Annotated in this window: 195 protein-coding genes, 4 tRNA genes, 7 rRNA genes and 2 other RNA genes (2 of these 208 running past the window's edge); 85 read left to right on the top strand and 123 right to left on the bottom strand. The window is 63.8% G+C overall.

Annotation, left to right across the window (positions count from 1 at the left end; all coding sequences use genetic code 11):
- The 9 genes from QEP15_RS03600 to QEP15_RS03560 form a co-directional block, all read right to left on the bottom strand.
- Positions 1-570 carry the 5' portion of a gamma-glutamylcyclotransferase gene (locus QEP15_RS03600; protein WP_280148439.1) on the bottom strand. The gene continues 42 nt to the left of window position 1, outside the view, so the window shows 570 of its 612 coding nt (coding positions 1-570); the start codon lies at positions 568-570; the stop codon falls past the left edge of the window.
- Between the two features lie 161 nt (positions 571-731).
- On the bottom strand, positions 732-1,190 hold the full coding sequence (locus tag QEP15_RS03595; protein WP_056320797.1) for an Lrp/AsnC family transcriptional regulator: 459 nt from the start codon (positions 1,188-1,190) through the stop codon (positions 732-734).
- A gap of 17 nt (positions 1,191-1,207) precedes the next feature.
- Entirely contained in the window at positions 1,208-1,987 is a 780-nt protein-coding gene (locus tag QEP15_RS03590) for an SDR family oxidoreductase (protein WP_175157265.1), read from the bottom strand.
- A 176-nt stretch (positions 1,988-2,163) separates the two neighbouring features.
- A complete protein-coding gene (locus QEP15_RS03585; protein WP_280148438.1) occupies positions 2,164-3,858 on the bottom strand; it encodes a thiamine pyrophosphate-binding protein in 1,695 nt (564 codons plus the stop codon).
- 68 nt (positions 3,859-3,926) lie between these two features.
- A complete protein-coding gene (locus tag QEP15_RS03580; RefSeq protein ID WP_425285975.1) occupies positions 3,927-4,913 on the bottom strand; it encodes a tripartite tricarboxylate transporter substrate binding protein in 987 nt (328 codons plus the stop codon).
- Entirely contained in the window at positions 4,913-5,674 is a 762-nt protein-coding gene (locus QEP15_RS03575; RefSeq protein ID WP_056320787.1) for a GntR family transcriptional regulator, read from the bottom strand. The genes QEP15_RS03580 and QEP15_RS03575 overlap by 1 nt, the downstream gene beginning before the upstream one ends.
- A gap of 196 nt (positions 5,675-5,870) precedes the next feature.
- Positions 5,871-6,590 (bottom strand): VOC family protein, encoded by a 720-nt coding sequence (locus QEP15_RS03570; RefSeq protein ID WP_280148437.1) that lies wholly within the window; start codon positions 6,588-6,590, stop codon positions 5,871-5,873.
- An 18-nt stretch (positions 6,591-6,608) separates the two neighbouring features.
- Positions 6,609-9,344: a preprotein translocase subunit SecA gene (secA, locus tag QEP15_RS03565; RefSeq protein WP_152383391.1), complete on the bottom strand. Its 2,736-nt coding sequence runs from the start codon at positions 9,342-9,344 to the stop codon at positions 6,609-6,611.
- 190 nt (positions 9,345-9,534) lie between these two features.
- Positions 9,535-10,509 carry a M23 family metallopeptidase gene (locus tag QEP15_RS03560; protein WP_152385417.1) on the bottom strand — a complete coding sequence of 325 codons (975 nt, stop codon included), beginning with the start codon at positions 10,507-10,509 and terminating at the stop codon, positions 9,535-9,537.
- A gap of 129 nt (positions 10,510-10,638) precedes the next feature.
- Between QEP15_RS03560 and QEP15_RS03555 the strand changes: the two genes are divergently transcribed.
- Entirely contained in the window at positions 10,639-11,046 is a 408-nt protein-coding gene (locus QEP15_RS03555; protein WP_081101088.1) for a DciA family protein, read from the top strand.
- A gap of 205 nt (positions 11,047-11,251) precedes the next feature.
- Here the strand turns inward: QEP15_RS03555 and lpxC are convergent, their stop codons facing one another.
- The 16 genes from lpxC to rnpB form a co-directional block, all read right to left on the bottom strand.
- On the bottom strand, positions 11,252-12,175 hold the full coding sequence (gene lpxC / locus QEP15_RS03550; protein ID WP_056320776.1) for a UDP-3-O-acyl-N-acetylglucosamine deacetylase: 924 nt from the start codon (positions 12,173-12,175) through the stop codon (positions 11,252-11,254).
- A 241-nt stretch (positions 12,176-12,416) separates the two neighbouring features.
- Complete coding sequence (ftsZ, locus tag QEP15_RS03545; protein WP_056320774.1) at positions 12,417-13,601, bottom strand: cell division protein FtsZ; 1,185 nt, start codon at positions 13,599-13,601, stop codon at positions 12,417-12,419.
- Between the two features lie 187 nt (positions 13,602-13,788).
- Positions 13,789-15,015: a cell division protein FtsA gene (gene ftsA, locus QEP15_RS03540; RefSeq protein ID WP_152383390.1), complete on the bottom strand. Its 1,227-nt coding sequence runs from the start codon at positions 15,013-15,015 to the stop codon at positions 13,789-13,791.
- Positions 15,016-15,019: 4 nt separating this feature from the next.
- Positions 15,020-15,844, bottom strand: a complete 825-nt coding sequence (locus QEP15_RS03535; RefSeq protein ID WP_056320771.1) for a cell division protein FtsQ/DivIB — start codon at positions 15,842-15,844, stop codon at positions 15,020-15,022.
- 12 nt (positions 15,845-15,856) lie between these two features.
- Positions 15,857-16,807, bottom strand: a complete 951-nt coding sequence (locus tag QEP15_RS03530; protein WP_280148436.1) for a D-alanine--D-alanine ligase — start codon at positions 16,805-16,807, stop codon at positions 15,857-15,859.
- Positions 16,804-18,210 carry a UDP-N-acetylmuramate--L-alanine ligase gene (gene murC / locus QEP15_RS03525; protein WP_056320766.1) on the bottom strand — a complete coding sequence of 469 codons (1,407 nt, stop codon included), beginning with the start codon at positions 18,208-18,210 and terminating at the stop codon, positions 16,804-16,806. The genes QEP15_RS03530 and murC overlap by 4 nt, the downstream gene beginning before the upstream one ends.
- On the bottom strand, positions 18,207-19,283 hold the full coding sequence (murG, locus tag QEP15_RS03520) for an undecaprenyldiphospho-muramoylpentapeptide beta-N-acetylglucosaminyltransferase (protein WP_062841643.1): 1,077 nt from the start codon (positions 19,281-19,283) through the stop codon (positions 18,207-18,209). Before murG ends, murC begins: the two co-directional genes overlap by 4 nt.
- Positions 19,280-20,473, bottom strand: coding sequence for a putative lipid II flippase FtsW (ftsW, locus tag QEP15_RS03515; RefSeq protein WP_056320760.1), 1,194 nt, complete (start codon positions 20,471-20,473; stop codon positions 19,280-19,282). Before ftsW ends, murG begins: the two co-directional genes overlap by 4 nt.
- A gap of 55 nt (positions 20,474-20,528) precedes the next feature.
- Entirely contained in the window at positions 20,529-22,061 is a 1,533-nt protein-coding gene (murD, locus tag QEP15_RS03510) for a UDP-N-acetylmuramoyl-L-alanine--D-glutamate ligase (RefSeq protein ID WP_280148435.1), read from the bottom strand.
- Entirely contained in the window at positions 22,058-23,227 is a 1,170-nt protein-coding gene (mraY, locus tag QEP15_RS03505; protein WP_056320752.1) for a phospho-N-acetylmuramoyl-pentapeptide-transferase, read from the bottom strand. Before mraY ends, murD begins: the two co-directional genes overlap by 4 nt.
- Positions 23,217-26,072: a bifunctional UDP-N-acetylmuramoyl-L-alanyl-D-glutamate--2,6-diaminopimelate ligase MurE/UDP-N-acetylmuramoyl-tripeptide--D-alanyl-D-alanine ligase MurF gene (gene murF, locus QEP15_RS03500; protein WP_280148434.1), complete on the bottom strand. Its 2,856-nt coding sequence runs from the start codon at positions 26,070-26,072 to the stop codon at positions 23,217-23,219. Before murF ends, mraY begins: the two co-directional genes overlap by 11 nt.
- Positions 26,069-27,799, bottom strand: coding sequence for a peptidoglycan D,D-transpeptidase FtsI family protein (locus QEP15_RS03495; protein ID WP_056320746.1), 1,731 nt, complete (start codon positions 27,797-27,799; stop codon positions 26,069-26,071). Before QEP15_RS03495 ends, murF begins: the two co-directional genes overlap by 4 nt.
- A complete protein-coding gene (gene ftsL / locus QEP15_RS03490) occupies positions 27,796-28,089 on the bottom strand; it encodes a cell division protein FtsL (protein ID WP_056320744.1) in 294 nt (97 codons plus the stop codon). The genes QEP15_RS03495 and ftsL overlap by 4 nt, the downstream gene beginning before the upstream one ends.
- A complete protein-coding gene (gene rsmH / locus QEP15_RS03485) occupies positions 28,089-29,186 on the bottom strand; it encodes a 16S rRNA (cytosine(1402)-N(4))-methyltransferase RsmH (protein ID WP_226848102.1) in 1,098 nt (365 codons plus the stop codon). Before rsmH ends, ftsL begins: the two co-directional genes overlap by 1 nt.
- A gap of 7 nt (positions 29,187-29,193) precedes the next feature.
- Positions 29,194-29,622 (bottom strand): division/cell wall cluster transcriptional repressor MraZ, encoded by a 429-nt coding sequence (mraZ, locus tag QEP15_RS03480; protein ID WP_056322651.1) that lies wholly within the window; start codon positions 29,620-29,622, stop codon positions 29,194-29,196.
- A 357-nt stretch (positions 29,623-29,979) separates the two neighbouring features.
- Positions 29,980-30,385, bottom strand: an RNA gene (gene rnpB / locus QEP15_RS03475) — RNase P RNA component class A.
- 128 nt (positions 30,386-30,513) lie between these two features.
- Between rnpB and QEP15_RS03470 the strand changes: the two genes are divergently transcribed.
- The gene (locus QEP15_RS03470; protein ID WP_280148433.1) at positions 30,514-32,340 is read left to right on the top strand and encodes an ATP-binding cassette domain-containing protein; all 1,827 of its coding nucleotides are present in this window, start codon (positions 30,514-30,516) and stop codon (positions 32,338-32,340) included.
- A gap of 98 nt (positions 32,341-32,438) precedes the next feature.
- Here the strand turns inward: QEP15_RS03470 and pyrC are convergent, their stop codons facing one another.
- Together pyrC and QEP15_RS03460 are read right to left on the bottom strand one after the other, a co-directional pair.
- Positions 32,439-33,518 (bottom strand): dihydroorotase, encoded by a 1,080-nt coding sequence (pyrC, locus tag QEP15_RS03465; RefSeq protein WP_152385416.1) that lies wholly within the window; start codon positions 33,516-33,518, stop codon positions 32,439-32,441.
- Positions 33,514-34,707 carry a M20 aminoacylase family protein gene (locus tag QEP15_RS03460; RefSeq protein ID WP_056569330.1) on the bottom strand — a complete coding sequence of 398 codons (1,194 nt, stop codon included), beginning with the start codon at positions 34,705-34,707 and terminating at the stop codon, positions 33,514-33,516. The genes pyrC and QEP15_RS03460 overlap by 5 nt, the downstream gene beginning before the upstream one ends.
- Positions 34,708-34,854: 147 nt before the next feature.
- Between QEP15_RS03460 and QEP15_RS03455 the strand changes: the two genes are divergently transcribed.
- A complete protein-coding gene (locus QEP15_RS03455; protein ID WP_006217453.1) occupies positions 34,855-35,133 on the top strand; it encodes an SWIB/MDM2 domain-containing protein in 279 nt (92 codons plus the stop codon).
- A gap of 550 nt (positions 35,134-35,683) precedes the next feature.
- On the opposite strand, the gene QEP15_RS03450 is transcribed toward QEP15_RS03455, so the two are convergent.
- The 11 genes from QEP15_RS03450 to QEP15_RS03400 form a co-directional block, all read right to left on the bottom strand.
- Positions 35,684-36,049, bottom strand: coding sequence for a DUF4870 family protein (locus QEP15_RS03450; RefSeq protein WP_056320734.1), 366 nt, complete (start codon positions 36,047-36,049; stop codon positions 35,684-35,686).
- 162 nt (positions 36,050-36,211) lie between these two features.
- A 5S ribosomal RNA gene (gene rrf, locus QEP15_RS03445) occupies positions 36,212-36,324 on the bottom strand.
- Positions 36,325-36,513: 189 nt separating this feature from the next.
- Positions 36,514-36,626: ribosomal RNA gene (rrf, locus tag QEP15_RS03440) — 5S ribosomal RNA — on the bottom strand.
- 202 nt (positions 36,627-36,828) lie between these two features.
- Positions 36,829-39,713, bottom strand: a 23S ribosomal RNA gene (locus QEP15_RS03435).
- A gap of 297 nt (positions 39,714-40,010) precedes the next feature.
- Positions 40,011-40,086, bottom strand: a tRNA-Ala gene (locus QEP15_RS03430).
- Between the two features lie 24 nt (positions 40,087-40,110).
- Positions 40,111-40,187 (bottom strand) — tRNA-Ile (locus QEP15_RS03425).
- A 132-nt stretch (positions 40,188-40,319) separates the two neighbouring features.
- Positions 40,320-41,850 (bottom strand): 16S ribosomal RNA (locus tag QEP15_RS03420).
- A 642-nt stretch (positions 41,851-42,492) separates the two neighbouring features.
- A 5S ribosomal RNA gene (rrf, locus tag QEP15_RS03415) occupies positions 42,493-42,605 on the bottom strand.
- A gap of 203 nt (positions 42,606-42,808) precedes the next feature.
- Positions 42,809-45,693, bottom strand: a 23S ribosomal RNA gene (locus QEP15_RS03410).
- A gap of 324 nt (positions 45,694-46,017) precedes the next feature.
- Positions 46,018-47,548: ribosomal RNA gene (locus tag QEP15_RS03405) — 16S ribosomal RNA — on the bottom strand.
- The 16S, 23S and 5S rRNA genes sit together here with 2 tRNA genes alongside, the layout of an rRNA operon.
- A 956-nt stretch (positions 47,549-48,504) precedes the next feature.
- Positions 48,505-48,981: an Lrp/AsnC family transcriptional regulator gene (locus QEP15_RS03400; RefSeq protein ID WP_056327939.1), complete on the bottom strand. Its 477-nt coding sequence runs from the start codon at positions 48,979-48,981 to the stop codon at positions 48,505-48,507.
- 156 nt (positions 48,982-49,137) lie between these two features.
- Here QEP15_RS03400 and hppD point away from each other — a divergent pair, with 156 nt between their 5' ends.
- Positions 49,138-50,250 (top strand): 4-hydroxyphenylpyruvate dioxygenase, encoded by a 1,113-nt coding sequence (gene hppD / locus QEP15_RS03395; RefSeq protein WP_062840947.1) that lies wholly within the window; start codon positions 49,138-49,140, stop codon positions 50,248-50,250.
- A gap of 216 nt (positions 50,251-50,466) precedes the next feature.
- On the opposite strand, the gene msrA is transcribed toward hppD, so the two are convergent.
- The 3 genes from msrA to ilvD all read right to left on the bottom strand — a co-directional run bounded on the left by msrA (position 50,467) and on the right by ilvD (position 53,101).
- Positions 50,467-51,021: a peptide-methionine (S)-S-oxide reductase MsrA gene (gene msrA / locus QEP15_RS03390; RefSeq protein WP_217618893.1), complete on the bottom strand. Its 555-nt coding sequence runs from the start codon at positions 51,019-51,021 to the stop codon at positions 50,467-50,469.
- A gap of 75 nt (positions 51,022-51,096) precedes the next feature.
- A complete protein-coding gene (locus QEP15_RS03385) occupies positions 51,097-51,432 on the bottom strand; it encodes a c-type cytochrome (RefSeq protein ID WP_062840949.1) in 336 nt (111 codons plus the stop codon).
- A complete protein-coding gene (ilvD, locus tag QEP15_RS03380) occupies positions 51,416-53,101 on the bottom strand; it encodes a dihydroxy-acid dehydratase (protein WP_152383384.1) in 1,686 nt (561 codons plus the stop codon). The genes QEP15_RS03385 and ilvD overlap by 17 nt, the downstream gene beginning before the upstream one ends.
- Positions 53,102-53,231: 130 nt before the next feature.
- Here ilvD and lgt point away from each other — a divergent pair, with 130 nt between their 5' ends.
- Positions 53,232-54,020 (top strand): prolipoprotein diacylglyceryl transferase, encoded by a 789-nt coding sequence (gene lgt / locus QEP15_RS03375; RefSeq protein WP_056327922.1) that lies wholly within the window; start codon positions 53,232-53,234, stop codon positions 54,018-54,020.
- Here the strand turns inward: lgt and QEP15_RS03370 are convergent.
- From QEP15_RS03370 to QEP15_RS03355, 4 genes are all read right to left on the bottom strand, one after another.
- Positions 53,995-54,759 carry an SIMPL domain-containing protein gene (locus QEP15_RS03370; protein WP_062840951.1) on the bottom strand — a complete coding sequence of 255 codons (765 nt, stop codon included), beginning with the start codon at positions 54,757-54,759 and terminating at the stop codon, positions 53,995-53,997. The two genes, lgt and QEP15_RS03370, sit on opposite strands and share 26 nt — an antisense overlap.
- Before the next feature lie 84 nt (positions 54,760-54,843).
- A non-coding RNA gene (ssrS, locus tag QEP15_RS03365) (6S RNA) lies at positions 54,844-55,029 on the bottom strand.
- Positions 55,030-55,060: 31 nt separating this feature from the next.
- Positions 55,061-55,372, bottom strand: a complete 312-nt coding sequence (locus QEP15_RS03360) for a cell division protein ZapA (RefSeq protein WP_056327920.1) — start codon at positions 55,370-55,372, stop codon at positions 55,061-55,063.
- Positions 55,372-55,818 (bottom strand): hypothetical protein, encoded by a 447-nt coding sequence (locus QEP15_RS03355; RefSeq protein WP_056327919.1) that lies wholly within the window; start codon positions 55,816-55,818, stop codon positions 55,372-55,374. The genes QEP15_RS03360 and QEP15_RS03355 overlap by 1 nt, the downstream gene beginning before the upstream one ends.
- Positions 55,819-56,298: 480 nt before the next feature.
- Here QEP15_RS03355 and QEP15_RS03350 point away from each other — a divergent pair, with 480 nt between their 5' ends.
- The 4 genes from QEP15_RS03350 to QEP15_RS03335 all read left to right on the top strand — a co-directional run bounded on the left by QEP15_RS03350 (position 56,299) and on the right by QEP15_RS03335 (position 61,032).
- Positions 56,299-56,763 (top strand): tripartite tricarboxylate transporter TctB family protein, encoded by a 465-nt coding sequence (locus QEP15_RS03350; RefSeq protein ID WP_056327918.1) that lies wholly within the window; start codon positions 56,299-56,301, stop codon positions 56,761-56,763.
- A gap of 13 nt (positions 56,764-56,776) precedes the next feature.
- Entirely contained in the window at positions 56,777-58,282 is a 1,506-nt protein-coding gene (locus QEP15_RS03345) for a tripartite tricarboxylate transporter permease (RefSeq protein WP_152383382.1), read from the top strand.
- Between the two features lie 182 nt (positions 58,283-58,464).
- The gene (locus tag QEP15_RS03340) at positions 58,465-60,069 is read left to right on the top strand and encodes a gamma-glutamyltransferase family protein (RefSeq protein ID WP_217618894.1); all 1,605 of its coding nucleotides are present in this window, start codon (positions 58,465-58,467) and stop codon (positions 60,067-60,069) included.
- Positions 60,070-60,126: 57 nt separating this feature from the next.
- Positions 60,127-61,032 (top strand): NAD(P)-dependent oxidoreductase, encoded by a 906-nt coding sequence (locus tag QEP15_RS03335; protein ID WP_062840955.1) that lies wholly within the window; start codon positions 60,127-60,129, stop codon positions 61,030-61,032.
- A 71-nt stretch (positions 61,033-61,103) separates the two neighbouring features.
- Here QEP15_RS03335 and QEP15_RS03330 read toward each other — a convergent pair whose 3' ends face one another.
- On the bottom strand, positions 61,104-61,733 hold the full coding sequence (locus QEP15_RS03330) for an FMN-dependent NADH-azoreductase (RefSeq protein ID WP_128829944.1): 630 nt from the start codon (positions 61,731-61,733) through the stop codon (positions 61,104-61,106).
- Positions 61,734-61,926: 193 nt separating this feature from the next.
- Between QEP15_RS03330 and QEP15_RS03325 the strand changes: the two genes are divergently transcribed.
- Entirely contained in the window at positions 61,927-62,862 is a 936-nt protein-coding gene (locus tag QEP15_RS03325; RefSeq protein ID WP_056327913.1) for a LysR family transcriptional regulator, read from the top strand.
- Here the strand turns inward: QEP15_RS03325 and QEP15_RS03320 are convergent.
- From QEP15_RS03320 to QEP15_RS03295, 6 genes are all read right to left on the bottom strand, one after another.
- Positions 62,856-63,785 (bottom strand): 2-hydroxyacid dehydrogenase, encoded by a 930-nt coding sequence (locus QEP15_RS03320; RefSeq protein WP_056327912.1) that lies wholly within the window; start codon positions 63,783-63,785, stop codon positions 62,856-62,858. The two genes, QEP15_RS03325 and QEP15_RS03320, sit on opposite strands and share 7 nt — an antisense overlap.
- Before the next feature lie 143 nt (positions 63,786-63,928).
- Complete coding sequence (locus QEP15_RS03315) at positions 63,929-65,452, bottom strand: tripartite tricarboxylate transporter permease (RefSeq protein ID WP_056327911.1); 1,524 nt, start codon at positions 65,450-65,452, stop codon at positions 63,929-63,931.
- Positions 65,453-65,458: 6 nt separating this feature from the next.
- Positions 65,459-65,887, bottom strand: coding sequence for a tripartite tricarboxylate transporter TctB family protein (locus QEP15_RS03310; protein WP_280148886.1), 429 nt, complete (start codon positions 65,885-65,887; stop codon positions 65,459-65,461).
- Positions 65,888-66,146: 259 nt separating this feature from the next.
- Positions 66,147-67,679 carry a sensor histidine kinase gene (locus tag QEP15_RS03305; protein ID WP_227741347.1) on the bottom strand — a complete coding sequence of 511 codons (1,533 nt, stop codon included), beginning with the start codon at positions 67,677-67,679 and terminating at the stop codon, positions 66,147-66,149.
- On the bottom strand, positions 67,680-68,366 hold the full coding sequence (locus QEP15_RS03300) for a response regulator (RefSeq protein WP_056327910.1): 687 nt from the start codon (positions 68,364-68,366) through the stop codon (positions 67,680-67,682).
- Positions 68,347-68,919 (bottom strand): RNA pyrophosphohydrolase, encoded by a 573-nt coding sequence (locus QEP15_RS03295; RefSeq protein WP_056327909.1) that lies wholly within the window; start codon positions 68,917-68,919, stop codon positions 68,347-68,349. The genes QEP15_RS03300 and QEP15_RS03295 overlap by 20 nt, the downstream gene beginning before the upstream one ends.
- A 65-nt stretch (positions 68,920-68,984) precedes the next feature.
- On the opposite strand from QEP15_RS03295, the gene QEP15_RS03290 reads away from it, so the two are divergent.
- From QEP15_RS03290 to QEP15_RS03245, 10 genes are all read left to right on the top strand, one after another.
- Positions 68,985-70,715, top strand: coding sequence for a proline--tRNA ligase (locus QEP15_RS03290; RefSeq protein WP_152383380.1), 1,731 nt, complete (start codon positions 68,985-68,987; stop codon positions 70,713-70,715).
- A gap of 58 nt (positions 70,716-70,773) precedes the next feature.
- Positions 70,774-71,196 (top strand): tol-pal system-associated acyl-CoA thioesterase, encoded by a 423-nt coding sequence (gene ybgC, locus QEP15_RS03285; protein WP_056327936.1) that lies wholly within the window; start codon positions 70,774-70,776, stop codon positions 71,194-71,196.
- 2 nt (positions 71,197-71,198) lie between these two features.
- On the top strand, positions 71,199-71,879 hold the full coding sequence (tolQ, locus tag QEP15_RS03280; RefSeq protein ID WP_056327907.1) for a protein TolQ: 681 nt from the start codon (positions 71,199-71,201) through the stop codon (positions 71,877-71,879).
- The gene (tolR, locus tag QEP15_RS03275) at positions 71,879-72,340 is read left to right on the top strand and encodes a protein TolR (protein ID WP_056327906.1); all 462 of its coding nucleotides are present in this window, start codon (positions 71,879-71,881) and stop codon (positions 72,338-72,340) included. The genes tolQ and tolR overlap by 1 nt, the downstream gene beginning before the upstream one ends.
- Positions 72,341-72,379: 39 nt before the next feature.
- Entirely contained in the window at positions 72,380-73,549 is a 1,170-nt protein-coding gene (gene tolA / locus QEP15_RS03270) for a cell envelope integrity protein TolA (protein WP_142051226.1), read from the top strand.
- A 16-nt stretch (positions 73,550-73,565) separates the two neighbouring features.
- Positions 73,566-74,888 (top strand): Tol-Pal system beta propeller repeat protein TolB, encoded by a 1,323-nt coding sequence (tolB, locus tag QEP15_RS03265; RefSeq protein WP_152383378.1) that lies wholly within the window; start codon positions 73,566-73,568, stop codon positions 74,886-74,888.
- Between the two features lie 31 nt (positions 74,889-74,919).
- Positions 74,920-75,420, top strand: a complete 501-nt coding sequence (gene pal, locus QEP15_RS03260; RefSeq protein WP_056327903.1) for a peptidoglycan-associated lipoprotein Pal — start codon at positions 74,920-74,922, stop codon at positions 75,418-75,420.
- Positions 75,421-75,505: 85 nt separating this feature from the next.
- Positions 75,506-76,198 (top strand): tol-pal system protein YbgF, encoded by a 693-nt coding sequence (ybgF, locus tag QEP15_RS03255; RefSeq protein WP_056327902.1) that lies wholly within the window; start codon positions 75,506-75,508, stop codon positions 76,196-76,198.
- A complete protein-coding gene (locus QEP15_RS03250) occupies positions 76,198-77,241 on the top strand; it encodes a FecCD family ABC transporter permease (RefSeq protein WP_180100327.1) in 1,044 nt (347 codons plus the stop codon). Before ybgF ends, QEP15_RS03250 begins: the two co-directional genes overlap by 1 nt.
- Positions 77,238-78,050, top strand: coding sequence for an ABC transporter ATP-binding protein (locus tag QEP15_RS03245; RefSeq protein ID WP_152383376.1), 813 nt, complete (start codon positions 77,238-77,240; stop codon positions 78,048-78,050). The genes QEP15_RS03250 and QEP15_RS03245 overlap by 4 nt, the downstream gene beginning before the upstream one ends.
- A 25-nt stretch (positions 78,051-78,075) precedes the next feature.
- On the opposite strand, the gene QEP15_RS03240 is transcribed toward QEP15_RS03245, so the two are convergent.
- Complete coding sequence (locus QEP15_RS03240; RefSeq protein ID WP_056327899.1) at positions 78,076-78,573, bottom strand: YbaK/EbsC family protein; 498 nt, start codon at positions 78,571-78,573, stop codon at positions 78,076-78,078.
- 140 nt (positions 78,574-78,713) lie between these two features.
- Here QEP15_RS03240 and QEP15_RS03235 point away from each other — a divergent pair, with 140 nt between their 5' ends.
- A complete protein-coding gene (locus tag QEP15_RS03235; RefSeq protein WP_152383374.1) occupies positions 78,714-79,523 on the top strand; it encodes an alpha/beta fold hydrolase in 810 nt (269 codons plus the stop codon).
- Between the two features lie 9 nt (positions 79,524-79,532).
- Here the strand turns inward: QEP15_RS03235 and QEP15_RS03230 are convergent, their stop codons facing one another.
- A complete protein-coding gene (locus QEP15_RS03230) occupies positions 79,533-80,003 on the bottom strand; it encodes an Lrp/AsnC family transcriptional regulator (protein WP_056327897.1) in 471 nt (156 codons plus the stop codon).
- 299 nt (positions 80,004-80,302) lie between these two features.
- Here QEP15_RS03230 and QEP15_RS03225 point away from each other — a divergent pair, with 299 nt between their 5' ends.
- Entirely contained in the window at positions 80,303-81,196 is an 894-nt protein-coding gene (locus tag QEP15_RS03225; RefSeq protein ID WP_280148432.1) for a DMT family transporter, read from the top strand.
- Between the two features lie 16 nt (positions 81,197-81,212).
- On the opposite strand, the gene fusA is transcribed toward QEP15_RS03225, so the two are convergent.
- The 4 genes from fusA to QEP15_RS03205 form a co-directional block, all read right to left on the bottom strand.
- On the bottom strand, positions 81,213-83,324 hold the full coding sequence (gene fusA, locus QEP15_RS03220) for an elongation factor G (RefSeq protein WP_056327895.1): 2,112 nt from the start codon (positions 83,322-83,324) through the stop codon (positions 81,213-81,215).
- Between the two features lie 217 nt (positions 83,325-83,541).
- Positions 83,542-84,006 carry a universal stress protein gene (locus QEP15_RS03215; RefSeq protein ID WP_056327894.1) on the bottom strand — a complete coding sequence of 155 codons (465 nt, stop codon included), beginning with the start codon at positions 84,004-84,006 and terminating at the stop codon, positions 83,542-83,544.
- Positions 84,007-84,104: 98 nt separating this feature from the next.
- Positions 84,105-84,449: a protein tyrosine phosphatase family protein gene (locus tag QEP15_RS03210; protein ID WP_062838528.1), complete on the bottom strand. Its 345-nt coding sequence runs from the start codon at positions 84,447-84,449 to the stop codon at positions 84,105-84,107.
- Between the two features lie 37 nt (positions 84,450-84,486).
- Positions 84,487-85,902 (bottom strand): aminotransferase-like domain-containing protein, encoded by a 1,416-nt coding sequence (locus QEP15_RS03205; RefSeq protein WP_175234497.1) that lies wholly within the window; start codon positions 85,900-85,902, stop codon positions 84,487-84,489.
- A 178-nt stretch (positions 85,903-86,080) separates the two neighbouring features.
- On the opposite strand from QEP15_RS03205, the gene QEP15_RS03200 reads away from it, so the two are divergent.
- Both QEP15_RS03200 and QEP15_RS03195 read left to right on the top strand, forming a co-directional pair.
- Positions 86,081-87,004, top strand: a complete 924-nt coding sequence (locus QEP15_RS03200; RefSeq protein ID WP_280148431.1) for a DMT family transporter — start codon at positions 86,081-86,083, stop codon at positions 87,002-87,004.
- Positions 87,001-87,645 carry a LysE family translocator gene (locus tag QEP15_RS03195; RefSeq protein ID WP_280148430.1) on the top strand — a complete coding sequence of 215 codons (645 nt, stop codon included), beginning with the start codon at positions 87,001-87,003 and terminating at the stop codon, positions 87,643-87,645. The genes QEP15_RS03200 and QEP15_RS03195 overlap by 4 nt, the downstream gene beginning before the upstream one ends.
- A gap of 8 nt (positions 87,646-87,653) precedes the next feature.
- Here the strand turns inward: QEP15_RS03195 and QEP15_RS03190 are convergent, their stop codons facing one another.
- Together QEP15_RS03190 and QEP15_RS03185 are read right to left on the bottom strand one after the other, a co-directional pair.
- Positions 87,654-88,346 (bottom strand): LrgB family protein, encoded by a 693-nt coding sequence (locus tag QEP15_RS03190; RefSeq protein ID WP_056327889.1) that lies wholly within the window; start codon positions 88,344-88,346, stop codon positions 87,654-87,656.
- Positions 88,336-88,740 carry a CidA/LrgA family protein gene (locus tag QEP15_RS03185; protein ID WP_056327888.1) on the bottom strand — a complete coding sequence of 135 codons (405 nt, stop codon included), beginning with the start codon at positions 88,738-88,740 and terminating at the stop codon, positions 88,336-88,338. The genes QEP15_RS03190 and QEP15_RS03185 overlap by 11 nt, the downstream gene beginning before the upstream one ends.
- Before the next feature lie 96 nt (positions 88,741-88,836).
- Here QEP15_RS03185 and QEP15_RS03180 point away from each other — a divergent pair, with 96 nt between their 5' ends.
- Both QEP15_RS03180 and QEP15_RS03175 read left to right on the top strand, forming a co-directional pair.
- Complete coding sequence (locus QEP15_RS03180; RefSeq protein ID WP_226848054.1) at positions 88,837-89,724, top strand: LysR family transcriptional regulator; 888 nt, start codon at positions 88,837-88,839, stop codon at positions 89,722-89,724.
- Between the two features lie 71 nt (positions 89,725-89,795).
- Positions 89,796-90,683, top strand: a complete 888-nt coding sequence (locus QEP15_RS03175; RefSeq protein ID WP_217618912.1) for an alpha/beta hydrolase — start codon at positions 89,796-89,798, stop codon at positions 90,681-90,683.
- A 4-nt stretch (positions 90,684-90,687) separates the two neighbouring features.
- On the opposite strand, the gene QEP15_RS03170 is transcribed toward QEP15_RS03175, so the two are convergent.
- Positions 90,688-91,146: a multidrug/biocide efflux PACE transporter gene (locus QEP15_RS03170; protein WP_226848052.1), complete on the bottom strand. Its 459-nt coding sequence runs from the start codon at positions 91,144-91,146 to the stop codon at positions 90,688-90,690.
- A gap of 109 nt (positions 91,147-91,255) precedes the next feature.
- On the opposite strand from QEP15_RS03170, the gene QEP15_RS03165 reads away from it, so the two are divergent.
- Positions 91,256-92,119, top strand: coding sequence for a LysR family transcriptional regulator (locus QEP15_RS03165; protein ID WP_142051236.1), 864 nt, complete (start codon positions 91,256-91,258; stop codon positions 92,117-92,119).
- Here the strand turns inward: QEP15_RS03165 and QEP15_RS03160 are convergent.
- Positions 92,106-92,972 (bottom strand): ChbG/HpnK family deacetylase, encoded by an 867-nt coding sequence (locus QEP15_RS03160; protein ID WP_280148429.1) that lies wholly within the window; start codon positions 92,970-92,972, stop codon positions 92,106-92,108. The genes QEP15_RS03165 and QEP15_RS03160 overlap by 14 nt on opposite strands.
- 36 nt (positions 92,973-93,008) lie before the next feature.
- Between QEP15_RS03160 and QEP15_RS03155 the strand changes: the two genes are divergently transcribed.
- A complete protein-coding gene (locus tag QEP15_RS03155) occupies positions 93,009-93,404 on the top strand; it encodes a GtrA family protein (protein WP_152383367.1) in 396 nt (131 codons plus the stop codon).
- Here QEP15_RS03155 and QEP15_RS03150 read toward each other — a convergent pair.
- Both QEP15_RS03150 and QEP15_RS03145 read right to left on the bottom strand, forming a co-directional pair.
- Positions 93,364-94,947, bottom strand: a complete 1,584-nt coding sequence (locus tag QEP15_RS03150; protein WP_425285985.1) for an ArnT family glycosyltransferase — start codon at positions 94,945-94,947, stop codon at positions 93,364-93,366. The genes QEP15_RS03155 and QEP15_RS03150 overlap by 41 nt on opposite strands.
- 2 nt (positions 94,948-94,949) lie before the next feature.
- Complete coding sequence (locus QEP15_RS03145) at positions 94,950-95,996, bottom strand: glycosyltransferase family 2 protein (protein ID WP_152383365.1); 1,047 nt, start codon at positions 95,994-95,996, stop codon at positions 94,950-94,952.
- Between the two features lie 150 nt (positions 95,997-96,146).
- Here QEP15_RS03145 and QEP15_RS03140 point away from each other — a divergent pair, with 150 nt between their 5' ends.
- The 5 genes from QEP15_RS03140 (at position 96,147) to QEP15_RS03120 (ending at position 100,332) form a co-directional block, all read left to right on the top strand.
- Positions 96,147-96,656, top strand: coding sequence for a GNAT family N-acetyltransferase (locus QEP15_RS03140; protein ID WP_280148885.1), 510 nt, complete (start codon positions 96,147-96,149; stop codon positions 96,654-96,656).
- A 186-nt stretch (positions 96,657-96,842) separates the two neighbouring features.
- Positions 96,843-98,051: a sodium/glutamate symporter gene (gltS, locus tag QEP15_RS03135; RefSeq protein WP_280148427.1), complete on the top strand. Its 1,209-nt coding sequence runs from the start codon at positions 96,843-96,845 to the stop codon at positions 98,049-98,051.
- A 2-nt stretch (positions 98,052-98,053) separates the two neighbouring features.
- Positions 98,054-99,550 (top strand): TAXI family TRAP transporter solute-binding subunit, encoded by a 1,497-nt coding sequence (locus tag QEP15_RS03130; RefSeq protein ID WP_180100339.1) that lies wholly within the window; start codon positions 98,054-98,056, stop codon positions 99,548-99,550.
- 42 nt (positions 99,551-99,592) lie between these two features.
- A complete protein-coding gene (locus tag QEP15_RS03125; RefSeq protein ID WP_056327879.1) occupies positions 99,593-99,859 on the top strand; it encodes a hypothetical protein in 267 nt (88 codons plus the stop codon).
- Positions 99,860-99,864: 5 nt separating this feature from the next.
- Positions 99,865-100,332 carry a YaiI/YqxD family protein gene (locus QEP15_RS03120; protein ID WP_056327878.1) on the top strand — a complete coding sequence of 156 codons (468 nt, stop codon included), beginning with the start codon at positions 99,865-99,867 and terminating at the stop codon, positions 100,330-100,332.
- 17 nt (positions 100,333-100,349) lie between these two features.
- On the opposite strand, the gene QEP15_RS03115 is transcribed toward QEP15_RS03120, so the two are convergent.
- The 7 genes from QEP15_RS03115 to QEP15_RS03085 form a co-directional block, all read right to left on the bottom strand.
- The gene (locus tag QEP15_RS03115) at positions 100,350-100,517 is read right to left on the bottom strand and encodes a hypothetical protein (RefSeq protein WP_167427935.1); all 168 of its coding nucleotides are present in this window, start codon (positions 100,515-100,517) and stop codon (positions 100,350-100,352) included.
- 260 nt (positions 100,518-100,777) lie between these two features.
- Positions 100,778-100,852: transfer RNA gene (locus QEP15_RS03110), tRNA-Val, on the bottom strand.
- 61 nt (positions 100,853-100,913) lie between these two features.
- The gene (gene dnaQ / locus QEP15_RS03105; RefSeq protein ID WP_056327877.1) at positions 100,914-101,639 is read right to left on the bottom strand and encodes a DNA polymerase III subunit epsilon; all 726 of its coding nucleotides are present in this window, start codon (positions 101,637-101,639) and stop codon (positions 100,914-100,916) included.
- Positions 101,640-101,641: 2 nt separating this feature from the next.
- Positions 101,642-104,740 (bottom strand): efflux RND transporter permease subunit, encoded by a 3,099-nt coding sequence (locus tag QEP15_RS03100; RefSeq protein WP_280002975.1) that lies wholly within the window; start codon positions 104,738-104,740, stop codon positions 101,642-101,644.
- Between the two features lie 30 nt (positions 104,741-104,770).
- Complete coding sequence (locus QEP15_RS03095; protein ID WP_062838518.1) at positions 104,771-105,853, bottom strand: efflux RND transporter periplasmic adaptor subunit; 1,083 nt, start codon at positions 105,851-105,853, stop codon at positions 104,771-104,773.
- Positions 105,854-106,132: 279 nt separating this feature from the next.
- Entirely contained in the window at positions 106,133-106,594 is a 462-nt protein-coding gene (rnhA, locus tag QEP15_RS03090; protein WP_056327874.1) for a ribonuclease HI, read from the bottom strand.
- Between the two features lie 50 nt (positions 106,595-106,644).
- The gene (locus tag QEP15_RS03085) at positions 106,645-107,424 is read right to left on the bottom strand and encodes a class I SAM-dependent methyltransferase (protein WP_056327932.1); all 780 of its coding nucleotides are present in this window, start codon (positions 107,422-107,424) and stop codon (positions 106,645-106,647) included.
- Between the two features lie 19 nt (positions 107,425-107,443).
- Here QEP15_RS03085 and gloB point away from each other — a divergent pair, with 19 nt between their 5' ends.
- The 3 genes from gloB (at position 107,444) to fabI (ending at position 110,593) form a co-directional block, all read left to right on the top strand.
- On the top strand, positions 107,444-108,265 hold the full coding sequence (gloB, locus tag QEP15_RS03080) for a hydroxyacylglutathione hydrolase (protein ID WP_152383360.1): 822 nt from the start codon (positions 107,444-107,446) through the stop codon (positions 108,263-108,265).
- Positions 108,266-108,272: 7 nt separating this feature from the next.
- On the top strand, positions 108,273-109,691 hold the full coding sequence (locus QEP15_RS03075) for a transglycosylase SLT domain-containing protein (protein WP_152383359.1): 1,419 nt from the start codon (positions 108,273-108,275) through the stop codon (positions 109,689-109,691).
- Between the two features lie 116 nt (positions 109,692-109,807).
- Entirely contained in the window at positions 109,808-110,593 is a 786-nt protein-coding gene (gene fabI / locus QEP15_RS03070; protein ID WP_152383358.1) for an enoyl-ACP reductase FabI, read from the top strand.
- 67 nt (positions 110,594-110,660) lie between these two features.
- Here fabI and QEP15_RS03065 read toward each other — a convergent pair whose 3' ends face one another.
- Entirely contained in the window at positions 110,661-111,059 is a 399-nt protein-coding gene (locus QEP15_RS03065; RefSeq protein ID WP_056327870.1) for an OsmC family protein, read from the bottom strand.
- A 171-nt stretch (positions 111,060-111,230) separates the two neighbouring features.
- Here QEP15_RS03065 and QEP15_RS03060 point away from each other — a divergent pair, with 171 nt between their 5' ends.
- Positions 111,231-111,908, top strand: a complete 678-nt coding sequence (locus QEP15_RS03060) for a tellurite resistance TerB family protein (RefSeq protein WP_142051255.1) — start codon at positions 111,231-111,233, stop codon at positions 111,906-111,908.
- A 34-nt stretch (positions 111,909-111,942) separates the two neighbouring features.
- Here the strand turns inward: QEP15_RS03060 and QEP15_RS03055 are convergent, their stop codons facing one another.
- The 3 genes from QEP15_RS03055 to QEP15_RS03045 all read right to left on the bottom strand — a co-directional run bounded on the left by QEP15_RS03055 (position 111,943) and on the right by QEP15_RS03045 (position 114,845).
- Positions 111,943-112,929, bottom strand: coding sequence for a tripartite tricarboxylate transporter substrate binding protein (locus QEP15_RS03055; protein ID WP_280148426.1), 987 nt, complete (start codon positions 112,927-112,929; stop codon positions 111,943-111,945).
- Between the two features lie 19 nt (positions 112,930-112,948).
- The gene (gene nadC / locus QEP15_RS03050) at positions 112,949-113,833 is read right to left on the bottom strand and encodes a carboxylating nicotinate-nucleotide diphosphorylase (RefSeq protein ID WP_062838512.1); all 885 of its coding nucleotides are present in this window, start codon (positions 113,831-113,833) and stop codon (positions 112,949-112,951) included.
- 82 nt (positions 113,834-113,915) lie between these two features.
- Positions 113,916-114,845, bottom strand: coding sequence for an NUDIX hydrolase (locus tag QEP15_RS03045; RefSeq protein WP_152383356.1), 930 nt, complete (start codon positions 114,843-114,845; stop codon positions 113,916-113,918).
- A gap of 220 nt (positions 114,846-115,065) precedes the next feature.
- Here QEP15_RS03045 and QEP15_RS03040 point away from each other — a divergent pair, with 220 nt between their 5' ends.
- The gene (locus QEP15_RS03040; protein ID WP_152383355.1) at positions 115,066-115,293 is read left to right on the top strand and encodes a hypothetical protein; all 228 of its coding nucleotides are present in this window, start codon (positions 115,066-115,068) and stop codon (positions 115,291-115,293) included.
- Between the two features lie 48 nt (positions 115,294-115,341).
- Here QEP15_RS03040 and QEP15_RS03035 read toward each other — a convergent pair whose 3' ends face one another.
- On the bottom strand, positions 115,342-116,244 hold the full coding sequence (locus QEP15_RS03035; protein ID WP_152383354.1) for a LysR substrate-binding domain-containing protein: 903 nt from the start codon (positions 116,242-116,244) through the stop codon (positions 115,342-115,344).
- Positions 116,245-116,382: 138 nt separating this feature from the next.
- Between QEP15_RS03035 and QEP15_RS03030 the strand changes: the two genes are divergently transcribed.
- On the top strand, positions 116,383-117,360 hold the full coding sequence (locus QEP15_RS03030; protein ID WP_152383353.1) for a Bug family tripartite tricarboxylate transporter substrate binding protein: 978 nt from the start codon (positions 116,383-116,385) through the stop codon (positions 117,358-117,360).
- A 4-nt stretch (positions 117,361-117,364) separates the two neighbouring features.
- On the top strand, positions 117,365-118,645 hold the full coding sequence (locus QEP15_RS03025) for a TolB-like translocation protein (protein WP_152383352.1): 1,281 nt from the start codon (positions 117,365-117,367) through the stop codon (positions 118,643-118,645).
- On the opposite strand, the gene QEP15_RS03020 is transcribed toward QEP15_RS03025, so the two are convergent.
- From QEP15_RS03020 to QEP15_RS03005, 4 genes are all read right to left on the bottom strand, one after another.
- A complete protein-coding gene (locus QEP15_RS03020; protein WP_152383351.1) occupies positions 118,632-119,597 on the bottom strand; it encodes a Bug family tripartite tricarboxylate transporter substrate binding protein in 966 nt (321 codons plus the stop codon). The genes QEP15_RS03025 and QEP15_RS03020 overlap by 14 nt on opposite strands.
- Before the next feature lie 69 nt (positions 119,598-119,666).
- Positions 119,667-120,845, bottom strand: a complete 1,179-nt coding sequence (locus tag QEP15_RS03015) for a CaiB/BaiF CoA transferase family protein (protein ID WP_175157340.1) — start codon at positions 120,843-120,845, stop codon at positions 119,667-119,669.
- Positions 120,846-120,874: 29 nt separating this feature from the next.
- Entirely contained in the window at positions 120,875-121,813 is a 939-nt protein-coding gene (locus QEP15_RS03010; RefSeq protein WP_217470105.1) for a hydroxymethylglutaryl-CoA lyase, read from the bottom strand.
- A 194-nt stretch (positions 121,814-122,007) separates the two neighbouring features.
- On the bottom strand, positions 122,008-122,940 hold the full coding sequence (locus tag QEP15_RS03005; RefSeq protein ID WP_175157338.1) for a LysR substrate-binding domain-containing protein: 933 nt from the start codon (positions 122,938-122,940) through the stop codon (positions 122,008-122,010).
- A 385-nt stretch (positions 122,941-123,325) separates the two neighbouring features.
- Here QEP15_RS03005 and QEP15_RS03000 point away from each other — a divergent pair, with 385 nt between their 5' ends.
- Positions 123,326-124,450 (top strand): tyrosine-type recombinase/integrase, encoded by a 1,125-nt coding sequence (locus QEP15_RS03000; protein WP_280148425.1) that lies wholly within the window; start codon positions 123,326-123,328, stop codon positions 124,448-124,450.
- 511 nt (positions 124,451-124,961) lie between these two features.
- Here the strand turns inward: QEP15_RS03000 and QEP15_RS02995 are convergent.
- The gene (locus QEP15_RS02995; protein ID WP_280148424.1) at positions 124,962-125,621 is read right to left on the bottom strand and encodes a hypothetical protein; all 660 of its coding nucleotides are present in this window, start codon (positions 125,619-125,621) and stop codon (positions 124,962-124,964) included.
- A gap of 373 nt (positions 125,622-125,994) precedes the next feature.
- On the opposite strand from QEP15_RS02995, the gene QEP15_RS02990 reads away from it, so the two are divergent.
- From QEP15_RS02990 to QEP15_RS02930, 13 genes are all read left to right on the top strand, one after another.
- A complete protein-coding gene (locus tag QEP15_RS02990) occupies positions 125,995-126,906 on the top strand; it encodes a WYL domain-containing protein (RefSeq protein WP_280148423.1) in 912 nt (303 codons plus the stop codon).
- A 62-nt stretch (positions 126,907-126,968) separates the two neighbouring features.
- Positions 126,969-127,469, top strand: a complete 501-nt coding sequence (locus QEP15_RS02985) for a BrxE family protein (protein WP_280148422.1) — start codon at positions 126,969-126,971, stop codon at positions 127,467-127,469.
- Between the two features lie 2 nt (positions 127,470-127,471).
- The gene (locus QEP15_RS02980) at positions 127,472-128,260 is read left to right on the top strand and encodes a BrxA family protein (RefSeq protein WP_280148421.1); all 789 of its coding nucleotides are present in this window, start codon (positions 127,472-127,474) and stop codon (positions 128,258-128,260) included.
- Entirely contained in the window at positions 128,241-128,819 is a 579-nt protein-coding gene (locus QEP15_RS02975) for a BREX protein BrxB domain-containing protein (RefSeq protein ID WP_280148420.1), read from the top strand. Before QEP15_RS02980 ends, QEP15_RS02975 begins: the two co-directional genes overlap by 20 nt.
- 27 nt (positions 128,820-128,846) lie before the next feature.
- Complete coding sequence (brxC, locus tag QEP15_RS02970) at positions 128,847-132,476, top strand: BREX system P-loop protein BrxC (protein WP_280148419.1); 3,630 nt, start codon at positions 128,847-128,849, stop codon at positions 132,474-132,476.
- Positions 132,473-134,584, top strand: coding sequence for an ATP-dependent DNA helicase (locus tag QEP15_RS02965; RefSeq protein WP_280148418.1), 2,112 nt, complete (start codon positions 132,473-132,475; stop codon positions 134,582-134,584). Before brxC ends, QEP15_RS02965 begins: the two co-directional genes overlap by 4 nt.
- A complete protein-coding gene (locus QEP15_RS02960) occupies positions 134,581-136,029 on the top strand; it encodes a DUF7017 domain-containing protein (protein ID WP_280148417.1) in 1,449 nt (482 codons plus the stop codon). The genes QEP15_RS02965 and QEP15_RS02960 overlap by 4 nt, the downstream gene beginning before the upstream one ends.
- Before the next feature lie 10 nt (positions 136,030-136,039).
- On the top strand, positions 136,040-137,932 hold the full coding sequence (locus QEP15_RS02955) for an Eco57I restriction-modification methylase domain-containing protein (protein ID WP_280148416.1): 1,893 nt from the start codon (positions 136,040-136,042) through the stop codon (positions 137,930-137,932).
- On the top strand, positions 137,929-139,839 hold the full coding sequence (locus tag QEP15_RS02950; RefSeq protein WP_280148415.1) for a BREX-1 system adenine-specific DNA-methyltransferase PglX: 1,911 nt from the start codon (positions 137,929-137,931) through the stop codon (positions 139,837-139,839). Before QEP15_RS02955 ends, QEP15_RS02950 begins: the two co-directional genes overlap by 4 nt.
- Entirely contained in the window at positions 139,839-140,957 is a 1,119-nt protein-coding gene (locus tag QEP15_RS02945) for a Fic family protein (protein WP_280148414.1), read from the top strand. The genes QEP15_RS02950 and QEP15_RS02945 overlap by 1 nt, the downstream gene beginning before the upstream one ends.
- 109 nt (positions 140,958-141,066) lie before the next feature.
- Positions 141,067-143,592 carry a PglZ domain-containing protein gene (locus QEP15_RS02940; RefSeq protein ID WP_280148413.1) on the top strand — a complete coding sequence of 842 codons (2,526 nt, stop codon included), beginning with the start codon at positions 141,067-141,069 and terminating at the stop codon, positions 143,590-143,592.
- A 5-nt stretch (positions 143,593-143,597) separates the two neighbouring features.
- On the top strand, positions 143,598-145,688 hold the full coding sequence (gene brxL, locus QEP15_RS02935) for a BREX system Lon protease-like protein BrxL (RefSeq protein ID WP_280148412.1): 2,091 nt from the start codon (positions 143,598-143,600) through the stop codon (positions 145,686-145,688).
- Between the two features lie 442 nt (positions 145,689-146,130).
- On the top strand, positions 146,131-146,460 hold the full coding sequence (locus QEP15_RS02930) for a type I restriction endonuclease subunit M (RefSeq protein ID WP_280148411.1): 330 nt from the start codon (positions 146,131-146,133) through the stop codon (positions 146,458-146,460).
- Positions 146,461-146,540: 80 nt separating this feature from the next.
- Here the strand turns inward: QEP15_RS02930 and QEP15_RS02925 are convergent.
- The 5 genes from QEP15_RS02925 to ribD all read right to left on the bottom strand — a co-directional run bounded on the left by QEP15_RS02925 (position 146,541) and on the right by ribD (position 153,370).
- Positions 146,541-146,631: transfer RNA gene (locus QEP15_RS02925), tRNA-Ser, on the bottom strand.
- 145 nt (positions 146,632-146,776) lie between these two features.
- The gene (locus QEP15_RS02920; protein ID WP_280148410.1) at positions 146,777-148,330 is read right to left on the bottom strand and encodes a SpoVR family protein; all 1,554 of its coding nucleotides are present in this window, start codon (positions 148,328-148,330) and stop codon (positions 146,777-146,779) included.
- Complete coding sequence (locus tag QEP15_RS02915) at positions 148,327-149,586, bottom strand: YeaH/YhbH family protein (protein ID WP_142051287.1); 1,260 nt, start codon at positions 149,584-149,586, stop codon at positions 148,327-148,329. The genes QEP15_RS02920 and QEP15_RS02915 overlap by 4 nt, the downstream gene beginning before the upstream one ends.
- A 12-nt stretch (positions 149,587-149,598) precedes the next feature.
- Positions 149,599-151,515 (bottom strand): PrkA family serine protein kinase, encoded by a 1,917-nt coding sequence (locus tag QEP15_RS02910; protein ID WP_370458365.1) that lies wholly within the window; start codon positions 151,513-151,515, stop codon positions 149,599-149,601.
- A gap of 739 nt (positions 151,516-152,254) precedes the next feature.
- Entirely contained in the window at positions 152,255-153,370 is a 1,116-nt protein-coding gene (gene ribD, locus QEP15_RS02905) for a bifunctional diaminohydroxyphosphoribosylaminopyrimidine deaminase/5-amino-6-(5-phosphoribosylamino)uracil reductase RibD (RefSeq protein WP_425285984.1), read from the bottom strand.
- A gap of 212 nt (positions 153,371-153,582) precedes the next feature.
- Here ribD and QEP15_RS02900 point away from each other — a divergent pair, with 212 nt between their 5' ends.
- Positions 153,583-154,146 (top strand): cysteine hydrolase family protein, encoded by a 564-nt coding sequence (locus tag QEP15_RS02900; RefSeq protein ID WP_128829912.1) that lies wholly within the window; start codon positions 153,583-153,585, stop codon positions 154,144-154,146.
- A gap of 20 nt (positions 154,147-154,166) precedes the next feature.
- Positions 154,167-155,126: a GlxA family transcriptional regulator gene (locus QEP15_RS02895; protein ID WP_056327846.1), complete on the top strand. Its 960-nt coding sequence runs from the start codon at positions 154,167-154,169 to the stop codon at positions 155,124-155,126.
- Here QEP15_RS02895 and nrdR read toward each other — a convergent pair.
- The 4 genes from nrdR to tyrS all read right to left on the bottom strand — a co-directional run bounded on the left by nrdR (position 155,123) and on the right by tyrS (position 159,351).
- The gene (gene nrdR, locus QEP15_RS02890) at positions 155,123-155,602 is read right to left on the bottom strand and encodes a transcriptional regulator NrdR (protein ID WP_056327845.1); all 480 of its coding nucleotides are present in this window, start codon (positions 155,600-155,602) and stop codon (positions 155,123-155,125) included. The two genes, QEP15_RS02895 and nrdR, sit on opposite strands and share 4 nt — an antisense overlap.
- 218 nt (positions 155,603-155,820) lie before the next feature.
- Entirely contained in the window at positions 155,821-157,071 is a 1,251-nt protein-coding gene (gene glyA / locus QEP15_RS02885; protein WP_056327844.1) for a serine hydroxymethyltransferase, read from the bottom strand.
- A 325-nt stretch (positions 157,072-157,396) separates the two neighbouring features.
- Positions 157,397-158,050 (bottom strand): YbhB/YbcL family Raf kinase inhibitor-like protein, encoded by a 654-nt coding sequence (locus tag QEP15_RS02880; RefSeq protein ID WP_056327843.1) that lies wholly within the window; start codon positions 158,048-158,050, stop codon positions 157,397-157,399.
- Between the two features lie 71 nt (positions 158,051-158,121).
- Positions 158,122-159,351, bottom strand: coding sequence for a tyrosine--tRNA ligase (gene tyrS, locus QEP15_RS02875; RefSeq protein WP_152383345.1), 1,230 nt, complete (start codon positions 159,349-159,351; stop codon positions 158,122-158,124).
- Between the two features lie 256 nt (positions 159,352-159,607).
- Here tyrS and QEP15_RS02870 point away from each other — a divergent pair, with 256 nt between their 5' ends.
- Positions 159,608-161,017, top strand: coding sequence for a M23 family metallopeptidase (locus QEP15_RS02870; RefSeq protein ID WP_056327841.1), 1,410 nt, complete (start codon positions 159,608-159,610; stop codon positions 161,015-161,017).
- A 140-nt stretch (positions 161,018-161,157) separates the two neighbouring features.
- Complete coding sequence (locus QEP15_RS02865; RefSeq protein WP_280148884.1) at positions 161,158-162,237, top strand: anhydro-N-acetylmuramic acid kinase; 1,080 nt, start codon at positions 161,158-161,160, stop codon at positions 162,235-162,237.
- A 74-nt stretch (positions 162,238-162,311) separates the two neighbouring features.
- Here the strand turns inward: QEP15_RS02865 and erpA are convergent, their stop codons facing one another.
- The 12 genes from erpA to pmbA all read right to left on the bottom strand — a co-directional run bounded on the left by erpA (position 162,312) and on the right by pmbA (position 173,482).
- Positions 162,312-162,683, bottom strand: a complete 372-nt coding sequence (erpA, locus tag QEP15_RS02860; RefSeq protein ID WP_056327840.1) for an iron-sulfur cluster insertion protein ErpA — start codon at positions 162,681-162,683, stop codon at positions 162,312-162,314.
- A gap of 86 nt (positions 162,684-162,769) precedes the next feature.
- Complete coding sequence (locus QEP15_RS02855) at positions 162,770-163,516, bottom strand: DUF6776 family protein (protein ID WP_056327839.1); 747 nt, start codon at positions 163,514-163,516, stop codon at positions 162,770-162,772.
- A 42-nt stretch (positions 163,517-163,558) separates the two neighbouring features.
- Positions 163,559-164,623 carry an N-acetyl-gamma-glutamyl-phosphate reductase gene (gene argC, locus QEP15_RS02850; RefSeq protein ID WP_056327838.1) on the bottom strand — a complete coding sequence of 355 codons (1,065 nt, stop codon included), beginning with the start codon at positions 164,621-164,623 and terminating at the stop codon, positions 163,559-163,561.
- A 198-nt stretch (positions 164,624-164,821) separates the two neighbouring features.
- Entirely contained in the window at positions 164,822-165,214 is a 393-nt protein-coding gene (gene rpsI, locus QEP15_RS02845; protein ID WP_008163098.1) for a 30S ribosomal protein S9, read from the bottom strand.
- A gap of 9 nt (positions 165,215-165,223) precedes the next feature.
- Complete coding sequence (gene rplM / locus QEP15_RS02840; protein WP_008163100.1) at positions 165,224-165,652, bottom strand: 50S ribosomal protein L13; 429 nt, start codon at positions 165,650-165,652, stop codon at positions 165,224-165,226.
- 320 nt (positions 165,653-165,972) lie between these two features.
- Positions 165,973-166,683, bottom strand: a complete 711-nt coding sequence (locus QEP15_RS02835) for an ABC transporter ATP-binding protein (RefSeq protein ID WP_056327837.1) — start codon at positions 166,681-166,683, stop codon at positions 165,973-165,975.
- Positions 166,684-166,738: 55 nt separating this feature from the next.
- Complete coding sequence (locus QEP15_RS02830) at positions 166,739-167,527, bottom strand: ABC transporter ATP-binding protein (protein WP_056327836.1); 789 nt, start codon at positions 167,525-167,527, stop codon at positions 166,739-166,741.
- Complete coding sequence (locus QEP15_RS02825; RefSeq protein ID WP_056327835.1) at positions 167,520-168,395, bottom strand: branched-chain amino acid ABC transporter permease; 876 nt, start codon at positions 168,393-168,395, stop codon at positions 167,520-167,522. Before QEP15_RS02825 ends, QEP15_RS02830 begins: the two co-directional genes overlap by 8 nt.
- A 3-nt stretch (positions 168,396-168,398) precedes the next feature.
- Complete coding sequence (locus tag QEP15_RS02820) at positions 168,399-169,280, bottom strand: branched-chain amino acid ABC transporter permease (RefSeq protein ID WP_056327834.1); 882 nt, start codon at positions 169,278-169,280, stop codon at positions 168,399-168,401.
- A 168-nt stretch (positions 169,281-169,448) separates the two neighbouring features.
- Positions 169,449-170,603 carry an ABC transporter substrate-binding protein gene (locus QEP15_RS02815; RefSeq protein ID WP_056327833.1) on the bottom strand — a complete coding sequence of 385 codons (1,155 nt, stop codon included), beginning with the start codon at positions 170,601-170,603 and terminating at the stop codon, positions 169,449-169,451.
- Positions 170,604-170,858: 255 nt separating this feature from the next.
- A complete protein-coding gene (locus tag QEP15_RS02810; protein WP_142051299.1) occupies positions 170,859-171,953 on the bottom strand; it encodes a TRAP transporter substrate-binding protein in 1,095 nt (364 codons plus the stop codon).
- Positions 171,954-172,117: 164 nt separating this feature from the next.
- The gene (pmbA, locus tag QEP15_RS02805) at positions 172,118-173,482 is read right to left on the bottom strand and encodes a metalloprotease PmbA (RefSeq protein WP_056327831.1); all 1,365 of its coding nucleotides are present in this window, start codon (positions 173,480-173,482) and stop codon (positions 172,118-172,120) included.
- A gap of 58 nt (positions 173,483-173,540) precedes the next feature.
- On the opposite strand from pmbA, the gene yjgA reads away from it, so the two are divergent.
- From yjgA to QEP15_RS02775, 6 genes are all read left to right on the top strand, one after another.
- The gene (gene yjgA, locus QEP15_RS02800) at positions 173,541-174,092 is read left to right on the top strand and encodes a ribosome biogenesis factor YjgA (RefSeq protein WP_062841595.1); all 552 of its coding nucleotides are present in this window, start codon (positions 173,541-173,543) and stop codon (positions 174,090-174,092) included.
- Positions 174,093-174,109: 17 nt separating this feature from the next.
- Entirely contained in the window at positions 174,110-174,784 is a 675-nt protein-coding gene (locus QEP15_RS02795) for an alpha/beta hydrolase (RefSeq protein WP_279214487.1), read from the top strand.
- A 365-nt stretch (positions 174,785-175,149) separates the two neighbouring features.
- Positions 175,150-176,154 carry an ABC transporter substrate-binding protein gene (locus tag QEP15_RS02790; protein ID WP_180100357.1) on the top strand — a complete coding sequence of 335 codons (1,005 nt, stop codon included), beginning with the start codon at positions 175,150-175,152 and terminating at the stop codon, positions 176,152-176,154.
- Positions 176,154-176,969: an ABC transporter ATP-binding protein gene (locus tag QEP15_RS02785; protein ID WP_280148883.1), complete on the top strand. Its 816-nt coding sequence runs from the start codon at positions 176,154-176,156 to the stop codon at positions 176,967-176,969. Before QEP15_RS02790 ends, QEP15_RS02785 begins: the two co-directional genes overlap by 1 nt.
- A gap of 3 nt (positions 176,970-176,972) precedes the next feature.
- The gene (locus QEP15_RS02780) at positions 176,973-177,809 is read left to right on the top strand and encodes an ABC transporter permease (RefSeq protein ID WP_056327827.1); all 837 of its coding nucleotides are present in this window, start codon (positions 176,973-176,975) and stop codon (positions 177,807-177,809) included.
- 9 nt (positions 177,810-177,818) lie between these two features.
- A complete protein-coding gene (locus QEP15_RS02775; RefSeq protein ID WP_152383340.1) occupies positions 177,819-178,511 on the top strand; it encodes a cysteine hydrolase family protein in 693 nt (230 codons plus the stop codon).
- A gap of 22 nt (positions 178,512-178,533) precedes the next feature.
- Here QEP15_RS02775 and QEP15_RS02770 read toward each other — a convergent pair whose 3' ends face one another.
- Positions 178,534-180,975, bottom strand: coding sequence for a bifunctional acetate--CoA ligase family protein/GNAT family N-acetyltransferase (locus tag QEP15_RS02770; RefSeq protein ID WP_280148408.1), 2,442 nt, complete (start codon positions 180,973-180,975; stop codon positions 178,534-178,536).
- Positions 180,976-181,109: 134 nt separating this feature from the next.
- Between QEP15_RS02770 and gltX the strand changes: the two genes are divergently transcribed.
- Positions 181,110-182,516, top strand: coding sequence for a glutamate--tRNA ligase (gene gltX, locus QEP15_RS02765; RefSeq protein ID WP_280148407.1), 1,407 nt, complete (start codon positions 181,110-181,112; stop codon positions 182,514-182,516).
- Between the two features lie 207 nt (positions 182,517-182,723).
- Here gltX and QEP15_RS02760 read toward each other — a convergent pair whose 3' ends face one another.
- The 3 genes from QEP15_RS02760 to QEP15_RS02750 form a co-directional block, all read right to left on the bottom strand.
- Positions 182,724-183,923: an MFS transporter gene (locus tag QEP15_RS02760; protein WP_280148406.1), complete on the bottom strand. Its 1,200-nt coding sequence runs from the start codon at positions 183,921-183,923 to the stop codon at positions 182,724-182,726.
- Positions 183,924-184,021: 98 nt separating this feature from the next.
- Positions 184,022-184,528 carry a hypothetical protein gene (locus QEP15_RS02755; protein WP_056327822.1) on the bottom strand — a complete coding sequence of 169 codons (507 nt, stop codon included), beginning with the start codon at positions 184,526-184,528 and terminating at the stop codon, positions 184,022-184,024.
- Positions 184,529-184,732: 204 nt separating this feature from the next.
- Complete coding sequence (locus tag QEP15_RS02750) at positions 184,733-185,617, bottom strand: LysR family transcriptional regulator (protein ID WP_056327821.1); 885 nt, start codon at positions 185,615-185,617, stop codon at positions 184,733-184,735.
- An 84-nt stretch (positions 185,618-185,701) separates the two neighbouring features.
- Here QEP15_RS02750 and QEP15_RS02745 point away from each other — a divergent pair, with 84 nt between their 5' ends.
- Positions 185,702-186,541: an alpha/beta hydrolase gene (locus QEP15_RS02745; protein ID WP_217618994.1), complete on the top strand. Its 840-nt coding sequence runs from the start codon at positions 185,702-185,704 to the stop codon at positions 186,539-186,541.
- A gap of 61 nt (positions 186,542-186,602) precedes the next feature.
- Positions 186,603-187,568, top strand: a complete 966-nt coding sequence (locus tag QEP15_RS02740) for a Bug family tripartite tricarboxylate transporter substrate binding protein (protein WP_217618993.1) — start codon at positions 186,603-186,605, stop codon at positions 187,566-187,568.
- A 62-nt stretch (positions 187,569-187,630) separates the two neighbouring features.
- On the opposite strand, the gene QEP15_RS02735 is transcribed toward QEP15_RS02740, so the two are convergent.
- Positions 187,631-188,080, bottom strand: coding sequence for an Lrp/AsnC family transcriptional regulator (locus QEP15_RS02735; protein WP_008159001.1), 450 nt, complete (start codon positions 188,078-188,080; stop codon positions 187,631-187,633).
- Positions 188,081-188,210: 130 nt separating this feature from the next.
- Here QEP15_RS02735 and QEP15_RS02730 point away from each other — a divergent pair, with 130 nt between their 5' ends.
- From QEP15_RS02730 to QEP15_RS02710, 5 genes are all read left to right on the top strand, one after another.
- Positions 188,211-191,717: an indolepyruvate ferredoxin oxidoreductase family protein gene (locus QEP15_RS02730; RefSeq protein ID WP_175157409.1), complete on the top strand. Its 3,507-nt coding sequence runs from the start codon at positions 188,211-188,213 to the stop codon at positions 191,715-191,717.
- A 304-nt stretch (positions 191,718-192,021) separates the two neighbouring features.
- Positions 192,022-194,952 carry a ribonucleoside-diphosphate reductase subunit alpha gene (locus QEP15_RS02725; RefSeq protein ID WP_152383333.1) on the top strand — a complete coding sequence of 977 codons (2,931 nt, stop codon included), beginning with the start codon at positions 192,022-192,024 and terminating at the stop codon, positions 194,950-194,952.
- Positions 194,953-194,972: 20 nt separating this feature from the next.
- Complete coding sequence (locus tag QEP15_RS02720) at positions 194,973-196,172, top strand: ribonucleotide-diphosphate reductase subunit beta (protein WP_056327816.1); 1,200 nt, start codon at positions 194,973-194,975, stop codon at positions 196,170-196,172.
- Between the two features lie 350 nt (positions 196,173-196,522).
- On the top strand, positions 196,523-197,236 hold the full coding sequence (locus QEP15_RS02715; protein ID WP_063951937.1) for a histone H1-like DNA-binding protein: 714 nt from the start codon (positions 196,523-196,525) through the stop codon (positions 197,234-197,236).
- Between the two features lie 188 nt (positions 197,237-197,424).
- Positions 197,425-197,985 (top strand): YggT family protein, encoded by a 561-nt coding sequence (locus QEP15_RS02710; RefSeq protein WP_056327927.1) that lies wholly within the window; start codon positions 197,425-197,427, stop codon positions 197,983-197,985.
- A gap of 4 nt (positions 197,986-197,989) precedes the next feature.
- Here the strand turns inward: QEP15_RS02710 and QEP15_RS02705 are convergent, their stop codons facing one another.
- The 13 genes from QEP15_RS02705 to QEP15_RS02645 form a co-directional block, all read right to left on the bottom strand.
- The gene (locus QEP15_RS02705) at positions 197,990-199,438 is read right to left on the bottom strand and encodes a D-alanine--poly(phosphoribitol) ligase (RefSeq protein WP_062841583.1); all 1,449 of its coding nucleotides are present in this window, start codon (positions 199,436-199,438) and stop codon (positions 197,990-197,992) included.
- Between the two features lie 16 nt (positions 199,439-199,454).
- The gene (locus QEP15_RS02700; protein WP_280148405.1) at positions 199,455-200,582 is read right to left on the bottom strand and encodes an MBOAT family O-acyltransferase; all 1,128 of its coding nucleotides are present in this window, start codon (positions 200,580-200,582) and stop codon (positions 199,455-199,457) included.
- Between the two features lie 7 nt (positions 200,583-200,589).
- The gene (locus QEP15_RS02695; protein ID WP_128829895.1) at positions 200,590-200,763 is read right to left on the bottom strand and encodes a hypothetical protein; all 174 of its coding nucleotides are present in this window, start codon (positions 200,761-200,763) and stop codon (positions 200,590-200,592) included.
- The gene (locus QEP15_RS02690; RefSeq protein ID WP_056327812.1) at positions 200,760-201,947 is read right to left on the bottom strand and encodes a D-alanyl-lipoteichoic acid biosynthesis protein DltD; all 1,188 of its coding nucleotides are present in this window, start codon (positions 201,945-201,947) and stop codon (positions 200,760-200,762) included. Before QEP15_RS02690 ends, QEP15_RS02695 begins: the two co-directional genes overlap by 4 nt.
- Positions 201,925-202,164: an acyl carrier protein gene (locus tag QEP15_RS02685; RefSeq protein WP_008159625.1), complete on the bottom strand. Its 240-nt coding sequence runs from the start codon at positions 202,162-202,164 to the stop codon at positions 201,925-201,927. Before QEP15_RS02685 ends, QEP15_RS02690 begins: the two co-directional genes overlap by 23 nt.
- Before the next feature lie 408 nt (positions 202,165-202,572).
- Entirely contained in the window at positions 202,573-203,076 is a 504-nt protein-coding gene (locus tag QEP15_RS02680) for an outer membrane lipoprotein (RefSeq protein WP_056327811.1), read from the bottom strand.
- Between the two features lie 205 nt (positions 203,077-203,281).
- Complete coding sequence (locus tag QEP15_RS02675; protein ID WP_152383330.1) at positions 203,282-204,223, bottom strand: carbohydrate kinase family protein; 942 nt, start codon at positions 204,221-204,223, stop codon at positions 203,282-203,284.
- A gap of 12 nt (positions 204,224-204,235) precedes the next feature.
- The gene (locus QEP15_RS02670; RefSeq protein WP_175157404.1) at positions 204,236-205,690 is read right to left on the bottom strand and encodes a DUF3426 domain-containing protein; all 1,455 of its coding nucleotides are present in this window, start codon (positions 205,688-205,690) and stop codon (positions 204,236-204,238) included.
- 24 nt (positions 205,691-205,714) lie between these two features.
- A complete protein-coding gene (gene prmA, locus QEP15_RS02665) occupies positions 205,715-206,647 on the bottom strand; it encodes a 50S ribosomal protein L11 methyltransferase (protein WP_152383328.1) in 933 nt (310 codons plus the stop codon).
- 111 nt (positions 206,648-206,758) lie between these two features.
- Positions 206,759-208,105, bottom strand: coding sequence for an acetyl-CoA carboxylase biotin carboxylase subunit (accC, locus tag QEP15_RS02660; protein WP_217618991.1), 1,347 nt, complete (start codon positions 208,103-208,105; stop codon positions 206,759-206,761).
- A gap of 9 nt (positions 208,106-208,114) precedes the next feature.
- Positions 208,115-208,570 (bottom strand): acetyl-CoA carboxylase biotin carboxyl carrier protein, encoded by a 456-nt coding sequence (gene accB, locus QEP15_RS02655; protein ID WP_063951929.1) that lies wholly within the window; start codon positions 208,568-208,570, stop codon positions 208,115-208,117.
- Positions 208,571-208,658: 88 nt separating this feature from the next.
- Entirely contained in the window at positions 208,659-209,093 is a 435-nt protein-coding gene (gene aroQ / locus QEP15_RS02650) for a type II 3-dehydroquinate dehydratase (protein WP_056327805.1), read from the bottom strand.
- Positions 209,094-209,182: 89 nt separating this feature from the next.
- Positions 209,183-209,716 carry a TlpA family protein disulfide reductase gene (locus QEP15_RS02645; protein ID WP_217618996.1) on the bottom strand — a complete coding sequence of 178 codons (534 nt, stop codon included), beginning with the start codon at positions 209,714-209,716 and terminating at the stop codon, positions 209,183-209,185.
- Between the two features lie 97 nt (positions 209,717-209,813).
- Between QEP15_RS02645 and mpl the strand changes: the two genes are divergently transcribed.
- The 13 genes from mpl (at position 209,814) to QEP15_RS02580 (ending at position 226,892) form a co-directional block, all read left to right on the top strand.
- Positions 209,814-211,184: a UDP-N-acetylmuramate:L-alanyl-gamma-D-glutamyl-meso-diaminopimelate ligase gene (gene mpl / locus QEP15_RS02640; protein WP_217618990.1), complete on the top strand. Its 1,371-nt coding sequence runs from the start codon at positions 209,814-209,816 to the stop codon at positions 211,182-211,184.
- A gap of 110 nt (positions 211,185-211,294) precedes the next feature.
- A complete protein-coding gene (locus tag QEP15_RS02635; RefSeq protein WP_152383325.1) occupies positions 211,295-211,894 on the top strand; it encodes a YqiA/YcfP family alpha/beta fold hydrolase in 600 nt (199 codons plus the stop codon).
- A 75-nt stretch (positions 211,895-211,969) separates the two neighbouring features.
- Entirely contained in the window at positions 211,970-213,865 is a 1,896-nt protein-coding gene (locus tag QEP15_RS02630; RefSeq protein WP_152383324.1) for a ribonuclease catalytic domain-containing protein, read from the top strand.
- 910 nt (positions 213,866-214,775) lie between these two features.
- Entirely contained in the window at positions 214,776-215,447 is a 672-nt protein-coding gene (locus QEP15_RS02625) for a response regulator transcription factor (protein WP_056327800.1), read from the top strand.
- A complete protein-coding gene (locus QEP15_RS02620; protein ID WP_152383323.1) occupies positions 215,434-217,971 on the top strand; it encodes a sensor histidine kinase in 2,538 nt (845 codons plus the stop codon). Before QEP15_RS02625 ends, QEP15_RS02620 begins: the two co-directional genes overlap by 14 nt.
- 143 nt (positions 217,972-218,114) lie before the next feature.
- Positions 218,115-219,212 (top strand): ABC transporter substrate-binding protein, encoded by a 1,098-nt coding sequence (locus QEP15_RS02615; RefSeq protein ID WP_280148404.1) that lies wholly within the window; start codon positions 218,115-218,117, stop codon positions 219,210-219,212.
- Positions 219,213-219,349: 137 nt separating this feature from the next.
- Positions 219,350-221,128, top strand: a complete 1,779-nt coding sequence (locus QEP15_RS02610; protein ID WP_056327797.1) for an ABC transporter permease — start codon at positions 219,350-219,352, stop codon at positions 221,126-221,128.
- Positions 221,121-222,209, top strand: coding sequence for an ABC transporter ATP-binding protein (locus tag QEP15_RS02605; protein WP_152383322.1), 1,089 nt, complete (start codon positions 221,121-221,123; stop codon positions 222,207-222,209). The genes QEP15_RS02610 and QEP15_RS02605 overlap by 8 nt, the downstream gene beginning before the upstream one ends.
- Before the next feature lie 108 nt (positions 222,210-222,317).
- Entirely contained in the window at positions 222,318-223,190 is an 873-nt protein-coding gene (locus QEP15_RS02600; protein ID WP_056327795.1) for a TonB family protein, read from the top strand.
- A complete protein-coding gene (gene aroE, locus QEP15_RS02595; protein ID WP_056327794.1) occupies positions 223,187-224,050 on the top strand; it encodes a shikimate dehydrogenase in 864 nt (287 codons plus the stop codon). Before QEP15_RS02600 ends, aroE begins: the two co-directional genes overlap by 4 nt.
- Before the next feature lie 5 nt (positions 224,051-224,055).
- Positions 224,056-224,790, top strand: coding sequence for a monofunctional biosynthetic peptidoglycan transglycosylase (mtgA, locus tag QEP15_RS02590; RefSeq protein ID WP_056327793.1), 735 nt, complete (start codon positions 224,056-224,058; stop codon positions 224,788-224,790).
- A gap of 93 nt (positions 224,791-224,883) precedes the next feature.
- Complete coding sequence (gene lptG / locus QEP15_RS02585) at positions 224,884-226,062, top strand: LPS export ABC transporter permease LptG (protein ID WP_180100372.1); 1,179 nt, start codon at positions 224,884-224,886, stop codon at positions 226,060-226,062.
- Positions 226,059-226,892: a symmetrical bis(5'-nucleosyl)-tetraphosphatase gene (locus QEP15_RS02580; protein ID WP_062841565.1), complete on the top strand. Its 834-nt coding sequence runs from the start codon at positions 226,059-226,061 to the stop codon at positions 226,890-226,892. The genes lptG and QEP15_RS02580 overlap by 4 nt, the downstream gene beginning before the upstream one ends.
- Before the next feature lie 1,135 nt (positions 226,893-228,027).
- On the opposite strand, the gene QEP15_RS02575 is transcribed toward QEP15_RS02580, so the two are convergent.
- The 3 genes in view from QEP15_RS02575 to QEP15_RS02565 are tightly spaced (each overlapping or abutting the next) and all read right to left on the bottom strand, a layout consistent with a single transcriptional unit that may run on beyond the window.
- Positions 228,028-228,768 (bottom strand): lysophospholipid acyltransferase family protein, encoded by a 741-nt coding sequence (locus QEP15_RS02575; RefSeq protein WP_056327411.1) that lies wholly within the window; start codon positions 228,766-228,768, stop codon positions 228,028-228,030.
- Positions 228,765-230,054 (bottom strand): dihydroorotase, encoded by a 1,290-nt coding sequence (locus QEP15_RS02570; protein WP_217619070.1) that lies wholly within the window; start codon positions 230,052-230,054, stop codon positions 228,765-228,767. The genes QEP15_RS02575 and QEP15_RS02570 overlap by 4 nt, the downstream gene beginning before the upstream one ends.
- On the bottom strand, positions 230,051-230,686 hold the 3' portion of the coding sequence (locus tag QEP15_RS02565) for an aspartate carbamoyltransferase (protein ID WP_217619069.1). 285 nt of this gene lie beyond the right edge of the window; only the last 636 of its 921 coding nucleotides appear in the window; its start codon lies beyond the right edge, outside the window — the gene reads right to left on this strand; the stop codon is at positions 230,051-230,053. Before QEP15_RS02565 ends, QEP15_RS02570 begins: the two co-directional genes overlap by 4 nt.

The raw sequence follows: 230,686 nt of genomic DNA, 5'->3' as shown, positions 1-230,686 counted from the left end.
CCAGTCGTCGATGCCGTGCGCGCGCAACGCACGCGCCGTTTCCACCACGTAGTCCAGACAAGGCCCGGAATGCCCGACCGCATTGCGCACGGACGCCAGCAGGCGGTCGTCGCACAGGTCAGCTGCGTACTCGCGGCAGGCGCGGTTCAACAGGAACACCAGTCCGCGCACGGGCGCATCGTCGGTGTGGCAGGTCAGCCAGCGCGGGCTGTAGGCGCCCGTGACCATCTCGCGCCGCCATAAGGCCTGAAAGACCTGCGGCACGTCGCTGGCCGCGATCTGAAACGCGACGCCCCGGCAACAGCCGCCACGGTCCAGGCCGAACACCAGCCCCGGATTGTCCGGCGATCCGCGGTGGTCATGCGACCACAGGCAGAGCGAGCGATGATAGCCCCGCACCGTGGCCAGGCGCCGTTCGCGCCAGGAAAAGCCGGGGTGCCATATCAGGGAACCGTAGGCAAACACCCACAGGTCGTCGACGCCGTTCCAGCCGGCCAGCAGGTCATCCACCGATGCTGCTTGCCGCGTTTTCTGCAATCCGGCGCAGCCGGCGGGCACTGCCAACGACATAGGGTCCTCTGATATCCCAAATCACTCCAAGACTGGAGTGAGCGATATCCTACGCCGCCCCTCACGCAAAAGCATTGCCAGATTGGGCCTGCGCAACGCGCAGAAAGAAATTTGCATCCGCGGCGGCGCGCGCGGCAGAAAAAAATTTGCGCGCCGCGCGCCTACACCGCGTTCAGGGGCAATTCCGTGGTGCTTTTGATGACTTCCATCGAGAAGCTGGCGCTGACGTCCAGCAGGTCCACTGCCCCGATCAGCCGGCGGTAGAAGCGGTCATAGGCCGCCATGTCCTCGACCACCACCTTCAGCAGATAGTCGACGTCACCCGCCATGCGGTGAAATTCGACGACGTTGGGCAACGCCATTACCGCGTTGATCAGGCTTTGCGTCCACTTCTCGTTGTGCTGGCTGGTGCGGATGGACACGAACACCGTCAGGTTCAAACCCAGCGCGCGCGGGTCCAGCAGGATGGCATTGCGCGCGATGACGCCGTCATCCTTCAGCTTCTGGATGCGGCGCCAGCACGGCGTCACGGAAAGGTTCACTTGCTCGGCCACTTCGGCGACCGAACAGGTGGCGTCCTTTTGCAGCAACGCGAGTATCTTGAGGTCCGTCTGATCCATGGATGTTTTTGATGCCATCAGTAGGTCCCGGGGTAACCGCCCCCGTCGATCAGCAGATTCTGCGCCGTCATGTAGCCGGCGTGGGCCGAGCAGACGTACGCGCACAGCGCGCCCAGTTCCTCGGGCTGGCCGTACCGGCCGGCGGGATTGCTGCGCGCCCGCTCGTCCCACAGTTGTTCGAATGTCTTGCCGCCCTGCTCCACCATGCCCTGGATATGCCGGATCTGCGCATCGGTGGCAAAAGCGCCAGGCAAGAGGTTGTTGATCGTGACGTTGTGGCGCACGGTCTGGCGTGCCAGGCCGCCCACGAAGCCGATCAGCCCCGAGCGCGCGCCATTGGACAGGCCCAGCTCGGCGTGCGGCGCCTTCACGCTGCGCGACACAATATTGACGATCCGGCCAAAGCGCCGCTCGACCATGCCGTCCACCACGCGGCGGATCATGTCGATCGGTCCCAGCATCATGGCGTCCAGCGCGGCAATCCAGTCGTCGCGGGACCAGTCCCGGAAGTCGCCCGGCAGCGGGCCGTCGGCGTTGTTGATCAGGATGTCCGGATGCGGACAGGCGGCGATTGCCGCGTCGCGCCCCTGGGGGAGCGTCAGGTCGGCGGACACCCAGCCCACGCCGACGCCGGTTTCACGCGATATCTCGGCCGCAGCCTCCTCCAGCGTCTTCGGATTGCGCGCCGCGATGGTCACCGCCACGCCCTCGCGCGCAAGCTGCAAGGCGCAGGCGCGCCCCATGCCGCGGCTGCCGCCAAACACCAGTGCCTTTCTGCCGCTGATCCCCAGGTCCATGCCCGCCCCCTCTGCTGTCGCGTTGACGGCGCCGGGCGCCCGCGGCCCGCCGCTCTGAAGCGGTCCAGTATAGGAGCGCGCCCGCCGGCGTGGAATTTTTTTCTAATCCGGCCGGCCAAGAAAAATGGGGCCCCGCGAAGGGCCCCATCGGCAATGCAGCGAATGCGGCTAGCGCATCAGCCCATCCATTGGCTCACGGGCGCCGCGGCGTCTTGCAGCGGCTGCGTCACCACGTCGATCAGCGCGGGGCCGTCGTGTTCCATGGCGGCCTTGATCGCCGCGTCCAGCTTGGACGGATCCTCGACGCGCCATGCCTTCACGCCGTAGGCTTCGGCAATGCGCGCATGGTCGGTGCGGTTGAAGTCCACGCTGTAGTAGCGCTTGTCGTAACCGGCCTTCTGGCTGGCCTTGATCCAGCCATAGACCGAGTTCGAGAACACCACCATCAAGAGCGGCGCCTTGTGACGCACGATGGTTTCCAGCTCGCCCACCGTGAAACCGAAGCTGCCGTCGCCCATCACCGACACGCACTTGGACTGCGGACGGCCGACCCAGGCGCCCAGCGCCGCCGACATCGAAAAACCCAGCGCGCCATGAGCGCGGTTGGTGATGAAGTGGCGGCCGGGGCGCGAGACATCGTAGTACGCCGAAAAATACGGGCACGGCGTGCCGGGATCCGCGCACACCACCGCGTCGTCGGGCAGCAGGCGGTTCAGCGACTGCACCACACGCTCGGGCAGAATCGGCGCATCCAGGCTGGCGGCCAGCGGTTCAAGCTGCGCGCGGCGCGCGGCCTTGGCGCGGCCGGCCAGCATGGCGCCGTCGGCCGCATCGGAGGGCCGGTGCTTGATGCGCGCCTGCACTTCGGCGGACAGCGCCTCGAGCGCCAGCTTGGCGTCGCCCACCAGGCCGACTTCGGTCAGGTAGTTGGCGCCGATCACCATCGGGTCGATGTCGATGTGCAGGATCGGCACATCGCGATTCGGGAAGCGCCAGTGCTCGGTCGAGGTCGACCCCGCGCGGCAGCCCACGAAGAGCACCACGTCGGCGGCCGCCACCACATCGCGCGTCGCCATCACGCCGCCGTTCGAGCCCACCACACCCGCGTTCAGCGGATGGGTGTCGGCCAGGCTGCCCTGCCCGCTCACCGTCACGCAGACCGCGGCCTTCAGGGACTCGGCCAATTCTTGCAGCGCGCCGCTGGCGCCGGCGATGACCACGCCGCCACCGCAGATGATGACCGGCGAACGCGCGGCCACCAGCCGCTGCGCCGCGCGGGCCACGTCGGCGGGGTCCGGCGCAAAGCGCATGGCCGGGAAGCTGCCGTGCTCGGGCTGGGCCCAGACATCGGACGCATCGACCTGCTGCTTCATCACGTCATAGGGAAAGCACAGGTGCGCCGAGCCGGGCTTGCCGGTCGTCATGGCGCGGAAGGCCGCGCGCACCATGCCCGGAATCTGGTCCGCGCGATCGATCGTGCGGTTCCACTTGGTCAGCGGGCGGTACAGCGCCTCCTGGTCCAGTTCGGTCAGCGGGTACTTGCCGCGCGAACCGACAGCCACGTCCGACGTGATGCCCAGCACGGGAATCGACGATTCGTTGGCTTCGACTAGGCCCGGCAGCAGATAGGTCGCGCCGCCGCCGCTGGGGCCTTCGCACACGCCGACCTTGCCCGTCACGCGGGCATAGGCATCCGCCATGTAGCCGGCGCTGCGCTCATCGCGCGTCAGGATGTGCTGCATGCCGTGATCCAGGCGGTACAGCGCGTCATACAGCGGCAGCGTGGTGTCGCCGCACAGGCCGAAAATGTGTTTGACGCCGTTGTGTTGCAGCATCCGCACCATCGCTTCGGCGCCGTTCATGTGTTCCATGTCATCTCCACGTAATTCAGGAGCCGGCCCGCAGCGGCGGCATTGCCGCCGCGCCGGACCGACGCCGTTCAGTTATCCAGATTGATGTTGCTGCTCTTGATGAAGGCGCTCCAGCGGTCGTATTCCGACTTCACGTACGCATCCAGCGCCGGGCCATCGGAGGCCACGATCTCAAAGCCCGCTTCCGTGACCTTCTTCTTGATCTCGGGATCGGCCAGCACCGCCTGGAAATCAGCCGTCAGCTTCTTGACGGTGGCCGGCGGCGTGCCCTTGGGCGCGAACATGCCGCTCCACGAATAGGCGACAAAGCCCGGAAAGCCCGATTCGGCCACGGTCGGCACATTGGGCAGTTCGGGCAAGCGCTTCTCGCCGGCAACCGCCAGCGGCTTGATCTTGCCGGCCTGGATCTGGCCGCGCAGCGCCGCAAAGCTCAGCCACGTCATGTTGGCCTGGCCCCCGACCACGGCCTGGATGGCCGGTCCGCCGCCGCCGTACGGTACGTGCAACAGCTCGACCTTGGACAACCGCTTGAGCTCTTCCGGCGCCAGGTGGTTCAGCGAACCGACGCCCGTGGAAGCGTAGTTGAACTTGTTGGGCGGCTGCTTGGCGGCCGCCGCCAGGAATTCCTTCAAGTTGTCCCCGGGCACGCTCGGGTTTGCGCCGATCACGAGCGGAAAGCGCACCGTCTGCCCGATGGCGACAAAATCCTTGAACGTGTCATAGGGCAGCTTGGGCTTCACGGCTGGATTGATGCCGTGGTTGTCAAAGCTGACCAGCAGCGTGTTGCCGTCCGGCTCGGCCCGCGCCACGAATGCGGTGGCGATCTGGCTGGCTGCGCCCGGACGGTTTTCGACGACCACCGCGCGGCCGCCCATCTGCTGCGACAGGCGCGGCTGCAGGATCCGTGCCAGGATGTCGGTGCTGCCGCCCGGCGGATACGGCACGACGAGTATCAGCGGCCGTTCCTCGGCCATCACCGGCGCGGCGACAAAAGCGCCCCCGGCTGCGGCCAGCGTGCATACCGCCGCCAGCGTCCGCTTGATCGTTTTATTCATCAGTTTTCCCCTGCTGTTGTGGTGTTGGCCGGCACTGCCTTGGCGGGTTCGGCCTGGTCCCGCATGTAAATGGTAGAAAAACCCGTGCGTATGACGTCGGTGATCTGGTCCAGCCGCCGGCCGATGTGCGCGCTGATGAGGGCGGGCAACGCGTCGAGATCGCGCCGCTCCAGCGCATCCACGATCCGCAGGTGCTCGCCCTGCGTGTGGCTGCGGCGGCCCTGCTGCATGTCGATCCAACGCACAAAATGAATGCGCGCATTGACGCTTTCCAGCGCGCGCACGAATTCCTCGTTGCGCGAGTAGCGCGCCAGCGCCAGATGAAAGGCTTCATCCAGTTCCAGCAGCCTGGCGGCATCGCTGTCTTCGGGTTCGTCGCGCGAACGCTCGACGAAGGCGCGCAGGCTGGCCAGTTCTTCGTCGGTGGCGCGTTCGCACGCGGCCCGCACGATGCCGGCTTCCAGCACCGCGCGATATTCGTAAAGGCTGTGGATCTGCTTGGCATCCAGCAGCCGCGCGATGAACCCGCGGTTGACCGACCGCGTCAGGAACCCCTCGACCATCAGCTGGTTCAGCACTTCGCGCAGCGGCGTGCGGCTGACGTTCAGGCGGCGCGCCAGTTCAACCTCGTTGATGCGTTCGCCCGGTTTGAATTCGAAACGCACCGCCATCGCCTTGACGGCGCCATACAGTTCGGCCTGTCCGGCCGACGTGCGGGCGGCGCGGGGAGCGGGTCGCGTCGAGGGTTGGGAGAGCGTCATACCGGATCGCGTGGGCAAATTTCCAGTCGGGATGAAGTGCATACTAAAGTGCATACACTTTACGCGGCAACCCGGGTTTGCCCCAAGCGCGCAAGGCCTGCGCCGTCTCACTGCGCGGACGCCAGGGAAACGACAGGCATGAAAAAGCCCGCCGGAAAGCGGCGGGCCGATCGACGGGCAGGCGTACGCGGGTAGCTTACAAGCCCGTATCCAGGGTGTAATGCGCGCCGTCGCGGTTTTCGAGGGTCAGGGTGGACAAGACCGGCGACTGCGCCGCATCGTCCTGCTGGACATGAATGCGCAGGTTCGCCAGCGGCACGTCCCAACCGCCGGTGGCGGCTTCGGCCGTCACCCCGGCCACCAGCGCCAGGCGCTCGGCCACGCCTCGGGCGTCCGCCGCGCGCGCGTCGATACGATGCAGGCTGCGGGCCCCGTTGGGATGCGCCATCAATGCCGGCGCCCAGACGCACTCGGGCGTCAGGTGACGGCAGAAATACATGCGGATGCCGGGCAAGGGCTGCGCGGCAAAGCGCACGGTATGGAATCGGGCCTGAACTTCCTGGCCGTCCAGCATGGCCGGACGGGTCAGCTCCTGCACGGGGTTGACGGCAAAGCCGGCCTCACGCAACCGCGTGTAGGTGGCCTCGGCGTCATAGGTGCGAAAAACCAGCGCTTCCAGCCCGAAAGGCGAATCGGCGATTTCCTTGCGCGCGGGCGGCGCGCCGGGCGGCCATCCCAGCAATTCGACGTACGTGCCTTCCAGCACGATCAGGCGGTTGCACGACCCCAGGTTGTGCACGGCCTTGTCGCTGAGATGAAAGCCCTGCCGTTCGTAATGGGGCGCCAGCGCATCCAGCCGGTCACGCACCATGACGACGGCGTGGTCGAATTCAGTGCGGCCGACGGAATGCAGCATGAAGGCTAACCCCTTTTATCAGACCAGCTTACCGTGGCACTGCTTGTACTTCTTGCCGCTGCCGCACGGGCACGGATCGTTTCGGCCGACCTTGGGCATGGCGTTGCGCGCGGGCTGAGCGCCCGATTCCTGCGCGTCGGACGCCAGCGCCTCGTCGTAGTCCGAGTGGTGGTACTGCACGTTCTGCACGTGCGGTTGCGCCGCTTCGGCTTCGGCCTGCTCGACCTGCTCGGACGACTGCACGCGCACCGTCATCAGCACCTTGACCACATCGTCGCGCACGCGGTCCAGCATGCCCGAGAACAGTTCGAAGGCTTCGCGCTTGTATTCCTGCTTGGGGTTCTTCTGCGCATAGCCGCGCAGGTGAATGCCCTGGCGTAGGTAGTCCAGCGCGGACAGGTGCTCGCGCCAGTGCGTGTCGATCGCCTGCAGCATGATCGAACGCTCGAACTGCGACCACGATTCTTCGCCCACCTGGTCGACCTTGGCCTGGTACGCATCGCGAGCCGCGGCCACCACGCGTTCGCGCAGTTCCTCGTCGTTCAGGTTGGGTTCCTTTTCAAGCATCTCCGTCAGCGGCAGATGCAGGTGCCAGTCGCCTTCCAGCGCATTTTGCAGCGCGGGGATGTCCCACTGTTCTTCCACCGATTCCGGCGGCACGTACGTGTTGAACAGGTCGGTCACCGCGGCGTCGCGCAGGTTGTGCACCGTGGCGCCGACGCTGGCGGCTTCCAGCACGTCGTTGCGCTGCGAGTACAGCACCTTGCGCTGGTCGTTGGCGACGTCGTCGTATTCCAGCAATTGCTTGCGGATGTCGAAGTTGCGGCCTTCCACCTTGCGCTGCGCGGTTTCGATCGAACGCGTGACCATGCCGGCCTCGATGGGCTCGCCCTCAGGCAACTTCAGGCGTTCCATGATGGCGCGCACGCGGTCGCCCGCGAAGATGCGCATCAGCGAATCTTCCAGCGACAGGTAGAAACGGGACGAGCCCGGATCGCCCTGGCGGCCGGCGCGGCCGCGCAACTGGTTGTCGATACGGCGCGATTCATGGCGCTCGGTGCCGATGATGCGCAGGCCGCCTGCCGCCTTGACCTGCTCGTTCAGCGGCTTCCATTCCGCGCGGATCTTTTCAATGCGCGCGGTCTTCTCGGCTTCGGACAGCGATTCGTCGGCGCGGATCAGGTCGACCTGCTTGTCGACGCTGCCGCCCAGCACGATGTCGGTGCCGCGGCCGGCCATGTTGGTGGCGATGGTGATGTGGCCCGGCTTGCCGGCTTCGGCCACGATCTCGGCTTCGCGGGCGTGTTGCTTGGCGTTCAGGACCTCGTGCGGTAGCTTGGCTTTCTTCAGAAGGCCGGACAGCAGCTCGGAGTTCTCGATGCTGGTCGTGCCGACCAGCACGGGCTGGCCGCGCTCGTGGCAGTCACGGATGTCTTCGAGGATGGCGTTGTACTTTTCGCCGTCGGTCTTGAAGACCTGGTCGTTCTGGTCCTTGCGGACCATGGGCTTGTTGGTCGGGATGATGACCGTTTCAAGCCCGTAGATTTCCTGGAATTCGTACGCTTCCGTGTCGGCCGTACCGGTCATGCCGGACAGCTTTTCGTACATGCGGAAGTAGTTCTGGAACGTGATCGACGCCAGCGTCTGGTTCTCGTGCTGGATCTTCACGCCTTCCTTGGCCTCGACGGCCTGGTGCAGGCCATCGGACCAGCGGCGGCCCACCATCAGGCGGCCCGTGAATTCGTCCACGATCACCACTTCGCCGTCCTGCACGACGTACTGCTGGTCGCGGAAGAACAGGGTGTTGGCGCGCAACGCCACCATCAGGTGGTGCATCAGCGCGATGTGACGCGGGTCGTACAGCGATTCGCCTTCGGGCAGGATGCCCAGGCGGGCAAGAATGCCTTCGGCGTGTTCGTGGCCGGCTTCCGACAGGTAGACCTGCTGGCTCTTTTCGTCGACCCAATAATCGCCTTCGGGTTCCGGCTCCTGCGGCTTGGGCTCGTGCGCCATGCGCTTGAGCAGCGGCGGCACCGCATTCATGCGGACGTAGAGTTCGGTGTGGTCTTCGGCCTGACCCGAGATGATCAGCGGCGTGCGGGCCTCGTCGATCAGGATCGAGTCCACTTCGTCGACGATGGCGTAGAACAGCCCGCGCTGGCGGCGGTCCTCAACACGGAATTCCATGTTGTCGCGCAGGTAGTCGAAGCCAAATTCGTTATTGGTGCCGTACGTGATGTCGGCAGCGTAGGCGGCCTTCTTTTCTTCGTTCGGCTGCTGCGGCACGACCACGCCCGTGGACATGCCCAGGAAGCGGTACAACCGGCCCATCCATTCGGCGTCGCGGCGGGCCAGGTAGTCGTTCACCGTGACCACGTGCACGCCCTTGCCGGCGATCGCGTTCAGGTAGACGGGCAGCGTCGCCATGAGCGTCTTGCCTTCGCCCGTGCGCATTTCGGCAATCTTGCCGTTGTGCAGGGCGATACCGCCCAGCATCTGCACGTCGAAGTGCCGCATGCCGAAGACCCGCTTGCCCGATTCGCGCACCACGGCGAAAGCTTCGGGAAGCAGATCGTCCAGGGACGTGCCCTGGGCGTGGCGGGAACGGAATTCGTCGGTCTTGGCCGCCAGTTCCGCGTCGGAGAGCGCGGCGATCTTGGGTTCGAGCCCATTGATCTGGGTTACCAGCTTGCGATACTGCTTAAGCAGCCGATCGTTGCGGCTACCTATGAGTTTTTTGAGCAGAGAAACCATGCGTATTGTCGGCCGCACAAGCCATGCCGCACCGCCAAAGCGTGCGTGGCATCACCCGTGACTTGATGTTATTGGTTGAGCGGGAGTCCGCCGGGAAACGATCCAGTTTAACGCACCTGAAGCGTAATAGCCTGGACCTATGACCAGGGTATCACTGTTGGCCGGTTTGACAGGCCAACCCGCCGTGGGTTCACGGCGCGGCGGCTCGCGCGACGGCGGGCGGCGCGGGCTGTTGCTGGGGACCGAGGAACAGGCGCGGATCCAGCGGCTGTCCGGCAAGGCGGACCTCGAAATGCAGATGCGGACCGGTGGAGCGGCCGGAGCTTCCCACACGAGCGACCTGCTGGCCGCGTTCGACCAGATCGCCCTGCTTGACCAGCAGCGAAGACGCATGCGCGTAGCGGGTGATCAGGCCGTCGCCGTGATCGATCTCGACCATGTTGCCAAAGCCGGGCGCCCATTTGGCCTCAAGGACAACGCCCCCCGAGGCGGCCAGGATCGGCGTGCCCGAGGGCGCGGCGAAGTCCAGCCCTTCGTGCATGGCCGACCGGCCCGTCACCGGGTTGCGGCGCCAGCCATACGAGGAGGTCAGATAAGGGTAATCGGTGATGGGCATGGCGGTCGGCATGCGCGCCTGATCCGCTGAGCGCTTGGTGAGCGCGGCGTCCAGCAGCTTCAGATTGTCGGTTTGCTGCGAGAGCCGCGCCTGGATCTCGTCAAGCTGCCGGCCCAGCGCCTCGGCCGACGCCGCGGTGGGCGGCGGATGGTCGGTGAACAGATCGTCCATGACCTGCGTAGCCTCCGGGTGGGCCGGCGCTTCGGGCGCGGCCGACGCAAGCTGCTGGGCCAGTTCCGGGTCGGTGTAGGCCACGCCCGCCACCTTGGCCACGCGCTGGCCCAGGCCGTCGATGCTGACCAGCTTGGCCTGCAGCGCCCCCACCTTCGAAGCCAGCAAGTTCATGTTTTCACGCAGGAAATCGGCGTCGCGCCCGGGCTGTTCGGACAACGGCCAACCCATCGTGTGCACGGCGGGAAGGATGGGAGTGATGTATCGTTGAAGCGCGGCGCCAAAAATGGCCGCGGTAATCAAGGCGCCCCCCAGAAACAACGCCAGTCGCGCGCCGCCCAGGGTGAAATGCCCGTCCTGCCCTTCGCGGGCGTGCATAATCACGATCTTCAAGGTTTGCTTCCTAATTCTTTTAAAGCCGGCATGAATAGACCCGCTTCATACCGTCAACGTTCCAGTTCCAGCCGGCGCGTAGAAAATACCGCCCTGGGATGGCTGGGTCATGACATGCGGGGCGCCGGCGTGTTGGCGACTGCCCGCAAGCATCTGCAAATTCAGTATGCGGTGGCGGCGGTGTTGCCCGCTCCGCTGGGTGCCGTGTGCCAGGTCGCCAAGCTGGAAAACCTGTGCCTGCACCTGGTGGTGCCCACGGCCGCGCACGCGGCCAAAATGCGTCAATTGGCGCCGCGCATTGCGCGGTCGCTGGCCGATCAAGGCTGGAACCTTAACGAAATTGCCATCAAGGTACAAGCGGGTTTGCCCAAGCCTGGCTCCCGTCAGCCGCGCCCTCCCAAAGAGGCGCAACCCCTAGGCGACAAGGCCCTGGGCGCGTTCGAAACGCTACACGGCAATCTGCGGCCGGGTCCTCTGGCCGACGCCGTCGCCAAGCTCTTGAAGCACCACAAGAGTAGCTGAGCCGACCGGCTTTGTCCGGCAACTGGCAGGGCTGGAAACGTCACGAAACCAACTTTTCAGACCAATGGCCACATGGTCTGCTACCGGTTTGCGACTATCGCGCCAGGGGATGACGGCCAGTGCCGTCCTTAAGCAGGAATCCAAACAGAAACCCGCGCGAAGTCGGGGTCAGGCCCCCGGGCGCGGGTTCAAGGGCAAGCTGGCGTCAGGCCAGCTTCCATTCGTGGCGAAACGCCTGCGGCGCTTCTGCCTGCGATTCGTACGTGACGATTTCCCAGGCGTCGCGCTGCTCGAGCAGCGCGCGGGCCAGCTGGTTATTCAGGCCGTGGCCCGACTTGCACGCCACATAGCGCGCCACCAGCGGCTTGCCAAGCAGATACAGGTCGCCGATGGCGTCCAGGATCTTGTGCTTGACGAATTCATCGTCGTAACGCAGCCCGTCGCTGTTCAACACGCGGTACTCGTCCATGACGATGGCGTTGTCCAGGCTGCCGCCGCGGGCCAGGCCCATCGACCGCAAGGCCTCGACTTCATTCACGAAACCAAAGGTGCGCGCCCGCGCGATCTCACGCACGTACGAGTGCGTGGCGAAGTCGATTTCCGCAAAGTTCGCCGTCGAGTCGATGGCGGGATGGCGGAAGTCGATCGAGAAGGCCAGCGCGTATCCCTCATGGGGTTCCAGGCGCGCCCACTTCTCGTTGCGGCCTTCACCTTCGCGCACTTCTACCGGCTTCAGGACGCGGATGAATTGCTTGGGCGCGTTCTGCTCGACGATGCCCGCCGAGCGCAGCAAATACACAAACGTCGCCGCGCTGCCGTCCATGATGGGGACTTCTTCGGCAGTGAGGTCGACGTGCAGGTTGTCGATGCCCAGGCCGGCCAGCGCCGACATGAGATGTTCCACCGTCGACACGCGGACATTGCCCTGCTGCAGCACGGAAGCCATGCGGGTATCGCCCACGCCCGTGGCTTGCGCGGGCAGGTCGACGACCTGCGGCAGATCCACACGGTGAAAGACGATGCCGGTGTTGGGCTGTGCCGGACGCAGGGTGAGCTCCACCCGCCGTCCGGAGTGGACGCCGACGCCTGTCGTGCGGACGAGATTCTGAATGCTGCGCTGTCGGAACATGAGACTTGGAATTTTGAACCCGGAAGCCGGCAAGATAAGTACGTATTGCCGGCGTAACCGAAGTATTGTAACGCTGTCCGATCCGTGCCGCCATCCAAACTGGGCGCTCAGACCGATGTATACCTCCGTCCCTTATTTATCGTGCAAGGGAAACACGGACCGCTCTGCCTCCGGTTCGCCTGTGGGGACGGGCGAACCGGAGATGAGGGAGTGCAGTTAGAGCCGTTGACCGGCTCTAGGTTCAGTCCGCTTGCTTGCGCAGGAAGGCCGGGATGTCGAAATGATCCATTCCCGAGCTTTCCAACGCGCGCACCTGGGCCGACGCCTGGCTGCGCGGATTGCGCATGACCGACGGCATGTCCAGATTGCGGTAATCACCACCTTGACCGGCCGGCATCGTGCCCATGGGCATGTTGTCGGTGCCGGTGCGCAGCACTTCAGCGGTGTTCTGCACCAGTTGCGGACGGGCTTGCGCACGGCCCAGGCCGGTTGCAACCACCGTCACGCGCAGGTTTTCGCCCATGGACTCGTCGTAGGCGGTGCCGAAGATCACGGTCGCGTCGTCCGAAGCGTAGCTGCGGATCGTTTCCATGATTTCGCGCGTTTCGCGCATCTTCAGCGAGCGGCTGGCGGTGATGTTGACCAGCACGCCACGCGCGCCGTTCAGATCCACGCCTTCCAGCAGCGGGCAAGCAATGGCGTGCTCGGCGGCCACACGTGCGCGGTCCGCGCCCGATGCCGACGCCGTGCCCATCATGGCCTGACCCTGCTCGCCCATGATCGTCTTCACGTCTTCGAAGTCGACGTTGACGTTGCCTTCGACGTTGATGATTTCGGCGATACCCGCGCACGCGTTGTGCAGGATGTCGTCGGCCGAACGGAAGCAGTCTTCCTGCGTCGCGTCCTCGTCCATCAGTTCATAGAGGTTCTCGTTGAGCACCACGATGAGCGAATGCACGTGCTTGGCCAGTTCCGAGATACCGTCCTCGGCCATCTTCAGGCGCTTGTTGCCTTCAAAGGAGAAAGGCTTCGTGACCACGCCAACGGTCAGGATGCCCAGTTCCTTCGCCACCTCGGCCACGACCGGACCTGCACCGGTACCGGTGCCGCCGCCCATGCCCGCGGTGATGAAGACCATGTGCGCGCCGTTCAGCGCGGCACGGATTTCCTCACGCGCGGTTTCCGCCGACGCGCGTCCCTGCTCGGGCTTGGCGCCCGCGCCCAGGCCGGTACGGCCCAGACGAATCTGCACCGGCGCATTGGTTGCCGCCAGCGCTTGTGCATCGGTGTTGGCGCAGATGAAATCCACCCCGTGCACACCGCTGCGAATCATGTGCGCGACGGCATTGCCGCCCGCACCGCCCACACCAACGACCTTGATTACGGTCCCTTTGGTGTTGTTCTCAAGCATCTCAAAGTTCATCATGATGACTCCCTCACAAGTCCGAATTTGCAAATCACAAAAATTCCCCGACAACCTATCTTTTGTGAATCGCCTCAAAGCCGACGCCGGCTACATAGGCCCGCCACGGGTTTGAGACGCCTCCTCTTTCTGGCGCTCCCCGCTAGACAGCCGCGGTTCGCACCAAGGAGCAGGCCCCAACCTGCACCCTTTAATTCATGAACCACTCCTTCATGCGCGCAAGCAGACTCTTGAAATTGCCCGTCTGCGCGGCCACCTTGCGGCCACGCACACGCTGCATGCGCGCTTCCTGCAGCAGCCCCATCACCGTCGAGAAGCGCGGATTGCGCATCACGTCGGCAAGGCTGCCTTCGTAATCGGGCACCGCCACGCGAACCGGCTTGAGGAACACGTCCTCGGCCAGTTCGATCATGCCGGGCAGCTGCGCGGATCCACCGGTCAGGACCACGCCGGAAGCCAGCAGGTCCTCGTAGCCGGAATCGCGCACCACCTGCTGCACCAGGGTGAACAGCTCTTCGACGCGCGGCTCGATCACCGCGCCCAGCGCCTGGCGCTTGACCTGGCGCGGGCCGCGATCGCCCAGGCCCGGCACTTCCACGGACTCGTCCGGGCTGGCCAGCACCTGCTTGGCGACGCCATAGCGCAGCTTGATTTCTTCGGCATCGGGCGTGGGCGTGCGCAGCATCGCCGCAATGTCGTTGGTGATCTGATCGCCGGCGATCGGCAGCACGGCGGTATGGCGGATCGCACCGCCGGTGAAGATGGCGACGTCGGTCGTGCCGCCGCCGATATCGACGAGGACGACGCCCAGCTCCTTTTCGTCCGCCGTCAGGACGGCCAGGCTGGAAGCAAGCGGTTGCAGGATCAGATCCTGCACCTCGAGGCCGCAGCGGCGCACGCACTTGACGATGTTCTGCGCGGCGCTGACCGCGCCGGTCACGATGTGCACGCGCACTTCCAGGCGCAGGCCGCTCATGCCGATGGGCTCGCGGATGTCTTCCTGGCCGTCGACGATGAACTCCTGCGTCAGCACGTGCAGCACCTGCTGGTCCGTCGGGATGTTCACCGCCTTGGCGGTCTCGATGACGCGGGCGACGTCGGTGGCGGTGACTTCCTTGTCCTTGACGGCGACCATGCCGCTGGAATTGAAGCTGCGGATATGGCTGCCGGCGATGCCGGTGTAGACGTCTCGAATCTTGCAATCTGCCATCAGCTCGGCTTCTTCAAGCGCGCGCTGAATGGAATTCACAGTGGTCTCGATGTTGACGACCACGCCCTTACGCATGCCGCGCGATTCGTGCTGGCCCAGGCCTAGCACCTCGAAGCGGCCTTCAGGCAGGATTTCAGCCACCACAGCCACCACCTTGCTGGTGCCGATATCGAGGGCGACGATAAGGTCCTTGATGTCACGGGTCATGGCGTTAGCGTTTCTTGGGAGGTTTCGGTGTGGATTTGGATTTGGTTTCCGACGCGGGCAACGGGGCCAGCGCCAGGGCGAAACCATTCGGATAGCGCAGGTCGGCCTGCGTGACGGTGCGCCCTTCCAGGCGCCCCGCCACGGTGGGCCACGCCTGCACAAAGCGTTGAATACGAGCCGCGAACGGCAAGGCGCCGGGCAGGCCGTGCGGGTCCGGCGCGTCGGCGCCCGGATCGCGGCCCAGGTCCAGCAGCATGCCGTTGGACAACACCACGCGCCAGGCATAGCGCGGGCTCAGTTCCAACTGTTCCACATGCATGTCCAGCGGCGCGAACCAGCGCGCCAGCTCGGCGTAGCGCTGCACCACAAGCGCTTCCGTGCCATCCGGCCCGGAGAACTGCGGCAGCACCGTGTCGTCGTCCACCTCGCCCGTGTTGGCCGTGAACGCCTCGCCCCAGGTGTTGATCATCTGGTTTTCGTTCCACAGCGCCAGCGGCTGCTGCTCTTCGATGCGCACACGCAGCACGTTGGGCCAGATCCGCCGCACGGTGGCATGCCGGACCCACGGCACCGATTCGAAGATCTCGCGTGCGTCGTCCAGGTCCACCGTGAAGAAATTGCCCTTCACGCGCCCCGCGATCGCCGAACGCACCGCGCCCGTCGACACATAGTGCAGATCGGTGTCCGGCATCGATTCCAGCTCGATCGCCGTCAACGTGAAGTACGGACGCTGCGCCACCCACACCACGCCCGCGATGAGCATGGCGGCAACCGCCAGCACGGCTAGCGTGTTGGCGATCAGGTTGGTAGTACGAGCGTCGTTCCACACGGAATATCCAGGTCAAGCGTTGCGGGCGTGGCTGTGCACCTTGCACGAAGCCTCGGACAGGATGGCCACGCACAATTCTGCATAGCTGATTCCCACGGCCTTCGCGGCCATGGGCACCAGGGAGTGGCCGGTCATGCCGGGCGAAGTATTCATTTCAAGCAGCCAGGGGCGGTTGTCGCCGTCGAGAATGAAATCCGCGCGGCCCCAGCCTTCGCAGCCCAGCGCCTGATAGGCCTTTACGGCAATCCGCGCGACTTCTTCAGCCACGTCCGCGGGCAAGGCGGCCGGGCAGAAGTACTGCGTGTCGTCGGAGAAGTACTTGTGTTCGTAGTCGTAGTTGCCGCCCGGCGCGGCGATCTCGATCACCGGCAGCGCGCGCGCGGCCTTGCCGGACCCGACGATCGCCACGGTCAGTTCGCGTCCGGTGATGAACTGTTCGGCCAGGACCTCGCTGTCGTAGCGCGCGGCCGCGGCGTAGGCTTCTTTCATGTCCGAGTAACCGACGACCTTGGTGATACCCACGGTCGAGCCCTCGTGCGGCGGCTTGATGATCAGCGGCAACTGCAGGCGGTCCGGAACCAGGCGCAGATCGGTATCGGCGTCGAGCACTTCAAAGTCGGGCGTGGGCAGGCCATGCTGCAGCCAGATGCGCTTGGTCATGGTCTTGTCCATGGCCAGCGCCGATGCCATCGGGCCGCTGCCGGTATAGGGGATGCCCAGCAGTTCCAGCGCGCCCTGAAGCGTGCCGTCTTCGCCGTAGCGGCCGTGCAATGCGATGAACACGCGGTCAAAACCTTCGGCCGCCAGCTCGGCAAGGCTGCGCTCGCCGGTGTCGAACAGGTGCGCGTCCACGCCGGCGCTGCGCAAGGCTTCCTGCACGCCCTTGCCCGACATGAGCGAGACTTCGCGCTCGGCGGACCGGCCGCCGTACAACACACCTACCTTGCCGAATTGCTTGCTCATGCCAGCTCTCCCACCTGGGCGGGGACCTTGCTGATCGAACCCGCCCCCATCACGATGACGACGTCGCCATCGCGCACAAAATCCACGACCGCCTGCGGCAGATCGGCCACATCTTCAACGAACACCGGCTCGACCTTGCCCGCCACGCGCAACGCACGCGACAGGGCGCGTCCGTCGGCCGCGACCAGCGGCGGCTCGCCCGCGGCGTAGACCTCGGTCAGCAACACCGCGTCGGCCGTGCCCAGCACCCGCACGAAATCCTCGAAGCAATCGCGCGTCCGCGTGTAGCGGTGCGGCTGGAAGGCCAGCACGATGCGGCGGTCGGGCCAGGCGCCGCGCGCCGCGGCCAGCGTCGCGGACATCTCGACGGGATGGTGACCATAGTCGTCGATCACCGTGAAGGTGCCGCCCCCGTGGTTGGCGGGCACCGCGAATTCACCCGTCTGCGTGAAGCGGCGTCCCACGCCCTTGAACGAACCCAGCGCCTCGCAGATGGCCGCGTCGGATACGCCCAGCTCGGTCGCCACGGCGATCGCAGCCAGCGCATTGCGCACGTTGTGCAGGCCGGGCAGGTTCAGTTCCACATTCAGCGGCGGCAGCAGCGTGTCGCGATGGGTGCGTTGCACGTTAAAGCGCATGCGCGTGCCGTCAGCCTGCACTTCATAGGCGCGCACCTGGGCGTCCTCGTTCAGCCCGTAGGTCGTGATGGGACGCGACACGAACGGCATGATCTCGCGCACGTTGGCGTCGTCGGAGCACAGCACGGCGCTGCCGTAGAACGGCAGGCGCTGTGTGAATTCGATGAAGGCGCTCTTCAGGCGCGCCACATCGTGGCCGTACGTGTCCATGTGATCGGCATCGATATTGGTCACGATGGCCATCACCGGCAACAGGTTCAGGAACGAGGCGTCCGATTCGTCGGCCTCCACCACGATGTAGTCGCCCTGCCCCAGCCGCGCATTGGCGCCCGCCGAATTCAGCCGGCCGCCGATCACGAACGTGGGATCCAGGTCGCCCGCCGCCAGCACGCTGGCGACCAGGCTGGTCGTGGTGGTCTTGCCGTGCGTGCCCGCCACGGCGATGCCGCGCTTCAGGCGCATCAGCTCGGCCAGCATGATGGCGCGCGGCACCACCGGGATTCGCGCGGCGCGCGCCGCGATCACTTCGGGGTTGTCGCCCGCCACCGCGGTGGACGTGACGATGGCGCTGGCGCCCGTGACGTTGCTGGCGGCATGGCCGATCGCGATCTTCACGCCCAGGCCGGCCAGGCGGCGCGTCACCGCCGACTCGTTCAGGTCGGATCCGCTGATGTCGTAGCCCAGGTTCAGCAGCACTTCGGCGATGCCGCTCATGCCCGAACCGCCGATGCCTACAAAATGGATATGTTGAATTCTGTGTTTCATGATGAACGCCCCGCTGCTTGTTCACAGACGTCGGCGATATGGGCGGCCGCGTCGGGACGCGCATGCGCGCGGGCCCGGACGGCGACAGCCTCGAGTTCTTGTCGGGTGCGCTGGCTCAGCCAGTCCGCCAGCCACTCGGGCGTCATGGCGGTTTGCGGCTGCAGCCACGCGGCCTGCGCGTCGCTCAGGAAGCGCGCGTTGGCGGTCTGGTGGTCATCGATCGCGTGGGGGAACGGCACGAACAGCGCCGCAACGCCGGCAGCCGCCACTTCGGACACCGTCATGGCGCCCGCGCGGCAGATCAGCAGGTCGGCGTCGGCCATGGCGCCCGCCATGTCGTCGATGAAGGCGCGGCAGTCGGCCTGAACACCCGCTTGGGCGTAGGCCTGCTGAAGCGCCGGCAAATGTTGTTCGCCGGCCTGATGGACGATCGTCGGCCGGCGCTCGAGCGGCAGACGCGCAAGCGCCTGCGGCACGGTGGTGTTCAAGGCCTGCGCTCCCAGGCTGCCGCCCACCACCAACACGCGCAGCGGGCCGGTGCGGCCGGCATAGCGTTCGGCGGGGTCGGGCAAGGCGCACAGGTCGGCACGCACCGGGTTGCCCATGGCTTCACCCTTGGGCAGCACACCGGGAAAACCGCTCAACACGCGGCGCGACATCTTGGCCAGGCATTTGTTCGCGGTGCCCGCGACGGCGTTCTGTTCGTGCACGACCAGCGGCGTGCCGCGCAGCGCAGCGATCACGCCGCCCGGGAACGCCACGTAGCCGCCCATGCCCAGCACCACGTCGGGACGCACGTCGGACAGCCGCGACCACGCCTGCGCAAATGCGCGCAGCAACAGGAACGGCAGCTTGAGCAGCGCGGACGCGCCCTTGCCGCGCACGCCCTGGAAACGCAGCGGCACCAGTTCGATGCCGCGCGGCGGCACGAGACGGCCTTCCATCTTTTCGGGATTGCCCAGCCACAGCACGCGCCAGCCGCGTTCGCGCAGCACGTCAGCCACGGCCAGACCGGGCATGATGTGGCCGCCGGTGCCACCGGCCATGATGAGGATGGTGCGCGCGGCGGTCATACCCGTCCTCCGCGCATCATGATGCGATTTTCCACGTCGACCCGGATCAGCATGGCCAGCGCGCACAGGTTCATCACCACGCCCGAACCACCGTAGCTCATCAGCGGCAACGTCAGACCCTTGGTGGGCAGCAGGCCCAGGCACACGCCCATGTTGATGAACGATTGCACGCCAAACCACATGGCCACGCCGTGCGCAACCAGCCCGGCAAACGTGCGCTCCATGGCGATGGCCTGCCGGCCGATGTCGAAACCGCGGTAGACGATGATGGCAAACAGCGTGATCACCAGCATCACGCCCGCAAATCCCAGTTCCTCGCCCACCACGGCCATCAGGAAGTCGGTGTGCGCTTCGGGCAGGTAGTGCAGCTTTTCGACGCTGGCGCCCAGGCCCACGCCAAGCCATTCACCGCGGCCCAGCGCAATCAGCGAATGCGACAACTGATAGGCGCTGCCGTATGCGTTGTCTTCGTTCCAGGGATCCAGGTACGCAAACAGACGCGCGCGGCGCCAGGGCGACAGCCAGATCAGCATCAGGAACGTGCCCACCAGCACGGCGAGCAGGCTGCTGAAATACTTGCCGTTGATGCCGCCCAGGAAGAGGATGCCGATGGCAATGGCCACGATCACCATGAAGGCGCCCAGGTCGGGCTCGAGCAGCAGCAGCATGCCCACGCCGGCCAGCGCAAACGCCATCGGCAAAAAGCCGCGGGCAAAGGCCTGCATGTGCTCCTGCTTGCGCACGGTGTAATCCGCCGCGTACAGCAAGGCTGCAAGTTTCATCAGTTCGGACGGCTGGAAGTTCAGCGGACCCAGCGGAATCCAGCGGTGCGCGCCGTTGACCTCGCGGCCGATCCCCGGGATCAGCACAGCCACCAGCAGCACCATCGTCACCACGAAAAGCGGCACGGCCAGGCGCTGCCAGACGCGGATGGGGATCGACAGCACCACGGCGGCGCCGACCAGCCCCGCGCTCACGAACAGGCCGTGGCGGATCACGAAGTAGTAGCGGCCATAGGACGCATAGCGCGGGCCGTCGGCCAGCGCGATCGACGCCGAATACACCATCAGCAGGCCGAGCAGCAGCAACGTCGAAGCCGCGATCACGAGCGGCATGTCGAAGTTGCGCATGCGGGTACGGCCGGGCCGTACGGCGTTGACGCTGGCGGTGAGGTCGGCGATCAGGCTCATTGTGCGCCCTCGGCGTCGCGCGCCATGGATTTCGCCCAGGAAGCGGCGTTGCGGATCATGCCACCTCCCCACGGTCGCGGGCCAGGTCTTCGACCTCTTCCACGAACACTTGCCCGCGATGCGGGTAATTGCGGAACATGTCCAGGCTGGCGCAGGCCGGCGACAGCAGCACCGCGTCGCCGGGCTGAGCCAGTTCGGCCGCGCCGCGCACGGCGTCGCGCAGCGTTTCGACGGTGATGCACTTGACGCCGGTCGGCTCCAGCACACGTCCGATCTCGGGGCCGTCCAGGCCGATCAGCATCACCGCGCGCGCATGACGCGACACCCCAGGAATCAGCGGCGAGAAATCCTGCCCCTTGCCCTGGCCGCCGGCGATCAGCACCACAGGCTGACCCAGGCCTTCCAGCGCGGCCACGGTGGCGCCCACGTTGGTGCCCTTGCTGTCATTGATGTAATCCACGCCGCCGATCGTGCGCACGAAAGCGGCGCGATGCGGCTCGCCCGCGTAGTCGCGCAACGCGCGCAGCATGGCGCCCCAGCCCAGGTCCAGGCAGCGGGCAAGCTGCAAGGCGGCCAGCGCGTTCAACGCGTTGTGGATGCCGCGGATTCGCAAGGCGTCCACGGGCATCAGGCGGCTCATGCGGCCCTTGGCGCGCACGGGCTCGGGCGCATCCTTCTTGCGCCGCGTGGGCGGCGCCGGTTCGTCGAAATCGTTGGGTTCGCAGGCCGTCAGCCAAGCCACGCGCTGCCCCAGTTCCAGGCCCATGTCGCCGACCAGTTCCGGCACATCGCGGCCGAAGCTGCGCACGTGCATGGCGTTCAGCGCGGACACCATCTCCACGGTAAGCGGGTCGTCGCGGTTGACGATGGCGACGCGCGCCATCTTCAACAAGCGCGCCTTGGCCTGGGCGTACGCCTGCATGCCGCCGTGCCAATCAAGGTGATCCTGGGTCACGTTCAGCACGACGGCCGCATCGGCCATCAGCGTGCGCGTGGTTTCGAGCTGGAAGCTGGACAGTTCCAGCACCCAAACCTGCGGCAGCGTGTCCGTGTCCAGTGCGTCCATCAGCGCGGCCAGCGCCGCGGGGCTGATGTTGCCGGCGGCCACCACCGTCAGGCCGCTGGCTTCGACCAGTTGCCGGGTCAGCGCGGTAACGGTGGTCTTGCCGTTGGTGCCCGTCACGGCCAGCAGCCGCGGACGGTATTCGCGGGCCGTGGCCAGATCCGCCAGCGCGCGGGCGAAGAGTTCGATTTCACCGACGACTTCGATGCCGCGGGCTTCGGCCTCGCGCAGCAGGTCGGCGGCCGGCGCCTGGGCAGGCGCCAGGCCGGGGCTCAGCACAACCTGCGACACGCCGTCCAGCAGATCAGTTGCGAACGACGCGTCGCAACCCAGGCGGTATTCCACTTCGTTTTGCGCCAGCGACTCGCGCAGCGCGGCAAGACCTCCCGGTTCCGCGCGCGTGTCGGCCACGCGCAGGCGGGCGCCCTGACGGGCGCACCAGCGTGCGGCGGCGACACCCGTCTCGCCCAATCCAAGGATCAGAACGAGCGGCGCATCTACGCGGGGGGTTTCCATCATGTTCATCGCAACTTCAGCGTGGAGAGGCCAATCAGCACCAGCATCATGCTGATGATCCAGAAACGCACGACCACCTGGGTTTCCTTCCAGCCGCCCACTTCAAAGTGATGATGCAACGGGGCCATGCGGAAAATGCGTCGACCTGTTCCATAACGTCGCTTCGTGTACTTGAACCAGGTCACCTGGATCATCACCGAAAGGGTCTCGACCACGAACACGCCGCCCATGATGAACAGCACGATCTCCTGGCGCACGATGACTGCAATCGTGCCCAACGCGCCGCCCAGCGCCAGCGCGCCGACGTCGCCCATGAACACTTGCGCCGGATACGCGTTGAACCATAAAAATGCGAGCCCCGCGCCCCCGATCGCCGCGCACAGCACCATCAGTTCCGATGCGCCGGGGATGTACGGAAACAGCAAGTACTTCGAATAGTCGACGCGGCCGACCACGTACGCGAAGATGCCCAGCGCGCTACCGACCATCACGGTCGGCATGATCGCCAGGCCATCCAGGCCATCGGTAAGGTTCACGGCGTTGCTGGTGCCGACGATCACGGCCCACGTCAGCGCCACAAAACCGAGCACGCCCAGCGGATAGCTCACCGTCTTGAAGAACGGCACGATCAGGTCGGCGCGCGTCGGCAGGGACATCGTGAAGCCGCTGCCCACCCATGCCTTGAAAAGGGGCCACAGTTCCGTGTTGGCAGGCGCGGACACCGCGAAGGCCAGATACACCGCAGCCACCATGCCGATGGTGGCTTGCCAGAAGAATTTTTGCCGCGCCGGCATCCCTTCGGGATCGCGATAGACCACCTTGCGGTAGTCGTCGCGCCAGCCGATCCAGCCAAACCCGAAGGTCACCAGCAGAACGACCCACACGAAGCGGTTCGTCCAGTCTGCCCACAGCAAGGTGCTGATGGCGATGGAAATCAGGATCAAGACACCGCCCATCGTGGGCGTGCCAGTCTTGACCAGATGGGATTCGGGACCGTAGGTGCGCACGGCCTGGCCGATCTTCATTTCGGTCAGCTTGCGGATCACGCGCGGCCCGGCCACCAGGCCGATCACCAGCGCCGTCGCGCACGCCAGCACGGCGCGCAGGGTGATGTATTCAAACACCCCCAGCGCGCGCACATCGTCAGAAAGCAGACGGGCGATCTCAAGCAGCATGCTGCTCTCCCTGCCCCGAGGCTGCCGAACCTTCATTCAAAGAAAAAGCCGTCACTACCCGCTCCATGCGCATAAAGCGCGATCCTTTTACCAATACGCAGGACGGGCGCAAGCCGCGCAAGGCGGCAACGACTTCGTCTACCGATGCGCAGGCGTGCGCGCCAGGGCCGAATGCGGCGGCGGCCGCCCGGCTGGCTTCGCCTAGCGTGATGAATGCGTCGAGCCCATGCTCGCGCGCGTAATTGCCCACCTCGACGTGCATGGCGGGGCCGTTGTCCCCGACTTCGCCCATGTCGCCCAGCACCAGGACGCGCGTGCCGGCAATGCGCGCAAGTACATCGATGGCTGCGCGAACCGAGTCGGGGTTGGCATTGTAGGTGTCATCGATGAGCAGCGTTCCGTCACTCATTCGCTTGTGCTGCATGCGGCCGGCCACGGGGCTGAATCCGGCCAGCGCCCGCACCGCGGTCTCCAGCGGCGCACCCGCGGCGATCGCGCTGGCGATGGCCGCCAGCGCGTTGCGCAGGTTGTGCAGCCCCGCCACCGGCAGCGTCAGATCGGCAACGCCGACCGGCGTCACGACACGGCAGCGCGTGGCGTCGACTTCCGCAATGATCTGCTCGGCGTAAACATCCAACCCCGGCTGCAGCCCGAACCGCAGCACGCGGCGCGGCGCGGCCAGCGCGTCCCAGATGGCCGAGTAGGGTTCATCTCCGGGATACACCGCGACTCCATCCGCCGGCAGCGCGGTGATCGCAGCGCCGTTCTCGTGCGCAACCGCCTCGACGGTGTGCATGAATTCCTGATGTTCGCGCTGCGCATTGGTGACCAGCGCCACGGTCGGCGCGGCTATGGCGGCCAACTGCGCGATCTCGCCCGGATGGTTCATGCCCAGTTCGAACACGGCGGCGCGATGCTCGCGGCGCAGGCGCAGCAACGTCAGCGGCACGCCAATATCGTTGTTCAGGTTGCCGGCCGTGGCCAGGCGCCCCGCTTCGCCCTGCCATTCGGCGAGCATCGCAGAGATCATTTCCTTGGTGGTCGTCTTGCCATTGCTGCCGGCCACCGCCACCACGGGCAGCGAAAAACGCGAGCGCCAGGCGGCGCCAATGCGCGTCAGCGCAACGCGCGTATCGCCCACGACTAGCTGCGTCAGCCCGGCATCGGCGACCCGATGCGCAACGAGCGCCGCGCAGGCGCCGCGCGAGGCTGCCTGGTCCAGATAGTCGTGCGCGTCGAAGTTCTCACCAACCAGCGCGACGAAGAGCTCGCCTTCGCCAATGCGGCGCGTGTCCGTGGACACGCCCGGCGTCTGCTGCAACAGCAGCGCCACGCGCGCCCACTCGCGGTCGTCGAACGGCAGCTTTTCACCGCCGATGTCCTGGTAGGTTTCGTGTCCCTTGCCCGCCAGCAGCACCACATCTTCGGGCGAAGCCGCCCAGATCGTCTGCAGGATGGCGCGCGCGCGGTCGACTTCCACGTCGGGACGCACCGCCTCGGGAATGCCGGCCAGGATTTGCTGAACGATTGCCTCGGGCGACTCGGTGCGCGGATTGTCGCTGGAGACAACAACGTGATCCGCCAGCTCCGCGGCGATCGCGCCCATGACGGGACGCTTGCCCGGATCGCGCTCGCCGCCGCAACCAAACAGGCACACCAGGCGGCCAGAACGCGCTGTAGCGACGGCGCGCAATGCCAGCAACGCGCGCGAGAGCGCGTCAGGCGTGTGGGCGTAGTCCACCACCACCAGCGGACCGCGGGCCGCATGCGCCGGCAGGCTGACAGCGGGTTCCACGGTCTGCAGACGGCCATCGACCGGGTCCGTCGCGGCCAGCTCGCGCGCAATCTGCGCGAACGGCAGGCCCAGCTTGTACAGCACGCCCGCCACCAGCAGCAGGTTCGAAACGTTGTGCGCCCCCAGCAGGCGCGTCACGATCTGCGCCTCGCCATGCGGCGACACCAGCGTAAAAATCTGGCCCTGCGACGTCGCCTGCAGATCGCGCGCACGCATCGCGGCGGGGATTGCGGGATCGTCGCTCAGGCTGTAGCCCATCGGCGAGACGCCTTCCGGCAAGGCAGCGAGCATCCGCCGTCCCGCCTCATCGTCGGCATTGATTACTGCCGCAGTCAGACCCGGCCAGCTGAAAAGGCGCGCCTTGGCCGCTTCGTAACGCTCCATCGTGACGTGGTAGTCCAGATGGTCGCGCGTCAGATTCGTGAAGGCGGCCAGCGCAACGCGCACGCCGTCCATGCGGCCTTGTTCGATGCCGATCGACGAGGCCTCCATGGCCACGGCTTTCGCGCCAGCGTCGCGCATCGCGGCCAGCGTGCGATGCACCGTCAGCACGTCGGGCGTCGTCAGGCTGCCACCCAGCGTCTGCCCGTCGGGCAGCACGGCGCCCAGCGTGCCGATCGTGCCGCACGCCTTCTCGTTGCGGCTCAGGGCATGCGCAATCCATTGCACCGAAGAGGTCTTGCCGTTGGTGCCCGTCACGGCAACCACCGCCAGCGCGGCCGACGGACGCCCATACCAGGTGTCGCCCAGCTCGCCCAGCAACGCGCGCAGGCCCGTTACGGCAAGCATGGGCGTGCCGGCCGACGCGGCCTGAACGGCATCGGTGGCCGGCGCTTCAAACAGCACCGCGCTGGCGCCCAGCGCCAACGCCTTGTCTATATAGAGACGGCCGTCGCTGGAAAGACCCGGGCAGGCGACGAACACGTCGCCGGGCTCGATGTCGCGCGAGTCCAGCTTCAGATGCGCGGTCAGCGACACGCGCTCATGCAACCACGCCACGGTCTCGGCAACCGTGGCGGCAGGGGAAGAGTGGAAGCCGTTGGCGCTCATCTGCCTGGCTCCTTGATACCAGCAACAATCGTGGATTCAAACGGTGCGTCTGGCCGCACCCCCATCAACCTCAGGCTCCCCCCCACGATATGGGAGAACACGGGCGCGGCAATGGCGCCGCCGTAATAGCCGCCAATTGTCGGTTCGTCGATGGACACAGCCACCACGATCTTGGGATCCGACACCGGAGCAAAGCCCACGTACGAGCTGCGGTAACGTTGCGTGCTGTACTTACCGTCCACGATCTTGCGCGCGGTGCCGCTCTTGCCGGCCACGCGGTAACCCTGCACCTGCGCGGCTTTCGTGCCGTCGGGGCCCGTGGCCGCCTCAAGCATGGCGCGCACCAGCGCCGTCGTCTTGGGCGAGTAGATCTTCACGCTCGTCGGATCGCTGTCGCGCTTGACCAGGGTCAGCGACACCATGTCGCCGTTGCGGGCAAAAACGGTATAGGCGCGGGCCACCTGCAGCAGCGACACGGACAGGCCGTAGCCGTAGGCCATGGTGGCCTTTTCAATCAGGCGCCAACGTTCCCACGGACGCAGACGGCCCGGCGCGGCGCCGGGAAATCCCACCTGCGGCGCCTGACCGAGGCCCAATTCGGTGAAGCGGTCCCACATTTCGCGGGATTCCAGCTTCTCGGAGATCATCGTCATGCCGATGTTGCTGGACTTGCGCAGCACGCCCGCCACGTCCAGCGTGCCGTTGCGGCTCACGTCACTGATGGTGCTGCCCTGATACGTGAAGCGGCCGTTGCCCGTCTCGAATTGCGTCGACGTGCTGATGCGCCCAAGGTCCAGCGCCAGCGCGGCGGTGAACGGCTTCATGATGGAGCCCGGCTCGAACGTGTCCGTGATCGCCTGGTTGCGCAAGTTGGCGCCGTGGAAGGTTTCGCGGTTGTTCGGATCAAAGGTCGGCACGTTGGCCAGCGCCAGGATCTCGCCCGTGTGTACATCAACGACCACGGCCGTCGCACCCTTTGCGCGGTGCTTGTCCATGGCGTCCTTCAGTTCCTTGAACACCAGGTACTGCAGGCGCGTGTCGATGGACAGGCGCAGGTCGCGGCCGTCCACCGGCAACGTGACGGCCTGCACGTCTTCGATGACGCGTCCCAGCCGGTCCTTGATGACGCGGCGGCTTCCCGGGCGGCCCGACAACTGCTGATTGAACGTCAGCTCGACGCCTTCCTGGCCCTGATCCTCGACGCTGTTGAAGCCCACCACGTGGGCCATCACATCGCCATCCGGGTAGTAGCGGCGCGTTTCGGGCTGCTGGTGCACGCCGGGCATGCCCAGCTGCTTGATCTTGTCGGCCACGTCCATCGAGACCTGGCGCTTCAGGTACACGAAGTTCTTGTCCTCGTCGACGAAGCGGCGGCGCAAGTCGCCGACAGGCGTCTCCAGCAGCTTGGCCAGCGCGTCGACCTGCGCGGGCGTGGCCTGCTTCGCGTCTTCGGGAATGGCCCAGATGGCGCGCGCGGGCACGCTGGATGCCAGCACCGCGCCGTTGCGGTCCATGATCTTGCCGCGCGTGGCTGCCAATGTCAGTGTGCGCTCGTAGCGGCGCTCGCCCTGCTGCTGCAGGAACTCCGTCGACAATCCCTGCAGGAACAGCGCACGGCCGGCCAGCACGGTGAACCCGCCAAACAGCAGGATCAGGACCAGGCGGGCGCGCCACGTGGGCAGCTGCCCGCGCAGCACGGGGTTGTCGAAGAAGGGCACGCGCTTCATTGCGAGCCTCCGGCGGCCGCGGGCACGGGCGCCTGATTCATATAGAGCGTGCGATCCGGCACGATGGGAATCATCTTCAGGCCGTCACGCGCAATGGCGTCGACCCGCGCATTGCGGGCCAGCTCGGCGCGCTCTAGCTGCAGGCGCCGCCAATTGGTTTCCAGGTCGCGCGCATGCGCCTGATCGCGCCCCAACTCCACGAAGAGCTGGCGCGACTGATACCGGCTGGTGACCAGGGAAATGGCCGACAGCATCAGCAAAGCCGCAACGATCAGGTTGACGCGACCCATCAGCGGCGCCCTCCCTTGCCGCCGCGACGGGGCGGCGGGGCGAGGTCGCTGCCGGGCAGCGAGCCGATCTTCACAAATGCAAAGCCGCCCTCGGGGGGCAGCGGCGTTTCGGTGCGCTCGGCCACGCGCAGGATGGCCGACCGGGCACGGGCGTTGGACGAGACTTCATCGTCTTCGGCCACGACCTTGCCAAGGGAACGGACGACAGGCTGGGGCATTTCGCTTTCGCGCAGGGGCAGGCGTGCATGCGCCGCAGCCGGACGAGCCGCCGCCGCGATGCACTGCTTGACCATGCGGTCTTCAAGCGAATGAAAGCTGATCACCGCCAACCTCCCCCCTGGGGCAAGCAGGTCTAAAGCTGACGCGAGGGTGCGCGCGAGCTCTTCGAGTTCCCGATTGATGTAAATCCGTAAAGCTTGAAAGGTGCGTGTGGCCGGATGTTGCCCCTTTTCGCGCGTGCGGACGGCGCTGGCGACGCACTCGGCAAGCTCGAGCGTGGTGCGCAGCGGCCTTGTTGCGCGGCGAGCAGCAATCGCCTTTGCAACCTGAAAAGCAAACCGTTCTTCGCCATAATCCGCTATGACCTCCCGCATCTCATCCACACTGGCTTGCGCCAGCCAATCCGCCACCGTGGGACCACGAGTGGTGTCCATCCGCATATCGAGCGGGCCGTCTCGCATGAACGAGAAGCCGCGCTCGGCATCGTCGATCTGAGGCGACGAAACGCCCAGATCCAGCATCACGCCATCGACCTTGCCGATGCCGCGCTGCTCCAATTCTTCAGCCATGGTGGCAAAGCCCCCATGCACTACCGTGACCCGCGCATCCTCGGCCGCCAGGGCGGTGGCAACCGCGATGGCCTGCGGGTCCTTGTCAAACACGATCAGCCGGGCTTGCTTGCCCAGCCGGCCAAGCAATTCTCGGCTGTGGCCACCCCGTCCGAACGTGCCGTCGACAAAGACGCCACTTTCGATTCGCGTAGCCACATCCTGCCCACCCTGCGGCTGCGACCGTGCCGCGCCCTTGCCGCCGAAACCGGGCAGCAAAAGCGCGTCCACCGTCGGCGCCAGGAGGACGGGCCGATGTTCGAATTCCATAACTCTTTCAGAACGAAAACTGGTTCAACACGTCCGGCATACCCTTGGCCAAGTCTTCAGCCTCGCGGCTGGCCAGGGTAGCGGCGTCCCACAGCTCGAAGTGAGAGCCCAGACCGAGCAGCATCACATCGCGCGTCATACCGGAAGCGTTGCGCAGTTCAGGAGCGATCAGGACCCGGCCGGAGCCGTCCAGTTCCACGTCCTGAGCGTTGCCCAGCAACAGCCGCTGCAGCGCGCGGGCCGTCATGGGAAAAGCCGCGATCTGCTCGCGCTTCTTTTCCCACTCGGGCCGCGGGTACACCAGCAGGCAGCCGTCGGGGTGGCGGGTCAGGGTCAGCCGGCCTTCGGCCTGCGACATGAGCGCGTCACGATGCCGGGTCGGAATCGAGATCCGTCCCTTGGCATCCAGCGTGAGCGCGCTGCTTCCCTGAAACACCACTTTTACCCCACTTAATTGCACAATTTCCTACTATTTCCCACTCTACGGTATGGGCACAGGGGCGGTCAAGCGCGTGGTTGCAATTTTTTCAATCACAACAAGGACTTAGATCAACTTGTAAATACGCAAAAAGAAAAACCTCCCAATAAATCAGGAGGTTGCGACATACTCTAAAAGTCCTACTTCAGAAGTAGCGGCTAATGGGGTCAAGTTACCGTCTGCCGCCCGGTCGATCCTTCGAGTTGGCGAGGCTTCCCGCCGGACAGGCGACCCTGGAAGTGAAAATAAACTGGTGCGTGGGACGCCAGACGGCCTCGCGGCCTCGTCCAGATCCGCGCGCGCCGGAAGAATTCAATGCAAGACGGGTCTATAGGCCGGATTCTGTACGCCAGGTTGCCCTGGCGGACGATCATTCCTCTGCGCGGATCATTGCTGAGCCGCTGTAGCCATCTACCCGCATGCTCGGACGGAGCCGCCCGTCACGGCCGTGAGGCCGCACGCATGCCTATTTGATGTTGCTCCGGATAGAGGTTGCCGCGTTTCACCCTGCGATGCCGCCGCCCGTTGCCGGTCGGCGCAATACGGAGATGGCCGTATCAGTGCGCGCAAAGCGCGCCCGCGCCGCAGTCTCGTCTCTGTGGTCCTATTCCTCAGCCGTGCCCGAGAGCGCGACCGGACGGCCGTTAGCCGTTACCCTGCCCTATGGAGTCCGGACCTTCCTCGATGAGCTCGCACCCACCGCGATCGTCCAACCCGTCTTGCAGCACGTATTCTATTACAGGCGCCCGCTCTGTCCCCCGGGGCGCCCGGCGGCAGCAAGACCGGGGCCTCGCGTTCCTGCGACAATACGCGCTGATCCGCTTAGCTGCCGCAGACACCAACAACCACATGGCCCTCGAAACTCTCATCACCCTGACCGACGTCCAGCTCGCGTATGGGCACCATCCGCTGCTCGACCATGCCGACTTCGCCATCCAGTCCGGCGAACGCATCGGCCTCATCGGCCGCAATGGCGCAGGGAAGTCCTCGCTCCTCAGGCTGCTCGACGGCCGCACGCAGCCAGACGACGGCTCGATCGCCCGCAGCTCCAGCCTGCGCGTGGCCACCGTCGAACAAGAGCCCGAGCTCGACGACAATGCCACGGTGTTCGATGTCGTGTGCAACACGGACGGCGACCACGAAGACTGGCAGCGCCCCTCGCGCGCGCGCGCCGTCATCGAAAAGCTGGGCCTGCCCGCCGATGCGCAGATCGCGGGATTGTCCGGCGGCACCCGCAAGCGCGTCGCCCTCGCCCGCGCCTTGATCGACGAACCGGATCTGCTGCTGCTCGACGAACCCACCAACCATCTGGACTTCGAAGGCATTGCCTGGCTCGAAGACATGCTGCGCGCCTGGAAAGGCGCCGCGGTCATCATCACCCACGACCGCCGCTTCCTGGATGCCGTCACCACCCGCATTGTCGAACTCGACCGCGGCCGTCTCTTGAGCTTTCCCGGCAATTTCTCGCAATGGCAGGAGCGCAAGGCGCAGTGGCTGGAGTCCGAGCGGCTGGAGCAGGCGCGTTTCGACAAACTGCTGGCACAGGAAGAAGTCTGGATCCGCAAGGGCGTGGAAGCGCGCCGCACGCGCAATGAAGGCCGAGTGCGCCGCCTGGAAAGCCTACGTGTGCAGCGCGCCGAACGCCGCGAGCGCGTTGGCAACGTATCGCTGGCGCTGGCCGAAGGCCAACGGTCCGGCAAGCTCGTGGCGGAACTCGAGCACGTCAGCAAGCGGTTCGGCGACAAGATCGTGGTCGACGACTATTCCACAACCCTGCTGCGCGGCGACCGCATTGGCATCATCGGACCCAATGGCGCAGGCAAGACCACTTTGCTCAAACTCATTCTGGGCGAACTGCAACCCGACTCCGGCGCGACCCGCCTGGGCACCAACGTCGCGGTCGCTTACTTCGATCAGATGCGTGCGCAGCTGGACGAAAACGCCTCGCTCGTCGACATCATCAGTCCGGGTAGCGAATGGGTCGAGATCGGCGGGGTGCGCAAGCACGTGATGACCTATCTGGGCGATTTCCTGTTTTCGCCGGCACGCGCTGGCTCGCCCGTGCGCAGCCTGTCGGGCGGCGAACGCGCGCGCCTGTTGCTGGCGCGGCTCTTTGCGCGCCCCGCCAACGTGCTGGTGCTGGACGAGCCCACCAACGACCTGGACATCGAAACGCTGGAACTGCTGGAAGAGCTGCTGCAGGAATATGCCGGCACCGTGCTGCTGGTCAGCCATGACCGCGCCTTCCTCAACAACGTGGTGACTCAGACCATCGCCTACGAAGGCGACGGCCACTGGCGCGATTACGTGGGCGGTTACGACGAGTGGGTTTCACAGCGCCCCGCGCCCGCCACGCCGCAGACCGACGCCGACAAGACTGCCAAGTCCGCCGACGACAATGCCGCTCGTGCGAAGGCCGCGCGCCCCAAGCCTGCGAAGGCGGGCAAGATCAACGCCTGGGACCTGCGCGAACTCGAAGGCCTGCCTGACGCGATCGCCGCGCTCGAGGCCAAGCAGGCGGAACTGGCGGGCAAGCTGGCAGACGGCAGTCTCTATCGCGACGCGCCGGACGAGGTCGAGCGCATCAACGGCGAACTGGCCAAACTGGAAGCCGAACTCGAAGAGAAATTCGCACGCTGGGAACTGCTCGAAGCGCGGCGCGACGGCACACTCTGACAGCACCGCTATATATAGATGGGCCGCTCGGCGGCCCAAAAAAAGGGTGAACGGCAAGCCGCTCACCCCTTTTCACGTCGGCTCCAGCCGCAAGGCCCTCAAACGTGGGCGCGCCACTCCAGCGCTTCGCCGGCGGCAAGGGGGACGAGCGTCGTATTGCCGAACGCCAGTTCCTGAGGCACCTGGTAAGTTTCACGCGACAGCGTCAACGTGCCGGTGTTGCGAGGCAGACCATAGAAATCCGGACCATGAAAGCTGGCAAACCCTTCCAGCTTGTCGAGCTTGCCTGCCGCTTCGAACGCGGTGGCATACAGCTCCATTGCATGCAGCGCGGTGTAGCAACCCGCGCAGCCGCAGGCATGTTCCTTCAGACCACGCGCGTGCGGCGCACTATCCGTTCCCAGGAAAAAGCGCGGACTGCCGCTGGTTGCTGCCTCGACCAACGCAAGGCGGTGCGTCTCGCGCTTGAGAATCGGCAGGCAATACCAATGAGGCCGCACACCGCCCTGGAAGATCGCATTGCGGTTGTAAAGCATATGCTGCGGCGTGATCGTCGCGGCAATCGGACCTTCCGCATCGCGCACGTACTCGGCGCCTTCCTTCGTCGTGATGTGCTCGAACACCACCTTCAATGCCGGAAACGCGCGCCGCAACGGCTTCATCACGCGCTCGACAAAAATGGCCTCGCGGTCGAAGACGTCAATCGACGGATCCGTCACTTCCCCATGCACGAGCAACGGCATCCCACACTTCTGCAAGGCTTCCAGCGCCTTGGTGCACTTGCCCAGCAAATCGGTCACGCCCGCGTCCGAGTTGGTCGTGGCGCCCGCGGGATACAGCTTGACCGCATAGACGTGGCCCGATGCATGCGCGCGCACGATCTCTTCGGCCGGCGTGTTGTCAGTCAGGTAAAGCGTCATCAAGGGCGTGAACGAATCCGGGTTGACGCCCGTCTTCGCAAGCGCTTCCAGAATGCGGTCGCGATAGGCCAACGCCTGCTCCGTCGTCGTGACCGGTGGCTTCAGGTTAGGCATGATGATGGCGCGGGCAAACTGGCGCGCCGTATCGGCAACCACCGCTTCAAGCGCCGCGCCGTCGCGCAAATGCAGATGCCAGTCGTCGGGACGGGTGATGGTGAGTTGAGTCGTGCTTTGAGTAGACATGGAAGGCTTCTTAATCTGCCAGAGGCATGCCCCGTTCGGCCAGTGCGCAGAACATCGCGCTGCCCAGGGGAATGACGGCATCGTTGAAATCGAAATGCGGGTTGTGCAGCAAGCAGCCGGAATCGGCCCCGCCCTGGCCAAGACGGAAATAGGCGCCCGGCTTGGCCTGCAACATGAACGAAAAGTCTTCGGAACCCATCGAGGGTACCAAATCGCGCACCACGTTTTCCTTGCCGATCATCTCGGTTGCGATGTCGGCCACCAAATTGGCGTGCTGAGGAGTGTTCAGGGTCGCGGGGTAGATGCGCTCGTAGACCACTTCGGCGGTGCCGCCGAACGCACCGGCAATTGCGCTCACTAGCTCCCGCATGCGCGTCTCGACCATTTCCTGGACCGACTTGCGGAATGTCCGCACCGTGCCCACCATCCGCGCTTCGCGCGGAATCACGCTCATCGCGCCGGGGTGGCCGGCTTGCACCGAACCGATCGACAGCACCGCCGAATCCAGCGGGTTCACGTTGCGCGACACGATCGTCTGCAACGCCGTGATGATCTGACCCGCGATGGTCACCGGATCGATCGTCTGATAAGGATGCGCCCCGTGTCCGCCTCGACCTGTGATCAGGATCTCGAAGCGATCGGCAGCCGCCATCATCGGCCCCGGGTTGATGCCGATGGTGCCCGGTTTCAGGCCCGGCCAGTTGTGCAAGGCGTAGATTGCATCGCACGGAAAGGTGTCAAACAGGCCGTCCTCAAGCATGGCGCGTGCCCCGCCGCGCCCTTCTTCCGCTGGTTGAAAGATCAACACGGCCGTGCCATCAAAATTGCGCGTCTGCGCCAGGTACTTGGCCGCGCCGATCAACACCGCCGTATGGCCGTCGTGACCGCAGCCGTGCATGAGTCCCGGCTTGGTCGACTTGTGCCCGAACGTGTTGTCCTCGGTCATGGGCAACGCGTCCATGTCGGCGCGCAATCCGATCATGCGGCCGCTGTCGCACCGTTTGCCACGGATCACGCCCACCACACCGGTCTTGCCGATCCCGCGGTGCACCTCGATGCCCAACGCTTCCAGCGCACCGGCGACGATGCCCGACGTGCGGACTTCTTCAAAACCCAATTCCGGATGAGCATGCAAATCGCGCCGAAGCGCCGTCAATTCGTCATGAAAAAGCCGAATCGATTCCAACGGAGAACGTGCGTACATAGGACGTTACAGAATGACGTGATAGAGGGGACGGTCGGTGCATTTTAGTTGCTACAGAGGATAAATGCCTTTGTCTTTACTGGAGAGACACGTTATGCTCCGGCCGCAGGACAATTTTTCCAACAGCCAGAGAAGGAGCGCCGCATTATGGCCACAACCTCCAAACCCGCGACCGCGCGCAAGCCGAACGCTGCATTCATGAAGCCGCTGACCCCCAGCGCCGAATTGGCCGCTGTCATCGGCTCGGAAGCCGTGCCGCGTACCGAGGTCACCAAGAAGATCTGGGAATACATCAAGAAGCACAACCTGCAAGATGCCAGCAACAAGCGCAACATCAACGCCGATGCCAAGCTGCGCCCGATCTTCGGCAAGGATCAGGTCACGATGTTCGAACTGACCAAACTGGTCAACGCACATCTGAAGTAAGCAGGCAAAGGGCGTACGGCGTACGTCCCTGCCTTTGGATTGTCGCGACGCCCTGGCTTCAGGCCGGGCGAGCTCAACGCCACCAAGCAAGCCCCCCTCGCAGTGCCTCATCGCCACGTTCGTGGATATTCCCGCTTGAATTGAAAAGCCAGTTCGCCTGGTCTGACGTGCCGCTGCATGCCTGCACGCCGCGCTTCCTTACCCGCGTCACCAACTGCGCTCATGCCGCACGCCGACAGACACACGAGGCGCCGCTGAACGCGCTACACGGCGCCCTCGCCGACCGCAAGACCAAGCCGCGCTGGCGCACCGCCAGCCATCGTGTCACGCCGGCGCCCGCAGCTATCCCGCACCGCAGCTTGACACCGCGTCACATCGAAGCTCGACGCACTCACGGCAACGACACCTCAACGACACCTCAACGACGTATCCACAGCCTTGCCGCTGATCGCACCCTGAAGGTGGGCAGCTGGTGGGCATCACCCCACACGCTCATGCCATGCAAAAAGGCCGGCATCGCTGCCGGCCTTTCCAGCGGTACTACCAGTACTCACGCGTAAGACGTGGGCGCGCCACCTTCCAGCAACGACAGCCAGCCACGAATCAGGCGATAGAGCACCCACACGATGGTTGCGGCCACGCCAATCCATCCGATGAAGATGAGGGTCGCGATCCCGCTGATGGCCAGCCACAGCAACGCCCACCAGAACGTGCGCAGAAGCCAGTCAAAATGAGCGGCGTACACGGTGCCTGCGGCGTCCGATCGCTTGAGATACATGAGCACCACAGCCGCAATCGTGGCGATGCCCAGAAATCCACTCGTCAGAAAGCCCAAGGCATACAAGCCATAGGCCACGTGGGTCAACGTGCGAAGGTCCAATGTCGTACCGGGCACGGGGGTCTGGGGTTCACTCACGATAACGCTCCAACGAATTGACTCGAACAATCTTACCGCACAAAGCCACCCCACCCACGGCCGTTGTTATTTGTGCACATCCAACATTGGCGCGGCTCGCAGGCCGACTGGAGCGCCAAAGACAAAGCCCCACCGGATACCGGTGGGGCTTTGAGGATAAGAGCTTGACGATGACCTACTTTCACAGACGTCCGTCCACTATCATCGGCGCAAAGGCGTTTCACTGTCCTGTTCGGGATGGGAAGGAGTGGGACCACCTTGCTATGGTCGTCAAGCGTGACTGCTTGAGCAGTTGACACAACGGTCAACCGTTCGAATCTGGGGTACTGCAACGCGAACCTGACGCCCGCTTGTACTAAAAGGTTCGCAGCTCTCGCCGCAACCCACCTCTTGCCGCAACCGGCAGGGCTCTCACTAAAGACAAAACCCCGCAGGGGATACCTGCGGGGTTTTGAGCAATAAAAGCCTGACGATGACCTACTTTCACAGACGTCCGTCCACTATCATCGGCGCAAAGGCGTTTCACTGTCCTGTTCGGGATGGGAAGGAGTGGGACCACCTTGCTATGGTCGTCAGGCGTAACTGGTTGAGCAGCTGCGGGTTAGGCAACGGCTCCAATCTTGGAAGAAGCGCAACGCGTGGCGATCAGAGCTTGGGGCTCGATGATCAGCGCACGGTGGGGTGTAATTGTGTTGGCTGGCTGCTGACGGTGCAGCCAGTATTTTGTATTGAACGACACTTGGAACGCTATATCACTAGGTCATAACCATCAGTGTTATAGGATCAAGCCTCACGGGCAATTAGTATCGGTTAGCTTAACGCATTACTGCGCTTCCACACCCGACCTATCAACGTCCTGGTCTCGAACGACCCTTCAGGGGGATCAAGTCCCCGGGATACCTAATCTTCAGACGAGTTTCCCGCTTAGATGCCTTCAGCGGTTATCTCTTCCGTACTTAGCTACCCGGCAATGCCATTGGCATGACAACCGGTACACCAGAGGTACGTCCACTCCGGTCCTCTCGTACTAGGAGCAGGCTCCGTCAAGTATCCAACGCCCACGGCAGATAGGGACCAAACTGTCTCACGACGTTTTAAACCCAGCTCACGTACCTCTTTAAATGGCGAACAGCCATACCCTTGGGACCGGCTACAGCCCCAGGATGAGATGAGCCGACATCGAGGTGCCAAACACCGCCGTCGATATGAACTCTTGGGCGGTATCAGCCTGTTATCCCCAGAGTACCTTTTATCCGTTGAGCGATGGCCCTTCCATTCAGAACCACCGGATCACTATGTCCTGCTTTCGCACCTGTTCGACTTGTCAGTCTCACAGTCAAGCACGCTTATGCCATTGCACTATCAGCACGATTTCCGACCGTACCTAGCGTACCTTCGAACTCCTCCGTTACACTTTGGGAGGAGACCGCCCCAGTCAAACTGCCCACCATGCACTGTCCCCGATCCGGATAACGGACCAAGGTTAGAACCGCAAACAAACCAGGGTGGTATTTCAAGGATGGCTCCACGTGATCTAGCGACCACGCTTCAAAGCCTCCCACCTATCCTACACAGGCCGGTTCACAGTCCAATGCAAAGCTACAGTAAAGGTTCATGGGGTCTTTCCGTCTAGCCGCGGGTAGATTGCATCATCACAAACACTTCAACTTCGCTGAGTCTCAGGAGGAGACAGTGTGGCCATCGTTACGCCATTCGTGCAGGTCGGAACTTACCCGACAAGGAATTTCGCTACCTTAGGACCGTTATAGTTACGGCCGCCGTTTACCGGGGCTTCGATCAAGAGCTTGCACCCCATCACTTAACCTTCCGGCACCGGGCAGGCGTCACACCCTATACGTCGACTTTCGTCTTTGCAGAGTGCTGTGTTTTTAATAAACAGTCGCAGCCACCGATTCTCTGCGACCCCATCATGCTAAGCGCGCAGGCGCTTCACACTACCGGGGTATACCTTCTCCCGAAGTTACGGTATCAATTTGCCGAGTTCCTTCTCCTGAGTTCTCTCAAGCGCCTTGGAATATTCATCCCGTCCACCTGTGTCGGTTTGCGGTACGGTCTCGTACAGCTGAAGCTTAGAGGCTTTTCTTGGAACCACTTCCGATCACTTCGCAAGCAATGCTCGCTCGTGCCATACCCTTGATTTACGCGCCCGGATTTGCCTAAGCGCCATCTTCGATACAGCAACAGGGACATCCAACACCCTGATGATTTTCCGCGATCCGTCCCCCCATCGCACTGTACGACGGTGCTGGAATATTAACCAGCTTCCCATCAGCTACGCATCTCTGCCTCGCCTTAGGGGCCGACTCACCCTGCGCCGATGAACGTTGCGCAGGAAACCTTGGACTTACGGCGAGGGGGCTTTTCACCCCCTTTATCGCTACTCATGTCAGCATTCGCACTTCTGATACCTCCAGCAGCCTTTACAAGCCACCTTCGCAGGCTTACAGAACGCTCTCCTACCGCGTGCACTAAAAGTGCACACCCGCAGCTTCGGTTTATCGCTTAGCCCCGTTACATCTTCCGCGCAGGACGACTCGATCAGTGAGCTATTACGCTTTCTTTAAAGGATGGCTGCTTCTAAGCCAACCTCCTGACTGTCTATGCCTTCCCACTTCGTTTCCCACTTAGCGATAATTCGGGACCTTAGCTGGCGGTCTGGGTTGTTTCCCTCTTGAGTCCGGACGTTAGCACCCGGTGCTCTGTCTCCCAAGCTGTACTTGCGGGTATTCGGAGTTTGCCATAGTTTGGTAAGTCGCCATGACCCCCTAGCTATAACAGTGCTCTACCCCCCGCAGTAATACTTGAGGCACTACCTAAATAGTTTTCGGAGAGAACCAGCTATTTCCAGATTTGTTTAGCCTTTCACCCCTATCCACAGCTCATCCCCTAATTTTTCAACATTAGTGGGTTCGGTCCTCCAGCACGTGTTACCGTGCCTTCAACCTGGCCATGGATAGATCATCTGGTTTCGGGTCTACACCCAGCGACTAAATCGCCCTATTCGGACTCGCTTTCGCTACGGCTTCCCTATTCGGTTAACCTTGCCACTGAATGTAAGTCGCTGACCCATTATACAAAAGGTACGCAGTCACCCCACAAGGAGGCTCCTACTGTTTGTATGCATACGGTTTCAGGATCTATTTCACTCCCCTTCCGGGGTTCTTTTCGCCTTTCCCTCACGGTACTGGTTCACTATCGGTCGATCACGAGTATTTAGCCTTGGAGGATGGTCCCCCCATCTTCAAACAGGATTTCACGTGTCCCGCCCTACTTGTCTTACGCTTAGTTCCACACACAGAATTTCGTCTACAGGGCTATCACCTGCTACGGCCGGACTTTCCATTCCGTTCGACTATCCTGCGCGCTAAAACGTAAAGGCTCATCCGATTTCGCTCGCCACTACTTTCGGAATCTCGGTTGATTTCTTTTCCTCGAGCTACTGAGATGTTTCAGTTCACCCGGTTCGCTTCCACTAGCCTATGTATTCAGCTAGGGATACTGCATTGCTGCAGTGGGTTTCCCCATTCGGATATCTGCGGATCAAAGCTTGTTTGCCAGCTCCCCGCAGCTTTTCGCAGGCTACTACGTCCTTCATCGCCTGTGATCGCCAAGGCATCCACCATATGCACTTAGTCGCTTGATCCTATAACGCTGTAGGCTATAGGACCTGAGTATTAGCGTTTGTGCCGTTCATAAGTTTCAAAGCAGTCTGAGGTTTATCACCCCAGTCTTGAGAACTTGGAACAAAAAATAATGCAATCACAACCCATGCCCATCTTCATCAGCAACGCTGATTACTTGATGAACACATTTTCGTTGTGCTTCTTCCAGATTGTTAAAGAACAAATATAGCTGTTGGGTAAAACCCAACTCATAACGTCGTGACTGACGACACTATGAGTTGGCCTCTACATCGCCACCGGCGATCAATGAGAATCAATGGTGGAGGTGAACGGGATCGAACCGATGACATCCTGCTTGCAAAGCAGGCGCTCTCCCAGCTGAGCTACACCCCCATATTTCGCTTGCCGCGAAATACCTGGTGGGTCTGGTTGGATTCGAACCAACGACCCCCGCCTTATCAAGACGGTGCTCTAACCGACTGAGCTACAGACCCAAAACCTTCTCGGATCAGTAGTCAGGAAGCTGAAGACCTAGGGAAGATTCCCTCGACCCAAGCCTACAACTGATCCCAGCTATATCAAACAACCGATAAGAGTGGACGCTTAACACGAGCACGTAAGCTCTGAAAGGAGGTGATCCAGCCGCACCTTCCGATACGGCTACCTTGTTACGACTTCACCCCAGTCATGAATCCTACCGTGGTAATCGCCCTCCTTACGGTTAGGCTAACTACTTCTGGTAAAACCCACTCCCATGGTGTGACGGGCGGTGTGTACAAGACCCGGGAACGTATTCACCGCGACATGCTGATCCGCGATTACTAGCGATTCCGACTTCACGCAGTCGAGTTGCAGACTGCGATCCGGACTACGATCGGGTTTCTGGGATTGGCTCCCCCTCGCGGGTTGGCGACCCTCTGTCCCGACCATTGTATGACGTGTGAAGCCCTACCCATAAGGGCCATGAGGACTTGACGTCATCCCCACCTTCCTCCGGTTTGTCACCGGCAGTCTCATTAGAGTGCCCTTTCGTAGCAACTAATGACAAGGGTTGCGCTCGTTGCGGGACTTAACCCAACATCTCACGACACGAGCTGACGACAGCCATGCAGCACCTGTGTTCCGGTTCTCTTGCGAGCACTACCAAATCTCTTCGGCATTCCAGACATGTCAAGGGTAGGTAAGGTTTTTCGCGTTGCATCGAATTAATCCACATCATCCACCGCTTGTGCGGGTCCCCGTCAATTCCTTTGAGTTTTAATCTTGCGACCGTACTCCCCAGGCGGTCAACTTCACGCGTTAGCTGCGCTACCAAGGCCCGAAGGCCCCAACAGCTAGTTGACATCGTTTAGGGCGTGGACTACCAGGGTATCTAATCCTGTTTGCTCCCCACGCTTTCGTGCATGAGCGTCAGTGTTATCCCAGGAGGCTGCCTTCGCCATCGGTGTTCCTCCGCATATCTACGCATTTCACTGCTACACGCGGAATTCCACCTCCCTCTGACACACTCTAGCTCGGTAGTTAAAAATGCAGTTCCAAAGTTAAGCTCTGGGATTTCACATCTTTCTTTCCGAACCGCCTGCGCACGCTTTACGCCCAGTAATTCCGATTAACGCTTGCACCCTACGTATTACCGCGGCTGCTGGCACGTAGTTAGCCGGTGCTTATTCTGCAGGTACCGTCAGTTTCCCGGGGTATTAACCCGGAACGTTTCTTTCCTGCCAAAAGTGCTTTACAACCCGAAGGCCTTCATCGCACACGCGGGATGGCTGGATCAGGGTTTCCCCCATTGTCCAAAATTCCCCACTGCTGCCTCCCGTAGGAGTCTGGGCCGTGTCTCAGTCCCAGTGTGGCTGGTCGTCCTCTCAAACCAGCTACGGATCGTCGCCTTGGTGAGCCGTTACCCCACCAACTAGCTAATCCGATATCGGCCGCTCTAATAGTGCAAGGTCTTGCGATCCCCTGCTTTCCCCCGTAGGGCGTATGCGGTATTAGCTACGCTTTCGCGTAGTTATCCCCCGCTACTAGGCACGTTCCGATACATTACTCACCCGTTCGCCACTCGCCACCAGACCGAAGTCCGTGCTGCCGTTCGACTTGCATGTGTAAGGCATCCCGCTAGCGTTCAATCTGAGCCAGGATCAAACTCTTCAGTTTAATCTCTGTATTTGTTTCGTATTCTTGGTCTGAATAAATTCAAACCAGGTCATACGTCGCTACTCAAAGGAAGTGAGGTATGTTCTTAAACTTGACGTCTAAGGTACTTCACTTCTAGTGAGCACTTGATTTCTTGTGCTTGCGATAAGGCCGAAACCCAATCGCTGCACTCGCATCAAGCGCCCACACTTATCGGTTGTTTAATTGTTAAAGAGCGGTACTGCTAAATTCTGTACTACTGGTTTCTGCCCTCAACTTCGGCTAACTTCGCTTTTGCGTCGTCGCCGTCGTTGCAGCAGAGAAACGAGATTATGAAGAAGTTTTTATCGCTTGTCAAGTCAGCTTCGCTTTTTGCTCTACGCAGTTGCGTCGCTTGCTTGCGGCGACCTCTTCAGGTCTCGCCAGGACTTTCGTCCTGCCCTAGCAGCTATCGAAATGTCAGGACAAACCCTGATCTTTCGGTAGCAGCCAAGCCCGACACTATATCACCATTTTTGCAGCGATTGCAACCGGCTTCTGCCTAATTTGCACTCTGCCCTGCATCGCCGCCGAGCTGGAGAATCTCCTTCGGCTGCATGGAACATAGGTTCTCACTAAAAACAAACCCCCACAGGCTTACCTGTGGGGGTTTGCGCAATAAAAGCCTGACGATGACCTACTTTCACAGACGTCCGTCCACTATCATCGGCGCAAAGGCGTTTCACTGTCCTGTTCGGGATGGGAAGGAGTGGGACCACCTTGCTATGGTCGTCAGGCGTAACTGGTTGAGCAGTTGCGGGTTAGGCAACCGCTCCAATCTTGGAAGAAGCGCAACGCGTGGCGATCAGAGCCTGGGGCTCGATGATCGGCGCACGGTGGGGTGTAATTGTGTTGGCTGGCTGCCGACGGTGCAGCCAGTATTTTGTATTGAACGACACTTGGAACGCTATATCACCAGGTCAATAACCATCAGTGTTATAGGATCAAGCCTCACGGGCAATTAGTATCGGTTAGCTTAACGCATTACTGCGCTTCCACACCCGACCTATCAACGTCCTGGTCTCGAACGACCCTTCAGGGGGATCAAGTCCCCGGGATACCTAATCTTCAGACGAGTTTCCCGCTTAGATGCCTTCAGCGGTTATCTCTTCCGTACTTAGCTACCCGGCAATGCCATTGGCATGACAACCGGTACACCAGAGGTACGTCCACTCCGGTCCTCTCGTACTAGGAGCAGGCTCCGTCAAGTATCCAACGCCCACGGCAGATAGGGACCAAACTGTCTCACGACGTTTTAAACCCAGCTCACGTACCTCTTTAAATGGCGAACAGCCATACCCTTGGGACCGGCTACAGCCCCAGGATGAGATGAGCCGACATCGAGGTGCCAAACACCGCCGTCGATATGAACTCTTGGGCGGTATCAGCCTGTTATCCCCAGAGTACCTTTTATCCGTTGAGCGATGGCCCTTCCATTCAGAACCACCGGATCACTATGTCCTGCTTTCGCACCTGTTCGACTTGTCAGTCTCACAGTCAAGCACGCTTATGCCATTGCACTATCAGCACGATTTCCGACCGTACCTAGCGTACCTTCGAACTCCTCCGTTACACTTTGGGAGGAGACCGCCCCAGTCAAACTGCCCACCATGCACTGTCCCCGATCCGGATAACGGACCAAGGTTAGAACCGCAAACAAACCAGGGTGGTATTTCAAGGATGGCTCCACGTGATCTAGCGACCACGCTTCAAAGCCTCCCACCTATCCTACACAGGCCGGTTCACAGTCCAATGCAAAGCTACAGTAAAGGTTCATGGGGTCTTTCCGTCTAGCCGCGGGTAGATTGCATCATCACAAACACTTCAACTTCGCTGAGTCTCAGGAGGAGACAGTGTGGCCATCGTTACGCCATTCGTGCAGGTCGGAACTTACCCGACAAGGAATTTCGCTACCTTAGGACCGTTATAGTTACGGCCGCCGTTTACCGGGGCTTCGATCAAGAGCTTGCACCCCATCACTTAACCTTCCGGCACCGGGCAGGCGTCACACCCTATACGTCGACTTTCGTCTTTGCAGAGTGCTGTGTTTTTAATAAACAGTCGCAGCCACCGATTCTCTGCGACCCCATCATGCTAAGCGCGCAGGCGCTTCACACTACCGGGGTATACCTTCTCCCGAAGTTACGGTATCAATTTGCCGAGTTCCTTCTCCTGAGTTCTCTCAAGCGCCTTGGAATATTCATCCCGTCCACCTGTGTCGGTTTGCGGTACGGTCTCGTACAGCTGAAGCTTAGAGGCTTTTCTTGGAACCACTTCCGATCACTTCGCAAGCAATGCTCGCTCGTGCCACACCCTTGATTTACGCGCCCGGATTTGCCTAAGCGCCATCTTCGATGCAGCAACAGGGACATCCAACACCCTGATGATTTTCCGCGATCCGTCCCCCCATCGCACTGTACGACGGTGCTGGAATATTAACCAGCTTCCCATCAGCTACGCATCTCTGCCTCGCCTTAGGGGCCGACTCACCCTGCGCCGATGAACGTTGCGCAGGAAACCTTGGACTTACGGCGAGGGGGCTTTTCACCCCCTTTATCGCTACTCATGTCAGCATTCGCACTTCTGATACCTCCAGCAGCCTTTACAAGCCACCTTCGCAGGCTTACAGAACGCTCTCCTACCGCGTGCACTAAAAGTGCACACCCGCAGCTTCGGTTTATCGCTTAGCCCCGTTACATCTTCCGCGCAGGACGACTCGATCAGTGAGCTATTACGCTTTCTTTAAAGGATGGCTGCTTCTAAGCCAACCTCCTGACTGTCTATGCCTTCCCACTTCGTTTCCCACTTAGCGATAATTCGGGACCTTAGCTGGCGGTCTGGGTTGTTTCCCTCTTGAGTCCGGACGTTAGCACCCGGTGCTCTGTCTCCCAAGCTGTACTTGCGGGTATTCGGAGTTTGCCATAGTTTGGTAAGTCGCCATGACCCCCTAGCTATAACAGTGCTCTACCCCCCGCAGTAATACTTGAGGCACTACCTAAATAGTTTTCGGAGAGAACCAGCTATTTCCAGATTTGTTTAGCCTTTCACCCCTATCCACAGCTCATCCCCTAATTTTTCAACATTAGTGGGTTCGGTCCTCCAGCACGTGTTACCGTGCCTTCAACCTGGCCATGGATAGATCATCTGGTTTCGGGTCTACACCCAGCGACTAAATCGCCCTATTCGGACTCGCTTTCGCTACGGCTTCCCTATTCGGTTAACCTTGCCACTGAATGTAAGTCGCTGACCCATTATACAAAAGGTACGCAGTCACCCCACAAGGAGGCTCCTACTGTTTGTATGCATACGGTTTCAGGATCTATTTCACTCCCCTTCCGGGGTTCTTTTCGCCTTTCCCTCACGGTACTGGTTCACTATCGGTCGATCACGAGTATTTAGCCTTGGAGGATGGTCCCCCCATCTTCAAACAGGATTTCACGTGTCCCGCCCTACTTGTCTTACGCTTAGTTCCACACACAGAATTTCGTCTACAGGGCTATCACCTGCTACGGCCGGACTTTCCATTCCGTTCGACTATCCTGCGCGCTAAAACGTAAAGGCTCATCCGATTTCGCTCGCCACTACTTTCGGAATCTCGGTTGATTTCTTTTCCTCGAGCTACTGAGATGTTTCAGTTCACCCGGTTCGCTTCCACTAGCCTATGTATTCAGCTAGGGATACTGCATTGCTGCAGTGGGTTTCCCCATTCGGATATCTGCGGATCAAAGCTTGTTTGCCAGCTCCCCGCAGCTTTTCGCAGGCTACTACGTCCTTCATCGCCTGTGATCGCCAAGGCATCCACCATATGCACTTAGTCGCTTGATCCTATAACGCTGTAGGCTATAGGACCTGAGTATTAGCGTTTGTGCCGTTCATAAGTTTCAAAGCAGTCTGAGGTTTATCACCCCAGTCTTGAGAACTTGGAACAAAAAATAATGCAATCACAACCCGTGCCCATCTTCATCAGCAACGCTGATTACTTGATGAACACATTTTCGTTGTGCTTCTTCCAGATTGTTAAAGAACAAATGTAGCTGTTGAGTAAAACCCAACTGATAGCGCTGCAAGCAGCGCTATCAGTTAGTTTCTACGCCAGCTACAACAAACAACCGATAAGAGTGGACGCTTAACACGAGCACGTAAGCTCTGAAAGGAGGTGATCCAGCCGCACCTTCCGATACGGCTACCTTGTTACGACTTCACCCCAGTCATGAATCCTACCGTGGTAATCGCCCTCCTTGCGGTTAGGCTAACTACTTCTGGTAAAACCCACTCCCATGGTGTGACGGGCGGTGTGTACAAGACCCGGGAACGTATTCACCGCGACATGCTGATCCGCGATTACTAGCGATTCCGACTTCACGCAGTCGAGTTGCAGACTGCGATCCGGACTACGATCGGGTTTCTGGGATTGGCTCCCCCTCGCGGGTTGGCGACCCTCTGTCCCGACCATTGTATGACGTGTGAAGCCCTACCCATAAGGGCCATGAGGACTTGACGTCATCCCCACCTTCCTCCGGTTTGTCACCGGCAGTCTCATTAGAGTGCCCTTTCGTAGCAACTAATGACAAGGGTTGCGCTCGTTGCGGGACTTAACCCAACATCTCACGACACGAGCTGACGACAGCCATGCAGCACCTGTGTTCCGGTTCTCTTGCGAGCACTACCAAATCTCTTCGGCATTCCAGACATGTCAAGGGTAGGTAAGGTTTTTCGCGTTGCATCGAATTAATCCACATCATCCACCGCTTGTGCGGGTCCCCGTCAATTCCTTTGAGTTTTAATCTTGCGACCGTACTCCCCAGGCGGTCAACTTCACGCGTTAGCTGCGCTACCAAGGCCCGAAGGCCCCAACAGCTAGTTGACATCGTTTAGGGCGTGGACTACCAGGGTATCTAATCCTGTTTGCTCCCCACGCTTTCGTGCATGAGCGTCAGTGTTATCCCAGGAGGCTGCCTTCGCCATCGGTGTTCCTCCGCATATCTACGCATTTCACTGCTACACGCGGAATTCCACCTCCCTCTGACACACTCTAGCTCGGTAGTTAAAAATGCAGTTCCAAAGTTAAGCTCTGGGATTTCACATCTTTCTTTCCGAACCGCCTGCGCACGCTTTACGCCCAGTAATTCCGATTAACGCTTGCACCCTACGTATTACCGCGGCTGCTGGCACGTAGTTAGCCGGTGCTTATTCTGCAGGTACCGTCAGTTTCCCGGGGTATTAACCCGGAACGTTTCTTTCCTGCCAAAAGTGCTTTACAACCCGAAGGCCTTCATCGCACACGCGGGATGGCTGGATCAGGGTTTCCCCCATTGTCCAAAATTCCCCACTGCTGCCTCCCGTAGGAGTCTGGGCCGTGTCTCAGTCCCAGTGTGGCTGGTCGTCCTCTCAAACCAGCTACGGATCGTCGCCTTGGTGAGCCGTTACCCCACCAACTAGCTAATCCGATATCGGCCGCTCTAATAGTGCAAGGTCTTGCGATCCCCTGCTTTCCCCCGTAGGGCGTATGCGGTATTAGCTACGCTTTCGCGTAGTTATCCCCCGCTACTAGGCACGTTCCGATACATTACTCACCCGTTCGCCACTCGCCACCAGACCGAAGTCCGTGCTGCCGTTCGACTTGCATGTGTAAGGCATCCCGCTAGCGTTCAATCTGAGCCAGGATCAAACTCTTCAGTTTAATCTCTGTATTTGTTTCGTATTCTTGGTCTGAATAAATCCAAACCAGGTCATACGTCGCTACTCAAAGGAAGTGAGGTATGTTCTTAAACTTGACGTCTAAGGTACTTCACTTCTAGTGAGCACTTGATTTCTTGTGCTTGCGATAAGGCCGAAACCTAATCGCTGCACCCGCATCAAGCGCCCACACTTATCGGTTGTTTAGTTGTTAAAGAGCGGTACTGCTAAAACCTCAAATCGCGGCGCTGATTTCTCAGCGCTTAGCGACTATCGAAACGTCAGGGTAAACCCTAATTTTTCGACAACCGCCAAGCCCTCTACTATAACACAGCTTTTGCAGATTGTGCAACCGGCCTCTGCCTGATTTGCATCCTATCTTGCAACCCCGCTTGTTTTGCAAGCGGCTTCGGAAAGCCGAAGGCTGGTTACCGCAAGGTGGCTGAAGTTCAGTTTCAGGGTAAACCCTGATTCATCATCACCAGCCAAGCCCAACACTATAGCACAATTTTTGCAGATCTTGCAACTGGCTTCTGCCTGATTTGCGTCGATCTTTGCAATAACCGCTTGGCGCCGTTTCCAGCTGCTTTTGCGGCAGACCTGCCCTTGGTCCGGCCTGTTGCACTTGCTTGGCTTCGCTGTCGAAACTGCGTGAGCAGCGAAGGAGCGAGACTATAGCACAGAAATTCTGCGTGTGTGGCCAGCATGACACCCATTTTGCAGAAATATGATTCTTTTCGGGGACGCACCGCGATCAGCCTGCGGGGCGGCCCTCCTTCGCTCCTCTATATATAGGGAGGTGACTCCAGGCCCCTCTATATATACGTGGTTGCGAGCCGGTGCGATCACAACCCGCCCGTCCAGGCTGGGCAAGACCGGAGCGAGCGGTGCCGACCGACTGGCATGCAACATCCCGCCGCTTCAACGGCCAGGGCCGGCAGGAGCACCGCACCGCGCTATCTATATACGAAGCTCCGTCGTTTCCTTGATCTGCTGCAGGGCGAAGAACGAGCGCATGTCCACGACTGCAGGGTGGCGCATGAGCGTGTCCATGGCGAAGCGCGAGAAGTGCGCTAGGTCGGCGACCTGAATGCGCATCAAGTAGTCCATGTCGCCCGACATGGCGTAGCACTCGACGACCTCCGGCCACAACTGGACGTCGCGCGCGAAGTCGCTCATGGGCGCGTGACTGGAGCCGCTGTGCTTATTCAGTCGGATGTTCACATAAGCGAGCAGCCCCAGCCCGACCTTGGCCGCATCGATGAGCGCCACGTATTTCTTGATGAAGCCCTGCTCTTCCAGGCGCCGCACCCGGCGCAAGCAGGGGCTGGGAGACAGGGAGACGCGGTCCGCCAGTTCCTGGTTGCTGAGGCGCCCGTCCCGTTGCAGCTCGGCAAGAATCCTTAGATCTGTCCTATCGAGCTCAATTGCAGACATTTTCAACCCCATGATCACAATATTGGGCAATATTATTGCCGAAACCACGTGCTTTTGCGCCATGTTTGCAATTGTCTGCCCACCCTTCCTACCTACAATCTGCGTCTAGACTTGAAGAACAAGTCGTCCACTTAAAACATGCAAGGGAGCAGACTTATGAGCAGCGCTTTCCAACCCTGGGACAACCCGATGGGCACCGCCGGGTTCGAGTTCATTGAATATGCCGCGCCGGACCCCGCCGCGCTGCGCAAGGTGTTTGAACTGCTGGGATTCAAGGCCATTGCCAAGCATCGCCACAAGGACGTGACCCTGTACCGTCAAGGCGGCGTGAATTTCCTGATCAACGCCGAGCCCGATTCCTTTGCCCAGCGCTTTGCCCGTTTGCACGGCCCTTCGATCTGTGCGATTGGCTTTCGCGTGCAGGACGCCAATGCCGCCTACAAGCGCGCGCTGGAACTGGGCGCCTGGGGTTTCGACTCCCATAGCGGCCCGATGGAACTGAACATCCCCGCGATCAAGGGCATCGGCGATTCGCTGATCTATCTGGTGGACCGCTGGGCCGGCAAGGAAGGCCACGGCGGCATTGGCGACATCAGCATCTATGACGTGGACTTCATCCCGCTGGATCCGGCCAACGCGCAGACCGACGTCAACTGGCGCGGCGCGGGTCTGACGTTGGTGGACCACCTGACGCACAACGTGCACAAGGGCCGCATGGCCGAGTGGTCGGAATTCTACGAGCGCCTGTTCAACTTCCGCGAAGTGCGGTACTTCGACATCGAGGGCAAGGTGACGGGGGTGAAGTCCAAGGCGATGACCTCGCCTTGCGGCAATATCCGCATTCCCATCAACGAGGAAGGCACCGACGAGAAGGGCCAGATTCAGGAGTACCTGGATCTGTACCGCGGCGAGGGCATTCAGCATATCGCCATGGCGACCGATGACATTTATGCCACGGTGGAAGCGCTGCGCAAGACCGGCGTCGTGTTCCTGGACACGCCGGAGACCTACTACGAACTGCTGGATCGGCGCCTGCCGAACCACGGTGAGGACGTGGCGCGCCTGCAGAAGAACCGCATCTTGCTGGACGGCGCGCCGGGTGGCGGACTGCTGCTGCAGATCTTTACCGAAAACCAGATCGGCCCGATCTTTTTCGAGATCATTCAGCGCAAGGGCAATGACGGCTTTGGCGAGGGCAACTTCAAGGCCCTGTTCGAATCGATCGAGCTGGACCAGATGCGCCGCGGTGTTTTGAAGACCGTGGAATAACGCTTGAAGACAAGCGCCTGGCGTGCGTCGACATAGCCTGTTCAAACCCCGCCGAGTGGCGGGGTTTTTCTTTGAGCGCGCGTCGAGCTGCCACGCGCCGCATCGGGAAAAGCACCGCGCGGGGAAAGACCCCGCATGAAAAAAGGCCCCGCAGCGGTCGGCGCAACGCGTGTCCGCCGTACGGGGCCTTCAGTCACGCGCAGTGATTGCCGCCGCTTAGCGCTTCAGGCGATCCTGGAATTGCTTGCGGAACTTGGCGACCTTGGGTGCGATCACGAACTGGCAATAGCCTTGCTCGGGATGCAAGGCGAAATAATTGCTGTGATAGTCCTCGGCCTGCCAGAAATGCGCCGGCGCCAGCAGCTTGGTGACGATGGGCGCATCGTAGATTTTTTGCGCCTCGACCTCGGCGATGACGGCCTGGGCCTGCTCACGCTGCGATTCGTTTTGCCAGAAAATGGCCGATTCGTACTGCGGGCCAATGTCGTTGCCCTGGCGCCCCGGCGTGGTGGGATCGTGGGTGGCGAAAAAGACGCGCAGCAGATCGCTGTACGAGAGTTCGGCGGGATCGAACTCGATGCGGGCGACTTCGATGTGGCCGGTGTCCTTGCCGCAGACCTGTTCGTAGCTGGGATTGTCGACGTGTCCGCCGCTGTAGCCCGGCAACACGCTTTTAACTCCGCGCAGGTCGGCAAACACTGCTTCGACGCACCAGAAGCAACCGCCGCCAAGAACGGCGACTTCATTGCCCGGTGATGGTTGTTCTGCCATGACGATTCCTTTGCATTAGGCGGCCGCTGCGTGCGGCCCGCGCCCCCGGCTCGATACCGGGGCATGAAAATAAGACTACTGCTTTGCCGGCGCCAGCGACAAGATCCATTCGGACAAGGCGCGGGCGTCTTCGGGCGATACATGAGTCTGAGCGGGCATGGGCACCGCGCCCCAGGCGCCGCGACCACCGCTACGGATCTTGCCCGCCAGGTAATCGACCATGGCGTCGCCCTGCCCCGCGTATCGCTGCGCCACGCTCATCAAGGGCGGCCCGACCCGCTTGGCTTCCACCTGATGACAGGCCATGCAGGCCTTGCTCTTGGCCAGGTCCAGGCCAGTGGTTTGCGCATGCGCCGCGCCAGCGTTCAGGACGCCGGCCGCGGCCAACAACAGACTAATCTTCAAAAGCATCGGTTACTGCCCCACGGCTGGCGGTGCTGGCGAGCTTGCCGAACTTGGCAAGCACACCGCGTGTATAACGCGGCTTGGGTTGGACCCAGGCCTGACGACGAGCCGCCATTTCTTCGTCGCTGATGTTGAGCTGCAGCAGCAGCTTGTGGGCATCGATGGTAACCGAATCGCCTTCCTGGATCAGCGCGATGGGACCGCCCACATACGCTTCTGGTGCGACGTGTCCCACGACCATGCCCCAGGTACCGCCGGAAAAACGTCCGTCGGTGATGAGCCCGACGGTTTCGCCCAGCCCTTGTCCCACGAGCGCCGAGGTGGGCGCGAGCATTTCGCGCATGCCCGGGCCGCCCTTCGGGCCTTCATAGCGGATCACGACGACGTCGCCGTCGCGGATCTGCTGGGCCATGATGGCCGTCATGGCATCGTCTTCCGAGTCGAACACGCGTGCGGGGCCCGTGATGACGGGGTTCTTCAGGCCGGTGATCTTGGCGACGCACCCTTCGGGCGAGAGATTTCCCTTCAGAATGGCGAGGTGGCCCTGCGGATAGAGCGCGCGGTCGATGGGCATGATGACATCCTGGTCCGCGCGGGGCGCGTCAGGCACGTCCGCGAGCGTTTCCGCGATGGTCTTGCCGGTGATAGTGATGCATTCGCCATGCAGCAGCCCGGCATTGAGCAGGAGCTTCATGACTTGCGGAATGCCGCCGGCGCGATGCAGGTCGGTGGCCACGTACTTGCCGGACGGCTTCAGGTCGCACAGCACGGGCACGCGCCGGCGGATGCGTTCAAAGTCGTCGATGGTCCACGGCACTTCGGCCGCGTGCGCGATGGCCAGGAAATGCAGCACCGCATTGGTGGAGCCGCCCGTGGCCATGATGACGGACACGGCGTTCTCGATGGATTCGCGGGTGATGATGTCGCGCGGGCGCAGGTTGCGCTTGACCGCGTCGACGAGCACACGCGCGGACTCGGCGGCCGAGGTGACCTTTTCCTCGTCTTCGTTGGCCATCGTGCTGGAATACGGCAGACTCATGCCCATGGCTTCGAATGCCGAGCTCATCGTATTGGCGGTGTACATGCCGCCGCAAGAGCCCGAGCCGGGAATCGCGCATTTCTCGATCTGCTTGAAGTCCTCTTCGGGCATGCGGCCCATGGTGTATTCGCCGACGGCCTCGAACACGGACACGATGGTGAGGTCGTTGCCCTTGTAGCGGCCGGGCTTGATGGTTCCGCCGTAGACATAGATGCCGGGCACGTTGGTGCGCGCCAGGGCGATCATGCCGCCAGGCATGTTCTTGTCGCATCCGCCGATGACGACGACGCCGTCCATCCATTGGCCCTGCGCGGCGGTTTCGATGCAGTCGGCGATGACCTCGCGCGACACCAGCGAATACTTCATGCCTTCGGTGCCCATGGACATGCCATCAGAGATGGTGGGCGTGCCAAACACCTGGGGATTGGCGCGCGAGGCGCGGATCGCGTCGATGGCGGCGTCGGCCAACCGCTGCAAGCCGCTATTACAGGGCGTGATCGTCGAATGGCCGTTGGCCACGCCGATCATGGGGTTTTCGAAATCGGCTTCTTTGTAGCCCAGCGCGTAGTACATGGCGCGATTGGGCGCGCGCGCGACGCCTTGGGTGATGTGGCGGGAACGTTCGTTGTGCGGCATGGTCAGTGTCTCCTGTCGGCCGTCGGGGCGCGGACATGGCGAACGCACCCGGGGAAGCTGGCTCGCTTGGCATGCGAATCTTCAGTGCTCGCCGGTTATTATCATTCAACTTTATTGTGTCGGGCAGAACATGCTGGAATATCCAAAAATCGACCCCATCGCCCTGCAGATCGGGCCGCTAGCCATTCATTGGTATGGGCTGATGTACCTGGCGGGCTTCGCGCTCGTGTATTTGCTGGGCCGCCACCGCATCAAGAGCGGGCACACCACGTCCCTGAACGTGCGGGACCTGGAAGACCTGATCTTCTATAGCGTGCTGGGCGTGGTGCTGGGGGGCAGGCTGGGATACGTGCTGTTCTACAAGCCGGGCTATTACCTGTCGCATCCGCTTGAAGTGCTGTATCTGTGGCAAGGCGGCATGTCTTTCCACGGCGGCCTGATCGGCGTGATCCTGGTGATGCTGCTGTTCGCGCGCAAGAAGGGCCTGCCGTTCTTTGCGATCAGCGATTTCATTGCGCCGCTGATTCCGCTGGGACTGGGCTTTGGCCGGCTGGGCAATTTCATCAATGGCGAACTGTGGGGCCGTCCCACCGACGTGCCGTGGGCCATGGTGTTCCCCGACAGCGGCGACGGACTGCCGCGCCATCCGTCGCAGCTCTATGAGCTGGGCCTGGAAGGCATCGTGCTGTTTGCGCTGCTGTGGTGGTTTTCGAGCAAGCCGCGGCCGCTGGGTCAGGTCAGCGGATTATTCCTGATGGGCTATGGAACGTTCCGCTTCCTGGTGGAATTCACGCGCGAGCCGGACAACTTCCTGGGTCTGCTCGCGGGTGGATTGAGCATGGGACAGTGGCTGTCCCTGCCGATGGTCGCCCTGGGCGCCATCATGTTCAGTCTTACTGCAAAACGATCGTCCCGTTGACCGCGACGCTGACCGTCACGTTCCCTGCTTCAAGGGGAACGCTGACGTCGGCGCTGCTGAACGAACCGCCCTTGGCCATTGCCGCGCCGACCATGCGTTGCACCGGCACGGGGCCGCCGGAACCGCCGAGTTCAATCTTGGACAGGCGGTAGCCGGAAAAGCCGAAGGCATTGGCCGCGGCCAGTGCGCGATCCTTGAACGCCTGCGCGGCTTCTTTCAGCAGCTTGCGCTCTTCGGCTTCACGGGCGGCCGGCGACAGCGAGAAGCTGATGTTGGAAATGGCGGTCTTGTCGGACAGCTTGGAAGCCAGCGCGGCGGCAGCCGCGAAGTCCTTGGACTCCAGCACGATTTCGCCCTGGCCGCGCCACGAGGCGATCTTTCCCTTGTTGTTCATGTTGGGCCAGACATTGAAGCTGCTGGTGCGCACTTCCACGTCCTTCGTGTCGCGCGCACGCTTGACGGCGTCTTCGAGCGCGGCGGTCAGCTTCTGGCCGGCGGCCGGCTGGTCCGGCGCTTCAACTTCCGCGGACAGCGCAATGCGGACCGTGTCCTGCTTGACCTCGGAAGACGCCATGGCTTGCAAGGTCAGTTCGGGCGAGCGGTTTGCGGCGGGCTCGGCGGCGGCCGTTGCGGCAGGCGCCTGCGTCTGCGCGAAAACGGGTTGAGCCACAGCGATGGCGGCCACGGCTGCGCACGCCGCACCAAGCTTGGTGAGCGAAAAAACGGGGTGTTTGAACATGGACTGGTCCTAGGAGGGAGGACGAAGGGGATTTGCCGAGAGGCACCCGACGCGGACCTGCGCTAATGGCAGGCCCGCTGGGATAGATGCCCCGCCTGTGCCGTCAAGGCCGGCATCTCGAACCCTGAGGTTCAAGGTGGTCGCGTTCCGAAGAGCATCGGGTTCGTCTGCAAGAGACAATCACTCCAGCTCTGCACTCCCGCAACCAATATGCCAAAAAGACATAGGTTCAGAGAATGTATGGCCTAGTCACGAACACGGCAGGGACAAACTGAAAAATCTTGAATGCTGCTTATGAACGTTAGAGCAGTTTTTCCTGACCCGACAAGGCGTCATCGAGTACTGCGTTCATGTCCTCAATTCTACGCTTGAAGTCGCCGACCGCCAAACCGCCCAGCGGACCATCGGGCGCTTTCATTGCAAGCAACTCGCCAGCGACCTGCAATGCGGCCATCACGGCGATGCGTTCATTGCTGGAAACCTTGCCCGTGCCCTGGATGCGCAGCATGAGCTGATCGACATGGCGCACGGCGGCCAGCAACGTGGGCTTTTCTTCGGCGGAGCATGCAAGCGAGTACTCGCGGCCGAGGATCGATACGTCTACACGTTCCATTAGTGTTGCTCTCCGGACGGCGCACCCGGCAAGCGGGCCAGGACGGCGTCGATGCGCTCGCGGGCCGACGCGGCGGCCACGCGCAAGCGCTGTAGTTCTGTGTCGCGCGATTGCAGGCTACCCTGCAGTTCGCTTTCGCGTGCGGCGAACCGCGATTCGAGCGCGTGGCGCTCGGCGGTCTCGCGCGCGAGTTGTTCGCGCAGCGCGGCTTCCGCCCGCTTGGCTTCTTCGAGCATGGCCGAGACGGCGCCGTCGTTATCTTGAAGTTTGCTTTGCAGCGTGACGACTTCGGCTTCGCGGTCAGCGGCGCGCTGCTTGAGCACGCGCTGCTCGGCTTCGAATTCGTTCACGCGTAGACGCAACGCGTCACGCTCGGCGTGGAGTTGGCGGGTGCGTTGCACCAGTTGCCCGATTCGGGCGGCGAGTTGGTCTAGATCTTGCAGCATGGGCGCTATCGTAAACCATCCTGGGATGGACCGGGCCTCTTCACGCAAGGTGAGAAACCCGGCAATATTCAGTAGGAAATACGGTTGGGTTTTGGCGCGCGAAGGTTACCGGCTCTTGCCTGCCATGAAAAGTCCCATCCGCCGAAATTGCCGCATCCGGCCGATCCGGCTTTCGCGATTCTTTCTATAAACTTTCACTTAGCTTTCAAAAAGCCCTCAAACTTTCGACCGCGTTACAAACGGGGATCGGGAGTTCCCCAATTCTAGGGAAAACCCCAGGCTTTCACCGACCTTACAGGGTTTGCAGCGTGGCAGGCGTCCATTACCATTCGGCCTTTCAAGAAACCACGTCGTCGCTTTCAGAATAATTAATGGCACCCCGAAGTGCCTTTTTTGTGCCTGTCACTCGCCTTTCGGCGGGTGTCCCATCCGGCTACAAACCTCTTTTATCTACATGCTGTAAACAGGAGCCAACCAATCATGCAGCTACGCAATCGACAGGACTTCTGGTCGGGGGTGATGTTCATCGCCCTTGGGCTGGGATTCGCCTGGCAGGCCAGCAGCTACCAAATGGGTACTGCTGCCCGAATGGGACCCGGATACTTTCCTTTCTGGCTGGGCATTGTTCTCGCACTACTCGGCGCCATCGTGCTGCTTGGCTCGCTGTCCAAGAAAGCCCATGAAACGCATGTCGACAAGTTCGACTGGCGCATCGTCTTCCTGGTGGTGGGCTCGGTCGTTCTATATGGCCTGATCCTCAAACTTCTGGGCGTCTACATCTCGGTGTTCGTGCTGGTGGTCGTCAGCAGCCTTGCCAGCCATGAATTCAACCTGAAGGTCGCCGTGGCCAACGGCATCTTCCTGGTGCTGTTCACCTACCTGGCATTCATCAAGGGGCTGGGGCTGATTTTCCCGCTGTGGCCGTCGTTTCTGGGCATGAACTGAGGAGCAATCGGCCATGGAATTGTTTGACAACCTCATGATGGGTTTCTCGGTGGCGTTCACGCCCGAGAACCTGATGTACGCACTGCTGGGCTGCATCCTGGGTACGCTGATCGGCGTGCTTCCGGGCATCGGCCCCGTCCCGACCATCGCCATGCTGCTGCCGATCACGTACGTGCTGCCCCCGGTGGCCGGCCTGATCATGCTGGCGGGTATTTACTACGGCGCCCAGTACGGCGGATCCACGACGGCCATTCTTGTGGCGCTGCCAGGGGAAACGTCTGCGGTGGTGACCGTGCTGGACGGTCACCAGATGGCCCGCAACGGCCGGGCGGGCGCTGCGCTGGCAATTGCCGCGCTGGGTTCGTTCTTTGCCGGTTGCGTTGCCACGCTGCTGCTGGCTGCCTTTGCGCCCCCGCTGGCTGAAGTCGCGTTCAAGTTCGGCCCCGCCGAGTACTTCTCGCTGATGTGCCTGGGCCTGGTCGGCGCCGTGGTGCTGGCTTCGGGTTCGCTGCCCAAGGCCATCGCGATGATCATCCTGGGCCTGCTGCTCGGCATGGTCGGCACCGACGTCAACTCGGGCGTTGCCCGCTTCGACTTCGGCGTGCCGGAACTGCAGGACGGCATCGACTTCGCCATCGTGGCCATGGGCGTGTTCGGCTTTGCCGAAATCATGACCAACCTCGAGCAGAAGGAAAACCGCGTCGACATCACCGACAAGATCGGCACGCTGTATCCGAACAAGCAGGAATTCAAGGAAGCCGCCCCGGCCGTGCTGCGCGGCACGGCGCTGGGTTCGGCCCTGGGCATCCTGCCGGGCGGTGGCGCGGTGCTGTCGTCGTTCGCGTCGTACACGCTGGAAAAGAAGATCTCGAAGAATCCGGAACGCTTCGGCAAGGGCCACCCGGCCGGCCTGGCGGGCCCGGAATCGGCGAACAACGCCGCAGCCCAGACTTCGTTCATTCCGCTGCTGACGCTTGGTATCCCCGGCAACGCCGTGATGGCGCTGATGGTGGGCGCCATGACCATCCACAACATCCAGCCCGGCCCGCAAGTCATGTCGAGCCACCCGGAGCTGTTCTGGGGCCTGATCGCCTCCATGTGGATCGGCAACCTGATGCTGGTGGTGCTGAACCTGCCGCTGATCGGCCTGTGGGTCAAGCTGCTGAAGGTGCCCTACCGCATCCTGTTCCCGGCGATTCTGGTGTTCTGCACGATCGGTGTGTACTCGCTTAACTACAACCCGTTCGACATCTTCACCACAGCCATGTTCGGCATCATCGGGTATGTGTGGTCGAAGCTGAAGTGCGAAGGCGCCCCGCTGCTGCTGGGCCTGGTGCTGGGCCCCATGATGGAAGAGAACTTCCGCCGTGCCCTGCTGCTGTCGCGCGGCGACTTCTCCACCTTCGTGACGCGTCCGCTGTCCGCTACCCTGCTGGCCGTCGCCGTGTTCCTGGTGATCCTGGTGGCCCTGCCGGCCATCCGCAAGAAGCGCGAAGAGACCTTCGTCGAAGAAGACTAAGGCACAGCGCGCCGCCCTTGATGCGGCGCCCCAGCCTTCAAAACCCCCGGGACTGTCCCGGGGGTTTTTCTTTGGGCGCTCGCCGCGCTGAAGAATACAAATAATTACGCCAAGCAACCAATCGTACAGAGACGGATTCATCTACGTTAAGCTACGGGTTTACCCCACGCGATGATTCGGACATGAATTTCGACTGGAAGAATCCCTACACGACCACCCGCACGCCTGTCTTCGCCCGCAATGTCGTCGCCACGTCCCACCCCTTGGCCGCTCAGGCAGGGTTGCGGATCCTGGCGCAAGGCGGCAATGCGGTGGACGCGGCCATCGCCGCGGCCTCTACCCTTGCATTGACCGAGCCAGTAAGCAACGGGCTGGGCTCGGACTGCTTTGCGATCGTCTGGGATGGGGCGAAGCTGCATGGCCTGAACGCTTCCGGACCAGCGCCGGCGGCCTGGAACGTGGACTACTTCCGGCGCAAGCATCAAGGCGCGATCCCCGCGCGCGGCTGGGACAGCGTGACCGTGCCGGGTTGCGTGGCCGGCTGGGGCGCCTTGCATGAGAAGCTGGGCCGCCTGTCTTTCGCCGATATCCTGGCGCCCGCCATCGAATACGCCGAACGGGGTTTCGCGATCACGCCGATGGTGCACCAGAAGTGGGCCGCGCAAGCCGACGTGCTGCAGCCGCAGCCGGGCTTTGCCGATCATTTCCTGCCGCGCGGGCGCGCGCCGCACATTGGCGAACACTTCGTGCTGCAAGGCGCGGCAGCCACGCTCAAGCGCATCGCCGCGACCAGCGGACGCGACTTCTACGAAGGCGAGACCGCCCACAAGCTGGTGGCGCACGCGCAGGCGCACGATGCAGCCCTGACGCTAAAGGATCTGCGCGAATTCGCGCCCGAATGGGTGACCCCGATCAGCCAGTCGTACCGCGGCCATACGCTGCACCAGATTCCGCCCAATGGCCAAGGCATCGCCGCGCTGATCGCGCTGGGGATCCTGCAGAATTTCGATCTGGCTGCTCGCCCGATCGATCATCCCGAGACGCAGCACTTGCTGATCGAGGCGATGAAGCTCGCCTTTGCCGATGTCTATGCGCACGTGGCCGATGCACGCCACATGCAGATCGCGCCCGAGCAGATGCTGCGCGCGGACTACCTGGCCGAACGGGCGCGCCTGATCGATCCGCGGTCGGCGCAAACCTTCGCCACCGGCCACGCGCCGCAAGGCGGCACGGTCTACCTGACCGCCGCCGACCGCAACGGCATGATGGTGAGCTTCATCCAGTCGAACTACATGGGGTTTGGGTCTGGCGTCGTGGCGCCAGGCACCGGCGTCAGCCTGCAGAACCGCGGGTACGGTTTCAGCACCGATCCCGATCATGCGAATGTGGTCGCGGGCGGGAAGCGGCCGTTTCACACGATCATTCCGGGTTTCCTGATGCGTGACGGCGCCCCGGTGATGAGCTTTGGCGTCATGGGCGGCAACATGCAGCCGCAGGGCCAGATGCAGGCGCTGGTGCGCATGCTGGACTACGGCCAGCAGCCGCAGGCCGCGTGCGACGCGCCGCGCTGGAAGTGGAACCGCGGCCTTGAGGTGGACCTGGAGGCGACGGTCTCGCCCGCTGTTGTCCAGGGGCTGCGCGAGCGCGGCCATGTGCTGCAGGGCATGGAAGATCCCTACATGGACTTTGGATCGGGCCAGTTCATCTGGCGGCTGGGCGATCCGGCCGTCGATGGCTACGTCAGCGCCAGCGACAGCCGCCGAGATGGACTCGCCGCCGGCTTTTGATTGCGTTAAGGTTAGTGTCCTGAAACAGACCTACCCTTATTCAGCGGAGTCCACTGCATGGCAACGATCGGTACCAAGAGCTACGACGCAGCCGTAGCCCAGAAAGTCGCTTTCCTCGGATTGGGCGTGATGGGCTTGCCCATGGCCGGTCACCTGGCCCGCGCCGGGCACGACGTCACCGTCTACAACCGCACGCCCGCCAAGGCGCAAGCCTGGGTTGCCGAGTTTGGCGGCCACAGCGCCGCCACGCCGCGCGAAGCCGTTGCCGGCGCACAGATCGTCTTTGCCTGCGTGGGCAACGATGACGACCTGCGCAGCGTCGTGCTGGGCCCGGACGGCGCGTTTGCGGGCATGGCGCCCGGCGCCGTGTTCGTCGACCATACGACCGCTTCCGCCGACGTGGCGCGTGAACTCCATGCGCACGCCAAGGAACTGGGCCTGAACTTCATCGACGCCCCCGTGTCGGGCGGCCAGGCGGGCGCCGTCAACGGCGTGCTGACGGTCATGTGCGGCGGCGAGCAGGCGGTGTTCGACGCGGTCAAGCCGGTGGCCCAGTGCTTTGGCCGCGCGGTCACGCTGGTGGGCCCCCCGGGCGCCGGCCAACTTGCCAAGATGGTCAACCAGATCTGCATCGCCGGCATCGTGCAGGGCCTGTCGGAGGCCATCGCGTTCGGTCAGGCGGCAGACCTGGACATGAAGCAGGTGCTGGACGTGATCAGCAAGGGCGCGGCGCAGAGCTGGCAGATGGAGAACCGCGGCGGGACCATGGTCGACGACAAGTTCGACTTCGGCTTTGCGGTGGACTGGATGCGCAAGGATCTTGGCCTGGTGCTGGCCGAGGCGCGCAACAACGGCGCGCGCCTGCCCTTGACCGCGCTGGTGGACCAGTTCTACGGCGACGTCCAGAAGCTGGGCGGCGGCCGCTGGGACACGTCCAGCCTCATCAAGCGGCTGCGCGACTGAAGATCTGGTTTTTCGCGCCTACGAAAAAGGCGAGCCTCGCAGCTCGCCTTTTTTATGCCCGGTGCGCGCGGTCAGGCGGCAAGCGAGGCTTGGCCGGCGGCCGGCAGTAGCGCATCGATGCGTTGCTTGGCCAGGGCCAGCCCTTCCAGCGCGGCCACTTCGCCCATGGCCATGCCTTCGGCGGCAATGAAGGTCACATCGGTCATGCCCAGGAAGGCGAGCATCTGGCGCAGGTACGGCGTCATCGTATCCGAGGGCGTGCCCTCGGCCTTGCCGCCACGCGCGGTCAGCACGACCACCTGCTTACCCTTGACGAGCCCCTCGGGCACGCCTTCCGGCGTATAACGGAACGTGACCCCGGCGCGCGCCAGGTGGTCCAGATAGGACTTGAATTGCGCCGGCAGGTTGAAGTTGTACACGGGCACGGCGAACACGATGCGATCTGCGTCCATCAGTTCAGCGATGAGCGAGTCGCTCAGCTCGACCAGCCGCTGCTGCTCGACGGTACGGGATTCGGCGGGCGTGAACAGGGCGCCGGCGGTGTTGCCATCGAAGTAAGGAATGGGTTGCGCGCCGATGTCGCGGACCTTGATGGCCGAGGCCGGGTTGGCAGCCTTGACGCGGGCAATCAGGTGATCGGCCAATTGCTTGCTGTTGGAACGTTCGCCGAGAATCGAGGAAAGGATGACCAGGGTCTTCATTGCAGTATCTCCAGTGGGTTCCCCCGGGCGGGGGTCTGGATCTGTCAGCGCCGCACCCGTCAGGATGATCGGGCGGGGCCTTGCCGCTTGGGCGGCGTTGGCAGATCCGTTGTGCATGGCGTCACTGTAGATGGACCGATTGAATACATAAATACGGGTATGATGAACTGTTCGTTCCAAACATAGAACAATCATGCAAGATCTCAATGACCTCTACTACTTTTCGCAAGTCGTCGAGCAAGGAGGCTTCAGCGCGGCGGCACGCGCGCTGGACATCCCGAAATCCCGTCTCTCCCGCCGAATCTCACACCTGGAAGAAAGCCTGGGCGTGCGTCTCTTGCAGCGCACCACCCGCCGGCTGCGTCTGACGTCCGCCGGCGAACGCTATCTGCATTACTGCCGCGAGATGGCCGCCTCGGCTCGGGCTGCGGACGACGCCATGCGGCAGTTGCAGGCCGAGCCCACCGGTCCGGTCATCGTGAGTTGCCCGGTGTCGATCGCGCAGGACGTGCTGGCGCCGCTGCTGCCGGAATTCCTGGATGCGTGGCCGGCGATCTCGGTGCAATTGCTGGTCACCAATCGGCGCGTGGACCTGATCCGCGAGGGCGTGGATTTGGCGCTGCGGGTCCGCACGAAGCTGGACACGGACGCGGAACTGGTCGTGCGGCATCTGGGCACGGCGCGCGGCACGCTGGTGGCCAGCCCCGGCTATCTGCAACGCCACGGCGCGCCCGACACGCCGCAGGATCTGGCGTCGCACGTCACGCTGAGCTTCAGCGATCCGCAAAATGAAGTGCGCTGGCCCCTGCGCAACGACAAGGGCGAAGAGGTGCACATCGAACTGAAGCCACAGTTGTCATGCAACGATTTCATCGTGCTGACGGAAGCGGCCGTGCGCGGACGCGGCATTGCCCTGCTGCCGTCGATTGCCACGCAGGAGGAACTGCGCCGCGGGCAGCTAGTGCCGGTGCTGCCGCAATGGCAGTCGCCCGAGGGCATCGTGCACTGCATCTATCCGTCACGGCGGGGCATGATGCCCGCCGTGCGAACGCTGCTGGACTTCCTGTCGCAGCGCCTGCCCTCGATGTACGAGCGTCTGGATAAAGCCGCGTCTCCCGCGCCTCAGTAGCCGCGCGAGCGTTCCACCACGCCGGTGATGGCTTCGCCGCGCTTCAGTTGCGCGACCTTGCCCGCGATCTGCGCGATGCTTTCGTCGCGCAGCGTGCGCGCCGCGATATGGGGCGTGACGTGAACCCGCGGGTCGTGCCAGAACGGGTGATCCTTGGGCAGCGGTTCGGTGTGAAAGACGTCGAGCGTGGCGCCCGCGATCTCGCCCTCTTCAAGCATCTGCACCAGATCGTCCTCGACCAGATGCTCGCCGCGCCCGACGTTGACCAGATGCGCGCCGGGCAGCAGCCGCGACAAGGTCTCGCGATTCAGGATGCCCTGCGTGTCGGGTGTGAGCGGCAGCACATTGACCAGAAAGCGCGTGCGGCCAAGGAATTCAGGCAAGGCGGCTTCGCCTGCGAAGGATTCGACACCGGGAATCTGGCGCGGCGACCGCGACCAGCCCGCGACGGGGTAGCCGAACTCGGCCAGCGTTTGCGCCACGCGCGCGCCGACCTGTCCCAGCCCCAGAACCCCCACGGGCCAGTCGGCTTGCCGGGTGCCTTCGCGGGTGTCCCAATGCTGCCGTGCCTGCGCCTGGTCGAAGGCTTCGAAATCGCGCGAGACGCGCAGCAATGCATACAGCGCGTATTCGGCCATCTGCACCGCCATGCCGGCGTCTTCGAGGCGCACGATGCGCACGTGATCGGGAATCTCGGGCATCTTCAACAAGGCATCGACGCCCGCGCCCAGATTGAAGAGCGTCTTCAAACCGGTTTCGTGCTGGAAGAGCTGGACGGGCGGACGCCAGACCAACGCGACTTCGGCGCCAGAAGGCGGACCGTCCGGGTTCCAGACCGAAATACGGCAGCCGGGCATCGCGGCCTCGAGGCGAGGCACCCAGGCGTCGGGATCGTGATGGGGACAAGCAAAGAGAATGTGCATGGTGGCAGCGGGCAGGCGATGAAAACCCCAAGCATGAGGGATGCCGCCGCACAAATCAAACGGCCCGGGCGCAAGCGGGGCCTGCACAAGTAGAACGGCCCGACCTAAGCCGGGCCGCGTGTGCCGGATGCCGAGACCGGGGATCAGGCCGTCTGCGGCACTTCGGGCTTGTTCTTGTGCTTGTTGCGGCGCAGGAAGGCCCAGACCTGCAGCGTAATCAACAATGCGCTCGCGCCGATGAACCATGCGCTGATCGGACGTTCGACGAACACGGCCAGGTCACCGCGCGAGAGCAGCAGCGCGCGGCGGAAGTTCTCTTCGACCATGGGGCCGAGCACGAAGCCCAGCAGGATGGGCGCGACCGAGAATTCCAGCGTCATGAGCACCGCGCCAATCACGCCGAACGCCAGCACTTCCCAGATCTGGAAGAGACTGTTCTGCGTGCTGTACACGCCCACTGCGATGAAGAACAGCGCCGACGGGAAGAGGTAGCGGTAAGGCACCTGCAGCAGCTTGACCCACACGCCGATGAGCGGCACGTTCAGCACCATGAGCAGCACGTTGCCCACCCAGAAGCTGGCGATCAGGCCCCAGAAGATGTCCGGATGCTCGGTGATGAGCTGCGGGCCGGGCTGGATGCCCTGAATCAGCAGCGCGCCCAGAATCAGCGCCATCACCGCGTCGCCGGGAATGCCCAGGCTCATCGTCGGGATGAAGTCGACCTGCGTCTTCGAGTGCGACGACGCTTCCGGCGAAGCCACGCCGGCGATCATGCCGGTGCCGAACTTCTCGGGCGTCTTGGAGATCTTGCGTTCCAGCGCGTAAGCAACGAACGTGGTGATCGTCGGGCCCGTACCGGGCATGGCGCCGAACAGCGTGCCGACGGCCGTGCCGCGCACCATGGGCCAGAAGGCGGTCTTCAGTTCCTGCTTGCTGGGCCGCATGTCGCGCAGGCGCAGCTTGGCGCCGCTGCCGATGATGGTCATGCGGTTCACGCTCATCAGGAAGTCGGCAACGCCGAACAGACCCATCGAGATCGCGACCAGTTCCAGGCCGTCGGACAGGTCGAGCAAGCCGAACGAAAACCGGATGGTGCCCGTGTTCACGTCGGTGCCCACCACGCCGCACATCAGGCCGAACAGCGTCATTGCCACGCCCTTGAGCGGCGAGCCGCGCGACATGGTGGCGCCTGCCAGGAGGCCCAGCAGCATGATCGAGAAGATCTCGGTCGGGCCGAACTTGAACGCGACTTCAACCAGCAGCGGCGAGGCAAAGATCATGACGATGATGCCGACCGATGCCGCGAAGAACGAGCAGATCATCGTGATGCCGAGCGCTGTCCCGCCCTTGCCCTGTTTGGTCAGTGGATAACCGTCCAGGCAGGTAACCGCGTGCGGCGGATGCGAAGGCAGGTTGAGCAGGATCGCGCCGATGGCGCCGCCGTATTGCGAGCCATAGAAAATGCCGGCCAGCATCAGGATGGCGGGCACGGGCTGCATGACGTAGGTGAGCGGCAGGAGGATCGAGATCGCGGACAGCGCACCCATGCCGGGCAGCACGCCGATGAGGTTGCCCACCAGCACGCCGAAGAACGACCACATCAGGTTGTGCCATTGGAACGCGACGCCGAAGCCGTACCAAAGGTCTACCAAAGCTTGAGAAATCATGGCGCTTCAACCCCAACGGAACAGCGGAAGCTGCAATTGCAGCGCCCACCAGAAAACGACGACCGCGATCGCGGACATGGCGATCGACAGCAGGACGGCCTGCTTGATCGTGTTGGTGCGGTCGCCCAGCGCGGAGATGAAGACGATGGCGAATGTGGCGGGCAACAGGCCGCCGTAATGGCCCAGCAGCAGGAAGGCCAGGATGCCGAGCAGGATGCAGACACTGCCGCGGATGTCCGGCATGCCGGTGGGATGGCCTTCAGCGGGCGCGGGAGCCGAAGGTTCGGCCGAGCGCGCCGACATCGCGATCAGCAGGCCCGTGAGCGCCAGCAGGCCGCCCAGCGCCGCGGGAAAGAATCCCGGGCCCATGTGGCTGAGCGAACCGATGTGGTAGTCGGTGCCGCCATAGATTGCGGCCATGCCGATAAGGACCATCAGCGCGCCGCCGTAATAGTCCTTTCTGTTGATTGTCTTTTTCACTTCCGTCCTCCTTCCTTGTGCCGGACAGCGCCGGCCTTTCATGCGCTGCTCGAAGCGGGCAGCGCCCGACCCTGACGACAGGCCGGATCGCAGATTACGGAAGGAAGCTGCTAATCCGCTTTCTATGCGCTGTCGCATTCCTGAATCCGGGGGTTATCCCTGATCGGCAGGCGCGCCTGGCGCAAGAAAGTAGCGGACAGTGAAGAAACGGGCGCTATTGATCGCCCTTGAGCTGAACCTCTGCGGGTCTCGGATACTGCGATACGGTGGGCGCCAGCGGCAGCCACAGCACCGACGCAAGGCCAACGCCGCCCTGGTCGTTGGGCTCGCCGTCGCGCAGTTCGATATCGCCCTCGTTGCGGCGTGCGTAGGCGCGCGCAATGCCCAATCCCAAGCCGGAACCGGAGGACGTCATCGGCTTGTCGGTGCCCACGCGCTCGAATCGCGTGAAGGCGCGCGTGCGCATGACCGGATCCAGGCCGGGGCCGTTGTCGGACACGGCAACCTCGACGCGGTTGTCGGCGCGGCACACGGACACCGTGATGCGCGCGCCCGCCGGGGCGTAATGGATGGCGTTGTGCACAAGGTTGGACAGCGCTTCGTGCAGCTCGGCTTCGTTGCCCGACACCGGCACCGGCGTGTCCTGGCCGTCTTCGGCATCGGCCTGCACCCAACCCAGGTCCTGCTGTTTTTCGTGCGCGAGCGGCAGGTACTGCAACACGACTTCGCGCGACACCGCGTTCATGTCGAGCAACTGACGCGGGGTCTGACCGGCCTGGTTGGCGTGCGCCAGCGACAGCAACTGCTCGGTCAGGCGACGCGTGCGCCCCAACTGGTCGACGATGGCGCGCAGCCCCTCGCGCACGCGTGCCGGGTCGCGTTCGCGCAGCGTGTATTGGGCCTGCGTCAGCATGATGGCAAGCGGCGTGCGCAATTGGTGCGAGGCGTCGGCAAGGAAGCTGGATTGCTCGTCCAGCACCCGCCGGTAACGGGCGATGTGGTGATTGACGGCCTCCACCAGTGGAGCGACCTCACTGGGCACGCGCGAGGCGTCCAGCGGCGTCAGATCGTCGGGGCGGCGGCTGCGGATGTCGGCCTGCAGCCGCCGCAGCGGCTTCAATGCCCAGGACACGCCCCACCACACCAGCAGCACGACCAGCGCCAGCATCCGCGAATCGCGCAGGATCTCCTGGCGCCGCGCGCTGTTCTCGGCCTCGATGCGCTTGCCGGTGCTTTCGGCCACGACCACCAGCACCTGGCGGTGCTGGCCCTGGTAATAGAGATCGCGCACGACGGACACGACCCGCACGGGGTCGTTGCGATACACGCCGTCGTAGAAGATGGGTTGGCCGTTCGAGCGGGGCCAGGAAGGCGGACGAGGCATTTCCGGCATGCCGAGCAGCGTTTTGCCCTGCGTCTGGGGCACGGGCGACCCGTCGGGCAATGGAGGATCGATTTCCTCGATGCGGAAATACTTGCGCAGGCCCGCCCGGGATTCGAGCATGACCTGCGCATACAGCGGCGTAGCCACCTGCAGGTTGCCGTCGGGCGTGAATTCCAGGCTGCTTTCAAGCACCCGCGCCGGCTCCACCAAGGCGCTGTCGTAGGCCTCGTTGGTGATTTCGGAGAGGGTGCGGTAGTCGTTCAGGCTGTCGATGACCAGCAGCACCACCACGCCGGGCAAGAGCAGGATGATGAGAAGCGCGCGGATGCCGACGCGCGGCAAACCGGGAATCCGCAGGCTCACTTAGGGTTCCGCGGACTCGCTGGCCACGCTTTCGAGCATGTAGCCCAGCCCGCGCACGGTCACGATGCGCACGTCGCTGCCGGCCAGCTTCTTGCGCAGGCGGTGCAGCACGACTTCGATGGCGTCCGGATTGGCTTCGCTGTCGTGGGTGAAGACCTTGCCGAACAATTGCGACTTGTCCACCGGGTAGCCGCTGCGCGTCAGGAGCGCCGCCAGGGCGGCGTGTTCACGCGGGGTCAGGAACAGCAGCGATCCGTCCAGCGTGAAGGCACGGCTTTCGCTGTCGTAGGACAGCGAACCGCACTGCAGGCGCGGGTGCTGGCGGCCACGGCTGCGGCGCACGAGCGCCGTCAGGCGGGCTTCCAGTTCTTCCAGTGCGAAGGGCTTGGTCAGGAAGTCGTCCGCGCCCAGGTTCAGGCCGCGGACGCGATCCTGCAGCGCGCCTTGCGCGGTCAGCAGGAGGACGGGGGTGCGGTCGTCGCGGTTGCGCATTTCGCGCAGGACGACGAGCCCATGCTTGTCGGGCAGGCGCAAGTCCATGACGATGGCATCGTATTCCGTGCCTGCCATGAAGGCTTCCGCCGTGCGCGCATCCGCCGCGTGATCGGGTACGAACCCGCTTTGGGCGAGCGCGCGCATCAGCCAGGACGCCATGTCCCGTTCGTCTTCAACCAACAATATGCGCATGACCGTCCGTTCCTTCGGGCAAATTCTCTGCTGCCCGCTGACCATGCACACGCTGGCGCAGGTAGCGGGTTTCGTGATGGCGCCGAAAGAGGATAGCCGACAACTCGTTCAACGCCTGGGTATAGACGTCTCGCTTGAACTCGATGACGGCATCCAGCGGAACCCAGTACTGGCTCCAGCGCCAGGCGTCGAATTCCGGATGCTGCGTCGCGCGCAAGCACACATCACTGTCACGTCCCACCAGGCGCAACAAGAACCAAATCTGTTTTTGTCCTTTATAGTGGCCGCGCCACTCACGCCGGACAAAGTGATCGGGCACGTTATAACGTAACCAATCGCGTGTACGCCCCAAAATACGGACATGCTCGGGCTTCAGGCCCACCTCTTCATGGAGTTCGCGATACATGGCCTGCACCGGGCTTTCGCCATACTTGATGCCGCCCTGAGGGAACTGCCATGCATGTTCCCTGATACGCTTGCCCCAAAAGACCTCGTTTCTAGTGTTGACGAGAATGATGCCGACATTGGGGCGGTAGCCTTCGCGGTCAAGCATGGGCCACCCCCACCGAATTCAATACAATTACGGTCGATTATACGTATCTGCTGCCACCTTTAAACATGCGCGCATCCAACTACCATCTCAACACCCTCAAAGAAGCCCCTTCCGAAGCGGAAGTCGCCAGCCACCAGCTGATGACCCGCGCCGGGATGATCCGCAAGCTCGCGGGCGGCATCTACACCTACATGCCGCTGGGCCTGAAGGTCATCCGCAAGGTCGAGGCGATCATCCGCGAAGAAATGAACGCGGCGGGCGCCATCGAGTTGCTGATGCCCGTGGTGCAGCCGGCCGAGCTCTGGCAGGAATCCGGCCGCTGGGAGCAGTACGGCGCGGAACTGCTGCGCATCAAGGACCGGCACCAGCGCGATTTCGTGCTGCAGCCGACGTCCGAGGAAGTCATCACGGACATTGCCCGCAATGAAATCCACAGCTACCGCCAGCTGCCGCTGAACTTCTATCACATTCAGACCAAGTTCCGGGACGAGCGCCGTCCCCGCTTCGGCCTGATGCGCGGCCGCGAATTCACGATGAAGGACGCCTACTCCTTCGACCGCGACGAAGCCGGCGCCCAGCGCAGCTACGACACCATGTTTGCTGCCTACATGCGCATCTTTGGCCGCCTGGGCCTGGAATTCCGCGCGGTGGCGGCCGACACGGGCTCCATCGGCGGCACGCGCAGCCATGAATTCCAGGTGATCGCCGACACGGGCGAAGACCTGCTGGTCTACAACGCGGAATCGGACTACGCGGCCAACATCGAACTGGCGGAAGCGCCCAGCCTGTATGCCACCCGTGCCGCCGCCGCCCAGGCGATGGCGGACGTCGCAACGCCCGGCGCCGCCAAGTGCGAGGACGTGGCCAAGCTGCTGGGCATTCCCCTGGAGCGCACGATCAAGTCGATCGTCCTGGCCACCGACGGCGAAAAGGGCAAGGTCGACGTCTGGCTGCTGCTCCTGCGCGGCGACCACGAACTGAACGAGATCAAGGCGGGCAAGCTGCCGGGCCTGGCGGGCTTCCGGTTCGCCACCGAAGCCGAGATCGTCGAGTACTTCGGCTGCAAGCCCGGCTACCTGGGCCCGGTCAAGACGGCCAAGCCGGTCCACGTGATTGCCGACCGCACCGTCGCCAACATGGCCGATTTCGTCTGCGGCGCCAACCGCGAAGACTTCCACATCCAGGGCGTGAACTGGGGCCGCGACCTGCCCGAGCCTGAACTGGTGGCCGACCTGCGCAATGTCGTGGCGGGCGACCCCTCGCCGGATGGCAAGGGCACGCTGTCGATCCAGCGCGGCATCGAAGTGGGCCACGTCTTCTATCTGGGCAAGAAGTACTCCGAAGCCCTGAAGGCCACCTTCCTGGACGAAACCGGCAAGCCGGCCGTCCTGGAAATGGGCTGCTACGGCATCGGCGTGACCCGCATCGTGGGCGCCGCCATCGAGCAGAACCACGACGCCCGCGGCATCATCTGGCCCCGCGCGCTCGCCCCCTTCGAAGTGGTCATCTGCCCCGTGGGCTGGGGCAAAAGTGAAACGGTGCGTGACACCGCGCAAAAGCTCTATGAATCCTTGCTCGCGCGCGGCGTGGACGTCATGCTGGACGACCGCGATGCGCGCCCCGGCGTCATGTTTGCCGAGTGGGAACTGATCGGTGCGCCGCTGCGTGTAACAGTTGGAGAACGCGGTCTGAACGACGGTGTGGTGGAATTGCAGGCCCGTCGGGAAACCGAAGCGGCCAAGATTCCGGTAGAGTCCGCGCTGGAAGCGGTGCTGACGAAGCTCGACACGCTTTAACCCTGTAGCTGCTACGGACTTGCCGCGTCCCGACCCGCACCATCATTTCCTGAGTATCGTGACCGATCAGAAGTCCGCCGAATCCACCCTGCAAGTCCGCGTCTACTACGAAGACACGGATGCCGGCGGGGTGGTCTTCTACGCTAACTACTTGAAATTCCTGGAGCGGGCACGCACCGAATGGCTGCGCGATCTGGGCGTCAACCAATCCGGGTTGGCCGCCAGCGAGCAACGGCTGTTCGTTGTCCGCGCCCTGGACATGTCCTACCGCAAACCGGCCAGACTGGACGATTTGCTTACCATACGCAGCCGAGTCACCAAACTGGGCCGCGCTTCGATACACTTCGCGCAGCGCGCGGAGCGCAACGGGGAACTGCTTGCCGAAGGCAACATCCAAGTCTGTTGCGTCGATGCCGTTCACATGCGGCCGGCAGAATTGCCGGCCGACATTCGCGCAAAACTGGAATTCATTCAGGAATAACCATGCAAGTCACCAACGACATGTCGTTGCTTTCGCTGATTTCGCACGCCAGCGTGCCGGTCCAGCTGATCATGCTGATGCTGTTGGGCATCTCGATCATGTCCTGGACCTACATCTTCGCCAAGCGCATGGCCATCAAGCGGGCCCATGACCAGACGCGCCGCTTCGAAGACGACTTCTGGTCGGGCGGCGACCTGTCGATGCTGCAGCAGGCCGTGGCCTCGCGCCGCGACGAGCAAGGCGCCCTCGCCCGCATCTTCGATGCCGGCATGACCGAATTCCTGAAGGCCCGCCGCGGCAATGCCAGCGGCGACGCCACGGCAGTGCTGGACGGCCCGCGCCGCGCCATGCGCGCCGCCTACCAGCGCGAAATGGACGCGCTGGAATCGCACCTGAACTTCCTGGCCTCCGCCGGTTCGGTGTCCCCGTACATCGGTCTCCTGGGCACGGTCTGGGGCATCATGCACGCCTTCATCGGCCTGTCGAACATGCAGCAGGCCACGCTGGCCTCGGTGGCTCCCGGCATTGCCGAGGCGCTGATCGCCACCGCCATCGGCCTGTTCGCCGCCATTCCTGCCGTGGTTGCCTACAACCGTTTCACGAATGACATCGACCGCATCTCGATCCGCTTTGACAGCTTCGTCGATGAATTCCTGAACATTCTGCAACGGCAGGTGCGCTAATGCCCTCGGTAAGCTCGCGCGGCAGGTCCGGCCGCCGCATGAAGGCCGACATCAACGTGGTGCCGTACATCGACGTGATGCTGGTGCTGCTGGTCATCTTCATGGTGACCGCGCCCCTCATCACGCCCGGGCTGATCCAACTGCCGTCGGTGGGCGCCGCCTCCGACGTGCCCGTCAAGCCGCTGGAAGTCCAGATTTCGGAAGACGGCAAGATCGCGCTGCGCATGCGCGAAGCCGGCGCCACCATGCAGGACATCGCGCGCACCGAACTGGTGGCGCAAGTGCGTTCGCGCATTACCGCGGAAACGCCGGTGGTCATCGCCGCCGACGGCAAGGTGCCCTACGAGACGGTTGTGAAGGTCATGGACGAGCTGCGCACCAACGGCATCACCCGCCTGGGTCTGCTGGTGGACCAGTCCGCCGCAGGCGCCCAACAGCCCGCACCCGCCAAGAAACGCTAACGCGCCGCCATCCGCCGGCCCGGCCGGCATGCACCGCACATGACGCCACCCATAATTCGACACCGCAGCGGCCCGCCGGCCACCCCGCCCAACAACGACAACCGGAATTCGCTGATTCTGGCTGTGGCGGTGCACCTGCTGCTGCTGGTTGCCCTGATCTTTGGCGTGAACTGGCATACCGAGAACCCTGGCCCCGTCCAGGTGGAACTCTGGGCAGACGGCAATTCGCCCGTCTCGCCGCCGCCCACGCCGCAGCCCGAACCGCCCAAACCCCAACCCAAGCCGCAGCCCGAGCCGGAGCCTGAAAAGACGCCGGAGCCGCCGCCTCCGCCCCCGCCTCCTCCGCCGCCGCCTGAGCCCCAACCGCAGGTCCAGGCCAAGACCGAGGAAGTCGATCCCGAGATCGCCATCCAGGAGGCGAAGAAGAAGCGCGAGCAGGAAGAGAAGGCCCGCGAAGCCGCCGAGGCCGCCAAGGAAAAGGCGCGCCTGGAAGAGGAGCGCAAGCAGGCCGAGCTGAAGGAAAAGAAGCGCCTGGAGCAGGAACGCCAGGCCGCCGAGAAGGCCGCCGCTGAAAAGGCCGCTGCCGAGAAGGCTGCCGCCCAGAAGGCCGCGGCGGAGAAGGCTGCCGCCGAAAAGGCGGCTGCTGAAAAGGCCGCCGAGAAAGCTGCCGCCGAAAAGGCCGCCGCCGAGAAGAAGGCCAAGGAAGAAGCCGCCAAGAAGGCAGCAGCTGAAAAGGCTGCCGCCGAGAAAGCCGCTGCCGAGAAGGCTGCGGCCGAGAAGGCGGCCGCCGAAAAGGCTGCCGCCGAGAAGGCCGCCGCTGCCAAGAAGGCCGCCGCCGACAAGGCATTGAAGGACGCGTTCCGCAACGACGCCCTGGGCGCCGCCGGCATTCCGGGCGGCACCGCCGACCGCAACCAGGCGGGCGGCGGACGCGACAGCGGCTACGGCGCCAAGGTCCGGGCCTGCGTGCAGCCCGGGGTGGCGTATCCGCCTCCGCCCCGCAGCGGCTCGGGAAATCCGACCGCGCAATACCGGGTACAGTTAGGTTCTGACGGGAAGGTGAATGGCGTCACGTTGACCAGTTCTTCTGGCAACCCGGGCTTTGACCGCGCGGTCGAAACCGGCATCCGCCGTTGCAACCCGTTCCCGAAGCCCTCGACGGGCCGCTACGAACCCATTATTGACGTTGTCTACAGAATGTATGACTGACAGGAGATTGACGAACATGACTCCCGCTTATAGTCGACGAGTATCCACTCTCGCGCTCTGGAGAGCGTATGGAATCGGATTGCTGATGGTGGCGCTTGCCTGCCTGATGGCCATGAAGCCCGCCCACGCGCAGTTGCGTGTCGACATCTCCGGCACCGGCGCCACGCAATACCCCGTGGCCATCGCCGACTTCGCGGTCGATGACACCCACGGCCGCGCTCTGGCCGAAGTCATTCGCGCCGACCTGACCCGCACCGGCCAGTTCCGCCTGATCAACGCAGCGGGCTCCGGCCTGAACGTGGATTCCCCGATCGCCCACGACGACTGGCGCGGCAAGGGTGCGGACTTCATCGCCTACGGCAGCATCACGCGGGGCGCCGATGGCCGCTACGACGTGCGCTACCGCCTGGCCGACACGGTCAAGAAGTCGCAGCTGGACGGCGTGGCCTTCTCGGGCACCGAGCAGGAACTGCGCCGCGTGGCCCACCAGATTGCCGACCGCATCTACGAAAAGATCACCGGCGTTCGCGGCGTGTTCTCGACGCGTATCGCGTACGTGCTGAAGAAGGGTTCCACCTACGAACTGCAGGTGGCTGACGCCGACGGCCAAAACCCCCAGGTTGCCCTGCGCTCGCGCGAGCCGATCATTTCGCCGTCCTGGTCGCCCGATGGCAGCAAGCTTGCTTACGTGAGCTTCGAGTCCGGCAAGCCCGTCGTCTATGTGCACACCCTGGCCACCAGCGCGCGTGCACCGGTCGCCAACTTCAAGGGCAACAACAGCGCCCCGGGATGGTCGCCTGACGGCAGCAAGCTCGCGGTCGCCCTGACGCGTGACGGTTTGTCGCAAATTTACGTCGTTAATGCGGCCGATGGCTCGAATCCGACCCGAGTTACGCGTTCTCCCGGGATTGACACCGAGCCGAGCTTTACGCCTGACGGTGCTTCCATTATCTTTACGAGTGACCGCAGCGGCGGGCCGCAAATCTATCAGACCGGCTCGACAGGCGGCGAAGCCCGCCGTCTCACGTTTAATGGTGGTTACAACATATCACCCCGAATTTCCCCCGACGGATCGACGCTGCTGTACGTTGCAAGACGAGACGGCGCGTTTCGAATCGCATCCTTGAACCTGTCCACTGGCGCCGAAGCCTTGCTGACTGATGGTCGTGACGATCAGTCGCCCAGCTTTGCGCCAAACGGCATGCAAGTGCTCTACGCAGCCATCCAGAATGGCCGTAGCGTGCTTGCAGGTGTCTCGAGCGATGGACGCGTACGACAGACGCTTTCGGTACTGAACGGGGAAATACGTGAACCGACTTGGGGCCCATTTACCCGATAACACGTGTGACTCTCTTTGCAAAGGAACTATCATGAAGTCGCGCATTGCCAAAAGCCTAACCATCGCCGCTCTGGCTGCCGCCCTGGCAGCTTGCAGCTCCGTCCCTCTCGACGATAAAGCGGGTCAGGGTGGAGGCGCTGGCCAAGGATCTTCGGCCTCTGGCCAAATCCTTGATCCTTTCAACCCCCAAAGCATCCTGGCGCAACAGCGCTCGGTGTACTTTGATTTCGACAGCTACACCGTGTCGGACCAATACCGTGGCCTGGTCGAAACCCATGCCAAGTACCTGGCCTCGCACCAACAGCAAAAGGTCAAGATCGAAGGCAACACCGACGAACGCGGCGGTGCTGAGTACAACCTGGCCCTCGGCCAGCGTCGTGCCGACGCCGTGCGTCGCATGATGACCCTGCTGGGCGTCAGCGACAACCAGATCGAAACCATCAGCTTCGGCAAGGAAAAGCCGCGCTCGACGGGTACGACTGAAGCCGACTTTGCCGAAAACCGCCGCGCCGATATCAATTATCTGCGTTAAGCTTTTCGCTTAGTCTGGAGCCCTACCTCGCGTCGGGACGGCCAGCCGGCCGTCCCGACGTTTGTTTTTATCCCCGGGAATATTCATGCGCGATCAAGTTCTGTCCCTGCGTCCCCTGATTGTGGCCACTGGCCTGGCGCTAGCCGCCCTCACGGCCCCCGCTCACGCTTTTTCCGACGATGAAGCCCGCAAGGCCATCCTGGATTTGCGCCAGCAGGTGCAGCAGCAGAACGAGCAAAGCCAGCGCGCCAAGCTGCAATTGGCCGACCAGATTCAATCCCTGCAGCAGGAAATTGCCCAGCTGCGCGACCAGCTCGAACTGGTATCGCGCCAGCAACCGAGCGCCAAGCCGGGCGGCGCCGCGCCGGGTAGCGCAAATCCCCCGGGCGCCTCTGCCGGCGATCCCCAGGAACAGACCGCCTATGACGGCGCGATGGACCTGTTCCGCAAGGGCCAATACAAGGAAGCCGCCGAATCGCTGGCCGCCTTCACCGCGCTCTACCCCAACAGCCAGCTCGCGCCCAGCGCCCAGTTCTACCAGGGCAGCAGCCGCTATGCGCTCAAGGACTTCAAGGGCACCATCGAGCAGCTGAACGCCATGGTGCAGAAGTCGCCGGACAACGCCCGCGCGCCGGATGCCCTGCTGATCATCGCGGGCAGCCAGATCGAACTGAACAACCGCGCCGGCGCCAAGGCCACCTTGCAACGCATCGTGCGCGACTACCCCACCACGCCGGCCGCCACCACGGCCAAGAGCCGGCTGCAACTGCTGCAGTAATGCCGCACGCCGCCAGCGCGGCAGGCGCTTACCGCCAGATTCTTCGCCGCCGGGCGGGGCTGATTGCCCTGCTGCTGGCGGCGATTCTGTTTGCGCTGCTGATCGACTTCACCGTGGGCCCGTCCGGCCTGCCCTGGCGCGCGCTCTGGCAGACGCTTGCCGCGCCCGCCGATGCTGATCCCACCTATCGCGTGATTGTCTGGGACATCCGCCTGCCGTCAGCCCTGATGGCGGCGCTGGTAGGCATGGCGCTCGGCCTGGCGGGCGCCGAGATGCAGACCATCCTGAACAATCCCCTTGCCAGCCCGTTCACCCTGGGCGTGTCGTCGGCAGCGGCCTTTGGCGCCTCGCTGGCGATCGTGCTCCAGTTCGGTCTGCCGGGCGTGCCCGCCGGCTGGCTGATTGCCGCCAACGCCTTTCTGTTCGCCCTGCTGGCGGCGCTGCTGCTGGATGCCGTGGCCCGCTGGGGCGGCATGAACACATCGGGCGTCGTGCTGTTCGGCATCGCGATGGTGTTCACCTTCAATGCGCTGGTGTCGCTGGTGCAATTCACCGCCAGCGCCGAAGCGTTGCAGAACCTGGTGTTCTGGACGATGGGCAGCCTGGCGCGTTCCAGCTGGACGACCGTGGGCGTGCTGGCGCTGGCGTTCGCGGTGGCCTTGCCGCTGGCCATGCGGCAATCCTGGAAGCTGACCGCGCTGCGGCTGGGCGAGGACCGCGCCGCCAGCTTTGGCGTGGATGTGCGCCGCGTGCGCGTTGCGGCGTTGGCGCGCGTGAGCCTGCTGTCCGCGCTGGCGGTCGCCTTTGTCGGGACGATCGGCTTCATCGGACTGGTGGCGCCGCACATCGCGCGCCGGCTCTTCGGCGAAGACCACCGCTTCTATCTGCCGGGCAGCGCTCTGGTGGGCGCGGTGATCCTGTCGCTGGCGTCGATCGCATCCAAGAATCTCCTACCGGGCGTGGTGGTGCCCGTGGGCATCGTGACCGCGCTGGTGGGCATTCCCTTCTTCGTTTCCGTCGTGCTGCGCAGGCAATTGCCATGACAAGGCCCGCTCCCGCTCCACACCCCGCCGGCCTGGCGGTCCAGGCGCTTTCGGCCGGTTACGGGCGCGAAGACGTGCTGCACGACCTGACGATCCCCGCGCTTGCCGCGGGCAAAGTGACGGCGCTGCTGGGTCCGAACGGCAGCGGCAAGTCCACGTTGCTCAAGGCGCTGGCCGGCCTGGTGCGGCCCCGCGCGGGCGGCGCGGCGCTGGACGGGCTGGACCTCACGCGCCTTGACCACGCCGAGCGTGCCCGCCACGTCGTGTACCTGCCTCAAAGCCTGCCCGCGGCCGTGCACCTGCGCGTATTCGAGTCCGTGCTGGTCGCGGCCCGCGCCAGCGGCGCGGCGGCGCGCCCCGTGGACCTTCAAGCCATCGACCAGCTGCTGGCGCGGCTGGGCATCGCGCATCTGGCCCTTCACTATCTGGACGCGCTGTCTGGCGGGCAAAAACAATTGGTGGGGCTGGCGCAGGCGCTGATCCGCCACCCGCGCGTGCTGCTGCTGGACGAGCCGCTATCGGCCCTGGACCTGAACTACCAATTCCACGTCATGCGCCTGCTGCAGCACGAAACGCGCGAGCATGGCCTGATCAGCCTCATCGTGCTGCACGACCTGAACGTGGCGCTTCAGCATGCGGACCAGGCCGTGATGATCCATGAAGGGCGGCTGCACGCCGCCGGAAGCCCGGCCGACGTCATCACGCCCGACGCGCTGGCTGCCGTCTATGGCGTGCAGGCGCGCGTGGAGGCGTGCTCGAAAGGCCGGCGGCAGGTGCTGATCGACGGGTTGCAGGCGCACCCGGGCTGAACCGCGCAGCCCGGCACGGGCAAGCTCAGGCGCGCTGCGCCACGTCCGCGACGGGCGCGCCCGTCATGTCCGCCAGCTGGGCCGGCGTCAGGTTGAACACGGTATGCGGATGACCGGCGGCGGCCCACAGGCTTTCGTAATTGAAGAGGTCCGCGTCCAGCAGCATGACCGGCTTGACGGCGTGGCCGATGGGGCAGACGCCGCCGATGGCATAACCGGTCATGTCGCGCACGAAGCGCGCGTCGGCCTTGGCCAGTTCGCCCACCTGCGCCGCGACCTTGGCTTCATCCACACGGTTGGCGCCACTGGCGATGACGAGCACCGGCGCGTTGTCGGTGGCGCGGCGGAAGATGATGGACTTGGCGATCTGGGCGACTTCGCAGCCCAGCCCCGCGGCCGCCTCGGCCGAGGTCTTGCCCGTCTGGGGCAGCACCACCACGGGTTTGTCATGCCCCAATTCCACGAGCAGACGCGCAACGCGCTGAGCGGATTCCGGCAAGGCGGCGATGGATTCTGGCGACATCGTTGAAAACTCCGTTCAAGAAAACTGGCCCGCGCGCGGACGGCGCCGGCGGGGCGCAGACGAGTGTATCAGCGTCCGGCCCGGCAGCCGTGCGCCGATGCCGGGCTAGAATGCGGACCTGGCTACACGTCCCGATCCCCATGCGTTCCGAACCCGTTTTGCCTTTGCAGACCGCGCCCATCGGCGGTTATGCCATGTCCTACACCGAGTACGGCAGCGGCACGCCGCTGGTGCTGGTGCACGGCTCCCTGTCCGACAGCCGCTACTGGAAGTCGCAGATGGCGCCGCTGGGGCGTTCGTTCCGGGTGCTGGCCGTGTGCCTGCGCCGCTATTGGCCCGAGACCTGGGACGGCGAAGGCGGCGGCTTTTCGGTCGAGCAGCACGCCAGCGATGTGCTGGAATTCATCGACACGGTGGCAGGCGGCCCGGCCCATCTGGTGGGCCACTCACGCGGCGGGCGTGTCGCCCTGGAAGCCGCCCTGCGTCAGCCGAAATCGTTGCGCAGTCTTACGCTGGCGGATCCCGGCCTGCAGTTGCCCGGTTGCGTCGATGAACGCGGGGGCTTTCGCCAACGCGCCCTGACGCTGATCCGGCAAGGCGACATCGAGGAAGGGTTGGCGCTGTTCGTGGATACGGTGACCGGCCCCAACACCTGGCAGCGCATGGTCCCGTGGTTCAAGGAGATGGTGCGCGACAACGTGGGCACGCTCTTCGGACAGGTGGACGAACGGCCGGACACCCTGACGCCCGAGCAGATCGCCGGCGTGACGATGCCGGTGCTGCTGATCGGCGGCGCGCTAAGCCCGGCGCCCTATCCCGCGGTGCTCGATGCGCTGGCGCAATGGCTGCCGCAATCCCGCCGCATCGATATCGTGGGCTCTTCGCACGGCATGAACCTGGGCAACCCCCGCGCCTTCAATGGCGCCATCCAGGAATTTATCGGCGGTTGATCCGCGCGGTCAGGGCTCGACCGACGGCGTGTGCTTCAGGCGCCGCAGCACAAACGTGGAACGGCTGTGCCGCACGCCGCGCAACTTGTACAGCCGCTTGCGCAGGAATTCTTCGTAGCCTTCCGTGCCCGCCACGGCAACCTTGATCAGGTAGTCGTATTCGCCCGTGACCAGAAACGCCTCGACCACTTCGGGCAGGCGGCTGATTTCCTCGCCAAAGCGCGCCAGCGTGTCGTCGTCGTGGTGCTCAAGCGTGACCTCGATCATTACCGTGTCCGGCAGCCCCAGCGCCTTCTGGTTCAGCAAGGCCGCATAACCTTCGATTACCCCCGCCTCTTCCAGCGCCTTGACGCGGTTCCAGCAGGGCGTGGGCGACAGGCCGACCGTTTCGGCCAGCTTCAGATTCGTCAGCCGGCCATCCGCGCGCAGGGCGCGCAGGATCTTGCGGTCGGTGTCATCGAGTTTGGGCAATGTGGGCATGATTGACGGATTATTGAAGGAAGAATCCCTATGGCAACGGATTCTACAGAAATTAGATTCTTCAAAGCGTCGTAAACCGGCGTGAATCAAGAAACCTATTTTGCGCATGACGCCGTAGACTTTCCTCAAGGCGCGCACCTATCCCGCGCGTCCCGATTCGGCGCTCACGCTGCGGCACAACCCGGCGGGTGCGCCGGCAGTTTTCACGCAGCAAGCCCGCGCGCCGATCCGCGCGGCTGGAAATCATGCCCCACGCAGCAGCACCCGCGAAATCCGGTCTCGGCCTATCCGGCGCCGTCATGCTTTTCGTCGCCCCCGCGCTCTTCGCCTCGAACATGGTCGCGGCCCGCTGGGCGTACGACGCCAACCTTCCCCCCGTCTTTCTCGCCTTCGGCCGCTGGCTGATTGCCCTGCTGATCCTGTTGCCGTTTGCCGCCCCCGCCTTGCGCGCCCATCGCCAGGCCTTGTGGCGCGGCCTGCCGGCGCTGTTGCCGCTGGCCGTGCTGGGCATGGGCGTGGCGGTGGCGCCGCAGTACATCGGTGCACAGACCACCAGCGCCACCAACATTGCGCTGATTTTTTCGTGCAGCCCTCTGCTTGTGACGCTGCTGGAAGCGGTGTTCTGGCGCAAGCCGCTGTCAGCGCCCCGCGCGGCCGGCCTGGCGCTGGCGTTGGCCGGCGTGCTGGTGGTGCTGACGCGCGGCGACGCCCACGCGCTGGCGCGGCTGGCGTTCGGACAAGGAGATCTGTGGGTGCTGCTGGCCGCCACCGGGTGGGCGTTGTACACGGTGCTGCAAAAGCGCCTGACCCTGCCCGCGGTGCCCGACAGCGCGCGGCTCGCGACGATGATGCTGGGCGGCGCATTGGCGCTCGCGCCCTTTGCCGGCATTGAAGCGGCAGCCGGGATGGCGCCTGCGTGGACGGATCCGCGCCTGGCGGCGGTGCTGCTGTTCCTGGCGGTGGTGCCGAGCCTGGGCGCCTATTACGTCTATGGGCGGCTCATCAGCGTGGCCGGGCCCGCAACCGCGGGCCTGTCGATGTTTCTGGTGCCGGTCTACGCGGCGCTGCTGGCCTGGCCGCTGCTGGGCGAGGCGCCGCAGCTCTTTCATGCCTACGGCTTTGCCATGATCCTGCTGGGCGTGAAGCTGGCCTCGTCGCGGCTGCGCCCGGCGGCGGCCGCAGCCGCCGCCTGAGGGCACGGCACGACGGTCAGCGGCCCGCGCCCTGGGCCGCCATGACTTCCTGCGCCACCTGGCGGGGCGCTTCGGCGTAGTGCTTGAACTCCATCGTGTAGGTGGCGCGGCCCTGCGTCAGCGAACGCAGCGACGTGGAGTAGCCAAACATCTCGGCCAAGGGCACCTCGGCGCGCACGACCTTGCCGCCGCCGCCCGCGATGTCTTCCATGCCCTGCACCATGCCGCGGCGCGACGACAGATCGCCCATGACGTTGCCGGTGAAGTCTTCGGGCGTCTCGACCTCGACCTGCATCATGGGTTCCAGCAGCACGGGATCGGCGCGCCGCATGCCTTCCTTGAACGCCATCGAGCCGGCCATCTTGAACGCGTTTTCGTTCGAGTCGACGTCGTGGTACGACCCGAAGAACAACGTCACCTTCACGTCCACAACCGGATACCCGGCCAGCACGCCCGCATTGAGGGCCTCGCGAATGCCCTTGTCCACCGCCGGGATGAATTCGCGCGGCACCACGCCGCCCTTGATCGCGTCGACGAATTCGTAGCCCTTGCCCGCCTCTTGCGGCTCGAGCTTGAGCACCACGTGGCCGTACTGGCCGCGGCCCCCCGACTGCTTGACGAACTTGCCTTCGACCTCGTTGCAGGTCTTGCGGATGGTCTCGCGGTACGCCACCTGCGGCTTGCCCACCGTGGCTTCCACGTTGAATTCGCGCTTCATGCGATCGACCAGGATTTCCAGGTGCAGCTCGCCCATGCCGGAAATGATGGTCTGCCCGGATTCTTCGTCGGTGCGCACGCGGAATGACGGATCTTCCTGCGCCAGGCGGCCCAGCGCGATGCCCATCTTTTCCTGGTCGGCCTTGGTCTTGGGTTCCACGGCCTGCGAAATGACGGGCTCGGGGAACACCATGCGTTCGAGAATGATGATGTGCGAGGGATCGGTCAGCGTGTCGCCGGTGGTGACGTCCTTGATGCCGACGGCCGCGGCGATGTCGCCCGCATAGACTTCGGTGATCTCGCGCCGTTCGTTGGCGTGCATCTGCAGAATGCGGCCCAGGCGTTCTTTCTTTTCCTTGATGGGGTTGTAGACCGAGTCGCCCGACTTCACCACGCCCGAATACACGCGGAAGAACACGAGCTGCCCGACGAAGGGATCGGTCATGATCTTGAAGGCAAGCGCGGAGAACGGCTCGTTGTCGGTCGGATGACGCTCGATTTCGTGGTCGCGCTGGTCATGGCCCTTGATGGCGGGCACATCCACCGGCGAGGGCATGTAGTCGATGACCGCATCCAGCATCGCCTGCACGCCCTTGTTCTTGAAGGCGCTGCCGCACAGCATCGGCACGATCTCGTTGGCGATCGTGCGGGCGCGCAGGCCTTCCTTGATTTCCGCTTCGGTAAGCGGCTCGCCGGACAGGTATTTTTCGAGCAGGGTTTCGTTGGCCTCGGCGGCCTTTTCGACCATCTTCTCGTGCCATTCCTGCGCCTGGTCCTGCATCGCCGCGGGGATGTCCACGTACTGGAACTTCACGCCCTGGCTGGCGTCGTCCCAGATGATGGCCTTCATCTTGACCAGATCGATCACGCCCTCGAAGTGGTCTTCGGCGCCCACCGGCAACTGGATGGGCACGGCGTCGCCCTTCAGGCGCTCGGCGATCTGGCGCTGCACGCGCAGGAAGTCCGCGCCGACGCGATCCATCTTGTTGACGAAGGCCAGCCGCGGCACCTTGTATTTGTTGGCCTGGCGCCAGACGGTCTCGGACTGCGGCTGCACGCCGCCCACGGCGTCATAGACCATGACGGCGCCGTCCAGCACGCGCATGGAGCGTTCGACCTCGATGGTGAAGTCGACGTGGCCCGGCGTGTCGATGATGTTGATGCGGTGTTCGGGATAGTTGCCCGCCATGCCCTTCCAGAAGGCGGTGGTGGCGGCCGACGTGATGGTGATGCCGCGTTCCTGCTCCTGCTCCATCCAGTCCATCACCGCCGCGCCGTCATGGACCTCGCCGATCTTGTGGGTGATGCCGGTGTAGAAGAGGATGCGCTCGGTGGTCGTCGTTTTGCCTGCGTCAATATGGGCGCTGATGCCAATATTGCGATAAAGCTCGATGCGCGTCTTGCGGGTCATGGCCTCTTCCTACGGTTGGATGAAGATGCGTAAATATTACGCGCCATGCGGCAAGATACAAGCCTGAATCGGCCCGCTGACGCGAGTTTGGCGGGTCCATGAGTTTGGCCCCGCCATACCAACGTATAAGCGCATGCGCCGGGCATGAAAAAGCCCCTCTGGCAGAGGGGCTTTGGCGCATGCGGTGGCGCGCTATGCGCACCAAGTTGGCGCGCAATTACTTCTTGTCTTCCTTGACGCGATAGACCAGCACGGCAGTGGTGGCCAGCGAGAGCACCTTGGCGGTAACGCTGCCCAGCAGCAGGCGCGACAGGCCGCTGCGGCCGTGGCTGCCGATGAAGATCAGATCGCAGCCCGCATCGGTGGCGGCCTGAACGATGCCGTCGGCCACGTTGAAGTTGGACACGGCGCGCGCTTCGACCTTGACGCCAGCGGTATCGGCACGGTCGCTGATCTGCTTGAGGTACTTGTCGGCTTGCTCGGCGGAGGCCTTTTCGTAGTCTTCGTCGGTGATGGCGTAGGCCGCGGCCATGCCGTCAAAACCGATGGTGGCCGCGAAGGGCTGCGTCACGTAGAGGGCGACGACTTCGGCGCCGACTTCGCGCGCGAAGCAGATACCTGCGTTGGCGGCTTGCGCCGAGAGCGGGGAACCGTCGGTGGGAATCAGGATCTTCTTGAACATCTTGCCTGCTCCTGTGTTGGAGGAATCTTTATGCTACCGGAAAGCCGCCGGGCCGACATCAGCCGAACTGGCGGCCTTGACGAGGGTCAAGGCGGGGTTTATCCCAACTGCTGGGCAGCCGCGAACAGGTTGGTGCAGCGGGTGCCGGTGCGGCAGTATGCCAGGACCGGGCCCGGCAGGGTGCGCAGCAGTTCCGCAAAGCGGGCGACGTCGGCGGCCGTCATGGCGCTGCCCACGACGGGCTGATATTCGATCTGCAGGCCGGCTTCCTGCGCGGCGCGCGACACGTCGGCGGCGGTGGGCTGGTCCGGACCGCCTTCAAAATCGGGGCGGTTGATGATGACGCTCTTGTACCCGGCGGCGGCCACGTCGGCCATGTCGTCGGGGCCCAGTTGCGGGGCGACGGCAAAGTTCTGGGTAAGGGGCTTGATGGGTGCGGACATGACGGTTCCTTCGGTGACTGGGCGATCTGGCTCGGAATTATTGATTGTAGGACCCGTTCTGCGCGAAAAGTTTTTCCAGTTCGGCCCAGATGCCCCGGTGGTCGGCAATCGATACCGAAAAGCGCAGCATGGTCGACGGCGCCTGCGTCGGCGAGAACAGCGTCCCCGGCGCGAGCAGCATGCCACGGTCCGCGGCCTCGCGCGCCAGCACCTCGGAATCCCGGCCGCAATCGGCCCAGACGAACATGCCGGCGTGCGCCTCGTGCGGGATGGTCAGGCCCAGTTTCAGCAAGCCCTTCATGCAGCGCTGGCGCGCGTCGTCGACCCGCTGTCGCACGCGTTCGATATGGCGCCGGTACTGCCCTTCCATGAGGACGCGGTGCACGACGCGCTCGCCCAGTTCGGGTGAAGTCAGACCCGCCAGCATCTTCAGGTCGGCCAGCTTCTGCAGCAGGTCGGCATTGGCCGCCACATAGCCCACGCGCAGGCTGGCCGCCAGCATCTTGGAGTATCCCCCCACGAAGATGACGCGGTTCAGCCGATCCAGGGCCGCGAGCTTGATGGCGCCGCCCGGATGCAGCTCGCCGTAGGTGTCGTCTTCGACAACCATGAAATCGTGGCGTTCGGCGATGCGCAGGATGCCGTAGGCGGCGCCGGCGGACAGCGTGTGGCCGGTGGGGTTGTGAACCGAGCCGTTGATGATGAAAAGCTTGGGCTTGTGCTGCGCGGCCAGTTGCTCAAGCAGGTCGAGATCCGGGCCGTCGGGGCCGCGCGGCACGCCGATCAGGCGAGCGCCAAAGGCGGCAAGGCGGCCGAAGATCACGAACCAGGCCGGGTCCTCGACCAGGACGGTATCGCCCGGCTTGACCAGATGGCGCGCGATGAGATCCAGCCCGTGGGTGACGCCGTTGGTCGTGAGCAGGTTGAGCTCGGGATGGGCCGGCACACCCTCGTTCTGCAGCACCGCGGCGATCTGCTGGCGCAGGGGCGCAAAACCCTGGGGGCTGCCGTAGCTGACGAGGTTGGCGCGCACCGAGCGGCCCACCGCGCGCACGGCGCCTGCCACCATGTCGGGATCCAGCCAGTCGGCCGGCAGGAGGCCCGCCCCGCCCGGCATGCCCGGCGCGTTGGATTCCCGGAACATGCTGCGCAACAGCCAGGCGATGTCCACCCGCGCGGGCGGCGCGAGCGTGCTGGGCGCAGCCGCGGCCACCGCCGTCAGCGGGCCACTGCGCGCCTTCACGAAAAACCCCGCGCCCCGGCGCGACTGCACCAGCCCGCGGGCCACGAGGCGGTCGTAGGCCTCGACCACGGTGAAACGGCTGACGCCCGACTGTTCGGCCATCTTGCGGATGGACGGCAGGCGCGTGCCGGGCCGCAAGCCTTGCTCGTCGATGCGGCGGGCCAGGCCATCGGCCAGTTGCGCCACCAGGGTGGCATCGGCCTGGCGCACGGGCTGCCAGGGCATGGAAGGAGAGGACGGAGCAACTGTCATGGAGATTTGACCAGGCCAGTGATTAAAGTGACACGCCATTGTGTACCGGTACTGTACTGATGGCTGTGCGTAGAGTGACAGCAATGCCGAAAGCCTGCAACCGCGGGCGCGGCCATTGAGACTTTTTGGTGCTGTCATGACCCGTCCCGCGCTCTTGCCGTCGCCTTCGGCCGCTTCCGCCGCCCCGTCATCCCTGTGGGAGGGTTACGGCTACGGTTTCCTGGGCGTGCTGGTGTTTTCGCTGACGCTGCCCATGACCCGCGTGGCGGTGGCCGAACTGGCGCCGCTGCTGGTGGGACTGGGCCGCGCGCTCATCGCCGCGCTGCCCGCCGTGGCCCTGCTGTGGCTGACCCGCAGCCGCCGTCCCAATCGCGCGGAATGGCCGGGCGTGATCCTGGCGGCGCTGGGCATCGTCGTGGGCTGGCCGCTGGCCTCGTCGATCGCGATGCAGACGGTGCCTTCGTCGCAAGGCGCGGTATTCAACGGCCTGCTGCCGCTGTCCACCGCCGCCTTCGCCGCGCTGCGCAGCGGTGAACGGCCGTCGGCCGCCTTCTGGGGCTGGGCCGTCGCGGGCGCCGCGCTGGTTACCGCTTATGCGCTGCGCCAGGGCGAAGGCACGCTGACCACCGGCTACCTGTGGCTGCTGGTGGCCGTGGTGCTGGGCGGCATGGGCTACGCCGAGGGCGCGCGCGCCTCGCGCACGCTGGGCGGTTGGCGCACAATATGTTGGGCGCTTGCCATCAGCGCACCCGTGGTGGCCCTGCCGGTCGGCTGGATGGCGGCGCAGCAGCCCCACTGGCCCAGCTCGGACGTCATCGCTGCCTGCGCATACCTGGCCTTCGGCTCGATGTTCCTGGGATTTTTCGCCTGGTACCGCGGCCTGGCCGCCGGCGGAATTGCCCGGGTCGGACAAGTGCAATTGCTGCAACCCTTCCTTACCGTCGTGGCCGCTGCTTTGCTGTTTGGCGAAACCGTGGAGGCGACGACGTTCGTGTTTGCCGCCGCCGTGATCAGCGTTATTGCCGGCGGACGCCGCGCCATCGTGAGGACCCCGAAATGAGCCTGCTTCCTGCCAATTGGGCCGACGTCCCGCTGGCCTCGCTTTCCCTGCTGGGCCCGCTGGCGCTGTTTGCGCTGGTCAGCTCGATCACGCCCGGCCCCAATAACGTCATGCTGGCCTCGTCGGGGCTGAACTTCGGGTTCCGGCGCAGCGTGCCGCATCTGCTGGGCGTGAACCTGGGCTTCACGCTGATGATCTTTCTGGTGGGCGTCGGCCTGGGTTCGGTCTTTCAGCAGACGCCTGCCCTCTATACCGTCCTGAAGTACGCCGGCGCGGCCTATCTGCTGTATCTGGCGTGGAAGATCGCCAACTCCGGCCCGCTGGACGAGGGCGAGGCGCGCGGCAAGCCGTTCACGTTCCTGCAGGCCGCCGCCTTCCAGTGGGTCAATCCCAAGGCCTGGGTGATGGCGGTGGGCGTGGTGGCAACCTACACGCCGCAGAACGGCTTCTTCGCCAATCTGGTGATCGCGACGCTGGTCTGCGGCATCGTCAACCTGCCCAGCATCGGCATCTGGGTGACTTTCGGCACGGCTCTGCGCCACGTGCTGCACCGGCCTGCCGCCATCCGCGCCTTCAATGTGGGCATGGCCCTGCTGCTGGTTGCCTCGCTGTATCCCGTCGCCCTGGAACTGCTCCACTGACCCGCCGTTCAGGCCAGCAGCCCCACCACCACGGCCGGCGTGACCAGCACGTTGAACAGGCCCGCCATCACCATCACCAGGCCCGCGACCGCGCCCTCTTCGGCGGCCAGCTCGCGGGCCTTGGCCGTGCCCGCGCCGTGCGCCCCCATGCCGAATAGCGCGCCGCGCGCCAATGCCGAGCGCAGCGGCAGCCACCTGCACATGAGCTGGCCGATGGCCGCGCCAAACACGCCCGTCACGATGACGAAAACGGCCGTCAGGTCGGGCACGCCGCCCACGTGGGACGACACCGCCACGGCAAACGGCGTGGCGACCGAACGCGGCAATAAGCTGAGCCGCAGGTCCGGCGGCAAATCCAGCAGGCTGCCCAGCAGCCATGCGCTGGCGCCCGCGATGCCGCTGCCCACCGCCACCCCGGCGGCCAGCACCGGCCAGTAGCGCCGGATCAGCGCGCGCTGCTGATACAGCGGCAAGGCGAACGCCACGATGACCGGGCCCAGCATGGCCATCAGCCAGTGCGAGCCGGACATGTATTCGCGATAGCCGGTATGCAGCAGAATGGCCAGCGTCAGCAGGAGCGCGGGCGCGACGACCAGCGTGGACGTCCACCAGTAGGCATAGCGGCGGTAGAACAGACGCGCGCAGACGTAGGCGGCGACCGTCGCGGCTGGCCAGAAAAGCAGGTTGAATTCAGGCCGCATGGCGGTTCATCCAGCGGTAGCAAAGATCGATGGTCAGCGCCGTGCCTGCCATGACGAGCGCCGTGCCCAGCAGGATGACCGCCAGCAGCTTGACGCCCAGCAGCCCCAGGAATTCACGGTGGTCCAGCAGCGACATGACCGCCGGCACGAAGAAGAGCAGCATTTCGCCCAGCAGCCAGCTTGCGCCGCGCTGCACATTGCGCACGCGCAACCGGCGCGTCGCCAGCAGCAGGAGCACCAGCGCCATCCCGATGACGCCGCCGGGCACCGGCAGGCCCGAGGCCTGCGCCACCGCCTGCCCCGCCAAGGAAAAAAGCACGATCAACGCGATCTGGAGCAAACGGCTGCGGCGCAGGGCGCTGCGCAAAAGGATGGAATGGCGAAAGCGGGTCATGAGACGAAATCCAGCGGCAAGGTTCCGTTGTACGCCTGCGCCAGGCATAGATAAAATGAATTCGATGAATTTCTTCTATTCCAATCAGGCATAACCATGGAACTGCGTACGTTGCGCGCCCTGGTCGAAGTCGTCCGGCAAGGCGGTTTTTCCCAGGCGGCGAAGGTCATCCATGCCACCCAACCCACGATCAGCAAGGCCGTGCGTCAACTGGAGGATGAACTGGGCATGCCGCTTCTGGACCGGCAGGCGCAGCCGTTAAGGCTGACGGCGGCCGGCGAGATCGTGTACCGGCGCGCCATCGCCATGTTGGCCGAACGCGACGACCTGCGGGCCGAGCTGGACGATCTGAAGGGCTTGAAGCGCGGCGTGCTGCGCCTGGGCCTGCCGCCGCTGGGCAGCAGTTCTTTGTTCGCGCCAATGTTCGCGCGCTTTCGCAGCCGCTATCCCCGCATCGAGATCAGTCTGGTGGAACATGGCAGCCGCCGCCTCGAAGAGATGGTGATGGCCGGCGAAATCGAGCTCGCCGGGTCGCTCAAGCCTGTGCCCGACCATTTCGAATGGCAGCCGGTGGCACGCGAACCGCTGGTCGCCCTGATGCCCGCCGACCATCCGCAGGCGCATGCGGCCTCCGTGGGGCTGCACGACCTGCGCGACTCGCCCTTCATCCTGTTCGAGAGCGGCTTTGCCTTGAATCGCATCATCCACGACGCGTGTCAGCGGGCGGGCTTCGTGCCGGCCATCGCCGCGCGCAGCGGCCAGATCGATTTCATCGTGGCGCTGGTGGCCGCGGGGCTGGGCGTCGCCTTCCTGCCGCGCATCACGGCAGACGTGGCGCTGCACGCAGGCGTGGCGCGCGCGCCCTTGCGCGACACGGGGACGGACTGGGAAATGGTGCTGGTGTGGCGCCGCGGCGGCTATCTGTCCTACGCCGCGCAGGCATGGCTGGCGTTGACGCGCGAGGTGCATCCCGGCACCCCGTGACGGCGCCGAGCCGGCCACGCCGGAGTATGCTGATGCCGGAACCCAACCCGACTTGCCGGGTCAGACCCTTCATGCCCGCCTTGCCCCGCTTCTCTGCCCGCCGACTGTTTGCCGCCGCCGTAGTCACCGCCGCCGGCGTGGTCGGTTGCACGCAACTGGATTCCTGGCAACGCCAGACCATTTTTTCGCCGCAATCCGAGCCGCAATCGTGGTGGCGGGACCCTGCCGCCGGGACGCAGGTGTACGACCTGACGCTGGAAAACGGCGACAAGGTGCGTGCCTGGTATCTGGCAAGCCCCAAGCCGGGCGCCCCCACCGTCCTGTATCTGCATGGCGCGCGCTGGAACCTGAACGGCAGCGCATTCCGCATCGACGGCTGGAGCCGCATGGGATATTCCATGCTGGCGATCGACTATCGCGGCTTTGGCGCGTCCACGCCGCGTCTGCCGTCCGAGGAAAGCGCGCTGCAGGACGCCATGGCGGGCCTGAAGGAATTGGCGCGGCTGCAGCCCGATCCGGCGCGCCGCTTCGTCTACGGGCACAGCCTGGGCGGCGCAATCGCCATCGACCTGGCCTCGCGTCCCGAGCAGCCGGACTTTGCCGGCCTGATCGTGGAATCCAGCTTCACCAGCATCGGCGCGATGCTGGCCACCCTGCGTTGGGGCAACGTGCCCGGCGCCAGCCTGCTGGTCACGCAGCCGTTTGCCTCCGTGGACAAGCTGGCCCAACTGCATACGCCGATGCTGTTCATGCACGGCACCGCGGACCGTGTAGTGCCGCACACCATGAGCGACGAGCTCTTTGCGGCCGCCCGCAACGTAGCGCCGGATTTGAAGCGGCTGGTCAAGATTGAAGGCGCCTCGCATTCGGGCGCCTTCCGCAGCGGCACGCAGTACGAAACCGCCGTCAAGACTTTCATGCAGGACGCCCGCCAGGCCTACCAGCGCAAAAAGGGTTGAGCCTTTATGCCCCGGCGGCGGCAGCGCCGCGGCGCGACAGCCAGGCGATCACCCGGGGACGCGCGCGGTCGTAGGCCAGGTTGTAGAAGAAGGCATATGGCAGATAAAACAGCACCAGCGCGATATCCAGCACGAAGGCTTCCCACAAGCTGATGCGGAGCCACCAAGCGGCCAGCGGGATCACGATGAGGATCAGGCCGAACTCAAAGCCGAATGCATGCACCACGCGCACCCGAAAAGTGCGCGTCCAGCCAAAACGGTTTTCGATGCGGTCAAAGCCCGCGTTGTAGATCATGTTCCACACCAGCGCGATCCAGGCGATCACCGCGGTCAGCACGCCCATTTCAAACAGGGATTTGCCCATGGCCCAGGCCGCCACGGGGGCACACAGGCCGATGGCGATGATTTCGAACAGGAAGGCATGGAGGAATCGTTCTTTGAGGGTTTTCTTGGCTTGCGTCATGACCCACCTGCGGTCGGTTTGCTTCGGAATGACGGCATTTTCCACGCCTATTCCGTTACGATAAAGATCATATCCATCGGAAAATCCGATACTCCGACCGGTCACCGCCATGCGTCATTCCCTTGAATCCCTGGCTGCCTTCGCCCAGGTAGCCGCCGAAGGCTCTTTCTCGGCCGCGGCCCGCAAGCTGGGCAAAAGCCAATCCACCATCAGCGAAACCATCGCCAACCTGGAGGTGGATCTGAACGTCACGCTGTTCGATCGCAGCCAGCGCCAGCCCGCGCTGACCGCCGCGGGCAAGGTGCTGCTGGGACAGGCCATGCAGGTGCTGGCCGCCAACGACCGGCTGAACCGCAGCGCCAGCCAGTTGTCCGAAGGCCTGGAACCCCGGCTTACGGTCGTGCTGTCCGACACCTTCCAGTCGCGCACGTTCGAAACCATGCTGAGCCAGATCGACAAGCGCTACCCGGCCCTGCGCTTCGAATGCCTGATCGCGGAATACGAGGACGTGGTGGCGCTGGTGCAGCAGGGCCGTGCCCACGTCGGCCTGATGGCCGCGCAGGAAACCTACCCGCCGGACGTGGCGCATGCGTGCCTGGCCGAGGGCTCGGAAATCGTCCTGTGCGTGGGGCGTTCGCATCCGCTGGCCAGCCTGCCGTCGGTCACGTCCGACCACCTGAAAACCGAACGCGAACTGCGCCTGAGCACGTACGAGCTGGATGACAAGGACGCCACGCCCGCGCACGCGACGTGGTCGGCGCCCGGCTACCTGATGCTGCTGGAAATGGCCAGTCTGGGATTCGGCTGGACCGAACTGCCGCGCTGGATGATCCAGCGCTTTGGCGGCGATCAGCTCGTGGAACTGAAGGTGCCAGGATGGCCGCGCCGGATCCATGTCGACGCGGTCTGGTCGACCCGGCGCGCGCTGGGCCCGGCGGGCGCATGGCTGCTGGAAAGCCTCACGCGGGGATAGCGCGTCCCACTACCGGCAATTCGTGATCGGCGCGTGTCAACGCCAGGCGCGTGATGCGCACGCCGTTGGCGTCCAGCCAGTCACCCAGCTTGGGGCTGGCCAGCACGTCGAATTCGGCACGGCGCTGGCGCGCCATCGCGCTGTCCTGCTCGTTGCTTCTAGCAAATCCCAATGCCGGATGGCACATGACGAGGTCGCCCTCGCGCGCATTGAACAGCCAGGTCTGCAAGAGCTGCGCGTAGCGGCGCTGGCCGCCGTCGAACGCATACACGCCCAACAGGCGCCGGTTAGTCCGCAAGCCGCTTGAACGCGCCTCACGCGCCAGCGCCGACGCGCCCAACGCGCCGATCACGTGCGCCTTGAACGATTCCTTAAGCGGAATGCCGCATTGCATGCCGGGCGCCGTCTGGCGCAACCAGGGCCTTTGCGTTCCGTAACGCTGCGCAAGCCGCGCCAGGACGCGCTTGCGGATGCAGGGCAATTGATGCACGTGCTGATGCCCGTCGACATAGTCCGGCGCGCGGCCGAACGCGGCTTCGAAAGCGTCGAACTGTTCATCAAGCCGCGCATCGATCCAGGCGGCATCGAGCCGGCCCGCATAGGCCTTCAGGATCAACGCGCCGAGCGAAGGCAGCGGTTCGGCGTCCGCGCCCAGCGTTTCCGAGAAGTTCAGATGCAGGCCGATGTCCACATCCTGCGCCGCCAGCCTGGGCGCATTGGCGGCGAACGTGGGGCCCAACGAGAGGCAGCTGACCGCGCTGACCCGCCGCATGCCGGCCAGCGCAATCATGCCCTCATCGACATCCGCATTCATGCCAAAATCATCACCGCACACCACGACGCGCTTGCTCATCAGCGTCTCTCCATTCAGCTCTTCGACACATTCCCCATGCGCACCCTCATCCGGCAGATCAGTCTTTTCGTCGCCGTCGGCTGCGCTGCCGCCGCAACGCATTGGGCCGTTGCCGTGGGCTGCGTCGAAGCGTTTGGCGCACCGCCGCTGGCGGCCAACCTGATCGGCTGGCTGATCGCCTTCGTGGTGTCCTTCAGCGGCCATTACCGGCTCACGTTTCGACATTCGCCCATACCCTGGACCGTAGCGGCCCGTCGTTTCTTTTTTATTTCAGCGATCGGCTTTGCGATCAACGAATCTGCCTATGCCTGGTTGCTGCACGCCACCGACGTACCTTACGACACGTTGCTGGCGCTGATCCTCATCGGCCTGGCGTTCGGCACCTTCATCGCTAGCCGGCTGTGGGCGTTCCGGCACAAACCCGCTGCCTGAGCGCCGCGCCCGCGTCCACGCGCCACATCGCATGCCGGGCGCTCGTCACGACGGGCGCCAGCCCTTGCAGTGGCAGGTAGATGGCGCCATCGCCATGCCCGCCCCACACCCAGAACCGCGCACCGTCCGGCGCCGCGCACAGCGTGGCGTTGAACTGCTCGGCGCTGATCAGCACCTGTTTGCCGGTGACCGGATCGAACTTCGCGGCGTCGTACAGCTCCTTGCGCCAGTTGTCGCGCACCGGCACCTCGGGATTGAGCCAGTCGTCCACGACCCAGGTGGGCCGCGGGGCGCGCGCGTAAAGCGCCAGGTCGAAGGGATAGGCGTGCAGCGACACGAAGGTATCGTCCGGCCGCGCTTCCTGCCGCACGACCTGGGCCAGCGGCGCGGCGCTGCCCTTCGCATTGAATGCGGCGATGCCCACGGCGATGACGCAGATCCCGGCGGCGACCGCGGCGCTGATGCGCACCAGCCGCGGCGTCGTCAAACCGTTCTCGCTGCGCCACGCTCCCAGGATGACCTCCGCCAGCAAAAACGCGAGCGGCGCCAGCGCAGGCAGCACATAGCCAATCAGCTTGGAATGCGGCAACGAAAAAAACACCACCACCACGGCGAACCACACCGCGGCCAGGCGCCGCAGGCTGCGCGCCGGCCCCGCGATCCAGAACGCGCGGCGCAGGATGCCCCCGCCCCATAGTGACCACGGCAGGCTCAATCCGGCCAGCACGGGCAGGTAGAACCAGAACGGCTGGGCATTGTTGAAGCCGGCGGCCGCGAAGCGCTGGAAATGCTGGTAGACGAAGAAGTAGTCATAAAAGCCCGGAAACCGCACCTGCATCAGCACGAACCACGGCGCCGCCACCGCCAGGAACACCAGCAGCGCCGGCGGCCAGACCAGCGCCCCAAGCCCGCGCCAGCGCCGCTCCCAGACCAGCCACAGCAACAGGATGGCGCCGGGCAGCACCAGGCCGATCAGCCCCTTGGCCAGCACCGCCAGCGCTGCCAGCGCCCCGGCCGCCACGGACATCGCGCGCCACCGTTCGCCACGCTCGACGCGCAACACGGTTTCCGCGGCGGCCAGCACGCACAGCGTGATGAGACCGGCGACCAGCATGTCCAGATTGGCAAACTGCGCGCCGCCGTAGAAGAACGGCACGGTGCAAAGCACCAGCACCGTCAACGAGGCGGCCGCCGCGTCGCGATGCCGGCGCACGAATACGTACAACCCGGCGGCCGCGCTCCACGCGGCCAGCCATGACGGCAAGCGCGCCGCCCACGGATGCACGCCGAACACGGAAAACGACAGTTCGGTCAGCCAGTAATACAGCGGCGGCTTGTGAAAGTACGGCATGCCGTCCAGCAGCGGGACGGCGTGCGAGCCGCTGCGCAGCATGTCCCAGGCGACGCCGGCGTAGCGCCCTTCGTCGGGCAGCGTCAGCGGACGCATCCACGCCAACCAGGCCAGCCAGATTCCCGCGGCCAGCAGCAGCCATCCTGCCGGCGGGGTCCATTCGGAGCGCGCCGGCTTGTTAAGGTTGGCCATCATCAGCCCTGCGCCTTGCCGGCGGGACCGCCTCGGGTGCGTCGAACGACAAACAGCGGTCGGCCCTTCACTTCGTCGAAGATGCGGGCGACATATTCGCCCACAACGCCTAGCGAGATCAGGTTGACGCCGGCAAAGAAGAGCACCGCCGTGACGATGGTCGTCCACCCGGATACGGCGTTGCCGGACATCAGGTAGTCCACCACCAGGAATCCCGCATAGGCCAGGGCCAGGACGGCAAACGTCACGCCTACCAGGCTGACCATGCGCAGCGGCCAGGTCGTAAAGGCAGTCAATCCGTCCAGCGCCAGACGGAACAGGCGCAGACCGCTGTAGGTGCTGGTGCCGTGCATGCGCTCGTCGGGCGTGTACGGCAGGGCCTCGCCCTTGAACCCGACCCAGGCATACAGGCCTTTCATGAAGCGGGTGCGCTCGGGCAACGCGATCAGCGCGTCGACCACGCTGCGGTCCATCAGCCGGAAGTCGCCGGCGTGCGCCGGCACCTGCACGCCGCGCGCATTGCTGAGCAACTGATAGAACCAGCGCGCGCCCGAGCGCTTGAGCCAGGACTCGTCGGCGCGGTCGCGCCGCACGGCGTACACCATTTCAGCGCCGGCAGACCAGCGCGCGAGCATCAGCTCGATCAGCGCGGGCGGATGCTGCAGATCGGCGTCCAGGCAGATCACCACGTTGCCGGTGGAGGCCTCCAGGCCCGCGCTCAGCGCGGCTTCCTTGCCGAAATTGCGCGACAGCTGCACATGGCGAAAGCCCTCGTGCTCGGTCCATTCCGACATCAGCGCTTCGGTGCCGTCGGTGCTGCCGTCGTCGGCTACGATGATCTCCCAGCTGGTGCACAACGCCGACAGCCGGTTGCGCAGAAGCGGCAGCAGCACGCGCAGGTTCTCGCACTCGTTCAAGCACGGAATGACGCAGGTAACACGGGTGTCATACGGCACGTCGGCCGTCTGCGGCGGCCACACGGAACGCAGGGGCAGAGGCTTACCCAACACCTGCGGCGCTGGGGGGTCGGACCGGAACTGGATGTGCATGGGACTTTGATTGGACGGAATGCGGGGCACGATGCGGTGCAGTATGCGCAGGGGCTCGTCGAATTTTCATGAAATGCCGGCGCGCCCCGATCGTTACAATGGCGGGCAGTTTTCAGGCTTCGACACGTCATGCAATACCAAGTCCGTCCCATGCTGGCCAGCGATGTGGACGCCATCCTCCAGGCCCAGGCCCTCGCCTATCCGCAGTTTCTGCTGGAGGGCGCCGGCTTTTTCCTGAACCGCCTCGCGCTCGCTCCCCAATATTGCTGGGTTGCCCAGCCGGATGCGCCACGCAGATCCGGCGCGGTGCTGGGCTATCTGATTTCCTATCCCTGGGACGCGGGCCTGCCGCCCGCCCTGGATGTGCCGCTTTCCGCGCTGCCACCGCGGGCCGATCACTGGTTCCTGCATGACTGCGCGGTCGTGCCGGCGGCGCAGGGCTTGGGCGTGGGCCAGGCGCTGGTGGGCGCCGCCGCCGCGCGCGCCGTGGACAACGGCCTGACGCGCGCCAGCCTGGTGTCCCTGGCGTCGGCGGCCGGCTACTGGCAGCGGCATGGGTATGCGCCGCTTGCCCCGCAGCCTCCCGGCCTGGCCGAGAAGCTCGCCGGCTATGGCGCAGGCGCCAGTTACATGTCGCGCGCCTTTCCCTTCCCGGCCTAAATCCCGCACGCGCCTGATCGAGCCGTCTTTCAAAACGTGTACAGCCACGCTTTGCCGGACGTAAGATAGGTCCGCAGTCCGCAAACGATGCGGCGGCAAAACGGTCTGAAAACGTGGTTTGAAAACGGCTTGAAATCGGTTTGAACAGTCTGGCTTGCTGCGCCCCGGCGGGGCGCGAAGGTTCATATGATCTCCCTTTCGCCCGTCCAATCCCTGCTCGCCTGCTGCCTCGTGCTCGTCATCGGACGCGTCATGACCACGCGCATCGGCATCCTGGCGCGCTACAGCATTCCGGACCCCATCGTGGGCGGGCTGCTGTTCGCCGTGCTGGCCTACCTGCTGTCCACCTGGGGCGGCGTCGCCGTTTCGCTGGAAACCAGCATCAAGCCCACGCTGCTGCTGCTGTTCTTTGGCTGCATCGGGCTGACCGCCAACTTGAAGCTGCTGGCCCGGGGCGGCCCCCGCCTCATTGCCTTCCTGCTGGCGCTGATCCCCTTTCTCGTCTTGCAGAATGCCGTCGGCCTGGGCATGGCCTGGCTGCTGGACATGCACCCGCTCATGGGACTCTTGGGCGGCACGATCACGCTCGTGGGCGGACATGGCACCGGCGCGGCCTACGCGACACGCTTTGCCGACTTCAACAACATCCAGGACGTCATGCCGCTGGCCATGACGGCGGCGACGCTGGGCCTGGTGCTGGGCGGCGTCGTGGGCGGGCCCGTGGCGGAATGGATCATGCGCCGCCACAAGGTGTCGGGCAGCCTTGACCATACCGCGGCTCAAGGCGACCAGCCCGCCGACCTGAACGAAGACAACCAGCCGCCCACGGCCGGGACGTTCATCCTGTCCATGACCGCGGCGTTCGTCTGCCTGGTGGTCGGCGGCGTCCTGGCGGCGCTGGTGGAAGACGCGCCCGTCAGCCTGCCCAACTTCCTGTGGTGCCTGGCCACCGGCGTGCTCATCCGCAACGCGGGTCCGCTGGTCGGGATCCGGCTCGACGACCGGGCCACCGACATCATCGGCACGATCTCGCTGTCGCTGTTCCTGGGCATGACGATGATGACGCTGGACCTGTCCAGCGTCGCGCGCCTTGCCGGCCCGCTGGCGCTGATGCTGGCGGTGCAGACGCTGGTGTGCGCGATGTACGCCGGCTGGGTGGTGTTCCGGCTGCTCAAGCGGGACTACGAGGCGGCGATCATGTCCGCCGCGTTCTGCGGCTTCGCGCTGGGTGCGACGGCCACCGCCATCGCCAACATGCAGGCCCTCACGCGCCGCCACGGCCCGGCGCCGGAAGCATTCATCGTGGTCCCCGTCACCGGGGCCTTCCTGGTGGACATCCTGAACGTGATCGTCCTGAGCTCGCTGATCTCCTTGCCATTCGTGGGAGGGATGTAGCCATGTTCAAGAAACTACTGATGGTCCTGCTGTGCGCGATGCTGGCCGCCTGCGGCCGCGCGCCCGACGTGGACGCCCTGCGCGCCGACGTCACGCGCAGCCTGGAGGCCACCTACGGACAGGACCTGTTTCGCATAAGCGATCTCAGGCGCATGGGCTCGGCCACGGACAGCACCGCCCCGGCCGGCGAAACCCGCCGCGTCGTCTATTACGACGTCGACCTGGAACTGACCCGCGACATTTCACTGGGCGCATGGGACCAGCCCGGCGCGGCGTCGCTGGTGACGCTGCTGGGCGCGGGCCCGCGCAGCATCAGCGGCGTGAAGTCCGGCGGCAACAAGGCGGGCGATCGCATCATCGCCCATGCCAGCGCCATCTACCGCGAAGAAGGCGGGACGTGGAAGCTGGTGACGCCGGCAGGCTTCAAGGCGGCCGAAGCGCCGTCGCTGGACACCGGCGCGCCGCCCCCGGTCACGCGCCAGTTGCTGGACACGCTGGACCAGATCACGCATTCGGTGACCTACAGCGCGTCCAGCACGGCCCAGCACGTCGTGCAGCAGGAGCTGGAACGCTCGGTGGCACGCATCAACGGGCGCCTGTCCCGGCTGCAGCAGGGTTACCCGCTGGCCGGCGGCCCGGACCGCGGCGAGTACCTGGCGTTTGCGCGCGCCCTGAGCGACGTCGCCCGAAAACGCCAGATCCGGGTGTCGCCGCTCATCACCGGCGGCGGGGCCGACAATATCGCGCTCTTGCGCAGCGGCGACGCCGTGGTCGGCCTGGCCCAGGCCGACACGGCGCGGCTGGCCTACGAGGGCGCGGGCCCCTTCGCGGGGCAAGGCCCCTTCCCCGGCCTGCGTGCCCTGGGCAGCCTGTACCCGGAACTGGTCCATATCGTCGTGCGTGACGACCCCGCGCTGCGCGGCGTGCGGGATCTCAAGGGCAAGACGATCGCGCTGGGGCCGGAAGGATCGGCCGTGCGCGAGACGCTGCAAACCGTGCTGGCGGCGCATGGCCTGCAGGCGGGTCGCGATTACAAGGTGTCCGACTCGCCTTTCGTCGCCGCCCTGCCGCTTTTGCATGCTGGCACGGTCGACGCTGCAGCCCAGGTGATCGGCGTGCCGGCCACGCCGCTGCGCGATGCGCTGATTCCGGCGCAGCTCAAGCTGCTGCCGCTGGACCCGGACGCCATCAAGACCCTCACGTCCGGGGACAGCGTGCTGATGCCGCTGGACATCGCGGCCGGCACCTACCCCAATCAGGCACAGCGCATTCCGACGGTGGGGGTGGCGGCGCTGATGCTGACCACCACCGACCTCACGCGCGACGAAGCACTTGTCGTGGTGCGCGCCGTCTACCAGGCCGGGCAGGACCTGCTGGCTGCCGGTTCGACACAGGGTTCGCAGGTGTCTGCGGCCACCGCCCGGCTTGGCCTGAGCGTGCCGCTACATGACGGCGCCGAGGAAGGCATCGCCCAACTGGAGCACGCCAAACCGCGCTGAGCCGGGTTGCGTCTATGATGGCGCTCCCTATCAGGAAATCCGATGAACAAATTCGACCTCCAAAAGAACCAGGCCCTGAAGCTGGCCGGCCAACTCAAGCAATCGGCCACGCCGGACCGCTTCGGCGCCGCGTCCCAGATGCCCGACCGTCGCGAACAGCGCAAGCTGGATCAGGCCGCCGGCCTGGTCCCCTTCCCTCTGAAGCTGTCGCAGGCGCAGGCCGACAAGCTGCGCGCCGCCGCCGCCGAACGCGGCGTGTCGACCAATGACCTCGTGGCCGAGGCGCTTGAGAAAGCGCTGGGCGCGTAAGCGCGATGCACATCTGGGTCGACGCGGACGCCTGTCCCGCCGTCATCAAGGACATCCTCTTTCGCGCCGCGCAGCGCTGGCAGATGCCGCTGACGCTGGTGGCCAACCAGGCGCTCTACACCCCGCCATCGCCGCTGATCCGTGCCGTGCAGGTGCCGCGCGGCTTTGACGTGGCCGACGCGCACATCGTGGAGCGGGCGGAAACGGGCGATCTCGTCATCACCGGCGACATTCCGCTGGCCGCGCAGGTGCTTGAGAAAGGCGCCATGGCGATCAATCCTCGCGGCGAACGCTATTCGACGGAGACGATCCGCGAACGGCTGGCGCTGCGGGACATGATGGAGGAATTGCGCGCCAGCGGCGTGGACACGGGCGGCCCGTCGTCCTTCAGCCAGTCCGACCGCAAGGCGTTTGCAAACCAGCTGGACACGCTGCTTGCGCGCGTGGCCCGGCAGCAGGCGCAAAAAAGCTGAAGCCGGCGGCGGCGGGGTCAAGAAAAGGTGATGTAGGCCTTGTAGATGATCGCGCCGATGGCGGTGACCAGGCCAAGGCCCATCAGGGTCATGCCAAGATTGCGGTCACGAAACCCGAAGCCGATCAACATGAGCGCCACGCCCGTGCAAATGATGATGAGCATGGTATTGGTGTGCGGACTCATGGCCTTCTCCTGTTTGCTTGGCAGTCAATCGCCGATTTATTGATGATAGACAGGCGTGGAACAGGCTTGGCGCAACCGCAGTACCGCCGGGTTGCGCCAGATCAGAGAAAGAGTAATGAATCAAAAACAAAAAAGCCAACCGATGAAGGTTGGCTTTTTGCGTGCTGCCCGAAGAACAAGACCGGCATCGCGAAAACCTGCTGCGAACTGGCCGTTGTCTTTTGGGGCACTTCAAAGGCTTGAGCGCCTTGGAAGGTCTTTGGTGGGTAGTACTGGGTTCGAACCAGTGACCCCTGCCGTGTGAAGGCAGTGCTCTACCACTGAGCTAACCACCCCGAAAGAGGCGAAATAATAGCACGAATTTTTAAACGCGTGCAAGCCGCCACTGATAACTTCTTATGCGGCTGCCGCGACGGGCGCATCGACCTTGCGCCACACGCACTCGCCACCCACGCTCTTGTCCAGCGCGGCTAGGTAGGCCTCGTGTTCGGCAAGTTCTTCGGCGCTGGCCGTGATGACCGGCAGACCCGAGGCGTCGAACCGGGCAAGCACCATGCCGCCGCCGCTGGCGCCGGCGCTGTCGTCCACATCGATCAGCAGCGCATCCTGGCCACGCGTCATCGCCAGCCAGACTTCAGCCAGAAGCTGCGAGTCTAGCAAGGCGCCGTGCAGCGTGCGGTGCGCGTTCGAGATGCCGAAGCGGTCGCACAGCGCATCCAGCGAATTGCGCTTGCCCGGGAACAGCGACCGGGCGTGCAGCAGCGAGTCGGTGACGGTCTCGCAGAATTCGGTGATGGGACCGCGGCCGATCTTTGCGAGTTCGGCGTTGAAGAACTTCACGTCGAACGCGGCGTTGTGCGCGATCAGTTCGGCGCCCTGGATGAACTTGACGAATTCGTCCGCGACTTCGGCAAAGCGCGGCTTGTCCGACAGGAACTCGGTGGTCAGCCCGTGCACCGCCAGCGCCTCGGGATCGCTGTCGCGGTCCGGGTTCAGGTAGATGTGCAGGTTGTTGCCGGTCGGCGTGCGGTTGACGATTTCCACGCAGCCGATTTCGACGATGCGATGACCCTGTGCAGGGTCCAGTCCGGTGGTTTCCGTGTCAAAGATGATCTGGCGCATAACTATTCCGACGCTTGGGGCTGCGAGGCGGGCGGCGTGGGCGCGGAATGCGCCTGGCTGCCGGCGGTGCCTGGCTTCTTGCGTGCGGTGGCAATCAGCGTGTAGGCCACCGGCACGACGAACAAGGTCAGTAGTGTACCCAGCAACAGCCCGCCCACCAGAACCCAGCCGATCTGCTGGCGCGATTCCGCCCCCGCGCCCGTGGACAGCGCCAGGGGGACGGTGCCCAGCACCATGGCGCCGGTCGTCATCAGAATGGGGCGCAGCCGCAGCACGCTGGCTTCGACCACGGCCTCGAACAGCTCCCTGCCCTCGTCGCGCAGCTGGTTCGTGAACTCCACGATCAGGATGCCGTGCTTGGTGATCAGGCCGACCAGCGTGATGAGCCCGATCTGGCTGTAGATGGACAGCGTGCCGCCCGTCAGCCACAGGGCAAGCAAGGCGCCCGTCATGGACAGCGGCACCGATAGCATGATGATGAACGGGTTGCGCCAGCTTTCGAACTGCGCGGCGAGCACCAGGTAGATGAAGGCCAGCGCCATCGCAAAGACCAGGTAGATGCTGCCCGACGAATCGCGGAATTCGCGCGACTGGCCGTCCAGGTCCGTGATGATCGTGTTGGGCAGGACCTCGCGCGCCACCTGATGCATGTGGTCCAGCACCTCGCCCAGCGCATAGCCGGGCGCCACCGCCGCGTCGATCTTCACTGCCCGCAGGCGGTTGAAGTGGTTCAGCGACTGCGGCGACACGCCTTCGTGCACGCCGAGCAGGTTGTCCAGCTGGACCATGCTGCCGTCGCGCGCCCGCACATAGATGCCCGAGATGTCGGTGGGATTGGCGCGGTCGCGCGGCGTCACCTGCACGATCACGTCGTACTGCTCGCCCTCGTCCTTGTAGCGGGTGACCTGGCGGCCGCCCAGCATCGATTCGAGCGTGCGGCCCACCACGTCCACGTTGGCGCCCACGTCGGCCATCTTGTCGCGGTCCACGCGCACGCGCAGCTCCGGCGTGTTCAGGCGCAGGTCGGTGTCCAGGTTCAGCAGGCCCGGATACTTGCGCAGCTCGGCCAGGAAGATCTCGGTCAGCCGCGACAGCTCCTGGTACGAGGCCTGGCTCATGATGATGAATTCCACCGGTTTGGATCGGGCCGACTGGCCCAGCGACGGCGGATTGGTCGGGAAGGCGCGCACGCCCGGCAGCGACGCGAACTGCGGCTGCAACTGCTGGGTGATGGCCTGCTGCTTGCGCTCGCGTTCTTCCCAGGGCTTCAGGCGCAGGATCGCGGTGCCGTCCGTGACCGTGGGAAAGCCCACCGTGACCTGGCTGCCGCTGGCTTCCGGGATGTCGGCATAGAACTTTTCAATGCCCAGCATGCTGTCCAGGGTGTAGTTCAGCGTGGCGCCTTCGGGCGAGCTGACAAGGCCAAAGACCACGCCGCGGTCCTCGACCGGCGCCAGTTCGCTCTTGACCACCTTGAACAGCACGCCGCTGCCTGCCGCCACGGCCAGCCCGATCACCACGACGATCCAGCGATGCCGCAGCGAGGCGCCCAGCATGCGGCGATAGCCGTTGCTCAGACCGTTCAGCCAACCCTCGATCAGGTTGTACCAGCGGTTGTGGCGGGTCTGGTGGCGCAGCAGCACCGAACACATCATGGGCGTGAGGGTCAGGGCCACGAAGCCCGACACCAGCACCGCGCCCGCCAGCGCCAGCGCGAACTCGATGAACAGCCGCCCGGTGCGCCCGGTGGCGAACGCCAGCGGCGCATACACGGTGACCAGCGTCATGGTCATGGCGACCACCGCGAAGCCGATCTCCCTGGAGCCGCGCAGCGCGGCTTCCTTGCGCGGCATGCCGTCCTCGATGTGCCGGTAGATGTTCTCCAGGACCACGATGGCGTCGTCCACCACCAGCCCGATCGCCAGCACCATGGCAAGCAGCGTCAGCGTGTTGATCGAAAAGCCGAACAGATACATCAGCGCGCAGGCGCCCACCAGCGACACCGGGATGGTGACGATGGGAATGATGCTGGCGCGCAGGTTGCGCAGGAAGAAGAAGATCACCAGCACCACCAGCACGATGGCTTCGATGATGGTGTGGAACACGGAATCGATGGAGCGTTCGATGAACACCGACGAGTCGTACGCGATGTTCAGCTTCATGCCGGCCGGCAGGGTCTCGTTCAGCCGCTCGACCTCCTGGCGGGCCGCCTTGGACAGCTCCAGGGGGTTGGCGGTGGATTGGCGCGTGATGCCGATGTTGATGGCCGGCTTGCCGTTGAAGCGGGACAGGATCCGGTCGTTGGCGGCCGCGATCTCGACCTTGGCGACGTCGCGCATCCGCACCGGGTAGCCCTTCACGTTGGCGACGATCACGTCCTCGAACTGGGCGGGCGTCTGCAAATCGGTGGCCGACACCACCGAAAATTCCCGTGCCCGCGACTCGATCCGGCCCGCCGGAATTTCGACGTTCTGGCTGCGCAGCGCGGCTTCCACGTCCTGCACCGTCAATCCGTACGCCGCCAGCTTGTCGCGGTCGACGTAGATGCGCATGGACGGCAGGCGCTCGCCAAAGACGCGCACTTCGGCCGCACCGGGCAGCACCGACAGGCGGGTCTTGATGTAGCGGTTGATGTAGTCGGAGGTCTGGATCGCCGAGAACGATCCCGACTCCACGGCGATGTAGATGATGGGCTGGGAATCGGCCTCGACCTTGCCGATGATCGGCTCGTCGATCTCGTCGGGCAGGAAACGCCGCGCGCGCGAAACCTTGTCGCGCACTTCGGCCGCCGCCGCGTCGGGGTCGCGCGAGAGGTTGAACTTGATGTTGATGAGGCTGCGTTCGGAGCGGCTGCGCGAGGTCATCACGTTGACCCCTTCGATGCCGGCCAGCTGGTCTTCCAGCGGCTTGGTCACCTGCGACTCGATCACCTCCGGCGAGGCGCCCTTGTACGTGGTGTCCACCGACACGATCGGCTCGTCGATCTTCGGGTACTCGCGCACCGTCAGGCGCGAATACGAGATCAGGCCGATCAGCACGATGATCAGCGACAGGACCGACGCGAACACCGGGCGCTTGATACAGGTTTCCGAGATACGCATGGCGCTATCGCTGAAAAGGTGAAGGGCCGGCTATGGGCCGTTGCCCACGATGGTCACGCGCGCGCCATCGGTCACGCGCTGCAGGCCCGAGACCACCAGCATGTCGTTCAGGGCGACGCCGGTCAGGATCTCGACGCGGCCCTCGCGGCGTTCGCCGATGGTCACTTCGCGCCGATGCGCCACGCCGTTCTCGACCCGGTAAACGTACTGCGTTTCGCCCGACGGCGATAGCGCGGCCTCGGGCGCGACCAGCGCTTTGTCCTCGTTAAAGAGCAGTTGCACCCGGGCGAACATGCCGGGGCGCAGCACGCCGTCCTGGTTGGCAACCGTGGCGCGCAGCAGGATGGACCGGCCGCCCGCGTCGACCAGCGGGCTGACCGCGTAGACCAGTCCGCGGCGCTCCTGGCCGGGCAGCGCATCCATGCGCAGCGTCAGTTGCTGTCCGACGCGCACCTTGCTCAAGTACATCTCGGGCACGCGGAAATCCACCTTGAGCGGATCGATGGCCTCAAGGGGCGCCAGGTCCTGCCCCTGGTTGACGTAATCGCCCACGGACACGCTGCGCAGTCCGACGATGCCGGCAAAGGGCGCGGTAATGGTCATCTTGTCCAGGCGGGCCTGCGCCAGCGCCACGGCGGCTTCCTGCACCTTCAGCGTGCTGGCCGACTCGTCGCGCGCCTGCTGGCTGACGAAGCCCTTGCCCTGCAGTTCGACGGCGCGGCGGTAATGGCTTTGCGCCAGCGTCAGGTTGGCGCGCGCCTGCGCCAATTCAGCGCGCGGCACGGAGTCGTCCAGGCGGATGAGAAGCTGGCCCTGCTTGACGGGCTGACCTTCCTTGAAGTCAATGGCCTGGATGCGTCCGGCCACTTCGGGGCGCAGGACGACGGACTCATCGGAGCGCAGGCTGCCTACGGCCGACAGGCCGCGCGCAAAAGGCACTTCCTGGACGGCGGCCACGGCGACACGGGCCGGCGCGGCGGGAGCGGATTGAGGTTTGGCGGAAGCCTGGGCAGGGGTTGCGGCCGGCGCCAGCCAGCGCGGCACAAATACGCCGAGCGCGGCCCCCGCGGCCAACCCTGCCGCGACGGCGGCCAGCAGTACAGCTTTTTTCATGCGCGAAAGTGGCGGTGTTGCGGCGCGGACCGGGCATGCCCCACTCGGACGTCGCCGCAGGAACTGGAGGGAAGGGTTGGCACTTTAGCACCCGGATTTACATACTGGAACAATACTGAAGCGCGATGAAAGAACTAATCTGCCCTGGACGGCAAATTCGAGGGTATATCCGGATGCCGCGCGGGAGGCTGGGCCACCTTAGGGCCGATTTGTTGAGTGCCCGTTGTGACGGTGCCCGCCCGACGCCGCCCGCGGGTCAGGCGGCCAGGCCAGGCGCTTTCACGCGCGGCGCGCGACGTCCACGCCCATGTTGGCCAGTTGGTCGGCGCGCTCGTTGCCGGGGTCGCCCGCGTGCCCGCGAACCCAGCGCCAGGACACCGTGTGACGCTGGACCTGTTCATCCAGCGCCTGCCAGAGCTCGGCGTTCTTGACGGGCTTTTTCTCGGCGGTGATCCAGCCGCGCCGCTTCCAGTTGGCCAGCCACTCGGTCATGCCCTTCATGACATATTGCGAGTCGGTGTGGATCGTGACGACGCAGGGGCGCTTGAGCGCGCGCAGGCCTTCGATGACCGCCAGCAGTTCCATCCGGTTGTTCGTGGTCTGGAGCTCGCCGCCGTGCAGCGTCTTTTCGTGCGTGCCGGCGCGCATCAGCACGCCCCAGCCGCCGGGCCCCGGATTGCCCTTGCAGGCGCCGTCGGTCCACATTTCCACTTTCTGGTCGTTCGTTTTGTTGTCCTGCATGGTGCTGCGTGCGTGTCCTTGTGCTTGCAATGTGAGGCGGGCCCGGCGGCTCAGGAGGGGTCAAAGCCATCGTCCGCCTGGCGGTTGACCACCACCGAGGCCGCGCGGGCGCGCTTGGGTTTGGTCTTCCAGGCAGGCCCGATGATACGCATGCCGGTCACGCGCTTGACCGCCGAGACCATGTACACCGCGCCGCCCAGGCTCCACCAGCGGGCGCCGGCCGATTCCAGGAAGCTCCAGCGCTCAAGCCATTTTTCGCTGCGGCAGGCCGGCGCGTAGCAACCGAACTGGCTTTCATCGACCTCCAGCGACAGCAGCTTGAACCAGTCTTTGAGCCGCGCCAGCGACACCTGCGACGACGGCGGCTGCGGCAGCCAGGGCTCCATGCCCGGCATGCGGGTGCGGGCGCCCCACATGCTCCAGGGGTTGAACCCCGAAATGACGACGCGGCCCTCGGGGACGAGGACGCGCTCGACCTCGCGCAGCACGTTGTGGGGTTCGGGCGTGAGTTCAAAGGTGTGCGGCAGGATCAGGAGGTCCACGCTCTGGGATTCGAACGGCAGGGCCTCCGGCTGCGCGACGACCACGCGCGACTGCCAGCCCGGCAGGCTTTCCGGCGCCGGGGTCTCGGTGCCCACGTAGCCCTTGAACGGCATCCGGTTGGCCCCCAACAGGTTCAGGTCGGCAAGGCCGACCTGCCAGGCGTAATATCCGAAGACATCCGCGACGGCCGCGTCGAACTGGGCGCGCTCCCAGGCCAGCACGTACTGGCCCGGCGGCGTCTGGAACCATTCGGCCAGTTCTACAATCGGCGGAGTTTCTTCTGCCACGTTTTTTCCTTCGAATCCCATGCAAGCCTTGACCGCCCCCGCAGGCGGCCGCGATCGCAACGCCGCGGTCTTGCCTTTGCCAGCCTTTTCCGACAACTACATCTGGGCAATCGTCCGCGACGGCCAGGTGGCGGTCGTGGACCCAGGCGAAGCCGGGCCCGTCTTGCGGTTTCTGGATCAGCAAGGCTTGAAGCTGCGCGCCATTCTACTCACGCACCACCACGGCGACCATGTGGGAGGCGTGCTGGAATTGTCCCGCATCGAGGGCATCACCGTATATGGTCCGGCGCGCGAAAAGCTGCCGCGCTGCGATGTCCGGCTGGCCGAAGGCGACCGGGTGACGCTGCCGGAACTGGACCTGGACCTGTCGGTGCTGGACGTTCCGGGCCATACGGCGGGCCACATCGCGTATGCGGGCCGCGCGGCCGGCGTCGAACACGCGCTTTTTTGTGGCGACACGCTTTTTGCGGGGGGCTGTGGCCGGCTTTTCGAGGGCACACCCGCGCAAATGTTTGATTCCTTGGAAAAATTTTCCGCTTTACCGCCAGATACAAAAGTTTTTTGCGCACACGAGTACACTCTAGCGAACCTTCGCTGGGCATTGGCCGTCGAACCGGCCAACCGCGACCTGCAAACGTGGCATCTGCGGGCCCAGCAATTACGCGCGGAAGGACACCCCACGCTTCCTTCGACCATCGGTCAGGAACGCGCGACCAATCCGTTCTTGCGCACGCAGCAGCCCGACGTCGTCCAGGCCGCCGCAAGTTGGACCGGACGCAGCCAGACTACGCCGGTAGAGGTCTTTGCCTCCCTTCGTGAATGGAAGAACGATTTCAAGTGACCACCTGATGAATCTATCCCGACTCCTTCTGCCGCTCATGCTGGCAGTCCTCGCCGGTTGCGCAGGAACCAAAGCCCCCGATAGCAAGAACCTCACCACCAATTCCCAAGGCCGATACATTGCCCGGGACACCTCCCGCACGATCGACCTGACCAACCCGCCGGCTGACGCGTGGGACCGCATCCGCCGCGGTTTCGCCATCCCCAACCTGAACACCGACCTCTCCAAGCAGTGGACCGACTACTACGCGTCCCACCCCGAGGCGGTGCAGCGCATGGCCGAGCGCGCCGGCAAATACCTGTACTTCATCGTTGACGAGATCAACCGCCGCGGCCTGCCGACCGAGCTGGCGCTGCTGCCCTTCGTGGAAAGCGCGTACAACCCGACCGCGCTGTCGCGCGCGCAGGCCTCGGGCCTGTGGCAGTTCGTGCCGGCCACCGGCCAGCACTTCAACCTGAAGCAGGACTGGTGGCGCGACGAGCGCCGCGATCCCATCGCCTCGACCAACGCGGCGCTGGACTACCTGGAAAAGCTGTTTGAAATGCAGGGCGACTGGTACCTCGCCCTGGCCTCGTACAACTGGGGCGAAGGCTCGGTGCAGCGCGCCATGGCCAAGAACGAGGCCGCCGGCCAGAACACCGACTACCTGTCGCTGAACATGCCGGACGAGACCCGCAACTACGTGCCCAAGCTGCAGGCCATCAAGAACATCATTGCCGATCCGCAGCGCTATGCGGTGGCGCTGCCGCCCGTCGGCAACACGCCGTACTTCGTGACGGTGCAAAAGAACAGCGACATCGACCTGGAAATCGCCGCCAAGCTGGCTGAAATGCCGCTGGACGAGTTCAAGGCCCTGAACCCCTCGTTCAACCGCCCGGTCATCCGCGGCGACCACGGCCCCACGCTGCTGCTGCCGGCCGACCGCGTCGAGATCTTCAACGCGAACCTCACCAACTACAAGGGCGACCTGTCCGCCTGGAAGGTCTACCACTCGCGCCGCGGCGAATCCTACGCGTCCATCGCCAAGCGGTTTGGCGTGTCCGAAGCCACCCTGCGCGAAACCAACGACATCAGCCGCCGCCAGAAGGCTGCCAATGGCCAGGCGCTGCTGGTGCCGGGCGACCCCGGCACGGGCGGCGTGCAGATCGCGTCGCTGGCGCCCCCGGTGGGCGCGCTGGACTCGGCCCCGCAAGACAACAAGGCCGCCGCACCGCGTGGCCGCGCCGCGCAGGCGCCCGCCGTGCGCGTCTCCAGCGCCCGCCCCAACGTGCGCAGCCACAAGGTCCGCCAGGGCGACACCCTGTTCTCGCTGGCCAAACAGTACGGCACCACCGTCGACGCGCTGCGCGCGCTCAACAACATCAAGGGCAGCGCCCTGAAGATCGGCACGCAGCTGCGCGTGCCCGGCACGAACGCGCGCGGCTGATAGCCGCCACGCACGGCGCGGCGCCCCGGCACGGGGGCCGCGCCGCTCGCCCGCTGGACCGCCAAATTCCCTAAAATAGGCGGTCTCCAGAAGGGAAAAAATCAAAGGACACATCTATGGGCTTTCTTGCCGGCAAACGCATCCTGGTCACCGGGGTGCTTTCTAATCGTTCCATCGCCTACGGCATCGCGCGCGCCTGTCATCAGCAAGGCGCCGAACTGGCGTTCACTTACGTCGGCGACCGCTTCAAGGACCGCGTGAGCGAGTTTGCCGCCGAATTCAACAGCAACATCGTGCTGCCCTGCGACGTGGCCGAAGACAGCCAGATCGACGGCGCCTTTGCTCAACTGGCCCAGCACTGGGACGGCCTGGACGGCCTGGTCCATTCGATCGGTTTTGCGCCGCGCGAAGCCATCGCCGGCAATTTCCTGGACGGCCTGTCGCGCGAAGGCTTTCGCATCGCCCACGACATCTCGGCCTACAGCTTCGCCGCCATGGCCAAGGCCGCCCTGCCCCTCATGGAAGGCCGCAACGGCTCGGTGCTGACACTGACCTACCTGGGCGCCGAGCGCGTGGTCCCGAACTACAACACGATGGGTCTGGCCAAGGCGTCGCTCGAAGCCAGCGTGCGCTACCTGGCCTCGGCGCTGGGCCCGCGCGGCATCCGCGCCAACGGCATTTCCGCCGGCCCGATCAAGACCCTGGCCGCCAGCGGCATCAAGGACTTCTCGGCCATCCTGAAGTTCGTCGAAAACCAGGCTCCGCTGCGCCGCAATATCACCATCGAAGACGTCGGCAATGTCGCGGCCTTCATGCTGTCGGATCTGGCTGCCGGCGTGACCGGCGAAATCACCCACGTGGACGGCGGTTTCTCGACCATCGTCCCGGGCATGGAAGAGTAAGACTTCCCTGGGCGGGGCGCGGCGCCCCGCCTTGCACAGGCGGCCCCGCCGCCTGCTCCGCAATTCCTCAGTCCGGCCGCACGATCAGCGTGGACACCTGCACGTCCACCGCCGTCATCAGCTTGTGGATCGGGCACTTCTCGGCCACCGCCAGCAATTCGTCGATCTGCGCATCGGACAGCTCGCCGTGCAGCGTCAGCTTGGCGGTCAGCCGATAGATGCCGCGGCGTTCCTCGCTGGCATCGCGCACCACTTCCACCCCCACCGATTCCAGCGGCAGCCCCTTGCGCTGCGCGTAGACCATCAGGGTCATCGCCTTGCAGCCGCCCAGCGCCGTATCGAAGTAATCATGCGGATCCGGCCCCTCCCCCTGCGGCTTGGGCATGTCCAACGGCAGGTCATGGCCTTCGGCCGTCGCGGTGAACTGCAGGGACTGGGGCGCATTCTGGCGCACGCGGATGCTCATGGGTCGATTCTCCTGGTTGGGATTGCCGGGGACTGCCAAATGGCCGGCTTCAGGACGGTTTTAGCACTTGCTGAACGCTTGCGGGGCCGGATGACCCGCCTGACGGAAAGCTGAACTTCCTGCCGCGGCCATGGTCCGATATCCCTGACCGTCAGATTCACAGGAGGCCGCATGAGCGCCCGGCAATTACTCGATCAACTGTTGCAGTCCGGACAAGGGCTGCTTTCCGACACCACGAACCGCGTGCAAAACGCCACCGGCGGCAAGGGCTCGTCCCTGCTTTCGGGGCTTGGCGGCGGCGCCCTGGGGGCAGGCGCCCTCGGCCTCTTGATGGGCAGCAAGAAGGCCCGCAAGATCGGCGGCAAGGTCGCCATGTACGGCGGCATGGCCGCGCTGGGCGCGCTGGCCTATCGCGCCTACGGCGACTGGCAGCGCAAGCAGGCCGGCGCCCCCACCGCGCCGCCCCAGACGCTCGACCGTCTGCCGGCCCCGGAAGCCGAGCAGCACAGCAATGCGGTCCTCACCGCCATGATCGGCGCGGCCAAGGCCGACGGCCACATCGGCCCCGAGGAAAAATCCCTGCTGGAAACGGAACTGGCCAAGCTGTCGTCCGACGCCCAGGACCGCCGCTGGCTGGAGGCCGAACTGTCGCGTCCCCTGGATCCCAGCGTGATCGCCCAGTCGGCCAAGACGCCCGAAATGGCGGCCGAGATGTATCTGGCCAGCCTGCTCGTGGTGGACGAGGAAAGCTTCATGGAGCGTGCCTACCTGGACGAACTGGCGCGCCAGCTCAAGCTGGAACCGGGCCTGAAGGAACAGCTGGAGCAGCACGCCAAGGCCGCAGTCTGACCGACGCCGCCGGCTTTGTAGCCGGCGTTGCAGCTCAGTCCGCGCGTAGCCCGATTGCCTCGGTCAGCGCCGTGTAGCGGTCGATATCCGCGCCGATCATCCGCTGGAATGCTTCCGGCGTGCTGCTGGCAGGCGTGAAACCCTGCTCGCGCAGCGCGGCCTGCACGTCTGGCCGCCGCACGATCTTCGCCACCGCGGCATTCAGCTTGTCGACCACTGCGGGCGGCGTGGCCGCCGGGGTCAAGAGGCCATGCCACTGATCCAGCGCGTAGCCGGACACGCCCTGTTCGGCCACCGGCGGCACCGTGGGCATCAACGGCGAACGCGCCGGCGACGTCACGGCCAGCGCGCGCAGCTTGCCGGCCGCAATGAGCGGCGCCGCGCTGGACGCCGTCACCACCCCCAGGCCCACCTGACCCGCCGTCACATCCGTGAGCGCCGGGCCGCAGCCCTTGTACGGCACCTGCTGCATCACCGCGCCCGTCTTGCGAGAGAGCAGCTCGCCCGCCAGATGTTGCGGCGTGCCGTTGCCGCAGGTGGCAAAGGGCAGCGGCTTGTCCGGCACGGCGGCAGCGATCACGTCGTCCAGGTTGCGCAGGGGCGAGGCGGCCGGCACGACGAACACCGACGGCACGAAGGCCACGTTGATGACTGCCGCAAAATCCCGCTTGGGCGAGAAGCCCAGATTGCGGTAGACACCGGGGTTGATCGCAAACGAACTATTCACCATCAGCAGCGTGTAGCCGTCGGGCGGCGCTTCGGCCACGATGCGCGCGCCAATGTTGCCGCTTGCGCCCGGCCGGTTTTCCACCACGACCGGCTGCCCCAGCGACTCCTGCAAGCTGGCGCCGAGCCGGCGCGCAAGCAGGTCGGTGCCGCCGCCCGGCGGAAACGTCACGACGATCGTGATCGGATGCGATGGATACGATGCGTCTGCCGGCGCTTCGCCCGACGGCGGATTGCCGCAGGCAGTCAGGGTCAGGGTCAGCAGCGAGAGCGACGAAAGCAGCAGGCGTTTCATTTAGCAGGCCGATAAAAGTTCAGGCGTCCAGACCGATGTCGAGCACCTTGGCGCTGTGCGTCAGCCAGCCCACGGCGATCTGGTCCACGCCGGTGGCGGCCACGGCCGCCGCGGTATCGGGCGTGATGCGGCCCGAGGCCTCGGTGATGGCACGGCCCCGCGCCATGGCGACGGCGCGGCGCAGGTCGTCCAGGCTCATGTTGTCCAGCAGCACCACGTCCACGCCCAGCGCCAGCGCGACCTCAAGCTGCTCCAGCGTGTCGACCTCCAGTTCGATCTTGACCATGTGGCCGACGCCGGCGCGTGCGCGCTCGACGGCCGTCGCCACGCTGCCGGCCAGCGCGATGTGGTTGTCCTTGATCAGCACCGCATCGTCCAGCCCGTGACGGTGATTGCTGCCGCCCCCCACGCGCACGGCGTACTTCTGCACCGCCCGCAGTCCCGGCATGGTCTTGCGCGTGCACGTGACGCGCGCGCCGTAACCCGCAATCGCGCGCGCAATCGACGCCGTGGCGGTCGCCACGCCGCTCAGATGGCACAGGAAATTGAGCGCGACCCGCTCCGCGCTGAGCATCGCGCGGGCATTGCCCTGAATGCGTGCGATCTCCATCCCCGGCGCCAGATCAGTGCCGTCGCGGTGAGACACCGTGAACGCAAGACTGGGATCCATCAGCCGGAACGCCAGGCGGGCCAGATCCAGCCCCGCCAGCACGCCCTCCTGCCGCGCCACCAGCCGCGTTTCGGCGGTGGCGTCGGCCGGCACGATGGCGTCGGTGGTCAGGTCGCCAGCACGGCCCAGGTCTTCCAGCAGCGCCGCGCGCACAAGCGGCTCCAGCATGACGTCCGGCAAGGGCGGAACGGGCAGGCGATCAGCGGCGGCGGGCACTGCGGCTTTAATGCTCATTTTGAGTATTTGTAGCGTAAAAAAAGGCGCGCGAGATTTGCGCAACATTTATGCTAAATATGAGTATAAGCCTTGTCAAGCGTCAAACGACACGCGAGACGGGCAGCTTGCTGCCTGCAATGGCGCGCTCCAGCAGGACATCCCGGCGGAACCGGAAAAGCTTGGCAGGCCGTCCGGCCGTCCCGGTCGCCATCGCGCCGGTCTCTTCCACCAAGTCCTGCTGCTCGATGAAGCGGCGAAAGTTCTGCTTGTGCAGACCCCGCCCCGCCAGCGCCTCGACCGCCATCTGCAACTGCAACAGCGTGAATTCGTCCGGCATCAGCTCGAACACCACTGGCCGGTACTTGATCTTGGCGCGCAAGCGCGCGATGCCGGTGGCCAGGATGCGCCGGTGGTCGTGACGCATCGGCTGCCCCGGCGCTGCGGCCTGGCCCCCGGCGCGCCGCGCCGCCTCGGGCACCAGCCCGGCTTCGAACAGCAGTTCGTAGCGTTGCAGCACCATGTCTTCGTTCCACGCGGCGCCGTCCAGGCCGAACGTGATGGCTGCGCGTTGATGGCGGCGCGCGCGGACCGAGGCGTCCGTACTGTCTTCGCACCAGGCCGACAGGCGCGGCACGATCACCTCGTCCACCAGCGCGGGGGTGCCGGCGCGACGATCCTCCCACGGAAAATAGCGATACCAGTCCTGCCATCCGACCTGCGCGACGCCCGTTTCGCCCGCCTCGCGCGTCAGGCCCAGATAGCTGACCGAGATGACGCGCCCGCCCGACTCATCGGAGCGGTCGCCGTCCGCGAACGTATAAAGCTGTTCGACATAGCCCAGCGGATGGTGCGTCTGCGCTTCCACCCAGTCTCGCAAACCGGCCTGCAGCGAACGATGCGATAGCTCGAACGGTCCCGCCGGCAACGCGCGCGCATCGTCCGTGGTCAGCACGCGCGGCTCGCCGTTGGTGACGGCCACCAGCACGGCAACGAGTTCAGCATGAACGGAGCGTTCGACGGATTCGGTCAAGGCAGGCGAGGAAAAGGAAGTGTGGGTGTCGGCGCGAGCAAGGCGGGGGGAAGGTGAGGATTATAAGGATGCAGTGTGGCAAGTTTGGGGGCCGTTGTCCTGCAACAGCCCCTTGCAATCGTGACATCCAGAACGCAGCCTGCCCGCGGCAGCGGTTCTAAGATAGGCCCATGTCCAGGCGCATCGCCATCCTGGCGTGCGCGCAGTCGGAGCAAGCGCCATGTTGAAAACCTCTCCCGATCCGAACGCCGCGTCCAAGGCCGCTGACGAGCAAAAGCCTCACACCGACCCGCGCAAGGGCACCGAAACCCTGCCCATGCCCGATGAAAGCAAGGTCGTGGCCGGCATGCCGCGGCGTGGACGCGCCATTGCCGAACCCGGCGAGCCCGGCGTCATCACGCCGGAAGACGACGTGCTGGGTACGTCGTACGACACGCCCAAGCCCTGACGCGCAGCCGTCACCCGACCACCGCCGGCATCCAGCCGGCGGTTTTAATTACGGTTGGGGCAAACCCCTGCACCGGCCCGCCAGAATCTCCACGAACGCTTCCGTCACCAGCGATGGCGCCGTCTGCGTCGGGTAGGCCATGCTGACGCGCACCGGCAGGCGCGGCGTGAACGGCCGGATGGCCAACTGGCCGGCAAACACGCCGGCAATGTACGGATTGACGATGCCCAGTCCGCTGCCCGCCGCGGCCAGCGCGCAGATCGTCGACGAATAGGTGGTTTCGATTTCGGACGCAGGCTGGACCCGGTGTTCCTGCATCGCACCGCGAAGCTGCAGGTACACGTCGTCGTCCGCATTGAGCACCAGCAGCCGCCGCGCATGCAGATCCATGATGCCGACGCTCGCCTGCGCGGCCAGCGGGTGATCCGGCCGCATCACACACACGGCGGCGCTTTCGTGCAGGGTGCGCAAATCGAGTTGCGTCCCCTCCAGCGGCGCGGTGGTCACGACCACGTCGTAGGTTCCATGCAGCAGCCCTTCGCGCAAGTATTGGCTGCCGACCGTCTGCATGTTGATGTGGACATCCGGATAGCGCTGCGCGAATTCCTCCACCGCGCCGGGCAACATGCCCAGGCCCAGCGCTGGCGTGCACGCCAGGCGCAGCACGCCGCTGCCGCTGCGGCGCATGGCCGCGACCCGATCCTCGATTCGTTCCAAGCCCACGAAATGACGCTGCACCGTGTCGAAGAGATCCTTCGCCTCGCGCGTGGGCCGCAGCCGCCCGCGCTCCATGTCGAACAGGCGCAGCCCGGTGGCCTGCTGGGTCTGCGCCAGCAGCCGGCTGACCGAAGGTTGGGTGGTGCGCAGCATCTGGGCCGCGCCGGTGGTGGTGCCCGCCAGCATCACCGCATGGAAGGCTTCGATCTGGCGGAAATTCAGCGGTCGGCTCATGGCGTCACAGAGTATGGCAATTCTGCATAGCCTATGTGCAAAAAAGAATTTTTTCAAATACTAGGCGGCTCCTACACTGGCTTTTCCAGGGCGCCGTCAGATGTGCCCGCCACGCATCCACTGTTTGGGGAAATGACCATGAATCGCCGCCGCCTCCTGCAGGCCCTGTGCCTGACGCTCGCAAGTGCCGCCTTGCCGCTCACCGCGCAGGCCCAGGCCAACTATCCCGACCGCCCCGTGCGCATCATCGTGCCCTTCACGGCGGGCGGCAGTTCCGATATCCAGGGCCGCCTGGTGGCCGAACACCTGAGCAAGCTGTATGGGCAATCGGTGGTCGTGGAGAACCGTCCAGGCGCCGGCGGCCACATCGGCGGCAAGTTCGTGGCGGATTCCGGGCCGGACGGCTATACGCTGCTGCTCGGCTCCATTGGCCTGCACGCGACCTATGGCGTGTACAAGGCGCTGAACTACCAGCCCGCCAAGGACCTGAAGCTGATCACCATCGTGGCGGAGATGCCCCACGTCGTGGTCGCCAATCCGGCGTTGCAGGCCAACAGCCTGGCCGAGCTCACCGCGCTGGCCAAGGCACAGCCCGACACCCTGCATTTCGGCTCGGCAGGTGTCGGATCGTCCGTGCACATGGTCGGCGAGCTCTACAAGATGTCGGCGCAGGCCCCCATCGTGCACATCCCGTATCGCGGCAGTTCGGCGGCAACCAACGACCTGCTGGGCGGCCAGATCCAGTTATTGTTCGAGAACGTGCCCACCACCATCGGCTACATCCAGGCCAACAAGCTCAAGGCGCTTGCGATCACGGGCGCCAGCCGCTCGCCCGCTCTGCCCGACGTGCCGACCGCCGCCGAAGCCGGCCTGCCAGGCCTGACCGTCACGTCATGGACCACGCTGGCCGCCAGCAAAGACGTGCCCGATGCGCTGATCGAGAAGATCAGCGCCGACCTGAAGCGGATCTATGCCGATCCCGCGTTTCGCAGCGGCCTGGAACGCCTGGGCATGACCCCGGTCGGCAACTCGCCCGCAGCGGCGCGCGACTTCGTCGAACGCGAGCGCGCCCGCTGGAACAAGGTCATCGAAACCGAACACATCACCGCGGGTTGAACCCATGAATCGCATGTTTGCCACGCCCATCGCCTGCCGCCGTCTGAACGACGCGCCGCACCACCATTTCTTCGGTTACTACAACAAGACCGTCTGGCACCGCGACGGGCGCTATCTGCTTGCCAACCGCACCGCCTTCGCCGATGCCGTCCTGACGCCCGAATTGCGCGCAGAAGTCGGTTACTTCGACGTGCAAGACGGCGACCGCTATCACGCGGTGGGCGAGACCACCGCATGGAACTGGCAGATGGGCTGCCAGTTGCAATGGCTGGACGGCGCCCCCAGCCCGCAGCTGATCTACAACTGCCGCAGCGCCGACGACAGCGGCGTCTATCCCGGCTTTCGTAGCGCCATCCACGACATCGCCACCGGCCAAACCCGCGTGCTGCCCCTGCCGATCTACGTGGCCGCGCCCAACAGCCGCTATGCGCTGTGCGTGGACTACCGCCGGCTCTACATCACCCACCAGACGATCGGCTACAGCGAACATGCCCCCGGCCCCGTCGCCCTCGCACCTGCCGATGACGGCATTCGCGCGATGGACCTGGAGACCGGCGCTCACCGCCTGCTGGTCAGCTACGCCGACCTGCGCAACTTCCATCCGCGCGAGTCGATGGACCGGGCCATCCACTGGGTCAGCCACATAGAGGTCAATCCCTCGTCCACGCGCATCCTGTTCCTGCACCGCTGGACCGAACGCGTCGCGGATGAAACGTGCTTCCTGCATCGCCTCATCACCATGAACGCGGACGGCAGCGACATGCGCCTCCTGGAATGCTCCGACCACCCGCTGCCGCAACTGGCCGACGACTTCGACCCGAACGCGGTGGGCACCTTCGACTACGAGAAGTCCGAATACCAGATCTCGCACCCGCTGTGGCGCGACGACACCTCGATCATCGTCTGGGGCCCGCATGCCGGCAGCATCCACTACCACCTGTATGAAGACGCCCCGGACGGCCACGTGCAAGTCGTGGGCGACGGCGTGCTGACCGAGAACGGCCACATGACGTTTTCACCGGTCGACACGCGCTGGCTGCTCAGCGACACCTATCCGGACAGCGCCACGCACGAGCGCATCCTGTTCCTGTACGACATGGAAACGGGCGGCCGGCATGCGCTGGGAAGCTTCTATGCCGACCCGAACCTGTCCAAGGAAAACCGCTGCGACCTGCATCCGCGCTGGAGCCGCGACGGCACGCAGGTCTGCATCGACTCCGTGCACGAAGGCGAACGCCAGATGTATGTGCTGGACGTGTCGCCGATCGTGCTTAATCCAGCTTGACTTTCGCGCCCTCGATCACGGGCTTCCACTTCTGGTAGTCCTGCTTGATCGTCGCGGCGAACTGCTCCGGCGTCGTGGGCATGGCCTGCGCGCCCTGAGCGGCCAAGGCTTCCTGCATCGCCGGCAACGCCAGCACCTTGTTCAGTTCCGTGTTCAGCGTCTGGATGATGGGCTTGGGCGTCTTGGCCGGCGCCAGCAAGCCATACCAGACCCGCACGTCGAAGTTCGGATACCCCAGTTCCGCCACTGTCGGCACGTCGGGCAGAACCGGGCTGCGCTGCGGCGAGGTCACGGCCAGCGCGACGGCGCTGCCGGCCTTGAGCTGCGGCGCCGCCGACGGGATCGACGTGAAGATCACCGGCACCTGTCCGCCCAGCAGGTCGGCCATGGCCGGCCCCGACCCCTTGTACGGCACATGCACGAGCTTGATGTCCGCCCGCTGCTGAAGCAGTTCGGCAGCCAGGTGCGTGATGGTGCCGGCGCCGGGCGACCCGTAGTTGACTGCGCCGGGCGCCTTGCGGGCCGCTTCGATCAGCGCCTGCAAGGTCTGATAGGGGCTGGACTTGCCGGCCACAATGACCAGCGGCGCTTCGCCCACGATGCCGATCGGCGCAAAGTCCTTGACCGGGTCGTATGAAAGCTTGCTGTAGATGGAAGGCGCCACCGCCAGGTTGTCGACCTGCCCCATGACGATCTCGTAGCCGTCCGGCTTGGCGCGCGCGGCCGCGCCGATGCCGATGGTGCCGCCCGCGCCCGGCCGGTTCTCGGCCACCACGTTCCATTTGGTGGTCTCGCCCAGCTTGGCGGCCACCGTGCGGGACAGGAAGTCCGTGCCGCCGCCCGGGGTGAACGGCACGATGATGCGGATGGGCTGATTCGGGTAGGACTCCTGGGCGTGGGCGCCTGCCGCGACGCCCAGCACGCAAGCTGAAAGCAGAAGGTTGCGTAGCATGTGATGTGTCTCCGTCGTTATTGCTTTATAGGCAGGCGGTGTCGCCTTGGTGGTCCTGCCGCGGCGCGTTCAGATGACGCCGCGTTCCTGCAATCCAAGAATGTCGTCCTGCGCAAAACCGAACCGCAGCAGCACATCGCGGGTATCGGCGCCCAGCGCGGGCGCCGGTTGCACGGGCCGGGCTTCGGCTTGCGCAAACTTGATCGGGAAACCCAGCATACGCACATCGCCGTGGCCGCCATGCGGAACGTCAATGGCCATGCGCTGGTCCTGCACCTGGGGATCCTGGAACACTTCCTGCAGGTTCAGCACCTGACCGCATGGCACGCCGAACCGGTTCAGCCGTTCGATCCAGTGGGCGCTGGTGTGCTGACGCGTGCGCGCCTGGATGGCCTCGGTGATCGCGCCACGGTTGCGCATGCGATCGGCGTTCGTCGCAAAGCGCGGGTCGGCGCGCAGCTCGGACAGCTCCAGCGCGTCCAGCAGCTTGTGATAGACGACGTCGTTGCTGGGCGCGATGGCGACCTGCCCGTCGGCCGTCTCGAACAGCCCGTAGGGCGACGCGATGCCGTGATCGTTGCCCGTGCGCGCCGGCAGCCGGCCGTCGGCAAAATAGTTCGACGCCTGAAAGCTCAAGAGGCCGATCATGCTGCCCAGGAGGCTCACGCTGACACTGTCGCCCTGGCCGGTGCGCTCGCGGCGCAGCAGCGCCGCCACGATGCCCAGCGCGCCATTCATGCCAGCCACCAGATCGCTGATGGGCGGGCCCGCGCGCATGGGCGGCTGGCTTTCCGCGCCATTCAGGCTCATGAACCCGCTCATCGCCTGCGCGATGAAATCGAAGGCCGGCCGGTCGCGATAAGGCCCCGTCGTGCCAAAGCCGTTGATACTGCAATGAATGATGTCGGGCTTGAGCGCCTTGAGCGCCTCGTCGCCCAGGCCCATCTTCTGCATGACGCCCGGGCGGTAGTTCTCGACGATCACATCGCATTCGGCGATCAGGCGCCGCAGCACGGCCTTGCCCTCCTCGCTGTAAAGGTCGAGCGTGACGGATTTCTTGTTGCGGTTGTAGTTGGCGAAGTACCAGCTCAGGCCATCGCGTATCACGCCCTGGGCGCGCACCGGGTCGCCTTCGCCAGGCGTCTCGATCTTGATGACCTCTGCGCCCATGTCGGCGAGAAGTGAGGTGCAGAACGGGCCCGAGATGATGCGGGTCAGGTCCAGAATGCGGAATCCGGATAAAGGCATGGGTTCTTGTGAATCCAGGGTTGCGGAAATCAGCCGACGGCGGCCACAGCGCCGTCGTAATCGTGCAAGGCAAGCCGCGGCCCGGCCTTCATCACCTGGCCGGACAACGGGCGCTTCATCACCTGTTCAAGATGCCGCGACGCCTGGATCAGCGCTGCCAGGTCAATGCCCGTCTCGATATCCATCTCATGCAGCAGATTGACCGTATCTTCGGTGCAGACATTTCCCGTCGCCCCCGGCGCGAACGGACAGCCGCCCAAGCCGCCCAGGGACGATTCAAAGGACGTGATGCCCGCGTGCAGCCCCTCGACCACATTCACCAGCCCGAGGCCGCGCGTGTTGTGAAAGTGCAGGGAAAAGTCCATGGCTGGAAACGCCGCGCGCAGCGCGTCGACCGTCTTGCGCACCAGCCGCGGCGTCGCCATGCCCGTGGTGTCGCCCAGCGTGACGGCGTCGAAATCCAGGCGGGCAAACTCGGCCACGATGGTCTTTAACGTGGCGATATCGATATCGCCTTCGAACGGACAACCGAAGGCCACCGCGATGGCGCCCTTGCGCCGCATGGGATGGCCCTTTAACAGCGCCGCCACGTCCTCGATGTCGCGCAGCGATTGCTCCACGGACCGGTTCAGGTTCTTTCTGTTGTGGCTTTCGCTAGCCGACAGGAACACCACGACTGCATCGGCACGCGATGCCAGCGCGCGTTCCACGCCGCGCGGGTTCGGCGCCAGCGCGCTCAACACCACGCCAGGCCGCTTGTCCGCCAGCGCCAGCAACTCCGCGGCGTCTCGCATCTGCGGCACGGCACGGGGCGACACGAACGAGGTTGCCTCGATGTGGCGCACGCCGGCGGCGATCAATTCATTCAGGATGGCAGCCTTGGTGTCGGTGGGCACGAACTCGGGCTCGCTCTGCAGTCCGTCCCGCAGTCCCACCTCCACGATCTGCACTCGGCTTGGAAGGCTCACTTCTGTCTCCTCGCGCCCGCGCGGCGGGCGGTCCATGGGCTTGATGAGCCATCTTCCGAGGTCATCCGCCCCGGCACAAATCGCGAATCTTCAGCGGGGCATCGCCATTCGCGATGGCTGCGCGCGGCGACGCCTGCGTTCGCCGTCCGGATTTTGCTGCGCAACATACCCGGCCGAATGCGGCGGGCCCGGCGTCAATCGCCCGAGGCGGCGGCCTCTTGCAGCAGGTGTTCCATCAGCAGGCGGGCAGCGCCGGACAGGGGTTCATTGCTGCGCACGCACAATTTGAGCTGGCGCCGCGCCCACGCGTCCGTCAAAGGGATAATCCTAAGATCGCCGCAATCGAAGAGGGATAGCGCCTCCACGGGCACGATGCCGATGCCCAGCTCCCGGCGCACCATCGACACCAGCGCATCGTACGAGGTGACCTGGAACCGCAGCCGCACCGTGCGATTGATGGCCGCCGCCTCGCGCGTGAACAGGTAGTTCGCGGCGCTGCCCCGGTGCATGCCGACATGGTCGTATTCCAGCGTGTCGGCAAACGCCACGCGCTCCCGCGCGGCCAGCGGATGGGATCGGTTGACCACCAGCGTCATCACATCGCGCCGGTACGGAAAACTCTGCAGCCCGCTGTCGTCATCGGTCTGGGTATAGATGCCGATATCGCTCACGTTTTCCTGCACCGCGCGCGTCACCGCCGAACTGACGTTTTCCTCAAGATCGATCTGCACCCCGGGATGCAGAGCCAGAAAGCGCTGCAGATCTTCCGGCAGAAACTGCGTGATGGACGACAGGTTGGCCGCAATGCGCACGTGCCCGCGCACGCCCGACGAAAAGTCCCGGATCTCGTCCGTGAGGCCGCGCGCCTGATGCAGCAGCGCCCGCGCATGCCGCGCCAACGCGTGCCCCGCGCCCGTTGCTTCCACACCGCGAGCATGCCGCGTGATCAGCGCCACATCCAGGATGCGTTCCAGTTCAGACAACCGCTTGCTCAGCGCCGACGGCGCAATGTGCTCACGCGTGGCGGCCGCGGCAATGCTGCCTTCTTCGACCACGGCCACAAAGACCTGCAGGCTGTAGAGATCCAGGCGAGGCGCGGATGATCGGATCGATGGGTCGAAAGTCATGGCACGAGCGTACCGTAACGATTCCCGGAAATGCAAAAAGCCCCGATTTCTGGGAAATCGGGGCTTTTATTGGCTGGCCGGTGAGGCCTTGCCGGTATTCCTGGCGGACAGAGGGGCATACCAACTAGCGGATCACAAGCTTTCATGATGCCGCACAGCGCATCAAAAACCACTTAAAAATCAATTGCTTGAATTTTCGCTTGTCTCAAATCGAAACAAGAGCGTCCACGTGGTTGCTGACATTTCCGTATAAAAAAACGTATAAAGGAAGCTGCGATCGAAAACTAACAGGAGAACGATTGAATGGCAGGAGCCAACAAACTCACGCAACTTTCAAGTCACGCGACTGAAGGAGCCGGGGCAATATAACGACGGCGCCGGCCTCTTGCTAAACATATCTCCAGGAGGCTCGAAATCCTGGGTGCTTCGCTACACCTTCAAGGGAAGGGAACGCCGCACTGGGCTCGGGCCCTACCCAGAGGTCACGCTAAGCGAAGCACGTGAAGCCGCGCTAAATTTACGCCGCCAAATTCGCAACGGGTTAGACCCTGTCGAAGAGAAGAAAAAAGCCAGGGCAGCCGTAACTGCCGAGCAAACCAAGAGTGTCACCTTCGACTGGTGCGCTGAGAAGTATATCGCAGCGCACAAGCCCAGTTGGAAAAGCTCGAAGCATGGCGATCAATGGACGAACACCATCGCCACCTATGTTAGCCCCATCATGGGCAACACAGCCGTTGATCGGATAGAAACCGCGCACATCATGCGCGTGCTAGAACCGATATGGACGACAAAAACGGAAACCGCCTCGCGCGTTCGTGGCCGCATCGAGTCTATTCTTAGCTGGGCAGCCGTACGAAAGTTTCGAAGCGGGGAGAATCCGGCACGTTGGAAAGGACATCTGGATTCACTGCTTCCAGCCAGCAAAAAGATCGCGCGTGTGCAGCACCACGCTGCCCTTCCTTGGCAAGACATGAGCGACTTCATGGCGGATCTGAAACAACGAGCCGGTTTTGGCTCACTGGCGCTGCAATTCACGATACTGACTGCCGCCCGTTCCGGCGAAGTACGCGGCATGACTTGGGACGAGGTGAAACTTGATGACGCCGTCTGGATCATTCCTGGCGAACGCATGAAAGCTGGCCGCGACCATCGCGTGCCGCTATCGACTCATGCAAAAGCAATACTGACCAGCATGGAGGAGTTGAAGCTGGGCGACACGAACGTCGTTTTCCCTAGTGTGCGGGACCGCAAACCACTCTCCGACATGGCGCTGACTGCCGTGCTCAAGCGCATGGAACGAACAGATATCACCGTGCACGGATTCCGCTCAACCTTTCGCGACTGGGCGGCTGAAGTCACCAATTACCCCCGAGAAATGGCCGAAATGGCGCTGGCGCATACGGTTAGCGATCAAGTGGAAGCTTCCTATCGGCGTGGCGACATGTTTGAAAAGCGGCGAAAGATGATGGCCGACTGGGATGCATTCTGCCACGGCACCGCATCTGAATAAGTGTGGCCACGCCCCTTACCCTTACAAGGGACGTTAAAATGAATACTAAGAAGAAATATCGCCTGGTTACACAACTGGGCGAATGGGCTTGTGGCGTGGCTTGTGTCGCATCGGCTCTCGGGATAACTTACCGCGATGCGCTCAGGCGGCTGGAAAAGCACAAGGGCGCAAAGGTGAGGGACCGGCCCCGAGGTCTTGAGCTGGATCCGATTATTCGCGTTATGGCGGATGCCGGCTTCCTAATCACTGAACAGACGAAACGTCGACAATGGCCACTCGGCACCATTGCTTTCTTGTCGGAGGATTGGGGCAGGTACAAAGGCGGCGGCCATTACCTACTGCGATGCCCAGATGGCTGGATGGACTCTTGGGTGAATTTCCCTGACATGCCGCGCCGATCTGCGTATAGGGAGAGACTGCCCCGAGGCACACGCATCCAAGTTGCCTTGGTCCAAGAAGACCATCGAGGCACATCGTTGGAAAAAATGCCCGGATGAGTACTTTTCCAGAATCAAGACCACACCCTGCAGAGCACATAAAACGATATTAGCTTCAGGCCGGACCACTCTGATGCCGTTATATCGAAATCATCTTTCAATTTTTTATACAGCTCTATCCGCGTACCATTGAAGCGATACTGATCACCACTATATTTTGGAGCCACCAATAAACCGCCAAAACCGCCATGGTCGACGTCCTGCACCAATGCTCGCCCCATCTTTCTGAAATTCTCAGGGCCAAGGCTGTTCTGCAGTTCCCTCGCTTTCGCAAACCGCACCCCCTTTTTTTTCGTTTTTACGCTGTGGATTTGGTCTGGAATAGCGGGGTCAATCAACGCTTGCGACACGAATTCACGGTCCACGTACCAAATCCGCCAACGCCTGCTCCACCATCCGTCTTCAATATGACAGAGCAGGAACACATCAAGCGCATAGCATTCATCCAGTTTCTCGACGGCCTCGATATCCAACTCGCCATTTTTAAGACGACGGAATACATCGTCAGGTACGACAAGCGCCAACCGAGAGCGATGCCCGCGCTGAGTCCGATATCGAAAATACTTATCCTGAAATGCGCGACGATAATCCAGGAGCATCGGATTGACACGGCCATTCTGATCATTAACGCCAAAACTCAGCCAGTAATCGTGGGCCAGTTTCAGCCACCACAAATCGACGGCACTGCTCGCGAAACACCTGATATGGCGCGGAGCCTACGTGCCTCCCGCTCATCTCGCGGACCATTGCTTTGTAAGAAGCACAATAAACGAACGGCTGCCTCAGCTGAAAGCCGAAATCAAGAAGCTTGCACAACGCCAGATCGCATGTCACACCGCGAATACGCGCGGAAATAACCCCTGACTCATGGGATAGCCCCCCGGAAGTCGCCCTCACTTCCGGGTAAGCCACACTAAAGCATGTCAAAATACGACTCTTTTTGATGCGATTATGGTATCTTACGAAAGTATCAATACGTAATAATCGCAATGGCCGCATCCCACCCACCATCAATCATGGTTTTTACACCCCACCGACGCCACATCAATGACAACAGTTAATGTGAACGCGCTGGGTTACGCCCAACGCGACCGGCTCGCTTATATAGAACTCCGCCTGCGGTTCTTCGGTAGCGTGCGTCGGCGGGACTTGGCCGCGCGATATGGGGTGCAATCGGCGGCGGCCTCCCGAGACTTTAAGCTTTACCAAGACATCGCTCCTGCCAACATGCAGTATGACCGCAGCTCTAAGGTCTATACGGTAACGAGCACCTTCACGCCAGCGTTCAATTTTTCTCCTGCGCGTGTCCTCACCTGGCTGTCGGAAGGGTTCGGCGATAACGCCCCAGTTGGTGTGGGCAGCGGCCTGTCATGCTCTCTACCCCAGCGTCTAAGCCAACCCAACCTGGACACCCTGGCTCAAGTCACCCGCGCCATCAGCCAGAAATGTCCGCTGAAGATCACCTACCACTCTATTCAGAACGGTCTAAGCGAGCGGGAAATTGTGCCATTCGCGCTGCTCGATACGGGCTTGCGCTGGCACGTACGTGCATACGACCGTAAAACAGCAGAATTTCGCGACTTTGTCATCACACGTATAGAAACTGCCCAGCCGATGCCGGAGTCGCCGTTACAGGAACAGGAACATCCTGAGCACGACATTCAGTGGACGCGCATTGTAGAACTCGAACTCGTACCCCATCCCGATCAGCCCAGGCCAGAAATCACATGCATGGACTACGGCATGGTCAACGGCACCTTGCAGCTTCAGCTAAGGGCAGCCACAGCTGGGTACACCTTGCGCAAATGGAGTGTGGACTGCTCACCGGACCATAGCCTGAGGGGTAGCGAATACCGGCTATGGTTGAAGGATCACCTGGCGTTGTATGGCGTGAAGAACGCCTTGCTGGCTCCTGGGTATGGAAGACCGGAAGATTCTGAATCGGTAGCGTATGCCTGATCAACAGATGTATTTGCCTACACGGACTGCGCCGACACAACCAACGAACAAAGAGAAATGAAATGACGGAATCCTACCTGACTACCCTGCTGCAAATGAGGCTCCTCGTTGGCTTCCTCGGTGAACGGGCTCAGCACGCCTGGTGGCCAACCGCGTTCTATGAGTCTTCGAGCCGTCTTTTCCTCGAACCTGTTTTTTCCAAAACGTCTCGCCTTGCCCAATATCACGGTGTCCTAGAGGCGGCCAGACGCGTGCACGATGAGCATCTGAACGTGGGCAGCTACCATCTGTTCCGCCTGCCGGAGGAAGTAGAGCAAGACCTGCATGCGACCGTTCAAAGCGGAATGGGCGAAGACCTAACAAGCCAGGCGACACACAGTAAAGAGGGTGCGCTAACAGCGTTGAAACAGTTGGCTGTGTCCGACACGACGCTCAGCGTGGGACCAACCGCAGTCGGACGCATTCATGATCTCTATTCCATGGACATCCTAAATGTTATTGCGGCGGCCTATCTAGCGGCACTCCAGGACAATGCCAGAACTTACCCGTACCTGGTGGCCTGAACATGGCAGAGCAAAAATCTTACGACACTAATCTAGCTATGGGGTTAGGCCTTATTGAGGAAACCAAGGCTCTGCTAAACCTCTGGGAGCCGGCGATGGATTCGGCTGCACTGTATCAAGAAGCCCTTGCATCTGGTGTCTTGTCATCGGTGTCAGCCTACCGGCTGAGAAATATTGTCGTCCGGTGTTTTGGTAACAGATATTTAACACATGGCAATCAGACCGCAGCAACGTTAAAAAAGCTTCTGCCCTCTCTGGCTCCGACGGAAATGGCCCAACTTTTCTTCATTTACACATGCCGGGCCAATCGCATTTTCTACGATTTTGTCCGAAATGTTTATTGGCCGGCCTATATATCGGCAGACAAATTTCTTTCAAAGAAAAGCGCAGAAGATTTTATTCGCAGAGCGATTGACGATAACAAAACTCCATCTCGATGGGCTGAAGGGCAGATTGTTCGGGTGGGAAGATACTTAACGGGTTGTTGTTCCGATTTTGGTTTATTGGGATCACCAACCAAAAACGGACGCCCATTCATTCCATTCCGTATCGAACAAAAGACCATTGCATATCTAGCCCATGAGCTGCACCTTTCCGGGGTCGGTGACAACGCCCTGCTCACCCATGAAGACTGGCAGCTATTTGGCCTGGCGCGCGAAGACGTGCTAGAGGAAATTAAACGACTCTCGCTGAAGGGCTTGCTCATCGTCCAGGCTGCTGGCGACGTTATCCGTATCAGCTGGAAACAACAAGACATGGAGGCGCTCTGCGATGTCCTCACTCAAAGCTGACTTCGACGAGTTGCGCGAACGCATCCGGCACGGGCGCGAGCTCGGTCATGCAAGCTTCGAGCCGATCTATTACCTGGTCTTCCCGCCAGAACAAATCCTCGAAGTGAAGCGGCAAACCCCTTCCTGGGTGGCCAAGCTGCACCAGGAAGGTTGGGACGTCACGACATTCTCGATTGCGGAGCAGATTTGGTCGATCTTACGAGAAGATGAATTCATGTGGTCTTTGTGTGTGCAGGAAGACAAGAATGCACCACTCAATTGGCGGCGAACGAACAAGGCGTTGGCCGACATACTTGAAGCGGAAAATGGCCTGATGAAACGGCTAGTCGATGCGCTGCAATCGCTTGAGAACCAGAAAACAAGCTTGCTGTTGGTGACAGACCTTGAAGCACTTCACCCCTTCGTGCGCATTGGCGCGCTAGAAAGCAAGCTTCAAGGCCAATTTCATGTTCCGACTGTTTTCCTTTATCCAGGCGAACGAGCGGGTAAGACCATGCTGAAATTTCTAGGGTTTTATCCAGCAGACGGCAACTACCGCTCAGTCCACGTTGGCGGCTGAACAAATAAAGAATATTGGAAAAGAACTATGACCATTCGCTCACTCTTCGATCCCAGCAAGGACATTTACCGGACCATCGAAAAGGTCATCACGTACGGGGCCTCGCAAGAAAGCCGACTCAAGGCCGAGATCTCCGAATATGTGGTCACCGACAGCATTGAAGAGCAGTTCCGCAAGCTCCTTGATCGCATGCAGCTTGCAATGGAGTCTGGCGGCGAGAACGAGGTGGGCGTCTGGGTCTCTGGCTTCTACGGCTCGGGTAAGAGCTCATTCACTAAATATCTGGGCCTGGCGTTCGACGATCAGCGCACCATCGACGGCACGCCGTTCATTAACTATCTGCAAGATCGCTTGCATAAGCCTCAGACCAAGGCGCTGCTGGGCACGGTAGCGAAGCGTTTTCCGGCCGCCGTGGTCATGCTAGACCTGGCCAGTGAAATGCTTGCCGGCGCCACGATGGAAGATGTTTCCACCGTCCTCTACTTCAAGGTGCTGCAGTGGGCCGGCTACTCGCGCAACCTTAAAGTTGCCGCTTTTGAGCGCATGGTAGAAAAGGACGGTCGCACCCCCGAGCTGCATGAACGCATCTCGAAAGCTTTGCCCGGTGCAACCTGGGCACGCGTGCAAAACAACCCACTGGCTATCGATGGCTTGATTCCAAAGATTGCTCACGAGATGTACCCGGCGCTCTTCCCGGAAGCAAAGTCTTTCTCATCCAGTACCGATGGCTTCTTCCAGTTCGAAGACCAGCGCGTGCAGGAAATGATCGACATTGTGCGGGAAAAAAGTGGCAAGCAAAACATCATATTCATCGTCGACGAAGTCGGTCAGTACGTCGCATCGCGCGACAATCTGATCCTCAACCTCGACGGCCTGGCGAAGAACCTAAAGCGGCTCGGCGATGGCAAGGCCTGGATTATCTCTACTGCGCAGCAGACCCTAACCGAAGATGACCCTCGCGCAGCACTGAACTCCGACAAGCTCTACAAACTGAAAGACCGCTTTCCGATCCAGATTGACCTTGAGTCGAGCGACATCAAGGAAATCTGCTATCGCCGCCTCCTCGGAAAATCACCGGCGGGTGAGACTGAGCTCAGCAAGTTGTTCGAGACTCACGGCCAGGCGCTGCGGCACAATACCAAACTGCAAGACGCCAAGTACTACGACGCCGACTTCAGCAAGGAAAGCTTTACCAACCTTTATCCCTTCCTGCCCGCTCACTTCGATATTCTGCTGCACCTGCTGGGCGCCCTGGCCAAGTCCACTGGCGGTATTGGCCTACGCTCGGCAATCAAGGTGATCCAGGACGTTCTAAAGGGTGAAGGTGGCTCAACGGCCATGGCCGATCAGCCCGTGGGTTGGCTAGCCACGACCGTCACCTTGTACGACGAGCTGGAAAAAGACATCCGCCGCGCGTTCACGTCCATTCATCAAGCGGTTGGCAAAGTCCAGATCCGCTTCCCGGATTCGCCGTTCCATCACGATATTGCAAAGTCCATCGCCGTGCTGCAGATTCTGGGAAATTTGCCGGTGTCAGTGCAGAACGTCGCCAGCTTGATGCACCCATCTGTCACAGCGCCTTCACAACTCGACACAGTTAAAAAGACCGTGGAAGAAATGCTGGGCGACGTGCATGTGCCTCTGGGTGAAAAAGATGGCAACCTGGTGTTCCTTAGCGAAAAGCTGCGCGATATCGAACAAGAGCGCGGCGCCATTGCACTGCGCACTGTCGACGTAAAGCGAATTTTTAACGATGCGCTGCGCGAATCCTTTGACCCCCTTCCCCGCGTCAGCCTGCACGGCACGATGGCCGTAGCAACGGGCCTAAAGGTTCAAGCAGGTAGCGCCATTACCAGCCTGGCGGGTGACAACAATGCTATTCAAACGGTCGTTGAATTCGTACCTGCCACCGACTATGAAACGGCAAAAAACCGAATGCTGGACGACTCCCGTAGTCGCGCCGGGCGCAACGTCATCGGTCTGTTGACCCGAGCCAACACGGAACTTGACGACCTGGCAAATGAAATCTATCGCTGCCAGCGCATTGCCGAGCTGCATCGCAACGAGCCCGACCAAGAGGTGAAAGACTACTGTACGAGCCAGCTTGACCGCGCTGCAAAACTAGCGACTCAACTGCAAAGCAAGATCAAGCAAACCCTGCAGGCCGGCTCGTTTGTTTTCCGTGGACAGGCCACGGCAGTCTCAGCCCTGAATACCGACCTACTGGAAGCGGCCAAGCAGCTACTTTCAGATGCGGCCGACCAAGTGTTCGACCGTTACGTCGAAGCGCCGGTACGAGCCGGCACCGACACTGCTGAGAAATTCCTGAAGGTGGCCAACCCCGCTGCCATCAGCAGTGCATTAGACCCACTCAGCCTGGTGCGAACCGCAGCAGGGCGCGCGTCTTTCAATACCGATCACAAAGCACTTGTCAGCATCCGCGACTATATCGATAAACGCGGCACTGTTGATGGCAAACGGCTGCTCGACGATTTTTCAAGTGATCCATTCGGTTGGTCGCCCGACACCACGCGCTACATCGTGGCCGCCATGCTGATGGCCGGTGAAATCAAGCTGAAAGTGTCTGGCCGAGAAGTCACAGCCGCAGGCCAACAAGCCATTGACGCCCTGAAGACCAACAACTCGTTCAAACAAATCGGTGTCGCATTGCGCGACGAGCGCCCGTCTATCGAAACCCTTGGTCGGGCAGCGGAGCGTCTTTCTGAACTGGTGGGTGACATGGTGATCCCGCTGGAGCAAGAGATCAGCAAGGCGGCGGCCAAGCACTTTCCGCGCTTCCAACACGATTACGGCTCCCTGGCCGAAAAGCTCAGTGGCCTTGAGCTGGCGGGCAGTGACCGCATCCGCACCCTAAACCAGGACATTGCCGACGTCCTTTTCACCGATGCGTCCGACGCGCCGCAGCGTCTAGGCGTAGAAACGTCTGCCATCTACGACAACCTGAAGTGGGCGCTGGAAGTTAAGCGAGTGCTCGACAACGGTCTTGATGCCACGCTGCGTGACCTGCAAGCCCATCGGCGCGATATCGAAGCACTTCCTGATACAGGCGTGCCCGGGGAGCTGCGCCGCGAACTGACTGAAGACCTTGGTACCTTGTTAGAGCGCCTGGGCAGAGAAGACTTCTACAAGCACAGCGCCGACTTCAACTCACAGCTAACGCATTTGAAGGGACGCGTACGCGATGCCGTCATCAACCTGTCGGAACAGCAGAAGCTACGTCTGAAAGAGGGCGTCGAGGATCTGCAACGTATCCCCGAGTGGGACGAACTGACCCAAGAAGAGCGTGGTAACGCAGTCAACCGGCTGGACGGGCTCGCCCTTGCCGCCACACAAGACCTGGCAGGGCTCAAAAAACTGCTGGCGCGCGACTATGACATAAATAGCACCCTGGAAGACCTGAAACGGTCGATTCAACGCCAGGGCCAGGAACGCCTGCGTCAGCGAATGGAGGAAGAACGAGCACAAACCGGTGAAAAAGGTCCAGCCAAGCTCTCCAAGTCGATCGCGGTGCCGACCAAGATGACGTCTGCAGCAGACATTGATGCGCTGATTCAGCAGCTAAACGAAATCAAGGCACAGCTCAATTTGTATGAAGAGGCTGAGATCACCATCGTGTTCAACGATCACGAGCGATGACGAACATGAAAATCCAGTTGACTCAGGAGCAGTCTGCTGCGCTCCAAGCCATCCAGTCATTCGTACTCGACGATAAGCAGGACGCATTCATCCTGCGCGGCAGTGCTGGTACGGGTAAGACCACGCTCATCGCGAAGTTGGTAGACACACTGGATTCCATGAATCTGAGCTACGGACTGTTGGCACCGACAGGACGAGCAGCACGTATCCTGGGCAACAAGATCAAGCAAATTGCGCCGACCGCTCATTGCGAGGGTACAACCATCCATAGCGCCATTTACACGCTGGACCACATGGAAGTCAATGAGGGGGCGGAGACAGCCAACGATCCAGGCTTGCGCATGTTCTTCCCTTTGAAGGAAGAGGAGTCGATGCTTTCCCTGTTTGTCATCGACGAGTCCTCCATGGTCGGTGACAAGGAGACCTTGGGTGACGTCATGCGGTTCGGCACAGGTCGGCTGCTCAAAGACGTCATAACCTACGGACGCATGCGGCGCCCAGGCCGCACCGATGACCACATCACCAAGCTTCTGTTTGTGGGCGATCCAGCACAGCTTCCGCCGGTGGGTGAGAACTCATCACCCGCACTAGACGATGATTATCTTCGCAGCGAGCACAAGCTCCAGGTCAGCTCCTTCGATCTGAAGAATGTGATGCGCCAGGCCCAGGGCAGTGCCATCCTCGACCGGGCAACCGAGCTGCGTGACGCGTTGCTTGCCAAAAGTTTCAACACCTTCTCTTTGCAGCCCAATCAGCAAGACATTGAGCAAGTTGAATCGCAAAAGGCGATTGATCTCGTCGTTGAGGGCTTGCAGCAAAAAGACTCGAATGTGGTGGTGGTGCACTCCAATGCCACGGCGCTTGAATACAACCGCAACATTCGCGAACGTCGCTGGGGCAATCCAGGCTTGCCCATTCAAGCCGGCGACACGCTGCTGGTAAACAAAAACTCCACCACGCATGCTCTGAGCAACGGGGATCTGGTCAAGGTCATTGAGGCAGCGCCAGATTCGAAGCACGTTCTCGTGCATCTCAAAGGAGGGTATGAAGTTGAACTTTGGTTCCGCAACGTCACCGTAGCCTTCAGGGACAGCTCTGGTCGCATCATCCAGACGCCGTGCAAAGTGCTGGAGAACTTATTGACGTCGCCACACCGCGAGTTGTCCGCGCTGGAACAGCGGGCACTTTTGGTGGACTTCCGCAAACGACACCCTGACCTTCATCCGAAGTCAGCAGAGTTTCGCAAAACCATTCGCAGGGACCCCTACTTCAACGCACTGCAAGTCAAGTATGGCTATGCCATGACTTGCCACAAAGCACAGGGCGGAGAGTGGAGCACGGTCATTGTTGATTTCGAAGCCAACGTGGGCACACGCAATGCATCGTTCTTTCGCTGGTCTTACACCGCCATCACCCGTGCGGCGAGAAAGCTGATCATCGTCAACCCCCCTGACTTCACGCCTGTCAGTGGCATTGACTGGCAAGGTGCGTCAGGTTCATCAGCAACGAGTGCACAACCTGACATGCAGGGCCTCGTTGCAGATCCGGACTGGCTGAGGCTTTCGTTCTCCGCCGCCACCGCCCCCTTGATGCCCATCCACCAAAAACTGCGCACCGTGTGGGATGCCCAAGGCATCGCCGTCGAACGCTTGCAACATCTTCAATACTGCGAACGCTACACAGTCTTGCGCAACGGCCAGCGTGCGTCTGTCCAATACCACTACAACGGCAAATTTCAAGTTGGAAAGTCCAGTGTGGTACCCGGTGCAGTGTCTGACAGCACCCTGGCAGATGAGGCTCTCACGTCAATCAATGCGTTGGCCAATAAGCCAGGAACGGAGCTGGCAAACCAGTTCATCCAAGACTTTATCAATCGACTGGATGCCGCTCTTGAAAGCTCGGAGATTCAACGCACTGGCCACAAGGCCATGCCCTATCGGTTGCGTGTCAGTTTTGCGGACGCTACTCGCCTTGGAGAAATTGATTTCACTTATGACGGCTCCTCAACCTGGACCTCCGCACAGGAAGTGGGTGGACCGGGTAGCACGCATGGCATCTACGATGAGGTTCAGTGCTTGATGGCAAACTACAAAAGGGGCGAGCGGTGAGTTCCAACGAAATCTTCGCCTTACGAAAGCAAGGACGCACGGCTGAAGCGTTGGAGATGGCGCGGGCCGAGTATCAAAAAGATACTGAAGATATCTGGTTTTTACGCGCCTATGCCTGGCCGCTATATGACCACGTCAAGCAACTCGTTGATGCTTACGAAGCCAAACTGTTGTCCCCAACCGCGCTGAACGAACGCATGACGCCGTATATGCGTGAGTTCGCCAGAATGGGCAACCCCTTGAGGGGAGACAGCGCATTCTCCCAAATGATCCGCCTGGCAGGAAAGGCGTCGAAGGATTGGCACGACTTCCTGGCATTTGCCAAATGGGCCGGCATCAACGACTTCGCAGAAGAAGACAAGGCAAGTTTTGTCAATGAACAAGGCAAGAACATCGATAGCCTGAAAACCAGATTCACACGCGCCATTTGTCGGGAAACCGTTACCAAAGCTACCACGTCACAAGCCCACCAAGAGCTGATCAGTTGGGGACAAAAGATCCTGGAGGAGGCGCTTCGGGATGCACCCAATGACCAATGGCTCAATTACTACCAGAGCAAGCTGCACTTGGCCCACGGCGAGTCCGAGCTGGCCATCAAACACCTGGCATCGGTACTGCGCCGGCAATCGAGGGCTGCCTGGACCTGGGCTCTTTTGGGAGAGATTTTCGAAAACATCAGGCCAGATGACGCCATCACCTGTTTTGCTTATGCAACGCAATTGGCGCGTGAAGAACAAGAGGTGGCCAAGGTTCGCATTCGCTTGGCGCAAAACTTGTCTCTCGCCGGCCGGTTCAATGAAGCGGCAAAGCAAGCCAGCTTGGCACTGCAATATCGCGAACAACATGGCTTCAAGATGCCACAAGAATTGCAGCAACTGCTCGCAAGTGACTGGTACCAGCAATCCATAGCTAACCAAAACATGGCGGATCTGCCCAAAGCAGAGAAGGCAGCTCATGTTTTGATACAAGAGATGAATCGCCATAACCTGACTTACACGGTGGGCGTGATCGACCACATCAATGCGGAAAAGGGGTTGACCTACGTGGCCACCGGTGCCCAAACAGGCTGCGGGATTCCACATCACAAATTTCCTGGGATCAGAGAGCTCTCGCCAGGCACTTTAGTGGAGGTCGGGCATGCTGTTCTAGAAGGCCAGCCGCAGGATTGGCGCATCTCAGAGGCAAAAGAGCTGGCAGGGCTGTGTCAGAGCTTTATGGGCAGCTTGGTTCGTCAAGAAGGCAAAGACTTTGCGTTCATTCGCTCGACACCTAACGACATCTTTGTGCCCCCGATGCTTGCCAAGAAGTTTGAGTACGGCCAAACGCACAATGTTTCTTGCCTCGCCATCAGGCGTACCAACAAGCAAGGCAAAACGGGGTGGCGCGCAGTCAATGTGGACAGTGAGCTCTCCATGGGCTCTCCGCAATCAGACATAGAACAATAGGAATCGAGTGATGGCTTTTGACCAAACTACAAGAAACCGCCTGCAACGCTTCGTCAACGACGCGCGCCGTGTGCTGGAGGAAGAATTCACTCGCCAGCTGCAAAACGACTACGGCATGGACCCGAACGCGGGTAGCGTGGCAGAGTTAACCAGTCTGCGCCACATCAACGACTCCCAGCGCGAAACCGCCCGCATCCTGCGCGACACTCTGCAGCACTACACCGCCAGTGGCGACATGAACGCCATGCAGGGTTTGGATCGCATCGTGCGTGAACAGGCCTTTACCGTGCTCAACCGCCTGGCAGCACTTCGTATGGCCGAGGCGCGTGGCCTGCTGGTCGAATCGGTAGGCAACGGTTTTCAAGCCAAGGGCTTTCAGCTTTATGCGCGCCTGGCAGGCACCGGCCTGGGCGAAACGGGCGAAGCCTACTGCACCTACCTGTTCAGCGTGTTCGATGAGCTGAGCCAGGACTTGCCCGGACTGTTCGACCGCTACTCACCGCAGGGCCGCCTGTTCCCGCGCGAAGCCGCACTGCTGCAAGTGCTGAACCTGATCAACGATGCCGACATTGCCCCGCTGTGGAGTGAGGACGAGACCATTGGCTGGATCTACCAGTACTTCAACTCGAAGGAAGAGCGCAAGGCCATGCGCGATGCCAGCCAGGCACCGCGCAACAGCCGTGAGCTGGCGGTGCGCAACCAGTTCTTCACGCCGCGCTACGTGGTCGAGTTCCTGGTGGGCAACACCCTTGGCCGGCTGTGGTTTAACGCCACCGGTGGGGTTACGTGCTTGCGCGATCGCTGCCAATACCTGTTGGTAAAACCGGATGAAGCCCCTCAGCCAGCCAGCAAGCTGCGCGACCCGCGCACCTTGAAGCTGCTGGACCCGGCCTGTGGCTCCATGCACTTTGGTCTGTATGCTTTCGACTTGTTCGTCGAAATCTACCGCGAAGCCTGGGCCTGGGAACAACAAAACGGCCCGGGCTCACTGGATGTTTCCACACTGCCTCAGGCAGCACTCAAGCCACTAAACCAGACTTACGAAGACGAAACTACATTTCTGCGTGATGTGCCGCGCCTGATCATCGAACATAACATCTATGGCGTGGATATTGACCCGCGCGCCGCGCAAATCGCATCGTTGGCGCTGTGGTTACGAGCCCAGCGCGCCTGGCACAATGCCGGCGTCAAGGCCAAAGACCGCCCACTGATTGGGCAAGGCCATGTCGTCGCCGCTGTTGCGCCGCCGGCCGAACGTGAGTTGCGCCAGCAGTTCGTGGCCAAGCTTGATACACGTGATGCTGAACTGTTTGAGAAAACGCTGGAATTGCTGAAGGGCCTGCCAGAGCTGGGGGTTCTGCTTCAAGTCGAGCGCGAGTTACCGAGCTTGATCGAGAAGGTGTACGGCAAGAACACCGACCTGTTCGCTGATGGAAGAAACGCCAAGACCTGGGCCCAGATTGAATCCGGCTTGCGCTCTGCACTCACCGATTTCGCCCAGGCAGCCCAGTCAACGTATCAGGGGCGCCTTTTTGCTCAGGATGCCTTGCAGGGACTACGACTGATTGACCTTTGTCGTGAGGTGTTTGACGTCGTGGTGATGAATCCGCCTTTTGGCGCATTAGCTGCCAACACCAAAGATCAACTAGCCAAAGCTTACCCGTGCAGCAAGAACGATTTGCTGGCAATCATGGTTGAGCGAGGCCTGGAACTGCTGCGCCCCGGTGGACGCATCGGTGCTATTACATCGCGCACCTGCTTCTTTCTATCCAGTTTTCAGAAGTGGCGTGAGCAAGTGGTGCTGGGAATCGCCAAGCCCGAGGTTATGGCCGATCTTGGGTACGGCGTGATGGACGACGCGATGGTCGAAGCCGCTGCCTATGTGCTGGAGAAGCAAGCATGACAACGTTTTTGCGTCTACTTGATGACAAAGATAAATCGGCATCCCTATCGGCGGTCTCCGAGGCGTTGCGTAACGGGGTGCCAGACTCACGACTTTTTTTTGTGCCTCCCGAGTCTTTTCGTCAGGTTCCGTGTGCGCCCTTCGCTTATTGGATTACTGAAAACGTAAGGTCTAACTTTGCAAGGATGGCGGCATTAGAGGACGGGTTATCTGGGCGTTTAGCGAAGCGGGGAGTTAATTCAAACGATGACTTTAGGTTTATCCGCTGCTTCTGGGAGGTGCACGAAGTCGGGGGGCGGTGGTTCAACCACCCCAAAGGAGGCGCTTTCGCGAAGCACTACGCAGATCCGCATCTAGTTCTCGACTGGCACAAATCAGGCGCATACCTGGAGGCAGAAAGGAAGACCAGCCGCGTTTATGCCTTTGCTATTGTTCCCAGCAAAGAACTTTATTTTCGCCCTGGGCTGACGTATTCACTGCGAACCCAACGCGGCTTGGGAATGCGCGTACTCCCCGCAGGGTGCATTTTTGGCAGTAAAGGACCCGGAATATTTGTTCCCGGTGATGACGTCGAGACGCTTCTTTCTTTGCTTGCAATATCAACTTCGTCAGCTTTTGGGCTGTTAGTGGATCTTCAAACATCGTTTGGCTCATACGAGGTCGGTGTAATCCAGCGCGCCCCTGTGCCCGAACTGTCTTCGATTCATAAGTCAAGACTCGCCGCGTTAGCGCGCCGTGCCTGGGAGCTAAAGCGCACTCTTGATACGGTCGAGGAAACCTCGCACGTATTCCTGCTGCCCGCTGCCTTGCGTAAACAGTCGGGAGCCCATGACCCTTCCGCTATCGAAGCCGAGCTGGCTCGCATCCAGTCTGAGATCGACGCTATCGCCTTCGACCTTTATGGCTTCAGCGATGTCGATCGTATAGCAGTGCACGCTAGCCAGGGCTCGCTGAGCGAGGGCGATTCCGAGGTTTGCGATGACCAGGACAACGGGGCAAGCGACGACGATGACAGCGCCGCACCCATCGACCACACTGCGGGCCTGTTAAGTTGGGCCCTCGGCGTGGCCGTCGGACGCTTCGACTGGCGCTTGGCCATCGGCGAGCGCGCACCACCTGCCGAACCAGAGCCCTTCGATCCGCTGCCAGCGAAAAGCCCCGGTATGTTGCCCGATGGCTTGCCACCGTTTCATGCCCACGCCGGCATCTTGGTGGACGATCAAGGGCATCCGCATGATCTAGCACGTTTAATTGAGGAAATTCTCGTTCGCGTCGAGGTGCCCGTACCAGAAGATGTGCGCCGCTGGCTGCAGCGCGATTTTTTCACCTTCCATCTGCAAAGGTACTCCAAGAGCCGCCGCAAAGCCCCCATATACTGGCCGCTATCGACCACGTCCGGCACTTACACGCTGTGGATCTATTACCCCAGCCTCACCAACCAGACGCTCTACACAGCGATCAACGACTTCGTTGAGCCCAAGCTTAAGCAAGTTGAAGCTGATGTGATGACGCTGCGCAACAAAGGTACTGCCCGCAGCAGAGACGACGAAAAGCAGTTCGAGGCTCTGCAAGTCTTCGAGCTAGAGCTGATTGAGCTGCGCGACACGCTGCTGAAGCTGGCGCCCTCCTACAAGCCGAACCATGACGACGGCGTGCAGATCAGCGCGGCGCCACTGTGGCCGCTGTTTCGCCACAAGCCCTGGCAGAAAGTACTGAAAGACACCTGGGCCAAGCTGGAGAAAGGCGACTACGACTGGGCGCACCTGGCCATGAACTACTGGCCAGAGCGCGTCCGTGAGAAGTGCAAAACCGACAAGTCACTCGCCATCGCGCATGGTCTGGAGAATTTGTACATCGAGCCGCCGCCAAAGGAAAAGAAAACGCGCAAGAAAAAGGGAGACACCTGATGGCAGCCGTTCACTATCATCTGGGCGACTTTCCCCCTGCGGAACTGGACTGGCCCCAGCTGATTCCGCTGTTGGGGCCGGCTTCTGCTGCAGTGGCGCGTTACGACGGCACACTGGCGGCTGTGCCCAATGCGTCGGTGCTTTTATCGCCTTTGACGACTCAAGAAGCCGTGCTGTCGTCGCGCATTGAGGGCACACAAGCCACTATGGGCGAAGTACTGGAGTTTGAAGCGGAGGGCGATTCGCCCGACCTTAGCAATGAGCGGCGCAACGATATCCATGAGGTGCTGAACTACCGCGCCGCCATGCGCATGGCCGAAAAGATGCTGGCCGATGTACCGCTATCCCAACGTGTAATTCGTGAAGCACACAAGGTACTGCTGAACGGTGTGCGTGGCCAGGGGAAAGCACCAGGCGAGTATCGGCGCATCCCTAACTGGATCGGCCCAGCCGGTTGTACCGTAGAGCAAGCCCGTTTTGTGCCAATTTCGGCCGACAAACTGCCTGACGGCATGAGCGCCTGGGAGCGTTATCTGCACGCCGATGCAGCAGATCGCTTGGTGCAACTGGCGATCTTGCACGCCGAATTCGAGGCGCGGCATCCCTTTCTTGATGGTAATGGCCGCCTGGGGCGTATGTTGGTGCCGCTGTTTATGTGGCAGAACGGGGTCATTCAGCGACCTATGTTCTACCTGAGTGCCTTTCTGGAAGCTCATCGCGACGAGTATTACGAACGGCTGCTGGCAGTATCCCGCGATGGGGACTGGACAGCCTGGTGTCGCTTCTTCCTGCAGGCCATCAAGGCACAGGCAGAGGAAAATCAACAGAAGGCTGGCGACATTCTGGCCTTGTATGAACGCATGAAGCGGGAAGTTACCGACCTGAGGCGCTCCCAGTATTCCATACATGCCCTGGACTGGATTTTCGAACGCCCGATTTTCAAGAGTTCAGACTTTGTGGCCAGCGCGGGTATCTCGGAGTCAACGGCAAAGCGCATTTTGCCGGCCTTGCGCGAGGCAGGCGTGCTGCGGGTGCTGATGGAGGCCAGTGGGCGCCGTGCAGCCACACTGTGCTTCCCGGCGCTACTGAACATCGCCGAAGGAAGGGAAGCATTTTGATGAGCACGAATGCTACGCAAAGCGGCTTGTATCGCACAAAACATCAAATCATGAGCCACAAAAAGGCTTGTCGCACATTCGTGAGCCACAAAAAAGAGAGGGTACCCGTGTGAGCATTGCAGAATTCATTCGTGAAAGCGTGTTGCTGCCACGCCTTAAGCAGGCGGGCTGTTTAGTTGTATACGACGTCGACAAACGCTACCGCGATCAGTGCTTAGACCTGGCGACCGACAAGGTACGCGTAATCGACACATCTGAAAGCAGCATTGAAAGCCGCGAGGCTGCACTGCTGGCTTTGCGCGAGGTTGGGCAACCCAATACACCGCTTGAAGGCGTATTGATCTATGTTCCGGCCAAGCGTCCGGAAACTGAAGAGCAGAAACAGGCAGATCCGTTTGCCCTGTACGCAGAATGCGGCGCGGTGTTTCCACAGGACGACGGCGACGAATACCTGAGCCTTTGTCTCCGAGCAAAACCGGATTACGCCACCGAGATCCGTAGCCTATTTGTCCGCGAGCCACAACCGCAATACGCCGTGATCGATACCATAGGTGGCGGTGTCAGTTGGCCGCAACTGCGAGCCATATTGAGGGTGGAGTCTGGGCGGGAGACTCTTGGGGCCTTGCTGGTGCCCAGTGCGAACCAGATAGAAGCCCTGAAGGGCCAAGAAGGCTGGGTTCAAGAGTCGCGCGACTTCCTTCGCGCTACCCTGGGCCTTAACGTGAAAACGCGCGGAAAGACATGGTCTGCCTTGGCGGATGAGCTGTGGCGCTATGTGCTGTTCAGCGAGTTCGTGTTTGATTTGCCCTCGGTGCTTCCAGCAACCCTGAAAGGGGTTCCACATGCACCGATAGAAGCCAGGCCCATTATTGAGGACGTGTGCGACCGTTTGCGCACCGATCCCAGAACCCAGACAGCGTATATCGAACGCGCGGAAGCCATTGAGGCAGAACTCAATCTGGCGGATCTGTGCGAGGCCATCGAAGACTTGGGTGAACGCGATACATTTCCCTTCGAGGAACGAACCTTCCTGCGTACGGCGATCAAGGGCATCGTCACCGGCGACACGGACACCACGCGCCAGATACTCATCCGTCACAAAAACTCTGTGTGGCTAGGAAAAGGCGAAAGCCAGGCCCAGTGGGAACTGGTTCGCGCGGGCTTAAGCCTGGTCGAGGCCAGCGAAGACTTCGAACGGCAGTTGCCAAACCACGCCCGTTCTCAGGCGGATCTGATCGACTTCTACTTAGGTAGCCTGCGCGAGGCTGATCGCCTGCAGCGCGAGTTTGAGCAGGCGGCAGGCGACTTTCTTGACCAGCACGGCTTGATGCATGAAGTGATCACTCAGGCTCGGGCTCGTTATCGGCGCCTGGCAGAGAAGGTTCAGGGCGTGTTCGTGAAACACATCGAGACTACCGGATGGCCCCCCACCGGGCGTCTGGCCAACGCCGATGCGTTTGATCGCCTGGTGGCCGATCGCCTAAAGGAAAGCGGACGCAAGGTGGCCTACCTGATGGTGGACGCCCTGCGCTATGAGTTGGGTGTGGCCCTGGAAAAGCTGCTGGCCGAGGACGGACCCGTCGAGCTACAAGCGGCCTATGCCCAGTTGCCGACCATTACCCTGGTGGGTATGGCCAGTTTACTGCCTGGTGCACGCACGGGCTTGACCCTGGAGCTGGAGAACGAGTCACTCCAGCCAAAGCTGGCGGGGACTCCGGTGGGTAACGTTCCGCAGCGCATGAGTGTGCTGGCCAAGCGGTATGGTGACCGCTTCGCGGAAATGCCGCTCAACGATTTCGTGCGTGGCAAGCCTAAGATTGCCGAAACCGTCGACCTGCTGGTACTGCGCTCGACCGAAATCGACAGCCAACTGGAAAGCAACCCCGAAACGACGTTGGGGCTCATCCCTGGCACGCTCAAGCTGATCCGTGTCGCCCTCCACAAGCTGCGCGGTATGGGCTTCAAGGAAGCGGTCATCGTCACCGACCACGGATTCTTCCTGAACGCGCAAGCGGAAGCCGGCGATGTGTGCGTTAAACCACAGGGGAAGTGGCCTGTAAATGCGCACGATCGCATGATGCTTGGGGATGGTACGGCTGATGGCCACAGCTTAGTTGTTAGTGCTGAGAAGCTTGGTATTCGCGGTGACTTCGCCCAAGTGGCGCTACCGCGGAGCATGGCGCCCTATCGCTCGGGGCACCTGTATTTCCACGGTGGCGCATCCCTGGCTGAGGCCGTTGTGCCTGTGCTGGTTGCGCGGCTAGATACCGCTGCTCAGGCGGACCTTCGCAAAGTCACGGTGGAGCTAAGCTACAAGAACGGTGCAAAACGAATTACCACGTTTATGCCCGTCATTGAGGTGTTTTTATCGTCCGACGACATGTTCTCGCAAGACACAAGCGTGGAAATCTTACTGGAAGCCCAGGACAGCAAGGGCAATGTGGTGGGTGAGCCACGCCCAGGCGGAGAGGTGAACCCAGCGACCAGAACCGTAACCTTGATGCCAGGGCAGCGCAAGCAAATCGCGGTGCGTATGGACGATGAGTTCAGAGGCAAGTTCAAAGTCTTGGCTCTGAACCCCACAACCCTGGCCGCCTACAGCAATCTGGCGCTTGAAACCGACTATACGGAATGAGCCCAATGGACGAACTCGACCAAAAATTAAACGCCACATTCGATGGCAAGGTGCTCCGTAAAGACCTGCTGCATCGGATCAAGAAGGGCACCAACGTCCCAACGTTCGTCCTGGAGTTTTTGCTCGCCAAGTATTGCGCCAGTAACGACCAGGCAGAAATGGATGCCGGCATGGAGGCCGTGCTTTCATCGCTACAGGAAAATTACGTAAGGCCAGATGAGGCCAATGCGGCACAATCCCGGGTGGCTACCAAAGGCAGACACCGCTTCATCGACAAAGTGCATGTTCGCTACGTTGAAAAGGAAAAGCGCCACTGGGCTTCGCTGGAGAACTTCAACTCGCAACGTATTGCGATTGGCGAGAAGTTCTACCGAGACAACGACCGCTTGCTGGAAGGCGGTATTTGGGCGGAAGTGACCCTGGCGCACAACGACATTGATGAGGATGACTACGCCTTCTCGATCGAAGACTTGCGCCCTATCCAGCTGACCCGCTTTGACTTTAACCGCTATGCAGAGGGACGCGCGGCGTTCACGCGTGATGAATGGCTTGCAGCGGTGTTGCGCTCGGTGGGGTTGGAACCCAGCAAGCTGGCAAAACGCGTTCAGATGCACTTCGTGGCCAGGCTGGCTGCGCTGGTTGAACCCAACTATAACTACATCGAGCTGGGCCCGCGCGGCACCGGCAAGTCCTATTTCTTCAGTGAGTTTTCGCCTTACGCCACGTTGATTTCGGGTGGGCAAGCCACCAAGGCAACGCTGTTCTACAACAACGCCCGGCGCAAAGTGGGGCTGGTCGGGTTTTGGGACACGGTGGCCTTTGATGAAGTGGGGGGTATTAAGGTCAAAGACCCGGATACCATCCAGATCATGAAGGACTTCATGGCCAACGGGCGCTTTTCGCGCGGCGCTGAAGTTATTGCCGATGCCAGCCTAAGTTTCGTTGGCAATATCGACATGTCGGTGCAACAGTTGGTCAACTCCCCCAAGCACGACCTGTTTCAACCCCTACCACCCGAACTCGACCTGGCGGTCATGGACCGCTTCGCCGCCTACATTCCGGGTTGGGAAATGCCCAAGAACAGCAGCGAATTCCTGACCAACAACTATGGGTTCATCACCGACTACCTGGCAGAAGCCTTCCACTACCAGTTCAAGCACACAAATCGGTATGAGGAAGTCAGCAAGCGTATTCGCCTGGGAAAATCGATCGAAGGGCGCGACGAAAAAGGCATCAAGAAGACCGTTTGCGCATTCTTGAAGATTCTGCACCCGAACGGCCCACCAACAGATGACGAGTTCGAAGAATACATAGACTACGCCACGGAATATCGCCGTCGCGTCAAGGAGCAGATGAACAAACGCAAACCAGATGACGAGTTTGCCCGGATCAATCTGTCGTACTTCAAGGCCAACGGTGAAGAAGTGGTAGTTTTTTGCCCTGAATCGAAGGATGCACCAGCAACGCAAGAGCCGGAACGTTCGCGTTTGAACCAGGCGCAGGATCAGCTTGCTGAGGTCAGTGCGGTGCAGCCAGCTGCACAGTCTGTACCGGCGGCTAAGCCATCTTCGACCACGACCACACCGACGTCACCGGCCACCGTCACGGATGCGCCTTCTTCGGATGAGCTCAAAGAGCAGCATTTCACGATTCTCTATGACGACACCGGCTACAGCTATGAGTCGATCATCGGACCTTATCTGCAGGGCGCCAAATCTGTCGTGATCGAGGACCCCTACATCCGCCTGCAACACCAGATTCAGAATTTTGTCCGGTTTTGCGAGACCGTCCTGAAGGCGGAGACTGTGAAGAGGATAAAGCTGATCACCGGATATGACGACAAAACCCAGCTGGCCGATATCGCAGAGAAACTTGATGAACTGAAACAAAGCCTGCTGGAGCTAGATGTCGAGTTGGAGGTGAAGCTGAACCCCAACATGCACGACCGAGAAATTCGTATCGACAATGGCTGGGTAATAAAGATTGGCCGAGGGTTGGACTTCTTCCAGAAGCCCGGCGGCTGGTTCGAGGTAGGGGCGAACGACCTAAGTCTGCGCAAGTGCCTAGAAACGAAGGTGGATATTTTCCGGGCTTAACGCCAGGCCAAAACGTCGGAAATCCATTACGTTAACCCATTTCCAATTTGGGACGCACTGCGTCCCAAATTGGGATAGACACGCTCCCCCCTTTTCAGCAACTGCACGAGGTCGGCTTGCAGCTCCGGGAGACATCTGTCCACAGACGCCAGTTGACACATTTTGTTTCATTTCGTATACTGAAAGCGCATTCACCCTGAAAAGCGTCATGCTGGCGCTTTTCTGCCCCTTCCTTGCCTGCGCCAGCATTCTGGCTGACCCTCCCCGTTTAACGTGATACCGGCTTTTGCCGGTGGCTTTGTCACGCACGGCCAAGGCTACATGGCCCTTCCCGATTCTGTCATTGATGCGCCCAACGCGAAGGGGCGGGTGTATGCATGCGCGGCAGCATCGTTTCGCCTGCCGCCAACAACTACCCCATCCCATTGAAAGGACCATTCTCATGACTGCTGGCCACAACAAGGCCGCCGCTTGGCCGGAAGAAACGCACCGTAAACCCAGGCTCTTCCGAAACGGCAACATCGTTGCCACACCGGGCGCCCTTGAGCTACTACGCCAACTTGAAGTTTCCGCTCTCGGCTATCTGTTCCGTCACATGAACGGCGACTGGGGCGATTTGGACGCCGAAGACAAACAAGCCAACCAGGCGGCGCTGATTTACGGAAGTCGAATTTTTTCCTCGTACGCACTGCCTGATGGCAAGAGCAAGCTATGGATCATCACAGAGGCCGACCGCAGCGTCACCACCCTTCTACTGCCGGACGAGTACTGAACCAAAACGTATAACCAGCCGTATAAAGCAGCAACCAGAAAAGAAAAAGCCCTTGAAAATCAAGGGCTTAGGATGAAATCTGGCGGACAGAGGGGGATTCGAACCCCCGATACGCTTTTGACGTATACACGCTTTCCAGGCGTGCGCCTTCAACCGCTCGGCCACCTGTCCTACTGCATCTTCAGGGGCCTTTTGGTGCTGCTAAAAGACGCTGCTGAAAATGCGAATCCGCGATTCTAGCAGAATGCGCGGCCACACAGCAAGCGGCCATACAAAAAGGGACGCACTACGCGCGTCCCTTCCCCTGCCAACGGCTTTACTTCGACGCCGGCGGGTCCTGCTCCCGGTAGGAGCTGATCGTGCCGTCCGGTTCGGTCTCTTCGAGCCGGACGCGGAATCCCCACAGGCGGGCCAGGTGCTTCATGACCTGTTCGGCATCCTCGCCCGCCAGCGGCCGGCCGCGGCTTTTCAGGTGGCGCAGCACCAGCGAGCGGTCGGTGTCGCGGTTGAAGCGGATGACCTGGATGTCGGGCACCTGGTTGTCGCGGTTGTGCTGTGCGGCAAGCAGGCGGCGAATGTCGCGGTAGCCCTCGTCGTCGTGGATCGCGGCCACTTCCAGCTTGGGGTTGGCCTGATGGTCCGAGATGGCGAAGAAGCGGAACTCGCGGATCAGCCGCGGGGACAGGTACTGCGAGATGAAGGATTCGTCCTTGAAGTTGCGCATGGCGAAGTCGAGCGTCTTCAGCCAGTCGCCGCCCGCAATGTCCGGGAACCAGCGGCGATCCTCGGGCGTGGGCGCTTCGCAGATGCGGCGGATGTCCGACATCATCGCAAAGCCCAGCGCATAGGGATTGATGCCGCCATAGCCGCGCTCGTCAAAGCCGCGCTGGCTGACGACGTTAGTGTGGCTTTGCAGGAACTCCATCATGAAGCCATCGTTCACCAACCCCTTGTCATGCAGGCGGTTCAGGATGGTGTAGTGCCAGAACGTGGCCCAGCCTTCGTTCATGACCTTGGTCTGGGTCTGCGGATAGAAGTACTGCGCGACCTTGCGCACGATGCGCACCAGTTCCTTCTGCCACGGCGCCAGCTTGGGCGAGTACTTCTCGATGAAGTACAGCAGGTTTTCCTCGGGCTCGGGCGGAAACACGGTTGCCGCAACGCGGGGGTCCTTGTCCGCCTCGATCCGCGGCAGCGTGCGCCACAGGTCGTTGTATTGCAGGCGCGCGTGTTCTTCGCGCTCGGCCTGGCGGGTCGCCTCTTCCTTGTACGAGACCGGCGTCGGCCGCTTGTAGCGATCCACCCCGTGATGCGACAGCGCATGGCAGGAGTCCAGCAGCGACTCCACGGCGTCGATGCCGTAGCGGTCTTCGCAGTCCATCACGTATTTGCGCGCGAAGACCAGGTAGTCCAGCACGCCATCGGCGTCCGTCCATTGCCGGAACAGGTAGTTGCCCTTGAAGAAGGAATTGTGCCCGTAGCAGGCGTGCGCAATCACGAGCGCCTGCATCGGCATGGAATTCTCTTCCATTAAATAGGAGATGCAGGGGTTGGAATTGATGACGATTTCGTACGCCAGCCCTTGCATGCCGCGGCGGTAGAACTGCTCGTTGCGGATGAATTCCTTGCCATAGGACCAGTGGGGATAGCCAATGGGCAAGCCCGCCGATGCGTAGGCATCCAGCATCTGTTCCGAGGTGATGACCTCGATCTGGTTCGGATAGGTGTCCAGACCGTATTCGCGGGCGATCTGCGAGATCGCGTCGTCATAGGTCTGGATCAGTTCGAACGTCCATTCGGAACCCTGCGAGATCGGCACGGTGGCACCGCCCGACCCCGGCTCCGCGAGAGCACCCATGTTGGCGTTCATGCGGTCTCCTTCTTGAACAGGTCGTGGAACACGGGAAAGATCTCGCCGCGGTCGCAGATGCGCCGCATGACGAAATGCGGTTCCAGTTTCTGTTCGTACTCGGCCCACAGGCTGCTCTTGCGAGCCTCTTGCGAGTCGGGAATTTCAATGTAGGCGAAGTAGCGCGTCGAGGGCAGCAGATGCTCGGCCAGGAATCGCGCGCTCTTGCCCGCGTCGGCGCCAAACGAGTCGCCGTCGCTGGCCTGCGCCGCATAGACGTTCCATGCGGCCGGCGGGTAGCGCTTTTCCAGGATCTCGCGCATCAGCTCCAGCGCCGACAGCACGATCGTGCCGCCGCTCTTGGGGTCGTAGAAGAAGGTGTGTTCGTCGACTTCCTCGGCGTTGTCGGTATGGCGGATGAAAACCAGGTCGACGTGCTCGTACTTGCGCGACAGGAAGAGATAAAGCAGCGTGAAGAAGCGCTTGGCGAGATCCTTCTTGCCCTCGTCCATGGAGCCGGACACGTCCATCAGGCAGAACATGACGGCGCGCGCCATGGGGATGGCGACCGACACGCGATTGCGATAGCGCAGGTCCAGGTCGTCCAGGAACGGTACACGCGCCAGGCGCTCACGGCAGTCCTCGACGTCCTGTTCCAGTTCGCGCAGGCGCGCTGCGGGCGCGCCCGCCGCCTTGGCCTCTTCCAGCGCCTTTTCCGCGTCTTCGAGGTCGGCGCGCGCCTTCACGCCGAGCGACACGCGCCGCGCCAGCGACGACTTCAGCGTGCGGCTGATGCTGAGCGTGCTGGGCGAGCCCGTGGTCGTGTAGCCGGCGCGCTGCCACTTCTTCTGGCTGACCTCGCCAAGCTGGTTGCGCGCCAGGTGCGGCAATTCCAGATCCTCGAAAAAGAGGTTCAGGAATTCGGCGCGCGACAGGCTGAAGGTGAACTGGTCCACCGACTCGCCTTCGCCCGGCTCGGACCCGCCTTCGCCCTGCCCGCCCTGCGGCCGGTCGAAGGTGTCACCCTTGGCGAATTCGCGATTGCCCGGATGCACCATCTCGCGGTCGCCGCCCGCGCCGTGCCGGAACGTCGGCTCGGAGATATCGCGAGCGGGCAGGTTGATCTCACCGCCTTGATCCATATCCTGGATCGAGCGGTCACGGATCATCCCGTGCACCGCCTTGCGGATCTGATCCTTGTAACGCCGAAGAAAGCGCTCCCGGTTAACGGCGCTCTTGTTGCGACCGTTAAGACGGCGATCGATCAGTGAATTCATGATTCACCTCGCTCAGGAAGACTTCCTCACACGGAGATACCACTCGCACAGCAGCCTGACCTGCTTTTCCGTGTAGCCCTTCTCCACCATCCGGTCGACGAAGCTCTGGTGTTTCGACTTGTCCTCGGCCGAGGCCTTGGCGTTGAACGAAATCACCGGCAGCAGGTCTTCCGTGTTCGAGAACATCTTCTTCTCGATCACTTCGCGCAGCTTTTCATAGCTGGTCCAGTTCGGATTGCGGCCGCTGTTGTTGGCGCGCGCCCGCAGCACGAAGTTCACGATCTCGTTGCGGAAGTCCTTCGGATTGGCGATGCCCGCCGGCTTCTCGATCTTTTCCAGCTCATCGTTCAGCGCGCTACGGTCGAAGCTTTCGCCGGTTTCGGGATCGCGGAATTCCTCGTCCTGGATCCAGCAGTCGGCAAACGTCACGTAGCGGTCGAAGATGTTCTGGCCGTACTCGGAGTAGGACTCCAGGTAGGCGGTCTGGATCTCCTTGCCGATGAACTCCGCGTAGCGCGGCGCGAGGAAGCCCTTGATGAACTCCAGGTAGCGCCGGCGGATCTCGTCGGGATAGTCTTCGCGGCCGATGCGTTGCTCCAGCACGTACATCAGATGCACCGGATTGGCGGCCACTTCGGTCTGGTCGTAATTGAAGACGCTGGACAGGATCTTGTACGCGAAACGCGTTGAGACCCCGGTCATGCCTTCGTCGGTGCCCGCATAGTCCTTGTATTCCTGCAGCGCCTTGGCCTTGGGATCGACATCCTTCAGGCTTTCGCCGTCGTAGACCCGCAGCTTGGAATAGATGCTGGAATTCTCAGGCTCCTTCAGACGCGTCAGCACCGAGAACTGCGCCATCATGTCCAGCGTTCCGGGCGCGCACGGCGCTTCGGACAGCGAGCTGTGATGCAGCAGCTTCTCGTAGATGCGGACCTCTTCTGAAACCTGCAGGCAGTAAGGCACCTTGACGATGTAAATACGGTCAAGGAACGCCTCGTTGTGCTTGTTGTTGCGGAAGGTCTGCCACTCGGATTCGTTCGAGTGCGCCAGGATCGTGCCGTTGAACGGGATGGCAGAGAAGCCTTCCGTGCCCTTGAAGTTGCCTTCCTGGGTGGCCGTCAACAGCGGATGCAGCATCTTGATCGGCGCCTTGAACATTTCCACGAACTCGAGCAGCCCCTGGTTCGCCAGGCACAACCCGCCCGAGTAACTGTAGGCGTCGGGGTCGTCCTGCGAATGGCGATCGAGCTTGCGGATATCCACCTTGCCCACCAGCGACGAAATGTCCTGATTGTTCTCGTCGCCCGGCTCGGTCTTGGCGATGGCGATCTGGCGCAGCACCGAAGGGTTCAGGCGCACGACGCGAAACTTCGAGATGTCGCCGTCGAATTCCTTCAGGCGCTTGACTGCCCACGGCGACATGATGCCGGTCAGGTAGCGCTTCGGAATGCCGTATTCCTTTTCGAGCATGTCGCCGAACCGTTCGGGATGAAACAACCCGAGCGGCGATTCGTTGACCGGCGATCCCTTCAGGGCGTAGATCGGAAAACTTTCCATCAACGCCTTGAGCCGTTCCGCGATGGACGACTTGCCGCCGCCCACCGGCCCGAGCAGATAGAGGATTTGCTTGCGCTCCTCCAGTCCCTGCGCGGCGTGCTTGAAGAACGCGACGATCTGTCCGATCACGTCCTCCATGCCGTAGAACTCCTGGAACGCCGGATAGCGTCGGATGGTCCGGTTGGAAAACAAACGGGAAAGACGTGGGTCGTTGCGCGTATCCACGATCTCAGGTTCGCCGATCGCGGCCAACATGCGCTCAGCGGGGCTGGCGTAGGCCATGGGATCGCGCTTGGCGAGGTTCAGATACTCCTCGAGCGAGAGCTCCGATTCCTGCTCTCTTGCATACTGCGACTTGAAGCCTTCGACGATGTTTTGCACGGAAACCTCCTACAACACGCGAAAAATTCAATACGTCCCTACATGCCCATTGTGCATCAGCGCCTGCGAATTACTAAACAACTTCGCTGTCGGCGTTTTCGGCAGGTCGTTATGTTGCTTTCGCCACACATCAACCATAAGCACGATCGGACCCTTTCTGTTTAGGCTGCACCCCTCGGAAACAAGTTCCATCAGGGTTGCAACGTTGGTGAGCGAATTCGCACAGTCGTTTTCAGCATAGAGCCGCATATAGCGTGCCTGACGCAGCCGCACATGAAATGCTCGGCAATGAAATGACGGAATGAGCGATATCCAATGGATTCTTATGAGCCGGGATAAACCCGAAACGTCCGCCATGCGATCGCAGCGAACGTCCTGAACGGCGCTTTGCGTCTTCGTTCAGTGTCGTGCCGGTCGGTGTTGAACTGCGCCGATTCGCGGCACGGGAATCCGTGGTGACGAGGGCGCGCGGCGGCTGTGCGGGGGGTCCGTGAGCGCGTAGCGCCAAGTCATGCGTCTTATGCTAAGCCTGTGACCGGCTCGTGGCAATTCATTTTGTGCGAATTGCGCGTGCGCGTAATCGCGCGAAACACGATTGACGCCGCGCATGCCGATGCCGGTCATGCAATACGGCACGTCGCATCGGCAGCCCCGCGCCGCCAAGACGCAGGCAGCGCGCGGCTCTACGCGGATTGGCAGCCGAACCCTCGGAGTGCTAGCAGCGGTTTTGCTACGACAGCGCGGGCAGCGCCACGCTTTCCATCAATTGGCGCCACGTGCCGGCGACACGCGCGCGAACGCGTAGATCCGCACCCACGCGCACGGCATCGGTGAATTCATAACGCCGCGCGGCGTCCAGATGCTCCAGCATCGGCAGGCGCACCATGCCCGCCGCGTCGCCCAGCAGCACCGGCGCCAGATACAGCAGCAGTTCGTCGACGCAGCCAGCGGAAACCAGCGCGCCGCTCAGGCCCGCGCCGGCCTCGACGTGGACCTCGTTGAACTGCTCGGCAGCCATCCAGCGCATCATCCCGGGCAGATCGACGCGCCCCGGTTCCGTCCCGGGCAAGCACACGACACGCGCGTTCTTGTCCGCCAGTCGCGCGGCCTTTGCGGCGTCCTCGCGCGCGGTGAACACGATGACTTGCGCCCCGTCGAACAACCGCGCGGTTTCGGGGATCTCGAAACGGCCGTCCACGACGGCCTTGCGCGGCTGGCGCGGCGTCTGGACGTCGCGCACGTTCAGTTGGGGATCGTCCTTCTGCACCGTGCCCATGCCCGTCAGGACGACACAACTGCGCGCGCGCCAGCGGTGCCCGTCGGCGCGCGCCTCAGGACCCGTGATCCATTGCGACATGCCGTTATGCAGCGCGCTGCGGCCGTCCAGCGACGCCGCCATCTTCATCCACACCCACGGCAGGCCGCGGCTCATGCGCGAGATGAAGCCGGCGTTCACCGCCAGCGCCTCTTCGCGGCAAACGCCCGTCGTCACCGCGATGCCGGCGTCGCGCAGGCGCGCCAGCCCCTGGCCGTTCACCAGCGGATTCGGATCGCCCATTGCGACCACCACGCGCGCCGGCCGCGCCGCCAGCACCGCATCCACGCAAGGCGGCGTGCGGCCGAAATGGCTGCAGGGCTCCAGCGTGACGTACAACGTGGAACCTGCCACCGACTCGCCACGCGACTGCGCGTCGCGCAGCGCGCAGATTTCGGCATGCGGGCCGCCTGGCGGCTGCGTCGCGCCCTCGCCCAGCACGCGGCCGTCACGCACGATGACGCAGCCGACCCGGGGGTTGGGCGCGGTGGTCGTCATGACGGTCTGCGCCAGCGCCAGCGCGCGTCGCATCCAGAAGAGGTCGTCGGAGTCGCGGGAAATGTCCATGCCGGCGATTGTATGTCCGCCGGCGCCGTCCCGCCCGGCTTTGCCCCCATGCCGCCGCGCCAGGATACGGATGTCCGTTTTGGGCCGCCCGCCGTCTCGGATAGCGCTCGCCGCCGAGCCGGTTCGGAGTAAAAATAGCGCCGTACCCCTTGAATCCATGGCCAGGAGGCCCGGAAATGAAACAGGCACTTATCGTTATCGACGTACAAGACTCTTTCCGCCAACGTCCGTTTTGGGACGAATCGGAGTATCCGGCGTTCATTTCGCAGATTCAGGCCCTGATCGATGGCGCCCAGGCCAAGGACATTCCAGTGCTGCAGGTGTTTCACACCAGCCCGTCCGATGATCCCGCGAACCCCTTTTCGCTCGCCTCCGGACACGTCAAGACGTTGAAGGAACTGCGTATTGCTCCGACCGCGGTGTTCCACAAGACGGTCCATTCGTCGCTCTACGCGAAGGATGAAACCGGCGCCTCGTTGCACGACTGGCTGCTCAAGCACGGCATCGAAGGCATCATCGTGGCTGGTATCCGCACCGAACAATGCTGCGAAACCACGTCGCGCCATGCCAGCGATGCCGGCTTCAAGGTGGTCTTTCCGACTGACGCCACGCTGACCTTCGCGATGCAAAGCCCGTCGGGCAGGACCTACACGCCGGCCGAGATCCGCGATCGGACCGAGCTGGTGCTGCAAGGCCGTTTTGCCCGCATCGTCCGCGCCGCCGACGCGCTGGCCGTGTAACGCGCAGGCGGGAGGCGCAGATGGTTCCGGTGTACTTCGTGGTGCCGCGCGGCATCGTCCTCCTGGACCTCGCCGGTCCGGCGGAGGCCTTCCGCGTGGCCAACAAGCTGTGCCCGGGCACATTCACCCAGCATTTCTGCAGCCCCTCCCGCGACGTCGAAAGCGGCATTCCCGGCCTGCACCTGGCGCGCTTGCAGCCCCTGCCGGCCGTGCTGCCGGCAAACGCGCTGGTCATCGTCTCGGGCGTGGTGGGCAAGCACACGCGCCTGGACGATGAGGACGCGCGCGCCATCGTGGCGTGGCTGGCTGCCCGGCATCCGGCCGACGGCTTCACCCTGATGACGGTCTGCGCGGGCGCGCTGTTCGCGGCCGCGGCGGGGCTGACGCGGCAGCGCGAATGCACCACCCACCACACCTGCCTGGAAGAGCTCGCCGCCCTTGATCCCACCGCGCGCCTGCTGGACAACCGCATCTTCGTCGAAGACGGAAACCTCGTCAGCAGCGCGGGCATCACGGCGGGGATCGATCTGGCGCTGCACATGGTGGCGCGCCATTGCGGCCCGCGCGTGGCCAGCGAGGCGGCGCGCGACATGGTTGTCTACCAGCGCCGCGCCGGCTCGGACTCGGCCCTGTCGCCGTGGCTGGACCATCGCAGTCATATGCATCCGGGCGTGCACCGGGTGCAGGATGCCGTCATCCGCGATCCCGCCGCCCCCTGGTCGGCCCAGTCGCTGGCGGACCAGGCGCACACCAGTGCCCGGCACCTGACGCGCCTGTTTCGCGAGCACGCGGGGTGCACGCCGATGGATTACCTGTATCAGATCCGCGTGGCGCTGGCTCGCGACCTGCTGCGCGACACCCGGCTGGACCTGGAACGCGTGGCGGAAAAGTCGGGATTTGGATCGGCGCAGCACATGCGCCGCGTGTGGCGCAAATTCCAGCCGCTGACGCCCAGCCTGATGCGCGGGGCGCCTGGCTAGTCCTTGCGCAGCTTGCCCGGCAGCAGCGGGCCCTGCATCTCGCGGATGGCTTCGACGAATTCACCGATGTCCTCGAAGCTTTTGTAGACCGAGGCGAAACGCACGTAGGCCACCTTATCCAGCTTGCGCAGCTCGTTCATGACGAGCTCGCCGATATGTTCGGACGGCACCTCACGCTGGCCGCTGGCCAGCAATTGCTCTTCGATCCGGGCGACGGCGGCATCCACGTCCTCCGTGCTGACGGGGCGTTTGCGCAGCGCAAGGCTCAGGCTTGCGCGCAGCTTGACGGGATCGTATTCGCTGCGGCTGCCATTGCGCTTGACGATCGACGGCATGGCAAGCTCCACCCGTTCGTAGGTGGTGAACCGCTTGTCACAGGACAGGCAGCGGCGGCGACGGCGGATGGCGTCGCCCTCTTCGGAGACCCGGCTGTCGACAACCTGCGTTTCGGCATTGCCGCAAAATGGACACCGCATGTGTGATCCCTAAAGGCGCTGATGGCAATAATTGAGCATATTGTAACGACGGGCATGATGCAAAGCGTCAATTCGGACGACTGCCCAGCCGCGGCCGCCTGGCCGATTGCCAGGCAGGACGCCGCCTGCATGCCCAAAAAGAACAAGGGACGGCGTCTTGCGAAACCGTCCCTTTGCCCGATTCCCGTTCGCGGCATGGCCGCGCCCGGGTCGCCCGCTTACTTCTTGCCGTAAACCGGCAGGCGCGAGGTCAATTCATTGACCTTGGCGCGCACGGCGGCGATGTTGGCTTCGTCGCGCGGGTTGTCCAGCACGTCGGCGATCAGGTTGGCCGTCAGTTCGGCGTCGGCTTCGGTGAAGCCGCGGGTCGTCATGGCCGGCGTGCCCAGGCGGATGCCGCTGGTCACGAAGGGCTTTTCCGGATCGTTCGGGATGGCGTTCTTGTTGACCGTGATGTGGGCCTGGCCCAGCACCGCTTCGGCTTCCTTGCCCGTGATGCCCTTGGAACGCAGGTCCACCAGCATGACGTGGCTCTCGGTACGGCCCGAGACGATACGCAGGCCACGCTTGACCAGCGTGTCGGCCAGCACCTTGGCGTTCTTGACGACTTGCTGCGCGTAGTCCTTGAACCCGGGTTCCAGCGCTTCCTTGAAGGCCACGGCCTTGCCGGCGATGACATGCATCAGCGGACCGCCCTGGATGCCGGGGAAAATCGCCGAGTTGATGATCTTCTCGTGCTCGGCCTTCATCATGATGACGCCGCCGCGCGGGCCGCGCAGCGACTTGTGCGTCGTCGAGGTGACGAAGTCGGCGTGCGGGACCGGGTTGGGGTAGGCGCCGCCAGCAACCAGGCCGGCGTAGTGGGCGATGTCGACCATGAACAGCGCGCCGTTTTCACGGGCGATGCGGGCCATGCGTTCGAAATCGATGTGCAGGGCGTAGGCCGACGCGCCAGCCACGATCAGCTTGGGCTTGTGTTCCTTGGCCAACTGCTCGACCTGGTCGTAGTTCAGGACTTCGTTTTCGTCCAGACCATAGGAGATGAAGTTGTACAGCTTGCCCGAGGCGTTGACCGACGCGCCGTGCGTCAGGTGGCCGCCTTCGGCCAGGCTCATGCCGAGCACAGTGTCGCCCGGCTTGAGGACCGCCATGTACACGCCCTGGTTTGCCTGCGAACCCGAGTTGGGCTGCACGTTGGCGGCTTCGGCGCCAAAGATCTGCTTCAGGCGGTCGATGGCCAGCTGTTCGACCACGTCCACGTATTCGCAACCACCGTAGTACCGCTTGCCCGGGTAGCCTTCGGCGTACTTGTTCGTGAGCTGCGTGCCCTGCGCTTCCATGACGGCGGGGCTGGCGTAGTTCTCCGAAGCGATCAGCTCGATGTGCTGCTCTTGGCGCTGGTCTTCCTTCTGGATGGCGGCCCAAACGTCCGGGTCAGCCTTGGACAAGGTGAGGTTGCGGTCAAACATGACGGGGGTTTCCTGAGGCGGTAATGGAAAAGAAACGGCAGATAAGAAAACGGCGTCGGGCGGGTAAACCCGGAGAATGCTGAGTAGTTTACCCCGTCGCGCGGGATCATTTGCGCTTAAAACCACCGGAACCGCGCCAAATTCCGGCGCACGGGCGCGAAAACCACGGCTTGCCCACGCGGCCGGAAACGGCACTCATGCCGACTTGAGAAAGTTTCATGCAAGGGTGTTCACGCCACGGCCAACGGGGTGTCCGGCCGCGCCGCGGCCTTGCCGCCATGAAAAAGGGACGCACTGGGCGGCCCTGCGTACATCTGGCTGAGCGTCAGGCCGACGTGGCCCCGATTTGCTTGGGCGCGAGCCGGGGGTTCAGCGTATAGGTCCCGGTCAGCGATGCCTTGGCCAGCACGTGCTTCTGGATCGCCCGCAGCGCGTCTTCGCCCGTGAACGAGCCCTGCAGGTTCAGGCTGGGCACGTCCAACGCATACAGGGTGAAGATGTAGCGATGCACCAGGGCATCGTTCCAGGGCGGGCAAGGACCGTCGTAGCCGAAGTACTCGCCGCTCATGTCGTGGTCATTGGCGAACCACGACGAGTAGGAGTTGATGCCCTGGCGCGCGTCCATGGGCGCCAGCGGGCCACCCTTGCCGCGCGGCGTGATGCCGTTGGAGAACGCGCCTTCGTCGATCTCGCGCAGGTCGGCCGGCAGGTCCACCAGCACCCAGTGGAAGAAATCCACGCGGGCCAGGTCGGCGGGCACTTCGCGGCCTTCCTGGTTGACGTCGTCTGGGCGCGAGGGCACATCCGGATCGTGGCAGATCAGTGCAAACGACTGTGTGCCCGCGGGGACGTCGTCCCAGGAAAACTGCGGGTTGAAGTTATCTGCCAGCGCGACGTGCGATTGCGCATCGATCTTGCCGAATGCGTAGCGCTCGGGAATCGACTCGTGATCGGAAAATGACAAACTCGAAAGTTCCATGTCGTGCTCCTGTAAATGCCGCAAAGGCGCTCTGCCCCTGTCTGTACCCTCAGCGTATCAAAACTTCGCAATTACGGGTTCAAGTTAACACGGGCGAACTTTCGCTTGCCCACCTGAACGACGTAAGTCCCGGCCGGCAATTGCAACGATTTGTCTTCCACGCGATCGCCGTTGACGCGCACCCCGCCCTGCTCGACGTTGCGCTGCGCTTCCGACCCGGAGGCGACCAGACCCGCTTCGCGCAACAGCTTCAGAATACCCACCGGCGCGCCGCCGATATTGACCTCGGGCATGTCGTCGGGAATCGCGCCGTCGCGGAAACGCGCCTCAAACGAGGCCAGCGCATCGTCGGCGGCCTTGGCGGAATGAAAGCGCGCGATGATTTCCTGCGCCAGCATCACCTTGGCATCGCGCGGATTGCGCCCGCCATCGATCTCTTGCTTGAGCGCCGCGATCTCCTCCAGCGAGCGGAAGGACAGCAGTTCGAAGTAGCGCCACATCAGCGTGTCGGAGATCGACATCAGCTTGCCGAACATGGAATCGGGCGACTCCGAAATGCCGATGTAGTTGCCCTTGGACTTGGACATCTTCTCTACGCCGTCCGTCCCGACCAGCAGCGGCATCGTCAGGATGCATTGCGGCTCCTGTCCATACTCTTTTTGCAGTTCGCGCCCGACCAGCAGGTTGAACTTCTGATCGGTGCCCCCCAGCTCCAGATCTGACTTCAGCGCGACCGAGTCGTAACCCTGCATCAGCGGATACAGGAATTCATGGACCGAGATCGGGATACCGCCCTTGAAGCGCTTCGTGAAGTCTTCACGCTCCATCATGCGCGCCACCGTGTAACGCGACGCGAGCTGGATCATGCCGCGGGCGCCGAGCGGGTCGCACCATTCTGAGTTGTAGCGGATCTCGGTGCGGGCCGGATCCAGCACCAGGCTGGCCTGCGCGTAATAGGTCTTGGCGTTGGCCTCGATCTGTTCGCGCGTGAGCGGCGGGCGGGTGCTGTTGCGGCCGCTGGGGTCGCCGATGGTGGAGGTGAAGTCGCCGATCAGGAAGATGACGTTGTGCCCCAGGTCCTGGAGCTGGCGCATCTTGTTCAGCACCACCGTGTGGCCCAGGTGGATGTCCGGTGCGGTCGGATCCAGGCCAAGCTTGATGCGCAGCGGCACGCCAGTGGCGCGGCTCTTGGCCAGCTTGCGGGCGAATTCGGCTTCGACCAGCAGCTCATCGCAGCCGCGCTTGGCTATACGCAGATCGGCTTCGACTTCAGGTGTAATGGGGGCTTCGGTGGGTGACATGACAGGGGGGCCAATGCGGCTTCAGCCGACAAAAAGGTGTAAAAAGTGACGAAAACTATCGTAAATTCTAGCCGAATCAGCTAGGATACCGGCCTAATCATACGCAACTGCCATATGTACGCAGTTGCGTTCGCTCTACATCCCTTGTTCACAAGATGCGCCCCCGCGCCAGCCCTTGCCCCGGAAACGGTGCGCGCGAGGGCCGTTCGTGTACCGCACCCTGCGAGTTCAAGCCACCTGAGAGGGTATTTTCACGATGAATCGTGGCCTCCACGAACTGGCGAGTGGCCTCAAGCGCAAAGTCGCTGCCGTATTTGCGCCCGTTGAGCCCAAGCCCCATCGCTCGGGACTTTTCCGCCGCACGCTTCTCGTCACCGCAATTGGTCTGTTCGCAGGCGCCGCCGCTCTCGGCATGGTGCAGCAACCCGACCGCACCGAACTCCCCCCCTCGCGCGTCATCCAGAGCATTCTGCCGCTGACCGCCGAGCAAGTCGAAGTCAGCACGCCCAGCGCCGCCCCCTACATCAGCGAAACCCGGATCCGTCCGGGCGACACGCTGTCGGCGGTGCTGCAGCGCCTGGAACTCGACGCCCCCAATCTCCAGTCGTTCCTGACCCACGACGCCAGCGCCCGCAGCATCTACAAGCTGTACCCGGGCCGCTCGGTGCAAGCCGCCACGGACGAAGCGGGCAATCTGGTGTGGCTGCGCTACATCCACACGCCCGGCAACGAGACCGACGGCCAGGTCGTGACGCGCATGCTGCACGTTGCCCCGTCCGGCGACGGCTACAAGGCCGAGGAAGTCACCGAAAGCACGGAACGCCAGACCCGCGTCGCGGTCGGCACCATCAAGTCCTCGCTCTTCGGCGCCACGGACTCGGCCGGCATTCCCGACTCGGTCACCATGCAAATGGCCGACATCCTTAGCGCCAAGATCGACTTCCTGCGCGACCTGCGCCAGGGCGATCAATTCCGCGTGGTCTACGAAGTGCGCTCGCACGACGGCCGCTACGCTGGCGCCGGCCGCGTGCTGGCCCTGGAATTCATCAACGGCGGCAAGACCTACAACGCCGTCTGGTTCAGCCCCGACGAAAAGACCGGCTCCTATTACGACTTCGACGGCACCAGCCTGCGCGGCGCCTTCCTGCGCACCGCCCTGAAGTTCAGCCGCATCAGCTCGACCTTCGGCATGCGCATGCACCCCATCCACAAGACCTGGACGGGACACAAGGGCGTGGACTACGCCGCGCCGTCGGGCACGCCGATCCACTCCACCGCGGACGGCACGGTCGAATTCTCGGGCTGGCAGAACGGCTACGGCAACGTGGTCATCGTCAAGCACCACGGCAAGTACTCGACCCTCTACGCGCACCAGAGCCGCATCGCCGAAGGCGTCACCAAGGGCTCGAAGGTGTCGCAGGGCCAACTGCTGGGCTACGTCGGTTCCACCGGCTGGGCCACCGGCCCGCACCTGCACTACGAGTTCCGCGTCGACAACCAGCCCATCGATCCGCTGTCGGTGGACCTGCCCGTGGCCCGCGCCCTCGAACCCGCGGAAGTGCGCGCGTTCAACCAGGCGGTTGGCCCCTACAAGCAGCAGATCCAATTGCTGACGCAGTTCCAGCAGACGCTGCCCGACGCGCTGACCAACGTGGCCAGCCGCTAAGGCAGGTCCGAAAAAAACAGGCCCGCGCGCAGCGGGTGCGGCGGCGGGGCATCAAGCCCTAGCCGCCTTTTTCTTTGGAGGCGCCCGTGAATGCCACCCAGCCCATCCAGCAGGACCGCCGCACGCTCTACATTGGCCTGATGTCCGGCACCAGCGTCGACGGCGTCGACGGCGTGCTGACCCGTCTGGACGACGGCCAGGCGCCTCAGGTGCTGGCCAACGCCAGCCTCCCCATGCCAGAGAATCTGCGGCACGAGCTGCTGTCGCTGAACGAATCGGGCGGCGACGAACTTGCCCGCGCGGCGCTCGCGGCCAATGCGTTGGCGCGTGTCTATGCCCAAGCCGTGTCGGCATTGCTTGCGGATGCCGGCGTGGCCGCCAGCGACGTCAGCGCCATCGGCGCGCACGGCCAGACCGTGCGTCACCGCCCGGACCTTGGGTACACCCTGCAACTGAACGCACCCGCCCTACTGGCGGAACTGACGGGCATCGCCGTCGTGGCCGACTTCCGTTCGCGCGACGTTGCCGCTGGCGGCCAGGGCGCACCGCTGGTGCCGCCGTTTCACGCCGCCATCTTCGGCGCCAGCCACGGGCGCGCCGTGCTGAACCTGGGCGGCATCGCCAACGTGACGCTGCTCGTGCCCGGGCAGCCGGCGCGCGGCTTCGACACCGGCCCGGCCAACGTGCTGCTGGATGGTTGGTGCCAACGGCATCTGGGCCGCCCTTACGACGCCGGGGGCCGCTGGGCGGCCTCGGGGCAGGCGCTGGCGCCATTGCTTGAACAACTCATCGGCAGCGAGCCGTGGTTCGGCCTGCCGCCCCCCAAATCCACGGGCCGCGACCTTTTCAACATGCAATGGCTCGACGCCCGACTGGCCGAATTCGACGGCGCCGCGCCCGCGCCGGAGGACGTTCAGGCCACGCTGCAGCGGCTGACGGCCAGAACCGTGGCGGACGCCATCGACCGGGCGGCAGCGGGCACGCAAGAAGTCTTTGTCTGCGGCGGCGGCGCCCACAACGCCGGCCTGATGCAGGAACTGGCGTCTTGCCTGCAACGCCCCGTCCACGCGACCGACGCCCTGGGCGTGCCTGCGCAACAGGTGGAGGCCCTGGCGTTCGCCTGGCTGGCGCACGCGTTCATGACCGGCAAGCCGGCCGGCCTGCCCAGTGTGACGGGCGCGCGCGGCGCAAGGATTCTTGGAGCGCTGTATCCGGCCTGAGCGCGATCCATCACGCGCCCATGCAAAAGCCCTTCGGCAAACCGAAGGGCTTTTTATCTTTCCTGCCTGGGTGATTACACCGAGAACGAGGAGCCGCAGCCGCAGGTGGTGCTGGCGTTGGGATTGCGGATGACGAACTGCGCGCCTTCCAGGTCTTCCTTGTAGTCGATCTCGGCGCCGACCAGATACTGGAAGCTCATCGGATCGACGAGCAATTGCACGCCGGCCTTGTCCAGCACGGTGTCGTCTTCGTTGACGACTTCATCAAACGTAAAACCGTACTGGAAGCCGGAACAGCCGCCGCCCTGCACGAAAACGCGCAGCTTCAATTCGGGGTTGCCTTCTTCGGCCAACAGGTCTTTCACTTTGGCGGCAGCCGAGTCGGTGAACACCAGGGGAACAGGCGGGGGGGCCTGAAGGTCGACGGTTTCGGTCACTGCATTCATGGTTCACTCCTGGCCGGTACGGCCAAAATTCAGTGAGCGGCGTCGCCGCTCGTATGGTGTCACTATAGCGCAGGGCTTGACCAGACTCAAAGTTCAAGCTTGACACTGCGCGAAGCGCGGACGGTTTCCCCCTCGAGGACGCTGACAGTCACGCTTTCGGGGACAAATCCGTCAGGCACGGCCAGGATGCCCTGACTGCGCTGATACTGGTCGAACTGCAGGGCGAGCGACGCGGCGGTCAGGTTTTCTCCGGTGGCCGTGACGGGGCCGGTCTCGGCCTTGAGCTGCATGGGCGCCAGATCCACCGTGACGGTTTCGCCCTTGAGCACGCCGGTGGCCTGAAATCGCAGCGCGCCCGCAAAGGGCGTACCGCCATTGCGGCCACTGCGCATCAGCAGGACCTTGTACCGCAAGCCGCCGCCCTCGCGGTCGATCTGCATGCTGCGAATGTCCACCGAGCCCTCAGGGCCTGGCGGTAGCAGCTGTTCATAGAAGGCAAGCTGGTCACGCACGCGGCCGAGTTCGGCTTGGGCGGCGTGAAGCTGGGTTTCGAGTTCTTGGCGGGCCGATCGCTCGATGACGAGTTCGCCATCGGCCTTATCGAGCTGGCCGCGAATGTAGCGCAGTTGCGTGGCCTGCTGACGCATGGCCTCGTCCTGCGCCTCGGCCTGCTGGACGCTGATGACCACGGCGTCCTGCGGACGATAGAGCTGGCGCGCGTGAAAGAACCCGGCGATCCCGCCCACCAGCACGCCCAGCAGCAGCATCGCGCACAGGCGCACGACTGCGCCGTGACTTCGCGATGGGGAACGGGCGGCTGGATCTGCGGGCATAAAGCGCAATATTGGCGGCCCGACAAACGGGCCGCCTTGGCGTTACGGCAGGATGGCGACCTGGTCCAGGCCCATCGTTTCGGGGATGCCGAACATGAGGTTCATGTTCTGCACGGCCTGACCGGCGGCGCCCTTGACCAGATTGTCCTGCACCACCATGACGATCAGCAGGTCGCCGTTGCCCGGGCGGCTGAGCGCGATGCGCAGGTTGTTGGACCCGCGCACCGAGCGCGTTTCGGGATGGCTGCCGGCAGGCATGACGTCCACGAACGGTTCATCGGCGTAGCGCGCTTCGAACAGGGCTTGGAAGTCGGTGTCGCGCGCCTCGGGTTGGATGCGGGCGTAAATGGTGGAGAACATGCCGCGGATCATCGGCACCAGATGCGGCACGAACGTCAGGCCCACCTTGCCGCCGGCCAGCTTTTCCAGCTGGGCGGTGATTTCGGGGTGGTGGCGATGGCCGGCCACGCCGTAGGCCTTGAAGTTGTCGGACGCTTCCGAGAACAGCGAGCCCACCTCTGCCTTGCGGCCGGCGCCGGACACACCCGACTTGCAGTCGGCGATCAGCGTTTGCGTATCGACCAGCGCCTTGCCGCCTTCAAGCAGCGGCGCCAGGCCCAGCAGCACCGTGGTGGGGTAGCAGCCGGGGTTGCCGATGACGCGCGCCTTGGAGATGGCTTCGCGGTTCAGTTCGACCAGGCCGTATTGCGACTCGGCCAGGATGTCCGGGCAGGTGTGGGGAATCTTGTACCAGCGTTCGAACGTGGGGATGTCCTGCAGGCGGAAATCGGCGGCCAGGTCGATGACGCGCGTGCCGGCGGCGATGAGCTCTTGCGCCTGCGCCATGGCCACGCCGTGGGGCGTGGCGAAGAAGACGACGTCGCAGTCAGTCAGCGAAGCCTTTTCCGGGGCCGAGAATGCAAGCTTCACACGGCCGCGCAGGTTCGGGTACATGTCGGCGACGGGCAGGCCGTCTTCCTTGCGGGACGTGATGGCAGTCAATTCCACGTTGGGATGCTGCGAAAGCAAGCGCAGCAGTTCGACACCGGTGTATCCGGTGCCGCCGACGATACCAACCTTGATGCGGGTGTTCGATGCTTGGGCCATGATGAATGCTCTTCGGAGAACGAATAACGATTGTATCGCTCGGGAATACGGGTAATGCGGCAGGCGTGCTGCAATTGCCACTGCAAACCATTTTCCGACCGAACGCGTGGCGCGGAGTTCCGCGCGCGGGGCCGGCGATGACATTGCATTGCCGGCCCAAAAACAAAAAGCCCGCCGAAGCGGGCTTTTTGCAGGGCATTAACGCTTGCTGAACTGCTTGCGACGACGCGCCTTGCGGAAGCCGACCTTCTTACGTTCGACTTCACGGGCATCGCGGGTCACGAAGCCAGCTTGCGACAGCGAGGGCTTCAGCGTGGCGTCGTAATCGATCAGGGCACGCGTGATGCCGTGACGGATGGCGCCGGCTTGGCCGGTTTCGCCGCCGCCGTGCACGTTGACCTTGATGTCAAACGATTCCAGGTGGCCGGTCAGTTCCAGCGGCTGGCGCACGACCATGCGGCCAGTTTCACGAGCGAAGAACTCGTCGACGGGCTTGCCGTTGACGACGATCTTGCCAGTGCCCTTCTTGATGAAAACGCGAGCCACCGAAGTTTTGCGACGGCCGGTTCCGTAATTCCAGTTACCGATCATGGCGTTTCCTTAGATATCCAGCGTCTTGGGCTGCTGGGCGGTGTGCGGGTGCTCGGCACCAGCATAGACCTTCAGCTTCTTGATCATGGCGTAGCCCAGAGGACCCTTGGGCAGCATGCCCTTGACGGCCTTCTGAATGGCACGGCCGGGAAAACGCTCTTGCATTTTCTCGAAGTTCGTTTCACGGATACCGCCCGGGTACGTCGTGTGGCGGAAGTACTTCTTGTCTTTCGCCTTGGCGCCGGTAACAACGATATCGGACGCGTTGATGATGACGATGTAGTCACCGGTATCAACGTGAGGCGTGAATTCAGGTTTGTGCTTGCCACGCAGACGACGTGCGACTTCGCTGGCCACACGACCGAGGACTTTGCCCTTGGCGTCGATCACAAACCAGTCACGTTGGACTTCATGCGGCTTGGCCACAAAGGTCTTCATGATGGTTCCTAAGAATAAAAAATTTGCTCTGGCTAGAACATCCAGCCAGCATTCTTTCCCAGACTAGGCAGAAATTTGCAGCCCTTTGGCTATTGCAGCCCTTCGGGTTACAGCCATTCAGGCACAAATTCCAGCCCTTATCGCCCCCCGCCTAAGCGTTATGAATCCGCCCGTGCAAAGGTCAAAATGAGGGAAAGCCTGAAATTCTAACACGGCTGCTCAAAAAATGGGCAAGCGGACAGAATTCAGGCGATTCGCAGCGGCCATTCCAGGACAGCCGCCGCAAAATTCATCAGGGGACGCATGCCGCCCCCTGCCCGTCAGGCACCCAGGTAGGCTTCCAGGACGCGCGGGTGGCCGAGCAGTTCGCGGCCCGTGCCCGTCAGCGCCATGGCGCCGTTTTCAAGCACGTAGCCTTGCTGGGCAATCTTGAGCGCCTGGCGCACGTTCTGTTCGACCAGGAACAGCGTGAGGCCGTCGGCGTTGATGGCACGCAGCGACCGGAAGATTTCCTGCACGACGATCGGCGCCAAGCCCATCGAGGGCTCGTCCAGCAGCAGCAGGCGCGGCTTGGCCATCAGGGCCCGGCCGATGGCCAGCATCTGCTGCTCGCCGCCGGACAGGTTGCCGGCCATGCCGCTGATCCGCTCTTTCAGGCGCGGAAACAGGTTGAACACGTATTCCAGATCGGACGCGACGTTCTTCAGGCCGCGGCGATAGGCGCCGAGTTCCAGGTTTTCCAGCACCGTCATGGTGGTCAGGATGGCCCGGCCTTCGGGCACCTGCACGATGCCGCGCGCGACCAGCTGGTTCGGCGCAAGGTTGGTGACGTCTTCGCCCTCGAAGAGGATGCGGCCGCGCGCCTTGGGCAACAGGCCCGACAGCGCAAGCAGCGTCGTCGACTTGCCGGCGCCGTTGGCGCCGACCAGGGCGGTGATTTCGTTGGCGTTCAGGTCCAGGTCGATGCCGCGCACGGCCTCGATGTGGCCGTAGTTGACCTCGAGCCCGCGGACTTCCAGCATGGCGCTCATTGTGTAGCCTCCGCGCGTCGCGCTGCGGTATTCGTCTTGGGAGCGGCCCGGCGACTCATCGGGCGGCCTCCGCTTGTTCGGTGTCTTCGTCGTCTTCGCGGCCCAGGTAGGCCTCGATGACCTGTTCGTTGTTGCGGATGTCCTCGGGACCGCCGCACGCGATGATCTTGCCGAAGTTCAGCACCGCGATGCGTTCGCACAGACCCATGACGAAGCGCATGTCGTGCTCGATCATGAGGATGGTGTAGCCGCGGTCGCGAATGGCCAGGATCTCGCGCATCAGTTCGGCGCGTTCGCCGGTGTTCATGCCGGCGACGGGCTCGTCCAGGAGCAGCAGCTTGGGCTCGGTGGCCAGCGCGCGCGCCAGCTCCAGGCGGCGCTGCTCGCCGTAGGACAGGTTGTCGGCCAGATCGTTGGCCTTGTGGTCCAGGCGCATCCACGTCAGCAGCTCGTGCGCGCGTTCGCGGGCGCGCTGCTCGTGTTCGCGGTAACCCGGCAGGCCCAGCAGCAGGCTGGGGAAACCGTAGTTCATGTGGCGGTAGGCGCCCACGACGACGTTTTCCAGCAGCGTCATCTCCTTGAAGAGACGGATGTTCTGGAACGTGCGGGCGATGCCCATGCGCGTGATGCTGTGCGGCTTCTTGCGCAGCACGCTCTCGCCCTGGAAGGTGATGGAGCCGCCGCTCGGCGGGAGCAGCCCGGTGATCAGGTTGAACACCGTGGTCTTGCCGGCGCCGTTCGGGCCGATCAGGCCGAAGATGGCGCCCTCGGGCACCGACAGGCTGACGTCATGCAGCACATGCAGGCCGCCAAAGCTCTTGGAGACGGAGGAGAGCTCAAGCATGGCGCTTTCCTCCCTGGCGGCTTTGACGCATCCAGCGCTTGAAGCGCGCCGGATCCCAGATGCCTTGCGGCAGGAACAACACAATCACCACCAGGATCACTCCATTCGCGATCAGGCGCAGATCCGCAAATCCGCGCAGCAATTCGGGCAGCGTCGTAATGATGAAGCTGCCCAGCACGGGGCCGGCCAGGCCGCCGATGCCGCCCAGGATCGCCATCGTCAGGATTTCGACGCCGCGGTCGAAGCCGTATTCGTTGGGACCGATGAAGAACGTCAGGTGCGCGTTCAGCGCGCCGGCAAGACCGGCGATCACCGCGCCGGCCACGAAGGCCAGCATCTTGTTGGCGCGCACGTCGATGCCCATCATGCCGGCCGCGGTCTCGTCGCCACGGATGGCGTCGAAGGAACGGCCGATCTTGGAGGCGCGCACGCGCCACAGCACGAACAGCACGATGATCACGGCCAGCAGCACATGCCACCACTGCGTGAGTTGGGGAATGCCGTTCAGGCCCAGCGCGCCGCCGGTGATGGACTCGGTGTTCAGGATGGTCACGCGGACCACTTCGCCGAAGCCCAGCGTGGCCATCGCCAGATAGACCCCCGACAGCCGCAGCGTCGGCAGGCCGATCAGGGCCGCGACCAGCGCCGGGGCGGCCATGCCGCCTGCCAGTGCGACCGCGAAGGGCGCGTCGTAATTCATGGTGAGCAGCGCGGCCGTGTAGGCCCCGATGCCCATGAAGGCGGCGTTGGCCATGGCAAGCATGCCGCAGGCCAGCGTCAGCCAGATGGAGAGGGCCAGGAGTGCATTGGTGCCAAGCGTCAGCACCAGGTTGCCGTAGATGGCCCAGAAATTTTCGAATCCGCTCATACCTTAAGCCTTGCGTTGAACCACTTTGCCGAACAGACCTTGCGGGCGGACCAGCAGGATCAGGAACAGCAGGCCGAAAGCCACCGCGTCGCGCATGGTGGAGCCGATGTAAGCGACGGACAGCACCTCGGCGAAGCCCAGGAAGAGACCGCCCAGCATGGCGCCGCGGATGTCGCCCATGCCGCCCAGGATGATGACCGCGATGCCCTTGTGCAGCATCGGCTGGCCCATCAGCGGGAACAGCGCGTTCGAGTACAGGCCGATCAGCACGCCGGCCACGCCGCCCAGGGCGGCCGCGGCGAACGAGGTGGTGATGAACAGCTTTTCGACGTTGATGCCCAGCAGCCAGGCGGCCTTGGGCGATTCGGCGATGGCGCGCAGCGCGCGGCCGAACTGCGTGCGGCGCATCACGAACATCAGCACGGCCATCAGCGCGAACGACAGGAAGATGATCCCCAGTTCGATGACGGTCAGGTGCAGGCCGGCGACTTCGATGACTTCCTCGGGCACGGTGCCGTGCGGGAAGCGCAGATTGCTGGCGCCAAAGATGCTTTGGGCGCCGTTGTTCAGGATGATGCCGACACCGATGGTGGCGATCATGGGAATCAGGTGGGGTGCGTTGCGCTTGCGCAGCGGCTTGAGCACCAGGTAGTCGATGATGACCCCGGTAAAGCCGGCGACGAAGAACGCGACCATCAGCGCGGCCCACAAGGGCAGGCTGAATTGCTCGACCACGACCAATGCTGCGTAGGCGCCAACCATGAAGACGGCGCCATGCGCCAGGTTGATCACCCCGAGCACGCCGAAGATCAGCGTGAAGCCCAGCGCGAACAGTGCATACACACAGCCCAGCGACAAGGCATTGACGAATTGTTGTTCGAACATGATGGGACTTTCCAAATCTGATAGGGCCGCCTCGCCGTGCCCACAGCGAGGTCTGGTGTGCTTCCGGGGAAGCTTTCTACTTGGTGAGGCCCTGCGATAAAAAGCGCCTTGCGGACGGCCGGGAGGCCATCTGCAAGGCGCATCCCCCCGCGCGGGGATGCGTACTGCTTACTTCTCGATGACGTACTTGCCGTCCTTGGTCACGCTGACGATCGGCGCCTGGTCGGCGTCGTAACCGGCCGGCTTGCCGGCGCGATCATTGGCCTGGCGGAACTTGAACGGGCCGGTGGCGCCGGTCCAGGTCACGGACGGCAGGGCGTCGCGCAGGGCAGCGCGATCCTTGGGCAGTTCGCCGGTGAGCTTGGTGTTCTTCAGGGCCTGGGCGACGATGTACATCGCGTCATACGACTGCGCCGCGAACTGGTCGGGGGCATTCGTGAACTTGGCCTTGTAGGCGTCGATGAACTTGGTGTTCTCGGGGGACTTGTTTTCGATCGACCACGGGCTGCCGATCCACAGATTGTTCGACGCGCCGCCGGGGGCCAAGTCGAAAATCTTGACCGAGTTCATGCCGTTGCCGCCGATGACGGGCACGTTCAGGCCGAGCTGGCGGGCCTGGACCATGATCGGGGCGCCTTCGGCCAGCAGTGCGGACAGCACGATGGCGTCGGGGTTGGTGCCCTTGATCTTGGTGAGCTGGGCCTTGAAGTCCACGTCGCCCTTGGCGAACGTTTCGGTCGTCGTGACCGGGATCTTCTGGTCTTCCAGGGCCTTCTTGAAGTTGTCGTAGCCGCTCTTGGTGAAGACGTCGTCGTTGCCGTAGAGCACCGCCACGTTCTTCAGGCCGGTCTTGGCCTTGACGGTGGAGATGGTGGCGGGCAGCACGTCGGCTTCGGTGACCGAGTTGCGGAACACGTAGTTGCCGATGGAGGTGATGCCATCGGCGGTGTTGGAGGTGCCAAAGACGACCGTCTTGGCGGCCTGGGCGACCGGGTCGGCGGCCTGGGCGGAGTTCGACAGGGTGGGACCGAAGACCATCAGGACGTTGTCCTTGAAGATCAGCTTTTTGAAGACGTTGATGGCTTCTTCTTTCTTGCCTTGCTCGTCTTCGATCACCAGCACGATCTTGTTGCCGTTGATGCCACCGGCCGCGTTGATTTGGTCAGCCGCGAGCTGAAAACCGTTGCGGATCGACACGCCGTACTGGGCGGCGCCGCCGGACAGGGCTTCAGCCACGCCCAGCTTGATGTCGGCTGCGTGGGCGGCCGGGACGATACCGGCGGCGATCAGCGCAGCCAGCAGCTTTTTGGTCTTGGATTGCATGGTTGTTACCACCTTAAAGTCTGTCTCGGAATATTGGTAATCCGGGCTGATGTAATCCTGCCGGATTGACGTCGATGCCGCCTAAAGGCCGCATGAATGCGCGTCAAGACCCGGGATATTACTCCTTTGTATCAGGCCGAAACTCGAATGCCGTTCAACAAAAGCCTCAAAACCGCCCATTTTTTTGTAAAAAACGTGTGGTTACTAGCACAAACCCTGAAACTCGCCGAATGCCATTCGGCACCGGCTTCCCTCCTAACTCCTGCCCGACAGCGCCACGCCCAGATACTGGCCGAACGCGCCCTCGGTCAGGCGAAACCACGGCATCTCGCTGTCGCGAAAGCCCATGTAACTATCGTGCAATGCCTTGAATCTGGGGTCTTTGGCGCTTAAGTCCTTGTAGACCTGTTGCGAAGCCTCGAACGCGGCATCCATGATGGACCGGGGAAAAGCCCGCACTTGCGCGCCGTTGGCCGTCAGTTGAGCCAGCGCCTGCGGATTGAGCGCGTCATAACGCGCCGTCGCCGCGGTGTGCGCGGCCAGCGCCGCGGACTGCACCACCGATTGATAATGTTTGGGCAACTGGTTCCAGGCTTCGTCGTTGATGTAGAGCGAGAGCTGTTCACCGCCCGCCCACCAGCCGGGTGCGTAGTAATACTTAGCTACTTTATTCAATCCGAGCTTGGCGTCCTCATAGGCGCCCGCCCCGGCCACCGCCTGCAGCCCCTCTTTTTCAAAGGCCTGTGCCAAGGCGGCGAGCTCGACCTGCTGGGGCGCCACGCCAAGCCGGGACAGCACCTCCCCCGCCAGGCCGTCCACCCGCATCTTCAGGTCTTTCAGGTCGCCTTCGCGCTTGATTTCCTTGATATACCAGCCGCCCATCTGGGCGCCGGTATTGCCCAGGGGAAAGTTGATGATCTTTTCGGGCTTGAAGAGTTCGCGCGTCAGGCGCAGGCCCTCGCCCTCGCTCATCCAGGCATTCATCTGGCGCGCGTTCAGGCCGAACGGAACGGCCGCATCGAAGCTGAACGCGGGATTCCTGGCGTGGTAGCGGCGCGAGGACACATGGCCGCATTCCACCTTTTTGGTGGAGACCGCTTCCATCAGGTCGGCGGCGGCAACGACTTCGCCATCCGGGAAGTGGCGGATGTTGAACTTGCCTGCGGTGGATTCGGCGACGAACTTGCAGAAGCTCTCGGCCGCGCCGACGCGCAGGTCCAGCGCGCTGGGAAAGCCCGAGGACAGGCGCCAGCTGATCGAGGGCATGTCCTGGGCGAACGCGGGCGAGCTGACGGCGGCGCCGGCGACGGCGCCCAGACTGGCGCGCTTCAGGAATGAACGTCGTTGCATCACTTTGCTCCTATACAGCAACACCCGGGACTTCGAGCAATACCCGCCGGATATTACACGCTGGCGAACACAGGAACGGCTAGAGGAAATCCCGGAAAGGCAAGGGATTGCAAAGCGGGCAAAACAGGAGCCGGCGGCGCGCGGCGCGCCGCCGGCGGGCGCGATCAGGTGCCGGCAATGGCCATCTGCTCGATGAGGATGGAGCCGGTGGTCTTGGTGCCGCGCGAGATCGTGTCGGCGCCCACCGCGACGATCTGCTGGAACATGTCGGCCAGGTTGCCGGCGATGGTGACTTCCTGCACCGCGTGCTGGATCTGGCCGTTTTCGACCCAATAGCCGAAAGCGCCGCGAGAATAGTCGCCCGTCACGTAGTTGACGCCCTGCCCGATCAGCTCGGTGACGAGAAAGCCCGTGCCCAGCTTTTTGAGCATGGCTTCGAAATCGTCGCCGCGCTGGGTCTGCGTGGAGCTGAAGACCAGGTTGTGCGAACCGCCGGCGTTGCCGGTGGTGGTCATGCCCAGCTTGCGCGCAGTGTAGGACGACAGGAAATAGCCTTCCAGCACGCCGGCCGAGACCACGTTGCGGCGGCGCGTGCGCACGCCCTCGTCGTCGAATGGCGAGCTGCCCATGGCGCCGCGGATGTGCGGATCCTCGACCAGGTTGATGTGCTTGGGAAAGAGCGGCTTGCCCAGCGAATCGACCAGGAAGCTCGCCTTGCGGTACAGCGCCCCGCCATTGACGGCCTGCGTCAGCGCGCCGACCAGGCCCAGCGCCAGCGGCGCCTCGAACAGGACCGGGAATTTGCCGGTGCGCACGCGGCGGGCCGACAGGCGCGACAGCGTGCGTTCGGCGGCATAGCGGCCGATGGCTTCGGGCGAGGCCAGCTTGGCCGGGTCGCGTTCGGACGAATACCAGTAGTCGCGCTGCATGCCGTTGCCGCGACCTGCGATGGGCGCCACGGACAGGCTGTGGCGCGAGTACGGGTAGCCGCCCAGAAAGCCGCGCGTGTTGCCCATCACGAACTGGCCTTCGTACGTGCCGACGGTGGCGCCGTCGGTATTGGTGATGCGCGAATCGACCTCGCGGGCGGCGCGCTCGGCGCGCAGCGCCAGTTCGGCCGCTTCCTCGGTGGAAACGGTCCAGGCGCGATGCAGGTCCAGATCGGGGAATTCCGTGGCCAGCTGGTCGGCGTCGGGCAGGCCGGCGGCCGGGTCGGCAGCGGTGTGGCGAGCGATGTGCCAGGCGGCTTCGACCGTCTGGCGCAGCGCGGCCTCGGAAAAGTCGGACGTCGAGGCCGAACCGCGGCTTTGGCCGGCGTAGACCGTCAGGTCCAGCGCCCGGTCGCGGGTTTGCTCAACGGTTTCGATGTCGTTCTTGCGTACCGAGACGGACAGTCCCAGGCTTTCCGAGACTTCCGCGGCGGCGTCGGAAGCGCCGATCTGGCGCGCGTAGGCCAGGGTTTGCTCGACAAGTTCGGAAAAACGCGCGTGATTCGCCGCCAGCGGCAAGGATGAGGAGGTTTTAACCATTGCAGTCCAATTTGCAGAGACGGTTATCATAGCCAAGTCTGTCATTGCGCAGTTTTCCATGAATTCCCATCCCCAAGAAGATTCCGTCGACGACGGTTACGACGAGAACGGCTACGACCGTCCCAGCAAGTCCCAGGTCAAGCGTGAAATGCACGCTCTGCTGGACCTGGGCAAGCAATTGATCGCGCTGTCGCCCGAACGCCTGAAGCAGTTGCCGCTCGAAGAGCGCCTGTACGAAGCGATCCGCATGGCGCAACGCACCACCGGCCGCGAAGGCCTGCGGCGCCAGGTCCACTTCGTCGGCAAGCTGATGCGCGATGCGCCAGCCGACGTCATTCGCAAGCAACTCGACGTCTGGGAGAACGGCTCCCGCGAGGAAACGGCCGCCATGCACCGGCTGGAAACGCTGCGCGACCGGCTGCTCGAGGACGATGACGCCTTCACGCGCCTGCTGAACAACAATCCGCAGGCCGACGTGCAGCAACTGCGCACGCTGATCCGGGCCGCCCGCAAGGAAAAGCTGGCCAACGCCTCGCTGTTGCAGGGCCAGGAGCCGCAAAAGAAGCATTACCGCGCGCTGTTCCAGGCCCTCAAGACGCTCACCCTCTAATTGCCTACTGCCCATCCATGACCGCAACCGACCTGCTCGACTGCATCGAGATCGAAACCGCCCCCAACCCCACGCACGCCGTGATCTGGCTGCACGGACTGGGCGCCGACGGCAACGATTTCGCGCCCATCGTGCCGGAGCTGCAGTTGCCCGCCGGACTCGGCGTGCGCTTCGTGTTCCCGAACGCGCCCGTGCAGCGCGTGACGATCAACAACGGCATGGCGATGCGGTCCTGGTACGACATTCTGGTGATGGACCTGGTGCGGGTGGAAGACGGCCGCGGCATCCGCGCCTCGGAAGCGGCCATCCACAAGCTGATCGCGCGCGAAAACGCGCGTGGCATTCCCACATCCAACATCGTGCTGGCGGGTTTTTCACAGGGCAGCGCCATGACGCTGCACACCGGCCTGCGGCTGAAAGAAAAGCTGGCGGGCATGATGGCGTTGTCGGGTTATCTGCCGCTGGTGGACAGCGCCGAGGCCGAACGCCAGCCCGCCAACGACGACACGCCCATCTTCATGGCCCACGGCCAGTACGACCCGGTCGTGTCGCTGGCGCGCGCCGAAGCGTCGTTGGGCGAACTCAAGCGGCTGGGTTACGACGTGCGCTGGCACACGTACCCGATGCCGCACTCGGTCTGCGCCGAGGAAGTGGCCGATATTTCGGCCTTCCTGAACGAAGTCCTGGTGTGATGCGACGGGCAGCCTAGGGACGATGGCGGGCGGCGCCGCGCGCGGCCCGTGTTCCTGGCCGATGGGCGCCAAGCGCGTCCCCGCCTACGATGGATTGAGCCCGCCTCAGCGGCTCGAAATCTTATTCTGTATACCAACTGGTATTCCAGCCTCGAATTTTCGGGGCAGCGACAACGCACGTCCATAGAGAAAAACGCCAACCGCAAAACGCTTGTCGCCTGCTTGTCTTGAATATAGTATTCGATCCAAGCCTCACCGGCCCGGGCGTGCACTGTTCGGGCTTCCCTGTTGTTGTAGTCGATCCATCCCATTGGCCGTGTCGCGCCGATTGTCGGCGCGGCATTCAAGACGCAGGAGAAAGTCCCGTGAAGACCTCGCCCTTGCCCCGCCTGGCAGGCGCGGCGCTGCTCGCGCTGCTTGCCCCTTTGGCCGCTCAGGCCGAAGCCCTGAATCCCCCCGTGAAGGTGCGATACGAAGAGGTGGTGCGATCCATCCTGTACGTGCCCAAATACGTCGCGCTGTCGCAGGGCTACTTCAAGGACGCCGGCCTGGACGTGTCCATGAAGACGTCGCAAGGCACCGACAAGGGCATGACCGCCCTGTTGTCGGGCAGCGCGGACATCGTGCTGATCGGGCCCGAGGCGTCCATCTATGTGCAGAACAGCGAATCGCCGGTCAAACCGAAGATCTTCGCCGGCCTGACCGCCACCGACGGCTTCTTCCTGCTGGCGCGCAAGCCGGTCGACAAGTTCGACTGGTCCATGCTCAAGGGCAAGGAGGTCATCGGCTTTCGCCCAGGATCGAATCCCATCGTGTTCCTGGAAACCGCGCTGCGCAAGCACGGCCTGGATCCGCAGAAGGACGTGAAGCTGCTCAACAACATCGGCATCCCCGCGCGCGCCGGCGCCTGGATGGCGGGCCAGGGCGAATACGGCATCTTCCTGGAGCCCGAGGCCGGCGAGCTGGTGCGCAACGGCAAGGGGCACATCGTCGCGTCCGTGGGACATGAGGTGGGCCAGGTGGACTACACGGTGTTCACCGCCACCGACAAGTACATCCGCGACAACCCCAAGGTCATCCAGGCCTGGACCGACGTGGTGGCGCGCGCCGAGAAATACGTGAAGGACACGCCCGCGGCCACGCTGGCCCCGCAGATCATGACCTTCTTTCCCGGCATGGATCAGGCCGCGGTGACCGAGGCGATCGAGCGCTACAAGCAATATCAGATCTGGAAGACCACGCCGCTCGTGACGGCGCAGGCGATGACGCAGCTTCAGGACATGCTGATCGCCAGCGCGGTCATGAAGGACAGCGCCCGCGTGAAGTACGAGGACGTGGTGATCGCCGACTTTGCCAAGAAGGTCCAATGATGGGAGCCGCCATCCACAACCTCAAGCCGGCGCCCGCCACGGCCAAGATCGAACTGCGCGACGTCTGTCTGTCGTACTTCACGCCGGAAGGCGAGACCGAAGCGCTGTCCAACGTGTCGTTCAGCCTGGCGCCGGGCGAGTTCGTCAGCCTGATCGGCCAAAGCGGCTGTGGCAAGAGCACTTTGCTGTCGCTGATCGCAGGCCTGATTCCCCCGACCTCGGGCGCGGTGCTGGTCGACGGGCAGGCGGTGACCAAGCCGAACGCGCGCATCGGCTACATGCTGCAGCAGGACTACCTGTTCGAGTGGCGCACCATCCTGGACAACGTGATGCTGGGCGCCGAGATTCAGGGGCGGCGCGATGCGCGCAGCGAGGCGCGCGCCGTGCACCTGCTTGAAAAATGCGGCCTGGGCGCGTTCCTGTCGCACACGCCGCGGCAGCTCTCGGGCGGGATGCGCCAGCGCGCGGCGCTGGCGCGCACGCTGGTCACCGAGCCCGACGTGATCCTCTTGGACGAACCGTTCTCGGCGCTGGACTCGCAGACCCGTCTGGCCATCTCCGACGAAGTCGTGGACATCCTGCGCCGCGAGAGCAAGACGGTGGTGCTGGTGACGCACGACATCGGCGAAGCCATCGCCATGACCGATCGCGTGATCGTGCTGTCGCGCCGGCCCGGGCGGCTCAAGAGCCAGTACCGCATCCACTACGGCGACGGCCAGGTCCGCCCCACCCCGTTCCAGGCGCGTTCGCGGCCGGAATTCAACACGTACTTCAAACAGCTCTGGGACGAGCTGGACGTCCATGTGGAGGGCTGAGCCATGAACGCGCCGATTGCCAATACCGTCCCGCTGCGCGCCGTGCCCGGCCCCAGCGAAAAGTACCTGAACTACCTGCGCCGCGACCGCGCGCGCCGCCGAAACATCCGTGTGGCCCAGGCGCTGCTCCTGGTCGTTTTCTTATGCGCATGGGAAATCCTGCCGCGCATGCACATCGTCAATCCGCTGCTCACCAGCTATCCCAGCGCGCTGTGGCCTACCTTCATCGAACTGTGGAATCACGGCAGCCTGGGCAAGCACATCATGACGACGCTGTCGGCCACGCTGGTGGGCTTTGTGCTGAGCATGGTCATCGGGATCGTGGTGGCGGCCGCACTGTGGTGGTCCGAGTTTCTCTATAAGGTGCTCGACCCCTTCCTGGTGGTGGCCAACGCCATGCCCAAGATCGCGTTCGTGCCCATCTTCTACCTGTGGCTGGGGTCAGACTATGCGGTGTACGGCATGGCGGTCGCCATCGCGGTGTTCGTGACCATCATGGTGGTGTATGCGGGGTTCCGCGGCATCGACCTGAACAAGGTCAAGCTTGCCCACACCTTTGGCGCCAGCCGCTGGCAGGTGCTGACCAAGGTCGTGCTGCCAGGCAGCGTGCCGACGCTGATCGCGGCCGTGAAGATGAACATCGGTCTTGCGCTGGTGGGTGTCATCGTGGGCGAATTCCAGTCGGCGGATTCGGGGCTGGGCTTTCTCATCATGAACGGCAGCCAGGTGTTCAAGCTGAACATCGTCATGACCGCCATCGTGATGCTGGCGCTGATCTCCAGCGTCATGTACCTCATCATCTACCGCGTCGAGTCCGCCGTGGCGCGGCGTTACGGCTAAGGAGGCAGCATGGAATTCCCCCAATGGGTGAAGGATCGCGTCGTAGCCCGCCAGGGCTGCCTGCATCCGTATGACGAGCTGCCGGCCGCGCGCACGGCGGTGGTCGTGATCGACATGCAGCAGTACTTCCTGCTGCCCGGCTACCAAGGCGAATGCGCCCCGGCGCGGGAAATCATCGGCCCCATCAACCGCCTTTGCAGCGCGGTGCGCGACGCGGGCGGCGTGGTGGTGTGGGTGCAGACGGCCTCGGACAACGCGGATGTGTTCTGGTCGCATCACCACGGCGTGATGCTGACGCCCGAACGCAGCGCCCGCCGCCTGGAGACGCTGCGCCGCGACTCGCCCGGCTTTGCGCTGCATCCGGACCTGCATGCGCAGGCCAGCGACCTGCGGGTCGTCAAGCGCTTCTATAGTGCGATGGCCCCGGGCTCGTCGGAGCTGGAGCCGGTGCTGCGCGGCCTGGGCGTGGACACGCTGCTGATCGCCGGCACGGTCACCAACGTGTGCTGCGAATCCACTGCGCGCGACGCGATGATGCGGGACTTCCGGACCATCATGGTGGACGACGCGCTGGCCGCCGTGACGCCGGCCGAGCACGAGAACGCCCTGCACGGGTGGATGCTGTTCTTTGGCGACGTGCTGTCGGTGGACGAGGCGGCCGCGCGGTTGACGCCCGCGCAGCCGTCCCGCAAGACCGCCTGAACCGTTCCGGCGGCCGCGGGCCTTAAGCCAGGTTCAGCCAGACCCGGCGCATGGTCGGGTCTTCGGGGTCGGGATCGTTGGTAAAGCCCAGGCTGGTCATCAGCGCCAGCATGGGCCGGTTCGTCGACAGCACCAGGCCGTCGATGTATTCCAGCCCCTGCTCGCGCGCGGCGTCGATCAGCGCCGTCATGAGCTGACGCCCCAACCCGCGCCGCTGCCAGTCGTCGCCGATCACCAGCGCGTATTCCGCGCCGCGGCCATCGGGATTGCGCAGGTAGTGCGCAAAGCCCACCAGCACCTCGCGCGGATGGCCGCGATTAGCGGGATTGGGCACCTGCGTGGCCGCCACCAGCGCGAGTTCGCGGTGGTAGTCCACCTGGGTGTAGCGCGACACCATGCGCGGCGTCAGTTCACGCATCATCGACACGAACCGCATGTAGCGCGAGCGCTCCGACAGGCCGCGGATGAATTCCTGCAACGCCTCGCCGTCTTCGGGACGGATGGGGCGCAACACCCACGGAATGCCGTCTGCAAATCGGCGCACCTGCACCAGCCGGGCCGGATACGGGTGGATCGCCATGTGCGGATAGCCGGTGGTCTGCGGCGAGGCGCAGCCGGGCGTCTCGGTCAGCGTCATGCGCAGGCCGCCCGCGCGCAGGTGGGTTTCGCCTGCGTAGAGGGGATCGATGTCGAGCGTTTCGATATCGGGAAGTTCGGACACCAGCTCGGACACCAGCACCAGCGCCTGCTGCAGCGCCTCGGCGGCCATGTGGCCGACCCGCGGCGCCAGCACGCGGCGCCACAGCCGGCTGCGCTCGATGAGCTGGCGCGCCAGGTAGCCGTTGAGCGGCGGCAGGTCCATGCCGCGATCGGCCAGCGATAGCACCGCGTCCGGCCCGCCCGCGCCAAACCGGATGACGGGGCCGAACTTCGGATCGCGCCGCACCCGGATCGCCATGGGGCGGGATTCCGCTTCGCCGCGCGCCGCATCGGCAGAGAATTCGCTGAGCGGCACGTAGAACAGCGCCAGCAGTGTGCGGATCTCAGACGTGTTCAGCTCGCGCCGGCATTCGGCGCGCACCCGCGCAAGAATCTCGCGGGCGGCCGTCAGGTCGGGCACGTGGCTCGCGGGTTCGGGCGGCTGCGTCTGCAGCAGCAGTTGCTGGTTGTAGTGGTGCGAGGCCAGCACGCCGAAGGCATCGGCGGCCGATTCGGGCGTACGGAATGCCGACGTGCCGGCGTCGTCCAGCATGCGCCGCAAGGGCCGCATGCCCGCGTCGCCCATGAAACAGGTCACCACCGGCTTCTTGGCCGACGGCGCGATCTGCGCCAGCTCGCGCGCGACGGCGGGCATGTCGGCCAGGGCGTCGGGCGCCAGCAGCACCAGCACGCCGTCCACGCCCGTGTCGTCCAGGACAACGTCGAGCATGGCGCGAATGCGCTCGGGCGTCATGGGCAGGTAGGTGATGACGGGGTTGGCGATGGCGGCGTCGGGCTCCAGCATGTCGGCCAGCGCGCGCTGCGTGGCGGGCGCGAGGTCCGCGCGCAGCACCGCGGCGTCCGGGCCGATCAAGTCCATGGCGAGCTGCGGAGGCCCGCTGCCGTTGGAGATCAGTGCAACGCGGCGGCCCTTGGGGCGGCGCGTGTAGCCCAGCACCTTCACGGCCGAGAACAGCTGCACGAAGTAGCGCACGCGCACGGCGCCGGCCCGGCGCAGCGCCGCGTCGAAGATGGCATCGCTGCTGTCGGCGTCCGAGCGCCCTGCCTTGAGCACGATGACCGGCTTGATGCTGGCCGCGGCCCGCAGCGTGCTCATGAATTCGCGCGCGGGTCCGACGTCTTCAAGGTAGAGAACGATGCTGTCGGTGCGGGGATCGCTGGCCAGGTAGTCCAGCAGCTTGGGCAGGCCGACCACGGCCTCGTCGCCCAGCGACACGGCGGTGGAAAAGCCGATGTGCACGTCCTCGGCCCAGTCCATGACGGCGGCCATGATCGAGCGCGACTGCGCCACCAGCGCCACGCGGCCGGCGCGGGCCAGCACCGGGTGCTGGCTGAAATTCAGGCCCGCGTGCGGCCGCTGCGCGCCGAAGGACCGCGGCCCGAGGAGTTCGCAGTGGTTTTCCTCGGCCCAGGCGCGGCACAGCGCCAGCGTGCCGCGCGGGTATGGGTCGGGCAGTTCGTGGGGCAGCAGGATGACCGCGCGGGGCGACAGCGGCGCCAGCCGGCGCAAGGTTTCCGGCAGCACGGCGGGCGAGACGCAAACCAGGGCCAGATCAGGCCGTTCGCCCGCTGCCAGGCCTTCCAGCCTGTTCGGCAGGTCGGGCGCCGCGCCGGGTTCGACCGTGACGACCGTGGTCTTCGCCTTCAGGGCGGGAGACAGGGAACTTGCCGCGGGCAGCGGCCGATCGGCCACGATCACCAGCGAGCCGGGTTCGAACATGGGCGCAAGAGCGTGTCTCAACATGGGGAGGTCGGGCCAGGGCCTGTTCACACTAATCTAAAATAGCGTTCATCGTATCAAGACAAGCCCGCTGTCCGCTTGATGAGGACACTGCCCGACGCCACTTTGTGGCGCCGCAGCCGCTAACACTGCCACCTATGACTTCCAACGCCTCTACTCCCATTCGCACCCGCTTCGCGCCTTCGCCCACCGGTTTCCTGCATTTGGGCGGCGCGCGCACCGCGCTGTTCTCCTGGGCCTTCGCGCGCCATCACAAGGGCACTTTCGTGCTGCGCATCGAGGACACGGACGTCGAGCGGTCCACGCCGGAAGCCGTGCAGGCCATCCTGGACAGCATGGAATGGCTGGGCATGCAGCCGGACGAGGGCCCGTTCTACCAGATGCAGCGCATGGACCGGTACCGCGAAGTCGTGGCCCAGATGCTGGCCGCCGGCACTGCCTACCACTGCTACAGCTCGCCCGAGGAAGTCGAAGCCATGCGCGAAGCCGCCCGCGCCCGCGGCGACAAGCCGCGCTACGACGGCACCTGGCGCCCGGAACCCGGCAAGACGCTGCCCGCCATCCCCGAAGGCCGCAAGCCGGTCGTGCGCTTCAAGAATCCCCAGGAAGGCGCCACGTCCTGGAACGACATGGTCAAGGGCACGATCAGCTTCGACAACACCGAGCTCGACGACCTGATCATCGCGCGCCCCGACGGCACGCCCACCTACAATTTCTGCGTCGTGGTCGACGACTGGGACATGGGCATCACGCACGTGCTGCGCGGCGATGACCACGTCAACAACACGCCCCGCCAGATCAACATCCTGCGCGCGCTGGGCGCCACGCTGCCTGAATACGGCCACGTGCCGATGATCCTGGGCCCGGACGGCGAAAAGCTGTCCAAGCGCCACGGCGCGGTCAACGTCATGGAGTACGACAACGAGGGCTACCTGCCCGAGGCCATGATCAACTACCTGGCCCGCCTGGGCTGGAGCCACGGCGACGACGAACTCTTCTCGCGCGACCAGCTGGTGTCCTGGTTCGACACCAAGCACCTGTCCAAGTCCGCCTCGCAGTGGGATCCCAAGAAGCTGAACTGGGTCAACGCCCACTACATCAAGCAGATGGACAACGCCGAACTGGCAGAGCGCGTGGCCACGCGCGTCGCGGCCCGCGGCGGCTACCCCGAAAAGATCGATCTGCCGGGCGTCATGGGTCTCTTGAAGGACCGCGCCGAAACGCTGGAGCAGCTGGCCGACGGCGCCATGCTGTTCTGCGGCGAATTCAAGGGCGCGCCGGCCGACCTGGCCGAGCAGCACCTGACCGCCCCCGCGCGCGAAGCGCTGGCCGACTTCGCGCAGCGCGCCCAGGATGCGGAATGGTCGCACGAAGCGCTGTCCGCGCTCATCAAGGGCGTGCTGGCCGACCGCGGCCTGAAGATGCCGCAACTGGCCATCCCGCTGCGCGTGGCCGTCACCGGCCAGACGCAGACGCCTGCGGTGGATGCGGTGCTGGCGCTGCTGGGCAAGGAAACGGTGCTCAAGCGGCTGTCGGCGATTTAAACCCGGGTGTCAGACACCCTTTGATGAGCCGCCGCAAAGTCACGGGCATCTCATCAGGGTGTCAGACACCCTCCGAAAGCCTGCTGCCCAGGTGTCTGACACCCTCGAGAGCTAACGCCGCAAACCCGTGAGGGTCTCGGCAGGGTGTCTGACACCTGCATAAGCCTGCCGCCCTGGTGTCTTCAATCCGGCGTGACGCAACGCCGTTCACGCCCGCTGCATCGCGGCCCTCGCCTTCAGCGCCCGGGCAAAGAACGCCCCCAGCAGCGGCAGCAGCACGGCCGAACCGCCGAATAGCGCGGCCGCGCCGATCTCGTCCACCACGGCCCCTGCCAGCGCCACGCCCGCCGCCTGCCCCATGAAGAGGCACGAGGCAAACCATGCCACCGCCGTGCCGCGCGCAGACGGCACCATCTGCGTGGCGTTCGTCTGCAGCGTCGCGTGCAGCAGGTAATAGCCGAAGCCCGCCAGCACGCTGGCCGCCAGGCTCCATATCCAGACCGGTCCCAGCCAGTACGACAGGAACGCCACGCCCAGCACCAGTCCGCCCGCGACGGCCAGGCCGCGCTCGCCCAGCCGTTTCAGGATGCGGCCCGCGACAACCGTATAGATCAGTCCGCCCACCGCATACACGGCGACCAGCGCGCCTGCGGCCGTCAGCGAGATATCGAATCGCTCATGCAGGTACGAGGGTGCGAACGCGAGTGCGCCGAACACCAGCAGCCCTTCGATGAACACCGTCGCCAGCACTACGCGCGCCCACGGCGCGCTCAGCACCAGCCGCGCCTGCGCGACGAATCCCTGGCGCGCCGCCCCCGGATCGATCTGCGCGAAGCCCGCCGCGCGCTGGCGCCGCACCTCCAGGTGCAGCAGCACGCCCACGATCAGGTAGCCCGCCACCAGCGCCATGAAGGCCCAGCGCCAGCCGACGGTATCGGCAAACAGGCCGCCCGCAAGCTGGCCGGCCGACATGCCAAGGATGGTGCCGGTCAGAAAGCGCGCCAGCGTCGCCTGCCGGCGCTCATAAGGAACGTTGTCGCCGATCCAGGCCATGGACAGGGGCACGATGCCCGCGCCTGCCGCCCCCGACAGCGCGCGGCAGAACACCAGCATGTCGAGCGATTCCGCCATGACGGCGCCCGCGCTGCCCAGCGCACACGCCACGGTCGCCACGCTGACGACGCGGTACTTGCCGTAGCGGTCGCCCACCGGCCCGAAGAACATCTGCAGCACGCCGTAGGCCACCGCAAATGCGGTGACCGCGCGCGCGGCCTGGCCGGTGGTGGTGCCGAATTCCGCCGCCAGTTGCGGCAGCATGGGATCACAGATTCGGAAAGCGCTGGCGCTGACGAAGGCGGCCAACGCGAGCAGCGCGATCGCGCGTGCTTCGGAGGACAGGGCGGGCATGGGAAACCGGCTGCGGGGCGAAAGTCGAAGCCCGCACCTTACCGCAGCCTGGCCCGCTTGGCTTGACCGCCGGGCGAAATGTCCGCCCGGCGCAACGGTCAGTAGGCCAGTCGGTAGCCCGCGGGCATGCGGCGCGCGGTCAGCAGCATGCCGCCCGACTTCAGTTCGCGCAGCGACAGCTTGGACTGCTCGACCTTCTCGACGCGGTAGCGGTTCAGATAGATCGGATCGGTGGGATCCACCGGCTCGCCCGCCGACTTCGTGGTGCGCATCGTGTAGACGCCGTCCGCCACGCTCCAGCAGCCCGTCTCGCGCAGCGCGGGACGCGTCTTGCGGCCGATCTTGAGCAGGGATTCGTAGGACATGGTGCCGTCGGCGGACAGCACGATCAGCGACTGCATGTCGCCCGCCACATCGCGCGGACGCGAATTGGACAACCAGGTGCCGATCATCGGGTCGCCAGTCTTGGCGGGCGTGCAGGCCACCGGCTTGGGCGGTTCAGCGGGTTGGGCCTCGGTGATGGCGGCTGGCTTCCTGGCGGCGCAACCGGCCAGGATCACGATGGCGCAGGCAATGCCTGCCGTACGCAAAAACACACTGCTCATGACTTCCTCAAGACGTCCGCCGACGCGCCGCGCCGATCACACCGGCCCGTCCCAGGCGCAGCGGACTTCACGCACTCTAAATAGGCGTCAGGGAAGAATCAACGACGATCCGCGCCGTGTGCAAATGCGCAACAGTGCGGGTGCGGACGCGCCCGGAATCCGCGCGGAAACCGCAAAAATGCGTTGGTTTCTAGCGACAGCGGCTCACCCGCGACGCGCCTTCTCGCGCAGCATTTCCTCCATGCGCGCGGCGGCCGGAGACAGGCTTCTGCCGGCCAGACGGGCAATGCCCAGCTCGCGTTCGATGCGTGGCCGCGACAAGGGCACAAACGCCAGTCCCGGCGAATCCGGCGGCACGCCCAGGCGGGCCAGCACCGTCACGCCCACGCCGCGCTCCAGCATGGCCAGCAGCGACATCATGTTGGAGACGAACACCTGCCGGTCCAGCATGAACGCCGCTTGCGGATGACCGGCAAGCTGGCGGTGCGCAATGGTGCCCACCAAAGGCAGGTCGGCGATTTCGCGCCACGTCACGGACTTGCGGCCAGCCAGCGGATGGCCGCGATGGCAGACCAGGCCAAAGGCGTCGCGCATCAGCGGTTCGAACGACAGGCGGCGGTCGCGTGACACGGTGCTGCACACGCCCAGTTCGACCTCGCCCGCCAGCACCATGCGCTCGACCCCCTCGGAGTTGTCGTCGAACAGGCGCAGCGACACCGCGGGATACTGCGCCCGGTAGGCGGCCACCAGTTCGGGCAGCCAGTGCGTGGCGGCGGACGCAACGGACGCCATCGTCAAGCTGCCGGCGCCATTGTTGGCAAGCCCCGACAAGGCGCCGGCGACCCGGTCGTGGTGGTCAACCAGTTCACGCGCCAGCGGCAGGCAGTCTTGCCCGAAGCGCGTCAGCGTGCCGCGGTTGCCGGGCTCGAACAGCGGCTGTCCCAGGCGTTGTTCCATTTCCCGGATCGACAGGGACAACGCGGGTTGGGATCGGAAAGCCCGGACGGCTGCGGCGCGAAAGCTGCCCAGCTCGGCGACCAGCAAAAAATGCCGGTAATGGGAAATGGAGAGATCGGGAAGCGGGCGCATGGGGCGACGGATTAGTAGAACTTATCAATCCATATGAAAAATAAAGTTTTCTGATCATAGGCCGCCTCTTAAGATGGCCGCAATATGCCTACCGCCAACCTTATCTCTCCCCCCGCCACGGACCCGCTGGACTTTGGCGTGGCCGATCGGCTGCCCGTGCGCGATGCGGGGCATGGCCGCCTGCGCATCGGCGCCGTCCCGCAAGACGGCCGGCCCGGCCTGTTGTTCGTGCCGGGCGCCTACCACGGCGCCTGGTGCTACGCGCACTATCTGGATTACTTCGCAGCGGCCGGTCTGGCGTGCGCGGCGCTGGACATGCGCGGCCACGGCGACCTGCCGCAAGACGCCGGATTTCCGAACGTCACCATCGAGGACCTGGGCCAGGACGTCGTCAGCGCCCTGGATGCGCTGGAGGCGCCGACCGTTGTCGTGGGCCACAGCATGGGCGCGTTGCCGGCGCTGCTGGCCGCCAGCCAGCGGCCCGTGGCTGGCGTCGTGCTGCTGGCGCCCTCGCCTCCGGGCGATCTGCCCGGTGCGCGGGGCTTGCCTGCCGTGCCCGGGGCAGCGCCGCGCGCCGCCCCCGGCGAGGCGGAAATCCGCTCACGGTTTCTGGCGACCACGCCTGACCGGGACGTTCGCGCGGTGGCGCGGCGCCTGTGCGCGGAAAGCCCCCAGGTTCTGAACGATAGGTACCTGCTGCGCGTGGCTATTGGCCCGGCATCGATCCGCGCGCCCGGCCTGTGCCTGGAAGCCGGACTGGATACGCATGACCGGCATCCGCCGGGACAGGATCAAGCCATTGCGCGGCGCTACGGCTTTTCGCATGCCCGGCTTGCCGGACAACCCCACTGCATGATGTACGCAGATCATTGGCAGATCAGCGCCGGCGCCATCCTGGACTGGCACCGAACGCAATTTGGCTGATCACCAGCAAGATAAACACGACAACGACAACGACGCGCCCAAGCGCACTCAGGAGACAGACATGACCATTTTCCGCTTGCTGCGTCCGGCGCTCGCCGGCGCCTGCCTGCTGTGGGCCGCGGCCTCGCACGCCGCCGGCTGGCCCGATAAGCCCGTGACGATCATCGTGCCCTCCGCGGCGGGCGGCGCGGCCGACCTGACCGCCCGCACCTTCGCGCAGTATTTGGGCGAGAAGACCGGGCAGACAGTGATCGTGGAGGATCGCCCCGGCGCCGGCGGCATCGTGGGCACCAACGCCAGCAAAAGCGCCGCGCCCGACGGCTACACGTTCCTCTTGTCCACGAACTCCACGCATTCGGCCAATCAGTTCCTGTACAGGACGCTGCCGTACGACGCGCAAAAGGATTTCGTGCAGGTCGGCATGCTGGGCACGTTCGGCACGGTGGGCGTCGTCTCGCCGGACAGCCCGTACCGGACCGTGCCCGAATTGGTCGAGTACGCCAAGAAACATCCGGGCGACGTCTTCTTCGGCTATTACAGTTCGTCCTCCCAGGTGCCGTCCGAACTCTTCAAGCAGCGGGCCGGCATCAACATCACCGGGGCGGCGTACAAGAACATCACGCAGATCATCACCGACCTGCGCGGCAAGCAGATCGGCTTCGCGTTCGTGGATTACCTGACCGCCATGGGCCAAATCGACGGCAAGGGCCTCGTCCCCATCGCCGTGACCGGCGCCCGGCAGCATGATGCCTGGCCCAGCGTGCCGACCATGGCCACCTACTATCCTGACTTCGTCGTGGCGGGTTGGCTGGGCCTGTCGGCGCCCGCCCGCACGCCACCGGAGATCGTCGCCAAAATGAACGCCTACCTGCAGGCCGCGGTGCAGGACGACGCCACGGCGCGCAAGCTGCGCGCCTTGGGATTGACGCCGGAAGCGATGGACGTGGCGCGCTTTGACGCGTTCGTGAAGGAAGACACGGCTCGCTGGAAGGAATGGATCCGGATCGCCGGCATCCAGCCCCAATAAACCTGTCCCTTTGCACTGCGGCGCGCCCTTTCTCTCTATCTATATAGAGAAGGCGCGCCTTTCTACAGCGGCAGCCGCTGCTCGTGCTTGATTTCACGCAGCGCCACAATGGTGCGCGTCTGCCGGATGCCCGGCATGTTGAACAGGAACCGGTGCAGGAAGCGATCGTAGGCTTCCGGACTTTCCACCAGGATCTTCAACAGGAAGTCCGAATCGCCGGTCACGGCATAACACTCCAGGATTTCCGGGGCATCGCGCACCGACCGCTCGAAGTTCTCGACCGTGTTTGCCGAATGCCGCTCCAGGCTGATCTGCGCAAACATGCAGCCCAGCCCCACCTTGCTGCGGTCGACCTGGGCGCTGTAGCCCTGGATCACCCCGCTCGCCTCCATCGCCTTCACGCGCCGCCATACAGGCGCGGCGGACAGCCCCACCTTCTCGGAAAGCTGCTGCGCAGAGGCCCGGCCATCTTCCTGCAGCGCCTTGAGGATGCCGATATCGGTCTTGTCCATTCGTTTGTCTCCTGGTTTTCTTGAAATACGAAATGTTCATTGCGAATTATAGGGATAGCACGATCCAAAAACGCAATAAACCTGATCCCTCGCGAACCTATCATGGTGCCAAAGACGAGGAGCATTGACTATGGACGGTACCCCCGCCGCCGCACCCGAGCTGGACCTTGATTACCAGCTTGCCGACAACCTGACCCGCGAGTCCGGACGCATCTTCCTGACTGGCACGCAGGCCCTGGTGCGCCTGATGCTCACGCAGCGCCGGGTGGACCGCGAACGCGGCCTGAACACCGCCGGCTTCGTATCGGGGTACCGCGGATCGCCGCTGGGCGGCGTGGACATGGCCATGTGGAAGGCGCAGAAGGCGCTGGACGCCAACCAGATCACCTTCCTGCCGGGCATCAACGAAGACATGGCCGCCACGGCGGTCATGGGCACGCAGCAGGCCGGCGTGCGCGCTGACCGCAATGTCGATGGCGTGTTTGCCATGTGGTACGGCAAGGGTCCCGGCGTGGACCGCGCCGGCGACGCGCTGCATCACGGCAATGCCGCGGGCGCCTCGCGCCACGGCGGCGTGCTGGTGGTGGTGGGCGACGACCACACCGCCGTGTCGTCCTCGATCCCGCACGCCAGCGAAGCGTCGCTGATCGGCTGGCAGATGCCGATCGTGCATCCGACGTCCATCGACGAATACGAGACCTTCGCGCTCTGGGGCTGGGCGCTCTCGCGTTATGCGGGCACGTGGGTCGCCTTCAAGGCCGTGTCCGAAACCATCGAAAGCGGCCACTCGTTCACGCCAGCCGCCATCCAGACCTACGACATGCCCGAGGATCCGGACATGCCGGCCGGATCGCTGGAATACTCCGCGCGCGACTTCCTGTCGCTGGCGGTCGAAACGCGCATGAACCAGCGCATGAAGGCCGTCGCCGCCTTCGCGCGCCGGCACAGCATCGACAAGCTGACCTGTCCGGCGCCCAAGGCGACGGTGGGCATCGTCACCGTCGGCAAAGCGCACCTGGACACCATGGAAGCGTTGGCGCGCCTGGGCGTGGACACGGTCACGGCGAATGCGCCGGTGCGGATCTACAAGCCCGGCCTGACCTGGCCGATGGACGAAGGCCGGTTGCTCGACTTCGCGCGCGGCCTGTCGCACATCCTCGTCATCGAGGAAAAAGGCGCAGTGGTCGAAAGCCAGATCAAGGACATGCTGTTCAACCTGCCCGAGCGGCCGACGGTCGTGGGCAAGAAGGGACTGGACGGCGAGCCGATGGTGCCGTCTGCCGGCCAGCTGCGCCCGTCGCTGCTGGCCGCGCCGCTGGCCGGTTGGCTGTCGCGCGCCGCGGGGCTGCCCGTGAACCGCGACCTGTCGGCCTTCGAATGCCAGGCGCCGCTATCCAACGACGCGGACGGCATGCGCCGCCGCCCTTACTTCTGTTCGGGCTGTCCGCACAGCACGTCGACCAAGGTGCCCGAGGGCAGCCAGGCGCTGTCCGGCGTGGGCTGCCACTACATGGCCGCGTGGATGGACCGCGACACCGGCGGACTCACGCAGATGGGCGGCGAAGGTGTCGACTGGATCGGCCTGTCCCGCTATACGAAGATGCCGCATATCTTCCAGAACATGGGCGAAGGCACGTATTACCACTCGGGCTACCTGGCCATCCGCCAGGCCGTCGCGGCGCGCGCCAACATCACCTACAAGATCCTGTTCAACGACGCAGTCGCCATGACCGGCGGGCAACCGGTGGACGGCCCGATCTCGGTGCCCCAGATCTGCCAGCAGCTGCGCGGCGAAAACGTGGCGCGCATTGTCGTCACCACCGACGAGCCCGAGAAATACCAGGGCGTGGACCTGGGCCCCGGCATCAAGGTCCACCACCGCCGCGAGCTTGACGCGCTGCAGCGCGAGCTGCGCGAGATCCCGGGCGTGACGGTCCTGATCCATGACCAGACCTGCGCGGCCGAAAAGCGCCGCCGCCGCAAGAAGAACCAGTTCCCGGACCCGGCGCGCCGCATGCTGATCAACAGCGCCGTGTGCGAAGGCTGCGGCGACTGCGGCGTGAAGTCCAACTGCCTGTCGGTCGTTCCGCTGGAAACGCCGTACGGCCGCAAGCGCGCGATCGACCAGTCCAGCTGCAACAAGGACTACTCGTGCGCGGAAGGCTTCTGCCCGAGCTTCGTGTCCGTCATGGGCGGCAAGCCCAGAAAGAGTGCGGCGCCCAAGGCCGACCAGGAACGCCTGCAGGGCATGATCGCCGGCCTGCCGCAGCCCGCCCTTCCTGCCTTGGACCATCCCTATCGTCTGCTGGTCGCCGGCATGGGCGGCACCGGCGTCATCACCATCGGCGCCATCGTGTCGATGGCCGCGCACCTGGAAGGCCTGTCGGCCGCGGTGCTGGACCTGACCGGACTGGCGCAGAAAGGCGGCACCGTCGTGAGCCACATTCGCCTTGCCCCGGCGGGCTCGGCCGCTGGCCCCGTGCGGCTGGACTGGCAGCAGGCCGACGCGGCCATCCTGTGCGATCCGGTTGCCGCGGTCGCGCCGGATTCGCTGGGCGCCTTGCGCCACGGCCACACGCAGGTCACGGTGAACACCTACGTGGCGCCTGTGTCCGACTTCACGCGCAATCCCGACGCCGCGATGCGCCCCGAGGCGCTGCTGGCCAAGATCCGTCATGCGGCGGGCGACGCGCACACGGCCGCGATCGACGCGCATGAAGCGGCGCTGGCGCTGTTTGGCGACAGCATCCTGTCGAACATGTTCATGCTGGGCTACGCCTGGCAGCGCGGCGGCGTGCCGCTTTCGCAGGCCGCCATCTATCGCGCGATCGAACTGAACGGCGTGGCGGTGGCGGCCAACCGCGCCGCCTTCGACAGCGGCCGGCTTGCCGCGCATCGCCCCGACGCGCTGGAAGGCGCGCTGCGCCCGCGGGCCCAGGTCGTACAGTTGCACATCCCCGAAACCTTCGAGCGCGCCGTGGCGCGCCGTGTCGAAGACCTGACGGCCTATCAGGATGCGGCATACGCGCAGGCGTATCGGAACGTGGTTGACGCCGTCGCGGCCCGCGAGCGGGCCCTGGCGCCCGATGCCAAGACGCCCCGCCTGGCGATGGCCGTGGCGCGCGGCCTGTACAAGCTCATGGCGTACAAGGACGAATACGAAGTGGCGCGCCTCTATACCGGCGAGACGTTCCAGGCGCAGCTGGAAGGCCAGTTCGAGGGCGACTACAGCCTGCGCTTTCACATGGCCCCGCCCATCTTCGCCCGTAAGGATCCGCGCACCGGCGTGCCGCGCAAGATGACGCTGGGTCCGCGCACGATGTCGGCACTGAAATTGCTGACGCGGCTCAAGGGCCTACGCGGCACCTGGTTCGATCCCTTCGGCCATACCGCCGAGCGCAGGATGGAACGGGCGCTGGTCACGGAGTACCGCCAGACCATCGATCAACTGCTTGCAGGGCTGACTGCGGACAACCTCGCGCAAGCGGCTACAATCGCCGCCCTGGCTGAAAACATTCGCGGCTTTGGCCACGTGAAGGCCGCCAATGTCGAGAAGTACCGGACCGATCTGGCCCGGCTCATGCAGAGCTATACAGCACCGGCCCCGCACGCCAGCGCCTTGCGGAAAACCGCATAAACAGCCGGTCTGAGTGGTCACTGACCTGGGCGCGCCTTGCGGGGCGCGCCTAGTGCATTTGGTTACAATCTTTTGTGGGATTCGTCTTATCTTCTTCTTGTCCCTGTAAACCTCGATCACTAGAATTAGTGGCCAACGAGGGGTGCTACACTACATCTTGTGGTCGCCTAAGCGCTGATTCCCGCCGGCCACGCCTTACGGACTAGCCTGTCCGGACGTTGCGACCCCCATTACAAGATCCAATTTTGACCAGACATGACGTCGTCATGTCTTCATCTACGCGCTTTTTCGCACAGGAGCTTCCATGCAGACTACGATCGCCTCTGTGACCCGGCCTTCGGCCGTGCCGCCCTCCCAAATCGATTCCCCCGCCGACGCCAACAGCGGCAAATGGGCCAGCTACAACATCATCCGCCGCAATGGCTCGGTGGTTGGCTTTGAGCCCAGCAAGATCGCCATCGCCATGACCAAGGCCTTCCTGGCCGTCAATGGCGGACAAGGCGCCGCGTCCGCGCGTGTGCGCGAACTGGTCGAAACGCTGACCGGCCAGGCCGTCAACGCCCTGGTTCGCAACCGCCCCAACGGCGGCACCTTCCATATTGAAGACATCCAGGACCAGGTCGAACTGGCGCTGATGCGCTCGGGCGAGCATGACGTCGCGCGCGCCTATGTGCTGTACCGCGAAAAGCGCACGCAGGAACGCGCCGCCGCCGCTGCCGCCGAAGGCCAGCAGAAGGCTGACGCCGCGCCGCAGGAACATGTGCTGAACGTCACCGACGCCGGCGTGCGCCGCCCGCTGGACGTGGCCGAACTGCGCGCCACCATCGTCGCCGCCGGCGAAGGCCTGTCCGAGTTCATCGACGCCGAAGCCATCCTGAAGGAAACGGTCAAGAACCTGTACGACGGCATCCCCGTCGACGAAGTGTTCAAGTCCGCCATCCTCTCCGCGCGCGCGCTGGTCGAAAAGGATCCGGCCTACAGCCAGGTCACCGCCCGTCTGCTGCTGCACACGATCCGCAAGGAAGTGCTGGGCGAGGAAGTCTCGCAAGACGGCATGGCCACGCGCTACGCCGAATACTTCCCCACGTTCATCGCCCGCGGCATCGAAGGCGGCCTGCTGTCGCCCGAACTGGCCAGCTATGACCTGACCAAGCTGGGCAAGGCACTGAACGCCAAGCGCGATCTGCAATTCGGCTACCTCGGCCTGCAGACCCTGTACGACCGTTACTTCCTGCACATCCGCGGCACCCGCATCGAACTGCCGCAGGTCTTCTTCATGCGCGTGGCCATGGGCCTGGCGCTGCGCGAGAGCGATCGCGAAGCACGCGCCATCGAGTTCTACGAGATCCTGTCCTCGTTCGACTTCATGAGCTCCACGCCCACGCTGTTCAACTCGGGCACGCTGCACTCGCAGCTGTCGTCGTGCTACCTGACCACCGTCTCGGACGACCTGGAAGGCATCTACGACGCCATCAAGGAAAACGCGCTGCTGGCCAAGTACGCCGGCGGCCTGGGCAACGACTGGACCCCGGTCCGCGCGCTGCGCAGCCACATCAAGGGCACCAACGGCGAAAGCCAGGGCGTCGTTCCGTTCCTGAAGGTTGTGAACGACACGGCCGTCGCCGTGAACCAGGGCGGCAAGCGCAAGGGTGCGGTCTGCACGTACCTCGAAACGTGGCACCTGGACATCGAAGAATTCCTGGAACTGCGCAAGAACACCGGCGACGAGCGCCGCCGCACGCACGACATGAACACGGCGAACTGGATTCCCGACCTGTTCATGAAGCGCGTCATGGAAGGCGGTGAATGGACGCTGTTCTCGCCGTCCGACTGCCCCGACCTGCACGACAAGTATGGCCGCGCGTTCGAAGAAGCCTACGTGGGCTACGAAGCGCGCGTCGCCAGCGGCGAACTGAAGCTCTTCAAGAAGATGCCGGCGCTGACGCTGTGGCGCAAGATGCTGTCGATGCTGTTCGAAACCGGCCACCCGTGGATCACGTTCAAGGATCCGTGCAACATCCGTTCGCCGCAGCAGCACGTGGGCGTCGTCCACAGCTCGAACCTGTGCACCGAGATCACGCTGAACACCAACGAATCCGAAATCGCAGTTTGCAATCTGGGTTCCGTGAACCTGGTCGCACACATGAAGCCGGCTGCCGGCGGCGGTTTCGAACTGGACCACGACAAGATCAAGCGCACGGTGAGCATCGCCATGCGCATGCTCGACAACGTGATCGACATCAACTACTACGCCGTCGACAAGGCCCGCAATTCCAACGCGCGCCATCGTCCGGTGGGCATGGGCATCATGGGCTTCCAGGATTGCCTGCAGATGATGCGCGTGCCGTACGCATCGCAAGCCGCTGTTGAATTCGCGGATCGTTCGATGGAAGCGGTGTGCTATCACGCCTACTACGCGTCGAGCCTGCTTGCCGAAGAACGCGGCCGCTATCAATCGTATGAAGGCTCGCTGTGGTCGCGTGGCATCTTGCCGCAAGACACGTTGAAGATGCTGCGTGAAGAACGTGGTGGTCACGTTGACGTTGATGATTCGAGCACGCTCGATTGGGATACGTTGCGTACGCGCATCAAAGAACACGGCATGCGCAACTCCAATTGCATCGCAATCGCCCCAACCGCCACTATTTCCAATATCATTGGCGTATCTGCGTGCATCGAACCCACTTTCCAGAACTTGTACGTCAAATCGAATCTCTCCGGCGAGTTCACGGTCGTTAACGATTACCTCGTGCGTGACCTGAAGAAACTCGGTCTCTGGGACGAAGTCATGGTCGCCGACCTCAAGTACTTCGACGGCAGCCTGTCCCGCATCGATCGCGTACCTTCCGAACTCCGCGAACTCTACGCCACCGCGTTCGAAGTCGAACCGCGCTGGCTGGTTGAATGCGCGTCGCGCCGCCAGAAGTGGATCGATCAAGCCCAGTCGTTGAACATCTACATGGCTGGCGCATCGGGCAAGAAACTGGACGACACCTACAAGCTGGCATGGACGCGTGGCCTGAAGACCACGTACTACCTGCGCACCCTTGGCGCCACCAGCGCCGAGAAGTCCACGGGACGCGGCGGCGAACTGAACGCCGTCAGCGCGGGCAATCCGTCCACCGCCAACGCCGTTGCCGCAGCACCTGTTTTGCCGGAACCCGAAGTTCTCGGGGCGGTTTGCACCATGCGGCCGGGCGACCCCGGCTTCGAAGAGTGCGAAGCCTGCCAATAACCGCCTCCGGAGAATGAATCATGATTAATTGGGACGACGACACCACCGCCACGCAACCTGCACAACCTGCCGCGCCCGCGGCGGGCGGTCAGGCTGCCCCGGAAGTCCGGGCGGCGACGGGTGTGTTCGGCGACACCGCCATGCCCACGCCGGCCGCGCCTCAGCACGCAGCCGGCTTGGCAGCCAGCGGCGCGGCAACCTCGCAGCGCGTCAAGGTTGCCGACAAGCGCATCATCAACGGCCAGACCGACGTCAACCAGCTTGTGCCTTTCAAGTACAAGTGGGCGTGGGAAAAGTACCTGGCCACTTGCGCCAACCATTGGATGCCGCAAGAGATCAACATGTCGCGCGACATCGCCCTCTGGAAGAACCCGAACGGGCTCACCGAGGACGAGCGCCGCATCGTCAAGCGCAACCTCGGCTTCTTCGTGACCGCCGATTCGCTGGCCGCCAACAATATCGTGCTGGGCACCTACCGCCACATCACGGCCCCCGAATGCCGCCAGTTCCTGCTGCGCCAGGCATTCGAGGAAGCCATTCACACGCACGCCTATCAATACATCGTCGAAAGCCTGGACCTGGACGAAGCCGAGATCTTCAACGCTTACAACGAAGTGCCGTCCATCCGGGCAAAAGACGAGTTCCTGATCCCGTTCATCGACGCGATCGCTGATCCCAACTTCAAGACGGGCACGCCCGAAGCCGACCAGACGCTGCTCAAGTCCCTGATCGTCTTCGCTTGCCTCATGGAAGGCCTGTTCTTCTACGTTGGCTTCACGCAGATCCTGGCGCTTGGCCGCCAGAACAAGATGACCGGCGCTGCCGAGCAGTACATGTACATCCTTCGCGATGAATCCATGCACTGCAACTTCGGCATCGATCTGATCAACACCGTCAAACTGGAAAATCCGCATCTCTGGACGCCGGAATTCCGTGAAGAAATTCGAGAACTCTTCCGCAAAGCGGTCGAACTCGAATACGCTTACGCCGAAGACACGATGCCGCGCGGCGTGTTGGGCTTGAACGCACCCATGTTCAAATCCTACCTGCGCTTCATCGCCAACCGTCGTTGCCAGCAGATCGGTATCGAACCTCTGTACCCTCAGGAAGAAAACCCCTTCCCGTGGATGGCGGAAATGATCGACCTTAAGAAGGAACGCAACTTTTTTGAAACTCGCGTGATCGAATACCAAACCGGTGGCACGCTGAGCTGGGAGTAACGCAGTACGCCATCGAGCCCGGCGCGGGCACGCCCTTCTCTTTCCGATGGGCGTCGCGTTCGCGACAGGCTTGATGGCAAGCTCCTTGGTCAGGGTGTCTTCGAACACGTAGAACAAGCGGTCGGCGGCCTGTGAACAGGCCGCCTGCCGGCGCCATTTGAAATGGCTCGCGCCAAAGGGGCGGGGGCCATATCAAATGGCTGTGCCGAATTCATTAGCGCAAACCGTAGTAGCTGTTGCTCGCACAGAACAGCGGCATGCGCCGATGAATAGCCCGGGCACGGTCCGCCGATTGGCGGGTCGGGGCACGGGTTTAAGTTCTGGGACCCCTGAACCTAAGGAGCATGACCATGGCAACAGCCAAGAAAGCCGTCAAGAAAGCAGCGGTGAAAAAACCCGCCGCCAAGAAGGCAGCAGCAAAGAAGGCCGCTCCGGCCAAGAAAGCTGCCGTCAAGAAAGTTGCAGTGAAGAAAGTCGCAGCCGCCAAGAAGCCGGCCGTGAAGAAGGTTGCCGCCAAGAAGGCTCCCGCCGCCAAGAAAGCGGTTGCCAAGAAGGCCGTAGCCAAGAAGGCCGTCGCGAAGAAGGCTCCGGCCGCCAAGAAGGCTGTCGCCAAGAAGGCCGTTGCCAAGAAGGCCGTCGCCAAGAAAGCCGTAGCCAAGAAAGCCGTAGCCAAGAAGGCCGTTGCGAAGAAGGCCGTTGCCAAGAAGGCTGTTGCCAAGAAGGCAGTCGCCAAGAAGGCCGTAGCCAAGAAGGCGCCCGCCGCCAAGAAGGCTGTTGCCAAGAAGGCTGCCGCCAAGAAGGCCCCGGCCGCCAAAAAGGCTGTTGCCAAGAAGGCCGTAGCCAAGAAGGCTCCGGCTGCCAAGAAGGCGCCCGCCGCCAAGAAGGCTCCCGCTTCCAAGCCGGCTGTTGCCGCCAAGAAGCCTGCCGCCGCGAAGAAGCCCGCTGCGAAGAAAGCCGCTCCGAAGAAGCCCGCCACGCCGCCCACCACGGCAGCTGCCCCGGGCGCGAAGACCGCGCTGAACCCCGCCGCGTCGTGGCCCTTCCCGACGGGTGGCCGTCCTTAATCCGGACGCGCCGAAGCGTTAGCTTCATCAGAGCCGCCTGGTTTGCACCGGGCGGCTTTTTTAATGTCTGCGCGTCATGCCATCCAAATGGCTGACCCCTGCACCGGGCCCGATGCACTAGGACCGTACGCAATTTTTACGTCTGGCCGTGCGACAATTGATTCCTCTTTTTTGGGGTGATCGCGTCCATGCTCGGTGAAATCTTCCGCTTCCTTCTCGAAATCGTGTTCACGCTGTTTGGCGCGGCGCTGATTGCCCGCGCCTGGATGCACGCGATACGACTGCACCCCTTCAACCCGTTGGCGCGCGCGATCTACGGAGCCACCAACTGGCTGGTGCTGCCGCTGCGCAAGATCATTCCCGCAGGCAACAAGATCGATTGGACCAGCCTGGTGTGCGCGTGGTTGTCGGCGCTGGTCTATCTGGTCCTGTTGTGGCTGGTGGCCATCGGCGCGCTGATCCCCGCCGCGCTGCTGCCCGCCGCGATGGGCTCGGCCCTCATCATGACGGCAAAGTGGGCGCTGAACCTGGTGGTCTGGCTGACGCTGATCCAGGCCGTGCTGTCGTGGGTCAACCCGATGGCGCCGATGATGCCGCTGCTGCAATCACTGACTGCGCCGTTGCTCGATCCCATCCGCCGCATCCTGCCGCGCACCTCGATCGACTTCTCGCCGCTGATCCTCTTGATCGCGGCCCAGATCCTGCTGATGGTCCTGGCTCGCCTGAGCTACGGCATGATGGGCGTGTGATCGCCTACACGGGAATCGCGCTGTAGATCTCGATCAGCTTCTTGCGGTCGATCTTGTGGTTGTTCGACATGGGCAGCGCCGGACACGCGACCAGTTCGGACGGCACCATGTAGGGCGGCAGGCGCTCGGCCAGCCGCTCCTTCCAGCCGGACAGGGCCTGCGGCGCCAGCAGCGCAGCTTGCTCGCCCGCTGCTTCCGAGCCCGTCACGAAACCAATCAGCCGCACCGCCGTGCCATCGGGACGGCGCAGCACGGCGCAAGCGCTGGCCTCCACGCCCGGTAGCCCATGCAGGGCTTCGTCGATTTCCGCCAGCTCGATGCGGTAGCCGTTGAGCTTGATCTGGTCGTCCATGCGGCCGCGGCAGAACAGCAGCCCGCCCTCTTCCATCAGCCCCAGGTCGCCGGTGCGGAACGCGCGGCGGCCGTCGTCGTAGGTGTAGAGCTTGGCCGCGTTCAGGTCGGCGCGGTTAAGGTAGCCGCGCATCACGTGGTCGCCCACGATGCAGATCTCGCCCTCGTCCACCAGCAGCACGCTGTCCGGTTTGGCGTGGCCGACCGGCAGCGGGTCATGCGCCGCCAGCACGGCGTCGGTGACTTCGATCCAGGTGGTGGCCACCGTGGCTTCGGTCGGACCGTAGGTGTTCAGGATGGACGCATCCGGAAAGCGCTGGCGCAGCTTTTTCGCCAGCGCCGCCGGCAGGGGCTCGCCGCAGAATAGGAACGTGCGCAGCGTGGGCAGCGTCGCCGGAGAGAAGTCTCGGTTGGCCAGCTGCTGATGCGCGAACGACGGCGTGGACACCCACACCGTGATGCCGTGGGCGGCCAGCCGGGCCATCCACGGACCGGGCGCGGCAATCTGGTCGCGCGCGTTGAGCACGCAGCTTCCGCCCGACGCCAGGGTGGCAAAGACCTCGTACATCGACAGGTCGAAACTGAAGGGCGCCTGGTTCATGAACACGGGCGCCTCGCCCAGGCCAAAGCTGCCGAGCATCCAGTCGCCAAGCAGGCCGACGCTTTCGCGGCCGATCTGCACGCCCTTGGGGTCGCCCGTGCTGCCCGAGGTGAACATCACGTAGGCCAGGCCGCGTTCTTCCAGCATGGCGCCCTCGCCCGCCGTGAAGCTGCCGGCCGCGGCGTCGAACACGGCGGCCGCTTGCACGATCTCCACGATGCGGCGCAGGCGCTCAGGCGGATAGATGGTGTCCACCGGCACGAACGGCGCGCCGATGAGCAGCGCGCCAACCATGGCGACGAAAAAGGCGGCTTCCTTGTGGCCGTAGATCGCCACCGGCACATCGGGCGCCACGCCATGCTTGCGCGCGGCGTCGGCCCAGGCGTGCGCCTCGGTGCGCAACTGGGCCCACGTCAGGCTGCGGTCGGCGGCGGCAACCGCCAGCGCGTCGGGCGCGCGCCCTTCGTCGGCGAACTGGAAGGACTTCAGATCGAAACGCATGCCGTGACTCCCGGCGTCAGATAGGGCTGCGGCCGCTGAACACATACAGTGCCAGCGCGGCCAGAATCAGGGTGAGGACGCGCCCCAGAAAGCGCATGACGGGCTTGGCCAGCGCAGCCTGCAATGCGGGCCGGGTGCGCGCCGCGTTGATCAGCAGGTTGTGCCCCACCGAATACAGGCCGAACATCAGGCCGCTGACGATGTAATGCAGCGACAGTCCGTTCCACACGCCCATCGCCAGCAGGGTCGCGAAAATGCCGATGTTCTGCGCCGCCAGGCGGTGACGGCCAAAGAAGGTGGTCTTGCTAAGCGCCTTGTAGATCGGCATGAACACGACATCGCGCAGCCATTCGGACAGGCTGATGTGCCAGCGGCGCCAGAAATCCTGCGGGTTGAGCGTGGCCAGCGGATTGCGGAAGTTGATCGGCAGCGTGAAGCCGAACAGCATCCCGATTCCGATCGCCATCGTCGAATAGCCGGCAAAGTCGAAGAACAGGTATGCGCTGTAGAGCGAGGCATTGAGCGCCACGCCCGTGAACGAATAATCGTGCGCGTCGAGCGTGGCCAGTCCGTAGCGCCAGATCAGCTCGGCCAGGCCGAATTTCTGAATGACGCCCACCATGATGAGTTCCAGCCCGATCAGCCACGTGTTCAGGTTGACCCCTTCGTAGCCGCGCTTCAGATCGGCCTGGAAGGCGCGCCAGCGGTACATGGGCCCCGCCAGCAGCGTCAGCGGGAAGAACAGGTAGATGAAATAGTCGAGCGGCGAGACGCGTTCGTTGCGCGGCGCGAACAGCAGCACGTCGATGGCGCGGAACGTGGCAAAGGACAGCCCGAGCATCGCGCCCAGGTGCGAGACCCCGGTCTTGACCAGCAGCAACGGCGTCATCGTGATGATGACGGCGAGCCAGGTGGGGATGTAGTTGCGGCGCATTGCCCACAGCGCGCCGCCGGAAATGGCCAAAAGCGCAATAGGTTGATAGGGCCGCGCCCAGAACACCGCCATCCAGACGCCCAGGCAGATGACGCCGATGATGTGGCGGTACCCGATGCGCAGCGGCATGCCGGACGAGCGGTATGCGACGAGGCCAAGGCCGCCAAACAGCGCGCCGCCAAAGAAGCTCAAGCTAGCAAAGAGTTCCATGGTGCGCTTAGAACTGCTGGTATTGGAATTCGACCTTGATCGGTCCGCCGCTACCCGTCGTGGGCTGCGCCTGCAGCACGAACACGAGGATCACGCCCACGTACAGGCACAGATGCCAGAAGAAGCGGCGCGCCCAGGGCGCACCCGCATTGCGGGCTTCGTCTTTACGAAAGAATTTCATCGGGAAAAATACTCCGCAATGCCTTGATCGGCCATGGCCCAGCCGAGTTCGGCCAGGTGCATGTCGTCGCGCAGCATCCCCGGCTCGAAGGGAATGCTGTAGAGATCCAGGCACCCCATCTGATAGCGGGTGCACATGCCGGTGATGGCGGCCACCACGGGGTCGAACCGTTCGACGTCCAGGATGAGCTTGGGGTTGAACGGCTGGATGACGAAGTACGCCTTGACCTTGCGCTTTTGCAGCAAGGCCATCACACGCGACAGGTCGCCCAGCTCGGTGCGCGTGATCGGATCGACATCCGCGAACTCGTTGCGCGCCGGCGAGTACAGCGGCGCCAGATATTGCTGGTAGTAGTCGTCGCGCACATCGTAGGGATTGTTGCCGCCCAGGGTGTGTTCGACTTCGCGCGCTTCGTGCGTGATCCGGGACCACTGCCCGGCATTCAGGCGGGCGGACATCGGCCACGACACGTACCGGTGCGCGGGCACCGACAACTTGCTGCGCGGCTTGTCGGGCGCCGGTTCCTTGCGGGCTTGCCACCACAACGCCAGCTTGTCCTTCAGCTCGGAGACCTGGCCGTTGGCGATGAGCCACAGCAGGCCCCAGTTCGCGTTGTCGCTGATCCAGTTCTGCATCTGCTCGCGGGTGCTGGGCTGGTCCCACAGACGGTCCCAGACCGGGCCGGTGACGTGCTCGGCAAATGCGCTGCGCGGCAATTGGCCGCCGGAGGCGAACCACGCCGGCGACAGCATGATGACCAGCCGCGTGTTGGGCGTAAGCGAATCGGACACCGATTCCAGCACGCTGACGATGCCATACGACTGGAACATCGCATGGCCGTAAGCGAGCGTCGGCACCTTCAGCTCTTCCGGGAAAAAGCGGTAGGGGACGAAACGCAGGTCGTGGCTGGAGAGCTCCGAGGATCCCAGCACCACCAGCGTGCCGTCGCTCAGGGCATTGCCCAGACGATTCAGGTTGACGTGCTGGGTGCCCCAGTCGGGGCCCAGGTTGGGCAGGTAATTGCTCTTGTTGGCCGCCAGCGCCGAGGGCGAGGACGCCGGGTTGACGACGCGGCTGAGCAGGTCATCCGCGCCGCAATACGTGCCTACCGCCAACGCCACCGCCGTCGCTGCCGCCGCGACGTGCGACAGGAACCGGGTATTACGAAGTATGGGCAGCGACATAGCCGGCAAGCACGCGGACCGACTGAAGGTGCTCTGCGATTTCGGGAGCCGGAATGCTGCAGCCGTACTCGGACTCGACCGCGAGCGTGATGTCCACGGCGGCGAGCGAATCGACCAGGCCAGTGGCAATCAGTTGCGTATCGGGGGTGACTTTCTTCATGACGATCGACTCGACGATCTCGCCGATCTTGGTGTGGAGTTCTTGCTCGGTGTGCATAGATCTTGCAGCGTAACGTTGCCTGTTCGGCAAACCATCCCCCGCCCCGGGATTTCAGGCGCTGAGGATACAGAAAACAGCTGAAACCAAACTGAAAAATTCCAGCCAGCCAGAACGGTCGCCGGATGCACGTGGTTACATTAAATCCGGACTGCCGCGCCGTCGCAATCATTGCACTTCGGCCGTCGAATCGCCATGAAACTTATGGTGGAAATGGCGAGAAAAGGCTGGGAAAGGTAACGTTCGCGGGTAAATCCGGGGGGTCGCGTTGTGAGCGAGCGACATATTTTGACGTGTCGGCCTCCTGCGGCATTTGACCCTGATTCAAGGCGGCCGCCGCCACCATGAAAAAAAGCCCGCTTGCGCGGGCTTTTTCGTACAGCGAGCTTTCCAAACGGTCGGCGCGGATTACATCGGCGTGACGCGGGTCGGACCGGCGCCGCTGATCACCTGGACACGCTGGCCCACGCTGACGGGCACGTCGGCTTCCTGGGCGACGACACGCGTTTCGCCGTTGTCCAGGCGCACCGTGATCTCCAGGCCGGAGTTCGTCTGCGCGCGGTTTTCAACGGCGTTGCCGGCCAGGGCGCCGAGGATGACGCCGCCCACCGTGGCGATCGTGCGGCCCGTGCCGCCACCGATTGCGTTACCGGCCACACCGCCCAGCGCGCCGCCGGCCACCATGCCGACGCCGCTGGACTTGTCGTTCTGAATGACGATCGGACGCACGCCAGTGACCGTACCGGTGCGGACGATCTGTTCGCGCTGCGCTTGATCGTAGCTATAGACACCGCTGGAGGCGCTGCGATTGGCGCAACCGCCAAGCACGGCCATCGACGTCACCACGGCCGCGACAGCCAACCAGCGGCCAGTGCGCGGCGTCACCAGGGAAATAGACTTTATATGATTCATTTGGACTCCTCATTCGGGCACGGCCGACGGTAACTGATGATACTCCGAGCGCAACGCCCGGCAAGTGCGCCAGCAACAGACTGAAACCCTCCGCCAGAAGCTGCAAAACGGGCCGGGAAACAACGGGCTACAGCCCGTTGCCATTGCGCATGGATTGGCCTTCGACTCGTGCTGCGTGCGCCGGTTCCCGGGAGTCCTTTTACGGTCAGGCGGGCAGATGGATGCCGTACGTGGCGTGCAGCACGGCGTCGATCTCGCCGCGCGTAGGCGCGTGGTTTTGCGGGCCGCGCGAGGCGATCTTGATGGCGCCCATCACGTTGCCCAGACGGCAACTGTCTTCCCAGTTCCAGCCGCTGGTCAGGCCATACAGCAGGCCGCCGCGCTGTGCGTCGCCGCAGCCCGTGGGATCGACCACCTGCGACGCGCGCACCGGTTCGATCTGGATGGTCTTGCCTTCGGTGTGCAGGGTGGCGCCTTCGGCGCCGCGCGTCACGACGACGGCCTGCAGGGAACGGGCGATGTCCGCGACGCTGCGGCCGGTGCGCTGCTCGACCACGCCGGCCTCATAGTCGTTGACCGTGAGCGCCTGGGTCAGCTTGAGCATGCGCTCCAGGTCCGCGCCGTCAAAGAGCGGCATGGCCTGGCCCAGGTCGAAAATGAAGGGGATGCCGCGCTTGTTCAGGCGCTCGGCATGGGCAAACATGCCTTCCTTCGCATCCGGCGCGACGATGGCCCAGGCGGCGTCGGCATCGCTCAGGTCGTTCTGCGCGGCAAAGGACATGGCGCCCGGGTGGAACGCGGTGATCTGGTTGTCGTCCAGGTCGGTCGTGATGAAGCACTGCGCGGTGAAGGTGTCGGGGATGACCTTGACGCGGCTGACGTCGACGCCCAGGTCCGACAGGCGCTGCATGTACTCGCCGGCGTCTTCGCCAACGGTGGCGACCGGCACGGGTTTGCCGCCCAGCAGGTTCATGTTGTAGGCGATGTTGCCCGAGCAGCCGCCGAACTCCTTGCGCATGCTGGGCACCAGGAACGACACGCTCAGCGACTGAATGCGGTCGGCAAGAATGTGTTCCTTGAAGCGTCCTTCGAACACCGCGATGGTGTCGAACGCCATCGAACCGCAGACCAGAACAGGGGTTGCCATGCTTGTCATCCTTTACGGAAAAAACTTGTCGAGTTGGTAGCCATTGACCTGAACGCCGGTCACTTCAATGGGGACGGAAATCTTCAGGGCGCCTTGCGGGCCGAACGGGCCGGCCAGCTGCTGCGGCGTGAGGTAGTCTTCGGGCATCAGCACCTTGCGCACGACCACCGTGTCCGAGAGATCGTTCAGTTCCAGCACCAGCGCCGGCCAATACTGCGGCTTGTCGTAGCGGTTGTGCAGCATCACGGTCAGCACCAGGCGGGTACGGCCATCGTCGATGGCGGCGGCGCCCGTTGGCGGCTGCAGCGACGACGAGGAAATGCTGATGAGATCGCGCCGGCGCGCGTAGCCAACGGTGCAGTCCAGCGGCTTGCAGACGGCTTCCAGGACCGGGCGCAGCGCCGGCACGGAGTTGGCGATGTCGGTGCGATACGCGTACAGCAGTTGCAGCGCCAGTGCGATCAGGCCCACGAGGCAGGCGTAGCCCCACAGCTTGCGCACCAGGCCGCTGCGCTCGATGCGGTCCTGGTCCAGGAATTCGGGCGGCGCCCGGCCCACGTCCGTGGCGCTGGAGTAACGCGTGCGGGTGTCGCCCAGTACCGGCTCGTGCGCGCCGGCATCCCGGTCGTCGTCTTGATCGTATTCGTCGTCGCGCTCGAGGTCCCGCACGTCGTCGTACGCGTCGTCGTAAGTGTCGTCGTGCCGGTCGTCGTGCGGGTCGTCGTGCGAGTCGTCGCGCAGACCTTCGCGCGGATCGTTGTACAGGTTGTTGCGCTCGCCGGTTGACGCGCGGCCGGCGCGCCAATCCAGCGTCGGCTCGTCCGATCGGCGGGCAACGATGGGTTCCTGGCGATACGCCGGAAGCGGGTGCGCGGGCGCAGCGCGAGGTGGCTCGGGCGCGCGCAGGAACGGCTCACCGTCCTCGTCGGCGTAATCGTCGTCTTCGATGTCGTCGTCGGCGGCGGCTTGCGGCTCGGTGCGCTTGCGAATGTCATCACGGCCACGCAGCACGGCGGGCGGCACCGCCGGCGCGGACGGCATCGTGGGCGCGGACCGGACCATGGGCGCGGGCGGCGCCTCGGGTTCGTCTTCCCAAGGCAGGACGATACGTGGTTCTTGGGGCTGGGGCGGCGCGGCCGGCGCGGGCGGCTTGGGCGGCGCGACTGCTGGCGCTCGCGCAGGGATGGCGGGCGGCGCGTAGGCGGGTTCAGGAATCGGGGCGGCGGGTGGGTGCGGCTCGGGCGCGGCCAGCACCGGCGCGGCGACGGCCGCGGCGGAAGACGGCAGCGGCGCACTGGCCGGCGCTGTCGCTACAACAGGCGCGCCCGGCGCGGACACCAGACACGCACGGCCGTCGAACACGGTGGAGCAGGCGCCGCAACGCACCAACCCATTGCGGACCCGAAGCTGGTCGGGCACCACCTTGAAAGACGTGCCGCACTGCGGGCAGCGGGTGGTCAGAGCCATGAGGCGTGCTCCTGCTGCCGCAGCTTAAGGCTTGCGGCCGTGCAGGCACACCCAGCCGTCGCGCGCGCGCCAGACCGACATGGCAAGCCACGGCGCGTAAGCGGCGGCGACTTCCTCGGCCTGACGTTCGAGCACGCCCGACAGCACCAGATGGCCGCCCGCGGCGACGCGGCCGGCCAACATGGGCGCCAGCACCTTCAACGGATTGGACAGGATGTTGGCGACAACCACTTCGAACGTTCCGTCGGCCAGCGCATCGGGCAGCATGGCCTGCAGTTCGACCTTGTTGACCTCGGCGTTGAAGACCGTGCTTTGCACCGCCTGCGCGTCGATGTCGACCGCCTGCGTGGGGCCAGCGCCCAGCTTGCGCGCGGCGATGGCCAGAATGCCCGATCCGCAGCCATAGTCCAGCACGGTCGCGCCGGCAGGCAGTTCGGCTTCCAGCCAGGCCAGGCACAGGTGCGTGGTCGGATGGCTGCCGGTGCCAAAGGCCAGACCCGGGTCCAGTTCGATATGGATGGCGCCGTCCTGGTCCGGCGCGGCCGCGGCGTCCATGCCCGGCACGTCGGGATTGTCGCGATGCCAGCTGGGGACGATCCAGAGCCGCTCGGCAATGTGGATCGGGCCGAACTGCGATTGCGTCAGGCGCACCCAGTCGGCGTCCGGCACGTCGCGCAGGCTCCAGCCGTCAAAGACTGACGCTTCGAGCTCTCCGGATTGCGCGGCTTCTTCCATGATCTGCGCGGGATCGGCTCCGTCCGGCAGCAAGGCGACGACGCGGTTGCGGTCCCAGGCCTGGACGTCGGGCTCGGTGCCGGGCTCGCCGAACAGGGGACGCTCGACGTCGGTGCCGAAGTCGGCGTCTTCGACGGAGACCGACAGCACGCCGGCTTCGAGCAACGCATCCGACAACGCTTCGGCCTGCGCCTCCGAGCAATGGAGCACGAGTTCACGCATGATTATTTCTCTTCCATCTGGTCAACGGGCCGCGGCATGCGCCGCGGCCCGATCAACCTTAAAACATCTACAAGGCAAAACGCAAAAGGGGCCGTGAGGCCCCAAAGTCGGTCAGGGACGCTGCGCCAACTTGTGTTCCAGATAATGGATGCTGGTGCCGCCTTCAATGAAGCGGGCGTCCTGCAGCATTTCGCGATGCAGCGGGATGTTGGTGGAAATGCCTTCCACCACCATTTCCGACAGCGCGATGCGCATGCGGGCCAGCGCCTGGTCACGCGTGTCGCCGTAAGTAATGACCTTGGCAATCATCGAATCGTAGTTCGGCGGCACGAAGTAGCCGTTGAACGCGTGCGAATCGATGCGAACGCCAGGACCGCCCGGCGTGTGCCAGTTCGTGATGCGGCCGGGGCTGGGCACGAAACGGAACGGATCTTCCGCGTTGATGCGGCATTCGATCGCATGGCCCTTGAACGCGATGTCGCGCTGGCGCAGCGCGAACTTTTCGCCGGCGGCGATCAGGATCTGCTGCTGCACCAGGTCGATGCCCGTGATCAGTTCGGTGACCGGGTGTTCCACCTGGATGCGGGTGTTCATTTCAATGAAATAGAACTCGCCGTTTTCATACAGGAATTCGAACGTGCCCGCGCCGCGATAGCCCATCTTGCGGCAGGCGTCGGCACAGCGATCGCCAATGCGCTCGATCAGGCGGCGGGCAATGCCGGGCGCCGGCGCTTCTTCGATCACTTTCTGGTGGCGGCGCTGCATGGAGCAGTCGCGCTCGCCCAGCCAGACCGCATTGCGGCCGCCATCGGCCAGCACCTGGATTTCGATATGGCGCGGGTTCTCGAGGAACTTCTCCATATAGACTTCCGGGTTGTTGAACGCGGCGCCTGCCTCGGAACGCGTCATCGTGACGGCGTTGAGCAGCGCGGCCTCGGTGTACACCACGCGCATGCCGCGGCCACCGCCGCCGCCTGCTGCCTTGATGATGACCGGATAGCCGACTTCGCGCGCAGTGCGCAGGATTTCCTGCGGATCTTCGGGCAACGCGCCTTCCGAACCCGGCACCACCGGCACGCCGGCTTCGATCATGGCGCGCTTGGCGCTGACCTTGTCGCCCATCAGGCGGATCGTGTCCGGACGCGGGCCGATGAACACGAAGCCGCTCTTCTCGACGCGATCAGCGAAGTCGGCATTTTCGGACAAGAACCCGTAACCCGGGTGGATTGCCTCGGAATCCGTGACTTCGGCGGCCGAGATGATGGCCGGCATGTTCAGGTAGCTTTCACGCGACGGCGCGGGCCCGATGCACACGGATTCATCGGCAAGGCGCACGTACTTGGCTTCGCGGTCGGCCTCGGAGTGGACGACCACGGTCTTGATGCCCAGCTCGCGGCAGGCGCGCTGAATGCGCAGGGCGATTTCGCCCCGATTGGCGATCAGGATTTTTTCGAACATGTTCAGCTATCAGCCAATGACGAAGAGGGGTTGACCGTACTCGACGGGCTCACCGTTTTCGACCAGGATTTCTTTGATGACGCCGGCCTTGTCGGCTTCGATTTCATTGAGCAGCTTCATGGCTTCAATGATGCACAGCGGATCGCCTTCCTTGACGGTGGCGCCGACGTCGACGAACGGGGCGGCGCCCGGGTTCGGCGAGCGGTAGAACGTGCCGACCATCGGGGCCTTCACGACGTGGCCTTGAATGACCGGGGCAGCGGGCGCGGCCGGTGCGGCGGCGGGCGCGGCGGCAGCCACGGGCGCGGCGGGCACGCCGGCTTCGGGCTGGTGGTAGGCCACCGGCTGCAGGGTCTGCGAGAACTTGACGATTCTGACCTTGCCTTCGCCTTCGGTGATTTCCAGCTCGGCGATGCCCGATTCAGCCACCAGGTCGATCAGGGTTTTGAGTTTTCGAAGATCCATAGAAGCTGCTTCCCGAGATAGTGTCGGCGTCGCCCCAGCGTCGGGTTCGCGCCGTATAAGATGTAAAAGCGTTGAATTTGGTGCGAGATCAGTGCCGCACTGCGTATCGCAGCGCGGCCTCGTAGCCGTCCGCGCCCAGGCCGCTGATCAGGCCCTGCGCCAAGTCGGACAGATAAGAGTGATGCCTGAACGGCTCTCGCTTATACAGATTGGACAAATGTACTTCAATAAATGGGATCGCGACCCCGGCCAGCGCATCGCGAATTGCGACGCTGGTGTGCGTGTAGGCCGCTGCGTTGATGATGATGAAGTCCGTGCCGTCCTGCCGTGCCGCCTGAATGCGGTCAACCAGCGCACCTTCGTGATTGCTTTGCCACGCAGTCAGCGTGGCGCCCAATTCACCCGCGAGCAACTCGAGACGCTCATTGATCTGGGCCAGAGTAAGACTGCCGTAGATATGAGGTTCCCGGGTGCCAAGCAGGTTCAGGTTCGGGCCATGCAATACCAGTATGTTTTGCGCCATGCGCGTGCCAAATTGTGGATTGCCAATTGTTGGCAAAACAGCCGATAAACCAGCTTTTTACGCCAATTCCTACTATTTGTCCAACAGACTTACGCCTTCAGCGCCGCCAGCGTGCGACCCAGGTCATCGGGCTGGACTTCACCCAATATCTTCCGGTTAATGCTGCCATCTGCATTGAAAACGATGGTAAAAGGCAGCCCTCCGCTGGGATTTCCCAATTTGCGCAGGGTATCGATGGCGCCAGCGCCGATCACCCACAGCGGGTACGAAACCTGTATTTTCTCGACAAATTTTTGCATGTTGGCTGCAGTATCGACACCGAAGCCAACAAAGCGCACATTCGGGTATTTTTTCTGCAAGGCATCCAGCGCCGGCATTTCCTTTACGCACGGCGCGCACCACGTGGCCCAGAAATTGACCACGATGGGCTGGCCCTTCCAGCCTTCCAGCGAATGCGAAGCGCCGGCCAGATCGGGCAGCTTCATCTGCTTCAAGGCGGCCACCGGATCGCCGGCGTCGGCTGGCGCCGCGGCGTCCTGGGACTTGCGTCCCATCAGCGTGTAGCCGCCCGCGACAGTCGCGGCCACGGCCACGGCGGCGGAAAGAAGTAGGCGTCTATTCATGGCGCGATGATAACCGTTGCGGCCGTTTTTCGCCGCACCCGCGCGGCGCCGGCTTGTCGCGGCGCTATATATACAATGCAGGGCAGGAGATTTATCAATGCACCTGCACATTCTTGGCATCTGCGGCACCTTCATGGGCGGGCTGGCGCTGATCGCGCGCGCCGCCGGCCACAAAGTCACGGGTTGCGACGCGGGCGTGTACCCGCCGATGAGCACCCAGCTTTCCGAACAGGGGATCGAACTGATCGAAGGCTTCGGCGCGGAACAATTGGCGCTCAAGCCGGACTTGTACGTCATCGGCAACGTGGTCAGCCGCGGCAATCCGCTGATGGAAGCCATTCTGGAATCCGGGGCGCGCTACGTGTCCGGTCCGCAATGGCTGGGCGACAACATCCTGCCGGGCGCGCATGTGCTGGCCGTCGCCGGCACGCATGGCAAGACCACCACCAGCTCGATGCTGGCCTGGGTGCTGGAAGCCGCGGGCCTGGCGCCCAACTTCCTGATCGGCGGCGTGGCGCAGGACCTGCGCGTTTCCGCCCGCTACGATCCGGCGCGTCGCCCCTTCGTGATCGAAGCCGACGAATACGACACGGCATTCTTCGACAAGCGGTCCAAGTTCGTCCACTACCGGCCCCGGACCGCCATCCTGAACAACCTGGAATACGATCACGCCGACATCTTCCCCGATCTGGCTGCCATCGAAACCCAGTTCCACCACCTGGTGCGCACGATCCCCGGGTCGGGCCGCATCGTCCGGCCGACGCACTCTGAGGCCCTGGACCGCGTGATTGCGCGAGGATGCTGGTCCGATACCGTCACGTTCGGGGCCGACGGCCATTGGCAGGCCTCGCCGCCCGACGCGGAAGGCGCCTTTGAAGTCATCCGCGCCGGCGAGCGTGCCGGCACGGTGCGCTGGACGCTGACGGGCGAACATAACCGCATGAACGCGCTGGCCGCCCTGGCCGCCGCCGAGCACGTCGGCGTGCCGGCAGAACAGGGCATCGACGCCCTCACCCGCTTCGGTGGCGTCAAGCGCCGCATGGAACTGCGCGGGACGGTCAACGGTATCAAGGTCTATGACGACTTTGCCCACCACCCCACCGCCATCGCCACCACCCTTGAAGGTTTGCGCCGCCAGATTGGCGCCGCGCGCATCCTGGCCGTGCTGGAGCCGCGTTCCAACACCATGAAGCTGGGCACCATGGCCGCCCGTCTGCCCGAGGCCCTGGCAGACGCCGACCTGGTGTTCTGCTTTGGCGCCAACGAGGGCAAGCATGCGCTGGGCTGGAACCCGGACGAGGTGCTCGCGCCCCTGGGCGGCCGGGCTTCCAGTTACGATGACATCGGCGCGCTCGTGGCGGCGGTCGCCGGCGCCGCCCGCCCGGGCGACCAGGTGCTGGTCATGAGCAATGGCGGCTTTGGCGGCATTCATGGCAAGCTGCTGGACGCGCTGCAGGCGCGCGGCTGAATCCGCCGCCGGCCGATCGCGCGGGCCCAGCCGGAACCGGCAGGCCCGCCCGACCGGCCTCAAGGCCAGCTCCAGCCGGCCTCCCGCAACGCAGACGGAAACAGCAAGCAATGATTCTCTATCTACACGGTTTCCGGTCGTCGCCTGATTCCTTCAAGGCGCGCATGATGGCGGGCGCCATGGCCGAGCGCGGCCTGAACGAGGCCTGGGCCTGCCCGCAACTGCCCGCCAGCCCGCGGGAAGCGATCGACCTGGCAATGGGCATGGCGCGCGACCGGCTGGCCAACGCCGACTCGCCGCGCGAATTGACCGTCATCGGCTCGTCGCTGGGCGGTTTCTACGCCACCTGGATCGCCGAGCAGCTGGGCTGCAAGGCCGTGCTGCTGAACCCCGCCGTCAACGCCGCGCGCGACCTTGCCACCCAGGTCGGCGAGCACCACATGTATCATTCCGGCGCGCCGTTCGTTTTTTTGCCCGAGTATGTGGCTGAACTGGCCGCCATCCATGCGCCGCGCATCACGCAGCCCGACCGGTATTTCCTGGTCGCCGCAACGGGCGACGAAGTGCTGGACTGGCGCGAAATGCGCGACCGGTACGCAGGCTGCCGCCAGCGTATCGTGCAAGGCAGCGACCACGGCTTGTCCGATTTCGCGGACTGGATGCCGGAAGTGCTCGAGTTCGCCCTAGGCGGCAAGCCGGTACGCCCTTGATAATCAATATCGACTTTCAACACCCCTAAAGCTGCGCAAGGCGGCGCGAGGCCGCCGCCCAGGACGATCCCCACCATGTATGTGTTTTACGAAGACGACGGCAGCTTCAAGGCCGGCCATATCCTGTCCGAGACCGACGCCAGCCTGCAGGTGGAGTCAGAATCGGGCAAGCGCAGCAAGATCAAGCGCGCCAACACCCTGTTCAACTTCGCGTCGCCGGACCCGGCGACCCTGATGAGCCAGGCGGCCGCCACGGCCGAAACCCTGGACCTGCAATTCCTGTGGGAATGCGCGCCTCAGGAAGAATTTGACTCGCCCGCCCTGGCCGCCGATTACTTCGGCCACGCTCCTACGCCCGTCGAACAGGCCGCGCTGCTGATGCGCCTGCACGGCGCGCCGGCTTACTTCCATCGCCGCGGCAAGGGCCGCTACCGCCCTGCTCCGCCCGACATCCTGGCCGCCGCGCTGGCCGCGCTGGAAAAGAAGCAGCGGCAGGCCGAGCAGCAGCAGGAATGGGTCGACGAAATGGCCGCCGGCCGCCTGCCTGAGCCGATCGCGCAGGCCGCCGAATCGCTGCTGATCCGCCCGGACAAGAACTCGCAGCAATGGAAGGCACTGGACGCCGCATGCGCCAAGCTGGGCAAGACCCCGGACCGCCTGCTGCTCGAACTGGGCGCCTGGCCGCACGCGCTCGCGCTGCACAAGCGCCGCTTCCTGGCCGTCAACTTCCCGCGCGGACTGGCCTTCCCCGACGTGGAACTGCCCCCCATCGACCGCGAACTGCCGCTGGCCGATGCCGAGATCTACTCCGTGGACGACGTCACCACGACGGAAATCGACGATGCGCTGTCGGTCTCGACCCTGCCGGACGGCCGCGTGCGCGTCGGCATCCACGTCGCCGCGCCGGGCCTGTCCGTCACCCGCGACAGCGACCTGGACAAGCTGGCCCGCGCCCGCCTGTCCACCGTCTACATGCCCGGCGACAAGATCCCGATGCAGCCGGACAGCGTCATCCAGGCGTTCTCCCTGGACGCCGGCCGCGAAGTGCCCGCGTTGTCGCTGTACGTCATCGCCAATTCCGAAACCGGCGAAGTCATCGAATCGGAAACCCGCCTGGAACGCATCGTCGTGCGCGAGAACCTGCGCCACAACATGCTGGACACCCAGGTCACCGAGGCAAGCCTCGCGGACCCGACGGCCGATCTGCCCTACGGGCACTGGCTGCGTCCGCTCTGGAAGCTGGCCCAGGCCTTGTCGGCGCAACGCGAAAATGTGCGCGGCAAGCCGGAGAACAACTCCCGGGTCGAATACAGCTTCTATCTGGACGGCAACCCCGACGATCCCGACACGCCTGTGCGCCTGGTCCCGCGCCAGCGCAACGCGCCGCTGGACCGCATGGTCGCCGAGTACATGATCCTGGCCAACAACCTGTGGGGCGGCCTGCTGAACCAGCACGGCGTGCCTGGTATCTACCGCTCGCAACAAGCGGGCCGCGTGCGCATGAGCACGCAGGCGCTGCCGCACGAAGCCATTGGCGTCCCGCAATACGCGTGGAGCACGTCGCCGCTGCGCCGCTATGTCGACCTGGTCAACCAGTGGCAGCTGATCGCCGCGGTGGAACACGGCGTATCCGCCCGCCTGATCGCCCCCTTCAAGCCGCGCGACGCGGACCTGTTCGCCATCATCGGCGCCTTCGACGCGCAATACGCCGCCTGGGCCGAGTTCCAGAGCGCAATGGAACGCTACTGGTGCCTGCGCTGGCTGAAACAGAACGGCGTGACGCGGACGGTGGCGCATGTGCTGCGCGAGGATCTCGTGCGGTTTGCGAATGCGCCGCTGGTGACTCGGGTGGGTGGGATGCCTGAGTTTGAGCGGGGGACGGCTGTTGAAGTGGATATTCTGGGGATGGATGAGTTGTCTCTGGAGTTGGATTGTCGGTTTGTGGGCGAAGTTAAAGGGGAATCTGCGTAGGTCGCGGTTGGTTTTCGTCGGTCGCGTAACGTCTTCGTAGGTCGCCCGACGCCGCGGTCACCGTGCTGCCAGGGTCTTTGGTATGTGGCGCTGTAAGACCTGTGGTCAGGTAAGGGGATTTGCGGGGCCGCCGAATTGCTGCCGCCCGGGCGGCGGCAATCGGCATCGGGGCGGTGGGACGTCGCGAGGGGTGCGCTTCGCGCTGGCGGTGATTGGTTTGCTAATGGTCCGCCTCACGTTGGGGGTGGGCGGTGATGGGCGGCGCGGCGACGGGTCGCTACAGCTTGCCGATCTGTTCGCGCCGCCCATCGGGCACTTGAGTTCAAGGGACGATTAGCGGCGACTGGTGACGTTACCGCGCGCGTGCTGATCTCTCTCGCAAAGGTGTCTGACACCCTTGAAGCGCTCCTTCAAGCTGGAAGACCATTTATACGGGTGTCAGACACCTGGTGAGGCGCACGTACCTACGCGCGAAGCGTCATCATCCAAACGCAAGACGCCGCGTAAGTCTCCGGAGGCCGCCCGCGCGGCCGAACGGAGACGGGCTACGCAAGATGTTTCTGGCCCGAGACAATCCGCGCAAAAATGCCAAGCACACTGTCCGCCCCGGAGGCCTGAAGATTTCTACTGCCAGAGTCCGGTGCGGTGGCGGCCCGGGGTGCGCGGGGCGTCGATAAGCCCGAGGGAATCTGAAGGGAGCCGAAGGCGGACGAAGATGACGAAGGGGGAGTCCGGAGCGAAGGCTCCGGACCGCAATCGTGGCCCCGCGCGCCCCGGGCCGCCGCCGTGCCGGACGCCTCAAGAACTCAATCTTCAACCGCCCAAAGGTTTCCAAGCACCACCAACACACCGCACATCAACGCCCCCCGTTAAACTCCCCAGAAAAAAGCACAACAAAGGAGGAGCAAACATGCGCATTCTGCTGGTCGAGGACAATCTCGATCTTGGCGATGCCGTTGAGAGCAAGCTGCGTTCGGCGGGTCATAGTGTGCAGTGGGTGCGTGATGGCGTGCAGGCGTTGCGTTGGGGGTTGGATGAGACCTGGGACGCACTCGTGCTGGATATCAATTTGCCCGGCAAGGATGGATTCACGCTTATCCGAGAGTTGCGGGCGGCGGGTCTTGAGGCGCCTGTGCTCGTCATGACGGCACGCGCCGAGATCGAAGACAAGATCGACATGCTGGATCTGGGCGCTGATGACTACCTGGTCAAGCCGTTCGATCTGCGCGAACTGGAAGCCCGGCTGCGCGCCTTGTTGCGGCGGCCTGCGGGGCAGACCACCAGTGTGGCGCATTACGGCAATCTCAGTCTGGATCTGGCGAATCGGCATGTCGAACTGGCCGGCACGCCGCTGGAGTTGGGGCGGCGGGAATTCCGGTTGCTTGAGATCCTGGTCGGCAAGCTGGGCCAGACCGTTGCCAAGGAACGCCTCATGAACCAGATCTTCGACCTGGACGACGGCTCGCTCAATGCGCTTGAGCTGCTTATCTCGCGGCTTCGCAAAAAGCTTGCAGGTGCGTCCGTGGATATCGTCACCGTGCGGGGCGTCGGGTATCAGGCCCGCAGCCATGAACATCCCTGAAAGCTTCTCCATCCGCCAGCGCGTCTTCACGTTGGGCGCCGTGCTGCTCGCCTGCGCGCTCATCGGGCTCGTGTTCTTTTTGCGCGGTTATGCCCAACGCGCCGCCGAGCAGGCGTTTGACCGACTGCTCGCGGCCTCGGCGCTGACCATTGCCGGGTCCGTCCAGATCGAAGACAACGAAGTCACCGTCGAGCCGCCCGTGTCCTCGCTGGCGATGCTTTCCGGCGGCGAGCGTGTGTTCTATGAAGCGCGCACTTCAAACGGCAGGCTCATCACCGGGTACGGCGACCTTGCGCCCGGCCTGCCCCTCGCGCAGTCGGCCACGCCCGTTTTCACCTATCTGAGCTATCACGACGAACCCATCCGCGTCGCGACCGTTGGCCGCCTGGTCTCGGCCAGCCAGCATGCCGGCTGGGTCACCTTGCGTGTCGCCGAGACGCTGGGCTCGCGCGAGGCGCTGGCCGGCGAGATTCTTGGCCGCAGCGTGCTGCCGCTGGTCGTCGTGTCCCTGGTCGCGCTGGGCCTGTTGTGGTTTGGCGTGCAGCGCGCCTTCGCGCCGCTTGCCGTCGTCGAACGCGAACTGCGGCGGCGAGCGCCGGATGACCTGGAGCCGCTCGTCAAACCCGTCCCGCGCGAAGTGCGGCGGTTGATCGAAGCGCTCAACGGCTTCATGCAGCGGTTGTCTGGCGCCATGGACACGCTTAACACCCTGGTCGCCGATGCCGCGCACCAGGTCCGCACGCCCCTTGCCTCGCTGCGCGCGCAAGCCGAGGTAGCGCTGGACGAGACCGATCCGCAGCGCTTGCACGCCCGGCTCGAACGCATCCATCTGAACGCCACCCACGCCAGCCAGCTCATCAACCAGCTGCTCATGGACGCCACCATCACCCACCGGCTCGGCAAGGGCGCCCGCGCGATGGTCGGCGTGGCGGAAACCGTCAACGAAACGCGCCGCCGCATTGGCCCGTTGGAGGCGCAGCGGCTGCGCATCGCCATTGCGCCCGAAGTGCGCCGCGCGCGCATCGCCGGCGATCGGATCGCGCTGCGCGAAATGTTGCGCAACCTGGTCGACAATGCCCTGCGCTACGCGCCGGACGGGCCGGTTGATATCCAGGCCACGCCCGTTGCCGGCTATCGCGTCGCGCTCACTGTCTCGGACCGCGGCCCAGGCGTGGCCGACGACGAGAAGGAATCGGTGCAGCAACGTTTCTCGCGCGGCCGCGCCGGGGAAACGCTGCCCGGATCCGGACTGGGACTGGCGATCGTGCGGTCCGTTGCAGTGGCCCACGGCGGGTCGCTGTGGCTGCTGGACCGGCCCGGCGGCGGCCTGACGGCCCGCGTCGTCCTGCCGCTGGCGCGTGCCGGGGCCAACCGCGCGCTGATGGCAGCTGCTGCCGCGGTCTGCGCCGCCAGCCTGCTGCTGGCCGCGCCGTCCGCCGACGTGCGGGCCGCGGACGTCGAGGTGACCGGCGCGGCTGCTCCACCCGCCGCACCGCAGGTTGCCGGCATCCCCGAGATAATCACCCGCTATCCCGCGCCCCAACCGTCCTCGCGCGTCCTCACCATCGCCGGCCCCACGGACACGCCCGTCGTCGCCCCGCTGATCCAGGGTTTTCAGTCGCATCGCCCCGACGTCAGCGTCGTGTACCGCGAAATGGGCAGCCGCGAGCTCTACGAAGCCGCCATCGAAGGGCGATTGAAGGATGTGGACGTCCTCATGAGTTCCGCGTCGGACCTGCAGATCCGGCTTGCCAACGATGGCTATGCGCTGAGCTATGCCTCGCCCTACGCCGCGCGGCTTCCGTCGTGGGCCATATGGCGGCACGAGGTCTACGGCTTCACGTTCGAGCCCGCCGTCTTCGTCTACAACCCCAAGCGCTTCGCGGAAGCTGAAGTGCCTCGCTCGCGCCAGGACCTGCTGCGCCTGCTGGAGCAGGATCCGTTGCGCCTGCGCGGTCGCATCGGCACCTACGACATTGCCGCCAGCAGCGTGGGCTATCTGCTGGCCGAACAGGATGAGCTCGTCTCTTCCAACTTCTGGGGGCTGGCCAACGCCATGGGCCAGGCCGGCGTGCGGCTGGCGGCCACCAGCGCCGAAATCCTGGACGCTATCGAGCGCGACGAACTCGACATCGGCTACAACATCCTTGGCTCTTACGCGCTGTCGCGCCAGGCTGCGGGCCGGCCCATCGGCGTGGTGTTTCCGCAGGACTACGTGCTGGTGCTGGCGCGCTCGGTCCTCATCGCGCGCACCGCCCCCAACCCCGACCTCGGCCGCGCCCTGGTCGACTGGCTGCTGTCGCCCGCCGGCCAGCAGGTGGCTTCCAGCCATGCCGCGCTGGGGTCCATCATGGAAGACACGCCGGGACGGTGGACGTCGGAAGCCGTGCTGGCGCGGTCGCAGGGCATCGTGCAGCCCGTGGTGCTGAGCCCCGCGCTGCTCGTCGGCCTGGACCAGCGCCGCCATTCCCGGTTCGTGCAGAACTGGATCCGGCTCGTCACCGACACGCCGCAGCGTCCGTAACCCGGCGCGCAGGCGTGGCCCAGGGATTTCCCCTAGCCGCCGCCTGCCGCCATGACAGGACGACGACAGACGCGCACTCCTAAGATGGCTGCACGCGGGCCCCAGAGCCCGCATCAAGCCAAATCCAATCGGAGACAACACCCATGCTTGCCAAGTCCAAACTGGCGGCCGCCTGCGCCGCCGCATTCGCCATCGCCTCGGGCAGCGCCTTCGCGCAGGCTGTGCCGGCGGGCTATCCGGCCGACTACCAGAAGGTCCTGGACGGCGCCAAGAAGGAAGGCAAGGTCGTCATCTATTCGACCACCGACACCAAGGCCGCCGGCCCCATCATCAAGGGCTTCGAAGCGATGTATCCGGGCGTCAAGGTCGAATACAACGACATGAACAGCACCGAGCTCTACAACCGCTACATCAGCGAACAGGCGGCGGGCGGCGGCAGCGGCGACATCGTCTGGAGCTCGTCGATGGACTCGGCCCTGAAGCTGGCCACCGACTACGCGCTGAAGTACAAGTCGCCCGAGGCCGGCAAGCTGCCGTCGTGGGCCGTCTGGAAGGATTCCGCCTACGGCACGACCTACGAGCCGGCCGTCTTCATCTACAACAAGCGGCTCATTCCCGCCAATGAAGTGCCCACCACGCACGGCGCGCTGGCCAAGCTGATCGCCAGCCAGCCCGACAAGTTCAAGAACAAGGTCACCACCTACGACATCGAGAAGTCCGCGGTCGGCTTCATGCTGGCGGTGCAGGACAAGGCCAACGATCCCAAGTACTTCGAGACCCTCAAGGACATCGCCAAGGGCGGCCTGGTCGTGCAGTCGTCCACCGGCACCATGATGGAACGCGTGTCCTCGGGCGAAAACCTGATCGGCTACAACATCCTGGGCTCGTACGCGGAGACCCGCGCCAAGAACGATCCGTCGCTGGGCGTGGCCTACCCCACCGACTACGCGCTGGTGCTGTCGCGCGTGGCGTTCATCAGCAAGAAGGCGAAGAACCGCAACGCCGCCAAGCTGTGGATGGACTACCTGCTGTCGCAGAAGGGCCAGGAAATCATGGCCAACCAGGCCGACCTGGCGTCCGTTCGCGACGACATCGAAGGCGACAACGACGTGGACGGCATGACCAAGAAGCTGGGCGCCTCGCTCAAGCCGATTCCGGTCGACGAAACGCTGCTGGACTACCTGGACCAGAACAAGCGCCTGGAATTCATCAAGCAATGGCGGGCCGCAGCGGGCAAGTGATGCCCGGGCTCCGGGCGGCCTCGCGGCCCGGAGCCGCCGCAAACGCAGCGGACGGCGCGCCGTCCGCCTGACCCTGCCCCGGGGCCCTCGTCCCCGGCGGCGCGGCCACCGCGTCCTTCAAGACCACAGGATTTCCCATGCAGTCATTGCGCAGAAAATGGCAGTCCCTGCCACGCGGCGTGGTGGTGCTGATCACGGCGCTCGCCATCTACGTGCCGCTGTCGTTCATCATCATCCAGAGTTTTCTCTCGGCGCCCTTCTTTGCCCCGTCCAAGACCTGGAGTCTGGACGCCTTCCGCTTCATCTTCGCGGACCCCGATTTCTACAAGGCGCTACGCAGCGGCTTCATTCTCGCGTTCGGGCTGGCCGCCATCGCCATTCCGCTGGGCGGCATGCTGGCGTTCCTGATGATCCGCACCGACCTGCCGGGCCGCCGCTGGATCGAGCCGCTGATCCTGGTGCCGGTGTTCGTGTCGCCCATGGTGCTGGGCTTCGGCTACGTGGTCGCCGCCGGCCCCGTTGGCTTTTTCTCGACCTGGACGCAGAACATTCTGGGCTTCGTGCCCTGGAACGTCTATTCGCTGACCAGCATCGTCATCATCGCCGGCCTGACGCACGTGCCGCACGCCTACCTGTACATCTCGTCGGCGCTGCGCAGCATGGGGTCCGACGTGGAAGAGGCCGCGCGGGTGACCGGCGCCTCGCCGCTGCGGGTGATGGTGTCCGTCAGCCTGCCCATGGTGCGGCCGGCCATGCTGTACGCCACCGTGCTGCTCTTTTTCCTGGGCCTGGAAGTGTTTGGCCTGGTGCTGGTGCTGGGCGACCCGGAAGGCAACCTGGTGCTGGCCACCTACCTGTACAAGCTCACCAACAAGCTGGGCATCCCGTCCTATCACCTGATGGCCGCGGTGGCCGTGGTGCTGATCTGCATGACGATCCCGCTGGTGATGCTGCAACGCCGCCTGATGCGCACCGCCAACCGCTTCGTCACCGTCAAGGGCAAGGCCTCGCGCGCGCGGCCGCTGCCGCTGGGCAAGTGGCGCTGGGTCGCGGGCGGGGTCGTGGCGTTCTGGCTGTTCGTCACCATCATCGTGCCGCTGACGGGCGTCTTGCTGCGCGCGTTCGTGTCCAACTGGGGCCTGGGCGTGTCGCTCTTTGACGTGCTGTCGCTGGACGCCTTCCGTACCGTGTTCTCGCAGCCCAACCTGATGCGCGCCATCGTCAACTCGGTCGCCATCGGCGTCTTCGGCGGCGCGCTTGCGGTCATGTGCTACATGTTCGTGGGCCTGGCCATGCACCGCAAGCCGGACAACGTCACGCGCTTCATGGACTACAGCGTGCTGGTGCCGCGCGCCGTGCCGGGCCTGCTGGCCGGCCTGGCGTTCTTGTGGGTGTTCCTGTTCGTGCCGATGTGGCTGGACAACGCGCTGGACGTGGACGAAGGCGGCTGGCTGTCGGCCCTGCCCTTCGCCGAATGGCTGCGCGAGAACTTCGTCGAATGGCTGCGCGCCCTGCGCAGCACCATCTTCAGCGTGTGGCTTGCGTACACCGTCGTGTGGATGGCCTATGGCTTGCGGCTCATCTCGTCGACCCTGCTGCAGGTGGGGCCCGAACTGGAAGAGGCCGCCCGCAGCGCCGGCGCGCGCCGCGGCCAGGTCACCCGCCACGTCACCGTGCCGCTGGCCAAGTACGGCCTGATCGGCTCGTGGCTGCTGATGTTCCTGATCTTCGAGCGCGAATACTCCACCGGCGTCTACCTGCTGTCGCCCGGCACCGAGACCATCGGCTCCATGCTGGTGTCGCTGTGGGCCTCGGGCGCCATCGACATCGTGGCCGCGCTTTCCTTCATCAATATCGTTCTGGTCGTGATCGGCCTGGGCATCGCCCTGCGATTCGGAGTCAAACTTCATGATTGAGCTTTCTGTAGAAGACCTGCACCTGGACTACGGCGACAACCCGGTGCTCAAGGGCGTGTCGATGCAGCTGCGCCAGGGCGAAGTGGTGTCCCTGCTGGGGCCCTCGGGCAGCGGCAAGACCACGTTGCTGCGCGCCGTGGCCGGCCTGGAAGGCCCCAAGCGCGGCCGCATCACCATCGGCAACCGCGTCGTGTACGACGGCGCGGCCCGCCAGGAAATCCCGGCCGAAGAGCGCAACCTGGGACTGGTGTTCCAGTCGTATGCGCTGTGGCCGCACAAGACCGTGTTCGAGAACGTTGCCTATCCGCTCAAGCTGCGCAAGACACCGGGCGCCGAGGTGCGCGAGCGCGTGCAGGCCGTGCTGGACCAGCTGGGCCTGGGCAAGCTTGGCCAGCGCCACCCGCACGCGCTATCCGGCGGCCAGCAGCAACGCGTGGCCATCGGCCGGGCGCTGGTGTACAGCCCGCCCGTCATCCTGCTGGACGAACCCCTGTCCAACCTGGACGCCAAGCTGCGCGAGGAAGCGCGCGCCTTCCTGCGCGAACTCATCATCCGCCTGGGCCTGTCCGCACTGATGGTGACGCATGACCAGAGCGAAGCCATGGCGATCTCCGACCGCATCCTGCTGCTGAACAACGGCAAGATTGAGCAGCAGGGCACGCCGCAGGAAATGTACGGCGCACCGTCCACCCTGTTCACGGCCGAATTCATGGGCAGCAACAACCGGTTGGATGGCAAGGTCACCGAGCTGCGCGACGGGCAAGCCCGCATCGAAGGGCCCGGCTGGTCGCTGTGGGGCAAGGCCGGCGCGGACGTCGTGGCGGGCCAGGATGCCACCGCGGTCATCCGGGTCGAGCAGGTGCGCCTGGCCGACGACCCGGAGGGCAACCACGTCGACATGCCGCTGCTGACCAGCATGTATCTGGGCGACCGCTGGGAATACCTGTTCCGCACGCCGGACGCCGATCCGGCCCGCAGCCTCGCCCTGCGCGCCTACGGTCCGGAAGGCCGCGAGCCCGGCCCCTGCCGGCTTGCGCTGCCCGCCAGCAAGGTCTGGATCTTTTCCCGGCCGACCGCCTGATCCGGTCTAGACCGTCCGTCCGAGGGCTGTTACAGCCGTCGGACGGAGCGCACCGCGCCCCTGGACTCGCCTTACAATGCGCAGGTGCAACACGCAGATTCCCCCTCGATGCTGAGCCGTTACCTGTGGTGGCTGGGCCAACCCGCCCAGCACTACCTGCGTATCGGCATCGCGATATCGCTGTTGGTGCACGCCGGCGCGCTGGCGTGGCGGTTCAGCGCGCCCGCGCAGACGCGGCCGCCCGTGACCAGCCTGGAAGTCGTGCTGCTGAACGCCCGCAGCGAGACGCCGCCTGAAACCCCGCGCACCGTGGCGCAGAACCAGATGACCGGCGGCGGCAACGCCGACCGCGGCGTGTCCACCACCCCGCTCCCCCAGACCGGCAGCTCGGCCGAGACCATCGTGCTGGAAGCCATGCGCCAGCGCCAGGTGCAGCTCGAAGCTGAACAGGCCCGGCTGATGACCCAGTTGCAGTCGCCGCACAACGCCGGCCCCGAGCGCCAGGCGGTCAATCCGTGGCCCGATGGCGCCGATGTCGGCCAGGACGCCCAGGATCAGGCCAGCGTCATCCAGAACGCCCAGGTGGCGGCGCTGGCGGCGCGGGTCCAGCAATACAGCGCCGAACCGCGCAAACAGTTCATCGCGCCCTCCGCCGACGCGTCCCGCTACGCCGCGTATCTGGATGCCTGGCGCACGCGCATCGAGACGGTCGGCACCCAGCATTACCCCGACGAAGCCCGCGGCCGCATCTACGGATCGCTGCGCATCACGGTGTCGGTCCGTGCCGATGGCAGCATCGCCGAGGTCGAGATCGACCAGCCTTCGCCGCATGCGGTCCTGAACCAGGCGGCGCGCCGCATCGTCCAGCTGGCCGCGCCCTTCCCCCCCTTCCCGCCCGATATCGCCCGCGATACGGACGTGCTGGTCATCACCCGCACCTGGCATTTCGTCAACGACACTCTGGAAACACAGGCCCCATGACCGAGGCGATTCCTCAAGCCCGCTACGCCGTCATCGGCAATCCCATCGCGCATAGCCGCTCGCCTCAGATCCACGCCATGTTTTCGCAGCAGACCGGCAAGCCGTTGCGCTACGAGCGCCTGCTTGCCCCGGTGGATGGCTTTGCCGGCGCCGTCGCCGAATTCGTGGCCGATGGCGGGCTGGGCCTGAATGTCACCGTGCCGTTCAAACTTGAGGCCTACGCCCTCGCGGCGGACCACCTGTCGGCCCGCGCGCGGCTGGCCGGCGCCGTCAACACCCTGTCGTGGCGCGATGGCGTCTGGCACGGCTGCAACACCGACGGCGTTGGTCTGGTCAACGACCTGCTGCGCCTGGGCGTGCGCCTGGCGGGCGCCAACGTGCTGCTGGTCGGCGCCGGCGGCGCGGCGCGCGGCGTCCTGCAGCCGCTGGCCGAGGCCGGCTGCGCCCGCATCCACATCGTGAACCGCACGGCCGCCCGCGCCGAGGAACTGGCCGCGGCCTGGCGCGCCAGCGGCGTATCACCGCAGACCCAAGTCACCGCCGGCGCCCTGGCGAGCGCCGCCCTGCCCGGCGGCTGGAATCTTGTCATCAACGCCACCGCCAGCGGGCTGCAGAACGCCGCCCCCGACCTGCCGCCGGGGCTGTACGCCGACGGCGCCGCCGCCTACGACATGATGTACGGCGCGCAGCCCACCGCCTTCATGCAGCAGGCCAAGGCCGACGGCGCCGCGCTGACCGCCGACGGGCTGGGCATGCTGGTCGGCCAGGCGGCCGAAAGCTTTTTCATCTGGCACGGCGTGCGCCCGGATGCGGCGCCCGTCCTGACGGCGCTGCGCGAGGCGCTGGCCGCCGGTAGCTGAACGGCATGGCGACCCGAACTGGCCGCAGCGGCGGCCGAAACTGGTTCCGTATCACCACCGGCTTGCTGATGGCGCTGGTGTGCGCCGTCCTGCTGTACCAATTCTGGCTGTTCGCCCAGGTGGTCTGGTACAACTACCGCGACCCGGGCAGCAGCGCGATGATGCGCGAAGAGCTGTCGCGTCTGCGCAAGGAAGACCCGGGGATCGAGCTCAAGCACGAATGGGTGCCCTACGACAAGATCAACCGTTCGCTCAAGCGCGCGGTGATCGCGTCCGAGGACGCGAATTTCACGGACCACGACGGGATCGAATGGGACGCCATCCGCAAGGCCTGGCAATACAACCAGAAACAGGAAGAGGCCGGGCGCTCCAAGCGGCGCGGCGGCTCCACCATCACCCAGCAGCTGGCCAAGAACCTGTTTCTGTCCGGCTCGCGAAGTTACCTGCGCAAGGGCCAGGAACTGGTCCTGGCCTACATGATCGAACACGTCATGAGCAAGGAACGGATCCTTGAGCTCTATCTGAACGTCGCCGAGTGGGGCGTGGGCGTATTCGGCGCCCAGGCCGCCGCCAAGCATTATTTCAATACCACCGCCGCCAACCTGGGCAACGCCCAGTCCGCCCGGCTGGCGGCCATGCTGCCCAATCCGCGCTTCTACGACAGCCATCGCAAGTCCAATTACCTGAACTCCCGCGTCGGCATCCTGACGCGCCGGATGCAGCTGGTCGACATCCCCTGAAAGGGGAATGGGACGATTCGATCCTCCCGGCCGTCTTCGGGCTGCGGGATTTGTTAAGCTTTCACGTTTACGCGCTCCATTCCTTTTTCCTCCATGCGTACTGCACGTCGCTACCTGGCCCGCGAGGTCTATCGCTCTTGCGCAGTGGTCCTTCTGGCCCTGCTGGGCCTCTTCACGTTCTTCGCTTTGGTGGACGACCTGGACAACGTGGGCGACAAGTTCTCCATGATGGCCCTGCTGTACATGCAGGCGCTGGCGATCCCCACCCGTCTCTATGATCTTCTGCCCATCGGGCTCCTGATCGGCGCCATCCTGGCGCTGGCGGGCTTGGCCCAGCGCAACGAACTCGTCATCCTGCGGGTTTCCGGCGTCAGCGGCATGCGGCTTCTGCGGATGCTCTGGATCGTCACCATCCCGCTGATGATCGGCGCGGGCCTGCTGTCCGAATACGTGACGCCCTGGGCCGAGGTCAAGACCGGCGAGGCCAACCTGATGTTCCGCGGCAAGGCCGGCGGCGATCGCTTGAAGAGCGGCTACTGGTTCAAGGAACCCACCGCCAACGGCGGCACCCGCATCATCAACATCGCCGAACTGAAGGGCGACGGCCAGGTGGCGGGCGTCACGCTCTACGAATTCAAGAAAGACCTGACGATGACGGCGCTGTCCACCGCCCCCACGGGCACGTTCACGCGGGGCGACCTGGTGCTCAAGGACGTCTCCGAGACGCGCCTGGACGCCGAGGCCGCCGAGGCGCTGGCCAACGCCCGGCCGCCCAAGAATCCGCCCGCCACCGTCGTCAAGCTGCCCGAACGCTCCATCGACACCACCCTCAGCGCCGAACGCCTGCTGGCCCGCGTGCTGACCCCCGAACGCATGTCGATCGTCACGCTCCTCGACTACGTGGAATACCTGCGGGACAACCAGCTTCAATACGGCCGCCAGGTCGTCGCCCTGTGGCGCAAACTGGCCTACCCCTTCACCCTGATCGTGATGATCACCATCGCCGCGCCCATCGGCCTCATGCAGACCCGCCGCGGCGGCGTCGGCGCCAAGGTGTTCGTGGGCATCCTGCTGGGCGTGGCCTTCTTCATGCTGAACCAGCTTGCGCTGAACGTGGGTATGCTGGGCAAGTGGCCGCCCTGGCTTACCGCCCTGGGCCCGAATCTGGGCGCCATGGCGCTGGCGCTGGGCGCCATGAGCTACATGGAATACCGCCACACCATTACCCGTCTCATCCAGCAACGTTGGCCTTGGAGCAAGAGTCCCGCATGAACGGCAGTATCTGGATGATCGGCGACGTGCAGGGGTGCTGCTCGCCGCTGGATCGCTTGCTGTCCCACCCCGAACTCGTCGGCGACCCCAAGTCGCGCTTCTGGTTCGCTGGCGACCTGGTCAACCGTGGCCCGCAGTCGCTCGAAACCTTGCGCCGCATCATCGACCTGGGCGACCGCGCCACGGTGGTCCTGGGCAACCACGACCTGCACCTCCTGGCCGCGGCCGCGGGCGTACGCAAGCCGTCCAAGTCCGACACGCTGGAATCCATCCTGCGCGCACCGGACGCCACGGACCTGCTCAACTGGCTGCGCTCCCGCCCGTTGGCGCACTTCGAACAGAACCACCTGCTGGTCCACGCAGGCACGCTGGCCAAGTGGGACGTCGCCAAGACGCTGGCCCTGGCTGGCGAAGTCCAGGACGCGCTGCGCGGCCCCAACTGGCAGAAGGCGCTTCAAAAGATGTACGGCAACGAGCCGGCCACCTGGAAGGAAGACCACAAGGGCGGCAAACGGATGCGGGTGATCATCAACGCGCTGACGCGGATCCGCCTGTGCACGCCCAACGGACACATGGAGTTCGCGACGAAGGTGACGCCGGGGGCTTGGCCGCCCGGGTTGGTGCCTTGGTTCGATGTGCCTAACCGGGCGACCCGTAACGTGACGACGGTGTTCGGGCATTGGTCGACGCTGGGGTTGTTGCAACGGCCGGATGTGATTTGCCTGGACACCGGATGCGTGTGGGGCGGGTCGTTGACGGCTTTGCGATTGCAGGATCGGAAGGTCGTGCAGGTTAAGTGTTCTCAGTTTCAGGATCCGATGGCGGAGTGAGGGCTGGCGGGTGTTTTGGCGGGGTTCTTCTGTTCTTCTGTTCTTCTGTTCTTCTTAGGCCGTTCCCGGTTGGATCTTCGTAGGTCGCGTACCGTCTTCGTCGGTCACACGACACGGCGGATCTTCGTCGGTCGCGTACCGTCTTCGTAGGTCGCCCGACGCCGCGGTCACCGTGGGCACGATCGCCCACGATTGCGGTCCGGAGCCTTCGCTCCGGACTGCCCCGTCGTCATCTTCGTCCGCCTTCGGCTCCCTTCAGATTCCCTCGGGCGCATCGACGGCGCTCGCACCCACGGTGACCGCGACGCCGTGCTGCCAGGGTCTTTGGTTTGGGGCGCTACAAGACCTGTGTTCAGGGAAGGGAATTTGCGGGGCCGCCGAATTGCTGCCGCCCGGGCGGCGGCAATCGGCATCGGGTCGGTGGGACGTCGTGAGGGGGTGCGCTTCGCGCTGGCGGTGATTGGTTTGCTAATGGCCGCCGTCACGATGGGGGGTGGGCGGTGATGGGCGGCGCGGCGACGGGTTGCCACAGCTTGCCGATCTGTTCGCGCCGCCCATCGGGCACTTGAGTTCAAGTGACGATTAGCGGCGACTGGTGCCGTTATCGCGCGGCGCTGATCTCTGTCGCAAAGGTGTCTCGCGCGGGTGCTGACCACTCTCGCAAAGGTGTCCGACACCCCTGAAGCGCTCCTTCAAGCTTGAAGGCCATCTATACGGGTGTCCGACACCTGGTGAGACGCACGTACCTACGCGCGAAGCGTCATCACCACGCCGCAAGACGCCGCGTAAGTCTCCGGAGGCCGCCCGCGCGGCCGAACGGGGACGGGCACCGCAAGATGCTTCTAGCCCGAGATACTCTGCGCTAAAACGCCAAGCACGCCGACCACCCCGCCGGCCGTCAGATTTCTATTGCTCGAGTCCGGTGCGGTGGCGGCCCGGGGTGCGCGGGGCGTCGATAAGCCCGAGGGAATCTGAAGGGAGCCGAAGGCGGACGAAGATGACGACGGGGCAGTCCGGAGCGAAGGCTCCGGACCGCAATCGTGGCCCCGCGCGCCCCGGGCCGCCACCGTGCCGGACGCCCCAAGAACCCCTATACCCGCAGCCCGACGCAAACTCCATAAACCCGAAATAACCCTCAAAGCACCCGCAAAATCGCCTCTCTAGCCTGATGCGACAGTTCCAATCGCGTCGGCAGCGACCCATCCGGATGCCGCGCCGCCAGCGGGGGCAGGAAAACCACTTCGACTGCCAATCCTGTAACCCCCAGCACGCGCCAGAGGTTGGCCACCAGCGACTCCTCGCCCACGAAGGCCGCGTAGCCGCTGCGTTTGCCGTGCTGCATGAAGCGCAGCGCCACGGGTTGGATTTCCACCGCGGCTGCTCGAGCCGGTTCGAACAGGCTGGCGTGGAAAGGGAGCAGTTCGAAGCCTTCGCTCGTGGTGCCTTCGGGAAACAGGCCGACCGCGTCGCCCTGTTTGAAGCGGTCCTGCATCGACTCGCCCATCGCGTGGACCGCGTGGCGTTGGCCGCGTTCGATGAAGAGCGTGCCGGCGCCGGCGACCAGCCAGCCGATCACCGGCCAGGAGCGGATCTCGCTCTTGGCCACGAATGACGTCGCTCGCGCCGAGTTCAGTACGAAGATGTCGATCCAGGACACGTGGTTCGCCACCAGCAGCACCGGGCCTTCCAGGCGCGGCTCGCCTTTAAGGATCACCTGCAGGCCACAGGCTGCCATCAGCCAGCGCGACCAGCGGCGGTTCAGCCGCGCGCGGGCGGCGGGGCGCATCAGGGGGAAGACCAGGCCCACGCAAAGCAGGCCGAAAATGATCAGGGGCAGGACAAGGCTCAGCCGTAGGACAAAGCGCAGCAGCTTCAAACTGGAGTCTCCCAGGCCGGTTGGCCACCAACCATGGTGGCTCGTACTCGACCGGGCAGCATCATACCTGCGAAAGGTGTATGGACGCCGCGGCTTTGCAGCGCCGCGGGCATCACCATCCATTCCGCGTCCAGGTCCGCCAGACACAGGTCCGCCGGCGCATCCACGCCCAGATGGCCGCACGGGCCGAGCTGCGGCGCGACGGCGGCGAGTACCGCGGCCGGGCCGGACGTCACGCGCGCCAGGGCGTCGCCGATGGGACGGCGGCTGTCGCGCGCCCATTTCAATGCCAGCGACAAGAGCAGTTCGAGCCCCGTCGCGCCCGGCGTGGACGCCGCGAACGGTTCTGCCTTGCCCCGGGCGTCAACCGGCGTGTGATCCGAGCACAGCGCGTCGATCACGCCGTCAGCCAGCGCCGACTGGATCGCGTCGCGGTCGCGCTGGCCCCGCAGCGGCGGCGTCAGATGGTGATTCGTGTCGAAGAAGCCGATGTCCACGTCGGTCAGCAGCAGGCTGTTCACCGACACGTCTGCCGTGACCGGCAAGCCTTCGCGGCGGGCCTTGCGCAGCAGGTCGATACCGGCGGCGCTCGACAGGCGCGCCAGGTGAATCCGCGCGCCCGTTGCGCGCTGCAATTCGAAGATCGTGTGCAGCGCCACGGTTTCCGCCTGGGCGGGCATCCCTTCCAGGCCCAGACGCTCCGCGTAAGGACCGCTTGCCACCGATGTGCCGCGCGCCAGCCACGGATCCTGCGCTCGCAACCACAACGTCTGGCCCAGTCCGCTTGCGTATCGCATCGCTCCCCACAGCACGCGCGTGTCGGCCATGATGGACTCGCCTTGCGAAAAGGCGATGCAGCCCGCGCGCGCCAGCAGCGCCATTTCCGTCAACGTTTCGCCCGCCAGACCCACGGTCATCGCGCCCAGCGGGTGGACGGTGCACTGCCCAGCCTGCGCGTGACGCATCAGCGCCTCGACCTTCGTGGGCTCATCCAGCGGGCTTTCCGCGTCCGGCGGCAGCACCAGGCGTGTCACGCCACCGGCCAGCGCCGCGCGCAACTCGGCGGGCGCGAATCCGGTGTGGCCCGCCTGCGCGACGCGCGCGGACAGGTCGATCAGGCCCGGCAGCACCGCCAGACCGCTGGCATCGATGCGGCGATCGGCCTGGAATCCGTCCGGCGCCGCGCCGACGGCAATGATGCGGCCCGATGCGATGTAGAGATCGTGCTGACCGTCCACGCCATTTGCGGGGTCGATCAACCGGCCATTGGCGATGTGCAGTCTCATGGCGCCGCTCCGGCCAGCACGCGCAACACCGCCGTGCGCAGCGGTTGTTCAAGCGCCGCGACACCCGCCTCGGTGGGCTCAAGGCCGGCGGCGATGTCGCCGTCAACCTCCACACCAGGCACCAGCCCGCCGGCAGGCAACAGCAGCACGTCCGGCTTGGCGGCCGCCATCGCCGCGGCCGTCAGGCCATGCGTATGGGCGTACTCGCGCGCCGACGGAAGCTGCGCGCCGCTGAGGTCTTCGACATTCAAGGGAAACACGATCACCACGTCGGCGTCGCTCAGGCCTTCGAAAAGGGTCGCGCAGGCGCGCACGCCCAGTTGCGCAAGACCGTCGGGCAGCAGCGTGCGCGGCGCGGCGGCACGTACCTCGGGCACGCCCAGCGTCGTCAGAAGATGGATGATCGAACGCGCCACGCGCGAATGGCGGATGTCGCCGACCAGCGTGACGACAAGGCTCGTGAGATCGGGCTTGGCATCGCCGATGGCCTGCATCAGCGCCAGCGCCGGCACGGGATCGGCATGCCGGCCGTCGCCCGCGTTCAGGACGCGCAGGCCCGGCTCGGCATGGGCTGCAGCGCAATGCGCCGCGCCGCTTTGGGGATGACGCAGAACCAGCACGCCCGGCGCAAG

Source organism: Achromobacter mucicolens (assembly GCF_029866465.1).
GTDB classification, from domain to species: Bacteria; Pseudomonadota; Gammaproteobacteria; order Burkholderiales; family Burkholderiaceae_B; genus Achromobacter; species Achromobacter mucicolens.
The sequence above is the reverse complement of the archived record's forward strand: the minus strand, read 5'-3'. Positions and strand labels throughout refer to the sequence as shown.

Bases quoted from the DNA above. Each gene is read 5' to 3' on its own strand.
- QEP15_RS02795 (WP_279214487.1), top strand. From the start codon at position 174,110: ATGACCGCAACCGACCTGCTCGACTGCATCGAGATCGAAACCGCCCCC.
- QEP15_RS02950 (WP_280148415.1), top strand. From the start codon at position 137,929: ATGACAACGTTTTTGCGTCTACTTGATGACAAAGATAAATCGGCATCC.
- QEP15_RS02580 (WP_062841565.1), top strand. From the start codon at position 226,059: ATGAACGGCAGTATCTGGATGATCGGCGACGTGCAGGGGTGCTGCTCG.
- QEP15_RS02675 (WP_152383330.1), bottom strand. From the start codon at position 204,223: ATGGCAACCCCTGTTCTGGTCTGCGGTTCGATGGCGTTCGACACCATC.
- fabI (WP_152383358.1), top strand. From the start codon at position 109,808: ATGGGCTTTCTTGCCGGCAAACGCATCCTGGTCACCGGGGTGCTTTCT.
- mraY (WP_056320752.1), bottom strand. From the start codon at position 23,227: ATGCTGCTTGAGATCGCCCGTCTGCTTTCTGACGATGTGCGCGCGCTG.
- mpl (WP_217618990.1), top strand. From the start codon at position 209,814: ATGCACCTGCACATTCTTGGCATCTGCGGCACCTTCATGGGCGGGCTG.
- QEP15_RS02645 (WP_217618996.1), bottom strand. From the start codon at position 209,716: ATGAATAGACGCCTACTTCTTTCCGCCGCCGTGGCCGTGGCCGCGACT.
- aroQ (WP_056327805.1), bottom strand. From the start codon at position 209,093: ATGGCGCAAAACATACTGGTATTGCATGGCCCGAACCTGAACCTGCTT.
- lgt (WP_056327922.1), top strand. From the start codon at position 53,232: ATGCTGGAATATCCAAAAATCGACCCCATCGCCCTGCAGATCGGGCCG.
- brxC (WP_280148419.1), top strand. From the start codon at position 128,847: ATGACCATTCGCTCACTCTTCGATCCCAGCAAGGACATTTACCGGACC.
- QEP15_RS03340 (WP_217618894.1), top strand. From the start codon at position 58,465: ATGAATTTCGACTGGAAGAATCCCTACACGACCACCCGCACGCCTGTC.
- QEP15_RS03585 (WP_280148438.1), bottom strand. From the start codon at position 3,858: ATGGAACACATGAACGGCGCCGAAGCGATGGTGCGGATGCTGCAACAC.
- QEP15_RS03030 (WP_152383353.1), top strand. From the start codon at position 116,383: ATGAATCGCCGCCGCCTCCTGCAGGCCCTGTGCCTGACGCTCGCAAGT.
- QEP15_RS03400 (WP_056327939.1), bottom strand. From the start codon at position 48,981: ATGTCTGCAATTGAGCTCGATAGGACAGATCTAAGGATTCTTGCCGAG.
- QEP15_RS02990 (WP_280148423.1), top strand. From the start codon at position 125,995: ATGACAACAGTTAATGTGAACGCGCTGGGTTACGCCCAACGCGACCGG.
- QEP15_RS02680 (WP_056327811.1), bottom strand. From the start codon at position 203,076: ATGAATCATATAAAGTCTATTTCCCTGGTGACGCCGCGCACTGGCCGC.
- QEP15_RS03330 (WP_128829944.1), bottom strand. From the start codon at position 61,733: ATGAAGACCCTGGTCATCCTTTCCTCGATTCTCGGCGAACGTTCCAAC.
- QEP15_RS02630 (WP_152383324.1), top strand. From the start codon at position 211,970: ATGTATGTGTTTTACGAAGACGACGGCAGCTTCAAGGCCGGCCATATC.
- QEP15_RS02880 (WP_056327843.1), bottom strand. From the start codon at position 158,050: ATGGAACTTTCGAGTTTGTCATTTTCCGATCACGAGTCGATTCCCGAG.
- secA (WP_152383391.1), bottom strand. From the start codon at position 9,344: ATGGTTTCTCTGCTCAAAAAACTCATAGGTAGCCGCAACGATCGGCTG.
- QEP15_RS02965 (WP_280148418.1), top strand. From the start codon at position 132,473: ATGACGAACATGAAAATCCAGTTGACTCAGGAGCAGTCTGCTGCGCTC.
- QEP15_RS02700 (WP_280148405.1), bottom strand. From the start codon at position 200,582: ATGGAACTCTTTGCTAGCTTGAGCTTCTTTGGCGGCGCGCTGTTTGGC.
- QEP15_RS02570 (WP_217619070.1), bottom strand. From the start codon at position 230,054: ATGAGACTGCACATCGCCAATGGCCGGTTGATCGACCCCGCAAATGGC.
- QEP15_RS03240 (WP_056327899.1), bottom strand. From the start codon at position 78,573: ATGTCGCCAGAATCCATCGCCGCCTTGCCGGAATCCGCTCAGCGCGTT.
- QEP15_RS03495 (WP_056320746.1), bottom strand. From the start codon at position 27,799: ATGAAGCGCGTGCCCTTCTTCGACAACCCCGTGCTGCGCGGGCAGCTG.
- QEP15_RS02775 (WP_152383340.1), top strand. From the start codon at position 177,819: ATGGAATTCCCCCAATGGGTGAAGGATCGCGTCGTAGCCCGCCAGGGC.
- QEP15_RS02755 (WP_056327822.1), bottom strand. From the start codon at position 184,528: ATGAGCAGTGTGTTTTTGCGTACGGCAGGCATTGCCTGCGCCATCGTG.
- QEP15_RS03290 (WP_152383380.1), top strand. From the start codon at position 68,985: ATGCGCGCATCCAACTACCATCTCAACACCCTCAAAGAAGCCCCTTCC.
- ilvD (WP_152383384.1), bottom strand. From the start codon at position 53,101: ATGCCGCACAACGAACGTTCCCGCCACATCACCCAAGGCGTCGCGCGC.
- QEP15_RS02705 (WP_062841583.1), bottom strand. From the start codon at position 199,438: ATGCGTTTCGATCTGAAGTCCTTCCAGTTCGCCGACGAAGGGCGCGCG.
- ybgF (WP_056327902.1), top strand. From the start codon at position 75,506: ATGCGCGATCAAGTTCTGTCCCTGCGTCCCCTGATTGTGGCCACTGGC.
- QEP15_RS02980 (WP_280148421.1), top strand. From the start codon at position 127,472: ATGGCAGAGCAAAAATCTTACGACACTAATCTAGCTATGGGGTTAGGC.
- tolB (WP_152383378.1), top strand. From the start codon at position 73,566: ATGACTCCCGCTTATAGTCGACGAGTATCCACTCTCGCGCTCTGGAGA.
- nrdR (WP_056327845.1), bottom strand. From the start codon at position 155,602: ATGCGGTGTCCATTTTGCGGCAATGCCGAAACGCAGGTTGTCGACAGC.
- QEP15_RS03345 (WP_152383382.1), top strand. From the start codon at position 56,777: ATGGAATTGTTTGACAACCTCATGATGGGTTTCTCGGTGGCGTTCACG.
- QEP15_RS03210 (WP_062838528.1), bottom strand. From the start codon at position 84,449: ATGTCCGCACCCATCAAGCCCCTTACCCAGAACTTTGCCGTCGCCCCG.
- QEP15_RS03065 (WP_056327870.1), bottom strand. From the start codon at position 111,059: ATGAGCATCCGCGTGCGCCAGAATGCGCCCCAGTCCCTGCAGTTCACC.
- ftsZ (WP_056320774.1), bottom strand. From the start codon at position 13,601: ATGATGAACTTTGAGATGCTTGAGAACAACACCAAAGGGACCGTAATC.
- QEP15_RS03055 (WP_280148426.1), bottom strand. From the start codon at position 112,929: ATGAAACGCCTGCTGCTTTCGTCGCTCTCGCTGCTGACCCTGACCCTG.
- QEP15_RS03185 (WP_056327888.1), bottom strand. From the start codon at position 88,740: ATGACCCGCTTTCGCCATTCCATCCTTTTGCGCAGCGCCCTGCGCCGC.
- pmbA (WP_056327831.1), bottom strand. From the start codon at position 173,482: ATGGTTAAAACCTCCTCATCCTTGCCGCTGGCGGCGAATCACGCGCGT.
- QEP15_RS02870 (WP_056327841.1), top strand. From the start codon at position 159,608: ATGAATCGTGGCCTCCACGAACTGGCGAGTGGCCTCAAGCGCAAAGTC.
- QEP15_RS02830 (WP_056327836.1), bottom strand. From the start codon at position 167,527: ATGCTTGAGCTCTCCTCCGTCTCCAAGAGCTTTGGCGGCCTGCATGTG.
- gloB (WP_152383360.1), top strand. From the start codon at position 107,444: ATGCAAGCCTTGACCGCCCCCGCAGGCGGCCGCGATCGCAACGCCGCG.
- erpA (WP_056327840.1), bottom strand. From the start codon at position 162,683: ATGAATGCAGTGACCGAAACCGTCGACCTTCAGGCCCCCCCGCCTGTT.
- QEP15_RS03235 (WP_152383374.1), top strand. From the start codon at position 78,714: ATGCGTTCCGAACCCGTTTTGCCTTTGCAGACCGCGCCCATCGGCGGT.
- QEP15_RS03320 (WP_056327912.1), bottom strand. From the start codon at position 63,785: ATGCACATTCTCTTTGCTTGTCCCCATCACGATCCCGACGCCTGGGTG.
- QEP15_RS03570 (WP_280148437.1), bottom strand. From the start codon at position 6,590: ATGCTGCATTCCGTCGGCCGCACTGAATTCGACCACGCCGTCGTCATG.
- tolR (WP_056327906.1), top strand. From the start codon at position 71,879: ATGCCCTCGGTAAGCTCGCGCGGCAGGTCCGGCCGCCGCATGAAGGCC.
- gltX (WP_280148407.1), top strand. From the start codon at position 181,110: ATGACTTCCAACGCCTCTACTCCCATTCGCACCCGCTTCGCGCCTTCG.
- QEP15_RS03115 (WP_167427935.1), bottom strand. From the start codon at position 100,517: ATGAGTCCGCACACCAATACCATGCTCATCATCATTTGCACGGGCGTG.
- QEP15_RS02610 (WP_056327797.1), top strand. From the start codon at position 219,350: ATGCAGTCATTGCGCAGAAAATGGCAGTCCCTGCCACGCGGCGTGGTG.
- QEP15_RS03160 (WP_280148429.1), bottom strand. From the start codon at position 92,972: ATGAGCAAGCGCGTCGTGGTGTGCGGTGATGATTTTGGCATGAATGCG.
- QEP15_RS03020 (WP_152383351.1), bottom strand. From the start codon at position 119,597: ATGCTACGCAACCTTCTGCTTTCAGCTTGCGTGCTGGGCGTCGCGGCA.
- QEP15_RS03155 (WP_152383367.1), top strand. From the start codon at position 93,009: ATGCGCACCCTCATCCGGCAGATCAGTCTTTTCGTCGCCGTCGGCTGC.
- QEP15_RS02690 (WP_056327812.1), bottom strand. From the start codon at position 201,947: ATGTCGCTGCCCATACTTCGTAATACCCGGTTCCTGTCGCACGTCGCG.
- prmA (WP_152383328.1), bottom strand. From the start codon at position 206,647: ATGCGTGAACTCGTGCTCCATTGCTCGGAGGCGCAGGCCGAAGCGTTG.
- ftsW (WP_056320760.1), bottom strand. From the start codon at position 20,473: ATGAGCCTGATCGCCGACCTCACCGCCAGCGTCAACGCCGTACGGCCC.
- QEP15_RS03530 (WP_280148436.1), bottom strand. From the start codon at position 16,807: ATGAGCAAGCAATTCGGCAAGGTAGGTGTGTTGTACGGCGGCCGGTCC.
- nadC (WP_062838512.1), bottom strand. From the start codon at position 113,833: ATGAGCATTAAAGCCGCAGTGCCCGCCGCCGCTGATCGCCTGCCCGTT.
- QEP15_RS03350 (WP_056327918.1), top strand. From the start codon at position 56,299: ATGCAGCTACGCAATCGACAGGACTTCTGGTCGGGGGTGATGTTCATC.
- glyA (WP_056327844.1), bottom strand. From the start codon at position 157,071: ATGTTTGACCGCAACCTCACCTTGTCCAAGGCTGACCCGGACGTTTGG.
- ftsA (WP_152383390.1), bottom strand. From the start codon at position 15,015: ATGACCCGTGACATCAAGGACCTTATCGTCGCCCTCGATATCGGCACC.
- QEP15_RS03325 (WP_056327913.1), top strand. From the start codon at position 61,927: ATGCAAGATCTCAATGACCTCTACTACTTTTCGCAAGTCGTCGAGCAA.
- QEP15_RS02770 (WP_280148408.1), bottom strand. From the start codon at position 180,975: ATGTTGAGACACGCTCTTGCGCCCATGTTCGAACCCGGCTCGCTGGTG.
- tolQ (WP_056327907.1), top strand. From the start codon at position 71,199: ATGCAAGTCACCAACGACATGTCGTTGCTTTCGCTGATTTCGCACGCC.
- QEP15_RS03025 (WP_152383352.1), top strand. From the start codon at position 117,365: ATGAATCGCATGTTTGCCACGCCCATCGCCTGCCGCCGTCTGAACGAC.
- gltS (WP_280148427.1), top strand. From the start codon at position 96,843: ATGATCTCCCTTTCGCCCGTCCAATCCCTGCTCGCCTGCTGCCTCGTG.
- QEP15_RS03580 (WP_425285975.1), bottom strand. From the start codon at position 4,913: ATGAATAAAACGATCAAGCGGACGCTGGCGGCGGTATGCACGCTGGCC.
- fusA (WP_056327895.1), bottom strand. From the start codon at position 83,324: ATGACCCGCAAGACGCGCATCGAGCTTTATCGCAATATTGGCATCAGC.
- murG (WP_062841643.1), bottom strand. From the start codon at position 19,283: ATGACCGCCGCGCGCACCATCCTCATCATGGCCGGTGGCACCGGCGGC.
- QEP15_RS02855 (WP_056327839.1), bottom strand. From the start codon at position 163,516: ATGCCCGCAGATCCAGCCGCCCGTTCCCCATCGCGAAGTCACGGCGCA.
- QEP15_RS03125 (WP_056327879.1), top strand. From the start codon at position 99,593: ATGAACAAATTCGACCTCCAAAAGAACCAGGCCCTGAAGCTGGCCGGC.
- QEP15_RS03575 (WP_056320787.1), bottom strand. From the start codon at position 5,674: ATGACGCTCTCCCAACCCTCGACGCGACCCGCTCCCCGCGCCGCCCGC.
- QEP15_RS02600 (WP_056327795.1), top strand. From the start codon at position 222,318: ATGCTGAGCCGTTACCTGTGGTGGCTGGGCCAACCCGCCCAGCACTAC.
- QEP15_RS02750 (WP_056327821.1), bottom strand. From the start codon at position 185,617: ATGCGCCCGCTTCCCGATCTCTCCATTTCCCATTACCGGCATTTTTTG.
- QEP15_RS03595 (WP_056320797.1), bottom strand. From the start codon at position 1,190: ATGGATCAGACGGACCTCAAGATACTCGCGTTGCTGCAAAAGGACGCC.
- QEP15_RS02900 (WP_128829912.1), top strand. From the start codon at position 153,583: ATGAAACAGGCACTTATCGTTATCGACGTACAAGACTCTTTCCGCCAA.
- QEP15_RS03300 (WP_056327910.1), bottom strand. From the start codon at position 68,366: ATGCGCATATTGTTGGTTGAAGACGAACGGGACATGGCGTCCTGGCTG.
- aroE (WP_056327794.1), top strand. From the start codon at position 223,187: ATGACCGAGGCGATTCCTCAAGCCCGCTACGCCGTCATCGGCAATCCC.
- QEP15_RS03360 (WP_056327920.1), bottom strand. From the start codon at position 55,372: ATGGAACGTGTAGACGTATCGATCCTCGGCCGCGAGTACTCGCTTGCA.
- QEP15_RS02945 (WP_280148414.1), top strand. From the start codon at position 139,839: ATGGCAGCCGTTCACTATCATCTGGGCGACTTTCCCCCTGCGGAACTG.
- QEP15_RS03130 (WP_180100339.1), top strand. From the start codon at position 98,054: ATGTTCAAGAAACTACTGATGGTCCTGCTGTGCGCGATGCTGGCCGCC.
- dnaQ (WP_056327877.1), bottom strand. From the start codon at position 101,639: ATGCGCCAGATCATCTTTGACACGGAAACCACCGGACTGGACCCTGCA.
- QEP15_RS03370 (WP_062840951.1), bottom strand. From the start codon at position 54,759: ATGTTCAAACACCCCGTTTTTTCGCTCACCAAGCTTGGTGCGGCGTGC.
- QEP15_RS03200 (WP_280148431.1), top strand. From the start codon at position 86,081: ATGACCCGTCCCGCGCTCTTGCCGTCGCCTTCGGCCGCTTCCGCCGCC.
- QEP15_RS03075 (WP_152383359.1), top strand. From the start codon at position 108,273: ATGAATCTATCCCGACTCCTTCTGCCGCTCATGCTGGCAGTCCTCGCC.
- QEP15_RS02605 (WP_152383322.1), top strand. From the start codon at position 221,121: ATGATTGAGCTTTCTGTAGAAGACCTGCACCTGGACTACGGCGACAAC.
- QEP15_RS03040 (WP_152383355.1), top strand. From the start codon at position 115,066: ATGTTGAAAACCTCTCCCGATCCGAACGCCGCGTCCAAGGCCGCTGAC.
- murF (WP_280148434.1), bottom strand. From the start codon at position 26,072: ATGAGCGCCAACGGCTTCCACTCTTCCCCTGCCGCCACGGTTGCCGAG.
- QEP15_RS03035 (WP_152383354.1), bottom strand. From the start codon at position 116,244: ATGAGCCGACCGCTGAATTTCCGCCAGATCGAAGCCTTCCATGCGGTG.
- QEP15_RS02685 (WP_008159625.1), bottom strand. From the start codon at position 202,164: ATGCACACCGAGCAAGAACTCCACACCAAGATCGGCGAGATCGTCGAG.
- murC (WP_056320766.1), bottom strand. From the start codon at position 18,210: ATGAAACACAGAATTCAACATATCCATTTTGTAGGCATCGGCGGTTCG.
- QEP15_RS03310 (WP_280148886.1), bottom strand. From the start codon at position 65,887: ATGGTCCTTATCGGCATGGCCGCAATCTATGGCGGCACCGACTACCAC.
- QEP15_RS03590 (WP_175157265.1), bottom strand. From the start codon at position 1,987: ATGGACCTGGGGATCAGCGGCAGAAAGGCACTGGTGTTTGGCGGCAGC.
- QEP15_RS02710 (WP_056327927.1), top strand. From the start codon at position 197,425: ATGCTCGGTGAAATCTTCCGCTTCCTTCTCGAAATCGTGTTCACGCTG.
- QEP15_RS03460 (WP_056569330.1), bottom strand. From the start codon at position 34,707: ATGTACGCACGTTCTCCGTTGGAATCGATTCGGCTTTTTCATGACGAA.
- QEP15_RS03315 (WP_056327911.1), bottom strand. From the start codon at position 65,452: ATGATTTCTCAAGCTTTGGTAGACCTTTGGTACGGCTTCGGCGTCGCG.
- QEP15_RS03120 (WP_056327878.1), top strand. From the start codon at position 99,865: ATGCACATCTGGGTCGACGCGGACGCCTGTCCCGCCGTCATCAAGGAC.
- QEP15_RS03225 (WP_280148432.1), top strand. From the start codon at position 80,303: ATGCTTTTCGTCGCCCCCGCGCTCTTCGCCTCGAACATGGTCGCGGCC.
- QEP15_RS03250 (WP_180100327.1), top strand. From the start codon at position 76,198: ATGCCGCACGCCGCCAGCGCGGCAGGCGCTTACCGCCAGATTCTTCGC.
- lpxC (WP_056320776.1), bottom strand. From the start codon at position 12,175: ATGTTCCGACAGCGCAGCATTCAGAATCTCGTCCGCACGACAGGCGTC.
- murD (WP_280148435.1), bottom strand. From the start codon at position 22,061: ATGAACATGATGGAAACCCCCCGCGTAGATGCGCCGCTCGTTCTGATC.
- QEP15_RS02920 (WP_280148410.1), bottom strand. From the start codon at position 148,330: ATGAACGCCAACATGGGTGCTCTCGCGGAGCCGGGGTCGGGCGGTGCC.
- QEP15_RS02930 (WP_280148411.1), top strand. From the start codon at position 146,131: ATGACTGCTGGCCACAACAAGGCCGCCGCTTGGCCGGAAGAAACGCAC.
- QEP15_RS03145 (WP_152383365.1), bottom strand. From the start codon at position 95,996: ATGCACATCCAGTTCCGGTCCGACCCCCCAGCGCCGCAGGTGTTGGGT.
- QEP15_RS03190 (WP_056327889.1), bottom strand. From the start codon at position 88,346: ATGCGGCCTGAATTCAACCTGCTTTTCTGGCCAGCCGCGACGGTCGCC.
- QEP15_RS03470 (WP_280148433.1), top strand. From the start codon at position 30,514: ATGGCCCTCGAAACTCTCATCACCCTGACCGACGTCCAGCTCGCGTAT.
- argC (WP_056327838.1), bottom strand. From the start codon at position 164,623: ATGGCCCAAGCATCGAACACCCGCATCAAGGTTGGTATCGTCGGCGGC.
- QEP15_RS03060 (WP_142051255.1), top strand. From the start codon at position 111,231: ATGAGCGCCCGGCAATTACTCGATCAACTGTTGCAGTCCGGACAAGGG.
- QEP15_RS02785 (WP_280148883.1), top strand. From the start codon at position 176,154: ATGGGAGCCGCCATCCACAACCTCAAGCCGGCGCCCGCCACGGCCAAG.
- ribD (WP_425285984.1), bottom strand. From the start codon at position 153,370: ATGCGACGCGCGCTGGCGCTGGCGCAGACCGTCATGACGACCACCGCG.
- QEP15_RS03455 (WP_006217453.1), top strand. From the start codon at position 34,855: ATGGCCACAACCTCCAAACCCGCGACCGCGCGCAAGCCGAACGCTGCA.
- accB (WP_063951929.1), bottom strand. From the start codon at position 208,570: ATGGATCTTCGAAAACTCAAAACCCTGATCGACCTGGTGGCTGAATCG.
- QEP15_RS02895 (WP_056327846.1), top strand. From the start codon at position 154,167: ATGGTTCCGGTGTACTTCGTGGTGCCGCGCGGCATCGTCCTCCTGGAC.
- pal (WP_056327903.1), top strand. From the start codon at position 74,920: ATGAAGTCGCGCATTGCCAAAAGCCTAACCATCGCCGCTCTGGCTGCC.
- QEP15_RS03175 (WP_217618912.1), top strand. From the start codon at position 89,796: ATGCCCGCCTTGCCCCGCTTCTCTGCCCGCCGACTGTTTGCCGCCGCC.
- QEP15_RS02725 (WP_152383333.1), top strand. From the start codon at position 192,022: ATGCAGACTACGATCGCCTCTGTGACCCGGCCTTCGGCCGTGCCGCCC.
- QEP15_RS02780 (WP_056327827.1), top strand. From the start codon at position 176,973: ATGAACGCGCCGATTGCCAATACCGTCCCGCTGCGCGCCGTGCCCGGC.
- QEP15_RS02715 (WP_063951937.1), top strand. From the start codon at position 196,523: ATGGCAACAGCCAAGAAAGCCGTCAAGAAAGCAGCGGTGAAAAAACCC.
- hppD (WP_062840947.1), top strand. From the start codon at position 49,138: ATGAGCAGCGCTTTCCAACCCTGGGACAACCCGATGGGCACCGCCGGG.
- QEP15_RS03140 (WP_280148885.1), top strand. From the start codon at position 96,147: ATGCTGGCCAGCGATGTGGACGCCATCCTCCAGGCCCAGGCCCTCGCC.
- QEP15_RS02760 (WP_280148406.1), bottom strand. From the start codon at position 183,923: ATGCCCGCCCTGTCCTCCGAAGCACGCGCGATCGCGCTGCTCGCGTTG.
- QEP15_RS03180 (WP_226848054.1), top strand. From the start codon at position 88,837: ATGGAACTGCGTACGTTGCGCGCCCTGGTCGAAGTCGTCCGGCAAGGC.
- ftsL (WP_056320744.1), bottom strand. From the start codon at position 28,089: ATGGGTCGCGTCAACCTGATCGTTGCGGCTTTGCTGATGCTGTCGGCC.
- QEP15_RS03245 (WP_152383376.1), top strand. From the start codon at position 77,238: ATGACAAGGCCCGCTCCCGCTCCACACCCCGCCGGCCTGGCGGTCCAG.
- QEP15_RS02625 (WP_056327800.1), top strand. From the start codon at position 214,776: ATGCGCATTCTGCTGGTCGAGGACAATCTCGATCTTGGCGATGCCGTT.
- QEP15_RS02745 (WP_217618994.1), top strand. From the start codon at position 185,702: ATGCCTACCGCCAACCTTATCTCTCCCCCCGCCACGGACCCGCTGGAC.
- rsmH (WP_226848102.1), bottom strand. From the start codon at position 29,186: ATGGAATTCGAACATCGGCCCGTCCTCCTGGCGCCGACGGTGGACGCG.
- QEP15_RS03195 (WP_280148430.1), top strand. From the start codon at position 87,001: ATGAGCCTGCTTCCTGCCAATTGGGCCGACGTCCCGCTGGCCTCGCTT.
- QEP15_RS02615 (WP_280148404.1), top strand. From the start codon at position 218,115: ATGCTTGCCAAGTCCAAACTGGCGGCCGCCTGCGCCGCCGCATTCGCC.
- QEP15_RS03335 (WP_062840955.1), top strand. From the start codon at position 60,127: ATGGCAACGATCGGTACCAAGAGCTACGACGCAGCCGTAGCCCAGAAA.
- QEP15_RS03385 (WP_062840949.1), bottom strand. From the start codon at position 51,432: ATGCTTTTGAAGATTAGTCTGTTGTTGGCCGCGGCCGGCGTCCTGAAC.
- QEP15_RS02620 (WP_152383323.1), top strand. From the start codon at position 215,434: ATGAACATCCCTGAAAGCTTCTCCATCCGCCAGCGCGTCTTCACGTTG.
- QEP15_RS03005 (WP_175157338.1), bottom strand. From the start codon at position 122,940: ATGACTTTCGACCCATCGATCCGATCATCCGCGCCTCGCCTGGATCTC.
- yjgA (WP_062841595.1), top strand. From the start codon at position 173,541: ATGAATTCCCATCCCCAAGAAGATTCCGTCGACGACGGTTACGACGAG.
- QEP15_RS02865 (WP_280148884.1), top strand. From the start codon at position 161,158: ATGTCCGGCACCAGCGTCGACGGCGTCGACGGCGTGCTGACCCGTCTG.
- QEP15_RS02820 (WP_056327834.1), bottom strand. From the start codon at position 169,280: ATGTTCGAACAACAATTCGTCAATGCCTTGTCGCTGGGCTGTGTGTAT.
- QEP15_RS02635 (WP_152383325.1), top strand. From the start codon at position 211,295: ATGATTCTCTATCTACACGGTTTCCGGTCGTCGCCTGATTCCTTCAAG.
- msrA (WP_217618893.1), bottom strand. From the start codon at position 51,021: ATGGCAGAACAACCATCACCGGGCAATGAAGTCGCCGTTCTTGGCGGC.
- QEP15_RS02835 (WP_056327837.1), bottom strand. From the start codon at position 166,683: ATGAGCGCCATGCTGGAAGTCCGCGGGCTCGAGGTCAACTACGGCCAC.
- QEP15_RS03015 (WP_175157340.1), bottom strand. From the start codon at position 120,845: ATGCCTTTATCCGGATTCCGCATTCTGGACCTGACCCGCATCATCTCG.
- QEP15_RS03295 (WP_056327909.1), bottom strand. From the start codon at position 68,919: ATGCTTGACCGCGAAGGCTACCGCCCCAATGTCGGCATCATTCTCGTC.
- QEP15_RS03230 (WP_056327897.1), bottom strand. From the start codon at position 80,003: ATGCCCACATTGCCCAAACTCGATGACACCGACCGCAAGATCCTGCGC.
- QEP15_RS02810 (WP_142051299.1), bottom strand. From the start codon at position 171,953: ATGCAACGACGTTCATTCCTGAAGCGCGCCAGTCTGGGCGCCGTCGCC.
- QEP15_RS03150 (WP_425285985.1), bottom strand. From the start codon at position 94,947: ATGGCCAACCTTAACAAGCCGGCGCGCTCCGAATGGACCCCGCCGGCA.
- QEP15_RS03555 (WP_081101088.1), top strand. From the start codon at position 10,639: ATGCGGGGCGCCGGCGTGTTGGCGACTGCCCGCAAGCATCTGCAAATT.
- mtgA (WP_056327793.1), top strand. From the start codon at position 224,056: ATGGCGACCCGAACTGGCCGCAGCGGCGGCCGAAACTGGTTCCGTATC.
- QEP15_RS03355 (WP_056327919.1), bottom strand. From the start codon at position 55,818: ATGCTGCAAGATCTAGACCAACTCGCCGCCCGAATCGGGCAACTGGTG.
- QEP15_RS02670 (WP_175157404.1), bottom strand. From the start codon at position 205,690: ATGGCTCTGACCACCCGCTGCCCGCAGTGCGGCACGTCTTTCAAGGTG.
- rnhA (WP_056327874.1), bottom strand. From the start codon at position 106,594: ATGCAGGACAACAAAACGAACGACCAGAAAGTGGAAATGTGGACCGAC.
- QEP15_RS02720 (WP_056327816.1), top strand. From the start codon at position 194,973: ATGATTAATTGGGACGACGACACCACCGCCACGCAACCTGCACAACCT.
- rplM (WP_008163100.1), bottom strand. From the start codon at position 165,652: ATGAAGACCTTTGTGGCCAAGCCGCATGAAGTCCAACGTGACTGGTTT.
- QEP15_RS02825 (WP_056327835.1), bottom strand. From the start codon at position 168,395: ATGAGCGGATTCGAAAATTTCTGGGCCATCTACGGCAACCTGGTGCTG.
- QEP15_RS03095 (WP_062838518.1), bottom strand. From the start codon at position 105,853: ATGAAAAAAGCTGTACTGCTGGCCGCCGTCGCGGCAGGGTTGGCCGCG.
- QEP15_RS03560 (WP_152385417.1), bottom strand. From the start codon at position 10,509: ATGCACGCCCGCGAAGGGCAGGACGGGCATTTCACCCTGGGCGGCGCG.
- QEP15_RS02975 (WP_280148420.1), top strand. From the start codon at position 128,241: ATGTCCTCACTCAAAGCTGACTTCGACGAGTTGCGCGAACGCATCCGG.
- QEP15_RS02730 (WP_175157409.1), top strand. From the start codon at position 188,211: ATGGACGGTACCCCCGCCGCCGCACCCGAGCTGGACCTTGATTACCAG.
- QEP15_RS03170 (WP_226848052.1), bottom strand. From the start codon at position 91,146: ATGACGCAAGCCAAGAAAACCCTCAAAGAACGATTCCTCCATGCCTTC.
- QEP15_RS03215 (WP_056327894.1), bottom strand. From the start codon at position 84,006: ATGTTCAAGAAGATCCTGATTCCCACCGACGGTTCCCCGCTCTCGGCG.
- lptG (WP_180100372.1), top strand. From the start codon at position 224,884: ATGCGTACTGCACGTCGCTACCTGGCCCGCGAGGTCTATCGCTCTTGC.
- QEP15_RS02955 (WP_280148416.1), top strand. From the start codon at position 136,040: ATGGCTTTTGACCAAACTACAAGAAACCGCCTGCAACGCTTCGTCAAC.
- QEP15_RS03100 (WP_280002975.1), bottom strand. From the start codon at position 104,740: ATGCGTATCTCGGAAACCTGTATCAAGCGCCCGGTGTTCGCGTCGGTC.
- tyrS (WP_152383345.1), bottom strand. From the start codon at position 159,351: ATGTCACCCACCGAAGCCCCCATTACACCTGAAGTCGAAGCCGATCTG.
- QEP15_RS02695 (WP_128829895.1), bottom strand. From the start codon at position 200,763: ATGAAATTCTTTCGTAAAGACGAAGCCCGCAATGCGGGTGCGCCCTGG.
- tolA (WP_142051226.1), top strand. From the start codon at position 72,380: ATGACGCCACCCATAATTCGACACCGCAGCGGCCCGCCGGCCACCCCG.
- QEP15_RS02740 (WP_217618993.1), top strand. From the start codon at position 186,603: ATGACCATTTTCCGCTTGCTGCGTCCGGCGCTCGCCGGCGCCTGCCTG.
- QEP15_RS02915 (WP_142051287.1), bottom strand. From the start codon at position 149,586: ATGAATTCACTGATCGATCGCCGTCTTAACGGTCGCAACAAGAGCGCC.
- QEP15_RS03165 (WP_142051236.1), top strand. From the start codon at position 91,256: ATGCGTCATTCCCTTGAATCCCTGGCTGCCTTCGCCCAGGTAGCCGCC.
- rpsI (WP_008163098.1), bottom strand. From the start codon at position 165,214: ATGATCGGTAACTGGAATTACGGAACCGGCCGTCGCAAAACTTCGGTG.
- QEP15_RS02985 (WP_280148422.1), top strand. From the start codon at position 126,969: ATGACGGAATCCTACCTGACTACCCTGCTGCAAATGAGGCTCCTCGTT.
- QEP15_RS02735 (WP_008159001.1), bottom strand. From the start codon at position 188,080: ATGGACAAGACCGATATCGGCATCCTCAAGGCGCTGCAGGAAGATGGC.
- QEP15_RS02815 (WP_056327833.1), bottom strand. From the start codon at position 170,603: ATGCAATCCAAGACCAAAAAGCTGCTGGCTGCGCTGATCGCCGCCGGT.
- brxL (WP_280148412.1), top strand. From the start codon at position 143,598: ATGGACGAACTCGACCAAAAATTAAACGCCACATTCGATGGCAAGGTG.
- accC (WP_217618991.1), bottom strand. From the start codon at position 208,105: ATGTTCGAAAAAATCCTGATCGCCAATCGGGGCGAAATCGCCCTGCGC.